Genomic DNA, 224396 nt, shown 5'->3' with positions numbered 1-224396 from the left:
GACGGGTGTGGCGTCGGTTGCCACACCCGTTTTTTTTCGTCTGGAGAAAATCGTTTATGAAGATCGTCAGCCGCGATCAGTGGTTCGAGGTCAAACAGCTCAGCGACGGCATCCGCCTGATCCACGAGCCTTACATCCGCCCTTTCTACCGCTGCAACCTCTGGCACATTCAGGGCCGCGACAAGGACCTGCTGCTGGACAGCGGGTCCGGGCTGGTGAGCCTGCGCGAGCAATTGCCGTGGATCACCGAACGGCCGCTGGTGGCCGTGGCCAGTCACTGCCATTTCGATCACATCGCCGGCCATCACGAATTTGCCGAACGCCTGGTGCATCCGGCCGAGGCCGACATCCTTGCGGCACCTGACGGCGAAAACGATTTGAGCCGGGCATTCGTCGGCGACGACATGTTCGAGGCCCACCCCGACTGCCCGCTGTGTTACGCCGAATACCGGGTCAAAGCCGCACCGGCCACGGGCATGATTGAGGAAGGTGACGTGCTGGATCTGGGCAATCGCGTGTTGCAGGTGCTGCACACGCCCGGGCACTCGCCGGGCGGCATCAGCCTGTATGAGGCGACGACCGAAACCCTGTTCAGCGGCGACATCATCTACGACGGCCCGCTGATCGAAGACGCGTATCACTCCGACCTCAATGACTACGCGCGCAGCCTGCAACGCTTGAGTGAGCTGCCGATTCGCACCGTGCATGGCGGACATTTCGGGAGTTTTTCCGGGGAACATTTGCGCAACATGATTGACGAGTGGCAGCGCTCGCACGCCTGAAGCCTGCTGTACTCAAGCGCAGGGAAAACAACTATCAACACCCTCGAAGTACCCTCATGAAAAGAGCCGTCGTACGTTCCACTGTGCATCGTTTCATCAGCCGACTGCTGGAGCGTCAGGATGACTTCGACGATAACGCCAGCTTGGCTGAATTAGGGTTGGATAAATCGGACATCGAAGACCTGATCTTCCATCTGGAAGATGAGTTGGGGTTGACGGCGTTTACGGCGGAGGAAGACCGGATGCTCAAGACTGCCAGGACGGCGAATGATTTGAGTCGGTTTTTGATGGAGATCGAGCGGCATTGAGAACAGCTGCCAAATACACGCTCGTGATTTAACGGTGGACTTGTGGCGAGGGAGCTTGCTCCCGCTGGGCCGCGAAGCGGCCCCATCACCGCCAAGGTGTGTCAGTTAAAACGCGCAGCCCGGCATTGCGACTGCTGCGCAGTCGAGCGGGAGCAAGCTCCCTCGCCACAACAAGCCCGCTAGGCACAGGCCCCGTGTCAGCAGTTACCGACGGCGCTGCTGGCGTCGACGCTGTTCGTCGTCAGTGCGAATAGGCACAGGCTGCAGAGGCGGTTCGATCAAACCGAGTGCGACACCCAGGTCATGCAGCCAGTTTTGGATTTTCTCTTTCATGGTGCCCCCTTCAGGGTAGTGCCGAGCGGCTGAAATTCTGTAGCCCCTTCGCACTGATAATAGTCCGAAGTCCTACGCAATGCTCGGCAAAATCCGCAATGATCTGTTACTGAATTGATCCAAATACCTGACCATTAGTTCAGGCAATTGCCCGGGCCGACGTTGTTTCTGACGGATAGACCGCCTGTTGCTGCTCTATCCACGCATTCAGATTGGCCCCGACCATGCCCTTGCGCCACATCAGCCAGGTCGTCGCCGTGGCGAAAGGCTCGGCCAACGGGTGCACCGCTACACTTTCGCGGCCCGGAAGGCTGGCCAGCATCGACTCCGACATCAGCGCCACCCCCGAACCGGCAATCACGCAGGCGAGCATTCCTGGGTAGGACTCGATTTCCATCGCCCGCCCCATGGCCGCGTGATCGTGGGCGAACCAGGCTTCCAGACGCGTCCGGTAAGAACAGCCGTGGCGAAAGGTGAACACCGAGCGCCCCTCCACATCCAGCGCGCTGCGCACCGGCGGGTGATCGGCTTCGCTGATCAGCACCAGGCGTTCTTCGCGAAAGGGCACGCCATCGAGCCCGGCCAACTCCAGCGGGCCATCCACCAGCGCCGCATCGAGGCGACCGGTGAGCAGGCCTTCGAGCAATTCGCCACTGGGCCCGGATTGCACTTGCAGGTTCACTGCCGGATAGGTGCGGTGATACCGAGCCAAAAGCCCTGGGAGATGAATGGCGGCGGTGCTGTACATCGTGCCGAGTACGAAGTCACCCGCCGGTTGCCCGCCCTGCACTGCCGCTTGCGCTTCATTGCGCAGGTTGAACAGCTTCGCGGTGTAGTCCAGCAAGACTTTTCCCGCAGGAGACAACTGCAAACGCTGACGCTCGCGCAAGAAGAGTTCTACGCCGAGCTGCTCCTCAAGCTGTTTAAGGCGTGTCGACAGATTCGACGGCACCCGATGCAAACGCTCGGCAGCACGGGTAATCGAGCCCTCCTCCGCCACCGCCTGGAAGATCCGCAATTGGCTGAATTCCACGACATTCTCCAAATCAGAACAAGTTACTCACTATTATTCATTTTTAAAGAAAGTCAATCAGTCCTAGCCTGACGGTCATTGATCCTCTGCCGGAACTCAGACTATGTCCCCGCTGATTCGCTTACTCGCCAGTTTTATCGCGCTCATGATGGCCATGGGCATCGGGCGATTCGCCCTTACCCCGCAATTGCCGCACCTGCTCAGCGAAGGTCAGATCGACCTCACGGCCGCCGGTCTGATTGCCGCGGCCAACTACCTTGGGTATTTCGTTGGTGCCGTGGACGCGATGTTCTCCCATCGTCCGGAGCAAGTCCGGCAGCGGCTGATGGGCGGGTTGTGGCTGTGTGTCTTACTCACGCTCGCATCGTTCTGGGCCAACGGGTTCTGGTCGCATCTGTTGCTGCGTTTCGGCACGGGCGTGGCCAGCGCCTGGGTGCTGGTGATGATCACCGCGCTGAGCCAGCCACTGGCCGCCGCAGCCGGTCGACCTCGGCTTGGCGCGCTGGTATTTGCCGGACCGGGTCTGGGGATTTTTCTGACGGGATTGTTGGCCTTGGGCTCGAACCTGTTGGGTCAGACCTCCGCAACCTTGTGGCTGGTATACGCCGGCGTCGCACTGGTGATGCTGTTGGGGATTTTGCCATTCCTGCCGCAACCGTCCGCCACCGTGGCAGTCGCCGTCAGCACTGCCGGTTCGGGCAACCGGGGGATCGGTCGTTTGGGGGTGATCTACTGCTTGTACGGTCTGGGCTACATCATCCCGGCCACTTTCCTCTCGCAAATGGCGAACGCGCAGTTCCATGGCCAATGGCAAGCCGATCTGTTCTGGCCATGCTTTGGTCTGGCGTCGGCCATCGGCGTGCTGCTGGTGAGTCTTCGTCGTCATAACCCGAACGCCACCCGTCATTGGCTGATGGCAACGTTGTGGCTGCAAGCGGCCGGTGTGTTCGCCTGCCTGCTGGGCAGTGGGTCAGGCCTGGCGCTGGGGGTGATCCTGTGTGGCACGCCGTTCCTGGCCTGCATGCAGCTGGTGATGCAACGCTCCCGGGAACTGGCACCCCACGCCACCCAGCGCAATGCCGGACTGCTGACTGCGTGCTTCGCCGTGGGTCAGCTCGCCGGACCGCTACTGGCAGCGTTGAGCAGCCATTTCAGCGGTGGTTTGCAGCCGGCGCTGATCGTGGCGGGCAGCGGTTTGCTTATCGCCGGTGGGCTGTTGTTCCGTCCGGTCAGTGCTGGCCGAGGGCTTTGCGCAAACGACGGCGCACCCACTGTTCAGCGCTGACAAACGTGATGCCGAGCAACACCAGCACGGCCCCGATGACGAAGTTGAGGCTCAGCGCTTCGCCCAGCAAGACCACGCCGAACGTGACGCCGAACAATGGCGTCATGAACGAAAACACCGCCAGGTTCGCCGCCAGATAGCGACGCAGCAACCAGAACCAGGTCAGGTAGCTGAAGAACGACACCACCAGTCCCTGGAACAGCACACTGGCCACCGCCACGGTGGTCAGGCTGACGTGCGTGACCTGGCCACTGAGCATCGCGATCAGCAGCAAACCGACGAAACCGACAATCAGTTGGTAGAACAACGTGAGCGTCACCGGTGCTTCCGACAGGCGCGAAGCGCGCACCACGACGGTGGTCGCGCCCCAAGCGGCACCGGCCAATACGCCCAGCGCATCCCCCATCAACATGCGGCGATCGAGGTTGTCCCACGACACGCCACCGGCAAACGCGATGGCAATTCCGATGAAGGCGAGGAAAATGCCCAGCCACTGGACCGGCCTCAAACGTTCACTCGGCAACAACCAGTGCACGCCCAGCGCGGTGAAGATCGGCGCCGTGTAAAGGAACACCGACATGTGCGCGGCCGTGGTCAATTGCAGGCCTTCGGAAATGAAGAAGAACTCCAGTCCAAACAGTGCGCCGGCCAGCAGTCCACCGCGCCATGTTTTACCGACCTGATCCCAGCCGCCCTTCCAGCAGATCAGCAATCCTACAAGCAACGCAGAAATACCCGACCGCCCCGCAGCCTGCATGACCGGCGCGATGTCAGGCGCCGCCCACTTGATCATCACCTGCTGCACGCCCCAGATCAGGCACAGCCCCATCATCACTTGCAGGGCAAAAGCATCGGCGGTACGCCGAGTGGCGCTCACCGGAACACCTCGTCAACACAATCCATGGCAATGACTCGACAGTTAAAGCAAAGGCCGGCGTGGGATCAGCTCAGTTCAATGCGATCGGCATGAATAACGATCTGGCCATTCTTGTACAGCGCACCAATGGCCTTCTTGAAGTTGCCCTTGCTGACGCCAAACATGCTGGTGATCACCGTCGGGTCGCTCTTGTCGCTCACCGGCAGCGTGCCGTTGTTTTCGCGCAACTTGGCGAGGATCTTCGAGTTGAGGCTGGTGGCCGCTTCTTCGCCCACCGGTTGCAGGCTCAGGCTGATCTTGCCGTCGGCCCGGACTTCTTTGATGAAGCCCTTCTCTTCCTTGCCGGCGCGCATGAACTTGAAGATTTCGTTCTTGTGGATCAGGCCCCAGTGCTTGTTGTTGATGATTGCCTTGAAGCCCATGTCGGTGGCTTCGGCAACCAGCAGATCAACTTCCTGGCCAGGGGTGTAGTTGGCCGGGGACTTGTCGAGATAACGGTCCAGACGCGCCGTCGCAGTAATGCGGCGGGTGTGCTTGTCGAGGTAGACGTGCACCACGACGTACTCGCCAGCAGTCATCTGACGCTTCTCTTCGGAATACGGCAGCAACAGGTCCTTCGGCAAACCCCAATCCAGGAAAACACCGATGCTGTTGACTTCAACGACTTTCAAACTGGCGAATTCACCGACTTGAACTTTCGGCTTTTCGGTAGTTGCGATAAGTTTGTCATCGCTGTCCAGATAAACAAAAACGTTGAGCCAGTCTTCATCTTCGCTGGGAATATCTTTGGGAATATAACGGTTAGGCAGAAGAATTTCGCCATCCGCGCCACCGTCCAGATATAAACCGAAGTTAGTGTGTTTAACCACTTGCAAACTGTTGTAACGCCCGACTAAAGCCATTTCCAATACCCTCATTGCGTGGGCGGCATTCTACCCGTTTTTGCACGCCGCGTTCGACGCCCGGCCCGGTGGCTCGAGAAAAATCCCGTGAAGGTCTTAATTTTCCTGGGTTTTATCGAATGCGTCCGGCCACTCGTCAGGCCAGCCTGCTGGTTTTGGTCCCTTCCAGCGAGGCAAAAATCCATTTATATCCAACGATGTTCTTATTTAAAACAGCAGCTTACGGGAATATTTCGAATATTAACTTGCGATTGATCCTGCTTTTGTGATGTGTATTTCAGGGAGATATTTACCAAGCAATTGTCAAGTATTTCCTGTACGATGCGTGGCCAAGTTAATTTTCTACAGGTTAATGGCCGCCATGCGTGTAAAAGCATCCAACAGCAAAGCAAAGCCAGCTCCAGCCGTTGAAACCAGCGAATCGATCAACAACCAGATTGCTGCGTTCCTCAAGTCCGGTGGCGAGATCCAGCAAATTGCCAAAGGCGTCAGCGGCCAGACGTTCGGCCCGTCCAAGCAGATCACGCTCGGCAAAAAGTAACACCTTCAAGACCCCTCGCTTCACCTGGTCCGTAAGCGCTTTGAGCTTCGAAGCGCTTGGACTGGAACCCTCCCGCAACACCCCGATAAACACATCAATATTTCAAAAATCGACGAACGGCCCTCGATGCCGAGCATTCGCCGGTATGCTTGCACACGTCTAGATTAAGCGTTTCAGCAGTTTTTCGTTTCTGCTCCTCGCTGTCATGGAGTGACGCATGCTCAAACCCTTTCTGTTTTTGCTCGGCGCCCTGCTGTCATGTTCGGTCGCCAACGCGCAAATCTTCCAGCGTGAACTGGGGGACTTCGATCTCAAGCTCGGCACCACCCCCAGTCGCAGCATGGCCCAGGGGCTGGTCAAACCCTCGACCACCGGCTCCTTTCACGGCGGCCTCGACCTGAGCCACGACAGCGGCTTCTACTTCGGCCAATGGTCACCGAGCATGGGGTTGAGTCCGGGGAACAACCTGGAAGTCGATTCCTACATGGGCTTTAAACAACCCTTCGATCAAACCCTCGGTTACGAAGTCGGCATGATCCACTACAGCTACCCAAAGGTGGATACCCTCGACACCCAGGAACTCTTCGGCGGCCTGACCATTCTGGGCAGCCGTTTCGGCGCCGCCTTCAGCAACGACCCGGACAAACAGAACAGCACCGTGTTCGCCGATCTCGGTGGCAATCAACCGTTCGGCGTCGGGATCAGCATGAAATACACCACCCACCAGCTCAACACCCCGGTGTCGGTGGACGGTGGGTATGTAGGCAACTTCACCGATTGGTCGCTGACCCTGTCTCGACCGTTCATGGGTATCGACCTGGACCTGATCTACAGCGGCTCAAGCCTCAGCGGCAGCGACTGCTCCGCCTACTCCGGGCACAACAGTCAGTGCGACGGCCTGGTCACCCTCAAGGCCGAACACACGTTCTATTGATCAGCTGAACTGGCAGGCTCATCCTGCGTTCACATGAGAACCTACGCTTTCGCAAGGACTCGCCCATGTCGCGCTGGTTGAAGTGTCTCGCCGTCGTCCTCACCCTCAGTCTCGCCCTCGGTGCGTGCAGCCGCGTGGGTCTGGCCTATCGAAACCTCGACGTGATCATTCCATGGACGCTCAGCGATTACCTGGACATGAACGGTGAGCAGAAAGGCTGGTTCAACGAGCGCCTGAAAGAACACCTGAGCTGGCACTGCACCACGCAATTGCCGGGTTACCTCGACTGGCTCGACCGTTTACAGGCGATGGTTGAGACCAATCAGGTGACCGACGCCGCGCTGCAAACCCGAACCCGGGAAGCCAAACAAGCCATCGCCCAGACCGCGCGGGAAATCACCCCGTCGGCCATCGAGTTGTTGCAGGGGCTGAATGACAAGCAAGTCGCGGAGATGAACGACGCCTTTGCCAAGGACCAGCGCAAACGCCAGCATGATTACCTGAAACCGTCCCTCGACCAGCAGATCAAGGAGCGCGGCGAGCGTATGGAAAAACGCTTGAATGACTGGCTCGGCCCGCTCAGTCCGACCCAGCAACAACGTGTCGTCGCCTGGTCGAATGCCTTGGGTGACCAGAACACGCAATGGATCGCCAATCGCGCCCATTGGCAGAAGCAATTCAGCGCAGCGGTTGCGCAACGTCAGAGCCCGGAATTCCCACAGCGAATCGAGACACTTCTGGTGAATCGCGAGAGTTTATGGACGGCCGATTACCGTAAGGCCTACGCCAACACAGAAGCACAGGCGCGAAGTCTTTTTGTGGATTTGATGGCCGAGAGCACGCCGACCCAGCGTGAGCGGTTGTTAAAGAAAATCGAAGGGGTGCGTAAGGATTTCAACGATTTGAAGTGCCTAAAAGCAGCGCAGCAGAGTTAAGGATCAACACAAATACAATGTGGGAGCGAGCCTGCTCGCGATGGCGGTGTATCAGACAACATCAATGTCAACTGACACTCCGCATTCGCGAGCAGGCTCGCTCCCACATTAGTAATCGGCGATCTTCAGGCAATCTGCGCCTTGGACGCCACCTCATCAAACGTCACTTCATCCAGCGCATCTTCCTGCTCATCCAGCACCTGCCGCGGATGAGCATCGCCCGGAATGCTGCTGTCGATCAGGCTCAACAAACTCGAGCCCCGTGGCGTCAGTATGTAGTTCGAACCGGTGCCGCCCTGCTCTTCTGGCCTGGATTCAATATAACCACGCGCCAGCAGTAACTTTTCGTACTCACCGGCCACCGCTTTCAGGTGATCCAGGTTTTCAGTCTGCTCGCCCTCCGTGGCTTTCTCCGCTGCATACTGCTCGGCATAGGGCCGTGGCGTGAAGCTGGGTGCTGCGTTTTGCACCTCGTGCAGCAAACGTTCAATCAAATCCCAGTTATAAGTCGTCATCCTGTTCAACCTCCAAAGCCCGTGAGTGTGATGGCCTTCACAGGTTGTGACCGGCGACGCGCTCAGCCGTTCAGCGAAGGTTTTGAACGGCGCTGACCGGCGGTATGTCGAATTCGGCACAGGTCAAACGACAAGGTTGTGTCAGTCACCTCCCCGCATTGCGCAGGAGAAAACCCGATGAACGCTCAGAACCATCAAATCGTATCGCGAGAAGAATGGCTCGCCGCTCGTAAACAACACCTGGCTCACGAAAAAGCCTTCACCAAGGAACGGGACAAACTCAGCGCCGAACGTCGGGCCCTGCCCTGGGTGAAAATCGACAAGGACTATCGCTTTCAGGGCCCCAACGGCGAACTGAAGCTGGCCGACCTGTTCGGCGGCCGCAGCCAGTTGGTCATCTACCACTTCATGTTCGCCGACGGCTGGGACGAAGGCTGCCCCGGTTGCTCCTTCCTGTCCGACCACATCGACGGCGCCAACCAGCACCTGGCCCATCATGACGTGGCCGTGGTTGCCGTTTCCCACGCGCCATTCGCCGAATTCCAGGCGTTCAAACGACGCATGGGCTGGAAATTCGACTGGGTATCGTCAGCAGGCAGCGATTTCAACTATGACTTTGGCGTCTCGGCCCGCGCAGAAGATGTTGCCGCCGGAACAGCGACCTACAACTACGAAAAATCCGACGGCGCCGAAGAAGAACTCCCGGGCCTCAGCGTGTTTTATCGCAACGAAGCGGGCGATATTTTTCACACTTACTCCACCTATGCCCGCGGCCTGGACATGCTGGTCGGCACCTACAACTACCTCGACCTCATGCCCAAGGGCCGCAACGAAGAGGAAATCATGGAATGGGTAAAGCATCACGATCGGTATGAAGACAAAGCTTCTTCCAGCTGCTGTCACGGGGAATAGATCGCATCGCATGCAAGCGAATGCTGTGAAGCAAATGAAACGGGCAACCTGTTGGTCGCCCTTTTCATGGAGTACAAAAAACCTGCACGGCGTACATCACGCGACGACACCAACACTTCCATCCTCAATATTCTTGAAGTAATACAACCCTTCCAGCACACCAGAAATAGATGCCATTTCAAAGAGAACTTCAGACGTGAATGAAACAGGCAGCACCAAGCGTAATGCCTGCATCTCTAAAGGGTATGCAGACCATGCCGGTTCGAGCATCCCGCTCCAGAACGTCACGCATCCGGCTGCTCCAACAAACACAACCGGTTGCAGATCGCCGAGATGGTCGCTGGCGCGCCAATACACATAACCCACGTAACGCGAGCCATCTTGCCCTTCAAAAACAGTTCTGACGATGATTTGAAAGTCGGCCTCAATCACCTCTCTTGAAGACACCGGGCGAACCGTCAGTTCGTTCCGCACGGTATCGTCCATGGGGAAATACCAAACTCCTTGGGCAAGCAGGTCCTGCGGAGTCAAGTCGTATATCTGTTTGTCAAACATAGCGAACCTACAGGCACGGGCTCAAAAAAGTTCTTACTTGGGAATGACAATCGGAATGATCATCGGCGAAGGCGCCGCAGGCGGGCTCATCATTCCTTCGCTTTTCACAACAAGGACACCCTTGCTTTTGATCGATTCGAATAACCGCTCCGTCGCCGCACTATCGCCATAACCGCCTTCGTCAATCGAAGCGCTCAGCGCCAACTGTCGACGCTCCTCGGTCAATTGGACCTGGCTGGCGCGGAGGAATGAAGCAATCGAAATCGTTTTAAGCTTCGACAAATCAACGTGCACGAGCTCCACATACTTCAGCGCCTTGGCGTCCCAGCCCTGCACATAAAGCTCATTCGAAGTCAGCGCAAAGGTACAGAAATGGTAAGTGCCCGTATTTGAGCCAGGCGTCGCGACAATCAGCGTGCACCGTCCATGCTGAAGAACCGGGCCAGTCAACCCAGGGAAATCCTGAGCAATTTGCGCAGGGAATTGAGCGCGATCGTAATAGATTGTCGCCTTGTCATAGGGTGTGGTGTTGCACCCCGAGAGCAGTACAGACGCAGCCAAAAGAAACCAGGAAGCCAAAAAACGCATTGAGTAGTCCCTTACAGGATAAGAAAACTTTTAGTTTCGGATACCGCATGGATAGTCCATTTACAGCGCACGACTACTTCACCGGAATATACGAATACCCCTTCACCATGGCTTTCCCTTCCTTGGCATCCCGCACCCGAACCATCTCGGCCGCGTACTCCTGCGTGTATTCAACGAAGTATTCCTTGCCCTGCTCGACCTGCAGGTTCAAGAACACGTTTCGTGGATGCGGGCGCGGCCCGGCTGAGACCTTATGCAGGCCCGGGCTCACCAGAACCCAGGAATAGGTTTTGTCATTGAGCCCGACCACTGCGCTGTCATTGATGCTGAACACGCTGTCATAAAAACTGCCTTGAATGACCTGGGTCCGCATCATGTAAACCAGCGCCTTGCCCTGCGGAGGCGCCGGCGGCTCGAAATACGGCTGGCTGGAGCTGGTGTGACCGCATCCGGTCAACAACAGCATGAGCAACAGAACCGGGATACTTTTCATGGCTGCGCTCATTTGTTTTGCCCCAGCAACTGGTTGATCACCGGCCCCATCTTTTCCTCGACCGGCGCCACTTTCGACGGATCGAAGCCCCCCTCACCGGTCAGATGGTATTGACCAAAGCCGATTTGTTGACCGCCCTTGAAGAGCCGGACACTGGCATCGGACAAGTACGGGGAAAAGTCCCAGGAACGGATGGCGGTGTAAGTCAGACGGTATTCACAACTGCCCGGAAGGGGTGCGGCGTACAACCGACTTTCGATGTTGTGCTTGCGCAATAGCGTTTGCAGGCCATCAACAAAATCGCCCACCACTACTTTGGGGTTCTCTTCGATGCAGAGCTGCGAGATTTTGTATTGAGGAGCGACTGGCTCGACGGTGACGTTGGTGCAACCGGTCAATGCCAGTAGAAGGCTTGCCGTGATGGCTCTGAACAGCATGTTCAATCCCTGATTTGCGAGTGATATCAAAACGATGTCAACATAGTAGATTGACGCTATTTTTCGGTCAATTGACGGACTCGTTATCAGCCCGTGGCGCGACAAAAGATGCCTGCGCGCTGAACTTTCCCCTGACCTCAACCCTCAACCGGATAACCCGCCTTAACCGGAACCGAGGCCCACTCCATGAAAATCCTGCTGAAACTCACCCTCGCCGCCACCCTCGCTTGCGCCCTCCCCGCCTGGGCGTGCACGCCGGAGGAAGCCACCACCAAACGTGAACAACTGGCCAAGGAAGTCGCCAAGCTCACGGAGCAGAATCCGAAGAAAGCCAAAGAGATCAACGATGAGTTGCAGAAGATGGATCTGGGCACGGCCAGCGCCGATCTACCGGACAAGTGCCAGTTGATCGATCAGCGCATGAAGGAGTTGGAGACAGCGGATAAGAAAGCCGAAAGCTGATCTGCAGGAACCGGCTTACTGGCGATTCGGTTAATCCAATGCACCGTGTCGCCGGATCGCCAGGATCGCCAGGATCGCCAGCAAACGGAACGCCGCCCGGCCGCTCCTGCAAGTGATTGCGAATGACTTAAATGATGCGCTCAACCGCCTTGAGCAATTCCCGATTGTCCCCGCCTAACGCAACGGTCGCCCTGGCCGCTGCATCGAGCAACAACCCGCACGCCGTAGCCACCTTCTCCTGGTTGAATCGCTCTGCCGGCCCCGACAAGGTCAACGCACCGGTCAATGCATACGCGGCGTTGAATACCGGAACGGACACCGAAGCCGTCTCCGGGTCCCGCTCACCGAAGGACGTTGCCCAGAAATACTCACGAATTGGCCCCTGGTCCGGGTCGGACAACGCGCCGAACGCTCGCAGGATTTTTCCCGATGCCCCGGCACTCAGCGGGAATCGTGCACCTTCATGCAGGGAAACCCGAACGGCGCGCTTTGGCTCGACGCGAAACAGCACCACGCGGCTGTCGTTTTCCCGCACGTAGAAAGAGGATGTTTCGCCGCTCGCTTCGGACAGGGATTCCAGTAGCGGGTAAATCACATCCCGCAGGCGGAACGAGGTCTGATAGACCTGCGCCAACCGCAGCGGCTCGGGGCCGACGGCGTATTGGCCGTCGCCGAGGCGGCGGGGTGATGTTGTTGGCGGCGCTGGCGTTGGGGTCGATTTCGATCGTTCGGTAATCGTAGGGGCCCGCGTTGTGGTTTACGGGCGTAAAAAAACCGGACATGGGTCCGGTTTTTTTATGGGATCGCTACGGCGCCTTATTCAGCAGCCGGCGCTTCCGGCTTGCGGCGCTTCAGAGGAGCCATGCCGTCCTTGCTGACCAGCGACAGGGCGTCGGTCTTCGGGCGGTTGGCGATCTTGCGTTTGGTCGGTGCCTTGGCGCCGGTTTTCTTCTTCTCGCCCTTGGCGTCGACCTTTTTCTTCTTCACGCCAACGGCTTTGCCCGAGGCCTTGACCTTTTTCGGCCCGCCATAGGTGCCTTTGACTTCCTTGATGGTGCGGCGCTCGAAGCTCTGCTTGAGGTAGCGCTCGATGCTCGACATCAGGTTCCAGTCGCCGTGGCAGATCAGCGAGATGGCCAGGCCATCGTTGCCGGCGCGGCCGGTGCGACCGATGCGGTGAACGTATTCGTCGCCGCTGCGCGGCATGTCGAAGTTGATCACCAGGTCGAGGCCGTCAACGTCGAGGCCACGGGCGGCGACGTCGGTGGCCACGAGGATTTTCACGCCGCCCTGTTTCAGGCGATCGATCGCCAGTTTGCGGTCTTTCTGGTCCTTGTCACCGTGCAGGACGAACGCTTTGTATTCCTGCGCCACCAGGCGGCCGTAAATGCGGTCGGCCATGGCCCGGGTGTTGGTGAACACGATGGCCTTCTGATAGGTCTCGTTGGCCAACAGCCAGTTCACGATCTGTTCTTTGTGCTGGTTGTGGTCAGCGGTGATGATCTGCTGACGGGTAGTCGCGTTCAGATCGCTGACGTTGTTCAGCTGCAGGTGTTCCGGGTTGTTCAGGACCTTGGCGACCATCTCGCGCAGGCCCGAACCACCGGTGGTGGCGGAGAACAGCATGGTCTGCTGGCGATTGGTGCACTCTTCCACCAGACGCTGCACGTCTTCGGCGAAGCCCATGTCGAGCATGCGGTCGGCTTCGTCGAGCACCAGCACTTCAACTTCTTTCAAGTCGAGGTTGCCGGCGTTCAGTTGCTCGATCATCCGCCCCGGCGTACCGATCAGGATGTCCGGCACCTTGCGCAGCATGGCGGCCTGGACCTTGAAGTCTTCACCGCCGGTGATCAGGCCGGACTTGATGAACGTGAATTGAGCGAAACGCTCGACTTCCTTGATGGTCTGCTGGGCCAGCTCGCGGGTTGGCAGCAGGATCAGGGTCTTGATGCTGACGCGGATTTTCGCCGGGCCGATCAGACGGTTGAGGATCGGCAAAACGAAAGCAGCGGTTTTGCCGCTGCCGGTTTGCGCTGTCACCCGCAGGTCACGCCCTTGGAGCGCCAGCGGAATAGCCGCTGCTTGCACAGGCGTTGGCTCGACAAATTTAAGCTCGGCCACGGCTTTGAGCAGGCGTTCGTGCAGGGCGAATTGGGAAAACACGGGTGCTACCTCGAAGAAATACAAAAAAACAGCTGCATAGGGTAACGGTTTCGAGCGCCGAGGCCGAGTTTCTTTATGCAAACGACCGTAAACAGTGGCTTTTTTGTTGCGTCTTTTGTCTTCAAACGTCATCCAAAGCGTCTTAAATGCTCTAATCGCCCCGACGCGTCCTATAGAAGAACGGTTTTACCCATGGATATCAAACAGCTCTGGCTCAACGTCCAAGACCTTTGGGGTGCTCTCGACCAGCATCCGCTCCTGCATTCCAGCCTGGCGCTGATCCTGCTGCTGGTGATTGCGCTGGTCCTCGGACGAGTGGCGCGCTACCTCATTCTGCATGCGACCAAAATGCTCGGTCGCCAACCGGCGTTGCACTGGGTCAACGATTTTCGACACAACAAAGTGTTTCATCGCCTGGCGCAGATAACCCCCTCTCTGGTGATCCAGTTCGGCCTGCATCTGGTGCCGGAGTTGAGCAAGACCAGCCTGAATTTCCTCGGCAATGTCGCGCTGGCGTTCACCATTCTGTTCCTGCTGCTGTCGGTCAGTGCCCTGCTCAGTGCCTTGCTGGACATCTACGCCCGCACCGAACACGCCCGTACCCGCTCGATCAAAGGCTACGTGCAACTAACGAAAATGGTGTTGTACGTGTTTGGCGCGATCATCATCGTCGCCACGTTGATCGACCGCTCGCCGCTGTTGCTGCTGTCGGGTCTGGGCGCCATGTCGGCGGTGATTCTGTTGGTCTACAAGGACACCCTGTTGTCGTTCGTCGCCAGCGTGCAGCTGACCAGCAACGACATGCTGCGGGTTGGCGACTGGATCGAGATGCCGCAAGTCGGCGCCGATGGCGATGTGGTGGACATCACGCTGCACACGGTCAAGGTGCAGAACTTCGACAAGACCATCGTTTCGATTCCGACCTGGCGCCTGATGTCCGAGTCGTTCAAGAACTGGCGCGGCATGCAGCAGTCGGGCGGGCGACGGATCAAGCGCAGCCTGTTCATCGATGCCAGCGGTGTACGCTTCATCCGTGATGACGAAGAGCAGAAGCTGTCCCAGGTGCATTTGCTGACCGACTACATCAGCCGCAAACAGGCTGAACTCAAGGCGTGGAACGAGGCTCAGGGCAATGTGGCAGCGATGTCGGCCAACCGGCGGCGGATGACCAATATCGGGACCTTCCGCGCCTATGCGCTGGCGTATTTGAAGAGTCATCCGGAGATCCAGCCGAACATGACCTGCATGGTGCGGCAGATGCAGACCACCGCGCAGGGGATTCCGCTGGAAATCTATTGCTTCACCCGCACCACGGCGTGGGCGGATTACGAGCGGATTCAGGGGGATATTTTCGATTACTTGCTGGCGGTGCTGCCGGAGTTCGGGTTGAGTCTTTACCAGCAGCCGAGTGGCGGGGATCTGCGGGCCGGGTTGCTCCCGGCCATACTGGGCGCGAGCCACATTCCCGAACCCGAAAAACACGTTATGTAACCCCGCCGCCCCCCCTGTAGGAGCGAGGCTTGCCCGCGAAGGCGGTGTGTCAGGCAACATCAATGTCGGCTGACACACGGCCTTCGCGGGCAAGCCATGCTCCTACGAAGTGCGGATTGCGGTGGGTCTGATGCCCAACCGACTAATCCACACCGCCATCAAAATCACCGAACCACCCAAAAACAACCGCCCCAACTCTTCATGCTGATTCCAGATCAGCAGATTGATCAGCAGCCCCACCGGCACATGCAGGTTGTTCATCACCGCCAGCGTCCCGCCATTCACCAGGCACGCGCCCTTGTTCCACCAGTACAACCCCAACGCAGTCGAAACCAGGCCTAGGAATAACAGCACGCCCCATTGCAGCGGTGCTTCGGGCAGGAAATTCTGTTTGCCGAACAGCAGAAAGGCCGGCAACGCCACCGCCAATGCGCCGAGATAGAAGTAACCGAAGCGCCGGTAATGCGGCAGATCGCTCGGATGACGCGCCACCAGATGCTTATAAAGCACCTGCCCGGCGGCGTAGGTGAAGTTGGCCAGTTGCAGCAGCAGGAACCCCATGAAGAAATCCGGGTTGATGCGGTCAAAGCGAATCACCGCCGCGCCGAGCACTGCCACCAACGCTGCGACCAGCGCCCATGGATTGAAGCGCCGGTTCAGCGCGTCTTCGATCAGTGTCACATGCAGCGGTGTGAGGATGGTGAACAGCAACACCTCCGGCACCGTCAGCACCCGGAAGCTCAAATACAGGCAGACGTAGGTCACGCCGAACTGCAACGCGCCGATCAGCAGCATGCCGCGCATGAACGCCGGTTCCACCGAGCGCCAGCGCGTCAACGGAATAAACACCAACCCCGCCAGCAACACCCGCACCAGCACTGCGAAGTAACTGTCGACATGACCCGCCAGGTATTCGCCGATCAGACTGAAGGAAAACGCCTGGATCAGCGTGACAAAAAGTAGATAGCCCATGCTCGCCTCGTTTTGAATGGCGGCGACGATAGCGGGTTTTGCCGGCGATCGCGAGAGCCCCCAGGATCCCTGTAGGAGCGAAGCTTGCTCGCGAAGGCGGTGTGTCAGCCGCTATCCATGTTGAATGGGACATCGTCTTCGCGAGCAAGCTTCGCTCCTACAGGTTCGTGCCAAGCCCACAAAATCGTGGGCAAAAAAAAGCCCGATCTCGCTAAAGCGTTCAATCGGGCTACAGCACTCAGGAGCAACAAGTGCAAAGGGAGGTCGATGCGCGTACAGGCTTGAAGGGTTGCGCCAGGTCACTAGACCATCCAGCGATTATCTGGCGATTAAAGCCTCAAGCCACCTGGGCAAGCCTGGCGTTGGCCTGGTTCAGGCCCTTTTCCTGGAAGTCGCCGCCCAGGTTCATGCCTTCGGCGTGAATAAAGGTCACGTCGTGGATGCCGATGAAGCCCATGACCTGACGCAGGTAGGGTTCCTGATGATCCGCGGTGCTACCGGCGTAGATCCCGCCGCGAGCGGTCAGCACGTAAGCGCGCTTGCCGCTGAGCAGGCCTTGCGGGCCGGTGTCGGTGTACTTGAAGGTCACGCCGGCACGCAGCACGTGGTCGAGCCAGGCTTTCAGCGTGCTCGGGATCGCGAAGTTGTACATGGGAGCGGCCATGACCAGCACGTCCGCCGCCAGCAATTCATCGGTCAACTGATTGGAGCGCTCCAGGGAAACCTGTTCGATGTCGCTGCGCTGCTCAGCGGGTTTCGTCCAGCCGCCCAGCAGGTTGATGTCCAGGTGCGGCACCGGGTTGACGGCGAGGTCACGCACGGTGATCTGGTCGTTGGGGTGTGCGGCTTTCCACTGGCTGATGAAGGTCTGGGTCAGTTGACGGGAAACCGAGTCTTGCTGACGGGCGCTGCTTTCGATGATCAGAACGCGGGACATGGGATGTAGCCTCCATCTGAGAATGTTGTAAGTCGATGGAGTGAAGGTTAAACAGTGTCATATCGATGAAAAAGCGCAAATAATTGCTATAACCCATCAATAAATTCGTTTATAAGCTGAGCGTACTCCGTAGGAGCGAGGCTTGCCCGCGAAGGGGCCGTGTCATTCAACATTGATGTCGACTGGTACATCGCCTTCGCGGGCAAGCCTCGCTCCTACAGGGTTTCATGTCATTTCGGGGTGCAGGTCAGATTGATGCGCATCTTGATGATGGTCCGGTTGAACTTGGCAGTGGCATTTTTGTGCTTGCCGGCAGCCACTTCGATATTGCGGGTGCGCGGTGCTTCCGGACCGTTATTGAAAACCACCTTACAGACTGCATCGGTGCTGCCGTAGTTGTTCACCTGAATGGAGGCGATGTCGGTATCCGTGTCATACGCGTTGTAGTCGATGCTCAAGCCGTTCAACTGTTTTTGTACGTCGATCGGGTAAGCAAAGGCAGTCAGCGGCAGCATCGCCAACACCAAACAACAGAATTTTTTCATTCGACAGTCTCCAATAAGGACTGCCAGCTTAGGACAAGAGGAGCTCAACATGAAAGCGCCCCGCGTGACCCTTGATCAATGGCGAACATTACAGGCCGTGGTCGACCACGGCGGTTTCGCCCAGGCCGCCGAAGCGCTGCACCGCTCGCAATCGTCAGTCAGCTACACCGTGGCACGCATGCAGGACCAGCTCGGTGTTCCCCTGCTGCGCATCGACGGCCGCAAAGCCGTGCTGACCGAAGCCGGCGGCGTGTTGCTGCGCCGCTCGCGGCAACTGGTGAAACAGGCCAGTCAGCTGGAAGACCTGGCGCATCACATGGAGCAAGGCTGGGAAGCGGAAGTGCGGCTGGTGGTCGACGCCGCCTACCCGAGCGCCCGCCTCGTCCGCGCCTTGACCGCGTTCATGCCGCAAAGCCGCGGCTGCCGGGTGCGGCTGCGCGAAGAAGTGTTGTCGGGCGTGGAGGAAGTCCTGCTCGAAGGCGTGGCCGATCTGGCGATCACCGGCCTCAGTATTCCTGGTTATCTGGGCGCGGAATTGAGCGACGTCGAATTTGTCGCCGTCGCCCACCCCGAGCACGCGCTGCATCGCCTGAACCGTGAACTGAATTTCCAGGACCTGGAAAGCCAGATGCAAGTGGTGATCCGCGACTCCGGCCGCCAGCAACCAAGGGATGTCGGCTGGCTCGGCGCCGAACAGCGCTGGACCGTCGGCAGCCTGGCCACCGCCGCGACGTTTGTCGGCAGCGGATTGGGTTTTGCGTGGCTGCCCCGGCACATGATCGAACGCGAATTGAAGGAAGGGACGCTCAAGCTGCTACCGTTGGATCAGGGCGGAAGCCGTAACCCGAGCTTCTACCTGTATTCGAACAAGGACAAACCGCTGGGCCCGGCGACGCAAATCCTCATTGAACTGCTGCGCACGTTTGACACCGCGCCGCTGGATGCGCCCTTCGCCGCCCCTGAACAAGCCTGACACGGAGTAACCCATGGCCTATTTCGAACACGAAGGTTGCAACCTGCACTACGAGGAATATGGCCACGGCACGCCGTTGCTGTTGGTCCACGGGCTGGGTTCCAGCACGTTGGACTGGGAAAAGCAGATCCCGGCGCTGTCCGCCCGCTACCGGGTAATCGTGCCGGATGTGCGCGGCCACGGTCGCTCGGACAAACCCCGCGAGCGCTACAGCATCCCCGGGTTCAGCGCCGACCTGATCGCCCTGATTGAACATTTGAACCTCGGCCCGACACATTATGTGGGCCTTTCGATGGGCGGCATGATCGGCTTTCAACTGGCAGTGGATCAGCCGCAACTGCTCAAAAGCCTGTGCATCGTCAACAGCGCGCCCGAGGTCAAACTGCGCAGCCGCGACGATTATTGGCAGTGGTTCAAGCGCTGGAGCCTGATGCGCGCGCTCAGTCTGGGCACCATCGGCAAAGCCTTGGGCGCCAAGCTGTTCCCGAAACCGGAACAGGCCGAATTGCGTCAAAAGATGGCCGAGCGCTGGGCAAAAAACGACAAACATGCTTATCTCGCCAGCTTCGACGCGATCGTTGGCTGGGGTGTTCAGGAACGACTTTCCAGAGTGTCCTGTCCAACCCTCATCGTCAGCGCCGACCGTGACTACACACCGGTGTCGCTGAAGGAGACTTACGTAAAACTGCTGCCCGATGCGCGGCTGGTGGTGATCGCCGATTCGCGTCACGCCACCCCGCTGGATCAACCCGAACGCTTCAACCAAACCCTGCTCGAGTTTCTCACCGCAGTCGACACCACTACACTCAGGATCACTGACCCATGCTGAAAAAAATCGCCCTCGTCGCTGGCTCCGTTCTGTTTGCCGCCAACCTGATGGCCGCCACGCCCGCCAAGGCGCCGCACGTGCTGCTGGAAACCACCAACGGTCAGATCGAAATCGAACTGGACCCGGTCAAGGCGCCGATCAGTACCAAGAACTTCCTTGAGTACGTCGACAGCGGCTTCTACAACAACACGATTTTCCACCGCGTGATCCCGGGCTTCATGGCCCAGGGCGGCGGTTTCACCACACAGATGCAGCAAAAGGAAACCAAGGCACCGATCAAGAACGAGGCCAGCAACGGCCTGCATAACGTGCGTGGGACCCTGTCGATGGCGCGTACGTCGAACCCGGATTCGGCCACCAGCCAGTTCTTCATCAACGTCGCCGACAACGCCTTCCTCGATCCGGGTCGCGATGCCGGTTACGCAGTATTCGCCAAAGTGGTCAAGGGCATGGACGTGGTGGACATCATCGTCAACTCCCAGACCACCACCAAAAGCGGCATGCAGAATGTGCCCATCGACCCGGTGCTGATCAAGTCGGCCAAGCGCATCGACTAAGACCCACAGGCACAGGGATGTTGAGCGGCCGCCGGTATTCGGCGCCGCTCATAGCGTTTAAAGGAGAGCCCGCATGCGGGCGGAGAACAAATGCTCTATCGCCGTTTCGAACAACTGATCGATGTATTCCGTGACGCCCCGACGGCGGCTCCGCCCGACCGTGTTTTCCCCTTCTATACCTATTACCTGAAGCAGGTCTGGCCGAGTTTCGCGGCCCTGCTGACCGTCGGCCTGTTCGGCGCATTGATCGAAGTGGCGCTGTTCAGCTACCTGAGCCGCATCATCGACCTGACCCAAGGCACGCCGAACGTCAACTTCTTCAAGGAACACGGCATCGAACTGGCCTGGATGGCCGTCGTGGCGCTGATCCTGCGCCCGGTGTTCGTGGGCCTGCATGACCTGCTGGTGCACCAGACCCTGAGCCCCAGCATGACCAGCATGATCCGCTGGCAGAACCACAGCTACGTGCTCAAGCAGAGCCTGAATTTCTTCCAGAACGACTTCGCCGGACGCATCGCCCAACGCATCATGCAGACCGGCAACTCGCTGCGCGATTCCGCCGTGCAAGCGGTGGACGCGCTGTGGCATGTGCTGATCTACGCGATCAGTTCGCTGGTGCTGTTCGCCGAAGCCGACTGGCGCCTGATGATCCCGTTGTTGACCTGGATCGCCGCCTACATCGGCGCCCTCTACTACTTCGTGCCACGGGTGAAAGAACGCTCCGTGGTGTCTTCGGATGCGCGTTCCAAACTCATGGGGCGGATCGTCGACGGCTACACCAACATCACCACGCTGAAGCTGTTCGCCCACACCAACTTCGAACAGCAATACGCCAGGGAAGCCATCGAAGAACAGACCGTAAAAGCCCAACTGGCCGGCCGCGTGGTCACCAGCATGGACGTGGTCATCACCAGCATGAACGGCTTGCTGATCGTCACCACCACCGGTCTGGCGTTGTGGCTGTGGACGCAGTCACTGATCACCGTCGGCGCCATCGCCCTCGCTACCGGCCTGGTGATCCGGATCGTCAACATGTCCGGCTGGATCATGTGGGTGGTCACTGGCATCTTCGAAAACATCGGCATGGTCCAGGATGGCTTGCAGACCATCTCGCAACCGGTCAGCGTCACCGACCGTGAAGCGGCGAAACCGCTGGCCGTTGCCCGTGGCGAAGTGCGCTTCGAGCACGTGGATTTTCACTACGGCAAGAAGAGCGGGATCATCGGCGACCTCAACCTGACGATCAAACCCGGTGAGAAAATCGGCTTGATCGGCCCGTCCGGCGCCGGCAAATCGACCCTGGTCAACCTGCTGTTGCGCCTCTATGACGTGCAGGGCGGGCAAATCCTGATCGACGGCCAGAACATCGCTGACGTCGGTCAGGAAAGCCTGCGCGAACGCATCGGCATGATCACCCAGGACACGTCGCTGCTGCATCGCTCGATCCGCGACAACCTGCTTTACGGCAAACCCGATGCCACCGATGCCGAACTCTGGGAAGCGGTGCACAAGGCCCGTGCCGACGAGTTCATCCCGTTGCTGTCGGACGCCGAAGGACGCACCGGGTTTGATGCGCATGTGGGTGAACGCGGGGTGAAACTCTCTGGCGGCCAGCGTCAGCGGATCGCCATCGCACGGGTGTTGCTCAAGGATGCGCCGATCCTGATCATGGACGAGGCCACCTCGGCGCTGGACTCGGAAGTTGAAGCGGCGATCCAGGAAAGTCTCGAAACCCTGATGCAGGGTAAAACGGTGATTGCCATCGCGCACCGGCTCTCGACCATTGCGCGGATGGACCGGTTGGTGGTGTTGGAAAAAGGCCAGATTGCCGAGACGGGGACCCATGCTGAACTGCTGGCGCATGGGGGGTTGTATGCGCGGTTGTGGCAGCATCAGACTGGGGGGTTTGTTGGGATCGATTGAGGGTTTGGGTGAATATCCGTTTCTTCGGTAACGGCTGATATTGGTTCCGCTCTTACAGCGGGTTACTTGGAAAAACGGAACGCCGCCCGGCGCCAAGTAACCAAGCGCTTTTGCCCCTTTCGTTCGGTGGCTCGCTAAGGCTCGCCATGCCCTCCTTCCGGTCCTGCTCCGTGGGCCCGCCGCCATCGGCCATCCATGGTCGGGGGCGGCTAACCCGTCATCCATGCCGGGTTGCCCACTGCGCAGAACCGGAACGAAGCCTCTCGAGGGCGCGAATACCGCCACAGCACCGCGAGGCGGCCTGCGGGCCGACCTGGCTCCTCATATGTACGCATTCCCCCTGTGGGAGCTAGCCTGCTAGCGATGGACGTTAACGATTACGCGTGCGGTCTGAATGAACGCGGTGTCTGGATGTCCATCGCTAGCAGGCTAGCTGCCACAGGGGATTTTTGGTGGGCATGACATGGGTGTTCACCGCCGATGGCCTTGACGGACATCAGGTCGGCTACTAGGCCGCCTCGCTTTGTTTTTGATCTTGATCTGCCCCGTCGGAAGGCCGAGCGCAGGTTCTGCGCAGTGGGCAACCCGGCAGGGATGCCGGGTTAGCCGCCCCCGGCCATGGATGGCCGATGGCGGCGGGCCCAGGGAGCAGGACCGGAGCGAGGGCATGGCGAGCCTTAGCGAGCCACCGTACGTCAGGGGCGCAGGCGCTTGGTTACTTGGCGCTTTTCCAAGTAACCCGCCGTAAGGGCGGAACCAATAGCCGCCGTTACCGCAAAAACGGATAAGCCCCCAATCTCAATCCAAATCCAAATCCAAATCCAAATCCAAATCCAAATCCAAATCCAAATCCAGTAAACCCGCCACAACGCCGAATTAATGTGCACCGCGACGAGGGCACTTGAGCCCACCGACGAGGGATCAGTCTTGCCGATAAGGCAAAGCAGTCCTCGCTTCCTCGGCATACGCCAACACCCCGAGACGTTCCTGCTGCAGGAAGTCTTTAACCGCCGCTTTCAGGCCGGGATGACGCAAGTAGTGCCAGGAATGGGTGATCACCGGTTCAAACCCGCGAATCAGCTTGTGCTCACCCTGAGCACCGGCATCAAAACGCTGAAAGCCGTTGGCAATCGCGTAGTCCATACCTTGATAGAAACACGTCTCGAAGTGCAGCCGATCGAACTCCGCCAGACAACCCCAGTAACGTCCATAAAAACTGTCGCCCCCGACGAGGCTGAAGGCCATGGCCACCGGTCGTGAGCCTTGTTTGGCCAGCACCACACGAATAGATTCCGGCATGCGTTCGGCCAACAGGCTGAAAAACTCCCGCGACAGATAAGGCCGTTGCCGACGCACTGCGTAGGTGTTGGCGTAACAGGCGTAAACGAAATCCCACTGCGCCTGATCCAGTTGCCGGCCTTCCAGCCATTCGAATTCGAAGCCCTGCCCCGCCACCTGCTCGCGTTCTTTGCGCATCTGCTTGCGTTTACGTGAACTGAGGGCGTCGAGGAAGTCCTGAAAATCCCGATACCCGCGATTTTGCCAGTGGTACTGACAGCCAATGCGCTGCAGCCAGCCGGGGTGTTCGGCCAATGCCGCGTCGGTGAACGGGTCCGTGAAATTGATGTGGGCGCTGGAAAGTTCTTCGATCTCAAGGTAGCCAGGCAAACTCTTCAGCAGTTCGAAACCGTCCTCGACCGTGGCCGCCAGCAAGCGCGGTCCGCTGACCGGGCTGAAGGGCACGGCGGTCAGCAGTTTGGGGTAATAGTCGATGCCGGCACGCTCGCACGCATCAGCCCAGGCGTGATCGAACACGTACTCGCCGTAGGAGTGCCATTTGCGGTAACTGGGCAGCACGGCGATCAACCGATCACCTTCCCTATGCAGTAAGTGCTCAGGCTGCCATCCGGAATGCGGGCCGACGCTGCCACTGTCTTCCAGTGCACTGAGAAAAGCATGGCGCAGAAACGGCTGGTTTTCCGGCACCAGGGCATCCCAGGTGTGCGGCGCTATTTCGGACAGACTTTCCAGACGTTGCAGCGGCATCACTTCCCTCTCCACTTCTTGGCGTAAAGCCTTGCGAGTATCGCCTATAGAGGCGCAATCCACACCCGCGATCCGCTGACAGGGCCCGGAGTAGAAAGTTCATTCGAGTTTTGTATCGTCATCGAGACGCCATCACATTGCCACTGCTTTGTCATAAACCATCGCGATACTGGCGCCTGTTTTTAGAGCGCCGGGTTATAGCACTCGGCCACTGTTTTCCGTCCCTTTGCGGTCGGTTGTGCCCCGGATGGCTCAGTCATCCCATTCATCTTCGGAGATTGATATGCGTCTTGCTTCCACGAAAACTGCGGCGGCCCTGTGTGGCGGTCTGCTGCTGGCCATGAGTGTACCGGCCAGCGCCGCAGTCGACGCCAAACTGCTCGACATGCTGAAGGCTAACGGTTCGATCAACGCTGCGCAGTACAACGAACTGCAAGCCGAACTGGCCCGGGATCAGAAAGACCAGCAAATCGCTCGTCAGGCTCAACAAGAGACCAACGAGCAGATCGCGGCGACCGCGAAGAAAACCGAAGCACTGAGCACCTTCGACCAGAAACTGGCGTGGGCTGCCAAGACCCAGTTCAAGGGTGACGTGCGTTTCCGTCAGGAAAATATCCACAACGATAGCGTATCCAACACCGGCGACCAGAGTCGCCAGCGCATTCGTGCCCGCCTGGGTGCCTACACAGAAATCAACCCGCAAGTTGACACCGGTATTCGTATCGCCACTGGCAGCAACGACGACGCTCGCTCCACCAACCAGGACCAGAACAACTACTTCGACAAGAAGTCGATCTGGCTGGACCAGGGCTACGTCGACTACCACCCTGACGCCATCAAGAACTTGCACTTCGTTGGCGGCAAGATGCCACAACAATGGGTAAGCATGGGCGACATCATCTGGGATAGCGACATCAACCCGGAAGGTCTGGCAGTGACCTACAAATACCCGCTGGGCGGCAGCACCGAGCTGTTCGGTAGCGCCGGTCACTACACCCTCAAGGACAACGTTGACGGTGAAGGCGTGCAGTTCAAACACGACCTGCGTCTGTACGCTGGCCAGTTGGGCGCTCGCTTCGCGATCACTGACAACCTGAAAATGACGTTGGGCGGCAGTGTTTACGCCTACGACAACGACGAAAACAGCCCCGAACTCGCGCCACCATCGACCGCCACCACCCCAAGCCAACTGGCCACCAACGGCAACACCTTGGGTGAAGAGTTCAAACTGTACGAAGGTTTTGGTCAGCTCGATATCGGCGGTCTTCCAATGCCGCTGTCGCTGTACGGCCAGGTCGTCAACAACGACAGCGCCAGCAACGATCAAGACATGGGCTGGTTGGCCGGTGTCAAGACCAAGGTCTTCGGCTTTGGCGTGGACTACAACTACCGCGACGTACAGCGTAACGCTGTGGTCGGTGCCTTCACCGACTCTGACTTCGCCAACGGTTTCACCGGTTCGCGTGGCAGCAAGCTGAAAGTGAGTTACGAGCTCGACAAGAACTTCACTCTGGGTGCGACGTACTTCCTGGCGAAGACCGACTACTTCAGCAACACCGCCAGCGTCAATCGCAAAGACACCGACATCAATACCCTGCAACTGGATGCCGAAGCCAAGTTCTGATTTTCACGCTACACGACTCGGGCAAGGAAGCCTGAGCTGATTTTACAAACTCGCGTTGCCGTATCGGTCCCCATCATCCGTCCGATACTGCAACGCGAGTTTTTTTATTGCCTCGCCGTAAACCCGCATGCGCCTTTTGTGGCGAGGGAGCTTGCTCCCGCTGGACTGCGAAGCGGTCCTAAAACCTGCGACCGCTATCAGACAGGCCTCATGGGTTGGTTTTGCGGCTGCTGCGCACCTGAGCGGGACGGTGCGGCGATCCGACAAGCTCCCTCGCCACAAAAGCTCTTCATCAGACTTGCGATCAACGCTTGCGCAGAATCACGCTACCGATCGAGTAACCGGCGCCAAACGAGCTGAGCACGGCCAGGGAACCGGCGGCCAGGTCATCCTGATGTTTGTGAAACGCAATCACCGAACCCGCAGAACTGGTGTTGGCATAGGTGTCGAGAATCACCGGTGCTTCCTGTTCGGTAGCTTCGCGGCCCAGCAGTTTCTTGACGATCAAGTGGTTCATGCTGAGGTTGGCCTGGTGCAGCCAGAAGCGCTTCACGTCACTGACGTTGAGCTGGTTCTCTTCCAGGTGCGCGCCGATCAGCTCGGCAACCATCGGGCAGACTTCCTTGAACACCTTGCGACCTTCCTGCACGAACAGTTTGTCCTTGGCACCGATGCCCTCTTCCGCCGCGCGGTTGAGGAAGCCGAAGTTGTTGCGGATGTTGTTGGAGAACTTGGTCAACAGCTTGGTGCTGACCACGTCGAATTGATACTTGGACGTCGCCAGGTCGGCGCGTTCGATGATCACCGCGGTGGCCGCGTCGCCGAAGATGAAGTGGCTGTCACGGTCACGGAAGTTCAGGTGACCGGTGCAGACTTCCGGGTTGACCATCAGAACTGCCCGGGCCTGACCCAGTTGCACGCTGTTGGCGGCGGCCTGGATACCGAAAGTCGCCGAGGAGCAGGCCACGTTCATGTCGAAACCGAAACCCTGGATGCCCAGCGCTTCCTGGACTTCGATGGCGATGGCCGGGTAGGCCCGTTGCAGGTTGGAGCAGGCGACGATCACGCCGTCGATGTCGGCGGCGGTTTTGCCGGCGCGCTGCAAGGCTTGTTCAGCCGCGCCGATGGCCATCTGGCACAGGACCGACCACTCGTCGTTCGAGCGTTCCGGCAGGCGTGGCGCCATGCGTTGCGGGTCGAGAATGCCGTCCTTGTCCATGACAAAACGGCTTTTGATACCGGAAGCCTTTTCGATAAACGCGGCGCTGGATTCGGTCAAGGCTTCGACTTCGCCACGGGCGATGGCGTCGGCGTTGTCGGCGTTGAATTGCGCGACGTAAGCGTTGAAAGACTGCACCAGCTCTTCGTTGGAAATGCTGTTGGCCGGGGTGTACAGGCCGGTGCCGCTGATGACGACGTTATGCATGGTCGTTTCTCTAATCTGTTCAGGCAGAAAGCGTTGGCACCGACGTACCAACACATAAAGGGTCTGTTCCCGTCAGAGGAATCAAACCTGGCATCGCTTTATTCCGCTCCGCCCGAACCTTGAAAGGCTCAAAACCGCGGGGCCGGCGTTTATAGGCGCGAAGTTTGCCATAAACGTTGGGGTTTGGCGCCTTTTTGCTGGATGAAGCACCTTCCACAGGTACTGCATAAACCTGTGGGAGCAACTGTCTTCACCCTGCCATTCGTCAGCGCCATTCGGTGCCGTCTCTCAGCATGGCATTCAGTCTGATCAGTAATATTCGCATGCAGGCGATGAGCGCGACCTTCGCGCTCTTGCCTCGCGCCCGAAGAGCGTCATAGCGTGCTTTAAAGTCAGCTTGATAGCGGATCACTACCCAGCAGGACATGTAAAGCGCACGCCTCACACGGGCTCTTCCTCCATAGATTTGGCGTTTCCCGCTGTGATTGCCGCTGTCATCGTTGCAGGGTGCAATTCCTGCCAGTGCGGCGACCTGGCGACGGTCGAGCTTGCCTAACTCGGGCAGGTAAACCAGCAAACTGGCAGTGGCGACCGTGCCGATACCTTTAACAGAGATGAGCCGCTCGGTTTTTTCTGCGTCCAGGTCGTGCATGCTCTGGTGGATGGTTTTATCGAGCTGCTTGATCTGAACTTGCAGGTAATGAATATGGCCTTTGATTGCCGCCACAACAGCGGGTAGCTGAGCCTGCTGAAGCCGGCGCTTATTGTCGTCCCGTTGCTGTACGAAGTGCTCGCGTTGCTGAACCAGCTCGCGCAACGCTTCACGCTCAGGCGAAATGACCTTGTCGCCGTCCATCTTCAAGACCTCGGCGAAATCGGCCAACACAGCTGCATCGATCAGATCGGTCTTGGCATTTTTGCCCATCGCCACGGCGAAAGCCCTGGCCCGGCGAGGATTGATCCTGAGGACATTGAAGTTGGCACCTAGCAATGCGGCCATGACCTTGCGCTCGTAGCCTCCCGTGGCCTCCAGCAGAACTCGGCCAACCTCGTACTGGCTCAAGCGCTGAAGAAGCTCAACACAGCCTTCTGAGGTGTTTGAAAGCTCAAAACCTTCACCGTCTGGTTGAACCCAAACAACGAGGTTTGATTTGGAGATATCGATGCCGACCCAGGAAATCATGGCAAAACCCTCTTACACTCAGGAGTGAGAGTGCTCTGGCTTTGCCCACGCTTGTGATTTCGAGTGGCTGCTCGTCCAACTGTTCGGGCTTATGGGCCAGAGTGGAAAGGTGAATGGCAGCTTGGCTCCCACACGTGCTTTAAGCACCGCGGACTCACAGCTTGCCATTCACCCCTCTCACCCCAGAGCTTATTCCTAGATCTAGACACAAGCGGGCTTGCCCGGATGGCGATGTAACAGTCAACATAGATGTTGGATGTTATGGCCCCATCGCGGGCAAGCCCGCTCCCACAGGTATTTGTGCAAGCCCGTAGCCTAGGGTTCTACCTGGGTCCATTGCTTGTTCAGGCGCTTGTCGGAAATCGGCACTTTGGTCCCCAGTTGCTGGGCAAACAGCGAAACCCTGTATTCCTCCAGCCACCAGCGATACAGCTCAAGCTGCGGATCGCGTTTTCCTTCCTGGGCGTGCTTGCTGGCGCGGGTCTGGTATTGGCTCCAGAGACCGGACAACTCACCGCTCCAGACCCGATCCTTCTGCACCTGAGCACCGAGTTTCTCGAAGCGCTGCTCGATGGCTTTCAGATAACGGGGCAGTTCCTTGAGCCACTGCATCGGCGTTTCGCGGACAAAACCCGGATACACCAGATGACTGAGCTGCTGCTTGATGTCGTTGAGCGCCACGGCCTGCGCCAGATCGATCTTGCCCTTGAAGCGTTTTTGCAGGCCGTGCCAGAGCTTGAGAATTTCCAGGGTCAGCTTCGCCAGCCGCTCGGCGTGCTCGGTCCAGCCGCCACGCTTGCGCTCGGCCAACGCCGCCAGCCCGGCGCCATCGCGCGGCAGCGGATCTTCGCCGTCGAGGATGCAGCTGTCGAGGCTGGCCAGCAGAATGTCTTCCACCAGCGCGTCGATGCGCCCCATGTCGCGGTACATCAGGCCCAGTTCGGTCAGCCCCGGCAACTTGCCGCGCAGGAATTTCGCCGGCTCGGCCAGCTGTTGCATCAGCAAGCGCTGCAACGCGCGGCGATGCTGGAACTCGGCTTCGGCCGGCGTCGAGAACCGCCCTTCCTTGACCGTGCCGGCCTCTTCCACCAGCGCCGGATACACCGTCATCGACAGCCCGGCAATCTTCTGTTGAGTCTTTTCCGCCACGGCCGCGAAGACTTTCGCCTCCACCGGCTGTTGGCTTTTCGCGGTCTGCGGCACCGCCAAAGCAGCCTGGCTCGCTTCAGCGAATCGTGCGGTCAGTTCCGCCAGATCACGCCCTTCGCCAAGGAACTTGCCTTGGCCGTCGACGATTTCCAGGTTCATGCGCAGATGGCTTTCGACTTGCTGCGCCGCTTCAGCCCAGGCTTCATCACTGACGCGGGCACCGGTCATGCGCAGCAGTTCACGGCCCAGCGCCAGAGGCAGAGAGCCCTCGGCGAAAGTCATGCGCTGCAACGCGGCTTTGACGAAGTCCGGCACCGGCACGAAATTCTTGCGCAGCGCCTTGGGCAGGTTGCGCACCAGCGCGATGCACTTGGCTTCGATCACACCCGGCACCAGCCATTCCAGACGCTCCGACGGCAGCATCGGCAACAGCGGCGCCGGCACGCGCAGGGTCACGCCGTCGCGAGGATGGTTCGGTTCGAAGTGGTAACTGAGCGCCAATTCCAGATCGCCAATATGCAACGTGTCCGGGTAATGCAGCGCAGTGACTTCACTGGCCTCGCGGGCCAGTACGTCTTCTTCGCGCATGATCAACAACTGCGGATCTTTCTGGCTGTTGACCCGATACCAGCTGTCGAAGGTCGCGGTCTGGTGAATCTCCGCCGGCAGTCGCGCATCGTAGAAGGCGAACAGGGTTTCTTCGTCGGCCAGAATGTCACGCCGACGGGCCTTGGCTTCCAGTTCGTCGAGTTGTTCCAGCAGTTGTTTGTTGGCCGTCAGGCATTTGGCCTTTGACTGAATCTCGCCACGCACCAGCGCTTCACGAATGAACAACTCGCGGGAGACCACCGGATCGACCGGCCCGTAATGCACCGGCCGGCGACCGACCACGATCAGCCCGAACAAGGTGATCTGCTCGAACGCCACGACCTGTCCGCGCTTCTTCTCCCAATGGGGTTCGAAGTGGTTTTTCTTGATCAGGTGCCCGGCCAGCGGCTCGATCCAGTCGGCGTCGATCTTGGCGACCATGCGCGCATAGAGCTTGGTGGTTTCCACCAGTTCGGCGGTCATCAGCCATTGCGGACGCTTCTTGCCGAGCCCCGATGACGGGTGAATCCAGAACCGCCGCTGACGGGCGCCGAGGTAATCGCCTTCATCGGTTTTCTGCCCGATCTGGCTGAGCAGGCCCGAAAGCACGGCTTTGTGCAGCTTCGGGTAATCCGCCGGCTCTTTGTTGAGGCTCAACTGCATGTCGCGGCAGATCAGGCTCAACTGACGGTGCGAGTCGCGCCACTCACGCAGACGCAGGTAATTCAGGAAATTCTTGCGGCACCAGTTGCGCAGCGGACTGGCCGTCAACGCCTGACGCTGTTCTTCGAAACCACGCCACAGATTGACCAGCCCGGCGAAGTCCGAGTCCACGTCTTTCCATTGGGCGTGGGCCTGATCCGCCGCTTGTTGACGCTCCGGCGGCCGTTCACGCGGGTCTTGAATCGACATGGCGCTGGCGACGATCAGCACTTCCTGCAAGCTGCCGAGCTTCGCCGCTTCCAGCAGCATGCGGCCCATGCGCGGGTCCACCGGCAGCCGCGCCAATTGGCGACCGAGCGGGGTTAGCTGACTGTTGCGATCCACCGCCGACAGCTCTTGCAGCAGGTTGAAACCGTCGCTGATGGCCTTGCCGTCCGGCGGCTCGATAAACGGGAAATCGGTGATCTCGCCGAGGCGCAGGTGCAGCATCTGCAGGATCACCGCCGCGAGGTTGGTCCGCAGGATTTCCGGGTCGGTAAATTCCGGGCGACCGATAAAGTCTTCTTCACTGAACAGCCGCACACAGATGCCCGGCTCGACCCGCCCGCAACGGCCTTTACGCTGGTTGGCGCTGGCCTGGGAAATGGCTTCGATGGGCAAGCGCTGGACCTTGGCGCGGTAGCTGTAGCGGCTGATGCGCGCGGTACCGCTGTCGATCACGTAACGAATGCCCGGCACGGTCAACGAGGTTTCCGCGACGTTGGTCGCCAGCACCACGCGACGCCCCGGGTGCGACTGGAAAATCCGCTGCTGTTCGGCCGGCGATAGCCGCGCATACAGCGGCAGGATTTCGGTGTGCTTGAGCTGGGCCTTGCGCAACATGTCGGCGGCGTCGCGAATCTCACGCTCGCCGGGCAGGAACACCAGCACATCGCCGGGGCTCTTGCGCTCGCTGCGTTCGAACGCAGCGATTTCGTCGAGGGTGGCGAGGATCGCCTGATCCACGGTCAGGTCGTCTTCGACGCGGTTGCCCTCTTCGTCCTGCTCCAGAGTCAGCGGGCGATACCAGGTTTCCACCGGAAAAGTGCGGCCGGAGACCTCAACGATCGGCGCATCGTCGAAATGCTTGGAGAAGCGCTCCAGGTCAATGGTCGCCGAGGTGATGATGACTTTCAGGTCCGGACGACGGGGCAGCAGGGTTTTCAGGTAACCGAGCAGGAAGTCGATGTTCAGGCTACGTTCGTGGGCTTCGTCGACGATGATCGTGTCGTAGCGCTCGAGGTAGCGGTCGTTCTGGGTTTCCGCCAGCAGGATGCCGTCGGTCATCAGTTTGATCAGGGTGTTGGAATCGCTCTGATCCTCGAACCGCACCTGATAGCCGACCAGCGCGCCCAGCGGCGTCGCCAGTTCTTCGGCAACCCGGCTCGCGACGCTGCGCGCCGCAATTCGACGTGGCTGAGTGTGGCCGATCAGGCCATGTTGACCGCGACCGATTTCCAGGCAGATTTTCGGCAGCTGGGTGGTTTTACCCGAGCCGGTTTCGCCGGCGATGATCAGCACTTGATGCTTGAGCAGCGCTTCCTTGATTTCGTCGCGCTTGGCGGCGATCGGCAGGCTGTCGTCGTAACGAATCACCGGCAGGCTGGCACGCCGCGCCAACACCTGATCACAGGACGCCTGCATACGCGTCACCCACTGGGCCAGCTTGACTTCGTCGGGCTTCTTGCGCAGCTCAAGCAACTGCCGCCGCAGCCGGTGGCGGTCGGCGAGCATGGCGTGATCGAGGTTTTTCAGCAGTTTGTCGATGGAAGGCGATTCGTCAGTCATCAGGTACGCAATAAGTCGTCTAGTGGCGCAGGGGGGCGATTGTCGCAGATTTGCGCACGCAGCGACGAATGCAACCTGCTTTTGTGGCGAGGGAGCTTGCTCCCGCTCGGCTGCGCAGCAGTCGTAATACAGCTGACGCGATTAGTCAGTTAAACCGCGATAGCCGATTTGGGAGCGCTTCGCACTCCAGCGGGAGCAAGCTCCCTCGCCACACGGTGTTCACTCAGGAGGGTTATTCGTTATCAAGGCCCTTGCGGCGATACGGGAACACGTCGATCACTTTTCCGCCGCGAATGGCTTCCTGCAGGCTTTTCCAGTAATCGGCGTTGTACAACTCGCCATGCAACTGATCGAACAAGCGTCGCTGACCGGCATCGGCGAACAGGAACGGCGGAAACTCCTCGGGGAACACATCCAGCGGCCCGATCGAGTACCACGGTTCGGATGCCATCTCGTCTTCCGGCGTGCGCGGTTGCGGGATGTGGCGGAAGTTGGCTTCGGTCAGGAAGCAGATCTCGTCGTAGTCATAAAACACCACGCGACCGTGACGGGTGACGCCGAAGTTTTTCAGCAGCATGTCGCCGGGAAAGATGTTTGCCGCCGCCAGTTGCTTGATCGCCAGACCGTAATCTTCCAGCGCCTCGCGCACCTGCGCCTCGTTGGCGTTTTCCAGGTACAGGTTCAACGGCGTCATCCGCCGCTCGGTCCAGCAGTGGCGGATCAACACGGTGTCGCCCTCCACCGAAACCGTGGACGCGGCCACCTCCAGCAATTCTTCCAGGCACGCCGGGTCGAACTTGCTCAGCGGGAAACGGAAGTCGGCGAACTCCTGGGTATCGGCCATGCGCCCGACCCGGTCGACACTTTTCACCAGACGGTACTTCTCGATCACCGTCGCGCGGTCGACGTTTTTCGACGGCGAGAAACGGTCTTTGATGATTTTGAATACGGTGTTGAACCCCGGCAGGGTGAACACGCTCATGACCATGCCGCGCACACCGGGGGCCATGATGAACTGGTCGTCGGTGTTGGCCAGGTGGTTGATCAGCGCCCGGTAGAACTCGGATTTACCGTGCTTGTAGAAACCGATCGAAGTGTACAACTCGGCGATGTGCTTGCCCGGCAGAATGCGCCGCAGGAAACCGATGAACTCCGCCGGCACCGGCACGTCGACCATGAAGTACGAACGGGTGAACGAGAAGATGATCGACACATCGGCCTCATCGGTGATCAACGCATCGATCTGAATCCCCCGCCCTTCGCGGTGCAGCAACGGAATCACCAGCGGCCACTGCTCCTCCCGGGTGAAAATTCGGCCCACCAGGTACGCGCCCTTGTTGCGATAGAGCACCGAGGAAAACAGCTCGACGTTCAGTTCCGGGTCTTTGCACACCCAGTCCGGCAGGTTCTCGCGCAGTTGTGCTTCGAGACGGCGAAGATCGCCCGCCAGGTCGGCGTAATCCTCGCTGAAGCGGTAGTCGGCAAAAATGCTCGCCAGCATGTCGGACAGATGGCCCTGGGGCTTGTACGTGCGGGTCTGTGCGGCGCGTGCCCGACGCAGGCTCGGCCGGGTGGTGTGGATAAACATGCAGCCGTCGCTGATCAGGTCATGGCTGAACAGCCCGCAGAAGATCGAGTTGTACCAGGTCTCGGACAGTTCATCGTCGAAGCGCAGGTCGATCAGGCTGATGTAGGCGCTTTTGACCAGGGGCCAGCAACTGACATCCAGCGTGTCGGTGTCGAAAGCGATGTGCAGGCGGTCGACCGTTTCGCTGACTTTCTCCTCGTACAGATTGATCCGCGCCGCCGAGGCGACCTGCGCCTCCTGCCACTTGGCCTGCTCGAAGCGCGCCCGGGCGCCGTCGGTGATTTGCCGGAAATGCTCGCGGTAATCGTCAAAGCCATCGAGGATCATTCGGGCGATGTCGGCGGCTGGCCATTGCTGCGGCATGGTGAGACCTCTGCGGGAATTCGGAAGGCCTGAGCTTAGCCAGTGAACCGGGTGCAGGAGAAGCGTAATTTCGGCCAGAGAACGGATGAATCGTTCAGGGGCGGAGATTTTTTCGAGTTTTTTTAATCGACCGTTCGGTCAGCAAACAACCTGACAAGTCATCCTTCCGCGACTTAATCGATTCATCTACAGCCCTCTGGTTATCAGGCTTTCGGATCCAATCCACGCTCAGGCAATCGACCTCCGCTGCGTTTTCTGCTTTGCCCCGACGGCCTCCCAGCCTGAAAAGCGCTCCTTACCAAGATGATGGCTGTTTGATATACACCCGCCTCCACCTGCCTAAAAACAAGATCCTCGGTACACGAGGACTACCTCCCAAAATGCCCAAGGAGCACTTTAGATGCCTATAAGGAACATGCGCATAGGTTTGCGCGCGAGCTTGAGTTTTGCCGTGTTGGCCAGCCTTCTGGTACTGGTCGGGCTGTTCGGCCTGGGTCAGATGGCGACCCTGCGCGAGAGCGCGGCGGTCATCGAGGAATCGTGGATGCCGAGCATCGAGAGCATCCATGACAGCGCATCCAACATCGCCACCATCCGCCTGGAATCGTTGCGCTTGATCGCCAACCGCCAGAGCACCGTGCGGGAAAAGAGCAAAGGCATTCTCAGCGCCCAACGCCAGGAACTGCAAAAGCGCCTCAACGACCACAAAACGCTGCTGTCCAGCGACCAGGAACGGGCCATGCTCGACAGCCTGAATGCCGCCGTCGCCAAGTACCTGGCCATCCTCGACCAGATCCTCGCGCAGATCGATGCGGGCCAGGATGACCAGGCCTACGCCCGCCTCAACAATGAACTGGCCCCGCAGGGCAGCGTGCTGGATAAATCCCTGGAGTCGATGATCAGTTTCAATCAGCAAGGCGCCGATGCGGCCGCGGACGCAGCCGCGTTGATGTACCAGCGTGCGCAATGGATCGTCGGCGCAATCATCGTCGTCGCGCTGATCGCCACGCTGCTACTGGCCTGGCTGCTGACGCGCAGCATCACAGCGCCCATCAATCAGGCGTTGCATGTCGCACGCCGGATTGCCTCGGGCGACCTCAGCGGACAGATTGACCGCACCGGCAAGGACGAAGCCGCGCAATTGCTCGACGCCCTCGACGAGATGCAAGGCAACCTGCGCACAACCATTCGCGGCATCAGCGACTCGGCGCGGCAACTGGCGTCGGCTGCCGAGGAAATGAGCTCGGTGATGGAGGAAAGTACCCGAGGCCTGCAACAACAGAACGACCAGATCGAGATGGCCGCCACGGCCGTCACCGAGATGAGCACCGCGGTGGATGAAGTCGCCGCGAATGCCGTGTCCAGTGCCGAAGCCTCCCAGGCGTCGAACGAGGACAGCAAGCACGGGCACGTGCAGGTCAGTGAAACCATCACCTCGATTCAGGGCCTGGTCAGCGAAGTGCTCAGCGCGTCGGAACAGGCCGAGGGGTTGGCGGTTCAGGCGCAGGACATCAGCAAAGTCCTGGAAGTGATTCGCGCAATCGCCGGGCAGACCAACCTGCTGGCGCTCAACGCGGCCATCGAAGCCGCTCGCGCCGGTGAAGCCGGACGCGGCTTTGCGGTGGTGGCCGATGAAGTGCGTTCGCTGGCGCAACGCACCCAGAACTCCACCGAAGAAATCGAGCTGATGATCAACAACATCCAGCACGGCACCGGGGCCACGGTCAGCGCGCTGCAAAGCAGCGCCGAGCATGCCAGCCAGACCTTGCGCCGAGCCAACGGCGCGGGCCAGGCCCTGGAGAAAATCACCGCGTCGATCTCGCAGATCAACGAACGCAACCTGGTCATCGCCAGCGCCGCCGAACAGCAAGCGCTGGTGGCCCGGGAAGTCGATCAGAACCTGGTGAACATTCGCGACCTTTCGACCCAGACCGCCGCCGGTGCCACTCAGACTTCCGCCGCCAGCCAGGAACTGTCGCGGCTGGCGGTCGACCTCAACGGGCTAGTCACCCGATTTCAGATTTAACGGTGGCGAGGGAGCTTGCTCCCGCTTGAGTGCGCAGCGCTCACCTGTTTTTGCGGCCGTTGCGCAGCCCCGCGGGAGCAAGCGCCCTCGCCACAAAAATTGAGTGCCGGTTTTTCGGTTGCCATAGGCAAGGCTCTCGGCAACACTCTCGTCCCCATCAAGGAAGGAGTGCGCCGTGAGCCCTGTCGATACCATTCGTTTACTGTCGCTGGCGGCCATCTGGGGCGCGAGCTTCCTGTTCATGCGCATCATTGCCCCGGTGATCGGCACCGTGCCCACGGCGTTTTTCCGCGTCTCGATCGCAGCGGCGGGGTTGCTGGTGATTCTCGGGCTGATGCGCATCAGCTGGGATTTCAAAGGCAAACTGAAAACCGTGATGCTGCTCGGGGTGATCAACTCCGGGATTCCGGCGACCCTCTATTCCGTGGCGGCCCAGGTGCTGCCCGCCGGTTATTCGGCAATCTTCAACGCCACCACGCCATTGATGGGCGTGTTGATCGGCGGGCTGTTCTTCAGTGAACGACTCACCGCCGCCAAGCTGGGCGGGGTGTTCCTCGGTCTGTTCGGCGTCGGCATCCTGACCCGCGCCGGTCCGGTGGCGTTCGACCTGCAATTGCTGATGGGCGCCCTCGCCTGCCTGCTCGCCACCACCTGTTATGGCTTCGCCGGGTTCCTTGCTCGCCGCTGGCTCGATCAGGCCGGTGGTCTCGACAGTCGTCTTTCGGCACTGGGCAGCATGCTTGGGGCGACTTTGTTTCTGTTGCCGCTGTTCGGTTACAGCGTGATCAGCCAGCCGCCGGCGAGCTGGGGCGGCTGGAGTGTGTGGCTGTCGTTGCTGGGGTTGGGGCTGATGTGTACCGCGTTGGCGTACATTATTTACTTCCGCCTGCTCAGCTCGGTCGGGCCGGTGAAGTCGATGACCACGACCTTCCTGATCCCGCCGTTCGGGGTGTTGTGGGGGGCGTTGTTGCTGGATGAGCCGCTGTCGATGGCGCACATTTATGGCGGGGTGTTGATTGCGGCGGCGTTGTGGTTGGTGTTGAAGACTACGGTGGTGAAGGCTGCAGCGGTGGCTGCCAAGTAGATTTATGGTGGGGCTGATGAAGCCTTCGCGGGCAAGCCTCGCTCCTACAGTACAGTGTCGTTCACGTACTTTGAGCACGACACTAAACCTGTAGGAGCGAGGCTTGCCCGCGAAGGCAATCGCTCAGGCACTACAAAGCCGACTGACTGACCTCCCCATCCACCAACCGCCGAATCCCCAGCGGATTCGCGTTTTGCAATGCCGCGGGCAACAACGCATCCGGATAATTCTGGAAGCACACCGGCCGCAGGAATCGGTCGATAGCCAATGTGCCCACCGATGTCCCCCGCGCATCCGACGTCGCCGGATACGGCCCGCCATGCACCATCGCCTCACACACCTCGACCCCGGTCGGATAGCCATTGAGCAAAATCCGCCCGACCTTTTCCTGCAGCCATTCAGCCAGCCAGCGGTATTCCAGCAGCTCTTCGGCCTCGCCGATCAGCGTCGCCGTCAGTTGCCCGCGCAAACCGTGCAGCGCGGCCGCGAGTTGCGCCTGGTCTTCGACTTCAATGACGATGGTCGTCGGCCCGAACACCTCTTCCTGAAGCAGTTCATCGCCCTTGAGCAACAGGCTGACATCCGCCTTGAACACCTGTGGCTGCGCCTGATTGCCCTGCTGAGGTTTGCCCGCCAGGTGCGTCAGCCCCGGATGTTCGTGCAGTTCGCCCAGGCCTTTGCTGTAGCTGACGAGTGCGCCGGCGTTGAGCATGGTTTGCGCCGGTTGCTGGTTCATGCTGGCGCACAACGTTTCGAGGAAGGTGCTGAACTGCGGTGAGCGCAGGCCGATGACCAGACCCGGGTTGGTACAGAACTGACCGCAACCCAGCGTCACTGAACCGGCCAGTTGCGCAGCGATCTGCTCGCCACGCACCTTGAGGGCCTCGGGCAACAGGAACACCGGGTTAATGCTCGACATCTCGGCAAACACCGGGATCGGTTGCGGCCGGCTCGCGGCCATGTGGCTCAGGGCATTGCCGCCCTTGAGCGAACCGGTGAAACCCACTGCCTGAATCGCCGGGTGCTTGACCAGCCACTCACCGACGCCGCCGCCATAGATCATGTTGAACACGCCGGCCGGCATCTCGGTACGCTCGGCGGCGCGGAAGATCGCGTCCGCCACCCATTCGGCGGTCGCCATGTGCCCGCTGTGCGCCTTGAACACCACCGGGCAACCGGCGGCCAGTGCCGAGGCGGTGTCGCCACCTGCCGTCGAAAACGCGAGCGGGAAGTTACTCGCGCCGAACACCGCAACCGGTCCGATGGCGATGCGGTACTGACGCAAATCCGGACGCGGCAACGGCTGGCGATCCGGCAACGCCTGGTCAATCCGCGCCCCATAGAAATCACCGCGCCGCAGGACCTTGGCGAACAGACGCATCTGGCCACTCGTTCGTCCGCGCTCGCCCTGAATACGACCGGCCGGCAAAGCTGTTTCACGGCATACAGTGGCGACGAAATCATCGCCCAGCGCATCGATTTCATCGGCGATGGCGTCGAGGAAGGCCGCGCGTCTTTCCGCGCTCAGGTTGCGGTAGACCGGGTACGCCGCGGCGGCGGCTTTGGCGGCGGCATCCACTTCGGCTTCAGTGGCCTGGAAGAAAGTGCCGGGCAACGGCTCACCGGTGGTCGCGTCGAGGCTTTGCAGCTGCAACGTGCCGTTGGCGCTGCGGCGACCGCCTATGTAGTTGTGTCCGAGTAGCGTGGTCATAAAGGTGTCCTTGACCGGCGGACAGCGCCGGAGGTTGAAGGCTTAAAGCACGCGAACCTGACCGATGGCCAACGGCTGGGCGCTTTCGCCGATACCGTTTTCCAACGCTGCACCGAACGCATCGAGGCTGATCTGGAAGCGATCGCCCGGTTGGGTTTTCACCCCGTCGGCAAATGACAGCGTGGCGGTGCCGAAGTAATGCACATGGACATCGCCGGGCCGCAGAAACTGCGCGTACTTGAAGTGATGGAATTCGAGGTTGGCGAGGCTGTGGCACATGTTGTCTTCGCCGCTGAGAAACTCTTTTTCCCAGAGGGTTTCGCCGTTGCGGATGATGCGGCTGGTGCCGGCCAGGTGTTTGGGCAACTCACCGACGCGCAGCTCCGGACCGTAGGCGCAGAAACGCAGTTTCGAATGGGCGAGGTACAGGTAATTGCGCCGCTCCATGACATGGTCGGAGAACTCGTTACCCAGCGCATAACCGACGCGATATGGCAGGCCGTCGTCGCCGATCACGTAGAGGCCGGTCAGTTCGGGTTCCTCGCCAGCATCCTCGGCAAACGGCGGCACCGGGAAATCCGCGCCGGGGCGCACGACGATGCTGCCGTCACCCTTGTAGAACCACTCCGGTTGAGCACCGACCTGACCGGCGGCGGGTTTGCCCCCCTCAAGGCCCCACTTGAAAATGCGCATGGTGTCGGTCATGCCGGCTTCAACGGCGCCGTCCTGCTGATGCATCTTGTCTCGCGCCGAAGCGCTGCCCAGATGGGTCAGGCCGGTGCCGCTGATCAGGCAATGGGCCGGGTCTTCGTGGTCCAGCGGCGGCAGGACCTGGCCCTGCTGCAACAGCTGCGCGTAATCCGGCCCAGGCTCGGTGCCGCGCTGGGCAACTTCGTCTTCCAGGCTACGTTGGGCGCGGATCGCCGCGAGTGCCAGTTCACGGGTGCTGCGGGTGCCTTTCAGCACCTGGACCTGTGAGCCTTCGACAACGCCGACCTGGCGCTCACCGGCAGAGTTTTCAAATTGAATCAGGCGCATGACGGCCCTCCATAAAGTCGGGGATTTGGGTCACTCGATGATGTTGAAGTCGCTCAAATACTCATCGGAGATTTCCAGGCCCAAACCTGGCGTGTTGTCGTCGAGCTGGATGTAGCCGTTGACCGGTTGCGGCTCGCCCTTGAATACGTAGTAGAAGAGTTCGTTGCCGACCTCGACGTCGAACACCGGGAAGAACTCGGCCATTGGCGAGGCGGTGGTGGACATGGTCAGGTGGTAGTTGTGCATCTGCCCGGCGTGAGGGATCACCGGCACCGACCAGGCCTCGGCCATGGCGTTGATCTTGCGCGCGGCGGTGATGCCGCCGACGCGGTTGGTGTCGTACTGGATCACGTCGACGGCGCGGCGTTCCAGCAGGTCTTTGAAGCCGTACGAGGTGAACTCATGCTCGCCACCGGAGATCGGCATGATCCCCATTTTTTTCAGCTCGATGTAGCCTTCGATGTCGTCGGCGATCACCGGCTCTTCGAGCCAGCGCGGTTCGAATTCGGCGAGTTTCGGCAACATGCGCCGCGCATATTCCAGGGTCCAGCCCATGTAGCATTCGAGCATGATGTCGATGTCCGGGCCGGCCAGTTCACGCAACGCCCGCACTTGTTCGATGTTCTTGCGCATGCCCGCCGGGCCGTCTTTCGGGCCGTAGCCGAAACGCATTTTCAGCGCGGTGAAACCCTGGTTCAGATAGCCCTGGGCTTCTTCGAGGAACAGGTCGAGGTTGTCGTTGGCGTAGAGCTTGGAGGCGTAGGTCCAGATCTTTTCTTTAGTGCGGCCGCCGAGCAGTTTGAACACCGGTTTGTTGACGGCTTTGCCCATGATGTCCCAGATCGCGATGTCGATCGCCGAGATCGCCGCCATGCCGATGCCTTTGCGGCCCCAGGCGTGGCTCTGGCGGTACATCTTCTGCCAGATGTATTCGTTGTCGAACGGGTCTTCGCCAAGCGCAATCGGCGCCAGGTACGTGTCGATGATTTCCTTGGCCACACGCGGCGCCAGGGCGCAGTTACCGATGCCGACGAGTCCGGTGTCGGTCTCGACTTCCACCACCAGCCAGCCGTGGAAACGGAACGAGCCCATGGCGTCGCCGCGCTCGAACAGGATGTCGCTGGCGTTGGTGCAGAAGTGCGCTTGCGGCGGGACGACTTTGCCTTTCCACTCGAAAACGCGGGTACGGATAGCTTTGATTTTCATGGGTACGGATTCCTTGCGCTGCCGGCTTTTTGTAGTTGTTTGAGTCGTGTGCGCAGAGCCGCTCGGGTGGCGGGGTCCGGCATTCGATGGAGCGACTTTAGCCAGCGCTTGGGGGGTGCGGATAATCACTTCTGCACATCCGTCGATAACCTGGAGTGATCGCAAAAACGAGTTATCAGGTAGATCGGGTTATCAGCCGCAACGCAAAAAAATGTGGGAGCGAGCCTGCTCGCGATGACGGCATGACAGACACCCTTGAAGCGACTGTCAGATCGCTATCGCGAGCAGGCTCGCTCCCACAGGGGGATTGCGTTGTTTCAGTAGGTGTTGGCGCCCATCCGGCACGCGATCTCGAACGCCTGGCGGATTGCGCCGACATTGGCCTTGCCCTGGCCCGAGATATCAAACGCGGTGCCGTGGGCCGGCGTGGTAATCGGAATCGGCAAGCCACCCTGCACCGTCACCCCACGGGAGAAGCCCATCAACTTGATCGCGATCTGCCCCTGGTCGTGGTACATCGTCACCACTGCGTCGAAGGCGCTGGCATCGCCCTGAACCTTGAGGAAAATCGTGTCGCCCGGGTACGGACCTTCAGCCGCAATCCCCAACGCCTGCGCCGAGCGAACCGCCGGGCCGATGATGTCCAGCTCTTCGCGACCGAACGAACCGTTGTCGCCGTTGTGCGGGTTCAATCCGCAGACGCCGATGCGCGGTTTTTCCAGGCCGTTGCGCTTGAGCGCGGTGTCGATCAGCTGGATCGCTTCCACCACCCGCGCTTGAGTCAGCATGCCCGGCACCTCGGCCAGCGCCACATGCGACGTCACTCGCGACGTCCACAGATTGTCGAGCACGTTGAACTCGCAGAACGGCCCGTGGAAATCCAGCAGCTCGGCGAACCAGTGCAGCTCATCGTTGTGGGCCATGCCGGCCATGTGCAACGAGGTCTTGTTCAGCGGCCCGAACAAGATGGCATCGGTGGTGCCGGCCTCGGTCAGGCGCAGGGCTTTTTCCAGGGTGTCGAGGCTGTACCGGCCGCCGATGACACTGGCTTCGCTGCGCGGGAACTCACCGATCGTATCGCCGCGAAAGTCGTAGAACAGCGGCGTGTCATCGACAAATGACAGCTGATCCAGCGACTCCACACGACGGTAAGGAAATTCCACCCCGGCGATGCGCATGCCGCGACGCATTTCCGCCTCGTCGGCAATCAGGATCACGTTGGCCTGGCTGCGAACCTGAGGTTCCGCGAGCAGGCGTGCGATCAGTTCCGGGCCGATGCCCGCCGGGTCGCCCAGGACCATGGCGATGGTTGTCTTGTTCATGCTTCACTCCTCAAGGGTTCGGGCCATGTACGGTCAATGGCGCAAGGCTCGCAGCGATAAACCCGCTGCGCGTTGCTGTAGAACAGGCGCTCCTGATCCGCCCACGGCAGGTCAGCAACGATGGATTTGAAACCGCTGTAGATGTCGTCGAACGAGCCGCACAGGCTGTCCACGGGAAAATTGCTGGCGAACATCACCCGATCGGTGCCGAACATGGCGATCACTTCGCGCACGATCCACGCATTGTCCTTGGCACGCCATGCCCGCCCCGCCACGCCCAGGCCGGAAATCTTCACCTGTACGTTCGGCCACTCGGCCAGCCGCGCCATTGCCAGGCGCCAGCCTGCCAGGCCTTCGGCACTGCGGTCATTGGGCAAACCGGCGTGGTTGAGAATCAGGGTGGTGCCGGGAAAGTCCCGGGCCAGCCGTTCGGCCTCGTGCAGGTTCCACCAGGGCGTCTGCAAATCGAAATGCAACCCCAGCCCTTGCAATGCGGCGTAGCTGCGGCGCCAGTGTTCGTCGCTCAGCAGGCTGCGCACATGGCCAACCTGCGCGGGCGAAGTCGGTCCGCCGGGCTTGTGGCGCACGCTGCGCACGCACTTGAAACTCGCTTGCTCGCTGAGCACCGCGAGGGCGTCCGGATGATCGAGCCAGGCTTGCGCAACGATCGCATTCGGCACGCCGTAACGGGCGGCGAGTTGCTCGATGAAACGGGTTTCGCCGATCGGGTCTTGCGGGTCCCATTCGGTCTCGATGTACACCGTTTTCACGACGTTATGCGGACCGGCATCGACGAAATAATCGTCGGGAAAATAGCGCCGCTTGATCGCGTTGTAATCACCGTAGCGGAACGGGATGCTGGCCTCGGGCGCGAGCCACGGATGGTGATTGATCGTCGGATCCCAGAAGTGATGATGGGCGTCGATGATCGGGCCGTCATACATTTTAGTCATGCCGCACCTCGTCGAGGCTGATGAACAATGTGGCGAAAACAAAGACGGCCGAGCACGCGGCGAAGAACCCCAGCACCGGTGCAAAACCACCGGCCATTTGCAGGATCACGCCGACCAGAATCGGCACCGCGATACCGCCCGTGCTGCCAGCCATGTTCATCACACCGCCGATCAACCCAACTCGCGCCGGTGCCGCCAGCAATGCCGGGAAGCTCCAGTAGAGGCTGCCCCACATCAGGAAAAACGCAGTCATGGCCAACAGCGCCACGGCGGCAAAAGGGTTAGTCAGGGTCGGCAGCAACAGAAACGCGCCGAGGGCTACCAGACCGGAAAATGCCAGCAGGCTCTTGACCGCGACCCCGCGACTGACGCCCTTGCGGATCAGCCCGTCGCAGAGGAAACCACCGGTCAACGAACCCAGCGCGCCGCACACGAAAATCACGAACGTCGCAGCGCCAATGCCCTTGATATCGAAGCCACGGGCCTGGGCCAGATAACTCGGGCCCCAGGTCAGCAACCCGAAATACACCATCGCCCAACTGGCGCGTCCGATGAGCAATCCGCTCAGGGAACGGGCGGCGATGCCGAGGCCCTTGACCTGCACACGTGCCGCTTCGGCAGCAGGCGTCGCGCGCCCGGCGTTGATCTTCTCCAGTTCTTCGGCATTCACTTGCGGGTGACTGGCCGGGTCATCACGCAGATACCGCCGCGCCAGCCAGGCCAGCACCAGCGTCGCGATACCGGCGATTACAAACGCCAGGCGCCAGGAGTCCAGCGAAGCAATCAGGTAGGCAATGATCAACCCGCCGAGCGCCACGCCCAGCGGGCTGCCACTGTCCATCAGCACGGCGCCGCGACTGCGTTCGCTCGGCGCCAGCCACAGGGAAATCAACTTGCCACCGGACGGGAACAACGGCGCCTCTGCGGCACCAAGTGCGACGCGGGCGAACAACAATGACAAGCCGCCCGTGGCGAATGCCGCCAGCACTTGAAACGTGCCCCACAATCCGGTGGACCAACTGATGACCCGGTGCGGCCCGAAGCGATCGATCATCCAGCCGCCAGGAATCTGCAGCAATGCATAGGCCCAGAAGAAGCTGCTGAGGATCAGCCCTTGCATGCTCGGCGACAGGGAAAATTCATGGGCGATGGTTGGCATCGCAATCGACAGCGACACCCGATCAATCAGGTTGACCATGGTCAGCGCGAAGATGATCGCGAAGATCCGCCAGCGCACACTGCTGGCCTTGGTCGTGCCGGTCAGCGGTGCGGCCGCGGCGGCGGGCTGGGCAACTGCGCCGGGCAGATGCAGGGAAGCACTGGGACGAGCCATGGTGCGTACCTCGATTTATTATTTTTGTGTGGAGCAACATTTGCCGTTTTGAAACTGTAGGAGCGAGCTTGCTCGCGAAAAACGTTAACGATTAAGCGGTTTTTCTGGCGAATCGCGGCGCTCTTGAGTTCATCGTCGGAACGCCGCCCGGAGACAAGCTCGCGCCTACAATTAAATTGCGTTTTAAGGCGGCGTTGGTAAGCACTATCGAAGGCTCAGTGATAACCGTCTAATCAAAGATTGAAATAAGGCGATAGCCTCGGGTTATGTCACGCCCTGCTTTCAGGGGGCTTTCAATGGGCAGCGCCTACCCTGACTTTCCTCTCAAACCGCTCTGGCGCAAAGGCCTTGGCGATCATGGCGATATTTGCCCTCCAGACCTATAACCGCAGGCTATCGGTGTATGTATTGTTTTGACTAGACGCGGGGTCGGAGGCTTCCCACACTCAGGCCAGGCTTGCAGCTTTTGAACACCGACAAGTCACTCATAACAACTACAAAAAACGAGGCCTTCCATCATGCGAAATGCATTCGTCCGTCGCACATCCCGTCTATTTCTTGGCTGCACGCTGATCGCCGCCGGAACCCTTCCCGCACTCGCTCACGCCGCCTGGCAACCGGACAAGAACGTCGAAATCGTCGTTGCCGGTGGTCCCGGCGGCGGCACCGACCAACTCGGCCGGCTGATCCAGTCGATCATCACCACCCACAAGTTTCTCGACGTGAATACCATCGTCCTCAACAAGGGCGGCGGCAATGGTGCCGAAGCCTTCCTCGACCTGAAAATGAACAAGGGCGATCCAGAAAAACTGGTGATCGGCACCAACAACATCTACCTGTTGCCGCTGGTGTCCAAGCTCGGCTATCAATGGCAGGAACTGACCCCCGTTGCCGCCGTGGCCGAGGACGACTTCATTCTCTGGAGCTACAAGGACGCGCCGTGGAAGGATGCCAAAGGCTTCTACGCAGCGGTCAAGGCTGACCCGTCGAACCTGCGAATGGGCGGCAGCCAGTCCAAGGATGTCGACCAGACCCTGACCCTGCTGCTGAACCAGACCAACAACAGCAAACTGGTGTACATCCCGTTCAAGAGCGGCAGTGAAGCCGCGACCCAACTGGCCGGCAAACACATCGCCGCCAACGTCAACAACCCCAGCGAAAGCATCAGCCAATGGCGCGGTGATCAGGTCGAACCGCTCTGCGTGTTCAGTAAAGAGCGGATGAGCTATACCGAGAAGGTCGCTGGCGACAAATCCTGGGCCGATGTGCCGACCTGCCACGAACAGGGCCTGGGCATCGATCAGTATCGCTTCCCGCGCACAGTGTTCATGCCCGGCGAAGTCACCGCCGAGCAGCGGGCGTTCTATGTCGAGCTGATGCGCAAAGTCACCGAGACCCCGGAGTTCAAGGCCTACGTGAAGCAGAACGCGCTGGTGCCGACCTTCCTCGAAGGCGAGCCGCTGACCGCCTACATTGAGAAAGATACCGCCCGCGTCACCCCGGTGTTCAAAGAAGCCGGCTGGCTGAAAAACTGAGTTGCCCACGGCCGTCCGCCTGCGCACGGCCGTCACCTCTGGAGGTGTCTTCATGTCCCATTCTTCGGATTCACCGGCACTGGTCGGTACCCACTGGGTCGAACTCGGTCTGGCCATCTTCACCGCGCTGATCGGCGTGGTGGTGATGTTCGGCAGTATCGAACAAGGTATCGGCTGGGGCGATTCCGGCCCCGAGCCGGGTTACTTCCCCTTCTACATCGGCCTGATGCTGAGCGCCGCGAGCGTGGCCAACGGCGTATGGACCCTGGTGCGCTGGAAAGCCCTGAGCATTTCATTCGTCAGCCGCAGCGCGTTCAAACAAGTGCTGTCGGTGTTTATCCCGATTGCGCTGTTCGTTGGCGCCATGCCGTTCACCGGCATCTATATGGCTTCGGCCTGTTTCATTGCCTGGTTCATGTGGCGTGACAAGGTTCGCGCCAAGCCTTACGGCAAGTTGATGATCGGCAGCGTATCCCTCGGCGCGGTACTTGCCAGCTACCTGATTTTCGCGCTGTGGTTCAAGGTCCCGCTGGATGCCGGCCCGATGGGCGACTGGATTACTCTGGCCGGGAGAAGCTTCAAATGAGCGAATTCGATTCCCTGCTGCAAGGCATGAACCTGATCCTGACCCCGGGCCATATCGGCCTGATGGTGATCGGCGTACTGCTGGGCATTCTGGTCGGCGTTTTGCCTGGCCTCGGCGCCCCCAATGGCGTGGCATTGTTGCTGCCACTGACGTTCACCATGTCGCCGGTGTCGGCGATCATCCTGCTGTCGTGCATGTATTGGGGCGCGCTGTTTGGCGGCTCGATTACCTCGATCCTGTTCAACATACCCGGCGAACCCTCATCGGTGGCGACGACGTTTGACGGCTACCCGATGGCCCGCGAGGGTCGAGCCGCCGAAGCGTTGACCGCTGCGTTCAGTTCGGCGCTGATCGGCGCGCTGGCCGGGGTGTTGTTGCTGACCTTCCTGTCGACGAAGATCGCCGCATTTGCCATGTCGTTCAGCTCACCGGAGTTCTTCGCGGTCTACCTGTTGGCGTTCTGCACCTTCATCGGCATGAGCAAGAACCCACCGCTGAAAACCGTGGTGGCGATGATGATCGGTTTCGCCATGGCGGCGGTCGGCATGGACACGGTGTCCGGCAACCTGCGTTTGACCTTCGACCAGCCAACCCTGATGACCGGGATCAGTTTTGAAGTGGCCGTGATCGGGCTGTTCGGTATCGGCGAAATCCTCTGCACCGTCGAGGAAGGCCTGGTGTTTCGAGGCGAGCATGCGCGCATTACGCCGATGATCATCCTGCGTACCTGGGCGAAGTTGCCGCGTTACTGGTGGACGATTGTGCGCAGCACGCTGGTCGGTTGCTGGATGGGCATCACGCCGGGCGGCCCGACGGCGGCCTCGTTCATGAGCTACAGCCTGGCGCGGCGCTTCTCGAAAAACCACGAGAACTTCGGCAAGGGTGAACTCGAAGGCGTGATCGCCCCGGAAACCGCCGACCACGCAGCCGGCACCAGCGCCCTGCTGCCCATGCTGACGTTGGGCATTCCCGGTTCTGCCACGGCGGCAGTGATGCTCGGCGGGTTGATGATCTGGGGCTTGCACCCTGGCCCGACGCTGTTCGTTGAGCAGCACGATTTTGTCTGGGGCCTGATCGCGAGCATGTACCTGGGCAATGTGGTGAGTCTGATTGTGGTGTTGGCCACCGTGCCGCTGTTCGCCTCGATCCTGCGCATTCCGTTCTCGATCATTGCGCCGATCATCATCATGGTCTGCGCCATCGGTGCTTACTCGGTGCACAACTCGTTCTTCGACGTGGTGCTGATGCTGGGCTTCGGCGCGCTGGGTTATCTGTTCAAGAAACTCGGTTACCCGATTGCGCCGCTGGTGTTGGCCGCCGTTCTGGGGGACAAGGCTGAGGATGCGTTCCGTCAATCGATGCTGTTTTCTGACGGGCATTTGGGGATCTTCTGGTCCAACCCGTTGGTGGGTTGCCTGACCACGGCAGCGCTGCTGATGCTGTTCTGGCCGCTGATTTCCAAGGCACTGGGCGCCCTGACGGGCTTGCGCAAACCGCCCGTCGCCAAGACCAAATCGGTGCTGTGACATAGCAATGCTGGCAACGCCTGACATTTGTTGTCAGGCTTGCCGCAGTCTTTCATGCGAGCGCGGCCCATGACCCGAATTCCTGATGCCAATGTGATCCACAGTCGACTGCGTCTGCGCCAACTGCGGCTGATGCTGGCGCTGCAGGAATTCGGCTCGTTGCGCCGCGCTGCCGATCACATCGGCATGACCCAACCGGCGGCGACCAAGATGCTGCACGAAGCCGAGGACTTGCTCGGCGTCGAGTTGTTCGAACGCCTGCCTCGGGGCATGCGCTCGACTCCATTCGGGGAAACCGTCATCTACTACGCGCGCATGGTGTTTGCCGAACTCAGCGGCATGCGTGAAGAACTGGTCGCACTGCAATCCGGCAACCTTGGGCGGGTCGCCGTCGGCGCGATTCCGGCGTTGGCCTCGGGGTTGTTGACCCGCACCATCGCCACCTTGAAGAAAAGCCATCCACGGTTGTCGATGAGCATTCAGGTCGACACCAGTGACGTTTTGGTTCAGGCACTGTTGCAGGATCAACTCGACATCGTGCTGGGGCGGATTCCGGTCGGTGCGAGGGCCGAAGAATTGCTGTTCGACAGCCTCGGCGAAGAGGCGTTGTGCGTCATTGCCGGGGCGCAGAACCCGTTGGCGCAGGAGAAACACCTGAGCTGGGCGGAATTGCAGAACATGACCTGGGTGCTGCAACAGCAACCGAGCCCGATGCGTGCGATCATCAATCAGGTGTTCCACAATGCACGGGTCGACATCCCCAGCAGCATCGTTGAAACCACGTCGATCATGACCTTGCTCTCGTTGATCCAGCAGACTGACATGCTTGGCGTTACGCCGGTGTCGGTGGTCGAGGATTATCCGGGGCGGGATTTGCTGGCGGTGTTGCCGATCAAGTTTGAAGCGCGGTTGCCGCCGTATGGGTTGATTACCCGGCGTCATCGGATTCAATCGTCGGCGATGCAGGCGTTTATGAATTCGGTGCGGGCGGAGCATGCTTTGACCAAATAACATGGGTTTGTTAGTCGGGGTACATATCCGTTGTTTTGGTTACGGCGGCTATTGGTTCCGCTTTTACAGCGGGTTACTTGGAAGAGCGCCAAGTAACCAAGCGCCTGCGCCCCTGACGTACGGTGGCTCGCCTAGGCTCGCCATGCCCTCGCTCCGGTCCTGCTCCGTGGGCCCGCCGCCATCGGCCATCCATGGCCGGGGGCGGCTAACCCGGCATCCATGCCGGGTTGCCCACTGCGCAGAACCTGCGCTCGGCCTTCCGACGGGGCAGATCAAGATCAAAAGCCAAAGCGAGGCGGCCTGGTAGCCGACGTGATATCGGTCAAGGCCATCGGTGGTGAACACCCATCTCATGCCCGCCAAAAATCCCCTGTGGGAGCTAGCCTGCTAGCGATGGACGTCCAGACACCGCGTTCATTCAGACCGCACGCGTTATCGTTAACGACCATCGCTAGCAGGCTAGCTCCCACAGGGGGAATGCATATATTCGAAGAGCCAGGTCGGCCCGAAGGCCGCCTCGCGGTGCTGTGGTGGTGCACGCCCTATATCGAGAGGCTTCGTTCCGGTTCTGCGCAGTGGGCACCGCGGCAAGGATGCCGCGGTAGCCGCCCCCGGCCATGGATGGCCGATGGCGGCGGGCCCACGGAGCAGGACCGGAGCGAGGGCATGGCGAGCCTTAGCGAGCCACCGAACGAAAGGGGCAAAAGCCCTTGGTTACTTGGGGCTCTTCCAAGTGACTCGCCGTAAGGGCGAAACCAATAGCCGCCGTTACCGCAGCAACGGATATGCCCCCAACCGCTTTACCCCGTCTTACGAAACACAAACCCCAATCCAACAATGATCAACACCATCCCAAGCATGCTCAACACCGCCAGTTTGTTACCAAAAAACAGATAGTCCATCACCGCAGTCACCCCCGGCACCAGGTAAAACAGACTGGTAACGTTCACCAAATTACCCCGTGCAATTAGCCGATACAGCAGCAACGTCGCCAGCACCGACACCACCAGCCCCATCCACAACACCGGCACGATGAAACCAGTGCTGTGTTCGAAATGAAACGGCTGGAACGGCACAAAGATCCCACACAGCAACAACCCCGCGAGGTACTGCACGGGCAATGTGCCGAGGGGATTTTCAGTGATGCGTTTCTGCATGATCGAACCGAACGTCATGCTCGCCAACGCCAGCAAACCGAAGAGCATCCCCGCCAGCGACATACCCGCCAGACCAATGCCCTGGTAAACCACCATGACCAGACCGGCCAAGCCCAGGGTCAGACCGAACATTCGGCTGGCTGAGCGCTGCCGCTCCATGATCACTACCGTGAGAATCGGCTGCACGCCCATGATCGTGGCCATCACACCCGGCGTGACTTTCAGGTCCAGCGCCAGCAGATAGAAAATCTGATAAGCCCCCAACAACACCACACCCGTGGCCATTGCATACAGCATCGGTTTGCCACGCTTGGGCAGTTTCAGCTTGAGCAACGGCACCAGCAGCACCAACCCACACAGAGCGATGGCAAAGCGAATCAGCAGAAAAGCGAAGGGTGACGCGTGTGCCAGCCCCCATTTGGAGAAGATCGCCCCGCTGCTCCACAGCAGGACGAACAGGCTCGTGGACGCCGCCGCGAGCGCGGATTTTTTCGAAAGGACAAACATGAAGACCACCTGTAGTCAGGCAAAAAGCCAACTCAGCCGAAGCTGAAATTCAGTAGTTTTTTCAGGCGGGCACAGGTCACAGCAAAGAGAAGCTGATCAGCCCGAAACGCCAACGCCCGGCGGTGATACGACTGCGTACACCGGCGTGCTACGGACAGGTGGGGGGTAATGACTGATCTGCGCAGGCTGCTGATTCCCGCACGGCAAGACGCCAGCGTTGACCGCTGAATCGACTACCGCGTTGATGAGGGATGCAGGCATGGGCTGATCTTTTTTTGATGAGGAGGACGGTGGGTGGGAAATCACCGAGCGCCGACTATAACCAGCGGGTGACATGGATTGCAATGACTTGTACAAAGAGCCAGTAAGGGTACCGAAGCAGAAGAGCCCGCAGGTGGCCTCGCGGGTGCGTCGTTCAAATTTTCCTCATAAAAAAACCGCTCCCAAGGAGCGGTTTTTCATTTCTTGCCCGGAATCACCCAAACAACCAATACCCCAACAGCGTCAATACCACCACCGCCAGCACCGGTCGCAACACACGATAAGCCTTACGATGACTACGCTTCCACTGTTTGACCACGCCGCTGACCTTGTCACTGGAGTTCTTGCTCCACGCGTAAGCCTTGTTGATCCCGCCAACCCGTTCGTCGTCGAGGTTTTGCGGCGCCGTGGCGCGACCGAGCAAGCCGCTGATCCAGCGGTTGAGGCGAGTCATCAGTCGGTTGCTCAACGGACGTTCGATGTCGCAGAACAGAATGACCCGAGTCTTCTCGGTTTCGTTCTTCACCCAGTGCACATACGTCTCGTCAAACATCACATCTTCACCATCACGCCAGGCGTAAACCTGGCCGTCGACGAAAATGCGGCAATCATCGGAGTTCGGGGTCGACAGACCCAAGTGATAACGCAGGGAACCGGCAAACGGATCGCGGTGCGGGTTGAGATGACTGCCACCGGGCAACAGCGCAAACATGGCGCCTTTGACATTGGGAATACTGCTGACGAGCGCTACGGTTTTCGGGCACAGCGCTTCGGCGGATGGCAGGGGCTTGTCGTACCACTTGAGGTAGAAACGCTTCCAGCCTTTCTTGAAGAACGAGCCAAACCCGGCGTCGTTGTTTTTCTCGGCGGCGCGAATGTAACCCTCGTCGAACAAGTGCATCGCTTCGTCGCGGATGACTTCCCAGTTGTCTTTGAGTACGTCCAGTTCGGGGAATTTGCTGCGGTCCAGGTAAGGCCTGGAGGGCACGCTGGAGAACAGGTACATCAAGGCGTTATAAGGCGCGAACAGCGCGGAGTGGTTGACGAACTGGCGCAGGACCGGCAAACGCGCCTTGCCGCGCAAATGCACATAAAGCGTACTGCCCAGGAACAGCAGCAACAGCGACGCCTTCGCAGCAAAGGAAAAGGTCATCAACAACTCCTTGAGAAAAAACAACTCTGCACAACGCCATTTACCCGACGTTGCAGTCGGCCATGATAAACACTACCGGCCTCGGGAAAAACCCGCCTGACTCAACATTCACTGTTAAGGATTGTGCAATAAAGCACTTCTTAACATACCTCTCCTGAACGGGGGCTGACCTGAATCAACCCCCACTCCACGATCATAAAATCGACCGAACGCGGCCCGCGCTTTCAGCAGCCCTTATTGCTGATTCTCCTGTTCGGTAAACAGGTCACTGAACAGCATGCTCGACAGGTAGCGTTCGCCAGAATCGGGCAGGATCACCACAATCGTCTTGCCCTGCATTTCCGGGGTTTCCGCCAGGCGTACGGCCACGGCCATGGCAGCACCACAAGAAATACCGCACAAAATCCCCTCTTCCTGCATCAAGCGCAGGGCCATGGCCTTGGATTCATCGTCGGTCACCAGCTCGACACGGTCCACCATCGACAGGTCCAGGTTCTTCGGTACAAAACCGGCGCCGATGCCCTGGATCTTGTGCGGGCTTGGTTTAATCTCTTCACCGGCCAGCTTCTGTGTAATCACCGGCGAAACCACCGGTTCAACCGCCACGGAAAGAATCGGTTTGCCCTGGGTATTCTTGATATACCGCGAAACACCGGTAATGGTTCCACCCGTTCCAACGCCTGCCACCAGCACATCGACCGCGCCGTCGGTGTCGTTCCAGATTTCCGGACCGGTGGTTTTCTCGTGGATGGCCGGGTTGGCGGGGTTCTCGAACTGCGCCGGCATGAAGTAGAGGGACGGGGCGCTGGCGACGATCTCCGCAGCCTTTTCGATCGCGCCCTTCATGCCTTTGGCCGGCTCGGTCAGCACCAGTTCGGCGCCCAGTGCCTTGAGCACTTTGCGACGCTCAATGCTCATGGACGCCGGCATGGTCAACATCAGCTTGTAGCCCCGCGCAGCGGCAACGAACGCCAGACCAATGCCGGTATTGCCGGAAGTGGGCTCGACGATGGTCATGCCAGGCTTGAGTTTGCCGGTGCTTTCGGCGTCCCAGATCATGCTTGCTCCGATCCGGCACTTGACCGAATAGCCGGGATTGCGCCCCTCGATCTTGGCCAGGATGGTCACGCCACGCGGAGCGATGCGATTGATCTGCACCAGCGGCGTATTGCCAATGGAATGGGCGTTGTCAGCAAAAATACGGCTCATGGCTGGGTCCTTATGCAGCGTTGAATTAGCCCTTCACGGTATGCCTGTTGCCCGTGGTCGTCCAGTCGGGTCGAACGTCCGGTGATCACCGCAGTCAATGGTTTTACATCGCCGGAGATTTGCCATCATGAAACGTCGATACAGCTGGCCCCTGTGGATCCTCATCGGCCTCGTTGTGCTACTGATTACCGTGCATGTTGCCCTGCCCTACCTGGTGCGTGATTACCTGAACGACAAGCTCGCCGACATGGGCGACTACCGTGGACAGATCACCGACGTAGACCTGGCTCTGTGGCGCGGTGCCTACAAAATTAACGGGCTGAAAATCGTCAAGGTCGATGGCAAGGTCCCGGTGCCCTTCGTCAGTGCGCCGTTGATCGACCTTGCCGTCAGCTGGCACTCGCTCTTGTACGACCACGCGGTGGTGGCCAAGGTGCAGTTCTTCAACCCCGAGGTGAACTTCGTCGACGGCGGCGCCAACAAGCAAAACTCGCAGACCGGCCAGGGCACCGACTGGCGTGCGCAATTGAGCAAACTGGCACCCATCACCCTGGACGAAGTACGTATCTTCGATGGCAAGATCAGCTTCAGAAATTTCAATTCCAAGCCGCCCGTCAACATGAACGCGACCCAAGTCAACGCCAGCATTTACAACCTGACCAACGTCGCCGACAAGGACGGCAAGCGCGACGCACGCTTCGATGGCAAAGCGCTGCTGCTGGGGCACGCCCCACTGGAAACCACCGCGACCTTCGATCCGCTGAGCAACTTCGAAGATTTCCAGTTCCGCCTGCGCGCCAGGGACATTGAACTCAAACGCATGAACGACTTCGCCTCGGCCTACGGCAAGTTCGATTTCAATGCCGGACACGGTGATGTGGTGATCGAAGCACAAGCGAAAAAAGCCAAATTGACTGGCTATATCAAACCGCTGTTGAAAGACGTCGATGTGTTCAATTGGCAGCAGGACGTAGAGAACAAGGACAAAGGGCTGTTCCGGTCCATTTGGGAGGCCATTGTCGGTGGCTCCGAAACCGTGCTGAAAAACCAGGGCAAGAACCAGTTTGCGACTCGCGTGGAACTGAGCGGCAATGTACATCGGCAAGATATCAGCGCGTTCCAGGCGTTTTTGCAGATTTTGCGTAATGGTTTTGTCCAGGCATTCAATGCCCGTTATGAGCGGCCGAAGCCGGAAGCCGGTTAAGGTTTGCGCGTAACGGTATAGCGGCCGGTTTCTTCAGCTGCCCGCGCCGAATTGGATTGCTGCTGCAGAAAATCCCAACCGAGGCAGGCCAGGGCCAATGATCGAGGCACGGCTTCACGACCGCTGCTGTAGCGCGTGATGCTGCGGGCGCTCACCCCCAAAGCCTCGGCCGCCTGATTCAGCGGCAATCCGGTACGCGCACGCCAGTCAATGAAGATCCGGGTATTTTCATCCGCCGCGTTTTGCGCGAGCGCATCCAGATAGACAGTGTCTGCGCCGATCTGGATATCCTGCTCGGGCCACTCGACGCTCCAGCCATCATCGCCCAGGGTTGCACCGTCGAAAGCGCCAGCCTCCAGCAAGGGTTGCAATCCTGGATAGGTACGCAAGTCGCGGCTCAAATCGAGCGTGAGTTGCTGACCGTCGATAAATGTCAGCGCCAACCGGTAATCCGGCAACGCCTGCACGGCGGACAACCGTGGTCGTTTCATGGGTAACATCGTTTCCAGTCCTCCAGTAATTGCACCTGATGGGCCCTGACCCAACTTAGCGCTTCCTTGATAATCAGCGGCGGTGCCTTTCCCACCATCACTTCGACGGTTTCCAGGCTGAGCATCACATGGAGCCTGCCACCGGTCAGGTGGACATGAGGCGGCGGGTGATCCTTCTCGCGCAACTGAATGCGGTACGTATCGCGAAATTGATATTTAGTAGACATGCCGGGCAAGCTATCGCCAAAATGGCGATAGCTCAATACTGGCCAGCCGCCGAAACCGAGTCAAGATGTGACGCTCCATTCAGAGACTGAATAAGCCGTCTGCGTTCACAGTCGACCGGGCAGCGCGTTATAGTCGGGTACTACAATTATTGCGCCCCGCCCTGCCCCGTCAGGTCGGCGTTTACCGTTCGAGGATTAGCAGATGAAGTTCGAAGGCACCCAGGCCTACGTCGCCACCGATGACCTGAAGCTGGCGGTCAACGCCGCCATCACCCTGGAGCGTCCGCTGCTGGTCAAGGGCGAGCCAGGCACCGGCAAGACCATGCTGGCCGAGCAACTGGCGGAATCCTTCGGCGCCAAGCTGATCACCTGGCACATCAAATCCACCACCAAGGCGCATCAGGGCCTGTACGAGTACGACGCGGTCAGCCGCCTGCGCGATTCGCAGCTGGGCACGGAAAAGGTCCACGACGTTCGCAATTACCTGAAAAAGGGCAAGCTCTGGGAGGCTTTCGAGTCTGAAGAGCGGGTGATTCTGCTGATCGACGAAATCGACAAGGCCGACATCGAGTTCCCGAACGACCTGCTGCAAGAACTCGACAAGATGGAGTTCTACGTTTACGAGATCGACGAGACCATCAAGGCCAAGAAGCGCCCGATCATCATCATTACCTCCAACAACGAAAAAGAGCTGCCGGACGCTTTCCTGCGCCGCTGCTTCTTCCACTACATCGCCTTCCCGGATCGCGTCACGATGCAACGGATCGTCGACGTGCACTACCCGAACATCAAGAAAGACCTGGTCAGCGAGGCGCTGGATGTGTTCTTCGACGTGCGCAAGGTGCCGGGCCTGAAGAAAAAGCCATCGACCTCCGAACTGGTGGACTGGCTGAAGCTGCTGATGGCCGACAACATCGGCGAGGCCGTGCTGCGCGAACGCGATCCGACCAAGGCGATTCCGCCGCTGGCCGGTGCCTTGGTCAAGAACGAACAGGACGTGCAATTGCTTGAGCGTCTGGCGTTCATGAGCCGTCGCGGCACCCGCTAAGAGGCTGATGCCATGCTGCTCAACCTGTTCAATGAAATGCGTGCAGCCAAGGTGCCGGTCTCGGTGCGCGAGCTGCTGGACCTGATCAACGCGCTGAAGCAGCGCGTGACCTTCGCCGACATGGATGAGTTCTATTACCTGTCCCGGACGATCCTGGTGAAGGACGAAAAGCATTTCGACAAGTTCGACCGGGCCTTCGGCGCTTACTTCAATGGCCTGGAAAAACTCGATGACCACCTTCAGGCCTTGATTCCCGAAGACTGGTTGCGCAAGGAATTCGAGCGTTCACTGACTGACGAAGAGCGCGCGGCGATCCAGTCCCTTGGCGGCCTGGACAAGCTGATCGAAGAGTTCAAGAAACGCCTCGAAGAACAGAAAGAACGCCACGCCGGCGGCAACAAGTGGATCGGCACCGGCGGCACCAGCCCGTTCGGCTCCGGCGGCTTCAACCCGGAAGGCATTCGGGTCGGCGATGCCGGTAAGCGACAGGGCAAGGCGGTCAAGGTCTGGGATCAGCGCGAGTACAAAAACCTCGACGATTCGGTGGAACTGGGCACGCGCAACATCAAGGTCGCGCTGCGCCGGCTGCGTAAATTTGCTCGTCAGGGTGCGGCGGAAGAGCTCGATATCGATGGCACCATCGATCACACCGCTAAAGATGCCGGGTTGCTGAACATCCAGATGCGGCCGGAGCGGCGCAACACCGTCAAGCTGTTGCTGCTGTTCGACATCGGCGGCTCGATGGACGCCCACGTGAAAATCTGCGAGGAACTGTTTTCGGCCTGCAAGACCGAGTTCAAGCATCTTGAGTACTTCTACTTCCACAACTTCATTTACGAGTCGGTGTGGAAGAACAACATGCGCCGCACCTCCGAGCGCACCTCGACCCAGGACTTGCTGCACAAGTACGGCGCCGACTACAAAGTGATCTTCATCGGTGACGCCGCCATGGCGCCCTATGAAATCACCCAGGCCGGCGGCAGCGTCGAGCACTGGAACGAAGAAGCCGGTTACGTTTGGATGCAGCGGTTCAAGGAGAAGTACAAGAAGCTCATCTGGATTAACCCGTATCCGAAAGATACGTGGGGCTATACGTCGTCGACCAATATCGTGCGGGATTTGATTGATGACCAGATGTACCCGTTGACGTTGCGGGGGCTTGAAGAAGGGATGAGGTTTCTTTCCAAATAGCACACTGATCTTGTGGCGAGGGAGCTTGCTCCCGCTGGACTGCGCAGCAGTCCCATTCTTTCTTTCAGATTAGAGGGGTCGCTTCGCGACCCAGCGGGAGCAAGCTCCCTCGCCACAATTAAAAGCGCTGCAAGTACGCAATCTGCTCCCGATGCGCCACCTCCTGCACCACCGGCCGCAACCGCACCGTCGCCCCCGGCAGACACTGCGCCAGCCGCGCCAATGCCAACGGCGTCAACGCCCCCAATCGCGGATACCCGCCAATGGTCTGCCGATCATTGAGCAATACAATCGGCTGCCCGTCCGGTGGCACCTGAACCGCGCCGAGCGGTATGCCTTCGGAAATCATCGGCTTGCCCTGATACGCCAAGGCAGTCCCCAGCAAGCGAATACCCATCCGGTCGGCGCGGCTGTCGAGGGTCCAGGTGCTATTGAACGCGTCGAACAGACTCTGGCCGCTGAACTCACCGATCTGCGCGCCGATCACCAGGTCCAGTGGTGAATCGAGCTTGAAATCCGGCACCTGCTCAAACGGCAACTCGCGCACCAGCAGCGGCGCATCAGCGGAGTAACTCAACGATGCACCTTTGGCCAGCGCTCGCCCCATGCCGTCCAGCCCACCCAGTTCCTCGCGCACCACCGTCGCGCTGCTGCCCAGCACCTTTGGTGCATCGAACCCGCCCGGCGCCGCGAGATAAGCCCGCGCCCCCAGCAGCGGCTGAGTGAACTGCAAACGCTGACCTTTGCGCAGCTTGAAACTGCGCCATGGCGCCAGTGCCTGACCGTCCAGTTGCGCGCCAAGGTCCGCCCCTGCCAGCGCCAGCAAGCAATCGTCTTCGGCGACAACGCTGAACCCGCCAAGGGTGATTTCAATCACCGTTGCGTCCAGCGCATTACCCAGCAGCCAGTTGGCCCATGACATCGAGCGCCAATCCAGTGCGCCGCCCTGGGTCACGCCCAGATGCCGAACGCCAAACCGGCCAGCGTCCTGCAACAGGCACAGCGGTGTACTCGCTTCAATCAATAGACAGCTCATGCCTGCGCCTCCAATGGCGTGTCGTCGCCGCCCAGGTTGATGAACTCGGCATGGCTGACCGCTTCAAAACGCACGGTGTCGCCCGGTTGCATGAGGCTGTAGCCGTCGCGCTCGCGGTCGAACAGTTTGGCCGGGGTGCGGCCAATCAGGTTCCAGCCGCCGGGGGACACCACCGGATAAGCAGCGGTTTGCCGTTCGGCGATCCCCACACTGCCGGCCGCGACTTTTTTGCGCGGCGTATTCAGGCGCGGCGCGGCGAGGACTTCTTCGACCAACCCCATAAAGGCAAAACCCGGCGCGAAGCCCAAGGCGAACACCTGATACTCACGCTCACTGTGGCGGCGGATCACCTCTTCCACCGCCAGCCCGCTGCGCTGAGACAACAGGCTCAACTCCGGACCGACGCTCACGTCATACCAGACCGGCAGCACGTGACATTTGCCGCCAGTGCGGGTGTTGGGCGACAGATCGACCAGTGCTTCGGCGATCAATTCCCGAGCCTGAACCGGACTCAACGCACTCAGATCGTAATGCACCATCAACGTCGTATACGACGGCACCAGATCGATCAAATGCACCCCAAACGCAGCACGCAGATTTTCGCTGGCAGCGAGCATCCACGGCATGTTGGCTTCGGCGATCTCATCGAACAGCCGCACCATCAGGCAATCCAGCGCCACCACTTCCACCCGCGGTTTCATGGTGCGCTCTGCTGATCGAGGGCTTCGCGAATCCGCCGTACCGCGGCCACCGAACTGGCGTTGTCGCCGTGTACGCACAGGGTGTTGGCCTGCAAGTGCAAGGCGCTGCCGTCGCTGGCGGTGAGGTTGTCGCCACGGGCGATGGTCAGCGCCTGTTCGATGATCTTTTCCGGGTCGTGATGCACTGCGCCCGCCAGTTGTCGCGAGACCAGCATGCCGGCGCTGTCGTAGGCGCGATCGGCGAAGGCTTCGAACCACAGCGTTACGCCGTACTCATCGCCCAATCGCTGCGCGGCGCTGTTGTCGCGGGTCGCCATCAGCATCAGCGGCAAGGTCTTGTCATAAGACGCCACGGCTTGCAGGACGGCGCGCAATTGCGCCGGGTTGGCCATCATGTCGTTGTACATCGCGCCGTGGGGTTTGACGTAGCTGACACGCCCGCCTTGCGCCCGGCAAAGACCGTCAAGAGCGCCGATCTGGTAATGCAGAATGTCCTGAAGTTCCTGAGCGGCATACGCCATGGAACGACGGCCGAACCCCACCAGATCCTGATACGCAGGATGCGCACCGATCTGCACGCCATTGCTCAGGGCCAGGCTGACGGTCTTGCGCATGATGCTCGGGTCGCCGGCGTGAAAGCCGCAGGCGATGTTGGCGCAGTCGATGAAGGGCATGACCTCGGCATCCAGACCCATGGTCCAGTTGCCAAAACTCTCGCCGATGTCGCAGTTCAATAGCAGGCGGCTCACGGTGAACACTCCTGTAGGTTTTATTCTTTTCTATCTGTAAGGCATTTGCCCGCAGATTATCAGTTACTCGGCTTCGAGTTGCTTGCCACGGGTTTCCGGCAGGCTCAATGCTGCAAGGATTACCACCCCGTAGGACACCGCCGCAAACGCCCCGATGCCTACACTCAAGGGCACCTTCTGGCTGAGCAAACCGATCAACAGCGGGAACAACGCCGCCAGCGCCCGGCCGATGTTGTAGCAAAAGCCCTGGCCCGAGCCACGAATCCGCGTGGGAAACAGCTCGGTCAAAAATGCACCCATGCCGCTGAAGATCCCGGAGGCGAAGAAACCCAAAGGAAAGCCCAGCCACAACATCACGCCATTACTCACCGGTAGTTGGGTATAGAGCAGCACAATGGTGAACGAGCCGACCGCGAACAGGATGAAGTTCTTCTTACGCCCGAGGATGTCAGTCAAATACGCGCTGATGACATAACCGACGTAGGAACCGACGATCACCATCGCCAGATAACCGCCCGTGCCGAGTACGCTCAAACCGCGCTCGTTCTTCAGAAAAGTCGGGAGCCAGGACGTGATTGCGTAGTAACCACCCAGTGCGCCGGTGGTCAGCACCGAAGCGCGAAGCGTGGTGAAGAGGATGCCAGGCGCGAAAATCTCGTAGAACTTCGCCGGGTTGCTTGGCTCCTGTCTGGCTTTGGCTTCGCGGTAGATTTCCGGGTCCTTGACCAGGCGGCGGACAAAGATCACGAAAATCGCCGGCACAATGCCCAGGATGAACAGTGCCCGCCACGCGTCTTCCGGCGGCAACACCGAGAACAGCAGCGCATACAGAATCGCCGTCAGCCCCCAACCCAGCGCCCAGCCCGATTGCACCATGCCCACCGCTTTGCCGCGGTCCTTGGCGCGAATCACTTCGCCCATCAGCACCGCACCGGCGGTCCACTCACCGCCGAAACCGAAACCCATCAAGGTGCGGCTAATCAGCAATTGCTCGTAGTTCTGCGCGAAGCCGCAGAGGAAGGTGAAGAAGGCGAACCACAGCACCGTCAGTTGCAGGGTGCGCACGCGACCGATACGGTCGGACAGAATCCCCGCCACCCAACCGCCGATGGCCGAGGCGATCAGGGTACTGGTGTGAATCAGCCCGGCTTCACCGGTGGTGATGCCCCACATCGCAATCAGGGTCGGCACCACGAAGCTGAGCATCTGGGTGTCCATGCCGTCCAGGCCGTAGCCGATCTTGCAGCTCCAGAACGTGCGGCGTTCCTGCTGATTGATGTTGCGGTACCAGTCGAAAGGTCCCGGACGAGCCGTTGGCTTCGGGATGGCGGTGGTGTCGGGCGCACTCATGGCAAATCTCCGTGCAAATTTTATTGGTATTGTTCTGAGCCCCGACGACGCCTATCGTGGGAACCGGATGGCCTGATTTTTGGGCGCCCGGCCCTGTTGCGTCCAACTAATAAAAACCCGCCTTAGGCATAAGAAAAACTTAACGCCATGAACCTGAAGTTTCTCGAGACCTTCGTCTGGGTCGCCCGACTCAAAAGTTTTCGCCTGACCGCGGACAAGCTGTTCACCACCCAGGCGTCGATTTCCAGCCGCATCGCCGTGCTCGAAGGCGAACTCGGGGTGAAGCTGTTCCTGCGTGATTCGCGCGGCGTGAGCCTGACGCCCGAAGGCTTGAAAGTGCTCGAATACGCCGAGCAAATGATGGACACCATGCAGGCACTCAAACAGTCGATCGAGACCCGTTCAAGCAAGGTGGGACGGGTGCGGATCGGCGTGATGGACACGGTGATTCATACCTGGCTGAGCCCGTTGGTGGCGCAGATGACGGATCACTATCCGCTGGTGGAAATCGAGCTGGTGGCCGATACCTCGCTCAACCTCTGCGATCAGCTGCAAAAAGGCTTCCTCGACCTGATCCTGCAAACCGATCTGCTACGCCAGGAAAGCGTGCGCAGCCTGGAACTGGCCAGTCACCCGATGGGCTGGATCGCGGCCAGTAACTCGATCTACAACCGCGAGTATTCCGGCGTGGCCGATCTGGCGCGGGAGCGGATCATTACCTACTCGAAGAACTCACACCCACACCAGGAAGTGCTCGCGCTGATGCAGGCCAATGGCGTCATGACGCCGCGGCTGAACTGCGTGAACTCGGTGTCGGCGATTACCCGGTTGCTGCGGGACGGTTTCGGCATTGGCGCGTTGCCACCGGTGCTGGTCGCCGAGGAACTGGCGCGAGGGGAACTGACCTTGCTGGACATCGATCAGCGTCCGCCTGATTTGCAGGTGGTGGTGTCGTGGCGGACCGGGGCGGAGTGGGTCGAGGAGATTGTGGCGTTGTGTCAGCAGGTGCTGGCGGGGTATGCGCGCAAGGTGGGTGAGCGCTACATCGTTCTGGCTGATTGACCAGACTCTGTGGCGAGGGAGCTTGCTCCCGCTGGACTGCGAAGCAGCCCCAAAACGGAACTCTCAGTGCGTCAGGTAAACCGCGGTTACCGCATTTACGACTGCTGCGCAGCCGAGCGGGAGCAAGCTCCCTCGCCACAAAGGCTCATCGCCACAGTTAGAGCCCGCGCACATCCCGATCAACGATCGGCCGGCTCTGGCGCAGGCGCTTGCCGCCCAGCACCACCCAGTCGATCAGCCGGAACAGGCATTCAATCCCGAACGACAACAGCAACGCGCCACTCATGCCCCAGATCATCGCTTCCGGCGTCAGCAGGATCTGGTAGCTGTAGCCGTTCCAGGTTTCCTTGCGGATATCCGGGTCGGCGGCCAGTACAACCTGCAGGAAACGGATGTACCACGGGCCTTGCATGGCCTGGAATTGTTTATCGAGGGCCAGCTGGCGGGTGAGCAGGTTGCTCAGGCTGTCGGCATCGCTGCGAAAGATCGGGTCTTCACTGGCGCGGTAATGGGCGACCAGTGCCTGCATGTCGCCCTTGAAGAATTGATTGGCGGTGCCCTGAAAACCGCTCAGGCCGGTCTGCGCCTCGATCAGGTGGGCTTCGACCCGCTTGGCGTAGTCGTTGATGAACCCCGGCACCTGGACACCGATCAACAGGCCCGCCGCGAACAACACCAGCCGTAGATAACTGAGCAACATGGGAGCGTCCTTTATTCGGTCTTGCCCTGGCTGACGCATTCACCGCGTCGCCACAGGCTCCATTGGCCCGGTTCGTAGCGGGTCCAGGTTTCGTTTTCGGTCAGGGGTTCGGTGGCGATCACCGTGACCACATCGTTGGGCGTGGTTTCGGCCTGAAAGTCGACGATCACATCGACATCTTTCAACCGCGCCGGGCCGAACGGTGCACGGCGGGTGATCTGCGCCAGTTTGGTCGAGCAGTAGCAGAACAGCCAATCGCCATCGCTGAGCAGGCAATTGAACACGCCTTTGCTGCGGTATTCCGCGCAGGCGGCCACCAGATCGGGCAAAAGTGCTTCGATCTCTACCGGTTCAGGAAAGGCTGCGCGCACACGATTGAGCAAATCGCAAAAGGCCGCTTCACTGTCGGTATCGCCGACCGGGCGGTAAAAGCTTGTGATCGGTTGAAAATCCGCAAGCTGGCCATTGTGGGCGAAACACCAGTTGCGGCCCCACAGCTCGCGCACGAACGGATGGGTGTTGGACAGGCAGACCTTGCCTACGTTGGCCTGGCGGATGTGCCCGATCACCACTTCACTCTTGATCGGATAGCGCTGCACCAGATTCGCGACTTCCGACTCACTGCTGGCCGCCGGATCCTGGAACAACCGCAGGCCACGGCCTTCATAGAACGCGATGCCCCAACCGTCACGGTGCGGACCGGTACGGCCGCCGCGCTGCATCAGCCCGGTGAAGCTGAACACGATATCGGTCGGCACATTGGCGCTCATGCCCAATAACTCACACATGCTCGGACTCTCTGTAAGGCAGGGGCAAGGTTACAAACGCGGTTCTACGCGCATACGCTGAGGGTTGCTCGGGACCGGCGGGCGACCATAACGGTCATCACCGGCACCGCCGAAGGGATGATCCTCTTCAGGATCGTCGGCACGGGCCGCCGCCTTGGCAGCCGCTGTGCGTTCCTTGCGCGCATTGGCGGCGCGTTCGATCGGGAAACGGATCGCGACGAACACCAGATAAATGCCGAAGGCGATCATGCCGTACATGAACAGGTCGGAGATGGCCCGCCAGGCGTTGTTGCCAACCTTGAACGCGAGGTCAAGGGCGGTAATGGCGATGGCCGGGGCAACCTTTTCCTTCACCGGATCGATGATCGTCGGACTGAACAGCAACACGGCGACCAGCAGCCGCAGGGGCTCGCGCAGCCAGCGCCACATCCAGCGGGTCAAGCGCATCCACACCAACAGGCAGCCTAAAGCGGCGAAGGCGTAGAGGCCCCAGGCGATCAGATAGTCGTTCTCGGTCATGGTGTCCATGGCAAGGCAGGCAAAGAGGCGCTTATAGTAACGACTTTTCGCACGTCAGGCTTGCCCCAATGCCAGTCGGTCAAGACACTGAACCTGTGGGAGCGAGCCTGCTCGCGATGAGGTCAGTACATTCAACATCAATGTTGTCTGGCAGTCCGCCATCGCGAGCAGGCTCGCTCCCACAGGGATCTGTGTAAGGCATCAGGATTTTTCCTGCACCCTGCGAAGCCTCTATTCCGTACATCGCCCGAGAGTCCTTCATGCCCGTATCCGCCAACATCACCAGCGCCCCGATTGCCCACAAGGCTGAAGGTTCTGACCCGTATGCCTGGCTGCAGGAACGCGACACCGACGCGGTGCTCGATTACCTCAAGGCTGAAAACCGCTATCAAGAGGCGCAAACCGCCGATCAGGCCGGGCTGCGCGAAACCCTGTTCGAAGAGATCAAGGGCCGGATTCTCGAAACCGACCTGTCGCTGCCCTCCCCGTGGGGCCCGTATCTGTATTACACGCGCACCACGGCCGGTGACGAATACGCCCGTCATTACCGCTGCCCCCGCCCGGCCGACGACAGCCTGCAGCTCGATGAAGCCCGGGAACAACTGCTGCTGGACCCGAACGAACTGGCCAACGGCGGCTTCTTTTCCCTCGGTGCGTTCAGCATCAGCCCGGACCACCAGCGCCTGGCCTACAGCATCGACTCCACCGGCGATGAGATTTACACCCTGTTCGTGAAGGAATTATCCAGCGGCCGCGTCAGCGAACTGGAATTCACGGACTGCGACGGCAGCATGACCTGGGCCAACGACAGCCTGACGCTGTTCTTCGGCGAACTGGACGACACCCACCGTCCGCACAAACTGTTCCGCTATCGACTGGACGGCACGGCAGCCGAAGAAGTGTTCCATGAGCCGGACGGCCGCTTCTTCATGCATTGCTATCGCTCGAGTTCGGAGCAGCAATTGCTGCTGGCGCTGGGCAGCAAGACCACCAGCGAAGTCTGGGTGCTCGACGCGTTCCAGCCGCAGCAGGCGTTTACCTGCATCGCGCCGAGGCTCGAAGATCATGAATATGATGTCGATCACGGCGCACTCGATGGCCAATGGACCTGGTTCATTCGCACCAACCGCGACGGTATCAACTTTGCCTTGTACACGGCTGTCGATACCGGCATTGCGCCGACCGAAGCCGACTGGCAGAACCTGATTCCCCACAGCGACACAACGATGATCGACGGCATGAGCCTCAACGCCGGGGCCATGAGCCTCAGCCTGCGTGAGGGTGGCTTGCCGATCATCGAAGTCCACCCGCAAGACCTGCCGAGCTACCGCGTGCAATTGCCGGATGCGGCTTACAGCCTGCACGTGCAAAACAGCCTGGAGTTCGTCAGCGACCGCATCCGTTTGCGTTACGAAGCGCTGAACCGTCCGGCGCAGATCCGCCAACTGGAACTGGTCAGCGGCGAACAGAAAGTGTTGAAGGAAACCCCGGTGCTCGGCCCGTTCGACGCCGACGCCTACGTCAGCCAGCGCCTTTGGGCGACAGCGCCGGACGGTACGCAAGTTCCGATCAGCCTGGTCGTCAAACGCGAAGCCCTTGGTAAGCCAACGCCACTTTATCTGTACGGCTACGGCGCCTACGGCGAAAGCCTCGACCCGTGGTTCTCCCATGCGCGCCTGAGCCTGCTGGATCGCGGCGTGGCGTTTGCGATTGCCCACGTGCGGGGCGGCGGCGAACTGGGTGAAGCCTGGTATCGCGCCGGCAAACAGGAACACAAGCACAATACCTTCAGCGACTTCATTGCCTGCGCCGAGCACCTGATCGCCAACGGCTTCACCACATCAAAGCAACTGGCGATCAGCGGTGGCAGTGCTGGCGGCTTGCTGATTGGCGCGGTGCTCAACATGCGTCCGGAGCTGTTCGGCGCGGCGATTGCCGAAGTGCCGTTCGTCGACGTGCTGAACACCATGCTCGACCCGGACCTGCCGTTGACCGTTACCGAATACGACGAGTGGGGCAATCCTGAAGAGCCGGACGTTTATGATCGGATCAAGGCCTACGCCCCGTACGAAAACGTCACCGCGCAAGCGTATCCGGCAACGCTGGTGATCGCCGGCTACAACGACAGTCGCGTGCAGTATTGGGAAGCGGCGAAGTGGGTAGCGAAATTGCGCGCGACCAAAACTGACGACAACCCACTGCTGCTCAAGACCGAACTGGGCGCCGGGCATGGCGGGATGAGCGGTCGTTATCAGGGATTACGTGACGTAGCGCTCGAATACGCATTTGTTTTCAAGGTTTTGGGGATTGCCTGAGGAACTTGGCTTGGCGTACAGGTCTTAACACCAGACGCCGGACTCGAGATCACCTACATCCCCTGTGGGAGCGGGCTTGCCCGCGATGAGGCCATCACTTTCAACATTGATATTGACTGTGACATCGTCATCGCGGGCAAGCCCGCTCCCACAGGGGATGATGGGTGACTGAAGACCCGAACCTCGCAACAGACACAAAAAAAGACCGTAACGACATGTCAGAACCGACCCTGTTGAACAACGAAATCCGTGACTGGCTGATGGACTGCGGCCTGTTCGATCAACTGCTTCCAGCAGACTTCGCTGCCGCTTCGGGCTACTTCAGCATCAGCACCGTGGCCGAAGGCGAAGAGATTTTCCACGAAGGCGATGCCGGCAGCTTCATGTGCATCATCCACACCGGCCAGGTGGCGGTGCAGAAATCCGGCAGCGACGGACAATTGGTGACCATGGCCACCTTGCGCAGCGGTCGGGCGTTCGGCGAAATGGCCGTGCTCGATGGCGAGCGACGTTCCGCCAGTTGCGTGGCGGCGAGCAATTGCCAGCTGCTGAACCTGGGCAAGGATTCGCTGGAAAAAATGCTCAACGACGCGCCGAAAATCGCCGCCAAGATCATCCGCGCCCTCGCCGTCTCCCTGTCCAAACGCCTGCGCATGGCCGACGGTCAGCTGCTCTCGCAGCAGGTTTAACCGCCGGGAGACTTGATCTTCGTGCGGTTCTGCTCAAGCCCCGGCAACGGCTGGTCCTTGGGCGGGCTGGGCACTTCGATCGGTGGCAACAGCGGCGGCCCGCCACTGCCGGGGCCGGCCTTGGGCACGCTGTTGGGGGTGATCTGCGGGTACGGCGTCGGCGTTGCGGTGCCGGGTGAACCGGGCAGCGGCGCCGGGCTGGTCGGAATCGTTTGCAGCTGTTGGGCCTCCACTGCAGTTATCGAGAGCGCGGCCAAGGCAATGACCGTTAGAATGGTGCGCTTCATCAATGGCTCCGTTGGCCTTGTTGTCTGGTTGCAGGCTACTCCCAACTGCGTTCGTTTGCCTCCCCCCTGCCCATCCTTCTCAAGAGAGCCCCATGAAACGTTTCGTTCTGCTCGACACCGCCCCCATTCCTGAAAACGGCGGCGCCCTGTGCCTGTTCGAATACGGTGAGGATTTCGTCATCAAGATCCAGGGCGGCGACGGCGGACAGCTGATGAACACCCGCATGCATGGTTCCGAAGATGCGTTGGCAGAAATTCCGTGCCGCAAAGTCGCTGGACGGCCGAATTCGCGGGTGCTGATCGGTGGCCTGGGCATGGGTTTCACCCTCGCCTCGGCCCTTAAGCATTTAGGCAAGACCGCAGAAGTCGTGGTCGCTGAACTGGTGCCCGGCGTGGTCGAGTGGAATCGCGGGCCATTGGGCGAGAAAGCCGGCAACCCGTTGCTCGATAAGCGCACGGTGATCCGCATGGAAGACGTGGCCAAAGTGCTGCAGGCAGAGCCGCAAGGTTTCGACGCGATCATGCTCGACGTCGACAACGGCCCCGAAGGCCTGACGCAGCGAGCCAACAGCTGGCTCTACTCCGCCGGCGGCCTGAGCGCCTGCGCCAAAGCCCTGCGCCCCAAAGGCGTGTTGGCCGTCTGGTCGGCCAGCGCCGACAAGCAGTTTTCCGACAAACTGAAAAAAGCCGGCTTCAAGGCCGAGGAAGTCCAGGTCTTCGCCCACGGCAACAAGGGCACCCGCCACACCATCTGGATTGCCGAGAAGCTCAAGGGCTGAGCTAAACTTCGTTCATAACCGTCATTAGTCTTTTACAAAGGTGAACCCATGAGTTCGTCAACGCCTCCGACCAACACGTCGAAACTGGACCGCATCCTCGCCGACAACCAGCGCGACAAGGAAATGGGTTACCGCGACAAGGCCCTGAAGATGTACCCGCACGTGTGCGGCCGCTGCGCCCGGGAGTTTTCCGGCAAGCGCCTGAGCGAACTGACCGTGCACCACCGCGACCACAACCACGACAACAATCCGCAGGATGGTTCGAACTGGGAACTGTTGTGCCTGTATTGCCATGACAATGAACACTCGCGGTACACCGATCAGCAGTATTTCGACGAGGGCTCGTTGAGCACGCCGAAGATTGCCAAGGCGACGCATAACCCGTTTGCGGCGTTGGCGGGGTTGATGAAGAAAGACGACTAAATATCTTCATTGCCTGACCCGGCCCCATCGCGGGCAAGCCCGCTCCCACAGGGTTCTGCGGCGTACACAACATTTGTGATCACCGCCAACACTGTGGGAGTGGGCTTGCCCGCGATAGCAATTGCCCGGACACCACCAATCTACAATCTGACTACCCTCCTCCAATCCCCGTATAATCGCCGTTTTTTCCCCGAAGGCACCCCGCTCGTGGCAGACAAACGGTACAGCTGCATTGGTTTGTTCAACCCCAAATCACCGGAAAACGTCGGCTCGGTCATGCGCGCCGCCGGCTGCTACAACGTGGCGTCCGTGTTCTACACCGGTAAGCGTTATGACCGCGCCGCCGACTTCGTCACCGACACCAAACGCGTCCACTACGACATCCCGCTGATCGGCATCGACGACCTGAAAAAGATCCTGCCCCTGGGCTGCGTACCGGTTGCTGTGGAGCTGGTCGAGGGTGCCCATTCGCTGCCGGAATACACCCACCCGGATCGCGCGCTGTACATTTTCGGCCCGGAAGACGGCTCGCTGGATAAAGAGATTCGCGACTGGTGCGAAGACGTGGTCTACATCCCGACCACTGGTTGCATGAACCTCGCCGCCACGGTCAACGTCGTGCTGTACGACCGCATGGCCAAGGGCCTCAACACCCGCTCCGGTCCGAAATTCCGCTGAATCGACGCACATCCGATGGAACAAGCCGCCCGCCTCGGCAGTCAGCTTAATTATCTATTCTTGAAGCAGTCCTTCCCGCCAGGAGACAGATCATGAGCGAACTCAAACGCGTAGAACGCATCGAATCCACCCCGTTCCAGACCCATTCCGATCAGAACGTTCAGGGTTGGGAGCGCATCGGCTCCCTGGCCGGTGGCGTAGTGATGGTCAGCAAAGGCCTGCGTCGCGGCGGGATATTCGGTTTGATCCAGGTGGCCATCGGCGGCGTGGCGCTGGCCCGTGGCATTACCGGCCACAGTTCGGCCAAGAGCCTGCTGGAGAAAAGCCGTCAGGACATGAACAACGTGCGGGCGAAGATCGAGCGTGCCGGGGAAGAGCTGGGTCGGCTGAAGGCGAATGCCGAGGCGGCGACCAAAACCGCGACTGTCACCGGGAATGACTCGTTGAAGTCGCCAAAAGCCGGGGTTTGATCAGGAATACTCGTTGAGGCTTATGGCCTCTTCGCTAGCAGGCTAGCTCCCACATTGGTCCCGTGTACGACGAAGCTCCAGTGTGGGAGCTAGCCTGCTAGCGATAGCGGTGTCACTGAATCAAATCGGTATCGAGGACTTTCGAGGACTCGCCAATAACACTCTCGGCCAGTTGAACAAATTCCTTGGTATCGACACTTTCCAGATGCATCGCCCCGCGCATCACATCATCCAGCGAACGCTTGTTGCGCGTTTTCAGGCGAATCTCGCGATCCAGTTCCTGTAGCAACAACACCGCTTTGGCCACCTGCGCCGGGCTGGCCTGCTCATCACGCAGCGTGGTGACCTTCTGGCTGTCCTTGACCAACTTGCCATGCAGACTTTCATACCGCTCATCACTCATCCCGCCGGCGCGACGCACCAGTTCGATCGCGTAATACTCGGCGAGCCCTTCGCTGATCCAGTCACTGCGCTGCTTGTCATTGACCCGCCCGAACACCTGGGCCAGTTCACGCACCAGCGCACTGGTGCCGCTTTCGCTGACCAGTGGCAGACGCGTATTCAGATAGATCGACTCGCGCGCCGCCAGGCTACCCCGCCACATCGGGTCGTTGGCGCCGACAATCAGCAACTTGGCAGGATGACGCGGGAACACGTCCTGCACTTGCGGCCAGACAAACGTCAGCAGCGTCAGCACGTCCATGCGGCGCATGCCCTGGCCTTGGGGCGAGGCGACGGTGACTTCGGTTTCCCCCAATCGGGTGCGACGTGTGCCGAGGTGGCCAGCAAGCATCCAGCCGGTAGGCCGGTCGAACAGGCGAGAGACGTTATCGATGCGGAACTTGTTCTTGCCGATCCGCGGCCAGGCGGTTTCGACGCTTTTCCAGCCGGCGGGCAATTCGAATTCCAGGCGTGAAACCAGCTCGATGCCGTCCTGCTGATCGAGTTTCGCGGCAGGCACCAGATCGTCACCGCGCATCAATGCCCAACCCGGCGTCATGCGCGTGTCGAAGCTGCCGCTCTTGCGGCCATGGCTGATGCGCACACGGTAAGTCAGGCTGGCCTTGTCGGTGGCCGGGCGCCAGACACCACGGGCCGGTTTGCCCGGCGTGAGCTGCCATTGGCCGTCGGCCTTGAAGTCGCTGTAGTGGCTGCCGTCGCCGAGGTCGAAATCCAGGCTGCGCACCGCCGATCCCTGGGCCAGGGTCAGGCGCACTTCAGCCTGATCGCTTTGCGGCAACAGGCGTACGTGGTAATCCAGATCGACCTTCTTCGCCGCCCACACGGGCGAACTCAGGGCCAACAGCCCGACGGCCAGCGCCAGCCGTAATCCCACAGCCATACACACTCCTTTGTAAAACTAACCTGCCCGAAAAATCAGATGGTCTTCCCAATCCTCTTCGGCCACGCTGCCTTCGGCGAGCATGCGCCCCGACTGGGAAATGCGTTCGTGATGCACGGCGTCGCGATCGCCGCACACCAGGTGGTGCCAAAGTGGCAGGTCCTTGCCCTCGCTGACCAGGCGATAACCGCAGGTCGGCGGCAGCCATTTGAACTCATCGGCCTTGCCCGGCGTGAGCTGGATGCAGTCCGGCACGAATTCGCGACGGTTGGGGTAATCGCTGCACTGGCAGGTTTTCAGGTCCAGCAACTTGCACGCGATGCGTGTGTAGTAAACGCTGTTGTCCTCTTCATCCTCAAGCTTTTGCAGGCAGCACAGACCACAACCGTCGCACAGCGATTCCCATTCCTCCTGATCGAGTTGATCGAGGGTTTTGCGTATCCAGAACGGTTCGACTTTGGCGGCCATGGCTCAAGCATCAACATCAGGTGGTGAAAAGGCCGCCAGTCTAGTGCGCAGAGGCCCGCGGGCCAAGCATTGGCGACTGCCGGTAGAACGGGACTTGTCAGTTTTCGCGCCGCCAAGTAGCTTTGCCAGTCGCAAGGAGCCAGGCCTGCGTGCCATTAACGCCCAACGGCGTTGCATTCAGATGAAGTGCCAGGCTCACGAAAAACCTCATCGCCCAGCCCAACTGCGCCCGCCGGTTTTTTACTCGACTCTCTGACTCACATGTCGCAAGGAATCTCTGCATGAGTGCCAATCCACGCGTTGCCGATTACGCCATTCACCCGCAATTCACCGATCGCTGGTCACCCCGCGCCTTCACGGGCGAAGCCATTCCCGAAGAAACCTTGCTGAGCTTTTTCGAAGCCGCACGCTGGGCGCCATCGGCCTACAACTCGCAGCCTTGGCGGTTTCTCTACGCGCGCCGCGATACGCCAAACTGGGAGCGTTACCTGGGCTTGCTGAACGAATTCAACCGCAGCTGGGCGCAACACGCCTCGGCGCTGGTGATCGTGATCTCGAAAACCACCTTCGCGGTGCCTGGCGCCACCGAAGAAACCCCGGCCCTGTGGCACACCTTCGACACCGGTTCGGCCTGGGGCCATCTGGCGTTGCAAGCGAGCCTCAGCGGCTGGCACACCCACGGCATGGCCGGTTTCGATCAGGATCTGACCCGCAAGGAGCTGAACATTCCTGAAGGTTACGCCCTGCACGCGGCGGTGGCAGTGGGCAAACTGGGGGATAAGGCGACGCTGGCGGATTACCTGCAAGCACGTGAAGAACCGAGCCCGCGTCGTCCGTTGAGCGAGTTGGCGGCTGAAGGCGACTTCACCCTCTAAGCCCCGCCGAAGATCTACTGTAGGAGCCGAGCTTGCTCGCAATGGCGATCTCACAGTCAACAATGATGTTGAATGTGATGGCCTCATCGCGAGCAAGCTCGGCTCCTACAGGTTTGTGGTGGATTCAGTAACCGCGATTGAAATCCACTTCCCCGCGCAACGCCTCGCCCGCCTGATACGCCCGCACATTCTCGACAAACAGCTTCACCATCATCGCAGGCGAAGTCGGTGCCGAACTGTGCCCGGTCAGCAGCAAGCCCCAGGCCGTCCAGAACGGGTGACGTTGCGGCAGCGGTTCCTGACGGCAGACGTCGATCACCGCGCCTGCCAGATGCCCTTCTTTCAAGGCCTCCACCAGATCGGCATCGACCACCGCCACGCCGCGCCCGACGTTGATGAACAACCCGGTCGGCTTGAACTGCTTGAACAGCGCCGCGTCGTACAGGTCGTGGGTCGTCGGCGTATTCGGCAGCAGATTGATCACGTAATCCACTTCACCGACCAGGCGCGGCAAGTCCGCCAGCGCCCCCACTTCGACAAACGGTGCCTGCTCGCGAGCTTCGCTGGCGATGCCATACAACTCAACGCCAAACGGCAGCAGAAACTGCGCCACGGTCAGACCGATGTCGCCAGTGCCGACGATCAGCACCTTACGCCCCGCCAGGCTTTGGCCCTGGCGGCTGTCCCATTTACGCTCGACCTGACTGACCAGCCGCGGCAGCACTTCGCGCTCGTGGCCGAGCATGTAGGTCAGTACGTATTCGGCCATGACCTGACCGAAAATCCCCACCGCGCGGGTCAGGCGATAGTGGCGTGGCAGGCCGTCGGCGAGCAGCGGCGTGATGCCGGCCCAGGTCGATTGCAGCCATTGCGGCTGGTGACCCTGGCGCAACAGCGTCGCCAGGAGGTCCGGCTGCCCCAGCCAGATCGGGCAATCGGCGGCCTGGCGGGCCAGTTCAGCGGAGTCGCCGCTGGTCAGCACTTCCAGATCAGGCGCTGCCTGGCGCAACAGTTGGGCATATACAGCGTGGTCGTGTTCAGCAATCAGAACGCGCATGGTTCAAACCTTTCAAAAGCAGTGCAGACGGCCGCCGAGGGAGTATCGCTCCCTCATCGCGGCCATCGCCAAAATCATTCCAGTGTTTCACGCAGACTCTGAACAGAGCCTGTCTGCCGATTACATCGGATCGTTGCGTCGCAACAGTTCTTCCGGCAAATGTTCGATGTATTCGTCTTCAGCCGGTGGCATTTGCAGGTGGTAACCCTGCTTCTCGAGGTTTTCCAGCACCACGGTGATGTCCTCGCGCGACAACTTGCGCTCGGGGGTCAGCACCAGGTCGAACGCATGGTGCGGTTTGCCGAAAGCGGCCATCAGGCTTTCCGGGACGCGCTCCAGTGCATCGCTTTTGAGCACATAGAGGTACATCTCGTTTTTCTTCAGGCTTCGATAGATGGAGCAAATACGTTTCAAGGCTGTTCTCCGGCGGTGGCCAGGCTGTCGAGCAGCGCCTGGCCCATCAACTCGCGGCGCCAGCCACGCAGCGAATCAGGCAATTGGTAGGGACCGTTGGGGAAGCCGCTCTTGAGCAGCGCTTCCAGGGTTTTCTTGCGCAGCATCAGCTCCGGCGCGATGTTCAGGCGCTCGGCTTCGGCCTGCCCGAGTGCACGCAACTGTTTGATCAGCGCAGCAGCATCCACCGGCAACGGCTCCGGCACGGCAGGCGGCCATTGATCTGGGGACACACTGCCAGAGCGTTTGATCAGATCAAGCAGAAATTCGCCGTCCTGACGCACGGTACGCGGGTGCATGTCTTCGATTTTCGCCAGCGCGCCGAGGTTGTCCGGTTGCGTCCGCGCCAGCGGCCACAGGGAATGTTCACGGATGATGCGATTGCGCGGCAAGTCACGGGCGCGGGCTTCGCGTTCGCGCCAGGCGCAGAGTTCACGCAGCACGGCGAGTTGGGCACGGGAGAGCTTCCAGGCCAGTTTGGCTTCGCGATAGACCTCGTACGGATCAACTTCACGACGCAGGTTGGCCACCAGCTCGGCGCCGTCTTCCAGGACCCAGGCGTACTTGTCGTCAGACAGCTTCGGACGAAGCTGTACGAAAACTTCCGCGAGGTGCAAGGCGTCTTCAGCGGCGTAGCTGATCTGGGTGTCGGACAGCGGACGTTGCAGCCAGTCGGAACGGGTCTCGCCCTTGGGCAGGTCGATGCCGAGCACTTCCTGCACCAGCCGCGAATAGCCCATGGAGAAACCAAGGTTCAGGTAGGCGGCGGCCAGTTGGGTATCGAACAGCGGCGCCGGCAGGCTGCCGGTCAGGCGCAGCAACACTTCGAGGTCTTCGCTGCACGCATGCACGACTTTGACCACGGCCGGGTTTTCCAGCAACGCGGCCAGGGGCTGCCAGTTGTCGATGGTCAGCGGGTCAATCAGGTAAGCGCGTACGCCATCGCCGATCTGCAGCAGGCCAGCGATCGGATAAAAGGTGTCGACCCGCATGAATTCGGTGTCGAGGGCAACGTAGGGCAGCTGCTGCCACTCGGCGCAAAACCGGCCGAGGCTATCGTTGTCGCGAATCCAGTGAATATCGATGGCCACACGGCTCTCCCTTGAAGAATGGCGCGCAGTATATATCGCCCCCGGCGATTTCCGCGCCTCCACTGAACAAGAGCTTTAGCGAAAACACCTGCCTGATGGCAAGAATTGTCTGACGGAGGGAGGTTATCTGGCCTTACGCAACACGTAGACGCGCATAGGTGCACAACCGGGCAGGAAGTCTTGATGGCTGAGCAAGCGAAAACCCGCCTGTTTAAACTCGTCTTCCACTTCGGCCTTACTGGCCAGCATCCGGGCCTGAACGCCTTGTGTATCTGGCCGCCGACGCTTGAAGCCGGAATCGATCCGCACCGCCACAATCACCGTATCGCGGCTGACACGATGGAACTCGCCCAGCATGGCCAAGCGATGCTCGGGGCTGGCGATGTGCTGAAACAGTTGCATGCAAAAAATGCAGTCCACCGCATTCGCCGACAAGCCGATGGAGAATGCCGAGCCTTGAAAGGTCTTGACCCGTTTCAGCAGGTGTTGCGGGTGGTGGGTCGGCGCGTGATCGAGCATGTCCTGAGAAGGGTCGGACGCCAGAATCACCCGATTTGCATGTTCGGCCAGCACCGGCCAGAAGCGCCCGGCCCCGCAGGCGACGTCGAGAATCAGCCCCGGCTCGCCGGCCACCTTCAGCGCGCTGCGCACCAGTTGCTCGTCACGCCAGAACGCCAGGCGCCCGGCAAGGCCACGCGGGTGCGGCTGCAGGCAGACGCGGGCGTGTTCCTGATCGTGACGCCGGGCGAACTCAAGCTCGATGGCGGAAGGGGGTTGAGCGGACATGTAAGGGGCTCTTGTAGGAAAAATCTGCCGGGCGCAGGTTAACGGCCGATACGTGAAAAAAAGGTCGTGGCCCTCACTCTTTGGCCAGGACACCGTCAATCACCGCACCGCGGCAGCCGGCAAACATGTCCAGTTCCTGGTTGTAGACCTTGCTGTTGACCTCCAGCAAACCGAGCATCGAATGGAACAGGTTGTCCTGGCTCAATGGTTTATCACGACTCAGTTGCAGGCAATGGGTGTCCACCGAGAACGACTTCTGATAGCTGTCGGAGAACCAGGCCAGCATGGCGACATGCTTTTGTTGATCGGGCGCCATCATGTAAGGCGTGCCGTGAAGGAACAGGTTGTATTCGCCCAGGGACTCGCCGTGGTCCGACAGATACAGCATCGCGGTATCGACTTTGTCCTGATTGCTGCGCAACAGATCGATCAGGGTCGACAGCACATGGTCGGTGTACACCAGCGTGTTGTCATAACCATTGACGATGCTTTCGCGACTGCAATTGTTCAACGCATTGCTTTCACACACCGGGGTAAAGCGTTCGTACTCTTTCGGGTAGCGTTTGAAGTATTCCGGGCCATGACTGCCCATCTGATGCAGTACCAGCACGGTGTCTTTATCCAGGGTGTCGATGAAGTGCTGCAAACCCTGCAGAAGGATTTCATCGCGGCATTCGCTGTTGGCGCAGAGCACCGGGTCCTTCAGGTTGCTGACATCATCAAGGGTGACGCGGTCGCAAGTGCCTTTGCAGCCCGACTGGTTATCGCGCCAGATGACGTCCAGCCCCGCCCGCTTGAGCACATCCAGCAGGCCTTCTTCATTCTTTGCCTTGCTCGCGTTGTAGTCTTTGCGGCCCATGTTGGAGAACATGCACGGCACCGAGACGGCTGTTTCCGTGCCGCAGGAATGCACATCGGTGAAGGCAATCAGGCCCGCCTCCTTGTCCAGTTTTGGCGTGGTGTCGCGGTCGTAGCCCAGTACACCAAAGTTCTCGGCCCGGGCACTCTCACCCACCACCAGCACGGTCAGGGACTTGCGGCCGTGAGCTTGCCAGGCCGGGTTTCTCTCGGCGTCCTCACCAATCCTGACGAAGGGTTGCCGAGCCGAAGCGACTTGTTCGCGCAGGTAGCCGAAGGAGGCACCGATATAGTTGCTGGGCACTACCATCAAACGCAATTCGTGGTGATTGCGAAACAATGACGCGAGGCCCTGATAGTTAACTAACGCTACACCACCGATTACCACTACCGACGCAACACTGACCAAAGTCTTACTTAACAATTCGCGATGCCAGCGGCGGTAACCAACCGGTATTCTCCACAACAACCACGAAGGCAACACACCGAGCAAAAGAATATAAACAAGTAACTTTATCGAGAGTAAGTCGCGCACTTCCGTTGCATTGGTTTGCGCAAAATTACGCAACATGCCGGTGTCCATCAGCACACCGTATTGGCTCATGAAGTAAGCCACCCCGGCGCTGATCATAAAGATCAAGGTCAACAGCGGCTTCATCAACGGCCGGAACGCCAGCAGCGTCAGCACCAGGTTGAAGGCAGCCAGAATCATCAAGCCGAAAGCCACACGCAGGACGATGCCTTTGCCATCGAACGCGGTGATTTCAAACAGGTGTTGCCAGAGCACTAAATTGAAGCCAGCCAACAAAAAGGCACTGGCAAACAACGTCACCCACTCCGGGCGCACGGCTTTAATCTTCAACATGATATTCGGCTGTTCCTGAAAAGAAGTGCCGTCGGCAAATGTGAAAATTTCATTTACCGCGACAGCACTAACTTTAGGCAGCCAACCATCAATTTTTTGTGAAAAAGAAGCCAACGATTAGTTGGCTTCCAGTGTTGGGGCAATACTTAAGTTGTATTTGAGAATGGTTCAGGCCTGGTTCAGGTACCAACGCCAATCCTGTTCACCGACTTCGCCCATGAACTGCCGATACTCGGCACGTTTGACGGCGAGGTAAACGCCGAGAAACTCTCCACCGAAGGCCTCCCGCGCCCAAGTCGAACCTTCCAGTGCGCGCAAGGTGGTCAGCCAGTCGGTGGGCAACAGTTCCGTGGCCTGGGCGTAACCATTGCCTTCGACCGGTGCCCCTGGGTCCAGTTGTTCGCGAATGCCGCGATGAATGCCGGCCAGGATTGCCGCAGCCGCCAGATACGGATTGGCGTCGGCGCCGCAAATGCGATGTTCGATGTGCCGCGAGAACGCCGGCCCGCCGGGCACGCGCAAACTCACGGTGCGATTGTCCACGCCCCAGGTCGCGGCCAGCGGCGCATAGCTGTTGGTCTGGAAACGGCGATAGGAGTTGGCGTTCGGACAGAACAACAGCAACGAATCGAGCAAAGTGCTGAGCATGCCGCCAACCGCCTGTTTCAGCAGCGGCGTACCGTCCGTGGCTTCGCTGGCGAACAGGTTGTTACCTTCCTTGTCCGCGAGGCTGACGTGCATATGCATGCCGGTGCCGGCCAGGTCGTCGAAAGGCTTGGCCATGAAGCACGCCGTCATCCCGTGTTTGTGCGCCACGCCCTTGACCAGCCGTTTGTAGCGCACGGCTTCATCCATCGCCTGCAAGGCGTCGGTGCGATGTTCGAGGGTGATTTCCACTTGCCCCGGCGCGTATTCGGAAATCGCTGTGCGCGCCGGAATGCCCTGGAGTTTGCAGGCGCTGTACAGGTCGGCCAGGAACGGCTCGATCTGCTCCAGTTCGCGCAAACCATAGACCTGAGTGCCGCGCGGGCGTCCGCCGTCAACGTCCCGTGCCGGTTGCGGCCGACCGTTGCTGTCGCGTTGCTGATCCAGCAGGTAAAACTCCAGTTCCGCCGCCATCACCGGGTAATAACCGTCCGCCTGCAAGCCTTCGATCACCTTCGCCAACAGGTGGCGCGGGTCGGCGATGGTCGCCGGCATGCCTTCCTTCGGATGCATGCTGACCTGGACCGCCGCTGTCGGCATCAAGCGCCACGGCATGCGCGTCAAACTGCCGCTGATCGGGTAGGCCCGGCAATCGATATCGCCTACGTCCCAGACCAGCCCGGAGTTCTCCACGTCATCGCCGTTGATGGTCAGGCCTAGAATGGTGCTCGGCAGGGGCCGACCGCTTTCATACACCGCCAGCAATTCATCGCGATGCAACAACTTACCCCTTGGTACGCCGTTGTTGTCGAGGATGAACAACTCGAACATCTCGATATCCGGATTCTGCTCAAGAAAGGTCAGGGCTTCTTGCTTCGTGGCGAATGTGACACAACTCATGGGAATTCTCTTGTTTCCGCGTCAGGCAAACGCGCACGCGCTGCCGATTTGATCCCGGCGCACAGCGCGGGACCTGTAAGAACAATCAACGGGAAAGGCAGGAATCCGGCGGGCGCGCGTGACGGCAATGCCACAACGCCCAAAAAGCGAGTTCGGAAGGAAGTGCGACCGGACAACCGTCCATAGAGAAGACCGCAGTAAACAGATGAGCAGCAGCGTCACATGGCTGGATAAGTCGTTAAATCGGGATTTGAAGAACTTTGGTTGCGGGATGACTAAACATTCTCTGAACACTTAATAAAACAAAATTTTCCAAGCAGTACTTATCCCTGTGGGAGCGGGCTTGCCCGCGATGGCGATTTCATATTCAACGAATATGCCGACTGAAAGTGCGCTATCGCGAGCAAGCCCGCTCCCACAGGGGATCTAGTTGTAGCAGAGCTATTTGATTTTTAAATACCATCCCGGACTTTCTGATTTGCGGCCTACAGGCCTCGCGCGCCTAATCGGGCCCTTGTCATTAAGGTCCAATCGATGGAAAACGTCCGCGCCACCTCCCGCCCTGCCCTCTTGTTGATGGTCAGCATCATTCTCGTCGCCTTGAATCTGCGCCCCTCCATGGCCGCGGTCGGCCCTTTGCTGTCGGCGATTCGCGGCGATATCCCGCTGAGTTTCAGCCTGGCCTCGCTGCTGACCATGCTGCCGGTGATGGCCATGGGACTGGCGATGTTCTTCGGCCTCAGTGTCAGCCGATGGCTCGGCGAACAGCTCACGGTGGTGGTGTCGTTGCTAATCATCGGCCTGGCGACGGTGTCGCGCCTGTTCCTCGACTCCGCCATAGAACTGATCCTCAGTGCCATGCTGGCAGGCGTCGGTATTGCGCTGATCCAGGCGTTGATGCCCGCGCTGATCAAATCCCGTTTCAGTGACAACGTCTCCGTGTGCATGGGCCTGTACGTCACGTCGATCATGGGCGGCGCAGCGATTGCCGCGTCCTTCGCGCCGCTGGTGATGACGCGCATGGGTAGCTGGCGGATGGGCCTGGCGATCTGGGCAATCCTGGCGCTGGTCGCATTGCTGGTCTGGCTCGGCCAACGCTCGGCGATGCCGACACTGTCTGCTCAAGCGCAGCGAAACGGGTCGTTTTTCGCCAATTCCCGCGCCTGGTTACTCGCGATCTTCTTTGGCCTGGGCACGGCGTCCTACACCTGTGTACTGGCCTGGCTGGCGCCGTACTACGTGGAAAAAGGCTGGAGCGAACAGAACGCCGGTTTGTTGCTGGGTTTTCTGACGGCCATGGAGGTGTTGTCGGGCCTGCTGACGCCTGCGATCGCCAATCGCAGCCGTGACCGCCGCCTGGTGCTGGTGGTGTTGCTGGCACTGATCATGACCGGTTTCTGCGGGCTCATTCTCAGCCCGCAACACCTGAGTCTGTTGTGGCCGTGTCTACTGGGGCTGGGCATCGGCGGACTGTTCCCGATGAGCCTGATCGTGTCGCTGGATCACTTGGACAACCCACAACGTGCGGGCGCACTGACCGCCTTCGTTCAAGGCATCGGCTACCTGATCGCCGGTCTTTCGCCACTGATTGCCGGGATGATCCGCGATCAACTCGGCAGTTTCGAATGGGCCTGGTGGTCGCTGACGGGCGTCATGGCGCTGATGCTGCTGATGGTCCTGCGCTTTAACCCACAGCACTACGCCCGTCACATTCACTGACCCGGAACTGCCATCATGAAACACACCGGTTTCGCCATCGCTCACCTTGGCATGCTGCTCTGGGCCCTGTTGATTGCCGCTTCGTTTTCCGCGGCGGCGCAGGTCAGCCAGGCCATCGACCCGGTCCTGCTCACCGGTTTGCGCCTGCTGTTTTGCGCCCTGGTGTTTTTGCCGCTACTGCTGTTCAAGGGCGACGCCACCATGACCCGCAACGGACTGCTCGGCCATGCCGTACTCGGCTTGTTGCTGGCGGTGTATTTCGGCTCATTGTTCGAGGCGCTGCGCTACACCTCCGCCGTCAACACCGGGACAATGTTCACCCTGGTGCCACTGCTGACTTTGTTTTTCGAAGCCGTATTGATGCCCGACAGCAGCCTCAAACAACGCGTCGTTCCGATGCTGATGGCGGCTGCCGGCGCCGTATTGCTGGTGCTCAAAGGTACCGGGCCGGGCGAGTTGCCTTCGCTCTATGCAGTGTCGGTGTACGGGGCGGGTTGCCTGGCGATGGCGCTCTACTCTCCCTTGAGCCAGCGGCTCAAGGCTGGCAGCCTCAAAGGTCGCGGCCCGGTGGGCATGACCTTCTGGAACATGCTGTTCGGCGCGCTGTTCCTGCTGGCGTTCTGTGGGTTCAGTGGTGGCTGGCGATCGGCGTCCTTGCTGACCCTGAACGACTTCGGTTGGCTGATCTACCTGGCCCTGTTCGCCACACTGGCGACCTTCTGGCTGCTGCACCGGGCCATCGGCGTCATCACCCCTTCCTCAGTCATTTCCTACATTTACCTGAGCACGCTGTTCATCACGCTGTTTCATTGGCTCTGGTTGCGTCAGTCGCCGCTTCCGCTGGAGATCATCGGTGCAGTGCTCGTCGGCATCGGTATGCTGGCGCTGTTGATGTCCAGCCGCCGCGCCATGCCTGCAACTGTTCGGGGCTGAAGGTCACCGGCACTGCCTCACAACTATTAGTGAAACTTCCTACAGGTCATTCTCCTGGCACCACCGTTCCGCTAGGATCGTTCGCACGAGTTTGCGCTCAATCAGCGCAAGGATCACAGCGAGACGAATGGATGCTGAACAGTAACTTGCTTAGAAAACTCGACATGCAGGACCTCATGGTGTTTGTGGCCGTGTATGAACAAAGCAGCGTCACCAGCGTGTCCGAAACACTCTGCGTCAGCCAGTCCACCGTGAGTTACTGCCTGAAAAAGCTGCGCACCGGTTTCGAGGACGAGTTGTTCATCAATACCCGCGCCGGTATGCGGCCCACCTACAAAGCCAGCACCATGTACACCCACGTGCTGAAAATCCTGGAAAGCATCAACCTGTGTCACGCCGGTGCACCAACGTTCGACCCCAACTTGCAACCGGTCACCTTCAACATTTGCGCACCGGAATACTTCGAGCAGCTGATCCTGCCGCGCCTGTTGAAACGTTTCGATTTCGCCGGCTGGCCGGTGATGGTCAACATGCACAAGTTCGAAACCGACATCCCGGCCGAGGAACTGCGCGACGGCAGCCTCGATCTGGTGATTTGTTTCGGCCCGAACTTTCATCGCAATCACACCGACTTCAAATCCCGGATGCTGCTGGAAGATGATCTGGTCTGTGTCTTCGATAAACGCGCCACACCGCTGGAGCCGCGTTTGAGCCTGCAAGCCTTTACCGAACGCCGGCATGTATTTCCGACACCCTGGACGTCCACCACCAACATGGTCGACGGCTGGTTGGCGCAGCAGGCGCAAAAACGGCAGATCGTCGCGCGATCCAACAGCTACAGCGCGGCACTGAAAATGATCACCGGCACCGACTTCATCGTCACCCTGCCCCGACGCATCCAGCAGTTGCTGGCCAGCGACGCCATCTTCAATCACTGCGAAGCGCCCAACGGTCTGCCGGGGTTCACCCTCGACATGCAGTGGAGTCAAAGTGCCGATGAGGACTGCGCCAATTCCTGGTTGCGTGAGCAGGTGGTGCAGGCCTGCACCCAGCAGGATATGACCTGAGACTCAGTTGTTGATGGCGACTTTGCTGTAGGACTCTCGATCGATGTCGAGGATTTCCACGGCCAGCTGGACTTCCAAGCCCGTTGGCCATTCACACAGTTCCTGCACCACGGCCAGCAGGCTTTCGGACAACTGTTTTTTGATCGCCGGCGAGCGACCACTCAACAACGCCAGCTTCACATGCACGAACGCCCGCTCAGCCAATGCCGTACCGACCTTGAACGTCTCGACTTTCACCGCGCGACTCTTGATGTCGTATTCGGCAGCAAACTGACCGGAAGCCACCAGCGTATTGTTCAGCCGGATCAGTGCCACATCGGCATTCAGCTCGGGCAGGTTGGCGGTGTATTCCATGTGCAGGTGGGGCATGACGTGGCTCCTTGGGGTGGGCGGAAAGGTCGTACATATATCACAGAGTTGTCCTGCTCACCGGGACGGTGGTGACTCGAAGCGCTCACTCATGAACGCCTCCAGGCGCGAACGCAACCAGCGTTCGGCGGGATCGGTGTCGACGTGACTGAGCCAGACCATGGACAGGTCCAGGGTCGGTGTCTTGAACGGAAAAGGCTCTTTGAACAGCTGACCAGAGGCTGCCATCGCTTCGGCGGTGTAATCCGGCAGGCTGGCAATCAGATCGGTTCCGGCGAGCAAGGCTGGCAACGAACTGTATTGCGGCACGGATAAAACCACCTGACGCGTACGACCGATCTCCGCCAGCCACTCATCGGCGTAACCACTGACATTGGCGGTGTGGGACACCAGCACATGAGGGCGCGAACAATATTCATCGAGGGTCAGCGGCGTGTCGGACGCATCGGCACGCAAGATGCTGGGCTGGATGTGCCGCAGCAATTTGCGCTTGGCATTGGCCGGGAGGCCGCGGGTCTGGCTGATACCAACGGTGATATCGCCGGACGCCAGCAAATCGGGAATCCGCCAGTAATCCACATGCTGCACCACAAACACCACCTTCGGCGCTTCCTGGCGCAGGGCACGCAGCAACGGCGGCAGAAGACCAAACTCGACATCGTCCGACAGCCCGATGCGGAAGGTCATGGTGCTGCTGGCGGGGTCGAAATCATGGGTCAGGCTCAAGGCCACTGACAGCGAATCCAGCGCTGGCGACAAGTACTGAATCAGCTCCTCGGCCCTGGCGGTCGGCTCCATGCGATGACCGACGCGAATGAACAGCGGATCGTTGAACATCGTGCGCAAGCGGTTGAGCGCCGAACTGATGGTCGGCTGCCCGAGAAACAACTTCTCCGCCACCCGGGTGACGTTGCGTTCGAGCATCAAGGTTTCGAACACCACCATCAGGTTGATATCCGCCTTGCGTAGTTCGTTGCGATTCATCCACTGCCCCCCAGTCCTCAAATCTGCTGACAGTTTAGGTAGCTGTCGCAAGCGGCGTCTATGCGACTCAAGCAGTCTGCGTTTGATCCGGGCGCAAGGTTGCTTGCAAAGAAGCTGCTCTCACTGAGCAGCTTCACCACCTGAGGTTTAGATTTCCTTCACCGGGGTGTGATCGTGAGTCCCCTTCATCAAGCTGATGGCATGCGCGCAATCCGCCTTGTTGACGTACGCCTCGCCGCTGGCAATCGTTTCATTGTTCCCCGCCCTCAAGCGCCACCGCCATTGACCTTTGCCAGTCTGAGGGGTGCCACGGGTTTGCCTGTAAATCTCAAAATACATTGATCGCTCCTTGCGATGGCTGATAACCGCAGATCAGTGACCTGCGAAACCAGAGTAGATGAGGATTTTTTGCGGCGAGGTCTTTCAGTGTCAGGGGATATTTCTAGGGAACCCCCCTTGATTCCCCGGGCGGCCAACAGATACAGGGGGTAGTAATTCGAGCTACTAGACTTGGTCATTTTTCCTGTGAACAGGCTTATTTTTCTTACGCGGGTACGATGCCGGTTCTCACAAAAAAAAGAAGGCTGGACGCCTTACAACGTCCAGCCAATTCTTGTTACTTACTGGCCCAGGCGTTGAATCGCTCCTCCAGCTCTTCGCCGTGATCGACCCAGAACGCCACGTCCATGGACAGCGCACCCTTGAGATTTTGCGGAGCCGTGGGCACCCATTGCGCCAGTTTGCTATCCAGCCGGGCGGCGGCTTCGGTATTGGTCGGGCCATAAGGGATCTGCTCGACATACTTGACCTGGGCATCCGGCTGGTTGGCGAAGGCAATGAAGCGCTTGGCCTGATCGACATGTTTCGAGCCTTTGATGATCGCCCAGTAATCCATGCCATACAGGCTGCCCGGCCAGACCAATCCGAGGTGGCTACCATTTTGTGCGGCGGCGGCCACACGTCCACTGTAGGTGGACGTCATCACCACGTCCCCGGCCGTCAGCCATTGCGCCGGTTGCGCGCCGGCCTCCCACCACTGGATGTAGGGTTTGAGTTCGGTGAGTTTGGCGAAGGCGCGGTCGACGCCTTGCGGAGTGTTCAACACCGAATAAACGTCCTCGACGTTCACCCCGTCGGCCAGCAAGGCGAATTCCAGGTTGTACACCGCGCGTTTGCGCAGGCCGCGTTTGCCGGGGATTTTCTGCACGTCCCAGAAGTCGGCCCAGGACGTCGGGGCCTGCGCCAGTTTTTGCGTGTCGTAGGCAATCGCCACGCTCCACACCAGCGCCGCCGAACCGCACGCCTGCGCGGCATCGGGAATCAATTGCTCGACCCGCCCCAGACTTTTCCAGTCCAGTTTTTCGTACATGCCTTCGTCACAACCGCGCATCAGGTCCGGGCCTTCGATCTGCACCACGTCCCAATCAGCGTTGCCGGTGTCGACCATCACTTTGATCCGGGCCATCTCGCCGTTGTATTCGCTCTGGATCAATTTGCTGTGATCCGCCGCGCTGAACGGTTGAAAAAACGCCACATCCTGAGCCTTCTGGCCAGCGCCGCCGTAACCCACCACCACCATTTCCGGCGCTGCCTGAGCACTGCCGAGGCCCACGGCCAGCGACAGCAACAAGGGATAAAAACCGTGCTTGAGCGTGTTCGATTTCATCAGTGGATCCTCTTGCAGGTGCCGCGCGACGCAACGCCGCGTGACCCTTTTTTATTGTTGTGAGGTTCGCCCCAGCTACAGGCGCAAAAAGAATCTACTGCGAGCCATAGTAAAAAAACAAGTTGATTTTTTACTGAAGGTAAATTTCTATAGGTCAATAATAACAACGCCGAAAACCCGGCCTTTCGGCTTCAGCCTGCCTGGAGTATCCGTCCCATGCCGACCTCGTCCCCCGCTTTTGCACACCTTTTCGAACCCTTGCAGCTGCGTGGCAAACGGCTGAAAAACCGCATCATGTCCAGCGGTCACGACACCTCGATGCCCACCGACAATCTGGTCAACGACCCACTGATCGCCTATCACGCCGCGCGCGCCGAAGGCGGTGTCGGGCTGATCGTGCTGCAAGTGGCCGGCGTGCATGACAGCGCGCGTTACACCTCTCACGTGCTGATGGCCACTGACGACGCCTGCATCGAGGGCTACCGAAAAATCGCGGAACGCTGCCATGCTCACGGCACGGTGGTGCTGTCGCAGATCTTCCATCCGGGCCGGGAAATCATGGAGTCCAGCGATGGCCTGCTGGCGGTCGCCTACTCGCCTTCGGCAGTGCCCAACGAGCGTTTCCGGGTGATGCCACGAGCGCTGGATCAAGCGATGATCGATGAGATCGTCGCCGGTTATGGCGCCGCAGCCCGACGTCTGTATCAGGCCGGCATCGATGGCGTGGAAGTGGTCGCCAGCCACGGTTACCTGCCGGCGCAATTCATCAATCCGCGGGTCAACCGCCGCACCGATGGCTACAACGGCGACCTCGAGCAGCGCCTGCGTTTTTTGCGTGAAGTGATTGCAGCCGTGCGCGCCAACACCGATGAACATTTCATCATCGGCCTGCGCATCTCCGCCGATGAACGCGACCCCGAAGGGCTGACCGAGGACGAATCCCTGGCCGCCGTGCAATCGCTGCAACCGAGTCTGGATTACGTGCACATCGTCGCCGGCACCTCGGCATCGCTGGGCGGTGCGGTGCACATCGTGCCGCCGATGGCGATCGAAGCCGCATACCTGGCCAAGGAAGCCGGGACGTTCAAGGCCAGCCTGTCGATTCCGTTGTTCGTCACCGGGCGCATCAACCAGCCGCAGGAAGCCGAGCTGATCCTCGCGCGCGGCCAGGCCGATGTCTGCGGCATGACCCGCGCCCTGATCTGCGATCCGCAAATGCCCAACAAAACCGACACCGGCCGCGTCGAGGATGTGCGCGCCTGCATCGCCTGCAATCAGGCGTGCATCGGCCACTTCCACAAGGGCCTGCCCATTTCCTGCATCCAGCATCCGGAAACCGGCCGCGAGCTGATTTTCGGCAACCGGCAACCGACAGTGCATCGCAAACGCATCATGATCGCCGGCGGTGGCCCCGCCGGAATGAAAGCCGCTGCAGTCGCCGCCCAGCGTGGACATGACGTGACCCTCTACGAAGCCAGTTCGCAACTGGGTGGCCAGGTTTTGCTCGCGCAACTTTTACCAAGGCGCGCCGAGTTCGGCGGCGCCAGCACCAACCTGCAACGGGAAATGGAACTGGCCGGCGTGCGCGTTGTGCGCAACACCCGCGTCGACCGGGCACTGGTGGAGCGCGAACGGCCGGACATGGTGATCGTCGCCACGGGCGCCGAACCTTACTGGCCAACGTTCGAGCGCGGCGGCGAGTTGCAGGTGGTGGACGCCTGGCAAGTGCTGCGCGATGAGGTGCCAATCGGCCGTTCGGTGGTGGTCGTCGACTGGCGCGCCGACTGGATCGGCCCCGGCATCGCCGAACGCCTGGTGCGCGCCGGGCATCAAGTGCAACTGGCGGTCAACGGCACCCACTGCGGGGAAAACCTGCCGCTGTACGTGCGCGATCAACTGGCCGGCGAACTGCACAAACTCGGTATCCCGATCACGCCTTACGCCCGCCTGTATGGTTGCGACGACAACACTGTCTACCTGCAACACACTGCCAGTGGCGAACCGATGTTGTTCGAAAACATCGACACACTGGTCCTCTGTCAGGGACATCAACCGGTCGACACCCTGGGCGCCGAACTGCAAGGACTGGTGGAGTTCCGGCGCATCGGCGACTGCCTCGCCCCGCGCACCGCCGAAGAAGCCATCTACGAAGGATTGAAAGTCGCCTGGGAGCTTTGAGGCTGTTTTATACTCCGGGGCTTTTACAGTAGCCCCGGTTTGGAGCACGCCATGAGCAACAGCAAGATGCCGCCTGCCAACAGCGCGCCCACACAGGACAGCGCAACGGCAGAACCGCATTTTCTCGGCACACGCATTCGTGGCCTGCGCAAACGCCGGGGCATGACTCTCGCGGAACTGGCCCAGATGAGCGAGCTGACGGCGGGATACATCAGCCAGCTTGAACGAAACCTGGCCTACCCCTCCATCCCCGCCCTCTTTAACATCGCCCGTAGCCTGGGCGTGACCATTCAGTGGTTCTTTGCCAGCGAAGCGCAGACTGCGCCCGAAGACGACGGCATTGTCGTGCGCAAGAACAGCCGGATGAGCGTGCATTACGAAGACGGCATCGTGGATCATCTGCTGACACCGCAGCCGAACCGGCAGCTGGAGATGCTGCACTCGCGGTTTCCGCCGGGCACTTACAGCCAGCAGAGTTACAGCCATGAGGGTGAAGAGGCTGGGTATCTGCTTTCGGGGAGTTTCGAGTTGTGGGTGGGGGAGCGGCACTTTCAGTTGAGTGAAGGGGATAGTTTCAGCTTTTCGAGTCAGGAGCCGCATCGGTACGGGAATCCCGGGGAAGTGGATGCGGTGGTGATTTGGGTGATTACGCCGCCTTCGTTTTGAGGTCCGTTCACAGATTTTTCTGATGAGCCGGGGCATCAGATGACAGGGTTAGCGGTTGATCCGCTACCAGCCCCACATCGCTCTCAAGTTCTGCCCGAGGTTCGGGGGCGACAGTGTCAGAACGAGCTACGAGCCGCCGTACACCCCTTTCAATCAGAGAAAGCAATCCATAGCTGATAAAACCAAAGATCAGCCCGACAACCAAAATACTCAAAGGATGAATTTGCACTGCGTCCTGGCTTTCCATCATGTAGAGGAAAGCCTGAACAGCCGCAGTCACGCAGGCCGCAGTGGCTGCTATCAGCTTCACAGACAACCAAAGACGCTGCCATTTGTTCATGACATCACCTGTCATTCGATCAGTTGCTCTGTATTGCAGGATAGTCAATGAGCTTGATTCACGGGACGACGTACTTCATTGCTGTGTACCTCGACGCGATAGCCGCGCTCTTCCCCCAAAAATCCCCCAAAACAAAAACGCCAGGCCCTTCCTCCAGGCATGAAAAAAGCCCGCACTTGGCGGGCTTTATTGTTTTGCATTGTTCAATGCGGCGCGGGCGTTAGCCAGCTTCGATACTGGTCGAAAATCACCTGATGCCCGGCATCGTTTACGTGAGCGTAATCGGACCGCAATTCTGGACGGCCTCTCGTAGGCGTGTAGGTGTCGATCACCTCCACCTTCATTTCCCTGGCAATCTCAGAGACACGAGCCTGATATAGCTCGTAATCCTTAATCGCGGTGTCATTTTCCTTCACGATGACCGGCTCTATACCAGCATCCCGGATCGAGCCAACCAAGCGCCGGGTATTGGCCTCAAACACCGGGACCGATATCAGGTGGTTGGCGTCATTCACCTGCAAAGGGATGAACACGACGTCCGGCTTTGGACTCAATCCCTTGATGATCAGCTCGCTGCTTTCATGAGGCGGCGCGCTACTCGACGGTAAGGTAATACCCAGGTGATCGTTGGTATCCCAACCGTCACCGCTGAGATTGATCAGTTGGGAAGCCGGGTTCTTCGACTTGAGGTAATCACGCAGCATTGCGGAATAGCCGATTGAACCGTCAAGGCGATGCTCCACTGCAAAACCACGGCTGTCGTTGTAGCGTGTATGAATCGCCTCGTAACCGGTGGCGTTGTAGCCCATGCCGATGCTGTTACCCAGCATCACCGCGATTACGGCCTCTCCGGCCTGAAACTTCTCCAAAAACAATTCCGCGTCCTCTTTGATAGAAGGGTACGAGCATACCTGCATTTAGGCAGGCTGAGCGGCCTTTAAGCGCTCAAAACAGTTGCACCCATGTCATCGCATGGCACCGGAGCCCTTTCTTACCAGAAGGCCAGGTGATGACACGTTCTTGGAAATACATGGCTACTTTGGACCATCATCAGGTTGTGACTTTATCCACATACCTTCAAGTAGTCGCGCTGGTGCTAATACCGTACGCCCATTATTTGATATGAAATATTGATCATAACCGTAGTATTCATATGAACAGTTAGCACCCTCTACTTTTAGCAATTCGACCCAAGCTCTTTCAGAAACCGCAGAAAAAACGAAAGGTTGCGCACTGCATCTAGAGACAGGGTTAATCTTAATTAAATCATTTGACGCTCTTTGTACTTCGTTAATTGGAGATGATTCACGGACAACATCTAACTTACTAACAAGCTCACTATTTTTTCCATCGTATAATTTTGCTTTACCAAGCCAGCTTATTTCTAGATATGCACGAGCATTGAGCAATCCGATCAAAAACACACACAAAACAAAAAAACAATGCAGGATCGATATCTTGAACCGTTGTTGTAATCCTAACGTTATAAATCCAACTAGCGAAGGCAGCGAGACAAAAAGAGCAACGTTAGTGAAATAGTACGCGGAGCCTCCGGGAATTCGATACAAAAGAACAATTGCACTTCCAGCTCCTATGGCAGCAATGGAATAAACTGAAATCGGCGAGCGCAATAAAGCCCGGATGCCTGACGTTTGAATTGAACGTACGATTACGGCCCATGAAACTCCGAAATGCAACAACCAGAAACTTCCAACGGATAAAATTGCCCCTAGCAGCAGGGTCAACTGAAAGTCCCCGTTTTCAAATAGCTCCTTGGTAAAATTAAGAAAAAAACTACCCATATAAGAATAAGAAATAAAATCCAGAGGCGATATAGAAATAGAACCAGAAGATCCGCTAACAGCACTTAGCACCATCCAAGCTGCGCCGAACAAGGCTAAAATTGCAGCGATACCATCCAAGTAGCGCCTACTGCTAATAAACAATACGCGAGTAAACCAAAGGCCTCCAAAAATAATTCCAACAGATGCCTTTGCTGAACTAATTAACACTGCCAGAACAAGTATCAGTAACAAATCGGAAAAAACCAGCACCCTTTTAAACAACAAACCAAGCCCTAGGACAAATACACCAAGTGATACGAGATAAGATTCGGACACAAAAAACGAATCCCATAAAGCCCAAGGTGAAAATAGCCATGGCAATATAGATAACAATAGCGCAGTTACCCCCCACACTATGGGTAGTGATAACCGCTCATCCTGATCAAGCATCGCACTCGAAGCCGTCACGGCAAATATCAATAGCGGTGAAAATAGAACAAGTGGCGCCACGCCGTAAACTTCTAGTACGCTACTGCCAGATAGGATGCTGATTGCCGCCATAAGAATGTGCGAAAAAATATAGTAGGACAATTCTACCAGCCCATTTAAACCTGTAGATATCAAACTATAGTTTTTAAACATCGCTGCGATACTGGCATGAAACAAAGTATCTTGATGCACCATCCCCGCATGCAGTCTGGGGATAATATCAAAAGATGAATAGCTACCCCGAACTCCAAGTACAGTTAACACCCCTATCACGGCCATCAGCACCAAGGGCGCCCAGTACTTACGACTAACACGAAGGTGTTTTATTGTGTAAAAAAATGCTGAAATCGCCAAGCCATAAAATATAAATTTCACGGATTGGGTGCCGGTATAGACTAGCCCGAACAACAGCCCGTAGGTTAAAACCAGCCCCCAGACCACATTGGAAACAATGCGCGAAATCGCATAAAAAACGCACATCACTCCAAAACTAACTGCGGCAATTCGCCAAGAATATGAGAGCACTTCCATATTCATCAACAGTAGTGCGTTCCCACCGATGAAAACACCAATGGCAGTCAGCATCATACAAGCGAAAATCAGGTCACGCCTGCTTTCTGAAAGCACTAAAGTATCAATCAGCTTACTGCCTAATAATTGCTCTTGAGTGTTGAGTCGCTGTGACTTCATTGTAGTGATACTCGGCGGTTGCAGGAGCTTAGAGATGGTCTGAAGTAACCCGATGTTTTCCGGCTGCTTCGCCATCGGCGCTTTAAAAAACGGCAGCCGATCAAAACCCGGTCAAATTTTTCGTTTATTTCATGCTCTTTTGCCACTGCGAGCACCTCGCAGAAGCGCATTTCTCCTACGACAGACACACCTCTCCCTCGCTGATAGCAAATGTTGGCACTCCATCTAAAGGTTCGTAACCATCTGCGCTGTGTTCTTAAACAAGCCCCGAAAGTGCACCTTAGTATAATCAAACTGGCGCTTGAATTCTAATCCGCCTAGAGCTCTGTTCGATCTGGATATCCATTTTATGGTCGCCTCCCTGGTCTCGAAAACGTCTTGCACCAAGGAGTCGCGCAAATCACTCCCTGATCGCCAGTACACCTAAAACCTTGGGTGCCATTGAGCAATTCCTCCTCGCGAGCGCCATTCTATTTTTCAAGTTCGCGCCGACGACGGATCACCCTCATGCACATTGGGTATTTGTATATACATTGGGGTGGGTTTTATCGTGTATTTGTGAGGCGGAAAAAGCGAGATGAGGCGTTCGGGCAAGCGGCTTCGGTGATGCCGATAATTCGTTGAGCATGCGCTGGGGCAAGTTGGGCTCTTGCGGGGCCATTAACCATACCGCCAGTGGCGGTGGAGGCTGGCACTGCGCAGCCGTTGCCTGACTCGGTAGCATCGAGTAACCACGCCGCTATAGAACGCTGGATGGAAGGGAAACCATGATCGACAAGATGCCGGCCGGCGGTGAGATGAACGGCAAGCAGCTACAGTCTGGTACATCTTCAACGGCCAACGGTGCCGGGATCTCGAAAGTAAACAAGGCCGCGATCGCATATGCCGACAACAAGCGCCGCGCCATCCCCGCAGAGATCAAAGAGGGCCGCTTCGACTATGCGACCCACTCTTACCCAACTCTCTCAGGGCCGCCATGTTTACCGGCACCGGCAGCCCTTCACTTCAAGCGCACAGCGAAGAAGGCATTGATCGCTGGCTGGAGGTTCAGCGCGCGCTCATAGTTTCGAGCACCGCCGTCAACTACGTCAGCAAGGCTGTGTACGCCGAGAGGAAATTCGGCAAGCGTCGGATCGTCTACATCAGCAAGAGCGACATCGAGTTGTTCCAAGCGCAGCTGCTCAAGCAAGGCCTAGCCCCGAAGACAGTGAACGACATTTTTTCCGTCGTCCGCGGAGTCTGGGCTGACGCCTTCGGCGACGGCATACTGAAAGCCAATCCGCTCGACCGGATCAGCAACGTTGGATCAGACGTCGACCTAGAGCATGCCGCCCCCTTCAGTCACAACAAGATCGAGCTGATCGGCAAAGCGGATCCTGACCGGCGAGCTGGCACCCGGATGATTGAATTCAACTGCCGGGCCGGGCTCTCCCTGCCGAGCTTATCGGACTCGCCGTTGAAGACATCGATCTTGAAGCCGATCTGGCACACGTCCGCCGGGCATTTGTCGTCGGTGAATTCAAAGTCCCTAAAGAACGCTCCAGGGTACGCATGGCGGGTATCGTGTCGAAAATATTGGGGTTAGAGCGGACTAGAGCGGCATACAGGAGAGGGTTCATGCCCTAAAAAATGCCCTAACTCAATCGCCAGAAACGAAAAAGCCCCTGAAATCTTTAACAATTTCAGGGGCTTGGTCTTATTCAATAATGGCGGAGAGATAGGGATTCGAACCCTAGGTACCGGTGAAGGTACAACGGATTTCGAATCCGTCCCATTCGGCCACTCTGGCATCTCTCCAACGGCGCGCATCATAACAACACTTTTGCCGGAAGCGAACCCCCTAAGCGAAATATTTCTGTGCTATCAGATGCTTGCGTCGATTAAAGCGGTACGCCCAGACGATTGGCGACTTCTTCGTAGGCTTCGATAACGTCACCGAGGCCCTGACGGAAGCGGTCCTTGTCCATTTTCTTGCCGGTGGCCTTGTCCCACAGGCGGCAGCCGTCCGGGCTGAATTCGTCGCCCAGGACGATGGAGCCGTCGGAGAACACACCGAATTCGAGTTTGAAGTCGACCAGCAGCAGGCCGGCGTCGTCGAACAGTTTGCTCAAGACTTCGTTGACCTTGAGCGACAGTTCTTTCATGCGAACCAGTTGCTCGGCGGTGCCCCAACCGAACGCCACGACGTGGGATTCGTTGATGAACGGGTCGCCCTTGGCGTCGTCCTTCAGGAACAGCTCGAAGGTGTAAGGGTTGAGCTTCATGCCTTCTTCGACGCCCAGGCGCTTGACCAGGCTACCGGCCGCGTAGTTACGCACGACGCACTCGACCGGGATCATGTCGAGTTTTTTCACCAGGCATTCGTTATCGCCCAGCAGTTTGTCGAATTGAGTCGGCACGCCGGCTGCTTCGAGTTTCTGCATGATGAAGGCGTTGAACTTGTTGTTCACCATGCCTTTGCGGTCGAGCTGCTCGATGCGCTTGCCGTCGAACGCCGAGGTGTCGTTGCGAAACAGCAGGATCAAGCGGTCAGCGTCGTCGGTCTTGAAAACCGATTTGGCTTTGCCGCGGTAGAGTTCTTCACGTTTTTCCATGATGGGCTCCGCTTGCTAAGTAGGTGGGCTAGGCGATGTGTCGCCAGTCGAGCCCTGAATCTTGATCGGCCAGTTGCAGCCAGTCCGGGTCGCACCCGAGGGTGTCGACAAAACATTGCCGGGCCAGCTGCGGCAGGTTGTTCTTGCTGCTCAGATGGGCCAGGACCAGGTGCTGCAGGCCTTGCCAGCCCAACTCCGACACCAGGAATGCCGCCTGGTGGTTGTTCAAATGTCCCAGCTCACCGCCCACCCGCTGCTTGAGAAAGTACGGGTAGTGACCGCGAGCCAGCATGTCACGGCAATGGTTGGCCTCGATCATCAACGCATCGAGATCCCGATAGCCGTCCAGCACTTTGTTGCAGTATGAACCCAGGTCGGTCAGCAGGCCGAAGCGCCGCTCACCGTCGCTGAACACATATTGCGTCGGTTCCTGTGCATCGTGGGCCACGGCAATGACGCCGATGCTCAGTGCGCCGATCTGCAGTTGCTCGCCGCCCGCCAGAAGGCCGGCCGGTTCAATCGGTTTGCGCATCCCGCGCAGGGTACCGCGACTGAGGTAGACAGGCAGATTGTAGCGCCGAGACAGCAAACCCACGCCATGCACGTGGTCGGCATGTTCGTGGGTCACGAGTATCGCGCTCAGTTGCGTCGGGTTCACACCCAGGCGCAACAGGCGTTTTTCGGTTTCCCGCAGGGAGAAACCACAATCCACCAGCACGTACGTATCAGCGCTGGCTATCAGCGTGCCGTTCCCTTGGCTACCGCTGCCGAGAACGGCAAAACGCATGTGATCAGCCCAGGTTGTCCTGAATCACGCTCAACACTTTGCGCGCCACGTCAGCCGGCGCCACGGTGTTGATGTTTTTCTCGACCGTGACCTGAACGGTATCGCCCACCTTGCTCAGGCGAACCTGATAACGCTCGGCACGGGCTTCAACTTCTTCCTTGCTCGGCGCACTGCCGAACAGGCCGCTGAGGAAACCGGGCTTCTCGTCTTTCTTCTCGGCTTTTTCAGACAGGTTGATGTAGTACAGGCCCAGGCTGCGGTTGATGTCTTCAACGCGCCATTCGCCCTGTTCCAGCGCACGACCGACGCTCGACCAGGCACGGTCCAGGTCGTTGCCGACGTTCAGAACCGGGTTGCCGCTGCCGTCTTCGCTCAGGCTGACTCGACTTGGCGTATCGAAATCACGCGAAGCCAGCATGGAGACCGAACCGCCCTTCTCCGAGATGCGGCTCATGCTCGCGAGCATGTCGTCGACCAGTGCCGCGTCCAGGCCGGTGTTGACCGAACGGTTGGTGAAGGCTACATCGGCGGTGCTGCCGGCAGGACGTTCGGCGCTCACCACGTAGACTTCACTGGTGTTGCGCTGCACGCCCGGCTCGATGCGCACCCGCACGCGGGTTTCGCTGTCAGCGCCGACACCGGCTGCGCTCAGGCGCTTGGCCATCGCTGCGGACAGTTCGTCGGAATGCTGCCAGGTGGTGGTGAATTCGCCGGTTTGCGGACGCTGTTCATCCAGACGGAAACCGTTGTCCTGGAAGAACTGCACAGCCACTGGCCAGACTTCGGCCGGCGGGTTCTGAGCGACGATCCAGCGCGAGTCGCCGGTCTTCTGCAGCGAGTAGGCACTGGCGTCGGCAGCGGCGGACAGCGGCTGCGGACGCGGCACGATGTATTCGCCCTTGACGGTGTCATCAGCCACGTTGCGCGGGATCGGCAGCAGTGGGTCCAGGTGTTTGGAGGTGCTGACGTCCGGTGGCAATTGCATCGGTGCAGTCTGTTGCGCTTCCAGGTAATCGCTACCACGGTCACGGAAATAACCTTCCGGGCCCCAGACCCATCCACAGCCACTGGTGCTGGAGATAATCAAGGCAAGTGCGGAAAGTCCGGCCATTCGCTTCATGCGTTGTACTTCCTCAATTAAACCAGGACGCTGCACTGGCGCAGAGCCGTGCGGAGCGTTTCATGACAAGGTGCGCTCAGCCAGGTCAGCGGCAGGCGAATGCCTTCGTGCATCAGGCCCATTTCAACCAAAGCCCATTTCACCGGAATCGGGTTGGCTTCGATGAACAGGTCCTTGTGCAGCGGCATCAGTTTTTCGTTGATTGCCCGAGCGGTCTCGGCATCGCCCTTGAGTGCGGCCTCGCACAGATCGGCCATTTCGCGCGGAGCAACGTTGGCGGTGACGGAAATGTTGCCCTTGCCGCCCAGCAGAATCAGTTCGACGGCAGTCGGATCATCGCCGGACAGCACGATGAAGTCCTTGCTCACGCCATCGAGGATTGCCTTGGCGCGCTTCAGGTCGCCGGTGGCTTCCTTGATACCGATGATGTTCGGCACGGTGGACAGGCGAATCACGGTCTCGGCCTGCATGTCGCAGGAGGTGCGGCCAGGAACGTTATAGAGAATCTGTGGGATGTCGACCGCTTCGGCAATGTGCTTGAAGTGCTGGTACAAACCTTCCTGAGTCGGTTTGTTGTAGTACGGAACAACCAGCAGGCAGGCATCGGCACCGGCCTCTTTGGCATTGCGGGTCAGTTCGACGGCTTCGCGAGTCGAATTGGCGCCCGTACCGGCGATGACCGGAATACGGCCGTTGACCTGCTTGACCACGGCACGGATGACAGCGATGTGCTCGTTGACGTCGAGGGTCGCCGACTCGCCGGTAGTACCGACCGCGACAATGGCATGGGTGCCGTTTTCAAGGTGGAAGTCCACGAGTTTGCTGAGGCTGTCCCAGTCAAGACGCCCTTGTGCATCCATGGGTGTGACCAGTGCCACCATACTGCCCGCAATCATGAAACCGCTCCTGCCGGAAAAAGAGAGCCGTAATGGTACTGGCGCCAAGATGCTTGTACAAGCGAAGTACTGCGCTGCTGCCATTCCCCTTGGCGCTGCTTTTCGCTACCCTTCAGACTTTGATCGGTACTGACATGCTCGTACGCCGGGTTTCAGCCTCCATTTTCGGCATCACAAGCCCCGATCCAGCGTTGCCACCCTTCGCTCTTGCCTTGATGGAGCACGTTGCAACCTTCGGCCCGGGTTTTCTGAATTCGCATCCGCAGGCTCGCCCCCGGTAACAAAAGCCCGTAGAAGTATCGACCGCTCATCGCTTTAGGAATGCTGCATGTCCACCCCCACAGTTCGCGAACAATTCCTTGTCATCAGTGCCCTCGGCGCCAACCCCATGGAGCTGACTAACGTCCTGTGCCGCGCCAGCCATGAAAACCGCTGCGCCGTGGTCACCTCTCGCCTGACCCGTCATGGCGAGTGCAGTGCGTTGATCCTCGAGATCTCCGGCAGCTGGGACGCCCTGGCGCGCCTCGAAGGCAGCCTGCCGAGCCTCGCCAAGAAGCACGCCTTCACGGTCAACGTGGTGCGCAGCGCGGCGCTGGAGAACCGTCCTCAGGCCCTGCCGTACGTCGCCTACGTCAGCTCGGCGTACCGCTCGGACATCATCAACGAGCTGTGCCAGTTCTTCATGGACCACAACGTCGAGCTGGAAAACCTGACCTGCGACACGTATCAGGCGCCGCAAACCGGCGGCACCATGCTCAATGCCACGTTTACCGTGACCTTGCCGGCCGGCGTGCAGATCAGCTGGCTGCGCGATCAGTTCCTGGATTTCGCCGACGCGCTGAACCTGGATGCGCTGATCGAACCGTGGCGCCCACAAAACCCAATGTAAGGAAGCTTTCATGGCCGTTGCCATCGACCAACCGGTTGCCGACTTCGAAGCCCCCGCCACCAGCGGGCAGACCGTCAGCCTCGCGAGCCTCAAAGGCAAGCAAGTGGTGATCTACTTCTATCCGAAGGACAGCACGCCGGGTTGCACGACCCAGGGCCAGGGCTTTCGCGATCAGCTGGACGCCTTCAAAGCGGCTAACACTGAAGTCTTCGGCGTGTCGCGTGACAGCCTGAAATCTCACGAGAACTTCAAAGCCAAACAAGCATTCACCTTCGAGCTGATCAGCGACAAGGAAGAAGCGCTGTGCCAGCTGTTTGATGTGATCAAGCTGAAGAAGCTTTATGGCAAGGAATACATGGGTGTTGATCGCAGCACGTTTTTGATCGACAAGGATGGTGTGCTGCGTCAGGAATGGCGTGGCGTGAAGGTGCCGGGGCATGTGGATGCTGTTTTGGCGGCGGCTCAGGCGCTGAACAAGGCCTGATTTATCTGGCGTCCCTTCTGACGCCTTCGCGGGCGAGCCTCGCTCCTACAAATTGCGCCGCGCCAAATCCAGCGACTGACGCAAACCTGTAGGAGCGAGGCTTGCCCGCGAAGAGGCCCTCATGACTGACCGTTAAAGCAGCGGCGCCACCACCGGCTCCTTGCGCGGCCAGGCATCCAGCACTGCCTTGAACAAGGTCGCCAGGGGGATCGCAAAGAATACCCCCCAGAACCCCCACAACCCGCCAAACAACAGAACCGCGCAAATGATCGCCACCGGGTGCAGGTTGACCGCTTCCGAAAACAGCAGCGGCACCAGCACGTTGCCGTCCAGCACCTGGATGATTCCGTAAACCGCCATCAAATAGATGAACTGATCGCTCCAGCCCCACTGGAACAACGCAATCAGCAGTACCGGCACCGTCACCACTACCGCGCCGACGTATGGCACCACCACCGACACACCCACCAACAACGCCAGCAGCGCCGCGTAGTTGAGCCCCAGCACGACAAACCCGATGTAGGTCGCGCCACCGCAGATGAAGATTTCGATGACCTTGCCGCGAATGTAGTTGGCGATCTGCCTGTTCATCTCGTGGGCGACACGGGTGATCAACGCGCGCTCGCGGGGCAGGTAACCGCGTACCCATTGGCCGATCATCTCGCGGTCCTTGAGGAAGAAGAACACCAGGATCGGCACCAACACCAGGTAGATCATGATGTTCACCAGCAGCGGCAGACTCGACAGCGAAAAGGTCAGCGCCCATTGACCGAACTTGCCGATTTCGCCCCGTGCCACTTCGATGGCCTGCAACACCTGTTCGTCAGACACCAGGTGCGGGTAGCGCTCAGGTAGCAGCAACAACAGCGATTGCCACTTGGCGAGCATGCCCGGCAGTTCATTGAACAGCGTGATCAGCTGATGCCAGAGCAACGGCACCACGATCACGATGAACACCAGCAAAACCCCCATGAACAACGCAAACACCAGCCCCACGGCCACCCCGCCCGGCATGCGCAAGCGTTCGAGGGTTACCACTAGCCCTTGCATCAGATACGCCAGCACCATACCGGCGAGCACCGGCGCGAGCATGCCGCCCAGCGTCAGGACGGCGGTAAACGCCAGAAACAGCAAAACCGCGAGCACCACGGCTTCTTCGTCGGAAAAATAGCGCTGAATCCAGTCGCGTAACACCTTGAACATCAATAATCCCTTAGAAACGAATGCAGCCGGTTTCAGGCTTTTTTCAACCAGTAGCGGTAGACGCCCGCTTCATCTTCTTCACGAAGCAGCGTATGACCGGCCAATCGGGCAAAGGTGCGGAAGTCACGCTGCGAACCCGCATCGGTGGCGATCACCTTGAGCACCGCGCCGCTGGCCATGCGATTGAGTTCCAGCTTGGCTTTGAGCAACGGCAACGGGCAATTCAGACCGCTGGCGTCCAGTTCGGCGTCGTGGGTTACAGCGTCAGGCATTGCGTCACTCCGGGTCAGGTGGTCGAGTGGCTTAGAATATCTGGTCCGAAGCGTACTGTCCGGCTACAGTAAGGTCTTTGTCGACTAAGGCTTTGTGCATGACTTTTTTGCGCCCTACCCTGCTGACGCTCGCTTGCCTGCTCGCCTCACCGGGCTTCGCCGACGACCTGCCGTCACTCGGCGACGCCAGTTCTGCCATTGTCTCGCCACAACAGGAATACCAGTTGGGCCGCGCCTGGCTGGCGCTGCTGCGTAGTCAGGTTTCCCAACTCAATGACCCGCAGCTCAAGGACTACGTTGAATCCAGCGTCTACCGTCTGGTGGAGACCAGCCAGGTCAACGACCGGCGTCTGGAGTTCATCCTGATCAACAGTCCGCAACTCAACGCCTTTGCGGCACCGGGCGGGATTGTCGGGGTCAACGGTGGTTTGTTCCTCAATGCCCAGACCGAGGGCGAATACGCTTCGGTACTCGCTCACGAACTGGCTCACTTGTCGCAGCGCCACTTCGCCCGTGGCGTTGAAGCGCAACAGCGTATGCAGGTGCCGATGATGGCCGCGCTGCTGGCCGGGATCGTGATTGCCGCTGCAGGTGCCGGCGATGCCGGGATCGCGGCCATTGCGGGCACACAGGCGGCGGCGATTCAGGAACAGCGACGCTTTTCGCGCCAGAACGAACAGGAGGCCGACCGCATCGGCATCCTCAACCTTGAAAAAGCCGGTTACGATCCACGCTCGATGCCAACCATGTTCGAGCGGCTGGCTCGCCAATACCGTTTTGACGCCAAGCCGCCAGAATTCCTGCTGACTCACCCGGTAACCGAATCGCGGATCGCCGACACCCGCAACCGCGCCGAACAGGCCAAACCGGGTGGTATTGAAGACACCATGCGTTATCAGCTGATTCGTGCGCGAGTCCAGCTGATCTACGAGGAAACTCCTGGTTTGGGAGCCAAACGCTTTCGTGCCCAGCTGGATGAAAACCCGAAAAACGACGTTGCGCGTTATGGCCTGGCGATCGCCCAGATCAAGGGTGGTCAGCTGAACGAAGCACGGGAAAACCTCAAGTTGCTGCTGGCCAAATCGCCGAACGAGATCATCTACAACCTGGCGCAGATCGATCTGGACATCACCAACAATCGCCTGCCGGATGCTCAGACTCGGGTCGACCGGATGCTGACCCAGTATCCGGGCAACTATCCGTTGAATCAGGTGCGCGTCGATTTATTGCTCAAACAGAACCGTGCGCCCGAAGCGGAAAAAGCACTGGAAGCCCTGCTCAAGAGCCGCCCGGATGATCCGGATGTCTGGTACATGGTGGCTGAAACCCGTGGCCTGTCAGGCAATATCATCGGCCTGCATCAGGCCCGCGCCGAGTACTTTGCGCTGGTCGGCGATTACCGCCAGGCCATCCAGCAACTGGACTTCGCCAAGCGCAAGGCCGGTACCAACTTCCCGCTGTCTTCGCGCATCGATGCCCGGCAACGGGAGCTGATGGAACAGGAGCGCATGATCAAGGACCTGATGGGCTGACCTGCTTTTCAAACAAAATGACAGGCACAAAAAAACCGCCTCTTTCGAGGCGGTTTTTTTATTCAGCCGACAACCGGTTTATTCAGCCAGTTTGAAGGTGATGAAGCTGGCGCGATTTTGACGCAGAACCCGCATCGACACCGAGCGGTTCTTCGGCAGCGCCTTGGCGATATCGGTGAACTCCTTGGTGGAACCAATCGCCTGATTGTTCAGGTGAGTGATGATGTCGCCTGGCTGCAAGCCGATCATGGAAGCAGGTCCGTCCTGAACTTCCTTGATGACCACACCACCTTTGAGGTCGTAGGTTTTCTTCTGCTCGTCGGTGAGCTCGGCCACGGAAACACCCAGGCGATTGCTGCTGCGCTCAGTGCTGGATTTCGGCAATGCGTCCAGCTCTTTGCCTTCTTCCGGGATAGCGCCGACCGTCAGCTCGACATTCTTGCGCTTGCCTTCACGGATCACTTCCAGGTTGGCTTTCGAGCCAGCTTTCAGTGCGCCCACCAGGTGCGGCAGATCGGCGGACATGACGATTGGTTGATCGTTCATGCTCAGGATCACGTCGCCCACTTGCAGACCACCCTTGGCAGCCGGGCCATCGTCCTGGATCTGAGCCACCAGCGCACCGGCCGGTTTCTCAAGACCGAACGACTCGGCCAGATCCTTGTTCACTTCCTGAATGACGACGCCCAACCAGCCACGGCTGACCTTGCCGCCGCTTTTCAGCTGATTGGAAACGTCCATGGCCACGTCGATAGGGATCGCGAACGACACGCCCATGAAGCCGCCGGATCGGGTGTAGATCTGCGAGTTGATCCCCACCACTTCACCCGCCAGGTTGAACAGCGGACCACCGGAGTTACCCGGGTTGATCGGCACGTCGGTCTGGATGAATGGCACATAGTTTTCGTTCGGCAGGCTGCGACCGACGGCGCTGACAATACCTTGAGTGACGGTATGGTCGAAACCGAACGGCGAGCCGATGGCGACAACCCACTGGCCGGCCTTCAGGTCCTGGGATTTGCCAAGTTTGAGAACTGGCAAATCCTTGCCTTCGATTTTCAGCAAGGCCACGTCAGAACGTGGATCGGTGCCGACCAGCTTGGCTTTCAGCTCACTGCGGTCCGCCAGGCGAACGAGAATCTCGTCGGCATCGGCGATCACATGATTGTTGGTGAGGATGTAGCCGTCAGACGAAATGATGAAACCCGAACCCAGCGATTGGGCTTCGCGCTGACGATCACCGCGAGGTGAACGCGGCTGCGGCATGCCGCGCTCGAAGAACTCGCGCAACATCGGCGGCAAGCCTTCGAGGTCGGGCATCTGCTCGCTCACTTTGCGATCCGGCAGTTTCTGCGTGGTGCTGATGTTCACCACAGCAGGCGAGGCCTGTTCGACCAGTTGCGTAAAGTCAGGCAACTCGACTGCTTGAGCAGCGACGGCCTGACTGAGCACCAGTACAGTGGCAAAAATGGAGAGGTAAGACTTCAAGCGTGGTATCGACATACGGCTCCCGTTACGACGAGCATGGTTAAGCGATATGGAGCAAGGAACACCGGGAACGATACGCCGGTATTTTTGTTCCGGGAACAACAAACAAGGCCAGAGCCGAGGGGCTCTGACCTATAAAAAATTTTGGGGATATTTGCAAATTGAAATGCTCACCAAACATTTCGGTATCAGCTCACTACTGGGTTGCAGTGGCATCGGTGCGCATGGACAGCGCGATCCGTTCAGCGGTACCTACCGGGATTTCACCGACCACGGTAACCATCATGTCGCCTTGAGGCGTGGTCAGGCGTCGGGATACAGCAACGGTCGGCCCGAGCTGAGTGCGAGTATCGGTGACGGTTGCGCCATTCAGTGGTTCAAGGAACACCGAGAAACGGGCCAGACCATCGTCATACATCAGACTGTTGACCTGGGTTTTGGTCTCTGGATCCTTGCGCGAGGTGCTGCTGGTCAGCTCGAAGCCTGCAGGTAACCAGTCCGAATGCCACGTCTGGGCGACCTTGACCGCTGAAGCCTTGTCGCTGTCGAGAGCGATGGCCTTGCAATCACTGCCCGGCTGCAGATCGGTGTCGGAAGGTACACCCGAGGTATCCAGCTGCGTGAACTGGAAGCGCTCCAACAACTGCCCTTTATCACTCAGGAGCAGCGACTTGAGCGGCAAACCGGTTTCTTTATCCAGATGCAGTTCAAAACCGTAACGGTGCTGATCGCGAGGCGTCAGGGAAACGATTACCGCGGCACGCCCGGCCACACGCGACTTGCCGATGACGGCAAGGTCGTACCAATTCTTGAGCTTCTGTGGATCGAGTGCACGGGCAGTGGAATTGGGGGAGCCCCCAAGTCCTGCAATCAGAATGCCGCTGACGCATTGAGTATGCCCATCAATGCGCACGACTTCCTGAGCAGAGCCATCGAGCTGGAGTAAACGCTCGCTGACCTTGCCATCCTGGACGCGGTGCCAGATGTTGTGGGTAGAAAAACTACCGTTTCGCTCGTAGACAAAAGTACCGTGAAAGCTTTGCTGTTGCTCGGCCTGACCAAGACGGGTCAACCAGTCCTGGGCTTCATCGGCGTGGGCTGGAACAATGAACCAGCCACCGAGCAGAAGCGAAAGTAGAGGTATGGCGCGCATGATCCTCCTTAACGGTTTTCCAGGCTTGCTGCACGAGCATAAGGCAGAGCGCTCTCAGTACCTTTCAGTGCAGCCTGTTGAGCATGTTGGCGCAAGTAGCCTGGCAAACGCTGATCGTGCCAGCCCGGCTGACCTTGCAAAACGCCGTTGGCCATAGGACCAGTAGCTTCCGAACTCTCATTATAGCCTGCCAATACTGCTGGACCCTTGACCTGAGGAACGGCCAGACCCGGTTGACTGGATTGCTGCGCCAGTTCTACGCCAGCGATCTCGTCCTGGTTGTACAGACGAACACCCGCCAGAACGGCGACGGTGACCGAAGCTGCGACTGCCAGACGACCCAGGCTGCGCCATGGACCACGGGAAGCTTTTGCCGGTACGGCTTCGTCAGCCAGCGCAGCGGAAACTGCCGCGGCGATATCCAGACGTGGAAGCAGCAGATCCTTGTGCATCACTGCCCGAGCGATCTGATAACGAGCCCATGTATCACGGGTTTCAACATCGTCAAAGGCATTCAATACCCGACGCAATTCCAATTCGTCCGCTTCGTTATCCATCACTGCGGACAGCGATTCCTGCAGGGCTTCACGACTCATGGCGTTCCTCTCTTGGCTGTCGCCGCTGTCTCAGTTTTCCTGCAACAACGGCTGCAGGGCTTTATCGATGGCCTCCCGAGCGCGGAAAATCCGGGAGCGCACGGTACCCACCGGACATTGCATGACGCTCGCAATGTCCTCGTAACTCAGACCATCGAATTCACGTAAAGTTAAAGCCGTACGCAAATCTTCTGGCAGTTGCTGAATGGTTCGATGGACGGTGCCTTCGATCTCATCCCGCAGCAATGCACGTTCTGGCGACTCGAGATCCTTGAGGCCATGATCGCCATCGTAGAACTCTGCATCCTCGGAACTGACATCGCTATCCGGCGGCCGGCGGCCGCGTGAAACCAGATAATTTTTCGCCGTGTTGATGGCGATGCGGTAAAGCCACGTATAAAACGCGCTGTCTCCGCGAAAATTTCCAAGCGCACGGTATGCCTTGATAAAGGCTTCCTGTGCTACATCCTGGGCTTCATGGGTGTCGTGCACGAAACGCACGATCAACCCGAGAATTTTGTGCTGGTATTTCAGCACTAGCAGATCGAAAGCTCGCTTGTCGCCGCGTTGAACGCGTTCGACGAGCTGCTGATCCTCTTCCTGGGTTAGCATGAACTCTCCTCGATAAGCTCGGAGGAAGCTTGCATAACTAAACGACCAGACTTGCAAACATAGACTCGGGCTTTTCGCAAAAGTTCTCCCCCTCCAAGCAAGTTTCCTGCGGGCTCTGATTGGCACGCACGAAAAGCGCAGCTCGAGCTAACCCGGCTGCGCGAATAATCTTGTCATCGGATTCGACTGCAAGGATCGAACCGCAATCCCGCACTGAAGCCGACACTGTCCCTTGATTCAGGCAACGGTCTATTGATCTTGGGCCTTTGGCAAAAGTTCCAAATATTTATAGCTGTGCCAGACCGACATTGTGCAACCCTGAACGGAAAAAGACTGTTAAATCCACGATACAGTCGCCTTGTCGCCGAACGGATCAAAAAACCATCCGACGAAGCGTCAGGTCTTTTCTGTCACTGTAGTTTCACAATGCCATGTCAGCCCGGCTATTGTGCCGCTCCCCCCCTCTATATACTAGTGGGCTGTTTGGCCGCCGTGACTCTCCGTTCCAGGAGTCTGGCGCCAACCCCGACCCGGGTCGCTTTGAGCGGAATCCTGAAATGAGCCAACAGTTTCAACACGATGTTCTGGTCATTGGCAGCGGTGCAGCCGGTTTGAGTCTTGCGCTGACCTTGCCCGATCATTTGCGTATCGCCGTACTGAGCAAAGGCGACCTCGCCAATGGCTCGACATTCTGGGCCCAGGGTGGTGTCGCTGCCGTTCTGGACGACACCGATACCGTTGAGTCCCACGTCGATGACACCCTCAACGCTGGCGGCGGCCTGTGCCACGAAGACGCTGTGCGCTTTACAGTCGAGCACAGCAAAGAGGCCATTCAATGGCTGATCGATCAGGGCGTGCCCTTTACCCGCGATGAGCAGTCCGGCACCGAAGACGGCGGGTTCGAGTTCCATCTGACCCGCGAAGGCGGCCACAGCCATCGGCGCATCATTCACGCCGCCGACGCAACGGGCGCAGCGATTTTCAGAACCCTGCTCGACAAAGCCAGACAACGACCCAACATCGAACTGCTGGAACAGCGCGTCGCGATCGATCTGATCACCGAAAAACGCCTTGGCCTTGAAGGCGATCGCTGCCTCGGCGCTTACGTCCTCAATCGCGGCACAGGCGAAGTCGACACCTATGGCGCACGCTTCGTAATCCTTGCGTCTGGCGGTGCCGCCAAGGTCTACCTCTATACCAGCAACCCCGACGGCGCCTGCGGTGACGGCATCGCCATGGCCTGGCGTTCGGGCTGCCGAGTGGCGAACCTGGAGTTCAACCAGTTCCACCCGACCTGCCTGTATCACCCGCAGGCCAAAAGCTTCCTGATCACCGAAGCTTTGCGTGGTGAAGGCGCACACCTGAAACTGCCCAACGGCGAACGTTTCATGCAGCGTTTCGACCCGCGCGCCGAGCTTGCGCCACGGGACATCGTCGCCCGGGCGATCGACCATGAGATGAAGCGGCTCGGTATCGACTGCGTCTACCTGGACATCAGTCACAAGCCAGAAGCCTTCATCAAGACGCACTTCCCGACGGTGTACGAGCGTTGCCTCGAGTTTTCCATCGACATCACCAAGCAACCGATCCCGGTGGTTCCCGCGGCGCACTACACCTGCGGCGGCGTGATGGTCGATCAGCAAGGTCGCACCGACGTGCCGGGGCTGTATGCAATTGGCGAAACCAGTTTCACAGGCTTGCACGGCGCCAACCGCATGGCCAGCAACTCGCTGCTGGAATGCTTCGTTTACGCGCGCTCGGCAGCTGCAGACATTCTTGAACAGTTGCCACAGGTTTCGATTCCCGTCGCCCTGCCCGTCTGGGACGCCAGCCAGGTCACCGATTCGGATGAAGACGTGATCATTGCGCACAACTGGGATGAACTGCGGCGGTTCATGTGGGACTACGTCGGCATCGTGCGCACCAACAAGCGCCTGCAACGGGCGCAGCACCGCGTGCAGTTGTTGCTGGATGAAATCGACGAGTTCTACAGCAACTACAAGGTCAGCCGGGATTTGATCGAACTGCGTAACCTGGCCCAGGTCGCCGAACTGATGATTCTGTCAGCCATGGAGCGCAAGGAAAGTCGCGGCCTGCATTACACCCTCGACTACCCGAACATGCTGCCGGTTGCGCTGGACACTATTCTGGTGCCGCCCACCTACGCCGACTGAACGTGAGTCGAACCCGCAGGCGTCGGTGCAGATCCGCCGCCTGCGAATCCCGTGGCACGCAGATCGATCGAATCCGCCGATCGCCCCGCAAACGAAAACGCAACACCACGACCAACGGCAACGCCAGGCTGTCCCGCCGTAGTTGAACAGCCTGCCAACCGGCCGCCTGATTCCACAACTGCCAGCCATCTGCATCGCGACGCAAGCCGCGAAACGCCTGCGGGTGTGTGAGCAAAATCTGTCGCGGCAACGCCCAAATGCCATGCATCAGGCAGCAGCAGGCGCCGAGCAAACTGGCCCAGACCGGTATGGAAAGAAAAAACAACGAACCCAGCGCGAACAGCTGAGCCAACAGATACGCCGCCAGCAACTGCCGCGAGGCATGCCAGCGGCATTCGAACCCATTACTTGGGCTGGACACGATCCAGGATCATGCGAACCATGCGCTGAAGCTCCGGATCTTCCGATTCGGCGCGTTCCATGAACCAGCCGAACATGTCCTGATCTTCGCACTCGAGCAGCTTGCGGTAGCAATCGCGGTCGACATCATTGAGGTGCGGGTAGACCTCTTTCACGAACGGCACCAGCAACACGTCAAGTTCAAGCATGCCGCGGCGGCTGTGCCAGTAGAGGCGATTCAGTTCTACATCTTCGACCATGGAGCGCTCCTCAAATAGGCGGCAAGTATACAGCCCCCGACACCATCGAACAGTCGGCTTTGGTCGGGCACTGCCGACCTTTTGTGAACTACCCATTTCATGGGCGCCCCCTTATGATGTCCTCCAGACTCTTCTTCTCTGCGATGACCCATGGCCGACTCTGCTTTTTTCTGCACCCTGTCTCACGAAGGCGTTCTCGCGGTCCGCGGCGCGGATGCCGGTAAATTTCTGCAAGGCCAACTGACCTGCAACCTCAATTACCTGAGCGACACCCAGGCCAGCCTCGGCGCGCGCTGTACCCAGAAAGGCCGGATGCAATCGAGTTTCCGCATCCTGCTGCAAGGTGACGGCGTGCTCATGGCCATGGCCAGCGAGCTGCTGGAACCGCAACTGGCGGATCTGAAAAAGTACGCGGTGTTCTCCAAATCCAAGCTGACTGATGAAAGCGCCGCGTGGGTCCGCTTTGGCGTCGACCATGGTGATGCTGCCCTGATCAGTCTGGGCCTTGAACTGCCGGCAGACACCGACAGCGTTGCGCGCAATGACGGGCTGATCGCCATCCGCGTTTCGCCGGACCGTGCAGAGCTCTGGGTTACCGCCGATCAGGCCGATGTCATCAAAGGCCGGTTATCCGCCCTGTTGGCCGAAGGCGATCTCAACGAGTGGCTGCTGGGCCAGATCCGCGCAGGGATCGGTCAGGTCATGCCGAGCACCCGCGAGCTGTTCATTCCGCAGATGCTCAACCTGCAAGCCATCGGTGGCGTGAGTTTCAAAAAGGGTTGCTATACCGGCCAGGAAATCGTCGCGCGGATGCAGTACCTGGGCAAACTCAAGCGTCGCTTGTATCGCCTGAAGCTGGACGCCAGTGATCTGCCTGAGCCCGGCACTCAACTGTTCTCTCCGACCCACGGCAGTTCCATCGGCGAAGTGGTGATCGCCGCACACACCGGACAACACATTGAACTGCTGGCCGTGCTGCAAGCCGAAGCAGCCGAAGGCGGTGATGTCCATCTGGGCGCACTCGAAGGGCCAGCCCTGCACCTGCTCGACCTGCCTTATGAACTGGATCGCGATCGCGAAATCCAGCGTTAACGGCAGCAATTGTCGCAACACCTAGAGAAAAGAAATGAGTGAGCTGGCGGATAAGGTCCAACAGGATTTGGTTGAGGCCATCGATAACGATGACCTGGTTCTGCCAACATTGCCGGAAGTGGCCCTGCAGATTCGCAAGGCCGCTGAAGACCCGGAAATCAGTGTCAGCACCCTGAGTAAAGTGATCGGCCGTGACACCGCGTTGTCGGCGCGCCTGATCAAAGTGGTCAACAGCCCACTTCTTCGCGCGACCCAGGAAGTCACTGACTTGCACACGGCCATTACGCGCCTGGGCGTCAACTACAGCAGCAACCTGGCCATTGGCCTGGTCATGGAGCAGATTTTCCACGCGCGTTCCGACGTGGTGGAAAAGAAAATGCGCGATGTCTGGCGCAAAAGCCTGGAAATCGCCGGCGTCAGTTACGCGCTGTGCCGCAGTTACACGCAACTCAAACCTGATCAGGCGGCTCTCGGCGGGCTGGTGCATCAGATTGGTGTACTGCCGATCCTGACCTACGCCGAAGACCATTACGAGCTGCTGTCGGACCCGGTCAGCCTGAACCATGTGATCGACCAGATTCACCCGTTGCTGGGCGATAAACTGCTGCGGGTCTGGGAGTTTCCGGAAATGCTGGTGCAATTGCCGGGGCTGTATCTGGACTTCAAGCGTGAGTCCGAGCGCGTCGACTATGTGGATCTGGTGCAGGTGGCCAGTTTGTATTGCCACAAGGACACCGACCATCCCATCGCCCGTATCGACGCGATCAGTGTGCCAGCCTTCAGGAAGCTCGGGATCGATCCGGAAAACGAGGCGATGTGCAGGGAGCTGGAAGAGTCGCGGTCGATGTTCTATTAAAAGAAAAAGCTTCGCGGGCAAGCCTCGCTCCTACAGGATCAGTGATGACCTGTAGGAGCGAGGCTTGCCCGCGAAGAGGCCAGTACAGACACCATCACTCTCCCGCGATAAAACTCACCCGCACCTTCAACCCGGCCTGTTCACCATCGTGCAGGCTGATCTGTGCCAAATGCGCGCGGCAAATCTCGCCGACAATCGCCAGCCCCAACCCCGAGCCGGCGATTTGCTGGTTGCGTCGATAGAAGCGTTCGAACACCCGGTCGCGTTCTTCAAGAGGAATCCCCGGCCCATCATCTTCGACTTCCAGCACTGCCGGCGCCGAAACCCGCAGGATCACATTACCACCGGAAGGCGTATGGGCCAGCGCGTTATCCACGAGATTGCTCAATAGCTCGCTCAACAGCGTCGGCTCACCGCGCAGCCATACCGGCTCGTCCGCCTCCAGCGCCAGCGCCACGCCGCGGGCATGGGCCAGCGGCGCCATGGCCATGCCGAGTTCGCGGGCCAACTGACTCAAGTCCAACAACTGCGCGCCGCCCTCGGCGATCGCCCGGGCACCGTTTTCAACCCGCGCCAACGAGAGCAATTGATTGGCCAGATGGGTCAAGCGGTCCGTGCCCTGGGCCGCCGTTTCCAATGTGTTGCGCCAGGTCTCCGGTTCGGTCGAACGCAGGCCCAGCTCAAGCCGGGCCTTGAGCGCCGCCAGTGGCGTACGCAGTTCATGGGCGGCATCGGCGATGAATTGCGCCTGTCGCTCGAACTGCCCGCGCAGGCGCTCGGTAAAGTGATTGAGCGCGCGCACCAGCGGCCACAATTCGTGCTGCACTTCCACCAACGGCAGCGGCCGCAGGTCATCGGACTGCCGCTCTTCCACCGCCGTGCGCAAGCGCTCCAATGGACGCAACGCCGCACTGACCGCAAACCACACCATCAGCAATGCCCCGACCGCCAGCATGCCCAGCCGCAGCAACGTGTCTGCTGCCAGGCTACGAGCCATGCTGACGCGAGCTTCATCGGTCTCCGCCACGCGAATTTCCGCCATGCCGTTCATGTTCGGCTCGCTCACGGGTTTGAGCAGGCTCACCACCCGCACGTTCTGCCCCTGATACGTCGCGTTGTAGAAACGTGCGAGCGCCGGATAGTCATCGGTGCGCGGCGTGCCCGGCGGTGGTGGCGGCAGGTTTTCGTAACCGGAGATCAACTTCTGATTGATGTCGTTGACCAGATAGAAAATCCGCCCGGCGCTGTCGTAGGCAAAGGTATCGAGGGCCACGTAGGGCACGTCGGCGCTCAGGCTGCCATCGCGCTGGGACACCCCGGCGGCAATGGTTCGTGCCGAGGCCAGCAAGGTCCGGTCGTACGCGGTGTCAGCAGCCTCGCGCCCGTTCCAGTACGCGCTCAAACCACTGGCCAGCATCAACACCACCAACAACAGCGCGAGGTTCCACAGCAACCGCCAGCGCAGGCTGCTGGGCTTATGCATCACGGCTTTCCAGCAAGTAGCCGAGACCACGGAAGGTCACGATGGCAACCGGTTGGCCGTCGAGCTTCTTGCGCAAGCGGTGGACGTAGATTTCGATGGCGTCGGGGCTGGCTTCTTCGTCCAGACCGAACACCTGGGCAGCCAGTTGCTCCTTGCTCATCACCCGACCAGGACGGGCGATCAGGGCTTCGAGCACCGCTTGTTCGCGAGAGGTCAGGGTCAGCAATTCTTCGCCGAGTGTGAAGCGCCGGGTGTCCAGATCGTAAGCCAGCACGCCGCAGGTCTGCTGGCGTTCGCCGCCGAGCACACTGCGGCGCAGCAAGGCTTTGACCCGGGCTTCGAGTTCGGTCAGTTCGAAAGGCTTGGCCAGGTAATCGTCAGCGCCAAGGTTCAGGCCATGGACCCGGTCCTTGACGTCGCTGCGCGCCGTCAGCATCAGTACCGGCAGGTTCTTGCCCCTGGCCCTCAGGCGCGCCAGCACTTCGAAACCATCCATGCGCGGCAGGCCGACGTCGAGGATCGCCATGGCGTATTCCTCACTGCTCAACGCCAGGTCGGCGGCCACACCGTCATGCAGCACATCCACGGTCAGCCCGGTGCTCTTGAGCGCCTGGGCGACACTGTCGGCGAGTTGCAGATGGTCTTCGACGAGCAGAACACGCATGGATCTTTACCTCATTCAGGGATGTTCGACGCCATTCTTTGGCGCGGAGTTTACAGCCGCATCCGCCGCTGTGAAGCCCGAAAACCGTGAAAGTCCGCTGAAAGGTTAGTGAAAGGTTCGACCGTTAGAGTCGGCCCATGGATGGTTCCGACTGCAAGCCACCGATCTGCTTTGAAATGTAGCTCCCGAAAAACGCCTCGATGCGTTTTCGCCAATAAGAACAATAACGAGGTACTTCGCCATGCTGTCCACACAGCTCCAGATTTGCCCGCCCCACCCCTTTTCTCGCTCCCCATCGTATACGCTCGTCAGCGCTGTTGCTGGCTGCGCAACGCGAAACCGCCGCATCTGAAACATCCCCAAAAACAATAACTCCCGTGGAGACAACAATGAATCGATCACTGCGCCGTTTCGCCCTCGCCGCCAGCTGCATGCTGTTTGCCGGCCAACTGATGGCCGAGCCGAAACGCCCGGAATGCATCGCCCCGGCCTCACCTGGCGGCGGTTTCGACCTGACCTGCAAACTGGCGCAGAGCGCGCTGGTCAACGAAAAGCTGCTGACCAAACCGATGCGCGTGACCTACATGCCCGGCGGTGTCGGCGCGGTGGCGTACAACGCGGTGGTCGCTCAACGTCCGGCGGATGCCGGCACGCTCGTAGCGTGGTCCAGCGGTTCGTTGCTGAACCTGGCCCAGGGCAAGTTCGGTCGCTTCGATGAAACCAACGTGCGCTGGCTGGCCGCCGTCGGCACCAGCTACGGCGCCATCGCGGTGAAAAGCGATTCACCTTACAAGAATCTCGACGACCTCGTTCAGGCCCTGAAGAAAGATCCGAGCAAAGTGGTGATCGGTTCCGGCGGCACCGTCGGCAGCCAGGACTGGATGCAAACCGCGCTGATCGCCAAGGCCGCCGGAATCAACCCGCGCGACCTGCGTTACGTCGCCCTCGAAGGCGGCGGTGAAATCGCCACCGCCCTGCTCGGCGGTCATATCCAGGTCGGCAGCACCGACATCTCCGACTCCATGCCGCACATCCAGAGCGGCGACATGCGCCTGCTGGCGGTGTTCTCCGAGAAACGCCTGGACGAGCCGGAAATGAAAGACATTCCGACCGCCAAAGAACAAGGCTACGACATCGTCTGGCCAGTGGTTCGCGGCTTCTACCTCGGGCCAAAAGTCAGCGATGAAGACTACGCCTGGTGGAAAGACTCCTTTGACAAACTGCTGGCGTCACCTGAATTCGCCAAGCTGCGCGATCAGCGTGAACTGTTCCCGTTCGCCATGACCGGCCCGGAGCTGGACACCTACGTGAAGAAGCAGGTCGCGGACTACAAAGTGCTGGCCAAAGAGTTCGGCCTGATTCAGTGATCGCCTCTGTCTAGCGGCTGCGGCCCCCGTTCTGCGGGGCCGCGGCACAGGAGTTCCCTATGCTCTTACAACGCATTTTTGCTTCGGTGCTGTTGCTGGCCTGTGTCAGCCTGGTGCTGATGGCCTTGCCCTACCAGGCGCCTTTTTCCTACGAACCGATCGGACCACGGGCCTTTCCCCTGTTGATGTTGGGCCTGATGGGCCTGGGACTGGTTTACATGGTGTATCGCCCTTCGCCGATCAAACACACCGATGAAGATCCGCCGATGGATCGCGAAACCCTGACCAAGATTAGCCTCTGCGTATTGCTGCTTCTGGTCTTCGCCGGGTTGTTCGAACCTCTGGGATTCATCCTCAGCAGCATGCTGATCGGTATACCGATGGCGCGCCTTTACGGCGGACGCTGGTTGCCGGGCGCGGTGATCATCAGCCTGATGAGTATCGGTCTGTACCTGCTGTTCGACAAAGTCATGGACGTGCCACTGCCTCTGGGCCTGCTCGACGTTCTGGAGAACTGATATGGATACGCTTGGTTACTTGAGTCATGGCTTCGGCGTCGCGTTGACCCCTTACAACCTGGTCACCGCACTCAGCGGCACGCTGATCGGCACCGTCGTCGGCCTGCTGCCCGGCCTCGGTCCGATCAACGGCGTGGCGTTGCTGATCCCGATCGCGTTCGCCCTCGGCCTGCCGCCGGAATCAGCGTTGATCCTGCTGGCCGCGGTATACCTGGGTTGCGAGTACGGCGGCCGGATCAGTTCGATTCTGCTGAACATTCCGGGCGAAGCGTCCACCGTCATGACCACCCTCGACGGCTATCCGATGGCCCGACAAGGCATGGCGGGTGTTGCGCTGTCACTCTCGGCGTGGAGTTCGTTCATCGGTGCCTTTATTGCGACCTGCGGGATGGTGGTGTTCGCACCGATCCTGGCGAAATGGGCGATTGCCTTCGGTCCGGCGGAATATTTCGTACTGATGGTGTTTGCGATTGTCTGTCTCGGCGGCATGGCCGGCGACCGACCACTGAAGACTTTCATCGCTGCGTTGATCGGCCTGTTCCTGTCGACCGTCGGCATCGACGCCAACAGTGGTGTCTACCGTTTCACCGGCGACAACATCCACCTCACCGACGGCATTCAGTTCGTGGTGCTGGTGCTGGGCCTGTTCTCCATCAGCGAAATCCTGTTGCTGCTGGAAAAAACCCACCGGGGTCAGGAGGCGTTCCAGGCCACCGGCCGCATGATGTTCAACTTCAAGGAAGCCGCTTCGGTGTTCTGGGTGAACATGCGTTGCGGTGTACTCGGGTTCATCATGGGCGTGCTGCCCGGTGCCGGCGCGACACTTGCCAGCGCCGTTGCCTACATGACCGAGAAACGTATCGCCGGCCCAAGTGGAAAATTCGGACAGGGCGACAAACGTGGCCTGGCCGCGCCGGAAACCGCCATCGGTGCTGAAGCCTGCGGCGCGCTGGTGCCGATGTTGACGCTCGGCGTTCCCGGTTCGGGCACCACGGCGGTGATGATCGGTGCCTTGTCGCTGTACAACATCACGCCAGGCCCGCTGCTGTTTCAACAGCAACCGGACATCGTCTGGGGCCTGATCGCTTCGTTGTTTGTCGCCAACATCATGCTGGTGATCCTCAACATTCCGATGATCCGCATCTTCACCCGCATCCTCGCCGTGCCGAACTGGGCGCTGGTGCCGATGATCGCGATCATTACCGCCATCGGCGTATTCGCGGTGCATGCCACCACCTTCGATCTGTTCCTGATGATCGGCATCGGCATCTTCGGCTACATTCTGCGCAAGCTGGATTTCCCGTTGTCGCCTGTTCTGCTGGGCTTCATTCTCGGAGGTTTGATGGAACAGAATCTGCGCCGGGCACTGTCGATCTCCAACGGTTCGCTGGAGATTCTCTGGTCGAGCGGGATCACCATGGGTGTCTGGGCGTTGATTGCTGTGATGCTGCTGGTGCCGATCCTGCGAATCTGGCGCAAACGTTCGGTCGCTCGTCGCGTTGTCGCCGATGTCTGATCGAACACCGTTCAAAGCCTGGTGGGGTACGCCGCTGGTCGGCGCGCTGGGCGGTTACCTGGCCAGCCTGGTCGGCTGGCCGCTGCCGTGGATGGTCGGCTCGTTGCTGGCGATCATCCTGGTGCGCTGCCTGACGCCCTGGCAACTGGCGGAAATCCCCGGTGGCCGCAAGTGCGGCCAGTGGGTGGTCGGCATCGGCATCGGCCTGCACTTCACCCCGGTGGTGATGGAGCAGGTGCTGAGTCACTTCGGTCTGATTTTCTTCGGTGCGTTGGTCACCAGCCTCTCGGCCATCGTCGGGGTCTGGTTGATGCGGCGCACCGGTGAGGATCGCGCCACGGCGTTCTTCTCCAGCATGCCCGGCGGCTCCGGGGAGATGGTCAACCTCGGCGCACGCAATGGCGCGGTGCTCAGTCGCGTAGCGGCCGGGCAAAGTCTTCGGGTGCTGGTGGTGGTGCTGTGTGTGCCGGCCGCCTTCAAGTATTTGCTGGGTGACGGTGCGCCTATCGCTCATCCGACGGCCGTCAACTGGTGGTGGCTGGCCCTTCTATTCCCGGCGGGCGCGTTGGCAGCCTGGCTTTGGGAACGTCTTCGTCAACCCAATCCGTGGCTGTTCGGCCCGTTGCTGGTGAGTGCAGCGGTGAGCATTGGCTGGGATTTGCATATTGGCTTGCCCCATGGGGGCAGCCAGATTGGCCAATGGCTGATCGGCAGCGGCCTGGGCTGTCACTTCAATCGGCAGTTTTTCCGGCGGGCGCCTTCGTTTATGGGGCGGACCTTGATCGGAACGGTGCTGACGATGTTGATCGCCACCGCGGCAGCGCTCGGGTTGAGTGCGCTGACACATCTGGATTTGCGTTCGCTGACCCTGGGCATGATGCCCGGCGGGATCGCGGAGATGAGCCTGACGGCGGAGACCTTGCAATTGTCGGTGCCGTTGGTGACGGCGATGCAGGTGATGCGGTTGTTGTTTGTGTTGTTTCTGGCGGAGCCGTTGTTCAAGTATTGGAATCGGGTGCCGGAGCAGCCCTGACACTATCCACTGTGGCGAGGGAGCTTGCTCCCGTTGGGCTGCGAAGCATCCCCAAAACATGCAAGCTGGTTCTTTCTGATTTACCACATGCACCCGGTTTACGACTGCTACGCAGCCGAGCGGGAGCAAGCTCCCTCGCCACAAAAGCCCTGTGTCGTGCCTAAACCGGCGGCAACCGCCACTCGATCGGCGTCTCGCCATTCTGCTCAAGAAACTTGTTGGTCCGACTGAAGTGCCCGCAGCCGAGGAAACCGCGATAAGCGGACAGCGGCGACGGATGCACCGACGTCAGCACCAGATGCTTGGTCGCATCGATCAGTTTCTGCTTGCTCTGGGCATGCGCGCCCCACAGCATGAACACCAGATGCGGTTGCTGTTGGCTGACCACTTCAATGATCCGATCGGTAAAAAACTGCCAGCCCTTGTCCTTGTGCGCATTGGCGTTGGCGCGCTCAACGGTCATGGTGGTATTGAGCATCAACACGCCCTGCTCGGCCCAGCTCTGCAGGTAGCCGTGATTGGGGATGTCGATGTTCAAGTCGCGCTTCAGCTCTTTATAGATGTTCACCAGCGACGGCGGCGCCGGCACGCCCGGTTGCACCGAGAAGCACAAGCCATGGGCCTGGCCCGGGCCGTGATACGGGTCCTGACCGAGTATCACCACTTTGACCTTGTCCAGCGGCGTCGAATTAAGCGCGTTGAAAATCATCGGTCCCGGAGGATAGATTTCCTTGCCCGCCGCGCGCTCCTGTTGCAGGAAATTGCGCAACTCTGCCATGTAAGGCTGGTCGAACTCAGCACGCAGTGCCTCCTTCCAGCTCGGTTCGAGTTTGATACGGTCGTCAGCAGTCATGGTTACATCCGGCAAAAACAATGGGGCGAACCCTAGGAAAGCCCATCACGCTTGTCAATTGATCTGACGCAGAACCGGCACTTTCCTGCATTGCGATCATACTGAACGCTCAAATTCCCGATCGAGGTCACGATGAATCTGCACTTCGAAGAACTCACCGGCACCGACGGCGCTCGCATCGGCGTTGCCAGCCTGGATGCCGAAAAGTCCCTGAACGCCCTGTCCTTCCCGATGATCAACGCCCTGCGCGATCAATTGGACGCCTGGGCCAAGGAGCCGCAAATCGTCTGCGTATTGTTACGCGGCAAAGGTGCCAAGGCCTTTTGCGCCGGCGGCGAAGTCCGCAGCCTGGTGGAAGCCTGTCGCGCGCATCCGGGTGAAGTACCGCCGCTGGCCGCGCATTTCTTCGCGGCGGAATACAGACTGGACTTCAGCCTGCACACCTACCCGAAACCACTGATCTGCTGGGGCCACGGTTATGTGCTGGGGGGTGGCATGGGCCTGCTGCAAGGCGCAAGCATCCGCATCGTCACGCCAAGCAGCCGATTGGCGATGCCGGAAATCAGCATTGGTTTGTACCCGGATGTCGGCGCCAGTTGGTTTCTGTCGCGCCTGCCCGGCAAGCTCGGTCTGTTCCTCGGCCTGACCGGCGCGCACATGAACGGCCGGGATGCGATCGACCTGGACCTGGCCGACCGCTTTCTGCTCGATGAACAGCAAGAACAGCTGATCGAAGGTTTGCTGCAGTTGAACTGGCAGGAACAGACACCGATGCAGCTCAACAGTCTGCTCAAGGCCTTGCAGCAGGAAGCGCTCGCGCAAATGCCCGAAGCCCAGTGGCTGCCGCGTCGTCAGCAGATCGATGAACTGCTGGACGTCAGTGACGTGCAATGCGCCTGGAAGGCTATCAGCCAACAGCGCGATAGCACCGACCTGCTACTCAGCCGTGCTGCGCGGACAATGAGTGAAGGTTCGCCGCTGACCGCTCATCTGGTGTGGGAGCAGATCATCCGCGCCCGACACTTGTCGCTGGCGCAGGTATTTCAGATGGAATACACCTTGAGCCTCAACTGCTGCCGCCATCCGGAGTTCAGCGAAGGCGTGCGGGCGCGGTTGATCGACAAGGATCAGAAACCGCACTGGCATTGGCCAGACATCAACAATGTGCCGGATGCGGTGGTGGAGGCGCATTTTCACAAGGTTTGGGAAGGGCGGCATCCACTGGCGGATTTGTAAGGTCACAAAACGAAATGTGGGAGCGGGCCTGCTCGCGAAAGCGGTTTGTCATCCATCAATGATGTGACTGACAGTGCTTTCGCGAGCAGGCTCGCTCCCACAGGTATTGCAGTTAACTCATGTTACCGGTGCCCGCCACGCCCATCATGGCCGCCCCGTCCGCCCCGGTTATCGCGTCCGCCATGGCCACCGCGATTATCGTTGTTCCAATTGCCACGGTTACGTCCATCCCAACCGCCCCGGCCATTGCCGTCCCAGCCGCGACTCTGATGAGCCCGGTAGTCGCCTCGCTGCGACGGCTGGTAATAACGCGGTGCCGGTTGATAAACCCGCGGCTGGTAGTAATACCGCGGTGTTGGCTGATAGTAGCGTGCCGGTGGTGAGTAGTACCGGCGTGGCGACGTGTAGTAACCACCATCGGAGTAGTAAGGTCCGCCCCCGGAGTAATACGGCGCTGGGGACGTGTACACCTCGGAACTGTAGTAGCTGCCTCCTCCATCGGCATAGGGCACGCACGCAACAACAGACAAACCCAACACGGCAATCAGAAGAATTCGGCGGAGCTGTTTTCGACAGAGCATGGCGGCCTCCTGGACCGCGAGTGAGCCACACCAGCGACGCTGGCGAGCGACAGTCAATTATTCGGTGACTGTCGAAAGATCAGACATCGTTTTCGAAATCTGGTGCGGTCTGGCAACAAGTTGAAACATCTAGCCGATGAAAGGTTTTTCATCTATTCACCCGCTGATTAATGGTGCCCTCCGCGATATCCACCACCGTAATAACGTGGCGAGTGCCCGCCCCAATAGTAGTAGTGATAGCCACCGTAAAAGCGCGGACCATAGTAATAACGCGGGCCGTAATAGTAGGAATAAGGCGAGTAACCGGGGTAGTAATAAGGCGTGGAATACACATCGTAGGAGCCGGCGTAGTAATAGCAGCCGGACAGCCCGACACCGAGCACAACACCAAGCAACAGTCGACGAAACATGGCGGCCTCCTGAAAGACCCGCAGCCGATACGGGCCGGCTGACACCTGTTTTGACTGGAAATGCGATGGTGAGTGCCGGACGCAACCGACCTTCGGATCAGCGGCCAGCCACGCTGCATCTCAGTGCACGGACGCACCATCACAAAGCAACAAACCTGCCCTTCCACCCTGCCAGCCAATGGCAATCCCTCGGCCCAGAGCGCTTCGGCCGACTTGGCACGGCTCTCGCTTTAACAAACCCGTGCAGGAGTCATCACAGGTTCGCGGCACCACAATTTGCAATGGCTGACTAGGGTTCCGGCTCGCTGACGCGAGTGACTGGTCCGAGAGTTGGCGACCTCCAGTTGAGGTTACACGGCGGGACAAAAGCCCGGGAGACAAGCCACCGTTCACGGTGCCGCGTTGACTCCTGCCCGCCCTTGATCAACTGGAGAACCACCCATGCTCAAGCTTCGTTTACCCGCCCTCCTCGCCGCTGCGTTCGCAGCCTTCGTGAGCGTCTCGTCCCAGGCTGCGCAAAAAGACCACTTCAGCGTCTGCTGGACCATCTACGCCGGTTGGATGCCCTGGGAGTACGCAGGCAGCCAAGGCATCGTCGATAAATGGGCGAAGAAGTACGGCATCAAGATTGATGTGGTGCAGCTCAACGACTACGTCGAATCCATCAACCAATACACCGCCGGCCAGTTCGACGGCTGCACCATGACCAACATGGACGCGCTGACCATTCCGGCGGCCGGTGGCGTCGACAGCACCGCGTTGATCGTCAGCGACTTCTCCAACGGCAACGACGGCATCGTGCTCAAGGGCGACGGCAAGAAAGTCAGCGACCTCAAGGGCATGGACGTCAATCTGGTGGAGCTGTCGGTTTCCCACTACTTGCTGGCCCGCGCGCTTGATTCAGTCGATCTCACCGAGAAAGACCTGAAAGTGGTCAACACCTCCGACGCCGACATCTCGGCGGCGTTCAACACCGACCAGGTCAATGCCGTCACCACCTGGAACCCGATGCTCTCGGATATCAAGGCAAAACCCGGTGTGACCGAAGTCTTCAACTCCAGCCAGATCCCCGGCGAAATCATGGACATGATGGTGGTCAACAGCGCCACTCTCAAAGACAACCCGGCCCTGGGCAAAGCGCTGACCGGCGCCTGGTTCGAAGTGGTCGAGTTGATGAACGCGAAAAACGCCGCCAGCAAAACGGCCCTCGAACACATGGCCAAAGCCTCCGGCACCGACCTCGCGGGTTTCCAGGCGCAACTCGACACCACCAAATTGTTCGCCACGCCGAAAGAAGCCCTGGGGTTCGCCACCAGCAAGCAACTGCCGGAAACCATGCGCAAGGTCGCCGAGTTTTCCTTTCAGCACGGCTTGCTCGGTGAAGGCGCCAAGGACACCAGCGCCGTCGGCATGGCCTTCGCCAATGGTGTGACCAGCGGCGACAAGACCAACCTCAAGCTGCGCTTCGACCCGAGTTACGTGCAGATGGCCGCCGACGCCAAGCTGTAAGAAGAGGACCTGGTCATGCGCCTGATCAATCGCCACCCGGATCGTCCGAGCCGCCTGTTGTTGGTGATCCTGCCGTTCGCCCTGGTGCTGTTCGCCTACTTCATGGGTTCGGCCGAGCGGCTGACGGACAACCCCAACGACAAACTGTTGCCGAGCGCGGTGCAGATGACCGACGCGGTAAAGCGCCTGGCGTTCACCGCCGACAGTCGCACCGGCGAATACGTGCTTTGGCAAGACACCGCGTCCAGCTTGCGTCGGCTCGCGATCGGCCTCGGCATCAGCGCGCTGGCCGGGCTGTGCCTGGGCATCGCCGCCGGGACGTTGCCGCTGTTTGGCGCGCCTTTGTCGCCGCTGCTGACGGTGCTGTCGATGGTGCCACCGCTGGCGATCCTCCCGATTCTGTTCATCGTGTTCGGGCTGGGGGAATTGTCGAAAGTGATGCTGATCGTGATCGGCATCACCCCGTGCCTGGCGCGGGATCTGGAACAGCGCGCCCGGGAAATTCCGGTGGAGTTGCTGATCAAGGCCCAGACCCTCGGCGCTTCAACCTGGACGCTGATGCTGCGTGTGGTGCTGCCGCAATTGCTGCCACGCCTGCTGATCTCGCTGCGGCTGATGCTCGGTTCGGCGTGGTTGTTCCTGATCGCTGCCGAAGCTATCGCTTCCACCGACGGCCTTGGTTACCGGATTTTCCTCGTGCGTCGTTACCTGGCGATGGATGTGATTCTGCCGTACGTGGTGTGGATCACCCTGCTCGCCTGGCTGATGGATTGGGGGCTCAAGCGCCTGACCCAACGCGCGTTCCCCTGGTATGAAGGAGCCCGCGCATGAGCTTCATCACGGTAAAAAACGTCTGGCAGCAATACGCCGATCAGGTGGTGCTCGAAGGCTTGAACCTGAACGTCAACGAAGGTGAGTTCTGCACCCTGGTCGGCGCGTCCGGTTGCGGCAAATCGACCTTCCTGCGGCTGCTACTCGGTCAGGAACGCGCCAGTCGCGGCGAGATTCTGCTGGATGGCCAGGCCCTGGCCGGCGAGCCGGATTCGAGCCGTGGCGTGGTGTTCCAGCGCTACTCGGTGTTCCCGCACCTGACGGTGCTGGACAACGTCGCCCTTGGCCTCGAACTGCCGCGCTCGCCGCTGCTTGGGCGGTTGTTCGGCAGCGCTAAAAAAGAGGCGCGAGAACAGGCTTCGGTGCTGCTGCACAAAGTGGGGCTCGGCCACTCGCTGGACAAGTACCCGGCGCAGCTCTCCGGCGGCATGCAGCAACGGTTGGCCATCGCCCAGGCGTTGATCATGAAACCCCGCGTGTTGCTGCTCGACGAACCGTTCGGCGCCCTCGATCCGGGCATCCGCAAAGACATGCACGCCTTGCTGCTGGAGCTGTGGCGCGAGACGCAACTGACGGTGTTCATGGTCACCCACGACCTGTCCGAAGGTTTCAGCCTCGGCACCCGTTTGCTGGTGTTCGACAAGGTCCGCGTCGACCCGCACGCCCCCGGCGCCTATGGCGCGCGCATCACCTACGACATCCCTTTGAACAGCGACCGCCGCGCCCACAGCAAAGCCGTCGATGCCTTGCCGGCAACGCTTGCAGGCACGCTCGTATCGCTTAGAGGAATCTGAACATGACTGATTCGACCCAACTGTTCCCGCCCTTCGCCGAAGAAATGCTCCCCGGTGGCGGCCATCGTTCCTTCGTCCTGAAACGCGGCCAACTGCTGCGCCTCACCGACCTGCGCGGCGGCGCCAACGTCAGCCTGACGCTGCTCAACGCCAATGAAAAAACCGAGCGTCTGAACCTGCCCGACAGCCTCAAATGCCAACACACCGCCAAGCTCACCACGGGTCATTGTCTGTACTCGGACATGGGCCGGGTGCTGGTGGCGATCACCGCCGATACCTGCGGTTGGAGCGACAGCCTCGGCGGCGTGCTCTGCGCTGAAGAGGTCGCGGAAAAATACGGCGCGGGACGCTATCAGGAACTGCGCAACGGTTTCTTCCGCAACGGCACCGACAACCTGTTGGTGGAACTCGGCAAGTGGGGTCTGGGCCTGTCGGATCTGCTGATGACCCTCAACCTGTTCAGCCGCGTGAATGTCGATGAGGCCGGGCGTTTCCACTTCGTTGAAGGCAACTCCAAGGCCGGCGACTACATCGAGTTGTACGCACCGATGGACACGCTGGTGGTGCTCACCGCGCTGCAACACCCGATGGACCCGTCGCCAGAATACGCACCGAAACCCTTGAAGCTGAGCTGGATGAACGCCGACGCCAGCGTCGCCGAACACTGCCGCACTTCGCGCCCGGAAAACGAGCGCGGCTTCATCAACACCGACCGTCTGTTCGCCTGAGGATCGCTGCCATGTCACTTGCAATCGCTACCGCTCAAAAGCATCCAGAAACGGCGGTCTATCGCGCCACCATCCCCGCCGGCGAACCGTGGCTGATGGAAGTCAAGGCCGGCCAGACCCTGCGCATCCTCGACCTGGAAGGCAATCAGGCCGTCGATACCTTGTTCTACAGCGTCGCCAACCCGAAAGAACGCTACGACGTGCAACGCACCTTGCGCCGGCAAAACAGCGTCTACCTGAGCACCGGTAGCGTGCTCTATTCCAACCTCGGCAAACCGATGCTGACCATCGTCGCCGACACCTGCGGTCGCCACGACACCCTCGGCGGTGCCTGCGCGCAAGAGAGCAACACCGTGCGTTACGCGCTGGAGAAACGCTACATGCACAGCTGCCGCGACAACTACCTGCGCGCCTGCGTCCACGACGGGCGACTGGGCAAGGGCGACATTGGGCCGAACATCAATTTCTTCATGAACGTACCGGTCACGGCGGATGGCGGGCTGACCTTTGAAGACGGGATTTCGGCGCCGGGAAAGTACGTTGATTTACGGGCGGAGATGGATGTGATTGTGCTGATTTCAAACTGTCCGCAGCTGAACAATCCGTGCAATGCCTACAACCCTACGCCTGCGGAGTTATTAGTATGGAACTGAAACTTTCGCGGTTGCGGCGGTGGTTGTTTGCCCTGTGCCAGGCCCGTTCCGGGCAGTGCCTGAAATCTCCAGACCACCACTAAACCTGTGGGAGCGGGCTTGCCCGCGATGGCGGTATGTCAGACACATCAATGTTGAATGTGCCGACCCAATCGCGGGCAAGCCCGCTCCCACAGGTTCGGTGTTGTTCGTCAGAGAATTGATTCTGCCGTCGGGGACGACCCTGGCGCTTATCGAAAAACTGCGGGACGGCCCGCATCCCCTCCGGGGTCTATGCCATGTTCGAAAAAGTCCTGATTGCCAACCGTGGCGCCATTGCCTGCCGCATCCTGCGCACCCTGCGTGAACTGCACGTCAACGGCGTCGCCGTGTACTCCGAAGCCGATGCCGCGAGCCTGCACATTCTGCAAGCCGATGAAGCCCACAGCCTCGGTGAAGGCGCAGCGGCCGGCACCTACCTGGCGGTCGACAAAATCCTCGCCATCGCCAAGGCCACCGGCGCCACGGCGATCCATCCCGGCTACGGTTTCCTTTCGGAAAACGCCGCGTTCGCCGAAGCCTGCGAAGCCGCCGACATCGCCTTCATCGGTCCGACGCCAGAACAGCTGCGCGTGTTCGGCCTCAAACACACCGCGCGTGCATTGGCCAAACAACACGGCGTGCCGATGCTCGAAGGCACCGAGTTGCTCGACAGCCTCGACGCGGCGCTGATCGCCGGTGAACAGGTCGGTTACCCGGTGATGCTCAAAAGCACCGCTGGCGGTGGTGGCATCGGCATGCGTGTGTGCCGCAGTGCGGCCGAGTTGAGCGAATCCTTTGAAGCGGTGAAACGCCTCGGCCAGAACAATTTCAGCGATGCCGGGGTGTTCATCGAGAAGTACATCCAGCGCGCACGGCACCTGGAAGTTCAGGTGTTCGGCGACGGTCGCGGTGAAGTGATCGCCCTCGGCGTACGCGATTGCTCGGTGCAGCGCCGCAACCAGAAAGTTCTCGAAGAAACCCCGGCGCCGAACCTGCCCGAAGGAATGGCCGAAGCGCTTTGCGCCGCTGCGATCAAACTGGCAAAAGCCGTGAATTACCGCAGTGCCGGCACCGTGGAATTCGTCTTCGACAGTGAAGACCAGCGTTTCTACTTTCTGGAAGTGAACACCCGTTTGCAGGTAGAGCACGGCGTCACCGAACAGGTGTGGGGCGTGGATCTGGTGCGCTGGATGGTGGAACTGGCGGCCGGGGATTTGCCGCCGTTGAGCGTGTTGAGCCAGGGCTTGAAAGCCGACGGCCATGCGATTCAGGCACGGCTGTATGCGGAAGACCCGGGGCGTGATTTTCAGCCGAGCCCCGGTTTGCTGACCGCAGTGAACTTCCCTGCAGCCGACGGCAAACAGCTGCGCATCGACACCTGGGTCGAGGCCGGTTGCGAGATTCCGCCGTACTTCGATCCGATGATCGCCAAGGTCATTTGCTGGGCGCCGACTCGCGAAGAAGCGCGTGCCGATCTGCATCAAGCATTGGGCGACAGCCTGCTCTACGGTGTGGAAACCAACCGCGATTACCTGCGGCAGATTTTGCTCGATACGCCGTTCGCCAGCGGTCAGCCGTGGACCCGCTGCCTCGAGCATCTGGTCTATCAGGCCAACACGTTTGAAGTGCTCAGCGCCGGTACGCAGACCAGTGTTCAGGACTACCCCGGACGCCTTGGGTACTGGGCCGTAGGCGTGCCGCCATCGGGGCCGATGGACAGTCGCGCGCTGCGCTTGGGCAACCTTTTGCTGGGTAACGAAGAAGGCGACGCCGCCCTGGAAATCACCATGAGCGGGCCGTTGCTGCGCTTCAATTGCGACGCCGTGGTGGCGATCACTGGGGCAGTGATTCCGCTGGCGTTGAACGGTGAAACCGTCGCGATGAACACGGCGCTGCTGATTCCCGCCGGTGCCACGCTGAGCCTCGGGACGATTGCCGGTGCGGGCGCTCGCAGCTATCTGTGCCTGCGCGGCGGTCTGCAGGTGCCGGATTATCTGGGCAGTAAAAGTACCTTCACCCTTGGCCAGTTTGGCGGGCATGGTGGTCGGGCGTTGCGCGCGGGTGACGTGTTGCATGTGCCTGCCTTAAACGACCGAAGCGCCGGCGAACAACTGTCTGAAATCGCTGAACTGCCTGCCGTGCGGCAGATTCGGGTGATCTACGGCCCGCATGGCGCACCGGAATACTTCACCGAAAACTACATCGGCACTTTCTTTGCGACTCAGTGGGAGGTGCATTTCAACTCCAGCCGCACCGGCGTGCGATTGATCGGGCCGAAGCCGGAATGGGTGCGCGCTGATGGTGGTGAAGCGGGGCTGCATCCGTCGAATATTCATGACAATCCGTATGCCATTGGCGCGGTGGATTTCACCGGGGACATGCCGGTGATTCTCGGGCCGGACGGTCCGAGTCTGGGTGGGTTTGTGTGCCCGGTGACGGTGATCGAGGCGGATCTTTGGCAGCTTGGGCAGCTCAAGGCTGGCGACAAAGTCCAGTTCCTCCCCGTCGATCTCAAAACCGCCCGCTCACTGGCAACGCATCGCTTTTGTGGCGAGGGAGCTTGCTCCCGCTCGAGTGCGAAGCACTCGCCGATAGCAGAATGCAGTGTGCCTGAAGCAACCGGGTTGCAGGATTTGGGGCCGCTTCGCGACCCAGCGCGAGCAAGCTCGCTCGCCACAGGAAATGTGTACCCACAAGGGATCGTGTCGCCGGTGGTGTTGGATTTGGGTCAGGGGGATACGCGGTTGGTTGCACGTCTTTCGGGCGATACGCATTTGCTCCTGGAAATCGGTGCGCCGGAACTTGACCTTGTTTTGCGCTTCCGCGCCCACGCCCTCATGCAAGCCCTGGAAAGCAAAACCCTGCACGGCGTAATCGACCTCACCCCGGGCATCCGTTCACTGCAAGTGCACTACCAACCCGAACAACTGCCGCTGACCGATCTGCTCGGCATCGTCGCCGGTGAATGGGACGCAGTGTGCGCCGCCAAGGACCTGCAAGTACCGTCGCGCATCGTTCATTTGCCATTGTCCTGGGACGACCCGGCCTGCCAGTTGGCGATCGAGAAATACATGACCACCGTGCGCAAGGACGCGCCGTGGTGCCCAAGCAATCTGGAGTTCATCCGCCGCATCAACGACCTGCCGAACCTCGACGAAGTGCAGCGCACGGTGTTCGACGCCAGTTATCTGGTCATGGGGTTGGGCGACGTTTACCTAGGCGCACCGGTCGCCACCCCGCTCGACCCGCGTCACCGTCTGGTGACCACCAAGTACAACCCGGCCCGCACCTGGACCGCGGAAAACTCGGTGGGCATCGGTGGCGCCTACATGTGCGTGTACGGCATGGAAGGTCCCGGCGGTTATCAGTTCGTCGGTCGTACGTTGCAGATGTGGAACCGCTACCGCGAAGTCGCCGCGTTCGATGGCAAACCGTGGCTGCTGCGCTTCTTCGACCAGATCCGTTTCTACCCGGTGAGCGCTGATGAACTGCTGCGCATCCGCCGGGATTTCCCGCTCGGTCGCTTCGATTTGAACATCGAGCACAGCCAGTTGAACCTCGCGGATTACCAGGCGTTCCTGGCGAAAGAAGCCGAGACCATCGCCGCGTTTCGCGAGCAGCAACAAGGCGCGTTCAACGCCGAGCGCGAGCGCTGGATCGCCAGCGGCCAGGCGCATTTCGACAGTGAAGAAACGGCCCCGGAAACCACCGAAGACGCACCGCTGGCCAGTGGTGAAATGAGCGTCGACAGCCACATCGCCGGCAACCTCTGGCAGGTTCAGGTGCAGACCGGCAGCCGCGTGGCCGCCGGTGATGTGCTGGTGATTCTGGAGTCGATGAAGATGGAGATTCCGCTGCTCGCGCCCATGGCCGGCGTGGTGCGCGAGATCCGCGTGCAACCGGGTTCGGCGGTGCGCGCCGGACAGCGCGTCGTGGTGCTGGAACTCGACTGAACCCATTTGAAAAAGGATTAACGCCATGACCATCAATCTACAACTCGACGCCCTGCGCAGCGCTTACCGCGTCGGCAACATCACGCCACGTCAATTGCTGCTGAGCCTGCGCGATAGAGCCGCGGCGCTGAACCCGGACTATCACCTGTTCATCCACTTGCTCAGTGTTGAAGAACTGGAACCGTACCTCGCCGCGCTCGACGGTCGGGACCTCGACAGCCTGCCGCTGTACGGCGTGCCGTTTGCGATCAAGGACAACATCGATCTGGCCGGCATTCCGACCACGGCGGCGTGCCCGGTGTTTGCCTATGTGCCGCAGCAGTCGGCGACCATCGTCGAGCAGTTGCTGGCGCTGGGGGCGATTCCGCTGGGCAAGACCAATCTTGATCAGTTCGCCACCGGGCTCAACGGCAGTCGCTCGCCGTATGGCGCCTGCCCGAACAGCGTGTTGCCGGAGTATCCGTCGGGTGGTTCCAGCGCCGGGTCCTCGCTGGCGGTGGCGCTGGGGGTGGCGAGTTTTTCGTTGGGCACGGACACCGCAGGTTCCGGGCGCGTGCCGGCGGCGCTGAACAATCTGGTGGGGATGAAAGCCACCAAAGGGTTGATCTCCACGGCGGGGGTGGTGCCGGCGTGTCGTACGCTCGATTGCGTCACGACGTTTACCGCGACGGCGCGGGAGGCGAGCCAGTTGCTGGCGCTCACCGCACACCTTGATCCGCGGGATGAGTACAGCCGCGCCAACCCGCTGTGGAATGACGGCTCGGCGTTTGGTATTCCGCGTCCTTTCCGCTTCGGCGTGCCGCGTGCGCAGGACCTGGAGTTCTTCGGTTGCCCTGAAGGTCCGCTGTTGTTTGGAGACGCCATCGATCAGCTCAAGGCGTTGGGCGGTGAAGCGGTGGAACTGGATATGTCGCCGTTTCTCGAAGCCGCGCGTTTGCTTTACGAAGGCCCGTGGGTGGCTGAGCGCTACAGCGTTGCCGGTGAGTTGATGGAGCAAAACCCTGAAGCGGTGTTGCCGGTGATTCGCGCCGTGTTGGCCAAGGCGCCAGCGGTGTGCGGCGTGCAAACGTTCCGCGCGCAGTATCGGTTGCAAGCCTTGAAAGCCCTGTGCGACAAGGCGCTGGAGGGACTGGATTGTGTGGTCACGCCGACCATCGGCCGTCCCGTGACGTTGGCGGAACTTGAGGCTGAACCGGTGCTGCGCAATTCGGAATTGGGCTACTACACCAACTTCATGAACCTGCTCGATTACGCTGCCGTCGCGGTGCCGAGCGGGTTCATGGGCAATGGTTTGCCGTGGGGTGTGACGGTGTTTGGCCGGGCGTTTACCGATCAGTACTTGTTGAGCGTGGCGGATGCGTTGCAGCGTCGTTCGGATGCGCCTGCCTCTTCGGCAGTCGCCCGCAATGATCGCGCTCGGTTGGTGGTGTGCGGTGCGCATCTGGATGGCTTGGCGCTGAACTGGCAACTGAAGCGGCGCGGCGCGACGTTGGTCGAGACAACGTTCAGTTCGCCGGACTATCGGCTGTATGCATTGGCCGGCGGCCCGCCATTTCGTCCGGGGATGGTGCGGGTGAAGGATGGCGGTGTGGCGATTGCGGTGGAGGTCTGGGAGTTGCCGAGCAGTGAGTTGGGGTCGTTTTTGACCGGGATTCCGGCGCCGTTGGGGTTGGGCAAGGTGCAACTGGCGGATGGGCGTTGGGAGAGTGGGTTTATCTGTGAGCAATATGGGTTGGAGGGGGCAGTCAATATCAGCCATCTAGGCGGTTGGCGTGCGTACCTGAAAGATCTGGGGTGATCTCACGATTCGCTGGCAAGCCAGCTCCCACAGGTTTTTGCGCAGTCCTTGTGGGAGCTGGCTTGCCAGCGATGGCGTCAGCCCAGACGCCACTGAACCTATCCCAACCGATTCACCCCACAAATCCCGCAGTTATTTCCCTGCAGTCCCACTAGAATGCTCGCCATCGGGTTACTGCCAACGGAATCGCCATGCCGCTTCACTCGCCGCTGTATTCGCAACGTTCGCTGGTTCTCACGCTGATCGCGCTGCTGGGCGCGGGTTTTCTCGCCACTTCATTCCTCAGCTACTACGCCTCGCGCGCCTCGATCCGCGACAACATCGTCAACACCGAGCTGCCGCTGACTTCGGACACGGTCTACTCGGAAATCCAGAAAGACCTCGTCAGACCGATCCTGATTTCCTCGATGATGTCCCGCGACACCTTCATGCGCGATTGGGTGGTCAACGGCGAAAACGACCCCGACCAGATGACCCGCTGCCTCAACGAGGTCATGACCCACTACGGCGCTTACACCGCGTTTTTTGTCTCCAACGGCACACTGACCTACTACCACGCCAAAGGTGTGCTCAAGCAGGTCAAGGTCACTGAACCGCGCGACGCCTGGTATTTCCGCGTGCGTGATATGGCCGACCCTTACGAGATCAACGTCGACCCGGACCTTGCCAACAAGGACAACCTGACCTTCTTCATCAACTACAAGGTCTACGACTACAACAATCGCTTCATCGGCGCGGCGGGCGTCGGCCTGACGGTGGATGCGGTGATCAAACTGATCGACAAGTACCAGCAGCGCTATCAGCGCAGCGTGTATTTCGTCGACAACTTCGGCCGGCTGGTACTCACCGGTGCCGATGGCGGCCCGCAAGGTTCGCGAATCGGGCAAACCCTCGGCGAACTCGACAGCATGAAGAGCCTCGTCAGCCAACTGCCCAAACCCCACAGCGGCAGCTACGAATATTCCGTCCAGGGCCAGGGACATTTCCTCAACGTGCGGTTCATTCCGGAACTGAACTGGTACCTGTTCGTCGACAAACGCGAAGACGGCGCCCTGAGTGAAATCCGTCAGTCGCTGTACCTCAACTTACTGATTTGCCTGCTCGTCACGCTGATCGTACTGATGCTGCTCAACCGGGTAATCAAGCGCTATCAGGGCAAGATCCAGGCGCAGGCGACCCTCGACAGCCTGACCGAACTGCCGAACCGACGCGGCTTCGACCTGCTGGCCGCGCAAGCCATGCACGAAGCCCAACGCGAACCCAAACCGTTGACGGCGCTGCTGCTGGACCTGGACCACTTCAAAGCTTTGAACGACACCTACGGCCACCTCGCCGGCGATCAGGTGCTGATCGGCTTCGCACGGGACCTCGAGAGTTGCCTGCGCCATTCCGACATCGTTTGTCGCTGGGGCGGTGAAGAGTTCATCGTGTTGCTCAAGGACACGGACGGTGAGACCGGTCTGATGATCGCCGAGAAAATTCGCCAGCATGTCGAAGAACAGCGTTATGCCTACAACGATAAAGTCTTGCAGCTAACCGTCAGCATCGGCTTGACCACCTTGCAACCGGATGACACCTTGCACACCCTGCTCTCCCGGGCCGATCATGCGATGTATCGGGCCAAGCAATCCGGCCGTAACCGTACTTGCGCGGAAATGCCTCACACCAGTTATGCATAGTCCTACATGAACAAGCCTGAATTCTGCCCGGCCTGTGGCGCCTCCAATGACTGCACACTGGCCGACCCTCGAACCGCCGATCGGCCCTGCTGGTGCTACAGCGTCAGCATCGACCCGGCGGTACTCGAAGCGCTGCCTGCCGAGCTGCGTGACAAATCCTGCCTGTGCCCACGCTGCGCGCAGGTCGAGTCGCAGTTGTAAGCAGCGGCCCGGCCGATCGCGTAAGATGCGCGGCCCTTTACCTGCCGATCTCACTTCATGCGCGTTGACCGCTTCCTCAGCAACCTGCCCCGCTTCAACCGTCAGCAGGTTCGCCTGTTGCTGGTGGAAAAGCGCGTGCGGGTCGACGGAAATGTCGTCAGCGACCCGCACACCGAGGTGCTGGAGTTCAGCCGCGTCGAAGTCGATGAAGAAGTCCTGCAAGCCGGCAAACCCGCCCGTTACTTCATGCTGCACAAACCGCCCGGTTGCGTCAGCGCCACCCGCGACCCGGAGCACCCGACCGTGCTCGACCTGATCGACGAACCGGACAAGGAAGACCTGCACATCGCCGGCCGCCTCGACTTCAACACCACCGGTCTGATGCTGATCACCAACGACGGCAGCTGGTCGCGACGCCTGACCCAACCGCAGACCAAACTGCCCAAGGTCTATTACGTCGAGACTGAACAGGAGATCGGTCCGGAATATGCGTTGAAATTCACCGAAGGCCTGTACTTTGCCTTCGAAGACCTCACCACCCAACCTGCCGAGCTGATCGTGCTCGGGCCGAAGTCGGCGCGACTGAGCATCGTCGAAGGCCGTTATCACCAGGTGAAGCGGATGTTCGGCCACTTCGACAACAAAGTGCTGCGCCTGCACCGCGAACGCATGGGCCCGCTGGTGCTCGATAACGCGCTAAAACCGGGCGAGTACCGCGCGTTGCGCACCGAAGAGATCCATTTGATCTAAGCAGCCTACCGCTCAGCAGAAGTTGTCGAACAATTTACGATTGGCACTTGCGCGATGCCGCCTCCCCTGCTTGAATCAGGTCGTCAGCCGAAATGTGACTGACGAGTCACAACATACTTCTAAGAAACTTTTTGTCGGTTAGAGAACCCTCAGGTTCCGCCTCAGACCGGCAGACTGCCCGCCAATAACAATACCCGTCGACCGGACTGCAATGGATCGACATGGGCCTCCAAAATTCCAGGCGTATGCCTACCTGTCACAAAGCTCGTGCAATCTCATTTGCGCGCATACCCGCTTGCCAGGAGTCTTATGACATGAGGCCAGAAATCGCTGTGCTGGATATACAGGGTCAGTATCGGGTTTACACGGAGTTCTATCGCGCAGACGCCGCAGAGAAGACCATTATCTTGGTCAACGGCTCGATGGCCACGACTGCGTCGTTTGCACAAACCGTGAAAAACCTCCACCCGCAGTTCAATGTGGTCTGCTACGACCAGCCCTACGCGGGCAAGTCAAAAGCCCACAACCTGCATGAGAAATTGCTGACCAAGGAAGTCGAAGGGCAGATCCTCCTGGAGCTGATCGACCACTTCGCCGCCGAACACGTGCTGTCGTTTTCCTGGGGTGGCGCCGCGACCCTGGTCGCCCTCGCCCAACAACCGCGACGGATCGAAAAAGCCGTGATCAGCTCGTTCTCCCCGGAGATCAACGCGCACATGCTCGACTACCTCGAGCGCGGTGTGGACTACCTCGGCAGCCGTGACGGCGACCGGGTCGGCAACCTGGTGAACAGCACCATCGGCAAACACCTGCCGACCCTGTTCAAGCGCTTCAACTATCGCCACGTCAGCAGCCTGGCCGATCATGAATACGGGCAGATGCACTTCCACATCAGCGACCTGCTGCACAGCGACCGCGAGTGCTTCCTCAAGGCCTCGGAAAAAATCAACGTACCGGTGCTGTTCATGAACGGCGAATGGGACGAATACACCGCCGCCGAAGGCGCGCGACTATTCGCCAATCGCGTGCAACACGCCACCTTCACGACGCTGGATGCGACGGGCCACTTTCTCGACATGGAACACAAAGCCGCCTGCCGAGACAGTCGCAATGCGCTGCTGGGTTTCCTGAAACCTGAGCAACAGGCAAGCCGACCGCGTTACCACTACGTCCAGGACCACCATGCATTCGCAATCTGAAACAGCGTCATCGCGAGCAAGCTTCGCAGCCTAACGCCGTACTGTAGGAGCGAGGCTTGCCCGCGAACGACCGTCACCCGGTCCGATGTCTTGTTTCACCTGCGCTAAAGCCATCCCGCGCAAAGAAAAACTTCATTTCCACGCGCACATCTGGTACAAAGTCAGCCGCTCTGAGCGGGTGTCGTATAATGGCATTACTCCAGCTTCCCAAGCTGATAACGAGGGTTCGATTCCCTTCACCCGCTCCAATCGAATTTTGGTCTCACGTTAAGATGGTTTTGACGGGGATGTAGAAAGAAAAAAACCGGCCCATGTGGCCGGTTTTTTTATGCCCGTCGATTGAGCTACAGGAGCGCTTCAAGGGGTGTGGCAAAACCCTGCAATATAGAAAACGCCTCATTTGCGGCCATCTCCGAACTCTATCCTCACGCCCTCCTAGACTCGTTTTTCACACCACCTTTCCATCGGCGCCGAGAAGGCTCAGTGGTTATAGTGTTGATCATATAAATTCAGTAGGTATAGTAACCACCTAAGCACACCACACGGAGGTGATGTGAATAGCCGATTTTTGATAAGCCAAATTGTTGCGGATGGCTGGTATCTGGTGCGTATCAAGGGCAGTCATCATCACTTCAAGCACCCGACCAAACCGGGGCTGGTGACAGTTCCTCATCCAAAAAAGGACCTGCTCAAAAAAACGGCCTTGAGTATTTTGCAACAGGCGCTGCTCTGACGATTTCAAAGCTCAGCGCCTCAGAGGACAGTGAAAATGCTTTACCCGATTGCGATTTCAATGGGCGATAACGAACACGCTTGGGGCGTAGAAGTACCGGATATTCCAGGGTGTTTCTCTGCAGGTGAGGATCTTGATGATGCGATGGCCATGGCTCGTGAAGCCATTGAGGGCCATTTCGAAATTCTTGCCGAAGACGGTTCACCGATTCCACCTGCAAACAAAGTCACTTTGCATGCGGCCAATCCGCATTACGCAGGTTGCACATGGGCGGTGGTGGACATCGATGTTACCAAGTACCTGGGCAAAGCCCAGAAGCTGAACATCACCCTGCCGGGGTACCTGCTCAACCGCATCGACGAATACGTATTGCATCACCCGGAAGAGAAAAGCCGTTCAGGTTTTCTGGCATCGGCAGCACTGAAGGTGTTGCAGGAGAGCTGATCTCCTTGTTTCCAAACTGCAAAAACCGGCCCCAGCGGCCGGCTTTTAATGGATCGGATTTAGTGACGCGGCATTCACTTCTCAGCTCCGACTGTTTTCAATTCCCGCCGCTCGTCAGCTGTCCAGCACGCGCTCTCCAGCCTGCCTTCCAATAAGTACATCCCTCGCACAGAAGGCTTAAGCATGAACACCAAAATCGCTGCTCTGACGCTTGCGGGCCTACTGTCCTCCTGCTCGTTCTACGCGATAGCGGCCGAGAAGACGACGACAGGAAATGCCGTTCCTCCTGCCGCACTTCCCGGTCTTAACCAGGGGCAAGGAGCTGAATCAAACAAGGAGAAGGCCAGCAAAAAGGGCGAGGAGTCTTCGGGTGCAAATTCCGGGGCCGATTCGAAATCGCTGGAGAAAGACTCAGGTTCTTCGCACAAGGCGGAGGAGTACCAGAAAAAACAACGTGAGAGCCACCCTGGAGGCGTTAAGCAACCGGCCTCGTGAGCATCCTTCGCAGTTCAACGCTGAAATTAGCGTTTTTCCATGAAGTTGGTGTTTTGTTAGCGTTTTCGTTGCCCAATTAAAGGATTAACCGTCACTGACACCGAGGGCCAATGCCCATTCTCCGGGGGTTTAAGCGAGGCAGCATGCGGAAAAGGCAAGCTCCTACACGACTCTGGGAATTGTCCGTAGACTTGCGCATTGCTGTGCCTTTGTCATGAGACCTATAGTCCGAGCGCGCCCAAATGGCGTATTGGGTTTGGCGACTCGATGACTGGCACAGAAGCCTCCGAGAATTTCTCGGAGCGCTTTTGAACGCACTTGGCTGCCTCTTTTTTGGTGGCTGTGCGTGGGAGACCCCAGGGTCTGCCGGTTTTGCCATGTCCCGGTTCGCCAACCCACGTACAGCTACCACCCTATTGTTTGGCGACGATTGAGTGGTAGGTCTTCCCTCCGATATGGTGATCACTCATGAATGACTACATGGCTTTAACCAGCAACGCCGACGACCTCCCCACGTTCTACGTCAACACCACCCAACCGCTGCATTCCCTTCTCAGCTCCGCCCGTTACAGAATCGGCGCGGTGACGCAGGTCTTGGAAAATCTCGCGATGCGCGGAGAAATCTCCACCGATTCGGTGATTCTCAGCGACTTCGCAATGCTCTGCAGCATCCCCTTGCGCGATGGCTGCGATGTGCTGGATGTCATCGCTCGACGCATGGATGCAGAACCGTCCTGACATCAAAAGGGGCGTCTTTTTGGCGCCCCTTTTGATTCGTAAATCAACCGCTGTGTCGTGAATTTCTTTACCAATTACTGTGGCGAGGGAGCTTGCTCCCGCTGGGTCGCGAAGCGGCCCCAAAACAAGGACTGCTGCGCAGTCCAACGGGAGCAAGCTCCCTCGCCACAGGTTTTTTTGGCGCCCCACGTATATTTTTCGTATAGATCCCCGCAACCCAGTAAAGAAGCAGTAGCGCAGCATCAACCCCGACAAAAAACACCCTAATCTGCCCTCTCACCTTTCACGCAGAGATCAGCATGGACAATTCAGAGTTGGGGATCATGATCATTTCAATGATTGGGTTGTTCGGCTTTGCTTCGTTTCTTTTCGACTACTTGAGTGCCAAACGAAGGGACCGATAACGTTATCCGTCCCTTTTTGGCTCAGCGGGTCGCGACGATGAACAATCGCGGGAACGGCAACAGCACCGAACCATCACTCAGCGCCGGATACGCTTGCTCGATCGCGGCGTGATATTGCTTGAGGTACTGTGCCTTTTCCGCATCATCCAGCGGTTCGAGAAACGGCCGCAAACCGCTGCCCTTGAACCACTCGACCACGCCCGACGCGCCGCCCGCCAGCGGATGATGGTAGGTGGTGCGCCACACGTCGACGCGCGCGCAGTGTGGTCGCAGCATCGAATAGTAATCGCTGGCACTGGCCATTTCCGTGCGTTGCCCGGCGGCGTCCGCCAATTTGCTGGCCCATGGGCCATCGGCAGCCACTTCGCGCATCAGGCGATGGGACGGTTCGTTGAGGTTGTCGGGCATCTGAATGGCCAGGCTACCGCCCGGGGTCAGTCGGGCGGCGAGCGAAGGCAGCAACGTCGCGTGATCGGGCAGCCACTGCAACACCGCGTTGGCGAAGATCACGTCGAACGGGCCGCTGTCGTTCCAGGTGCCGATATCAACGGTGTCGAACTGCACCTGCGGCAAGCGCTTGCGGGCGGCGTCGATCATGTCGGTCGAACTGTCGACGCCGCGCACTGTGGCGCTGGTGAAGCGCTCCACGAGCAATTCGGTCGAGTTGCCGGGGCCGCAACCGATGTCGATGGCCGAATGTGCGTCCACAGGCGGGATCGCTGCGAGCAGATCGCGTGCCGGGCGGGTGCGTTCATCTTCAAAAGCGACGTATTGCTTGGCGGACCAACTCATTGCGTTCTCCTGTCGAATCGTTGTCCGGGCCTGGGCCGACAACCGGTTCGCTACGATACATCGACCCGTGCACCAGCCCTATCCGACTTATGGATGTTCGGAGGATATGTGGGCTGTTTCTTATCGCCAAATCATCGAAAGTCATAACCAGATCGACCGTTCGTCGAGCTACTGGCCAAGCAATTTTGACAGCCTGAATTTCACTTCTATAGTCCAATCGCGGCCCGTCGGAAGGAACCCGAACCCGTCAGTTTGTACTCAAGGAGCAAGGCCAGCTCATGCCCGTGACAGTTGGGTTCCGTCCGTAGTGTTTGCGCAACGACCGCAAGGCAAGCAAGCGTTGTTGTGCCTGGAAAGATGCCAGGCATTCACTATGAACAAGGAGCTTTATTATGTCTCGAGTCACGGATGTACTGGTTTCCATCGACACCGAAACCATTCTGAAAAACTACCCGAACATCAGCAAAAACCCGGCTTCGCCGACGCTGATCGACGTCAATCATGTGTACATGGTGACCAACCAGAACAACGTGGTGAGCGGCCAGGCCGGTGGCGAACTCAACTTGAAAGCGCAGGTGGGCGACCTGATTCGCTGGCGTGAAACCAGCCTGTCGCAGAGCTTCGAGACCGCCGTGATTTTCTACAAATTCATCGGCAATGTCGGTAACGACTTGATCTCCACGCCTACGCCGCGCAAGGCTACCGCTTGCGTTGCGGTACCCAACACCAGCAATCCGTCGGTGCCGAGCTGCCAGAAAGTCGATAACCACTACTGGTCTTCGGAAACCCTGTCCTGCGGCAGTGTGACGTATCACTTCCACTTCCTGATCGTGGACCGCGATTGCAAGATCGTCGGCTGCTGCTCGTGGGACCCGTTCATTACCATCCGTAACTGACGAGCGCCCGGCCCCTTGGCAACGAGGGGCTTTTATCGACTACGTTGCCGCCTCGACAGGAACGGAATGCCTTGCATGAACCGAAGCGGCTGCCGTCATGTGTCACCATCATGAAAGGAATCCATGATGACTTCCGAACCGATCAAATCGCCTTCATCCAGCGTCGCGACTGCAAACAATGTGTTGCTGATCGTTGATGCCGAATCACTGCTTTCACGTTACCCGGAGCCCAGTCTTGAGGCGGAAAATCCGACGTCCATTTCTGATGGCTTTGTCTTCGCCATCAACGGATCACCAAAGCCACAAAATACGATAAATGACAGCTCCATTACGTTGGTCACCGACAAAACCGCGACCTTCCATATCCGTGGCAGAACCGTCAGCTTGCTCGCCGAGCACAGCGTGGTGTTTTACGACATGTCCGTTGGCGATTCCGGCGTACTTTCGACACCTGAACTGGTGGTCCAGGGCGACCTCACTGTGCCAGCACCTGATCCTGAAAACCCGACTGAACCGGGTACTCACCAGGCCGATGATCATTATTGGAAATGCACTCGACTCGCCGCCGGGGTTGAAGCGTGTGAGCTGAAATTCATGCTGATTGATAAAAACTGTGAGGCGTTGGGGTATTTCAGTTGGGTGGTTGAAGTGAGGCTTCAGGACTGAGCAGATCTGTAGGAGCCGTTTTTCATTGAACCTGGAAACGTAAGTAGAATTTTCAACATGCCGTCGCTGTCTGAAATTCAGGCGCATCCAATAAGGAACACGGCTATGAAATTCGCAAAAATCTCGCAGAAACTCGCGTTGTGGGCCGGCAGTCCCAAGACGTTCATGGGGGCGTTGATTCTCATCGGTCTGTGGGGGTTGAGCGGGCCGATTTTTGATTTCAACGACACCTGGCAACTGATCATCAACACCTCGACCACGATCATCACGTTCTTGATGGTGTTCCTGATCCAGAACACGCAGAACCGCGATACCGACATTTTGCATTTAAAAATCGATGAGTTGCTGCGGGTGAACAAGGAAGCGCAGAACGCGATGCTCGGGCTGGAGTCACTCGACCTGAAGCAACTGGAAGCACTGCGTAAACACTATCGCGCCATGGGCGAAAACGAGGTGCATGGTCTGGCGGGGCTGGCGACCAAGGGCAAGCACAAACAGAATCTGAACGACTGCTGAGCACCAACAAAAACGGCGCGTGATGTGAATCACGCGCCGTTTGTTTTAAACACTGAAAACCGGTGCTATCGACCCGCTTGCAGCGCCTTGGCCATTTGCAGATGGTTCTGCAGTTTGGGCAGGGTTTCTTCGGCGAAGGCTTTTATCTCAGGCACATCGGTGGTCTGCGCGGTCTGCTGCAGTTGCTCGATGGCCTCCTGCGTGGTCTTCACCTGACTGGCGGCATAGGCCTGGTCGAAGGTCGCGCCGTCCTGCACTGGCGGCATCAAGGCTTTGGCCTTGTCGACCACCTCTTCCCGTGGCGCCACCGGCAAATCCAGTTGCTTGGCGATTTTCGCCAGGTGCTGGTTGGCGGTGGTGCGGTCGTTGATGACGACGATGGTGTAGTCCTTGACCTCTTTGGATTCGGATTTCTGGTGCGCCAGGCGACTGGCTTCGATGTCGGCCATGCCTTTGGCCGAGGCATCGTTGATGAATTCGGCGGGGGACTGGGCAAAGGCAGTGCTGGCACACAGGCCCAGTAACGTGGCAATACTGGCATTGCGTAATCGGGTGGCCATCCGGCTCATGGTCGCGCCCTCCTCTCTATAAATTCAAACGGGAGCTTTCGCTCCCGCTTCTCAATCAAAACTACGTTCACCACTACTTGGATTTCTGATCGCCTTTGCGGCCCATATCGGGTTTCGCAGGCTCTTTATCGACAGTCGTGGTGGTAGTTTTCCCACCTTTGCGACCGGCTTCAGATGCCTTCGTTCGATCGGTAGCAGTATGTCCCGTGTTCGAGTTTCTTGAGTTAGGCATGATTTTCTACCTCGTGGTATTGATCGCGGCGAGCTGTAGCCCGCATAGAATCTGAATTTCGATCGCTGCAAAGGTTTAGAAAAACTGGGATCGATGCGACGAACGGTGACTGGTTTTCAAGCCCCGTACTGCAAGTGATTCTGGCGTTTGGCGCTGTACATGGCCTCGTCGGCGTGGCGGAACAATTGCTTTTCTTCCGTACCATGCTCGGGAAAATGCGCAACGCCGATGCTCGGCTGGATGTTCAGGCTGTGGCCATCCAGCCGCAGCGGCTGAGCCAGGATCTGTCGGATTTTTCCGGCGACGCTGTCAGCATCTTCCGCAGCCTGAATGCTGTGCAACAACACCACAAACTCATCACCGCCGATACGCGCCACGGTGTCGGTTTCGCGCACGCAGCCTTTCAGACGATTGGCGACTGCTTGCAGCAGCATGTCGCCGACCGCATGGCCGTGGGTGTCGTTGACTTCCTTGAAGCGGTCGAGATCGACATACAGCAGCGCCATGCGCCCGCACTCCGACTTGGCCAGTGTCAGCGAGGCTTTCAGCCGGTCACGGAGCAACTCGCGATTGGGCAGTTGGGTCAGTTGATCGTACTGGGCCATGCGTTGCAGCCGGGCATGCAACTGCTTGCGCTCGATGGCGGTCGCGACCTGGGCGCACACGAACTGCAACAGTTCCTTGTCTTGCTCGGTATAGCGCTCGCCGCCCGCCACGCTTTTAACAATCAGCGCGCCGATGGTGCCGTTCTGCGAGTTCAACGGCACGCCCAGCCAGCAGGGCGAATGCTGGCCGGCAACCAGCAACTCGAAACCTTCCGGGGCGTTGTCCTGATCGGGGGTCAGCAGGATCGGCTGGCCGCTGCGGATCACCTCGGCACACAGCCGTCCAGTGACCGTTCCGGGCTGCTCGGGTTGCTGTTCGTTGTCATCGACGTGGTAAGGGAAATTGAGTTGCGCGCAGTGTTCGTCATACAGCGCGACGGAAAAATTCAACGCTGGCAGCCACTCGCCGATGATCAAGTGAATGCGTTTGAACAATGCCAGCAAATCTTCCGCAGCGTGTGCCGCTTCGGAGATCGCATACAGCGCCGCCTGCCGGGACTCGGCCTGCTTGCGCTCGGTGATGTCGCGGGCCACGGCGATGCGCAGTTGATCGACTTCCGACCAGCGCGCGGACCAGAGGATGTGCACCACGCCGCCATCCTTGCGCAGGTAGCGGTTTTCGAAGTTGAGTTTGGGTTCGCCGCCCATGATCTCCCGCGCAGCGTCGAGGGTGCGCTGGCGATCGGCGGGATGCACCAGATCGATCATCGGCTGGCCGACCAGCTCATCAGGCGTGAAACCGAAAATGCGCTCGCAGGCCGCGCTGACAAAAACAAAGCGACCTTGTTTATCAACCGCGCAAACGGCGTCGAGCAGTAGATCGATGTAACTCGCCAACGGCGCGGAATTTCTGGTTGCCATGGTGCAGAGAGCATGTCCGAACAATGCAGCAAAAAAGAACCATCCCTGACCGGTGATGATGCCGCTGACGCGTCCCTGCGATCAGTTTCAAGCCTTGTTCGGTATCAGCCCCGGCAAGGCATGCGCCAGGGCGTTGATGGCGAAACCGATAAACATCACCCCGCACAGCCGGGTGATCGCCAGTTCATGCCGCTGATACAGGCTGCGCACCTGCCGTGCACCGACGATGCCAATGAGGATAGCGTAGGCGATCAGGCCGCCGACGAAGCTCAGAACGATCAGCCAGGGCAACATCGACCAATGCAGCAACTCTGCACGGCTGGACAACAGCGCCGTAAAAGTCGCCACCGCCACCGGATACGCCTTGGGATTGGTCAGACCGAACAGAATGCCGTGCCAGAACGGTTGCCGCGCCGGGCCCTGCGGCGCTTCGGCGCTGCTGCGTTTGGCCCGCACCGCGCGCAAACCGAGCCAGAACAGATACAGCCCGCTGAGCACGCCCAACACGTCAAACGCCGTACTGCCGATTTCCCGCGCCCCGACAATCGCGATCAGCGCGGTGCTGCACCAGACCACGTCCCCGAGCAAATGCCCGCACAAAAACCCGCCCCTGCCCGCCGCCCACGCGCCGCGCCGATGCCAAACACCGCCAATACGCCCGGCCCCGGGGTGATCCCGTAAATGAAGCCCGCGGCGAGAACGGCCATTAGCAGCGATGGGGTCATCGGGGAAATCCTTTTGAACTATTTGGTGAATGGGCGCAAGTCTATATCAGGTCCCCGGAAATCGACTGACTGATCGTCGAAGAACTTCATTCCCGCATAAGGCCGCTGCCGACAGGCCGCCAGCCGCGACGCCAGATCGCCGACATGGGCTTCGAGCTTGTGGCCGTCCGGGTCGAGGAAGTAGAACGACGCGCCTTCGCTGCGGTTGTCGCGCCATTCCCTGACGTTGGCGGCTCGCAGGCGTTCGACGAATGGAGGGAAGTCGGGGGCGCTGATGCTGAAGGCGTAATGGGTGTAATCGGCGGCGGACTCGGCGTTGCGCAGGGGATCGAGGGAAAGGCATAGCCACAGCCCGGGCAGCGAGAGGTAGGCGCCGCTGTCCCACGAGGCTTCGAGCTGAAGCTGCAGGAGGTCGTGATAGAACGCAACGCTGCGGTTCAGGTCGGTGACGGCGAGGGTCAGGTGATTGAGGCCGGTTAGCATGAGTGATTAACCCTGATCGGTGCGCAGTATTTATATACCTTTGAAACCTTGAGGCACGACGTAGTTTTTACCGTCATATCGAAGCGTCGTCAGCACCGGTTTGGCTGTCAGGGTTCTGGATTCACACGCCTCCCCTTCACCCTTCCCGACTTCGTGGGAGGTTACTGTTTTGACGATCAGATCCGCGTAGCCATGTGAACTGGTTTTGCCGATTTCGAGTGTACGGGTGTGCTGATAAAGCTCTCCGGCGCAATTGCCATCCCATTCACCGCCGTACTCATAGGTGATGAGTTTTTCCAGGACCGGACGTAAGCGGTCGCCTTCTTTCACGTAGAGCGAGAGCAACTTTTCGTTCACAGGATTGACGCGGGACGAGCCATTAAACGTGACACGCACACCAAACGCTCTCAGGTCAGGCGTGAGCTGGTAACGTGCGGTATCGAGTTGCAGGTCTTCAAAGGCGATGGCATCCGACTCAAAAGCCGCTGCCTTGTGATACGTCGCCAGCGGTTTCGAATTGCCCGCCGAGACAACGGCAAGATTGAGGTCGTATTTACCCTGAGGGCCATAGTCGCTCGCTGAATATCCCGACTCGAATTGCGAGAACGCCGTAATCGTCAGCCCTGGATAAGCTGGCCAGTCCTTGCACACCGAATAGCCGAAATCGCCCGCCAGAAACGGTTTCTCGCAAGCAGCCAATGCGTGTGCCGTCATCATCAAACCGCACAGTGCCGAACATCCCATCCATACAGACTTCAATGTCATTCTTTCTTCCTGATGCGCTTCGAATATGAGGTGGTTTGAGGCGGGCACTATCCTTAGCTCTGTAATCTCATTCAATCGATTGTTACGACAGACGAACGGCTGACCGCTCTCTCTATGACGATGTAGTATGTTGTATTACAAACCACTACATCGAGACCATCATGTCCGTCATGTCCTTGCGCCTGCCAGACGAAATCGCCGATACCCTCGCCACTCTTTCCAAAGCCACAGGCCGCAGCAAGTCGTTTCTTGCCGTGGATGCACTGCGCGAATACCTGGCCCGGGAAGCCTGGCAAATCGAAGAAATTCAAAAAGCACTGATAGAAGCCGACGCAGGGGATTTCGTAACGCCTGAAGAAGTGAATGCAATCGCCAACAAATGGATAGCCAATGCGCGTTGAGTGGTTGCGTACTGCATCAAAGAACCTCGATGACGAAGCTGCATACATAGCGATGGAAAATCCAAAAGCTGCAGCAGATTTCGTTCAAGCCATTCTCGCCAGCGTCGATCACCTTGCTCACTTTCCAGCAACAGGTCGTGAGGGTCGTTTGCCTGGCACTCGTGAATGGGTACTGCCCGACCGACCGTATCTGATTCCCTATCGAGTGCGCCAAGGTCGCCTACAAGTGCTTCGGGTCTTTCATACACGACGCCTTCCGCCCACTAATTGGTAGAGATCAGCGAGCGGCAAGGCGGTTATTGCGACCTCATGAAGATCAAAAGTTCGCAGGCTGCGCCAGCTCCTACAGGGATGCGTGGTCCATGCGGGAGCTGGGGTAGCCTGCAATCTTTTAAAACTTGTCGAGCGTGCGCAGTTTCTGCGGCAACCCCCACAACAACAGCGCAACCGCGATCAGCGCGCAGACCGCGATGACATATAGCGCCGGTGTGGTGCTACCGGTCAGGTCCTTGATCCGGCCGACCATCACCGGGCTGACGATGCCGCCGAATTGGCCAAGGGTGTTGATCACCGCGATCCCGCCCGCGGCACCCGCGCCGGCACCGGCCAGCAGTTTCGGCGGCAGGGTCCAGAAGCTCGGAATGGAGGCGATGATCCCGGCGCCGAGCAGGCCCAGCGCAACAATCAGGAAGGTCGTGTGGTTGGCGAAGATCCCTGCGCAGAAGAAGCCCAGCGCGCCCACCGCCACCAGACCGGCAACAAACTTGCGACGCTCACCGGTCGAGTCCGACAACCGCCCGATCACCACCATGCTGATCGCCCCGCAGATGTACGGAATCGCCGTTAGCAAACCGATCATCACCGGGCTCTCGGTGCCGGCGCTGCGGATCAGTTGCGGGGCCCAGAAATTCAGGCCGTAGGACGCCACCTGAATCAGGAAGTAGATCAGGCCCAAGGTCAGGAAACCTGGAATCCGCAGCGCCGCGAGCAACGAGCCGCCGCTCTTGTGCGGTTCATGGTGTGCGATGCGGCTGGCCAGCAGGGTTTTCTCCGACGGCGTCAGCCAGTGGGCGTCTTCGATGCGGTCCTTGAGCAGCGTCAGCACCAGCAACCCGAGGCCGATGCACGGCACGCCGCCGAGCAGGAACAGCCAGTGCCAGCCACGCATGTCCATGAAGCCGTCGAGGTGTTGCAGCACCAGCCCGGAGAACGGTGCGCCGACCAGACCGGCAAACGCCGACGACAGGAACAGCATCGAGGTGATGCGCCCGCGATAGTGCTGCGGGAACCACAGCGTCAGGTAATACAGCACGCCCGGTGCGAAACCGGCCTCCATCGCGCCGATCACGAAGCGCAGCGCGTAGAACTGCCATTCGCTGTTGACGAAGACCATCGCCGCCGTCGCGAGGCCCCAGGACATCATGATCCGTGCGATCCAGCGCCGGGCGCCGACCTTGTACAGCATCATGTTGCTCGGCACTTCGAAGATCACGTAACCGACCACGAACAGCCCGGCGCCGAGGCCGTAGGCGGTGTCGCTCAGGCTCAGGTCGGTCTGCAACTGGAACTTGGCGAAGCTGATGTTGATACGGTCGAAAAACGCAAACAGGTAGCAGACCATGATCAGCGGCATCAGGCGCCAGGCGACTTTGCTGACCAGGGCTTTTTCTTCGTCGTGGCTAACGGACGGGCTCGCGCCCGCCTCCAGTACATTGAGGCTCATGGTGCTTTCTCCAGGCGGACTGCCCTTGGGTGTCCGATTGTTTTTGTTGTCTGGTTGAGGTGCTGCTTTCTGTAGGAGCGAGGCTTGCCCGCGAAGGCGGTTTACCATTCAGCATTGATGGAGACCGACACATCGCTTTCGCGGGCAAGCCTCGCTCCTACAGGGGGGTTGGGTTGGGTCAGGAAGGCACCGGGTGCAAATCGCAATTGCGTCCGGCCTTGGCCAACTGGCCGGGGACTTCGTGCCCAAGCAGCGCGGGTAATCCTCGCGACAACGTCAGCAACAGCGGCAGATCGATGCCGGTGTGAATGCCGATTTCATCGCACAGGTTCACCAGGTCTTCGGTGCAGATGTTGCCCGAGGCGCCCGGTGCAAACGGGCAACCGCCGAGGCCGCCGAGTGCTGCGTCGAAGCGTCGGGCACCGGCCTCGTAAGCGGCCAGCACGTTGCACAAACCGAGGCCGCGGGTGTTATGGAAATGCAGGGTCAGATCCGCTGGCGAAACCCGCTGCAGGACCCGCCTCACCAGCCGATCGACCTGACGCGGGTTGGCCATGCCGGTGGTGTCGGCCAGGGTGATGCCCTGAATCCCGAGCTCCTGATACGCCTCGACGATGTGCAGCACGCGGTCCTCATCGATCTTGCCCTCGAACGGGCAACCGAACGTGGTGGCGATGCTGCCGTTCAGTCGCACCTGGGTGTCCCCCACGTATTGCACGATCTCGCCGAACGCCGCCAATGAGGCTTCGCAACGCATGCGCATGTTGGCCAGGTTGTGTGTCTGGCTGGCGGACATCACCAGGTTCAGCTCGTCAGCCCTCGTCGCCAGCGCCCGTTGCGCGCCTTTGAGGTTGGGGATCAATGCGACGTAAATCACCCCCGGTTGACGGGTGATGCCGTTGAACACCTGCTCGCCATCGCGCAGCGCCGGAATGGCCTTGGGCGACACGAACGAGCCGGCTTCGATGCGGCTGAAACCGGCCAGCGACAGCTGATCGATCAGGGCAATCTTATCGACCGTTTCGACCCAGGTCGGCTCGATCTGCAGGCCGTCGCGAGGGGAGACTTCCTGAACGATCAGGGTCTCGGAAAAATCAGTGATCATTGCACCACCCCTTCAGTTTTCAGGCGTTCGATATCCGACGCCGTCAGGCCCAGGCCCGCGAGAATCCCGTCGGTGTGCTGGCCCAGACTCGGCCCCGACCAATTCACGCCACCGGGAGTTTCGGAGAGTTTGGGGACGATGCCCGGCATCTTCACTTTCGTGCCGCCGGGCAGGTCGGCGCTGAGCAGCATGTCCCGCGCCTGATAGTGCGGATCGGCGACGATGTCGGCCACGGAATAGATGCGTCCGGCCGGGACTTCAGCGGCTTCCAGTGCCGACAGGACTTCGTCGATTGGCAGGCTGCTGGTCCAGTGAGTGATGGCCGCGTCGAGCACATTACTTTTCAATGCACGACCGTCGTTGTGAGCAAACTCCGGCGCTTCGGCCAGATCGCGACGGCCGACGACTTCCATCAAACGCTTGTAGATCGGGTCGCTGTTGCCGGCGATGACCACGTAGGCGCCATCGGCTGTGAGGTAGGTATTGGACGGCGCGATGCCGGGCAATGCCCCGCCGCTGCGTTCACGCACATGACCGAGCATGTCGTATTCCGGCACCAGGCTTTCCATGACGTTGAACACGCTTTCGGCCAGCGACACGTCGACCACTTGCCCGCCACCCTGCCCGGTCTTGACCCGCAGCAGCGACATCAAGGCGCCGATCACCGCGTGCAAGGACGCCAGTGAATCGCCGAGGCTGACACCGACCCGCGCCGGTGGCGAACCGGGGGTGCCGGTGGTGTAGCGAATGCCGCCCATGGCCTCGCCGATGGCGCCGAATCCTGGACGGTCGCGGTACGGACCGGTCTGGCCGTAGCCGGAAATGCGCACCAGGGTCAGGTTGGGATTCAAGGCGTGCAACACGTCCCAGCCCAAACCGAGTTTTTCCAGGGCACCGGGCCGCAGGTTTTCGATCAGCACGTCGGCGCTGGTCGCCAGTTGCTTGACCAGTTCGATGCCTTCGGGGGATTTCAGGTTCAGCGCCAGAGACTTCTTGTTGCGCGATTGCAGGTACCACCACAGCGAGGTGCCCTCGTGCAGCTTGCGCCATTTGCGCAGGGGATCGCCCTGGCCCATGGCTTCGATCTTGATCACCTCGGCGCCGAACTCGGCGAGCATGCGCGCGGCGAATGGCGCAGCGATCAGCGTGCCGATTTCGATCACCTTGATTGCACTCAGGGGGGCAGTCATCGCGGGGTACCTCTGTTGTTCTTGGAATATGCGCCAAGGCTAGAGGAGCGAAGGGACTGGAATCCAACCTTCAGTTGATAACGGGCGTTCGTGAAACGCGAACGCTCCGTGGAAGAATTGCCGCGACCTCAGGTAAGTCTTCGCGGGCAAGCCTCGCTCCTACAGGATATGCGTGATCCCTGTAGGAGCGAGGTTTGCCCGCGATGAGGCCGGCCCAGGCAATGAAGATCTCAGACCTGCCCCCGCAACTGCTCAAACAACATCCGGCTCACCGGCGACAACGCCGCTTCATTACGCACCACCAGAATCAACGCCCGATCCGACCAGTCATCGGTCAACGGCACCGCATGCAACCCCAGCGCCCGGCCAAACAACTCGTAAGCCTTCTGCGGCAAAATCCCGATGCCCATGTTGGCCTGGACCATCCGGCACATCGCATCGAACCCTGGCACATGAATCCGCAATCGCAACACCTTGCCCGCCTGACGCGCAGCGGCGTGGGTGCGCATGTTGATGGAACTGGCGGCGTGCAGGCCGACGTAATCGCTGTCCAGCGTATCGGCGAACGCCAGGCTGGAGCGTCTGGCCAATGGATGATCCGGCAGCATCAGCACCACCAGTTTGTCCTGGCGATACAGCACGCTGTGCAGGCCTTTGACGTCGCTGTCGCTGGAACAGATCCCGAGGTCCGCCACACCATCCAGCACACCTTGAATCACACCGCTGCTGGGACGTTCTTCAAGGTCGGTCTTGACCTGCGGATGACGCTCGGAAAAGTCCCGCAGGTCTTCGGGCAGGAATTGAATGATCGCCGACAGGTTGGCGAGCATCCGCACATAACCGCGAATGCCGTGGCTGTGTTCGCCCAGTTCAAGGCCCATTTTCTCGACGTTGAACAGCATCTGCCGGGCATGGTGCAACAGGGTTTCGCCGGCCGGCGTCAGGGTCATGCCCTTGGCCTGTCGCACGAACAGACTGATGCCCAGCGCCTCTTCCAGCTCCATCAAGCGCTTGCTCGCCGCCGACACCGCGATGGCTTCGCGGGTCGCGGCACGGGTGAGCGTGCCTTCTTCGTGGACGGCGACGAACAGCTGGAGGGTGATGAGGTCGAGGCGGCGGATCAGGCTTTTTTGCAGCATGAGTGGGCTCGATGGTTTCGGCTTGGCTGAGTCGGGAGGATAGCCCGGTTTTCATGCAACTCGGGCAAAGCAATGACCCACAACCTCACGAGGCATCGCCCTACACATTTATCTCTTGTAACACTCAGCTGTACCGGAAACGGCTGATTCAAAGGTCCGGTCCGCACGCTGTACAGTCTGGAACCTACACCGTTTGCTTCAAACCAATGGATCGCTTCGCACTCAAGGAAAGACACGTTCACATGGACCAGAAAGCGCACGCGGCAAACACCTTCACCAACTATCGAAAACTCATCTCGCTAGCCGATCACGACTGGGAGACGGCTGAAACCGGGAAGATTGCAGGGCTTAATGTTGAGGTCAAAAACCCAAACCAGATGGTTGATCAGTTTGGGCGTTCGTTTCACCACTTCTGTACCACGTCCTATTTAGGACTGGATCATCATCCCGCCCTGCTCGATGGCGCCGTAAGTGCCTTGCGGGAAATTGGCACGCTGCGCATTGCCAATTCAAAGAATCGCTGCAAGCTGGCCGTTTTAGAGCAGTACGAAAGTGAACTATCGGAGTTGTTCGGCGCTTACTGTCTGAGCACCCTGTCGTGCAGCGCCGCGAGTGCAGGCATTCTGCCGATGCTCGCCAGCGGCGTATTTACGCAAAACCAGCCTCCGCTAATGGCTTTCGACCGGCTGGCCCATTATTCGATGAACTACTTGAAATCAGCATGCGCGGACGAGACTCGAGTGGTGACGTGTCCGCACAACGACATGGATTTCCTCGAGGACCTGTGTAAACAGCACCCCAAGGTCGCGTATATCGCCGACGGCGCGTACAGCATGGGTGGAATCGCCGACATGAACAGTCTTCTGTATCTGAAAGAGCGCTATGGGCTGTTTCTTTATCTCGATGATTCCCACGCACTGTCCGCTGTCGGAACATTCGGTGCCGGCCTCGTACGCCCAAGAATTCAGGCGTTTGATGATGATTGCCTGATCGTCGCGTCCCTGGCCAAATCGTTCGGCGCCAGTGGCGGGCTGGTGATGCTCGGCAGCGAGCGGCAGAAAAAACTGATTCAACGTTATGGCGGCCCCAGTAACTGGTCGCAAAGCCTGAACAGCGCAGCTATTGGTGCCGGAAGAGCGTCCATCCAGTTGCATCACACGTTGGAATTTGGCGCATTGCAGGAAAAACTGCAGGCTAATATCCAGCTCTTTGACAGCCTTATTCAAACTGGACAACGCGGCAGCAACATGGCGATTCGACTGATTCGCTGCGGTGAAGCGGCGTTGGCAAACAGCGTCGCCATCGAACTGGCCAATCTTGGATACTTTACCTCTGCTGTGTTTTTCCCGGTGGTTGCACAAGGTCGGGCCGCCCTGCGAATCACTTTGCGTGCAGACATGGAGCCATTGTTGATCCAACAGTTTTGTGAGCTTGTGAGCGAACTCTTACACGCTCGGAACATCGGTGATTGAAAACCCAAGGAAGACTCGATGAAGAGCACCACCACCCTCCTCGTCACCTGCAGCACCGTTTTTCTCGCGCAGTTGGGCATGAGCATTTACCTGCCAGCGCTGCCGGAAATGGCTCGACATCTGTCTGCCGACGCCTCACAGGTTTCATGGGGATTGGCGGTGTATCTGATCGGCATGGCGCTGCCGATGCTGTTCTGGGGCAGTCTTGGTCAACGCATTGGCCGAAAACCGGTTCTGCTGGCGGCGCTCGGTCTCTATGGAGTGGGCAACCTTGCATTGCCCTTGGGCCAGACACTCGAATCCTTTCTGTTTTTCAGACTGGTTCAGGGCCTCGGCGCCAGCGGGATTTCGGTCATGGCCAGGGTGTTGATCCGTGACAGTTTTCGTGGCGACCTGTTGGCTAAAGCGCTGTCGTGGCTTTCAATTTCTTTCGTGGTGGCACTGGGGATTGGCCAGTACCTGGGGTCGATCATCCAGGTCGCGTTGGGCTGGCCGGCGATTTTCTACCTGCTGGGCAGTGTGAGTCTGTTGCTGGCGATGGTCGTGGCAAGGGTCACGTTCCCGACGCGGGTGGAAGACAATGTTCAGTCGGCCGCGTGGCCGAGCTACTGGCGCATTCTGCGTGATCGAGCCTTCCTGCTTCCGGCGCTCACCGGCGGGCTGGGTTATGGGGTGATCATCGCGTTCAACACCGCGGCGCCGTTGATTCTGCAAGGACCGTTCAACTGGTCGGCTGTGGAGTACGGGTTATTGGGTTGGCCAATCAGTGCGGCGTATTTCCTGGGGGCCTTGGGGGTCAACGGTTTGGTGTTGCGCACCGGTCAGCGTCGGTTGATGACGGCGGGTGTGGGACTGGTACTGGCCGGTAGTGCGGTGATGTTGCTGGGGAGCATGGCTGGCACTTCGATTGCGCTGCTGTTCTGGTTGCCCTACTGCGTTGCGGTGTTTGGCCAGTCGTTGAATTACCCGATCAGCCTGTCGCTGGCCAACGACGGTTCGCCGGTCGGCGGAGCTTATGCGATGGCGTTGAGCGGGTTCATCCATCAACTGATGGCGTCCGTCATTGGTGGGATTGCCAGTCTGATAGCCAGTCAGCAGGCATGGCCGCTGTCACTGTTATGTACGTTGCTGGCCTTGGGCGCGATGCTCTGCGTGAGGTTTGCGCCCGGCCGTAAAACCGCTTAGAACGCGTTGCGGAAAATCTCCTCGATCTGCCGTTGATCCGCCGCCCGCGGATTGGTCACGCCACAGGCGTCTTTCAAGGCGTTGGTGGCGAGGGTCGGGATGTCGTTGAGCCGGACGCCGAGTTCACGCAGACCGGCGGGAATCTCAACGTCTTTGGCCAGGCCACGAATCGCTGCGATGGCCGCCCGGGCGCCCTCTTCCGGGCTGAAACCGCGGATGTCAGCGCCCATCGCGCGGGCTACATCGGTGAGACGATCGGCGCAGACCATCGCGTTAAAGCTTTGCACATGCGGCAGCAGCACGGCGTTGCACACGCCATGGGGCAGGTCATAGAAACCGCCCAACTGGTGAGCCATGGCGTGGACATAGCCCAGGGACGCATTGTTGAACGCCATGCCCGCGAGGAATTGCGCGTACGCCATGTTCTCCCGTGCAGCCATGTCGCTGCCGTCGCGCACGGCCAGGCGCAGGTTTTGGCTAATCAAGGTGATGGCCTTGAGTGCGCAGGCATCGGTGATCGGGTTGGCGGCGGTGGACACGTAGGCTTCGATGGCGTGGGTCAGCGCGTCCATGCCAGTGGCCGCCGTCAGGCTTTTGGGCATGGCGACCATCAGCGCCGGGTCGTTGACCGACAGCAGCGGCGTGACGTTGCGGTCGACGATGGCCATTTTCACGTGGCGCGATTCGTCGGTGATGATGCAGAAACGCGTCATCTCGCTGGCTGTGCCGGCGGTGGTGTTGATGGCGATCAGCGGCAATTGCGGCTTTTCGGATTGATCGACGCCTTCGTAATCGCGAATCTGCCCGCCGTTGGTCGCGCACAATGCGATGCCTTTGGCACAGTCGTGGGGCGAACCACCGCCCAGCGACACCACGAAATCACAGCGACTTTCCTTGAGCAGCCCCAGGCCGCTCTCGACGTTGGCGATGCTCGGGTTAGGCCTGGCACCATCGAAGATCACCGAGTCGATATCCTGCATTGCCAGTTTCTCGGCAATCATGCTCGCTACGCCGGCCTTGGCCAGCCCCATGTCGGTGACGATCAGTGCCTTGCGAAAACCGTACTTGCCAATGGCGTCCATGGCTTCGTCGAGGCAACCGATGCCCATGATGTTTACCGAGGGGATGAAAAATGTGCTGCTCATGGGCGAATCTCCTGGCGGGGCCGAACCGGTAGTGCCGATTCAACGGGTACCCACAGGATCGACCCATCGATCACACCGGATGTTGATCTGGCTCAAGTCCCGGTCGTGATAAAGTCGCCGCCCATCCGAACTTTTGCTTTTTGAGACGACGACCGCAATGACCGATTTCCAGGATGTCGATGCCCAACTTGAAGACTGGAACGCCTTGCGCGCCACCGCCTCGATCAGCGGCCTGCTGGTGGGCAATGGTGCCAGCCGTGCGGTGTGGGACGATTTCGGCTACGACTCGCTGTTCGAAAACGCCCGCACCGTCGAAGAAAAGCCCCTGAGCCAGTCCGAGCTGAGTGTGTTCGACGCGATGCAGACGCGCAGTTTCGAGCAGGTGCTGGGCGCGCTGAAAACCACCAGCCGCGTGAACAAGGCCCTGGCCGTCAGCTCCGCCGCACCGCGCAATCGCTACTACGCGATCAAGGAAGCGCTGATCAACACCGTGCACGCGGTGCACATCCCGTGGCGACTGGTGGTGCCCTCGACGCTGGCGACGATCAGTCAGGAACTGGGGCGTTATCGGACGGTGTTCACCACCAATTACGACTTGCTCAATTACTGGGCGATTCAACACCAGCCGGATGCCATCACCGACCTGTTCCAGGGTGCCGAGCCGGGGTTTGATCTGAGCGCCACGGCGACCGACAAAACCCGCTTGCTGTACTTGCACGGCGGTTTGCATCTGGTGCGCAATCAGGACGGCACAGCGCGCAAACTGATGTCGACCGAGGGCACGTTGCTGGGCAGTTTTGCGATCAACAATACGATCAAGACGCTGGATGACGTGCCGCTGTTTGTGAACGAAGGGCCGAGCGCGGACAAGCTCAAGACCATTCGCAGTTCGGATTATTTGTCGTTTTGCTATGACCAGCTATTGGGGCATGGCGAGGGGTTGTGCGTCTTTGGCCATGCGCTGGGTGAGCAGGACAGCCACATCGTTCATGCGCTGCGCCAGGCGAAACCGAAGGTGGTGGCGGTGTCGATTTATCCGCGCAGCAAGGCGTTTATCCAGCATCAGAAGCGGCATTACGCAAAGGTGTTTGAGGGGACCGGATCAGAACTGCGGTTTTTTGATTCGAAGACGCATGCGTTGGGGAGTCCGAAGCTCACGGTTCCCGTCGAAGTCTGAAGCGAACACCGGACCTGTGGCGAGGGAGCTTGCTCCCGCTGGGCTGCGAAGCGGCCCCCTGCATTTTTCAGTGAAAACCCACTGGCAGGATTACGACTGCTACGCAGCCGAGCGAGAGCAAGCTCCCTCGCCACAAAAGCTATGCAACTCATTCTTCCGCGCTATGCACCACCACCAGCAACTGCGCCTTAACCTCGCCCACTGACCGAATCCGGTGCGGTTTCTGCGCGTTGAAGTGCAGCGCATCACCGCGATCGAGCAGCACGCGCTCGTTCATGAAATCCACTTCCACCTGTCCTTCGTGGACAAACAGAAACTCTTCCCCCAAGTGTTCCTTGAAGGTTTTGTCCGCGAATTCGAACGGCGGATAGATGATGAACGGCAATAAGCTGCGCTCACTGACCTGATGCGCCAGCACCGCATAGCCGGGGCTTTCATCGTTGGCCGCCAGCGACTGACGCTCGTGGCTGCGCACCAGGCTGTAGCTGTCGAGGCTGACGTTGTCTTCGGAGAACAACTCCTCGACCTTCACGTTCAGCGCCTTGGCCAGTTTCAGCGCGGCGGCAATCGACGGCGTGTTCAGCCCGCGCTCGACTTTCGACAGATAGCTCTTGGTCATGCCGGATTTTTCGGCCAGGGCCTCAAGCGTCACGCCAAGTTTTTTTCTCAGTAATTTCAAACGGATAGACATGTAGAACGATTAATCCATCAAGGAGGCGACGATTTGCCCTTGCCAATGACACAAAGTGTCATATAGCCTCGTTAGTGTCATTTGCATGAAACCACCCAAAGGACACCGATATGGCCAAGACCTTAGCACTACCCAAAGAGCAACTGGTCAAGCAAGCGCTGACCCAGATGCAAAGTACCCTGGCGGATAATACGTGGACCGACCGGCAAAAGCTGGCCCTGACCTGTCGGATTCTGTTCGAGAATGGTCATGACTCCGGCCTGGCCGGGCAAATCACCGCCCGCGGCCCGACGCCTGGCACTTACTACACTCAACAACTGGGCCTGGGTTTCGACGAGATCACCGCGAGCAACCTGCTGCTGGTCGACGAAGACCTGGAAGTGCTTGAAGGCCACGGCATGCCCAACCCGGCCAATCGTTTCCACAGTTGGGTGTACCGCGCCCGGCCGGACGTGAACTGCATCATTCACACGCACCCGACCCACGTCGCGGCGCTGTCGATGCTGGAAGTGCCGCTGCAGATTTCCCACATGGACCTCTGCCCGCTCTACGACGACTGCGCGTTTCTCGAAGGCTGGCCGGGGGTGCCGGTCGGTAATGAAGAAGGCGAACTGATTGCCGGCGCACTCGGCGACAAACGGGCGATCCTGCTTTCGCACCACGGCCAGTTGTCGACGGGCACGACCATCGAGGAAGCCTGTGTCATCGCGCAACTGATCGAACGCGCCGCCAAGTTGCAACTGTTGGCGATGAGTGCCGGGGCCATCAAGCCGATCATTCCGGAGTTGGGTCGTGAAGCCCATGACTGGATCTCGAAACCCAAGCGCCATGGCGCCGCTTTCAACTACTACGCTCGGCAGAACCTGCGTCAACACGCCGATTGCCTGAACTGAACCCACACACTTTCAAGAGGAGCGTCGCCATGTCGACCCCAACGATTCACGGCATCATCGGCTACACCATCACCCCGTTCACCGCCAATGGCGAAGGCGTTGATCTCGACGCGCTCGGGCGTTCCATCGACCGCCTGATCGACGGCGGCGTCCACTCGATCGCGCCGCTTGGCAGCACCGGCGAAGGCGCTTACCTGAGCGACGCGGAGTGGGACCAGGTCGCCGAATTCAGCATCAGGCACGTGGCCAAACGTGTGCCGACCATCGTCAGCGTGTCCGACCTGACCACCGCCAAAGCCGTGCGCCGCGCACGGTTTGCCGAAGCCCATGGCGCCGATGTGGTGATGGTGCTGCCGACTTCCTACTGGAAACTCAGCGAAGCGGAAATCCTCGCCCACTACCGCGCCATCGGTGACAGCATTGGCGTACCGATCATGCTCTACAACAACCCGGCCACCAGCGGCACCGACATGTCGGTCGACCTGATCCTGCGCATCGTCAACTCCGTGGACAACGTGACCATGGTCAAGGAGAGCACCGGCGACATCCAGCGCATGCACCAACTGCAACGGCTCGGCGAAGGTCAGGTGCCGTTCTATAACGGCTGCAACCCGCTGGCACTGGAAGCCTTCGCGGCAGGTGCGAAGGGCTGGTGCACGGCGGCGCCGAACCTGATTCCACAGCTGAACCTTGATCTGTATGAAGCGGTATTGGCCAACGATTTGAGCAAGGCGCGTGACCTGTTCTATCGCCAGTTGCCGCTGCTCGATTTCATTTTGAAGGGTGGCTTGCCGGCGACGATCAAGGCTGGCTTGCGCGCGACCGGGCTGGAAGTGGGCGATCCGCGGTTGCCGGTGTTTCCGCTGGGTGAGGCTGGGCTTGGTCAGCTACAAGGCTTGTTGAAAGCATTGAGCTGATCTCGAAGTTCACAAAAAACCAATGTGGGAGCTAGCCTGCTAGCGATAGCGGCCTGACATTCAACATCTTCGTCGAATGTTAAGCAGCCATCGCTAGCAGGCTAGCTCCCACAGTGGATTCGTATTGGGTTTGAAAGGTGCGATCAGAGCACCGGCAACGTCTTGTCCTTGATCACCGTCGTCGGGCCGTTGGCTTTCACACTCGCGATGCCTTTGTCCCGCGCGGCATCAGAGGAATAGGTTTCGCTGTTGCCGATAATCTCGTGGTTGCCGGCCTTGAGGTTGAAGTACGGCTGACCGTCCTTGGTGGTCTTTTTCTCGTAGCGTTCTTCCAGCGGGCTGTTCTTCTGCACCGAGGCAATGCCGTTTTCGGCGGCGCTGCGGGTGGTGTAGTGCTCGCTGTTCAGAACGGTTTCGGCATTCGCCGCTTTCAGCACGAAGCGAAACTGGCCGTTGCTGGTTTTGCTCAACTCATACCATCCAGACATGGTGCTGCTCCTGTCGATTGATCCCACGAAAGTTGCCTGACAGTAAAGACCGTTCACAGGGTTTATCCACTGCCGGCCAATTTGACGATCATTTGCCACCTGTTCGGGTCGCTGTCCTATTCGTGGTTCACCGACAAACACCGAGGTCAACCTGACGGTCGATAATCTGTTCAACGAAAACTACCGCCCGGCCTTGAGCGGGGATCGGGCGTGGAGCCAGGGGCGCAATGCCAAGGTGAGTGTGACGCGGTTCTTCTGATCCAAGAGTTGCATTGATCTTTCGGACCCCTTCGCGAACAAGCCCGCTTCCACATTTGACCGAGTTGCCCAGATAAACGCGGTCAAATGTGGGAGCGAGCCTGCTCGCGATTGGGTCGGCGCGGTCTACGCTACTTCGCAGCAGCCCGAACCACCGACAATTCCGGAGCAGCCACCCGCCGCTGCGACAAATACCGCGTACAACTCACCCGCAAAAACGAAGCAAAATTCACCACTTCCCCACGGTAATCCATCACCTCTTCATACAGCTTGGCGATCAACTGATTGGTGGTCATGCCGTCGACCTCGGCGATTTCGCTGAGGATGTCCCAGAACTGATTCTCCAGCCGCAGGGTGGTGACCACCCCGCAGATGCGCAGCGAGCGGGAGCGCGATTCGTAGAGAATCGGATCGGCTTTGACGTAGAGCTCGCACATGGAATCGTCCCTCGTTACAGCGTGATTTTGGTGCCCAGCAAGCCGAGGAAACCGGCGAGCCAGCTCGGGTGGGCTGGCCAGGCCGGGGCAGTGGCCAGATTGCCTTGAACGTGACCTTCCGTCACCGGGATATCGATGAACGTGCCGCCCGCCAAGCGCACTTCCGGCGCACAGGCCGGGTAAGCGCTGCACTCGCGGCCTTCAAGAACGCCTGCCGCTGCCAGCAATTGCGCACCGTGACACACGGCGGCGATCGGCTTGCCGGCCTTGTCGAAGGCGCGCACCAGGTCCAGGACTTTTTCGTTCAGGCGCAGGTATTCCGGCGCCCGACCACCGGGGATCAACAGCGCGTCGTAGTTGGCTTCGGCGACCTTGGCAAAATCGAAGTTCAGGGCAAACAGGTGGCCGGGTTTTTCGCTGTAGGTCTGGTCGCCTTCGAAGTCATGGATCGCCGTGCGCACGGTCTGGCCGGCGGATTTGTCCGGGCACACCGCGTGTACGGTGTGACCGACCATCAGCAGTGCCTGGAACGGCACCATCACTTCATAGTCTTCGACGTAATCGCCGACCAGCATCAGGATTTTCTTGGCAGCCATGGGGAGGACTCCTCTGGGAAATGCGTAGGAGTATTCAAGGTAGTCCTTATCCGTGGGGGTGGGTAATAACCTGCTACTACGAACAATGAGCTTTTGTGGCGAGGGAGCTTGCTCCCGTTCGGCTGCGCAGCAGTCGTAAAATCTGAAGACCTGACCCTGTGGGCAGAATGCAGGGGCTGCTTCGCAGCCCAGCGGGAGCAAGCTCCCTCGCCACAGGGATCGCGCTCAACTGTACGGATATTTCTGTGCTCAGCTGTAAGCGCCAAAACCATAGGTTTGTGGCTAGATGAAGCCACGTCCAATCACCCTGAATTCCGGTCCCCATCATGTCCTCGCGCGAAAACACCGGCATGGCCCTCGGCCTGCTCGGCGTCGTCATCTTCAGCCTCACCCTGCCCTTCACACGGATCGTCGTGCAGGAACTCCATCCGCTGCTGAACGGCTTGGGTCGTGCGCTGTTCGCGGCGATTCCGGCCGCGATATTGTTGCTGTGGCGCCGCGAGAAATGGCCGACCTGGAAACAGGTCAAAGGCCTGACGCTGGTGATCGCCGGGGTGATCCTCGGCTTCCCGGTTTTATCCGCTTGGGCGATGCAAACGTTGCCCGCGTCCCACGGCGCTTTGGTCAACGGCCTGCAACCGCTGTGCGTGGCGTTGTACGCCGCGTGGTTGTCCCACGAACGACCGTCGAAAGCCTTCTGGGCCTGCGCCGCGCTGGGCAGTGCGCTGGTGCTGGGTTACGCGCTGATCAGCGGCGCCGGCAGCATTCAGGCCGGTGATTTGCTGATGCTCGGCGCGATTGCCGTAGGCGGTCTGGGTTATGCCGAAGGTGGCCGCTTGGCCAAGGAGATGGGCGGCTGGCAGGTGATCTGCTGGGCGCTGGTGCTGTCGACACCGCTGTTGATCGGGCCGGTGATGTACCTGGCGCTGCAACATCAGGGCGAGATTTCGGCCAAGACCTGGTGGGCGTTTGGTTATGTTTCGCTGTTCTCACAGTTCATTGGATTCTTTGCCTGGTACGCCGGTTTGGCGATGGGCGGCATTGCCCGGGTCAGTCAGATTCAGTTGTTGCAGATCTTCTTCACCATCGCGTTCTCGGCGTTGTTCTTCGGTGAACACATTGAGCCGATCACTTGGCTGTTTGCTGCCGGGGTGATTGTGACGGTGATGCTGGGCCGCAAGACCACGGTCAAACCCGCCCGCATTGCCACCGCATGACCCTGGCCAAACACGAACGCATTGCCACCGCATGACCCTGTAGGAGCCAGGCTTGCCGGCGAAGGCGATCGTGAGGACGTCTTCGCCGGCAAGCCTGGCTCCTACAGGATTGCGGTGTTTTAGAGGTAACCGTCGGCTCGCAGCAAGGTTTCGAGGCAGTGCTCGGTAATCCGATAGAAATCCTTCAGCTCCTGAATCTTCACCAACAGCTGGGCCGGGTCCACCGGCTCGGCGCGCTTGACCGCCAGGATCATCTTGTTCTTGTTGGTGTGGTCCAGTGAGATGAACTCGAACACCTTGGTTTCATAACCGCAGGCTTCGAGGAACAACGCACGCAAACTGTCGGTGACCATTTCCGCTTGCTGCCCCAGATGCAAACCGTATTGCAGCATCGGTTTGAGCAGTGCCGGGCTCTGGATTTGCAGGCGGATCTGCTTGTGGCAGCACGGCGAGCACATGATGATCGACGCGCCGGAGCGGATGCCTGTGTGGATCGCATAGTCCGTGGCAATGTCGCAGGCGTGCAACGCGATCATCACGTCCAGCTCGCTCGGCGCCACGCTGCGCACGTCACCGCACTTGAACACCAGGCCCGGATGTTCCAGCTTCGCGGCGGCGGCGTTGCACAGGGTGACCATGTCTTCACGCAGCTCGACGCCGGTCACTTCGCCTTCGGCGTTCAAGGTGTTGCGCAGGTAATCGTGGATCGCGAACGTCAGGTAGCCCTTGCCCGAACCGAAATCCGCGACCCGCACCGGTTTGTCCAGCGCCAGCGGCGAGGTGGTCAGCGCATGGCTGAAGACTTCGATGAATTTGTTGATCTGCTTCCACTTGCGCGACATCGCCGGGATAAGCTCGTGCTTGCTGTTCGTGACACCAAGGTCGGCGAGGAACGGACGACTCAGGTCGAGGAAGCGATTCTTCTCGCGGTTGTGCTCGGCGGACGGCACTTCACGCAATTGCTGAGGTTTGCTCTTGAACAGCGAAGACTTGCCCTTTTTGCTGTATTCGAGCTGGGCTTCATCAGTCAGCGACAACAAATGCGCATTTTTGAACGAAGCCGGCAACAACGCGGCGATCGTTGCCACGCCCTCGGCCAGCGGCAGGTTCTTGGTGATATCGCGCGTCTTGTAGCGGTAGACGAAGGACAGGCAAGGCTGATCCTTGACGGTCAGCTGCTTGATGATCAGCCGCTGCAGATCCGCTTCGGTGCCGACGTACTTGGCCAGCACCAGTTTGATGAAGGCGTTGGCGTCGAGGCTGGTTTGCAGCAGGTCGATGAACTGGGCGTGGTGATCCGGCGCGAGGCTGGCGGGAGTGGCGGTGACGGACATGGAAAAAACGGCCTCGGGCGGAGCGAATCGGGAATGGCGGGTATTTTAGGGGGGATGGTCGTCCGGGACACGCAGTTATTTACCGAACGGTGAGAATCCTGAGACGTGTGAGTTCTCTGTGGCGAGGGAGCTTGCTCCCGCTGGAGCGCGAAGCGGTCCCAAAACCAGCCAATGCAGTCATTCAGAAAAACGCGGTTGCCTGCTTTGCGGCTGCTTCGCAGCCGAGCGGGAGCAAGCTCCCTCGCCACAAAAGCCCTCTCGCCCACAGAAGGTGTATCAATTCCAGAAGGTTGAATCAGCCCAACACCACCAACCGATTCGGCAACTCATTCCTCACATGCGTCACTGGCACATGCACCTTGAGCAACTCGCCGCACGCCTCGACGCACGTCACAAACCCCTGCAACGTCTGCCCCTGCTTCACCTGCTGGGTGAACGCCGCAACAATGGCGTCCCAGTTCTTGTTGTCCAGCCGTTTGGAAATCCCTTCGTCCACCAGAATTTCCACATAACGCTCGGCCTCGCAGACGAAAATCAGCATGCCGGTGCTGCCCACGGTGTGGTGCAGGTTCTGCTCCAGAAACTGCCGACGCGCCAGGTTCGAGGCGCGCCAGTGACGCACCGAGCGCGGGATCAGGTGCGTGGTGACTTTAGGAATCCGGAATACCAGGCACAACACGATGAAGGTGAGCCATTGCACCAGCAGCAGGCTGTGCATGGTCAGCCAGCCGGTCAGGTAATGCACGACACCCGGCACCACCAGCGCCAGCAAACTGGCCCACAGCAGCGGGATGTACGCATAGTCGTCCGCGCGGGCCGCGAGCACGGTCACCAGTTCGGCGTCGGTGTCGCGCTCGACCCGGGCGATTGCCTCGGCGACTTTGCGTTGTTCGTGTTCAGTCAGTAATGCCATGTCTAAAAGTGCTCGTTCATTATTGTTATCACCAGCCGCCCGACGAACCGCCGCCACCAAAACTGCCACCGCCGCCACTGAAGCCCCCGCCTCCACCGCCGCCCCCCAAAACCTCCACCGCCGAAACCACCACTGGAACCGCCCGAGCCGCCTCGGCCGGCGGGCAAAATCCCGAACATCTGCAAGACGAATATCGTCAGAATGAACAGCAACACCAGGAACACAAACACCCCGGGATGCCGCGAAACGAAGTCACTCTCCTGATTGCCGCCGGAGTCGTACACCGTCGACGGTTCATCCAGCGGACTGCCGCCCAACACCACCAGCATCGCCGCGACCCCGTCGCTGATGCCTTTGCTGAAGTTGCCGGTCTTGAACGCCGGGGTGATCACTTGGTTGATGATCACCGAACTCTGCGCATCGGTCAGGCGATCTTCCAGGCCATAACCGACTTCGATCCGCAACCTGCGCTCATCGCGCGCGACGATCAGCAGCGCGCCGTTGTTCTTGTCCTTCTGCCCGATGCCCCAGTGGCGACCGAGCTGATAACCGAAGTCTGCAATGTCAGTGCCCTGCAGGTCCGGCAACGTCACCACCACCAGTTGTTCACCAGTGGCTTTTTCGTGGGCGTTGAGCTGTTGCGTCAACTGCTCGCGCACCGAGGGTTCAATCAACTGGGCGTTGTCCACCACCCGCCCGGTCAGCTCCGGAAACTTCAGCTCGGCCCGGGCCGTCAGGGCAAACACCCAGAGCAACAGCACCAGGCCCACTTTCAACACGCGCATTGGCAACCTCATCCGTGGTAATGCTTCAAGCCGGTCAGAATTTCACTTCAGGCGCTTTCTCGGCGCCGGGGCTGGTGGCTTCGAAGGTTTCACGAATCGGCAGATCGCTGTACATCACGGTGTGCCACAAGCGCCCCGGGAAGGTACGGATTTCGGTGTTGTACTTCTGCACCGCGAGGATGAAATCACGACGCGCCACGGCGATGCGATTCTCGGTGCCTTCCAGCTGCGATTGCAACGCCAGGAAATTCTGGTTGGCCTTGAGGTCCGGATAGCGCTCGGAGACCACCATCAAACGACTCAAGGCACCGGTCAGCTGATCCTGCGCTTGCTGGAACTGCTTGAGTTTCTCGGGATTGTCGAGAGTGCTGGCATCCACCTGGATCGAAGTGGCCTTGGCCCGGGCTTCGATCACCGCGGTCAGGGTTTCTTCTTCGTGTTTTGCGTAACCCTTGACGGTTTCCACCAGATTGGGGATCAGGTCGGCGCGGCGCTGGTACTGGTTCTGCACCTGGCCCCAGGCCGCCTTGGCCTGTTCGTCGAGGGTCGGAATGTTGTTGATGCCGCAACCGGCCAGCAACGTGGTCAGCAACATCAAGGCTGCGACGCGCAGGCTCGACCGAGTGTGGTGTCTTGCATTCATCTGGTTGACGCTCCCTTGCACATTCCGTTGAAAAAACAACCAGCGACCTTCTGAGCGGCCTCTTGGGGCATAATCTGCCGCCGCCACTGGATTGCATCGAGCCAATGGGCTAAAAGATGCCCCAGCGCAAAAAACACGCAGAAGTGTGCTGCATTTACCTGAACAACAATAGTCGCTCCCTAAATTTTGGCTGACCGGCGCGTATTCCCTGCCGTTTAGGCTTTAGAGAAAACCATTCATGAAGAAGCTGTGTTTGCTGGGCCTGTTCGTCAGCCTGGCCAGTCATACCGTATTGGCCGCCACGACGCCCGCACCTCTGGAGAACAAGGACGCTTTCATCAGCAACCTGATGAAGCAGATGACCCTCGATGAAAAAATCGGCCAGTTGCGCCTGATCAGCATCGGCCCGGAAATGCCCCGGGAGCTGATCCGCAAGGAAATCGCAGCCGGCAACATCGGCGGTACGTTCAACTCGATCACTCGCCCGGAAAACCGTCCGATGCAGGACGCGGCCATGCGCAGCCGGTTGAAGATCCCGATGTTCTTCGCCTATGACGTGATCCACGGCCACCGCACCATTTTCCCGATCCCTATTGCGCTGGCGTCGAGCTGGGACATGGACGCCATTGGCCTGTCCGGGCGCATCGCCGCCAAGGAAGCCGCGGCGGACAGCCTCGACATCACCTTCGCGCCGATGGTCGACATCTCCCGCGACCCGCGTTGGGGCCGGACTTCCGAAGGCTTCGGCGAAGACACCTATCTGGTGTCGCGCATTGCCGGCGTGATGGTCAAGGCCTTCCAGGGCACTGGCGCGAACGCGGCCGACAGCATCATGGCCAGCGTCAAGCACTTTGCCTTGTACGGCGCGGTCGAGGGTGGTCGCGACTACAACGTCGTCGACATGAGCCCGGTCAAGATGTACCAGGACTACCTGCCACCGTACCGCGCCGCGATTGACGCCGGTGCTGGCGGCGTCATGGTTGCGTTGAACTCGATCAACGGCGTGCCGGCCACCGCCAACACCTGGCTGATGAATGACTTGCTGCGCAAGGAATGGGGCTTCAAGGGCCTGGCGGTCAGCGACCACGGGGCGATTTTCGAGCTGATCAAGCACGGCGTTGCCGCTGACGGTCGCGAAGCCGCGAAGCTGGCGATCAAGGCTGGCATCGACATGAGCATGAACGACACCCTGTACGGCAAGGAACTGCCGGGGCTGTTGAAGGCCGGTGAGATCGAGCAAAGCGACATCGACAACGCCGTGCGTGAAGTGCTGGCCGCCAAGTACGACATGGGCCTGTTCAAGGACCCGTACCTGCGCATCGGCAAGGCTGAAGATGATCCGGCCGACACTTACGCCGACAGCCGCCTGCACCGCGCCGAGGCCCGCGACGTTGCGCGCCGCAGTTTGGTGCTGCTGAAGAACCAGGGTGAAACCCTGCCGTTGAAGAAAACCGCGAAAATCGCCCTGGTCGGTCCGTTGGCCAAGGCGCCGATCGACATGATGGGCAGTTGGGCCGCTGCCGGTAAACCCGCGCAATCGGTGACGCTGTTCGACGGCATGAACGCTGCCGTGGCAGACAAGGCAACACTGATCTACGCCCGTGGGGCCAACATCACCAGCGACAAGAAGGTGCTGGATTACCTGAACTTCCTTAACTTCGACGCCCCGGAAGTGGTGGACGATCCGCGTTCGGCGCAAGTGCTGATCGACGAAGCGGTGAAAGCCGCCAAGGATGCCGATGTGGTGGTGGCAGCGGTGGGCGAGTCCCGTGGCATGTCCCACGAATCGTCGAGCCGTACCGACCTGAACATTCCGGAAAACCAGCGTGAGCTGATCCGCGCCTTGAAAGCCACCGGTAAACCGCTGGTGCTGGTGTTGATGAACGGCCGGCCGCTGTCGATTCTCCAGGAGAAGGAACAGGCGGACGCGATCCTGGAAACCTGGTTCAGCGGCACCGAAGGCGGCAACGCCATCGCCGACGTGCTGTTCGGCGACTACAACCCGTCGGGCAAACTGCCGATCACCTTCCCGCGTTCGGTGGGCCAGATTCCGACCTACTACAACCACCTGAGCATTGGCCGGCCGTTCACGCCGGGCAAACCGGGCAACTACACCTCGCAGTACTTCGATGACACCACCGGCCCCCTGTTCCCGTTCGGCTTCGGTCTGAGCTATACCGATTTCAGCCTGACCGACATGGCGTTGTCATCGACCACGCTGAACAAGACCGGCAGGCTCGACGCCAGCGTCATGGTGAAAAACACCGGCAAGCGTGACGGCGAAACCGTGGTGCAGCTGTACATCCAGGACGTGACCGGCTCGATGATCCGGCCGCTGAAGGAACTGAAGAACTTCCAGAAAGTCATGCTCAAGGCCGGCGAACAGAAAGTCGTGCACTTCACCATCACCGAGGATGACCTGAAGTTCTTCAATGCCCAGCTCAAGTACGTGGCAGAGCCAGGCAAGTTCAATGTGCAGATCGGCCTGGATTCCCAGGACGTGACGCAGCAGAGTTTTGAGTTGCTGTAATTATTCAAACACCGCAAAAACCTGTGGGAGCGAGCCTGCTCGCGATGAGGTCATAACATTCAACATCTTGGTTGAATGTTACTCCGCCATCGCGAGCAGGCTCGCTCCCACAATGTTTAGGGTCGCCATCAAATTTTTGTGCTCGACACTAACCCCTGTAGGAGCAGAGCTTGCTCGCGATGAGGCCATAACATTCAGCATCTTCATTGAATGTAACGCCGCTATCGCGAGCAAGCTTTGCTCCTACAGGCGTATGCGGCGTGGATGACTATCCGCGTCGATCCAGCAGATTCACCACCAACCGATCCACCCATCCCCAAATCCTTTGCTTGACTCGTCGCCACAGCGGTCGGCGTTGCCATGCCTCCAGGCTCACCTCCTGGCTCAACGCAAAGTCCCGCTCGAAACTCGCCGCCACCGCCCGCGTCAACCCGGGGTCCAGTGCTTCAAGGTTGGCTTCCAGGTTGAAACGCAAATTCCAGTGATCGAAGTTGCACGAACCAATGCTCACCCAGTCATCGACCAGCACCATTTTCAGGTGCAGGAAACACGGCTGGTATTCGAAGATCTTCACCCCTGCCTTGAGCAGTCGCGGGTAGTAGCGATGCCCGGCGTAGCGCACCGACGGGTGATCGGTACGCGGCCCGGTCAGCAGCAGACGCACATCAACGCCTCGACCGGCGGCCCGGCGCAACGAGCGGCGGACTTTCCAGGTGGGCAGAAAATACGGCGTGGCCAGCCAGATTCGCTTCTGGCCACTGTTCAACGCGCGAACCAGTGACTGCAGGATGTCGCGGTGCTGGCGGGCGTCGGCATACGCCACACGGCCCATGCCCTCGCCTGTGGACGGTACGCGCGGCAATCTCGGCAAGCCGAAATGCGAGGCAGGTTTCCAGGCACGCCGATGACGGTTGGCGATCCATTGGCGGTCGAACAGCAACTGCCAGTCGATGACCAGGGGGCCGGTGATTTCCACCATCACTTCATGCCATTCGCTGGTGTCTTCGCCCGGCGTCCAGAACTCATCGGTGACACCGGTGCCGCCCACTACCGCCAGGCTCTGATCGACCAGCAACAGCTTGCGATGATCGCGATAGAAATTGCCGACCCAGCGCCGCCAGCTCAGGCGATTGTAGAAACGCAGCTCCACGCCCGCCGCCATCAGCCGCTGGCGTAAGGTCAGGGTAAACGCGAGGCTGCCGTAATCATCAAACAGGCAGCGCACCCGCACGCCGCGCTCGGCGGCCTGGACCAATGCCTGAACCATGGCTTCGGCACAGGCGCCCGCCTCCACCAGATACAGCTCCAGTTCGACTTGTTCTTCAGCGCGAGCGATGGCGACCAACATGCGCGGGAAAAACTGCGGACCGTCGATCAGCAGCTCGAAGCTGTTGCCTTCACGCCAGGGAAAAATCGCGCCGGCCATGTCAGCGCGCCGTGAAAATCAGTACCGCACCCACCGGCACCGACAGACTGATCGCCGACAAACCGGCGACCTTGCGCAAACTGTCCAGCCCTGGAGCCAGGTTGAAATCCGCGGCGTTGATCACCAGCGGTTCGAGCGTCACCACCTGAAAGCGCCGGTCATCGAGACGGGTCGCCAACAGCTCGGCGTTGTAGTCGTGTTGTTTGCCATGGAGGTTGACGGTCACCGGCAGACGCAATTCGAGTTGCGCGCCGGGCGCGAGGTCGTTGATCGGGCGCAGATCAATCTGCGCGGTGATCAAGGCTTCGGGGAAGGTCTGGATCTCGAACAACTCCTTGCGCATGCGTTCGTCACGCAAGGGGATGCCGCTGTTCACCGATTCCAGCTCGACTTCCACCTCGGCCAGGCCTTTGGGGCTGACCTTGCCGTGCAGCACCAGAAAGCGCTGCACCTCGGAAATGTTGGCGTTTTTGGTGCTGACGAACGACAGCCGCGAAGACTCGCCGTCCAGGTACCAATTGGCCTGGGCCGATAATGTGATGCCGGTCAGCAGCACAAAGGCGAGGGTTTGGATAAGGAACCGCTTGAACATAAAGACTCGTGCTGAAAATAAACCTGCACGAACCTTAACCGCCCGCGAGCCAGATGCAAACTGTCCATCACCGACACCGAGCCTTTGTGGCGAGGGAGCTTGCTCCCGTTGGGTCGCGAAGCGGCCCCATTCGATTCATCAGTCAGACCGAGTTGTCGGGTTTTACGACTGCTGCGCAGCCGAGCGGGAGCAAGCTCCCTCGCCACAAAGAGCATCGCCGCCGTTAAGGAGTCAGACGGCAGCCTTGGCGTTCGCCGATCCACATGGCGCTGTTGCTGCGGCCCATGCCGCTGACCATCACCTGTTTGCTGACGGGATCATCGGCAAAGGCGCTGAAAGGCAACCACTGCTTTACATAGCCACGGCAATACTCAACGTCGTTATTCATCACATACCGGCACGAACAGTATTCCTTGGCGGTGTAGGCGCTGATGATGTCCGGGAACGCCCACAGCGCCACGCGCTCTTGCCAGATCCAGCCGAGCAAGGCGATCAGCAGGATCAACCACAGCGTGCTGAACGGTCGGCGGCGGACAAAACTGCGGCGATTCATGGCTGCACCTTCCCGGCGAATGCCATGCGCGCGCGTTTGAGCAGTTCGTTGTGTCGATAGCTGCCGTCGCGATCATCGCCGTAGCGCACGATCACCAGGTGTTCACTGGGGATCACGTACATCGCCTGGCCCCAATGGCCGAGTGCGGCGAAGGTGTCGGCGGGGGCATCGGGCCAGGGTTGTGCGGCGCCATCCGCCGCGCGGTTGAGCCACCAATGACCGCCCGGCACAGCCTCGTCCTGATGGGCTCGATAGCGGTCGAAAGGCTGGCGGTTGAAGGCGACCCAATCCTTGGGCAGCAATTGCCGGTCGCCCCAACGACCGTCGCGGGCCATCAGCAGGCCGACTCGCGCCAGGTCCCGAGCAGTGAGGTAGGCATACGAAGAGGCGACGAAGGTGCCCGTGGCGTCGGTTTCCCAAACGGCATGGCGAATGCCCAAGGGCTCGAACAGCGCAGTCCATGGATAGTCGCGATACTGTGCCGGGCCGACGATGTTTTTCAGTGCGGCGGCCAGCAGATTGCTGTCGCCACTGGAATACCGAAAGGCCTGACCGGGCTGGGCATACTCGGCGTGATCGGTGGTGAATGCGGCCATGTCGTGATGACCGCGGGTGTAAAGCATCGCCACCACCGAGGACTTCAACGGGGCGTATTCGTAGTCTTCCTGCCAGTCCAGGCCGGAGGCCCAGTGCAGCAGATCGGCCATGGTGATCGCAGGGTGTTTTTCCAGCGGCGGATAAAACTTCAGCGCCGGATCCTGAAGCCTGAACAGGCCTTCGTCATAGGCAACGCCAAGGACCGCGGCCATGAGGCTTTTGCTGATTGACCAGGTCAGGTGCGGCGTGTCGGCAGTGGTCGGGCCGGCGTAGCGTTCGTAAATCAACTGCCCGTCGCGGATCACCAACAAAGCGTCGGTGCGGATGCCTTTGCGACTGGCGTCGTCGCGGGGTGGGAAGGCGTAGGTTTCCAGGGCTTGAATGGTCGGGCCGGAGAGGGTCGCGCCGGTGGACCATTGCTCGGCGGGCCAGTTTTCGGCATGGGCCGTGAGGCTGAACAGCTGCAGCATGAACAGCAGGGGCAAGCCTTTGAACATGGGGGGGGCTCGGCGGGTTGGATTGCTGAGCCTAGTTGAGGTTGATGACAGTTTTGGAGTTTGTGTTGACCGTGCCGCCGCCTTCGCGGGCAAGCCTCGCTCCTCAGGGACAGCGTATAACCTGTAGGAGCGAGGCTTGCCCGCGAAGAGGCCCGTCAGAACACCGCCAATGCCTTGGCCAACCGCTTCCCCCTGGCCCCCGCCGCCAGATCCATCACCGACTGATCCCGCTGCCACATCGCCGCCCACTCCGGCGGTCCATCGGCCAATGCTTGATTCACCTCCACCTTCAACCCGTCAAACTGCGCAAACAACCCGCCCAGCAGCACATGCCCGGCCGGGTTGTTCGGCGCCTGCCGACTGACTTCCGCACACCCGGCCAACAGCGCCAGCAAACGCAATGACAAACCCTGCGGCCAGTCACTGTCCTGACCCACCCCATACAACCACGCCGTCATCGCGCTCAGCACATAGACATCTTCCAGCGTCCTGAACGGTTTGACGTACGCATCCCAGCCATCCCCCGCCAGCAGTTCGCATAATGCGTTTTCCAGCAATAACCGACCGTGACTGATGTCCGGCATCAGCGGGATCGCCGGGAGTTTTTCCACCCGTACACCCGGTTCGCCGGGATAGACCACCGCAAGGCTCAGGCGCGGATCGTCGCCGGGTTCCTCACTGCGGGCGGCGATCAACAGCCAGTCCGCGGCATCGCCGGCGGTGACGAAATCCTTGCGCCCGCTCAGGCGCAGGTCAGTCAGACGTGTCTGCATGTCCGCCACCCGCAGGCTGCGCTGTTCGGTCGCGCACAACGCGCCGAGACTCGGCGGCGCGCTCGGCCAAAGCATGCGCAACGCCGCCTGATAGCCCACCAGAAACGCCAGCCCCGGAGTCGTCATCAGGCGTCCACCGAGCACCGCCAACTCGAACGGCGTGACCGTGCCCAATTGCTGCAACAAGGTCGCAAAACCCTCTGCCAGGTCCGGGTTGGCGGGCAAGCGATCGCGACGGTTCAACAGGTTTTGCCAGGGCATAAGAGGCTCCTCGTGGGCTGTCATATAAGCATCACCAAAGCTTCATGGCGATGACACCGGGGCTACATAGCCTGACTTTGCACAACAAGGCTGGATAAAGAAAGTCGATCCGCTGTAACCCAAAGACGGGTGAGCAGCCCGCACGGAGATTCGCCATGACTCAGATCGCCCGCATCAGCGACACCGGCAATGAACGCCGCCTGCAAGCCGAACGCCTGGTGGGCGCCGAGGCTTTGCAGGAAGCCCAGGCTTTGCGCTTCAACGTGTTCAGCGGCGAGTTCAACGCCAAGCTGAAAGGCGCGGAGCTGGGTCTGGACATGGATGATTATGATGTTCACTGCGCTCACATCGGCGTGCGCGACCTGAACACCGGGCGCCTGGTGGCGACCACCCGCTTGCTCGACCACACGGCAGCCAGCGGCCTGGGCAAGTTTTACAGCGAGGAAGAATTCAGCCTCCACGGTCTGGTTCACCTCAAAGGCCCGATCCTTGAAATCGGCCGCACCTGCGTCGACCCGGCCTACCGCAACGGCGGCACCATCGCCGTGCTCTGGGGTGAACTGGCCGAAGTCCTGAACCAGGGCGGCTACAGCTATTTGATGGGTTGCGCGAGCATCCCGATGCAGGACGGCGGCATTCAGGCCCACGCGATCATGCAGCGTCTGCGCGAACGTTATCTGTGCACCGAACACCTGCGCGCCGAGCCGAAAAAACCACTGCCTGTTTTAGATATCCCGTCCAACGTCATCGCGGAAATGCCGCCGCTGCTCAAGGCCTACATGCGCCTCGGTGCGAAGATCTGCGGCGAGCCGTGCTGGGACGAAGATTTCCAGGTGGCCGACGTGTTCATCCTGCTCAAGCGCGACGAACTCTGCCCGCGCTACGCCAAGCACTTCAAGGCGGCTGTGTAATGAGCCGCTTGCGGGTGTACGCGCGAATTGCGCGAGTATTGGTGGTGGTTGCGCTGGGTTTGAGCATGGCCAGCGTCTTTGGGCTGTTCGAGCGTTTGGGGATTGCCCATTCGATGGTCCGCCGTCAGCGTTGGTCGCGTTTCTTCATGGCGCGTCTGGCCAATGCCCTGCCCTTTCGCGTGACCGTGCACGGTGAATTGCCGAAGGAGTCGATGCTCTGGGTCAGCAACCATGTGTCCTGGACCGACATCCCGCTGCTGGGCATGCTGACGCCGCTGTCGTTTCTGTCCAAGGCCGAAGTGCGCACCTGGCCGGTGGCGGGCTGGTTGGCGGCCAAGGCCGGCAGCCTGTTTATCCGTCGTGGTTCGGGTGACAGCCAGTTGATCCGCAAACAGATGACCCGTCATCTGGAGCAGGAGCATGCGTTGCTGATGTTTCCGGAGGGCACCACCACCGATGGCCGCTCCCTGCGTACGTTTCATGGGCGCCTGCTGTCAGCGGCGATTGATTCGCAAGTGAAGCTACAGCCGGTGGCGATTCGTTATCTGCGTGAGGGTGAAGTGGATTCGCTGGCGCCGTTCATTGGCGATGATGACTTGCTCTCACACCTGATGCGCCTGTTTGCCAATGACCGGGGCGATGTGGAGGTTCATCTGCTCAAGCCGATTGCTTGCGAAGGTCGCGAGCGTGCGGCACTGGCGTTTGAAGCGCAGCAGGCGGTGCAGAAAGCGTTGTTTGGAGAGGTGGTGAAATCGGCAGAACCACGGCGTACTGGCGAACTGATCGCTGCCTAACGCCGCCATCCTGTAGGAGCTAGGCTTGCCCGCGAAGAGGACGCCGTGGTGTACCTGAGACACCGCGTTATCGTTCTTCGCGGGCAAGCCTCGCTCCTACAGGAGTCGTGTCAGCGTTTATTGGCGAAATCCTGAAGTTGTGGGTAGAACAACCTGAAGTCCTCGCTCAACGGCTCATACAACACCCGCAACTCCTGCATCGCCGCCGCCAACTCCTCAGGCTTGGTCAGCCGCCGCGAAATCCCCCGCAACACCTGCTCCAGCACGTCGAACTCCCGGTAAGAACCCAACCAGTCATTCGCCACCATGTGCGGTGCGATCCTTGCCAACCGCTCCGGTAATTGCCGCTCGGCGGACAGCACCCGGTACACATCCGAAGTGAACTGCTCCAACGGCAGGTCCGCGTACAGCGCCCAGTCACGCGCCAGGCAGTGATCGAAAAACACATCCAGCACGATCCCGGCGTAACGCCGGCGGGTCAGGGAAAACCGCGACAGCGCCACATCCACCATCGGATGGCGGTCGGTAAACACGTCGATGCTGCGATGCAACTGGATGGCCGCCTCGATCTCCGGGTCGAACTGCCCTTGCAGCCGCCCTTTGACAAAATCGCCATACAGACTGCCGAGCAATTGACCGGGACGCTGGCCACCGAGGTGAAGATGTGCGAGATAGTTCATGCCGCGCAGCTTAACACTGCGCCATCCATATCGTTATAACCCGATATACCGATTTATGCGCTCATTCAAACAAAATCATATTGGTATATCGCGAAGAACCGATATAAAGTTCGCCCCATCGCGATATAGCGTTATTCACATCACGAGCCCCCACACCATGAACCTCGACCTCGACGAAATAATAAAAGCCCTGGCACACCCGGTACGGCGAGAAATCCTGCACTGGCTCAAAAACCCGGACGTCGAATTTCCCGACCAGTCTCACAGCAATGAACACGGTGTCTGCGCCGGTCAGATCGATCAACGCTGCGGCTTGTCGCAGTCTACGGTGTCCGCTCACCTGGCGACCCTGCAACGCGCCGGCCTGATCAGCAGCCGCAAAGTCGGCCAGTGGCACTTTTTCAAACGCAACGAGGAAACCATCCAGGCATTCCTCAGCACCTTCAGCAAAGAGCTCTGACCCTTTACGTCAGTCCGCCGATAAGGAATCACACATGCCCCTCTCGCTCCTCATTCTGGCCTTGAGCGCCTTCGCCATCGGCACGACCGAGTTCGTCATCATGGGCCTGTTGCCCGATGTGGCGGCCGACCTCGGCGTGTCGATCCCCGGCGCCGGCTGGCTGGTGACCGGTTACGCCCTCGGCGTGGCCATTGGTGCGCCGTTCATGGCACTGGCCACCGCGAAGCTGCCACGCAAGGCCGCACTGGTGGCGTTGATGGGCATCTTCATCATCGGCAATCTGCTGTGTGCAGTGGCCAGTGACTACAACGTGCTGATGTTTGCCCGGGTGGTGACTGCACTCTGCCACGGCGCCTTCTTCGGCATCGGCTCGGTGGTAGCGGCAGGCCTGGTCCCGGCGAACAAACGCGCTTCGGCCGTGGCCCTGATGTTCACCGGCCTGACCCTGGCCAACGTCCTCGGCGTACCGCTGGGCACCGCGCTAGGTCAACAAGCCGGCTGGCGCTCGACCTTCTGGGCCGTGACCGTGATCGGTGTGATCGCCCTGATCGGCCTGATCCGCTTCCTGCCCGCCAAGCGCGACGAAGAAAAACTCGACATGCGCGCCGAACTGCGTGCCCTCAAAGGTGCCGGCATCTGGCTGTCGTTGAGCATGACGGCATTGTTCGCGGCGTCGGTCTTCACCTTGTTCACCTATGTCGCACCGCTGTTGGGCGAAGTGACCGGTGTTTCGCCACGCGGCGTGACCTGGACCCTGATGCTCATCGGCCTGGGCCTGACCGTCGGCAACATCATCGGCGGCAAACTGGCTGACAAAGGCCTGGCAGCGACGCTGATCGGCGTGTTTATCAGCATGGCGGTGGTCTCCACCGTGTTGACCTGGACCAGCGTTGCGTTGATTCCGACTGAAATCACCCTGTTCCTCTGGGCCACCGCGTGCTTCGCCGCCGTGCCTGCCCTGCAAGTGAACGTGGTGACCTACGGCAAGGCGGCACCGAACCTGGTGTCGACCCTGAACATCGGCGCGTTCAACGTCGGCAACGCACTCGGCGCCTGGGTCGGCGGCAGCGTCATCGCCCACGGCTACGGCCTGACCGGCGTGCCACTCGCGGCCGCCGCACTGGCGGTACTCGCCCTGCTGGTGACCCTGATTACTTTCCGTCAGAGCGGTAATCCCGAACTGGCCCCTGCTACCAACTGAAACCTCACGAGGGTTGTATTAAATGACGACTATTTTCGATCCGATCAAACTGGGCGACCTCGAGTTGGCCAACCGCATCATCATGGCGCCGTTGACCCGCTGCCGCGCCGACGAAGGCCGTGTGCCGAACGCGCTGATGGCCGAATATTACGTACAACGTGCCTCGGCCGGCCTGATCCTCAGCGAAGCCACTTCGGTCACGCCGATGGGCGTCGGCTACCCGGACACCCCGGGTATCTGGTCCAACGACCAGGTGCGTGGCTGGGCCAACATCACCAAAGCGATCCACGGCGCGGGCGGCAAGATCTTCCTGCAGCTGTGGCACGTTGGGCGGGTGTCCCACGAGTCGTACCTGAACGGTGAAGCACCGGTCGCACCGAGCGCCATCCAGCCAAAAGGTCACGTCAGCCTGGTTCGCCCACTGGCCGACTACCCAACGCCGCGTGCGCTGGAAACCGCTGAAATCGCCGACATCGTCGACGCCTATCGCACCGGTGCAGAAAACGCCAAGGCGGCCGGTTTTGACGGCGTGGAAATCCACGGCGCCAACGGTTACCTGCTCGACCAGTTCCTGCAAAGCAGCACCAACCAGCGCACCGACCACTACGGCGGCTCCCTGGAAAACCGTGCTCGCCTGTTGCTGGAAGTGACTGACGCGGCGATCGAAGTCTGGGGTGCTGGCCGCGTTGGCGTGCACCTGGCACCACGCGCCGACTCCCATGACATGGGCGACGACAACCTGGCCGAAACCTTCACCTACGTCGCTCGCGAACTGGGCAAACGTGGCATCGCTTTCATCTGCTCCCGTGAGAAAGAAGAGGGCGACAGCCTCGGTCCACAACTCAAAGAAGCATTCGGCGGCCCGTACATCATCAACGAGCGGTTCACCAAGGACAGCGCCAACGCCTGGCTGGCCAGCGGCAAGGCTGATGCGGTCGCCTTCGGCGTGCCGTTCATTGCCAACCCGGACTTGCCGGCACGTTTGAAGGCTGATGCGCCGCTGAACGAGGCACGTCCGGAATTGTTTTATTCCAAGGGCCCGGTGGGTTACATCGACTACCCGGTGCTGTAAGCACTCTTCTTGAAACGCAAAAGCCCCGACTCGAAAGAGCCGGGGCTTTTTATTACCTGAAACAAAGTCTGGGGTTTAACACCATCGTTTGTGGGAGCTGGTCTGATGCCCAGCACTCACACTTGCTCACAGACTAGACACAAAATTCCTACAAAATACTGAGCTTGCGACCTGTCAACCAAGCGAACGGGCGTATATAAAAGCACCCCACTGCCGTAGAGCGCGTGAAGAACCGTTCATCTATGGCTTCAACGGTTGACACAAGCGGATCCATTTACGCATTTTGTTTCATTTGCGCAGGCTGGGACTGAAACGCAGCATCTCCAACCCTGTATCGACCCATCGCTCGGCTTCGGTGTGCAGTTGAAAACTGTCGGGCGCCAATAGCCACTGATACAAAATGCCATCGATGTAGGCATGCAGGCTGATGGCCGCGCGGGCGGTGTCGAGATTGTCCGGCAACTGCCCCCGACTCACCGCATTACTCAGCGCCAGGCCGATGCGCACTTTGCAATCGAGGCTGGCCTCCCTGCGCTGTTGGCGCAGATCGCACATTTCATCGGTGAATTCGCACTTATGAAACAAAATCTCATTGATGCGGCGGGTTTTCGGGTCCAGGGCAACTTGATGAAACAAATGAATCAGCAGCTTGCGCATGCAACCCAACGGGTCGAGTTCATCTTCGCTTTCACTGGCCTTGGCCATTTCATCCAGCGGTTCATGCAAGGTATCGAGCATGGCCTGCACCAGATCCGCCTTGTTACTGAAATGCCAGTAGATGGCCCCGCGGGTAACGCCAGCCAGGGTCGCGATGTCCGCCAGTGTCGTGCGCGCTACGCCCCGTTCGTAAAAGGCTTTCTCTGCCGCTTCGAGTATCTGGCTACGGGTTTCTTGAGCTTCCTCTTTGGTACGACGGACCATGGCAGTACAACCTCAATCAGGGTGCTTCAGCGATGCCTGAACAGGCGCTGAATAAAAGTGGGGCGAACGTTCTTGGGTATCGTCCCAGGCCTACAATTCGAACCTTTGAAACGGCTTTCGTAACAGTGTGGGTACGCAGCCAAGGTATTTACAAACAACCATGAACGTAAGTATATTCCTTAGCAAGCTACTTATCCACTCAGCGCACATTTTTTACCCTTCCACATTTCTTGTGCGCAATCTGCGCGCCTGACCCGAGGATTTTCATGCAATTCAAGCCAGCTGTTACCGCTCTGGTCACTGCCGTCGCCTTGGCATCGCTGCTCAGCGGATGCAAAAAGGAAGAAGCGCCGCCGGCCCCGCCACCTCCTCAGGTCGGCGTTGTAACCCTGCAACCTCAAGCCTTCACCCTGACGTCCGAACTGCCAGGCCGCACCAGCGCCTATCGCATCGCCGAAGTTCGCCCTCAGGTCAACGGCATCATTCTCAAGCGTCTGTTCAAGGAAGGCGGCGACGTCAAGGCCGGCCAGCAGCTGTATCAGATCGATCCGGCGGTTTATGAAGCCACGCTGAAAAGCGCCGAAGCCAATCTGCAGCAGACCAAATCGATCTCCGATCGCTACAAACAATTGGTCAGCGAACAGGCAGTCAGCCGTCAGGAATACGACACCGCCCTGGCCAACCGCTTGCAATCGGAAGCCGCCCTGCAGAGCGCCCAGATTAATGTGCGCTACACCAAGGTCTACGCGCCACTCTCCGGTCGTATTGGCCGTTCCAGCGTGACCGAAGGCGCACTGGTCACCAGTGGCCAGGCCGATGCCATGGCGGTGATTCAGCAACTCGACCCGATCTACGTCGACGTCACCCAGTCTTCCGTGGAGCTGCTTGAACTGCGCCGCGAACTGGAAAGCGGTCGCCTGCAAAAGGCCGGCGACAACTCGGCCGCGGTCAAGCTGACCCTCGAAGACGGCAGCCAGTACAAGCTGGACGGCAAGCTCGAGTTCTCCGAAGTCTCGGTTGACCAGACCACCGGCTCCGTGACCTTGCGTGCGGTGTTCCCGAACCCGGATCACACCCTGCTGCCTGGCATGTTCGTTCACGCCCAGCTTCAGGCCGGTGTCAACGCCGCCGCAATCCTGGCACCGCAACAAGGCGTGACCCGCGACCTCAAAGGCACTCCGACCGCGCTGGTCGTCGGTCCGGACAACAAGGTCGAGCTGCGTCAGCTCAAGGCCAGCCGCACTGTCGGCAGCCAATGGCTGATCGAAGACGGCCTGAAGGCCGGCGATCGCCTGATCACCGAAGGACTGCAATTCGTCAAACCTGGCATTGAAGTCAAGGCCACTGAGGCGACTAACGTTGGCGCAAAGAACCCGGCCCCCGCACAGGCAGCTAACAAGGCTTCCAGCGGCAAAGGGGAGTAAACCATGTCGAAATTTTTTATCGACCGTCCGATTTTCGCCTGGGTAATTGCCCTGGTGATCATGCTGGTCGGGGCTCTATCGATCCTCAAGTTGCCGATCAACCAGTACCCGAGCATTGCGCCTCCGGCGATCGCCATTTCCGTGGCCTACCCGGGCGCTTCCGCGCAAACCGTGCAAGACACCGTGGTACAGGTGATCGAACAGCAGCTCAACGGTATCGACAACCTGCGTTATGTGTCTTCGGAAAGTAACTCCGACGGCACCATGACGATCACCGCGACCTTCGAGCAAGGCACCAACTCCGATACCGCGCAGGTTCAGGTTCAGAACAAACTGAACCTGGCCACCCCGCTGCTGCCGCAAGAAGTACAGCAGCAAGGTATCCGCGTCACCAAGGCCGTGAAGAACTTCCTGCTGGTGATCGGCGTGGTCTCGCGTGACGGCAGCATGACCAAGGACGACCTGTCCAACTACATTGTTTCCAACATGCAGGATCCGATCTCGCGGACAGCCGGCGTGGGCGACTTCCAGGTGTTCGGTTCCCAGTACGCCATGCGTATCTGGCTCGACCCGGCCAAGTTGAACAACTTCAACCTGACCCCGATAGACGTCAAAACCGCCATCGCCGCGCAAAACGTCCAGGTTTCGTCCGGCCAGCTCGGCGGCCTGCCGGCCATGCCCGGCACTCAGTTGAACGCGACGATCATCGGCAAGACCCGCCTGCAGACCGCTGAGCAATTCAACAAAATCCTGCTCAAAGTCAACAAGGACGGCTCCCAGGTTCGCTTGAGAGATGTCGCCGATGTCGGTCTGGGTGGCGAGAACTACAGCATCAACGCCCAGTTCAACGGCGCCCCGGCTTCCGGCCTGGCGGTGAAACTGGCCAACGGCGCCAACGCCCTCGACACCGCGAAAGCCCTGCGCAAGACCATCGACAGCCTCAAGCCGTTTTTCCCGCAAGGGATGGAAGTGGTGTTCCCGTACGACACCACGCCCGTGGTGACCGAGTCGATCAAGGGTGTGGTTGAAACTCTGGTCGAAGCGATCGTGCTGGTGTTCCTGGTGATGTTCCTGTTCCTGCAAAACTTCCGCGCCACGGTCATCACCACGATGACAGTGCCGGTGGTACTGCTCGGTACGTTCGGGATCCTTGCGGCATTCGGTTTCAGCATCAACACCCTGACCATGTTCGGTATGGTGTTGGCCATCGGCTTGCTGGTGGACGATGCCATCGTGGTGGTGGAAAACGTCGAACGGGTCATGAGTGAAGAAGGCCTGTCACCCAAGGAAGCCACCAAGAAATCCATGGGGCAGATCCAGGGTGCGCTGGTGGGTATCGCGCTGGTGCTGTCAGCGGTACTGCTGCCGATGGCGTTCTTCAGTGGCTCCACCGGTGTGATCTATAAGCAGTTCTCGATCACCATCGTTTCGGCCATGGCGCTGTCCGTGATGGTCGCACTGATCTTCACTCCGGCACTTTGCGCCACCATGCTCAAGGCGATTCCGAAAGGCGAGCACGGCACACCGAAGCGCGGCTTCTTCGGCTGGTTCAACCGCAATTTTGACCGTGGCGTACGCAGCTACGAGCGAGGTGTGGGCAACATGCTCACGCACAAGGCGCCGTACCTGCTGGCGTACCTCATCATCGTGGTCGGCATGATCTGGCTGTTCACCCGCATTCCAACGGCGTTCCTGCCAGAAGAAGACCAGGGTGTACTGTTTGCCCAGGTGCAGACCCCGGCCGGTTCGACGGCCCAGCGCACCCAGGTGGTCGTGGACCAGATGCGTGAATACCTGCTGCGTCCCAGCAAGGATGGCGGTGAAGGCGATGCGGTGAACTCGGTGTTTACCGTGACCGGCTTCAACTTCGCCGGCCGTGGCCAGAGTTCGGGTATGGCGTTCATCATGATGAGGCCGTGGCATGAACGTAACGCCGACAACAACGTGTTCAAAGTCGCGGCCCGTGCCCAACAGCACTTCTTCACCTTCCGTGACGCCATGGTGTTTGCGTTCGCGCCGCCAGCGGTACTGGAACTGGGTAACGCCACCGGTTTCGACGTGTTCCTGCAAGACCGCGCCGGTATCGGTCACGAAAAGCTGATGGCTGCCCGTAACCAGTTCCTGGGCATGGCGGCGCAAAGCAAAGTGCTGACCCAGGTGCGCCCGAACGGTCTGAACGACGAGCCGCAGTACCAGTTGGAAATTGACGACGAGAAGGCCAGTGCGCTGGGCATTACCATCGCCGACATCAACAACACCCTGTCGATTGCCCTGGGCAGTAGCTATGTGAACGACTTCATCGACCGAGGTCGGGTGAAGAAGGTTTACGTGCAAGGCCAGCCCGGCGCACGCATGAGCCCTGAAGACCTGAAGAAGTGGTACGTGCGCAACAGCGCCGGAACCATGGTTCCGTTCACCGCGTTCGCCAAGGGTGAGTGGATCTACGGCTCGCCGAAACTGGCTCGTTACAACGGCGTAGAAGCGGTGGAAATCCTCGGCTCCCCTGCGCCGGGTTATTCCACCGGTGAAGCGATGGCCGAAGTCGAAGCCCTCGCCCTGAAACTGCCGGCGGGTGTCGGTATTTCCTGGACCGGTCTGTCGTACGAGGAGCGTCTGTCGGGCTCGCAAGCTCCGGCGTTGTACGCATTGTCGTTGCTGATGGTGTTCCTGTGTCTGGCAGCGCTGTACGAAAGCTGGTCGATTCCGATCGCGGTGATGTTGGTGGTGCCTTTGGGAATCATCGGTGCGCTGCTGGCGACCAGTCTGCGCGGCCTGTCTAACGACGTGTACTTCCAGGTGGGCCTCTTGACAACCATCGGTCTGGCGGCGAAAAACGCCATCCTGATCGTCGAATTCGCCAAGGAACTGCATGAGCAAGGGCGCAGCCTGCGCGAAGCGGCGATCGAAGCGTGCCGGATGCGTCTGCGACCGATCATCATGACTTCGCTCGCCTTCGTCCTCGGCGTGGTACCCCTGGCGATTTCCACGGGCGCCGGTTCAGGCAGCCAGCATGCGATCGGTACGGGCGTTATTGGCGGTATGATCACCGCCACGGTCCTGGCGATCTTCTGGGTCCCACTGTTCTTCGTCACCGTGTCGGCCATGGGTCAGCGTAAAACCGCCGATCAGGACGACGCTATTGAACCTTCTAAAGAGGCTGGCCAATGAGCAAGTCGCTACTCTCCATCGCAGTCGCGGCCTTCGTGCTGAGCGGCTGCTCGCTGATACCCGATTATCAGCAGCCTGAAGCACCGGTGGCAGCGCAATACCCGCAAGGCCCGGCGTATTCGCCGGCCCAGGCGGCGAGCCAGGCCGCCGCCGAACAGGGCTGGAAGCAGTTTTTCCATGACCCGGCATTGCAACAGCTGATCCAGGTCGCCCTGGAAAACAACCGTGACCTGCGTGTCGCGGCGCTGAACATCGACGCGTTCGCGGCGCAGTACCGCATCCAGCGCGCGGACCTGTACCCGGCTATTTCAGCCAATGGCACCGGCACCCGCCAGCGGGTTCCGGCGGATGCTTCGCAGACGGGCCAGGCGGGGATCACCAGTTCCTACTCCGCTACCGTCGGCATCAGCGCCTATGAACTCGACCTGTTCGGTCGGGTTCGCAGCCTGAGCGAAGAAGCGCTGCAGAAGTACTTCGCCACTGAAGAAGGCCGTCGCAGCACGCAAATCAGCCTGGTGGCCAGCGTGGCAAATGCCTACCTGACCTGGCAGGCTGACAAAGAGCTGCGCAAGCTGACTCAGGACACCCTCGGTGCGTTCGAGGAGAGCTACAAGCTCACCTCGCGCAGCAACGAAGTGGGTGTGGCTTCCGCTCTGGATCTGGCGCAGTCGCGTACCTCGGTGGAAAACGCCCGCGCACAACTGGCTCGCTACACGCGTCAGGTTGCCCAGGATGAAAACAGCCTGGTGCTGCTGCTCGGCACCGGCATCCCGGCCAATCTGCAAGAAGCCAAGCCACTGTCGGACGACCTGCTGAGCGATGTACCGCCCGGCCTGCCGTCGGACTTGCTGCAACGTCGTCCGGATATTCTTCAGGCCGAATACAACCTGAAAGCGGCCAACGCCAACATCGGCGCGGCACGGGCAGCGTTCTTCCCGAGTATCAGCCTGACCGCCAACGCCGGCACCCTGAGCCCGGACCTGTCCGGCCTGTTCAAGGGCGGTTCGGGTACCTGGTTGTTCCAGCCGCAAATCAACCTGCCGATCTTCAACGCCGGCAGCCTGCGCGCCAGCCTGGATTACTCGAAAATCCAGAAAGACATCGGCGTGGCGAACTACGAGAAGTCCATTCAAACGGCCTTCCAGGAAGTCGCCGACGGCCTGGCCGCCCGCCAGACCTACACCGAGCAGTTGCAGGCCCAGCGTGATTTCGTCACCGCCAACCAGGACTACTACCGTCTGGCCGAGCGTCGTTATCGCATCGGCGTCGACAGCAACCTGACCTTCCTCGATGCCCAGCGTCAGCTGTTCAGTGCCCAACAGGCGCTGATCACCGACCGCCTGGCGCAACTGACCAGCGCCGTGAATCTGTACAAGGCACTGGGCGGTGGCTGGAATGAGCAGACGGCGAAAGTCGAGCCGCTGAAAGAAGAGGCGCCGAAGCTGAAGTTGTTCTGATTTTTAGTACAAAAAACCGCATCATGGGCTGAAATATCCATGATGCGGTTGTTTAAAGTAATACACTCATCAATCAACCTCCGACTGCGGCAGATCACCTCTTACCTCAGCTTGGCGGCAGATAAATTTTATCTCCCGTTTATTATCCGCAGCATCATTACGAAAGTGCATATCGAAATAAAATTCAAATAGCTCCTTCTCTACAAACCTGATATTCAATAACCCTTTGGGGACAGAATGAGGCCATTTCACAACCCCTGGCTTATCAAACACTACATCCACATCTTCACCTTTGTCTGAGATTTTGTAAGTTTTGTCAGGCTCAAAACCAGTACCCTGCACACGCACGTATGTTCCGGCGTTCTCTCCTTCCCCCTCAGCGATGAGCCAAAACCAAGGCTTCCCACCACTCGTACCCCACCCGAAAAACAGCTTCCTCAATGTGAATTCGGACCCAGGGGTATCCATGTCTGGCTCGATACGATACTCACAAATGACTTTACCTCTTACGGGGTTGAGAAAAACTTCTTTGCCAGCATGGTTCACACTAATCCGCCCATCTCCATGATGGACTGGCGCTTCTATAGCAGTACTCCGTAATCCATTATTTGAACTCATAGCAATCTCCAATAAAAAATCTATAAAACCAAAAATGCACAACAACAAAAGAAACCTACACCTGTGCAATCACATGGACAACTGTCATATGTAACAGGTTGACAAAACCCATAAAAACATAAACTTTAGAAAGTTAGTCAACCAAACAAAAAACGGATTTGAAGTCTTCTATGTATAAATACAAAACAAACCAATAACTTATTCTCATCATTGTCAACTGTAGGAGCGAGGCCTGCTCGCAAAGAGCCCCTTACAAATATTCATACACTCGACCAATCTTGCGTTCGATAACCGCCCAAAACCCGCTTTTACCAATTGAACCACCCAGTTCATTCCCCGCACCATTTGCCACACAAAACCAATAACAACAGGTTCGACACCATGCCCCCGCGCCCTGCCCTGTCCGGCTGATCTCGCCCCGTTTCATTTGAATTCGAATCCTTTGTCTGCAACCCGACCGTTGCGGCATCAACCCGTTTCATCCCCAAGAATTAGAGAGACCGAGCCCATGACGCCTTCCACCTATTTGGTTCCCAGCCTGATCGCCATCGCACTGGCCGGTGCCGCCCTGCCCGCCACGGCCGAAGAGTCAGGTTTTGTCGAAGGTGCCAAGGTCAACCTCAACCTGCGCAACTTCTACATCAACCGCAACTTCACCAACCCGACCAAGGCGCAGGGCAAGGCTGAAGAGTGGACGCAAAGTTTCATCCTCGACGCGAAGTCCGGGTTCACCCAGGGCACCGTCGGGTTCGGCATGGATGTGCTGGGGCTGTACTCGGTGAAGCTCGACGGCGGCAAAGGCACCGGTGGTACGCAACTGCTGCCGCTGGATCACGATGGTCGCCCGGCAGACAACTTCGGCCGCACCAACGTGGCGTTCAAGGCCAAGCTGTCACAGACCGAAGTGAAGGTCGGCGAATGGATGCCGGTGCTGCCGATCCTGCGTTCGGACGATGGTCGCTCGCTGCCGCAAACCTTCCGCGGCGGGCAGATCACGTCGAAGGAAATCAATGGCCTGACGCTCTACGGCGGTCAGTTCCGCCAAAACAGCCCACGTGATGACAGCAGCATGAGCGACCTGTCGATGACCGGCAAAGCGGCGTTCACCTCCGACCGCTTCAACTTCCAGGGCGGCGAATACCTGTTCAACGAAAAGCGCACGCAAATCGGCCTGTGGAACGCCGAACTCAAGGACATCTACAGCCAGCAATACGTCAACCTGATCCACAGCCAACCGCTCGGCGACTGGACCCTGGGCGCCAACCTCGGTTTCTTCTACGGCAAGGATGACGGCAGTGCCCGCGCCGGTGATCTGGACAACAAGACCTGGTCGGGAATGTTCTCCGCCAAATATGGCGGCAACACCTTCTACGTCGGCCTGCAAAAACTCACCGGCGACAGCGCCTGGATGCGGGTCAACGGCACCAGCGGCGGCACCCTGGCCAACGACAGCTACAACGCCAGTTATGACAACGCCCAGGAAAAATCCTGGCAACTGCGTCACGACTACAACTTCGTCGCCCTCGGCATTCCCGGCCTGACCCTGATGAACCGCTACATCAGCGGCGAAAACGTGCACACCGGCACCGTCACCGACGGCAAGGAATGGGGACGCGAAAGTGAACTGGGCTACACCGTCCAGAGCGGTGCGCTGAAGGACCTGAACGTCAAATGGCGCAACTCGACCATGCGCCGCGACTTCAGCAACAACGAGTTCGACGAGAACCGGTTGATCGTCAGCTATCCGATCAGCCTGCTGTAAACACAAACAAATGTGGGAGCGAACTTGCTCGCGAAAGCGGCGTATCAGTCAGCAATGATCTTGAATGTACCGCCGCCATCGCGAGCAGGCTCGCTCCCACAGGGATCTTCGGTGAACATGACACTGGTGTTCACATCGGACCACTGTGGGAGCGAGCCTGCTCGCGATGGCGTCAGCCCAGGCACCGCAAATCCCCGCAATTACTCCCGCGACTCAACCCCCAACTCATCCCACACCGACTCCGCCAGGTGGAACGTCGCATTCGCCGCCGGAATGCCACAGTAGATCGCGCTCTGCATGATCACTTCCTTGATCTCGCCGCGGGTCACGCCGTTGTTGGCGGCGGCACGCAGGTGCAACTTGAGTTCTTCATTGCGGTTCATGCCGATCAGCATGGCGAGGGTGATCAGGCTACGGGTGTGGCGCGGCAAGCCCGGACGGGTCCAGATGTCGCCCCAGGCGTGGCGGGTGATCATTTCCTGAAACTCCGAGTTGAACTCGGTCAGCGCGTTCAGGCTACGGTCGACGTGGGCGTCGCCAAGCACCGCGCGGCGAACGTTCAGGCCCTCGTCGTAACGTTGTTTCTCGTCCACAACAATCCCCTTAATCAGCTGACAGAAACGCCAGCACCCGGTCACTGAACTCAGCACCGGCCTGAACGTTGGACAGGTGCGCGGCGTAGAACTCGGCGTACTCGGCGCCCTGCACGTGTTCCTGGATGAAGTGCCCACCGGACGGCGGCGTCACGGCGTCTTCACTGCCGGCGATCACCAGCAGCGGCACCTTGATCGACGACAGCTGATCACGGAAATCGGCATCGCGTACCGCCGCACAATTGGCCGCATAACCGTCTGGCGAAGTGGCCGCGAGCATGTCGGTAATCTTCTTGGCCGCAGCAGGATTGGCTTCGGCAAAATCCGCGGTGAACCAGCGCGCAATCGATGCATCACGCAGCGCGACCATGGCCGCCGCGCCGTCACGCAGCACGGTTTCGATGCGTGGATTCCAGATCGACGGATCGCCGATTTTCGCCGCGGTGTTGCACACCACCAGTTTGTTCAAGCGATCACCGGCATGGATGCCCAGCCACTGGCCGATCAAGCCGCCCATCGACAGACCGCAGAAATGCGCTTTATCGATGTGCAGCGCATCCAGCAAGGCGAGCACGTCACGGCCCAATTGCTCGATGGTGTACGGCCCTGGCGTGACCAGCGATTTGCCGTGCCCGCGCGTGTCGAAACGCAGCACCCGGAAATGTTCGGTGAACGCCGCAATCTGCGCGTCCCACATGTGCAGGTCGGTGCCCAGCGAGTTGGACAGCACCAGCACCGGCGCATCGGCCGGTCCATCGAGTTGCGGCCCTTCAATTTGGTAGTGCAGTTCGCCCTCGGCGAGTTGTACGAAAGCCACAGCAATCTCCTTCAGGCAGTCAACGCAGAATGTTCAGCCACCGCTCGCTCGACCCAGGTACGGGATTGACCGAGATAGTGGGCGGGGTCCAGCAGATCATCAAGTTCAGCAGGCGAGAGCTCGGCGGTCACTTGTGGCTCATCGCCGAGAACCGCGCGCAAATGCCGTTGCTCGGCCACGGCGCGTTTGCAGCATTGCTCCAACAAATGGTGCGCGGTATCGCGGCCGACCCGTTGGGAGAGGACGATGCTCACCGCTTCGGCCAGCGCCAGGCCTTGGGTCAGGTCGAGGTTGCGGGCCATGCGTTCGGCGTCCACTTCCAGTCCGTCCGCCACCAGCAGCGCTTGTTTGAGGCTGCCGGACACCAGGCAGCAAATCTCCGGCAGGGTTTCCCACTCGGCATGCCACAGGCCCAGACTGCGCTCGTGTTCTTGCGGCATCGCGCTAAACAGGGTCGAGAGCAAACCAGGCACGCGCGTTGCCGCGCCGATCAGCACCGCAGCGCCCACCGGGTTGCGTTTGTGCGGCATGGTCGAAGAGCCACCCTTGCCCGGCGCCGAGGGTTCGAACACTTCGCCCGCTTCGGTTTGCATCAACAGGCTGATATCGCGGCCGAGTTTGCCGAGGCTGCCGGCGATCAATCCCAGCACCGAAGCGAACTCCACCAGACGATCACGCTGGGTGTGCCAGGGCTGGTCGGGCAAGGTCAGTTGCAGTTCAGCGGCCAAGGCTTCGGCAATCGGCATCGCCTGCGTGCCGAGGGCCGCGAGGGTGCCGGAAGCGCCGCCGAATTGCAGCACCAGCAGACGCGGTTTGAGTTCCTGCAGGCGTTGGCGGCTGCGGGTGACGGCGCCCAGCCAACCGGCGATCTTCATGCCCAAGGTGACCGGTGTCGCGTGTTGCAACCAGGTGCGTCCAGCCAGCGGCGTGGCGACGAAACGCAAGGCTTGCGTCGCGAGGGTTTCGCCCAGTTGCGCCAGATCGCCTTCAATCAGTTCCAGTGCCCGGCGCAGTTGCAGCACCAGGCCAGTGTCCATCACATCCTGACTGGTCGCGCCCAGATGCACATAGCGCTCGGCTTCAACATCGGTGGTCGCGATCTGTTTGCCCAAGGCTTTCACCAGCGGAATCGCCGAATTGCCGGCCGTGGCAATCGCCTCGCCGAGTGCGGCGAAATCAAAATGCTCGGCCCGGCAGGCTGCTTCGATAGACGCCACAGCGGTCTGCGGAATCAAGCCTACCTTCGCCTCCGCCCGGGCCAGCGCCACTTCGAAATCAAGCATGGCCTGAACCCGGCCCTGATCGCAGAACACGTCACGCATATCGCGGGCAGTGAAATAGGCATCGAACAATTGATTGCCCGGTCGCTGGTTCATAAACAGTCCCTGAAGGCGTGGGCCGGTGTGGCCCACGCAGATGGATCAAAGGTCGTGGTGCAGGTATTTCGCCTGTTTCGGCAGACGCAGGCTGAACAGGAACGCCACCGCCATCATCACCGTGACGTACCAGTAGAAGGAGTTTTCCATGCCCACGGCTTTGAGGCTCAGCGCCACGTACTCTGCCGAACCGCCGAAGATCGCATTCGCCACCGCGTACGCCAGGCCAACGCCCAATGCGCGCACTTCCGGCGGGAACATTTCGGCTTTCACCAGACCGCTGATGGAGGTGTAGAAACTGACGATCGCCAGCGCCACGGTGATCAACACAAAGGCCAGGAACGGACTGCTGACGCTCTTCAGGCTCAACAGGATTGGCACGGTGAACAACGTACCCAAAGCACCGAACCAGAGCATCGAATTACGTCGGCCGATCTTGTCGGCGAGCATGCCGAACAGTGGCTGCATGCACATATATAGAAAGAGCGCACCGGTCATGATGTAACTGGCGGTCTTGGCGTGCATGCCGGCAGTGTTCACCAGGTATTTCTGCATGTACGTGGTGAACGTGTAGAAAATCAGCGAGCCACCGGCGGTGTAACCGAGCACGGTGATGAACGCGGCTTTATGGTCGCGGAACAAGGCGCGGATGCTGCCGGCGTCCTTGTTCTCGCGCATTTCCTTGCTGGTGGTTTCCTTGAGCGAACGGCGCAGGAACAGCGAGATCAATGCCGCGACTGCACCGACCACAAACGGAATCCGCCAGCCGTAGGCACGCAGGTCATCTTCGGTGAGGAACTGCTGCAAGACCACCACCAGCGACACCGCCAGCAGTTGCCCGCCAATCAGTGTCACGTACTGGAACGAGGCAAAAAAACCGCGCTGGCCCTTGAGCGCAACTTCGCTCATGTAGGTCGCGGTGGTGCCGTACTCGCCGCCCACCGACAGGCCCTGGATCAAGCGCGCGAACAACAGCATGATCGGCGCCCAGACGCCGATGTCCTTGTAGGTCGGCAGGCAGGCGATGAGCAACGAACCGAAGCACATCATCAGAATCGAAATCATCATCGAATTCTTGCGCCCGTGCTTGTCCGCGACACGACCGAAAATCCAGCCGCCGATCGGCCGCATCAGAAACCCGGCGGCGAACACGCCAGCGGTGTTGACCAGCTGCACAGTCGGGTTATCGGACGGAAAAAAGGCTGGCGCAAAATAGATCGCGCAAAAGGCGTAGACGTAGAAGTCGAACCATTCGACAAGGTTGCCGGACGAGGCGCCGACAATCGCGAAGATCCGCTTGCTGCGCTCTTCGCCGGTGTAATGCGCTGGGATAGCGGTAGGGGTTGTCATTGTTCTTCACTCTTTGGGGACAGAGACAGTCTAGACACACTTTGCAACAGTCCCGTTCCACAGATCACTCATCAGAAGCCAGTACAAACTCTGTGGCGAGGGAGCTTGCTCCCGCTGGCTTGCGGAGCAAGCCCAAAACCTTCAAACGCGCTCAGTCAGGCAGACCTTGTCAGCCGGTTTTACGGCTGCTTCGCAGCCGAGCGGGAGCAAGCTCCCTCGCCACAGGGTAGTGCGTTCACTCAATAATCGAAAAACACCGTCTCGGCATCGGTGCCCTGCAGAATCACATTCCACTGGTACACACCGCTCGCATCCTGCTTCGCCAGCAAGGTATTGCGGCGCTCAGCCGGCACGCACTCCAGCAGCGGGTCCGACACATTGGCCGGTTCACCATCAAAGTAAATCCGCGTCAGCAAGTGCTTCACCAACCCGCGAGCAAACACCAGCACCACCAGGTGCGGTGCCTGGGTCGTGCCTTTCAGCCCTTCCACCGTACCCGGCTTGATCGTGGTGAACCGGAAGCGCCCTTCGGCATCCACAGGAATCCGGCCGAACCCTTCGAAGTTCGGGTCCAGGGGTTTGTCCTGATCGTCTTCGGGGTGGTCGTACTTGCCGGCGGCGTTGGCCTGCCAGACTTCCAGCATCGCGTCGTTGACGACGTCGCCGTTGCCATCGACAACTTGCCCGGTGATCGCCACGCGCTCGCCCAGGGTTTGTTCGACGGTCAGGTTTTCGCGGTTCAGCCAGGTCAGGCCGATGTGGTAATACGGCCCGACGGTGTGGGACGTGGTCGCAGTCAGCGTCATCTTATTTCTCCATCGGCGTGGCGTCGCGGCCGCGCAAGACGATGTCCCAGCGATAACCGAGGGCGTAGGAAGGGATGGTTTTTTCCAGGTCGAAACTGGCAATCAGGCGCTCTTTGGCGCGGGTGTCCGGCACACAGTTGTAGATCGGGTCGTACGCCAGCAGCGGATCACCGGGGAAATACATCTGCGTGACGAGGCGCGTCAGAATGCTCGGCCCGAACAGCGAGAAATGGATGTGCGCCGGGCGCCAGGCATTGTGGTGGTTGCCCCACGGGTAGGCGCCGGGCTTGATGGTCTGGAATTGATACCAGCCATCGGCGTCGGTCACGGTGCGGCCGGTGCCGGTGAAGTTCGGGTCCAGCGGTGCGTCATGCAGGTCGCGGGCATGGTTGTAGCGGCCGGCGGCGTTAGCCTGCCAGATCTCCACCAGAATCCCCGGCACCGGCAGACCGTTTTCATCCAGCACGCGGCCGTGAATGATGATGCGTTCGCCCAATGGCTCGCCCGTGTGATGGGCGGTCAGGTCGTTGTCCTTCTCGTTGACGCGCTCGGCACCGACCGTCGGGCCAGTAATTTCCGACAGCGAATGGGGCAAAAACACCAACGGTTTGGACGGCGAGCGACGGTTGGTGGATTGATAAGTCGGGTGCAGATACTCGGGCTGGGTGCCTTCCTGCGGGCGACGGTAACCAGGCTTGTCAGTCATTTCGCTTTCCTCAGTTCTTATTGTCACTGCTGCGCGTCAGACGCGTTCGATCGCCAAGGCCAGCCCCTGGCCGACGCCGACACACATGGTCGCCAGACCTTTCTTGCCACCGGTTTTTTCCAGCTGATGCAACGCCGTCAGCACCAGACGCGCACCGCTCATGCCCAACGGATGCCCCAAGGCAATGGCGCCACCGTTCGGGTTGACCTGAGCCGCGTCATCCGCCAGACCCAGTTCACGCAGCACGGCCAAGCCCTGGCTGGCAAAGGCTTCGTTGAGTTCGATCACGTCGAAATCGCTGACGGCCAGGCCCAGGCGTTCGGTCAGTTTGCGCACGGCCGGCACCGGGCCGATGCCCATTACCCGCGGTGCAACGCCGGCACTCGCCATGCCCAGCACTTTGGCGCGAGCGGTCAGACCGTGTTTTTTCACCGCTTCGGCCGAGGCCAGGATCAGCGCTGCGGCACCGTCGTTCACACCCGACGCATTGCCGGCAGTCACGGTTTTGTCGGGACCATTGACCGGTTTCAGCTTGGCCAGGGTTTCCAGCGTCGTGTCGGCGCGAGGATGCTCATCCTGGCTGACGACGGTTTCACCCTTCTTGTGGGCAATGCGCACTTCGACGATTTCTTCAGCGAAAAATCCTGCCGCTTGCGCGGCGGCTGTCCGCTGCTGACTGCGCAGGGCGAAAGCGTCCTGATCTTCGCGGGACACTTCGTAATCGTCCGCCACGTTATCGGCGGTCTGCGGCATTGCATCGACACCGTATTGGGCTTTCATCAACGGATTGATGAAGCGCCAGCCGATGGTGGTGTCTTCCAGCTTCATGTTGCGCGAGAACGCCGCATCGGCCTTGCCCATCACGAACGGCGCACGGGACATCGACTCGACACCGCCGGCAATCGCCAGCTCCATTTCGCCGCTGGCGATGGCGCGGAACGCGGTGCCGATGGCATCCATGCCCGAAGCGCAGAGACGATTGAGGGTCACGCCCGGAATGGTTTCCGGCAGGCCCGCCAGCAGCAGCGCCATGCGCGCCACGTTACGGTTGTCTTCGCCGGCCTGGTTGGCGCAGCCGAGGAACACCTCGTCCACCGCGTTCCAGTCCACCGACGGGTTGCGTTCCATCAACGCCTTGATCGGCACGGCGGCCAGGTCGTCGGCGCGAACGGCTGACAGGCCACCGCCAAAACGGCCGATGGGGGTGCGAATCGCGTCGCAGATATAAACGTCACGCATCACGCTTCTCCGGGTGCTTGGCCGTGGGCGGCAGCGGTGCGGGCTTCCAGATCCCTGAGTGCTTTCAGTTCGACCTCGGTGGGCTCGGCGGTGTTTTCAACCGTCTCGGCGAAACGAATGGCCCAACCGGTGGCAGCGACCACTTGCTCACGGGTCACGCCCGGGTGCAGCGCGGTGACCACGAATTCATGGGTGCCCGCTTCCGGTTCCATGATGCACAGGTCGGTGATGATGCCGACCGGACCAGCGCCCGGCAGCCCCAGACGCTTGCGCGAATCACCGCCCTCGCCATGGCCGACCGAGGTGATGAAGTCGAGCTTGTCGACGAAGGAACGCGCCGACTGTTTAAGGATGATCAAAACGCTTTTGGCCGAGCCAGCGATTTCCGGCGCGCCACCGGCACCCGGCAGACGGACTTTCGGTGAGTGGTAATCGCCCACCACCGTGGTGTTGATGTTGCCGAAGCGGTCGACTTGCGCAGCGCCGAGGAAACCGACGTCGATGCGCCCGCCCTGCAGCCAGTAGCGAAAAATCTCACCGGTCGGAACGACGGTATCAGCGGTTTCCGCCAGTTCACCGTCACCGATCGACAGTGGCAGTACGCTTGGCTTGGCACCGATCGGACCCGACTCGTAAATAAGGACTACGTCTGGCGAGGACGTCAGCCGCGCCAGGTTGGCCGCTTTCGACGGCAGGCCGATGCCGACGAAGCACACCGAACCGTTCTTCAGGCGGCGGGCCGCGGCGACGGTCATCATTTCATTGGTGGTGTAAGTCATTACTTCGCCTCCGATGCAGCGGCCAGCTTGGCCTGGAACTCGCTGAAGTCAGCGCAGCCATGGATGTACTCGTTGATCCACGCGGTGAAGGTTTCACGGTCGCGGGCAATCGGGTCCCAGGCCTGATAGAAACGGTTATCGCGCTCGTTGTAGCCGTGAGCGTAGGACGGATGCGCACCGCCAGGGACGTGGCAGACCGCGCTCAAGGCCCAGGTCGGCAGCACACAGGAGTTCATCGGTGCGTTGAGGTCGTCGACGATTTCTTCGACGGTGACGATGCAACGCTTGGCGGCCAGTGCGGCTTCTTTCTGCACGCCGAGAATGCCCCAAAGCAGCACGTTGCCTTTGCGGTCGGCTTTCTGTGCGTGAATCACGGTGATGTCCGGACGCACCGAAGGCACCGCCGCCAATACTTCGCCGGTGAACGGGCAAGTGACGCTTTTGATCAGCGGGTTGACCTTCGGCAGGTCGGAGCCGGCGTAGGCACGCAGCACCGCGAACGGCAGGCCGGAGGCGCCAGCGACGTAGGCATTTGCCAGGTCAGCATGGCTGTGTTCTTCGATTTCCAGCGCGTGCGGCCACTGCTTCTCGACCGCGTCACGCAGTCGGTGCAGCGAACCGACGCCCGGGTTGCCGCCCCAGGAGAAAATCAGCTTGCGAGCACAACCGGCGCCGATCAACTGGTCGTAGATCAGGTCAGGCGTCATCCGTACCAGCGTCAGATCTTTCTTGCCCTGACGAATGATTTCGTGACCCGCCGCCGTAGGGATCAGGTGAGTGAAGCCTTCGAGCGCGACGGTATCGCCGTCGTTGACGAATTGCTTCACCGCGTCGTGCAGCGAAAGGATTTCAGCCATGGGGCAGGCTCCCGTTTTGTTGTGAACCGACAGTGGTAGAAAAAGGCGCGATGCGCGCGCCGGAATGACTGAAGGTTAAGCCTGTGCAAATTGCCAAACAATCCGATAATCGACTAAGTGTTCGTTTATCGAACAGATTGTTGCTTGACTACCGATCGCTAAAAGCTTCGCGGGCAAGCCTCGCTCCTACGGTTTAGTGGCGTTCGCGAAACCGCGGACATCATCATTCCTGTAGGAGCGAGGCTTGCCCGCGAAGAGGCCATCAAAATCACCTGAGATTCCGGATCAAACGATCAGGTCGCATCCGCATGACTCACCATGCCCTTGATCACCACCGCCGTCGTCGCCAACGCCGCCGGGATCACCAACGCCGTCAGCACCTGCTCAAAATTCCAGCCCAACCCCAGCAACGTCGCCCCCATCCACGCCCCCAGAATCGCGCCGAACCGACCGATCCCGAGCATCCACGACACCCCGGTCGCCCGACCTTGAGTCGGATAAAACCGCGCCGCCAGCGAAGGCATCGCCGATTGCGCGCCGTTGACACACATCCCGGCCACCAGCACCAGCGTTGCCAGCAGCGTGATGTTGCCCAGGCTCTGCCCTACCGCGTAGGCAAACACCCCGGCCAGCAGGTAGAAAGTGCCGATGACCTTGTGCGGGTTGAACCGGTCCATCGCCCAGCCCACGCCCACTGCGCTCAATACGCCGCCGAACTGGAACAGCGCGCCGATGAATGCCGCCTGTTCCATGCTCGCGCCACTGTCACGCATCAGCGTCGGCAGCCAACTGGTCAGCAGGTAAACGATTACCAGGCCCATGAAGTAGGTCAGCCACAACAACAAGGTGCCGGTGCTGTAGGTGCCGGAGAAGATCACCGCAAACACATTGCGCGCCTTCACTGTTTTCTGTTCCGGTACGCTGAAGCTGGATGCTTGAGCGACGACCGTCGGATCGATTGGCGCCAGCGCCTTGCGCACTTTGTCGGTGCCGCGATTGCGCACGACCAGGTAACGCGCCGACTCCGGTAGCCAGAACAGCAAGACGACGGCAAGAATCAGCGGAAGAATTCCGCCGATCAACAGCAGGCTGTGCCAGCCGAACGCGGGAATCAGCTTGGCCGAAATGAATCCGCCACCGGCCATGCCGAGGTTGAAGCCGCAGAACATGCTGGTCACCAGCAGGGATTTTTTGCGCTCCGGGGTGTATTCCGACAGCAATGTCGTGGCGTTCGGCATGCCGGCGCCAAGGCCCAGACCGGTGAGGAAGCGCAGCACCAGCAACTGATCGACGTTGCTGCTGTAGGCCGATGCCAGGCTGAAGGCGCCGAACAACAGCACCGCGCCCACCAGTACGACTTTTCGCCCGAAGCGGTCAGCCAACGGGCCGGAGCCCAGTGCGCCGAAGACCATGCCGATCAACGCCGCACTCATCACCGGGCCAAGGCTGGCGCGATCGATGCCCCAGTCCTGGGACAGCGCCGGCGCGATGAAGCCCATGGCCGCGGTGTCGAGGCCATCGAGGAAAACAATCAGGAAACACAGGATCACCACTCGCCACTGGTAGCGCGAGATGGGTTGAGCATTGATGAAGGACTGCACGTCGAGGCAGTTTCCTACAGCAGACTGAGGCTGGTTCATTATTTTTATTCCACGCAAGAACGCAGTCGGACAGGTGCCAGCCTAGGCTGGCGCTGCCGCGACATTAGTGATCCTGGGGAAAGTGCGTCAATTCGTTAAACGCGAGTCTGGGCGATTATCGAACAGCTTAGGCAAACAGCTGGGCGCTGAGGTTACGGCTGGCCGCCAGCAGACCCGGCAGGAACCGTTGCTCCAGCTCGTTGCGGCTGACCCGCCCGGCGTGCGTGCTGACGTTGAGCGCCGCAACGACTTGCCCGGAAGCGTCGTACACCGGAACGGCAATCGAGCGCAGGCCTTGTTCCAGTTCCTGATCGACGATGCACCAGCCTTGTTGCCGCACTTCCTGCAGGCATTCGAGCAGCGCTTCGGGAGTGTGCAAGGTGCGGCTGGTCTTGGCTTGCAGGTCTGCGTGGTCGAGGTATTCGCGCAGCGACGTGTCATCCAGTGCCGCGAGCAGAATCCTGCCCATGGAAGTGCAATAGGCCGGGAGGCGTCCGCCTACCGACAGGTCGACGGAAATCAGCCGCTGAGTCGTCGCCGAGCGAGCGATGTACAAAATGTCATCGCCTTCCAGCGTGGCCATGTTGCAGGCCTCGTGGAGTTGTTCGCTCATGCGGTCGAGGTAAGGTTGGGCAGACACCGCCAGCGGGGTCGAGGACAGATAGGCATGGCCGAGGGTCAGCACTTTGGGCAGCAGCGAATAGGTGCGACCGTCGGTGGTGGCGTAACCGAGTTTGATCAGGGTGTGCAGGCAACGTCGCACGGCGGCGCGGGGGATTTCCGTACGGTGACTGATCTGGGCGATGGTCAGGTGCCGTTTGCGCTCCTGGAATGCTTGCACCACGGCCAGACCTCGGGCCAGGGACGTCATGAAGTCCGGGTCGCCGGTCATGGCCTGGATCCGCTTGGCGGGCGACGCGACGATCGGCGGCGCCACTGAAGCGAAGGAATTACGCATTTGCTCGTTCATATCAGGTCCTTTTCCCACACCAATCGGCGACGGCTATTACAAGCGGCTCGGGGTTTGGCACACAAGCCACAGGCAGCCAAGACTGGGCGATTATCGAACCCTCGGCCGATAATCGCAATCGGTTGCCGTTACAGAGTGTTGGTCGAGCACGTGTGCGTCCTTACCCGTTACATGGTTTTACCTCTGTGCTTGAACCCTGAGTTAAAGCCCCCATGTTATGTCCTAACTTGTTCGACTTAATGACGCCAGAAAGACATCGCGGCCAAGTGAAGGTAAAAAACTTGCAAGTAATAAAACGATCACACATGAAGATCCATTTTTAACTCTTTGGCGATAGTGTTCTTCAAATCGACCGCTATAATGCAATTCAGTGACGGCCCGGTTTTTCTACTCGCCGGTTCCGTCACCCGGTAGCGCGATGTTCCATCGTCGCTGCCCGCAGCAAGCGCCTGACGCTCATTTCAAAAGCTCTGACAGCGCGCTCGCTGAAACAGGAAACTGATGCTACGTCAGCTGTTTGCTCTGGTGCCGTGGCCGCCTGCAACATGGAAGTATCGATTGCCCTGCCGTAAAACAATGCCTTCCCGGGCATTGTCCTTTCGGCGAGCGTGGTCGATGCATTTGATGCAGCGCGATTTACCAGAATTAATCTCAACCCATACAGGTAGCACTGTGACGAAAGACGAACTGCGCGCGGAACTTGAGCGCCAGGAACAACGTTACAAGGAAGTTTACGGCGGGGAAGTCACCACCTACGCCGCTCAGCCAGAACCGGAACGCAAACCCTGGCGTAAACGCGCCACCGTTCAGGACCAGGCTTTCACCCAGGAACTGCAGAAGATGGAAAAGGAACTCAAAGCCGAAGAGCCATGATCGCCTCGGCCTGACTCCTTTCAAGGGCCTGCGTCTGCCCCCGTTAAAAGCGGGATGCATTGATGTTGCCATTCGCGCCCGCTACGAGCGGGCAGCGGCCACCTTATCTATCTGATGAGGTAATTGGCTCATGTCCTGCCCTCTTCTCAGATATTTCATACAAGCCTTTGCGCCTCTCGCCGTTTCGAGAGAAACCCTTGTGCCTGCGGGCTTTTCAAAGCAATTCAACGACTTGCAAAACCCGAAAAACACCCGGGACCCGGAGCGTGTCCACCCACTAATTCGTTGAAGAATGTTACCGATGAGCAGCTAGTGCATCGATTTACAGTCTTTTCTGGCATAATCGCGCCCCCTTACGACCGGGTCAGAAAACCTTCATGATCGATTTATTCAGCGGACTGGATGCTTGGGTGCTTGTGAGCCTCTTGCTCGCCCTCGCCTTTGTCCTCGCCTTCGAGTTCATCAACGGCTTTCATGACACTGCAAACGCGGTGGCCACTGTTATCTACACCAAAGCCATGCCGCCGCATCTGGCCGTGTTCTTTTCCGGTGTATTCAACTTCCTCGGCGTGCTGCTGGGCGGTGTTGGCGTGGCGTATGCCATCGTCCACCTGCTGCCGGTAGAACTGCTGATCAATGTGAACACCGGTCACGGACTGGCCATGGTGTTCTCGTTGCTTGCCGCCGCCATCACCTGGAACCTGGGCACCTGGTACTTCGGTATCCCGGCCTCCAGCTCCCACACGCTGATCGGTTCGATCCTCGGGGTTGGCCTGGCCAACGCGCTGATCAACGACATTCCATTGGCCGATGGCGTCAACTGGCAGAAGGCGATCGATATCGCGGCTTCGCTGGTGTTTTCGCCGATGGCCGGGTTCCTGATCGCAGCGCTGATCCTGATCGGCCTTAAATGGTGGCGTCCACTGTCGAAGATGCACAAGACACCGGAACAGCGCCGCAAGATCGACGACAAGAAGCATCCGCCGTTCTGGAACCGCCTGGTGCTGGTGATTTCCGCCATGGCCGTGAGCTTTGTGCACGGTTCCAACGATGGCCAGAAAGGTATCGGCCTGATCATGCTGGTGCTGATCGGTATCGTTCCGGCGCAGTTCGTACTCGACCTGGGCAGCACCACCTACCAAATCGAACGCACTCGCGATGCGACCCTGCACCTGAACCAGTTCTACAAGCGCAATGCAGATACGCTGGGTGAATACCTGGCCCTGGGCAAAAGCGTGGAAGGTGATCTGCCGGAGAAATTCCGTTGCAACCCGCAACAGACCGAACCGACCATCACCGCCCTGCTCGACACCCTCAAAGGTGTCGCCGACTACCACTCGCTGTCGGCGGAAAGCCGTATCGAAGTCCGTCGCTACCTGCTCTGCCTGGATGACACGGCGAAGAAAGTCGGCAAGCTGCCCGGCCTCGCTGCCCGTGAAAAGGCTGACCTGGACAAGCTGCGCAAAGACCTGACCACCACCACCGAATACGCCCCGTTCTGGGTGATTCTGGCGGTCGCACTGGCCCTGGGCCTGGGCACCATGGTGGGCTGGAAGCGCGTGGTACTGACCATCGGCGAGAAGATCGGCAAGCAAGGCATGACTTACTCCCAAGGCATGTCGGCGCAGATCACTACCGCCAGCCTGATTGGTATGGCGAACATCTTCAGCCTGCCGGTTTCGACCACCCACGTCCTGTCATCGGGCGTGGCCGGCACCATGGTCGCCAACAAAAGCGGCCTGCAGGGCGGCACCGTCAGAACCATCCTGCTGGCCTGGGTCCTGACCCTCCCAGCGACCGTGGCGCTGTCGGCCGGCCTGTTCTGGCTGGCGTCGAAGGCACTGGGCAGCTGATACTTTGCTGCAACGAAAAAAAAAGGCGCGCCTCGCAAGAGTCGCGCCTTTTTCATGTCTGCCGGAAAATCGTAATCCACCACAGAACCTGTAGGGGCCGAGCTTGCTCGCGATAGCGGTCTAACAGTGAAAATGGATGGCGGCTGTTATGGCCTCATCGCGAGCAAGCTCGGCTCCTACAGGAGAGGTGATAAGCCGATAGATTGTTACGGGCAAAAAAAAGGGCAACCGAAGTTGCCCAAAATGCCTTGCGTGCTCATTGCATCAAGAAAGACCTACGGTTTTTTCCGCTTGTGCGAATCCTTCCAGATAAAAAATCCAAACCCTGCAAAAAACAGAACCATGAGGCCGACTGTCAGCACTCCGGCGATCACCACGTTGTCGAAAAACATGACTGGCCTCCTGCACTTGCCCTGTTGCGATGGGGCTAAGTTAACCAATCAGGCAGGAGAGAAAATTGACCGGGATCAATATCGCCCAAGACAGGGCGCAAAGGAGGGGGAAAACTGATCTGCATCAACGGATGCCGGGGGTTTAACGCTTTTTCGGTTTGTTCTTCGGCTTCTTCTTCGCTTTACCCAAAGGCATCGCTTGCTCGAATGCCTGGCGCACTTCATTCAGGCGTTTGTCGTTGAGGTCGTGAACTCGCTTGGCGCGTTCGGCGGTAAGGTCGATCAGCTTGTCGTCTTGGCTCATGGCGTTCAGTGCATCGCGTGAAGGGAAATTACACTGCCGCATCGCTCGGCAGGATTGCGCCAATAATGCGGTCTGGCGCCGGCGCTGACCAGTCACCCGCGTAACGGCGGCTTAACAAAATATGTACCGAAGCGGTTTTTTCGCCGCACAATCGCGTTTTTGCGATGGACCCAAAGGACCCGCGCCGTGGAATTGCACCAGGATCTGCCACCCTTGATGTCCCTGCGCGCCTTCGAGGCCGTGGCCCGCCATTTGAGCTTCATCAAGGCCGCCGATGAATTATCGGTGACCCAAAGTGCAGTCAGCCACCAAGTGCAGAAACTGGAACAGTTCCTGAACCAGCGGCTGTTTATCCGCCGCACTCGGGCCATCGATCTGACGCCAACCGGCGAAGCGTACTACCGGCAGATTCAACCGGCCCTGGAATCCATTGCCCTGGCTACCCGCGAATTGCGCGGTAACGATCATCATGAAACCACCCTGCGCGTCGGCCTCCTCGCCTCTTTCGCCACGTTGTGGCTGGTGCCGCGTCTGGCCGACTTTAACGCGCGCCATCCCTGCATCCATGTCGAGCTCCTGCCTTCGGTAGAACTGTCCGACGTTGGCGGTGGCGAAGTCGACCTGGCGATTCGTTATGGCAAGGGCGGCTGGCCCAAAGTCCGGGCCCACCGTTTCATGTCAGAAACTCTGACACCGGTTTGCAGTCCGGCCTTCAAAACACAGGACACCGGCGTCGGCCCGTTGCTTATGGCCAAATCCCATCAACCCTTCGAATGGCTCGACTGGAGCGCTCGCAACGGCATCGACCTCACCCACTACCCCAGCGTGATGCTCCACGACTACAACATCGTTGTCGAAGCCGCCGTGGCCGGTCAGGGCATTGCCATGGGTCGTGGTCATTTGATCGAACGCCGACTGAAGGAAGGTGCGCTAGTAGTAGCCTTCGACACCCCGCCGTTCACTAGTGAAATCGGCTATTGGCTGGTCACTCCCGATCGGCCTTCCAGCTACGCAGCCGAATGTTTCGGTGAATGGCTGAATGAAATGGCTAACGTATGAGTTATTTGAATACGTCGAATTAAATCTATCCGTTTGTCGTGCCCCCCGGACGCCAACATGCTGAGCCTTCATTCAGGAGGATTCACCATGACCGATTCACTCGCCCACCGTGTCCAGCAACTGGGCCTGAGCCTGCCGACGCCGAGCCAGCCCATCGCCAACTACGTCAACCATGTAGCCAGTCAGAACCAGCTGTTCATTTCCGGCCAGATCCCGTTGCAGGACGGCAAACCGGCTTTCATCGGTCGCCTTGGCGAAACGATCTCCGATGAAGAAGGCGCCAACGCCGCCGAACTCGCTGCCCTGGGCCTGCTGGCGCAACTCAGCGATGCGCTGAACGATGACCTGTCGAGACTGGTGCGCATCATCCGCCTGGGCGTGTTTATCGCCAGCGCTCCTGACTTCCAGCGTCAAGGTGCAGTTGCCAATGGCGCGTCCAACCTTTTGGTCAACGCCTTGGGCGAAAAAGGCCGGCATGTCCGCACGGCCGTGGGTGTATCGAGCTTGCCCGGCGGCGTGGCGGTGGAAATCGACGCGATTTTCGAGTTGCGGCCGTGAATCTCGCCGAGGTGGAGCGTTTGCGCGCGGCCACACCGGGTTGCTACAGCGTGATTCACTTCAACCATGCCGGCGCTTCCTTGCCCAGCGAGGCCACGCTCGACGCGATGATCGAGCAGTTGCAACGCGAAGCCACCGGCGGCCCGATGGAGGCCGCCGACCAGAGCATCCAGACCCGCGCCCGCCACGCGGCCGCGACATTGCTCAACGCCAATGCTGAAAGCATCGCGTTTGCCAGCAGCGGCTCGGCGGCCTGGGGCATGGCGTTCAACGCGTTAGGGCCGTGGCAGACCGGCGACCGGATTCTGGTCGGTCGTCATGAATGGGGTGGCAATCTGGCCTGCATGTCCCGAGCCGTCAGCGCGGGCGCGCGGCTTGAGGTGATTCCCTGCGATGAGACAGGCGCGGTATCCGTCCCTGCCCTCAAGCAGATGATCGACGCGAAAGTGAAGCTGATCGCGCTGACCTGGCTCCCGGCCAACAGCGGCCTGATCAATCCGGCCGAGGCCATTGGCGCCGTGGCGCGACAGCACGGGATTGCCTACTTCATCGACGCCGGCCAGGCACTCGGGCAACTGCCTTGCGATGTGCAGGCGCTGAACTGCGATGTGCTGAAGGGCGCCGGACGCAAATTCCTTCGTGGCCCGCGAGGTACGGCGCTGATGTATGTCAAACCGGGGTTCCTCGAACGACTTATACCCGGCCATCTGGACGTGCTATCCGCCCCCTGGGAAGGCGAAGGCTTTTCCGTGCGAGACGATGCGCGACGCTTTGAGACCAGCGAAGTGTCGGTGGCCTTGTTGGCGGGATTGGCCAATGCACTGGAGGAGTTCAACCGGTTGGGCGCGACCCGCATTCGTCAGCGGATCTATGGGTTGTGTCGGCACCTGCGCGAACGCCTCGGCACCCTCAGCGGGCTGACGCTGCACAACCTGGGGCCCACCGATCAGCAATCAGGCCTGATCGCCTTCACGCTCAAGGGTTGGGACAGTGTCGATTTGAAGCAGCATCTGGCACAGCGAGGGATCAACATCGGCGCCAATGGTGTGGCCTATACGCCACTGGACATGCAGGCAAGAGGGCTGGAAAGCATCGCGCGGATCGCCGTCAGCTACTTCAACACCGAAGAAGAAATGGACGTATTGCTGAACGCGCTGAGCGAGTTGTCCGTACAACGGGGCTAAATCTGAATATCGACCCACAACCCCTGACGCGGCTCGTCTTCAATCAGTGGCGCTACCGGCACAGTGTTGTCGGCGTTGAGCTCGGTACCGGGAATCGCCAGGTGTCCGTCAGGATCTTCATCGGCTTCACGACGACGCCTTTGCTGTTCCTGCTTGCGGCGCTGTTCCTCGCGCAACTGAAAAGCCGCCTCCTCCGGATCGCGCTGTTGCAGATCGATGGTGCTTTCGTTGGAGCTTTCCTGCACCGGCACAACGGGCGGAATATCCGGGCGCTGGCGGATCGGGTCGTGCTGGGAAGTGATCGGCACGGCACTCAAGGGGAGCATCGGTGGCAGCATAATTATTTGTCTCCTGTCAGCAGGCTGTCGGCTGCGGGGATGGCGACTTGAGCCATCGGTCGCAAACTGTGACCCGTTTGGCACGAATAGGTGCCCCGACCCGCACCCCTTGCAGCGTTGAACTATCGTAATACCGTCAGTATTTATGAGAGTCCTTTGGCCCTGAAGCCCTCATTCCGTTAAGATAGCCCGCTTTTTCAAGGTGGGAGTCAGGCAGCATGGCGCAGCAGTATCAACCGGGGCAACGCTGGATCAGTGACAGCGAAGCCGAGCTGGGTTTGGGCACCGTTCTGGCACAGGACGGCCGCTTGTTGACCGTGCTCTATCCGGCCACTGGCGACACTCGCCAGTACGCGCTACGGAATGCGCCCCTCACCCGCGTGCGGTTTTCGCCGGGTGACTCGATCACTCACTTCGAAGGCTGGAAACTGACTGTCCAGGAAGTCGACGACGTCGACGGCCTGCTGGTCTACCACGGCCTCAACGCGCAGAACGAAGTGGTCACCCTGCCGGAAACCCAGCTGTCGAACTTCATTCAGTTCCGTCTGGCCAGCGACCGTCTGTTCGCCGGGCAGATCGACCCGCTGGCCTGGTTCTCCCTGCGCTACCACACGCTTGAACACACCAGCCGCCAGTTGCAATCCTCCCTCTGGGGCCTGGGTGGCGTGCGTGCGCAACCGATCGCGCACCAGCTGCACATCGCCCGTGAAGTGGCCGACCGCATTGCGCCCCGGGTTCTGCTGGCGGACGAAGTGGGCCTGGGCAAGACCATCGAAGCCGGCCTGGTAATCCACCGCCAACTGCTGTCGGGCCGCGCCAACCGCGTGCTGATCCTGGTGCCGGAAAACCTGCAGCACCAGTGGCTGGTGGAGATGCGCCGCCGCTTCAACCTGCAAGTCGCGCTGTTCGACGAAGAACGCTTCATCGAAAGCGATGCCGCCAACCCGTTCGAAGACACCCAGCTCGCGCTGGTTGCGCTGGAATGGCTGGTAGAAGACGAGAAGGCTCAGGACGCGCTGTTCGCCGCCGGTTGGGACTTGATGGTCGTCGACGAAGCCCACCACCTGGTGTGGCACGAAGACAAGGCCAGCCCGGAATACTCGCTGGTCGAACAACTCGCCGAAGTCATTCCCGGCGTATTGCTGCTGACCGCGACCCCGGAACAACTGGGTCAGGACAGCCACTTCGCACGCCTGCGCCTGCTCGACCCGAACCGTTTCCATGACCTGCACGCTTTCCGCGCCGAGAGCGAAAACTATCGCCCGGTGGCCGAAGCCGTTCAGGAGCTGCTGGACAAGGGGCGCCTGTCGCCTGAAGCGCACAAGACCATTCACGGTTTCCTCGGCAACGAAGGCGAAGCGCTGCTGACCGCCGTCAACGATGGCGATACCGAAGCCAGCGCCCGTCTGGTCCGCGAGCTGCTCGACCGCCACGGCACCGGCCGCGTGCTGTTCCGTAATACCCGCGCCGCGGTGCAGGGTTTCCCGGAACGCAAACTGCACCCGTATCCGCTGCCATGCCCCGACGAATACCTCGAACTGCCGCTGGGCGATCACGCCGAGCTGTACCCGGAAGTCAGCTTCCAGGCCCAGCCGGACGCCAACGAAGAAGAGCGCTGGTGGAAATTCGACCCGCGCGTCGAATGGCTCATCGATACGCTGAAGATGCTCAAGCGCACCAAAGTACTGGTGATCTGCGCCCACGCCGAAACCGCCATGGACCTGGAAGACGCCCTGCGCGTACGCTCCGGCATCCCGGCCACGGTGTTCCACGAGGGCATGAACATCCTCGAGCGTGACCGCGCCGCTGCCTACTTCGCCGATGAAGAGTTCGGCGCGCAAGTGCTGATCTGCTCGGAAATCGGCAGTGAAGGTCGCAACTTCCAATTCTCGCACCATCTGGTGCTGTTCGATCTGCCGTCGCACCCGGACCTGCTGGAGCAGCGGATCGGTCGTCTGGACCGGATCGGCCAGAAGCACATCATCGAACTGCACGTGCCGTACCTGGAAACCAGCCCGCAAGAGCGGTTGTTCCAGTGGTATCACGAAGCCCTGAATGCGTTCCTCAACACCTGCCCGACCGGCAACGCCTTGCAGCACCGGTTCGGCCCGCGCCTGCTGCCGCTGCTGGAAAATGCCGACGATGGCGAGTGGCAAGCGCTGATCGACGAAGCCCGCGCCGAGCGCGAGCGTCTGGAAGCCGAGCTGCACACCGGCCGTGACCGTTTGCTGGAGCTCAACTCCGGCGGCGCTGGTGAAGGTGATGCGCTGGTCGAGGACATTCTTGAGCAAGACGATCAATTCGCCCTGCCGATCTACATGGAAACCCTGTTCGACGCCTTCGGCATCGACAGCGAAGACCATTCGGAAAACGCGCTGATCCTCAAGCCAAGTGAAAAAATGCTCGACGCCAGCTTCCCGCTGGGCGACGACGAAGGCGTGACCATCACCTACGACCGCAACCAGGCGCTGTCTCGCGAAGACATGCAGTTCATCACCTGGGAACACCCGATGGTGCAGGGCGGCATGGACCTGGTGCTGTCCGGCTCGATGGGCAACACCGCCGTGGCACTGATCAAGAACAAGGCGCTGAAACCTGGCACCGTGTTGCTGGAACTGCTCTACGTCAGCGAAGTGGTTGCGCCGCGCTCGCTGCAACTGGGCCGTTACCTGCCCCCGGCCGCGCTGCGCTGCCTGCTCGATGCCAATGGCAACGACCTGTCGGCCCGGGTGTCGTTCGAAACCCTGAACGATCAACTGGAAAGCGTGCCGCGTGCCAGCGCCAACAAGTTCATCCAGGCCCAGCGCGATCAGCTGACGCCACGGATCAACGCGGGTGAAGAGAAGATCTTCCCGCGTCACGCCGAGCGTGTGGCTGAGGCGCAGCGTCGCCTGGCGGCCGACACCGACGAAGAACTGGCACGCCTGACTGCGTTGCAAGCGGTCAACCCGACCGTACGTGACAGCGAACTGGTTGCCTTGCGTAAACAGCGTGAGCAAGGTCTGGCCATGCTCGACAAGGCTGCGTTGCGACTGGAAGCGATTCGGGTGTTGGTGGCGGGTTAACCCCCACTTCCCCCGGAAAAACAAAAAGGCCCGCAGCGATGCGGGCCTTTTTTATGGTTCGACACTGACCATTTGTGGCGAGGAGCTTGCTCCCGCTCGGCTGCGAAGCAGTCGTCGCTTTGAGATTTCAGGGCCGCTTCGCGCCCCAACGGGAGCAAGCTCCCTCGCCACAGGTTTTTGTGTTCGCTCCTGTTATGCGGTGACAGCAGGAATCTCAGGCTCAACCACCGCCACCAAACCATCCTTCATCCGCTTCGCATCCCGCACAAAACACCGCGATGCCAGAAACAGAAACACCATCGTAAAGAACAGCGCCACCGGAATAAGGTACATCGCGTCATGCAGCCCGACAGCCTTGAACGCTTCGGTCATCTGCTCGGCACCGGCCGCCAGCATGGCCGTGTGCGCAAAGTGATCGGACAGACCGCCCACCACCACCGGCCCCAATCCACCGCCGAGCAAATACAACCCGGCAAAGAACAACGCCATGGCCGTCGCCCGCAGGCGCGGTTCGACCACGTCCTGAATCGCCGTGTAGACGCAGGTGTAGAAGTTGTAGGCAAACAACCAGCCGACGCTGAACACCGCCACGAACACCCCGATTTCGATCCGTCCCGCATGCAACGCCCAAGCGGTGCACACCGTCGAGATGATCAGGCTGAATGCCGCAAACAGCAGCCGCCCATTGGCCACGCGCTGGTGAATCTTGTCCGCGACCCAACCGCCCAAGGTCAGGCCGAACAGGCCAGTCACACCGACGATGACGCCCGTTGCCACAGCGGCCTCATGCAAGGGCATCAGGAAATAACGCTGCAGCATCGGCACCAGAAAAGAGTTGCAGGCATAGGTGGCGAAGTTAAAACACAGCCCCGCCATGACCAGCCACAGGAATGTCGGCACCGCCAGCACTCGGCGGATCGGCCGGTCCACACGTTCCTGCGAGACCTGCACACTTTCGGCCGCGCCGCGTTTCGGTTCCTTGATGAAGAACATGAAGATCGCCAGGACCAGCCCCGGCACTGCCGCGATGAAAAACGGTGCACGCCAGCTGTCGAAGGCCTTGACCATCCAGCCGATGGTGAAAAACGCCAGTAACAGGCCCAATGGCAGGCCGAGCATGAAAATGCCCATCGCCCGCGCGCGACGGTGGGCCGGGAACAGGTCGCCGATCAGCGAGTTGGCGGCCGGTGCATAACTGGCCTCACCAATACCGATGCCCATGCGCACGATCAGGAAACTCCAGAAACTGCCCACCAGCCCGTTAACGGCAGTCAGCGCGCTCCACGCCGCCAGGCCCCAGCCCATCAGTTTGGCGCGCGAGCCGGTATCGGCCATCCGGCCCAAAGGCAGGCCGGCAATCGCGTAGACGATGGTGAATGCAGTCCCGATGATTCCCAGTTGAAAATCGCTGAGGTGCCATTCCATACGGATTGGCTCGATGATGATGGCCGGAATGGTGCGGTCGAAGAAGTTGAACAGGTTGGCCAGGAACAGCAGGAACAGAATGCGCCAGGCATTCGCCGCTTGGGTCGAGTTCTGCATGGGTCCGTCTCTTTTATTGTTATTGGGGCCTCACTGTCCCCGGAACCTGCAATCTAGTCAGGCTCGCCGTAGCTGTCTGTAATTATTCGTAAGGCTGATATCAGCCCATGGCAACTGTGGGAGCTAGCCTGCTAGCGATAGTTTTACATCAGCCAACGGATTCGTTGAATGTCAGACCGCAATCGCGAGCAGGCTCGCTCCCACAAGGGATTTGTGGTGTGGGTAAGGTCGGTGTTTCCAACGCCTTTGGTCGCATAAAAAAATACTTTTGCGCCCCCTTCCCAAGTCCAACGCGAAGCCTAGAATAGCGGCCTTGTCTGCCCCACCGTCCCCCCACCCTCTTTTGATTATCGCCCATGTCCGAAGCCAGTCCGTGTCTGAATTGCGGTGCCTGCTGTTCCCATTTTCGCGTGTCTTTTTTCTGGGGTGAATGCACCTCGGCCGGTGGGACAGTGCCCGACGAGCTTGTCGCGCCCATCAGCCCCAGTCGCGTGGCCATGCTCGGCACAGACTGCAAACCCACCCGCTGCATCGGGCTGGTCGGTGAAGTAGGCAGCACCGTGCAATGCTCGATCTACGATCAGCGCTCCAGCACCTGCCGGGAGTTCGACGCCTCCTGGGCCAATGGCGAGGCGAACGTGGATTGCGATGCGGCACGGGCAGCGTTCGGGCTGCCAGCCCTGCTACCCGAGTACGAAATGACCTTTGAGCAAAGCGCCTAGGGCTTAGCACCAATCGCTATCAGTGTAATTCCGAAGTTTTTTTGACTCCAATGTGCCACTACTCCTTTGATGCACGGCCTCTATACTCCAGAGCGCGATCATCGTCATTGCCCACACCCTGCATTTACAGGTGATCACCGAAGGCGTCGAAACCCCCGAGCAATTCGCGTTTCTCGAGGGTAACGGCTGCGATTTCGTGCAGGGCTACCTGCTCCAGCGCAAACACGCGCGCGCCTTCAACCCTTTGAGTCTGGCTCGCGGTACAACTGCACTAACGTTGACGGGTCCTTTTGCAAATAGCCCTGACTCCCATGCAGGCGCATCAGTTGTGCGGCCAATCCGCTGACGGGCGTGGCCGAACCTGTTCACGGGAAAATTTCACCGCAGTGTCGAGGTCCTTGAGCAGCGTGCGCACGTGCCACTTCACGGGCTCGAAGCGGCTTTCGGCCATTTGCGGGGCGAGGATCTGCAACGGTTTGGAATCGGCAAAACCGCCCGCCAGGGCTTCGGCGATCAGGCTGGCCTGCACACCGGAACGCTCGGCCAGCGCCACCACTTCGGCGATGACCAGGGCATTGCAGGCGACAATCATCTGATTACACACCTTGGTCACCTGCCCCGCCCCGACCGCGCCCATATGGGTGACGCGCTGACCGAGGCTGAGCAGAACAGACCTGACACGCTCAAGGTCCGCCACTTCGCCGCCCACCATGATGGCCAGGCTACCGGCCTCGGCGCCGACAACACCGCCGGACACCGGAGCGTCCAGCCAGCTCATGCCGGTCTGGCTGGCCAGCTGCGCCGACATTTCCCGCGTCGCGGTGGGTTCCAGGCTGGAAAAATCCACCAGCAGCTGGCCGCTTTTCCCACCCTCGACAATCCCGCCCGGACCAAACACCACCTCGCGCACCACAGCCGTATCCGCCAGACACAACATCAGCACATCGGCGTGCTGGCACAGCTCGGCAGGCGTGGCGACGTGTCGCGCGCCCGCCTCGACCAGCGGCGCGCACTTGGCCGGGTTACGGTTCCACACCGTCAGCGGATAACCCGCTGCCAGCAGGCGTTGGCACATCGGCAAACCCATCAGGCCGATCCCGGCAAAACCCAACGAAGGTAGGGTTGACATCATTTGGCCTTCTTTTCGATTAAAGATCGCCAAATATTGGCCGATTCATCATGACTAAGGAAAGGATTCCCCCGAGTGATGCTCAGGCCAACCCCCTGACGCTTGGGCCAATGACGCGCTGAAAAAAGACGCGAGAACCCATCCGTGACGGTTCGACGACAGCAGTCGCCCGACCGACCAGCCCAGGTACATGGCGCACAATGACTTCCAAAAACAATCCGGCCACTGCGATATCCGATCTGACGCTGAGCCCCGCGGCGAACAGCCCCGCAACGTCGAAGCCATTGACGCCGTCGCGCCCGCTGGCGACTCAGCAATACCTGTATTTCACCGAAACCAACACGGACCGCATCCTCGATAACCTCGACGGCCTGCGCGATCTGGTGTTCCCGCGCCCGCCGCACCTGGAAGGCGATAACGAACAGCACAGCGATCAGGAATTCCCGTCGGTGTGCCTGATCGGCCTTGGTCGCTGCGGCTCGAACATTGCGCTGGACGTCGCGGAGCTGGTGTACAACGCGCGCAAGTTCTACCTCAACGAATTCAACAACGAAGACCGCCTGTCGCCGGACAAACGCTACGCCGAAAAGGGTTACAGCCCGGCCCAGTGGATCCGCAACAACCTGCGCCTGGGGCCGAACAAAGCCACTAAACCGGTGTTTTTGGTCGAGCCGCTGGTCATGCTCGGCGACCTGGACAAAGACATCGCCGGTCGCATCCGTTTCTCGCGCAAGGGCGAAAAAAGCGGCTTCCTGCGCGACTACAGCAAAATGAAAATCATGGACTTGTCGGAAGTCCACGCCGGTGGCGCCGGTAACGCGCCGATCCTCGGCCAGTACCTGGCCAAGATCATCCTGAACAAGGACACCCAGCGTTTCTCCAGCCCTGACTGGAAGATGATTCACTCGTACCTGATCGACAGCTGCGGCATCAAGGCCAACCAGTCGCGCCTGTATTTCTCGATCTTCAGTGCCGGCGGCGGTACCGGTTCGGGCATGGCGTCGGAGTTCGGCCTGGCCCAGCAGCACTCGTACATGAACAAGACGTTCGACACCAAACCGATGGACGAGCATGACGGCAAGAGCGGTCATTCCTTCGTCTTCGAGCCGATCTTCACCAGCGGCATTTGCGTACTGCCGAACATTTCCGATCACCGCAGTGAAATGTCCGAGGCGCTGCACATCAACGCCGGTCGCCTGCTGTGCAAATACCTGTCGGAAGAGTGGGACTTCTCCTACAACTTCGCCAATGAAGACAGCAGCGAAGCCAGCGTCATGGGCCGTATCCGCCCATGGAACGCCATGATGCTGATCTCCAACGACATCATGCGTTATGCCGAAGAAAGCGATGACGGCAACATCCAGAACATCGACGTCAACGCGATGGAAAAGCACGCCAACCAGTACATCTCGCAGCAGATCTTCAACATTCTGACGGCGCAGGCGGTCACGACTGACTACGACCAGAACTATTTCCGTCGCGCCGGCATCGACATCGGCGAAACCATTCGCCTCGACGCCAACGACTTGTTCATGAGCCTGGCCGGCCCCGTGGCGATTGCCTACGCCGAATCCGTGGTGCCGGAAACGCCGCCGCCGAGCAGCGACAAGTTCAAGGTGTTCGAAAAAGAACCGCAGCGCCTGAACATCGACGACCTGTTCTTCCGCTCCATCGACCTGCCGCACTTCAACAAAGTCACCCAGGCCATCGAAGGCATCAGCCTGTTGCCGATCGAATCCAAGCGCTATCGGGCGTCGCTGGAGCAGTACAAGAATTCCGGATATGACGCGGCCGCGTTGCACGACCTGCACTTCTTCAAGAACTGCTCGTCGGTGGTCTCGATCGTGTCCTTGCCGAAAGACTACAAGCTGTCCTACATGGACCTGAACCGGTTGAAGACCCACCTCAACAGCCTGTTCCCGAACACCACGCTCAAGCGCTATGCGCTGGTGATCGGCGCGTCGGCCAACCTGTCGCTGACCACGTTGATCGCCAAGAGCCCGTGCCTGTCGGACGATTTCCTGACGCTGATCGTCGCGTTCATCAAGCGCTGCTTCGCGAAGAACCCGTACCGCTTCGACGACACGCTGGATAACTCGATCCTGGACTTCATCATCAATGAAGACTTCGACGAAGACCTGATCGACGACTTGCTCAACGAGTTCGAAAACCCGGCGAAGATCCTCGATACCAACTGGTACGCGATTAAACCGATGTACGAGAAGAAGTACCGCGAGCTGATCAATGACAAGGACAAGTTCGTCTCGATCAATGACATTCGCCTGTCGCGCGATTGCGTGAAGAAGGCGATCAAGTACCTGCGCGAGATCTACCGTCACCGGATTGGCAAGACCAAGGTTATTTCGCTGAATAACCACACGGGCAAGACGTTCTCGGTCTGATTGAAAACCGCGTCGATCCCATCGCGGGCAAGCCCGCTCCCACAGTGTCCGTGTCGTGCACAAAATTCATGAACGTCACTGAACCTGTGGGAGCGGGCTTGCCCGCGATGAGGCCCTGTCTGACGCCGCATGACTCAAGATTTACAACATCCAGAAACAATTAAGCAGCCCATCGGCTGCTCAATAAACTGTTCCCGTTACGTTTACGTCACCCTCGTCAAGACCCTTCTGTGGCCTTTCTCTACGGCAACATGCCATCACGCTACTCGGCTACACACTTTTGCTCGAGGAACCAGCGCACCAATTAGGTGCAGATAGTCACTTCGTCGCCCTTTCCTGGATCAGAATCCACGGCGAAACGACCACTGCCCACAACTCCGGATCGCGTTCAAAAAGATCCAGCGCCCGCGTTTCAGACAGCTTGGCGACCTCGTCGGCGGCCAGCCAGGCAGCCACTTTCTCGCCTTCGTCCGTCGCCACGGCCTCGGCCGCCGCGATCAAATCCAGACCGGGATCGACCCACAATAGGGCACCCTTGGCGAAGAACGGCTCCAGCTCCTTCCAGGTAATAGATGCGGTTTCACCAAGCAGCTTGGCATAGAGGGTGCTAGGTTCTTGAGTCATGGGTCCTGTCCGGAAAAGAAATCGACGTGGATGATAACGTTGGTGGTCTGGCAGAAAAACCCGGATGCAAATGAGTCACCGATTGAAAACTGCAGGAAAGCCAAGGATTGCTGATATTTCAGCTGAAGCCCCCGCCGCAATTCTGTCTTTTTCTTTCAAAAAAGCGACACCCCCTGATTTTGCCCCCTGGCGCCAGCTTCCCAGGCTAACAATCGGCGCTCTACACTGTACCGGTACAGTTGCCGGGGGCATTTTCCGGAGGATATCGAAGATATCTGACCCGGTTCTGCTGCTACGGCGCCAGGACTATAAAAACTACAACAGTAAGAGTGGAGCACTATGACTAAGGCTACTAAGCAGATTTCCAAACTGTTTGCCGCTATGGTTCTGGCCGGGGTTGCCAGCCATTCGTTCGCAGCTGACACCATCAAGATCGGCATCGCCGGCCCTAAAACCGGTCCTGTAGCCCAATACGGCGACATGCAGTTCAGTGGCGCCAAAATGGCCATCGAACAGATCAACGCCAAGGGCGGCGTAGACGGCAAGAAACTCGAAGCCGTTGAATACGATGACGCCTGTGATCCAAAACAAGCTGTGGCGGTCGCGAACAAGGTCGTCAACGACGGCGTCAAGTTCGTGGTCGGTCACCTGTGCTCCAGCTCCACTCAACCGGCTTCGGACATCTACGAAGACGAAGGCGTGATCATGATCACCCCGGCTGCCACCAGCCCGGACATCACCAACCGTGGTTACAAAATGGTGTTCCGCACCATCGGTCTGGACAGCGCCCAGGGCCCTGCCGCCGGTAACTACATTGCCGATCACGTAAAACCGAAAATCGTTGCTGTTCTGCACGACAAACAGCAATACGGTGAAGGCATCGCCACCGCCGTGAAGAAAACCCTGGAAGGCAAAGGCGTCAAGGTTGCCGTGTTCGAAGGCATCAATGCCGGCGACAAGGACTTCTCTTCGATGATCTCCAAGCTCAAGCAAGCCAACGTCGACTTCGTCTACTACGGCGGCTACCACCCGGAGCTGGGTCTGATCCTGCGTCAATCCCAGGAAAAAGGCCTGAAAGCCAAGTTCATGGGTCCGGAAGGCGTGGGTAACGACTCGATTTCGCAGATCGCCAAAGACGCTTCCGAAGGTCTGCTGGTAACCCTGCCGAAATCCTTCGACCAGGATCCAGCCAACGTTGCTCTGGCTGACGCATTCAAAGCGAAGAAAGAAGACCCGAGCGGTCCGTTCGTGTTCCCGGCCTACTCGGCTGTGGAAGTGATCGCTGACGGCATCAAGGCTGCCAAGTCCGAAGACACTGCCAAAGTGGCTGCTGCCATCCACGCAGGCACCTTCAAGACGCCTACCGGCGACCTGAGCTTCGACGCCAAGGGCGACCTGAAAGACTTCAAATTTGTGGTTTACGAGTGGCACTTCGGCAAACCTAAAACTGAAGCTTCGCCTCAGTAAGGCCCTGCCTGACTGACTGCCAATAAAGCCCACGGCGTGCCGTGGGCTTTGTTTTACGAACGTATTGGGCCGCGCTGGTGTGATCCGCCAGTCTTCCCACCTGAAAATCTCAAAACCGTCATCAGCGGTTCGCTGGCAAACCTCGCGTTCGAAGTGGATGCAGATCCACGGGGCTCGAGCGGGAAAATGACTCCACCAGTGAAATGCGTATCAGGTTTTTAGGAGCGCTGTAATGCCTGACATCTATCACTTCTTCCAACAGCTGGTTAATGGTCTGACCATTGGCAGCACGTATGCCCTGATCGCCATCGGCTATACGATGGTTTACGGCATCATTGGAATGATCAACTTCGCCCACGGCGAGGTGTACATGATCGGCTCCTATGTGGCGTTCATCGCCATTGCGGGCCTGTCCATGATGGGACTCGACAGTGTTCCGCTGTTGATGACCGCCGCTTTCCTCGCGACCATCGTCGTGACCAGTGCCTACGGTTACAGTATCGAACGGATCGCCTACCGCCCCTTGCGCGGCAGCAACCGTCTGATCCCGCTGATTTCCGCCATCGGCATGTCGATCTTCCTGCAGAACACGGTTCTGCTGGCGCAAGACTCCAAGGACAAATCCATCCCCAACCTGATCCCCGGCAACTTCGCCATCGGGCCAGGTGGCGCACAAGAAGTGCTGATTTCCTACATGCAAATCGTGGTGTTCGTGGTGACGCTGGTCGCCATGCTCGGCCTGACGCTGTTCATCTCCCGCTCTCGCCTGGGTCGCGCCTGCCGCGCCTGTGCCGAAGACATCAAGATGGCCAACCTGCTGGGTATCAACACCAACAACATCATCGCCCTGACCTTCGTCGTCGGTGCCGCACTGGCGGCCATCGCAGCCGTGCTGCTGAGCATGCAATACGGCGTGATCAACCCGAACGCCGGTTTCCTGGTCGGCCTCAAGGCCTTCACCGCAGCGGTACTGGGCGGTATCGGCAGCATCCCCGGCGCCATGCTCGGCGGGATCGTGCTGGGGGTGGCGGAAGCCTTTGGTGCCGATATCTTCGGCGACCAGTACAAGGACGTCGTGGCGTTCGGCCTATTGGTTCTGGTGTTGTTGTTCCGGCCAACCGGCCTGTTGGGCCGTCCGGAGGTTGAGAAAGTATGACTAGGAATCTTAAACAGGCGTTGTTCAGCGCCTTGCTGGTGTGGGCCGTTGCCTACCCGGTACTCGGTCTGAAATTGACCATTGTCGGCATCAACCTCGAAGTCCATGGCACCAGCACTGCAACGCTGATCACCATCGCCGTGTGCTCGGTGCTGATGTTCTTGCGGGTACTGTTCGACCAGCAAATCAGCGCGGCCTGGAAATCCTCGCCCAACATGCCGGTGATGCCGGCCAAGGCCAGTACGTTCCTGACCCTGCCGACCACCCAGCGCTGGATCATCATCGCGTTGATCATCGGCGCGCTGGTCTGGCCGTTCTTCGGCTCTCGCGGCGCGGTGGATATCGCCACCCTGGTGCTGATCTACGTGATGCTCGGCCTCGGCCTGAACATCGTGGTCGGTCTGGCCGGCCTGCTCGACCTCGGTTACGTCGGTTTCTACGCCGTCGGCGCCTACAGCTACGCGCTGTTGTCGCACTACTACGGCTTGAGCTTCTGGATCTGCCTGCCTATCGCCGGCCTGATGGCGGCCACTTTCGGCTTCCTGCTCGGCTTCCCGGTACTGCGCCTGCGCGGTGACTACCTGGCGATCGTGACCCTGGGCTTCGGTGAAATCATCCGTTTGTTCCTGCGTAACCTGACCGACCTCACCGGTGGCCCGAACGGCATCAGCAACATTCCCAAGCCAACGCTTTTCGGGTTGACCTTCGATAAAACCGCCGCAGAGGGTCTGCAGACCTTCCACGAGTATTTCGGTCTGGCCTACAACCCAGTGAACAAGGTGATTTTCCTTTACCTGATCGCGGTGTTGTTGTCGTTGTTCGCACTGTTCGTCATCAACCGCTTGCTGCGCATGCCCCTGGGCCGCGCCTGGGAAGCGTTGCGTGAAGACGAAATCGCCTGCCGTGCGTTGGGTCTGAATCCGACGGCAATCAAGCTTTCAGCGTTCACCCTCGGTGCGTGCTTCGCCGGTTTCGCCGGCAGCTTCTTCGCCGCGCGTCAGGGCCTGGTGACGCCGGAATCCTTCACCTTCATCGAGTCGGCGACCATCCTCGCCATCGTGGTGCTGGGTGGCATGGGCTCGCAACTGGGTGTCGTACTCGCCGCCACGGTGATGATCCTGTTGCCGGAAATGATGCGTGAGTTCAGTGAATACCGCATGTTGATGTTCGGCGCATTGATGGTGCTGATGATGATCTGGCGTCCTCAAGGTCTGCTGCCTATGCAACGCCCCCACATGGAGCTGCGCAAATGAGCCGCGAGATCCTTAAAGTAGACAATCTGAGCATGCGCTTCGGCGGCTTGCTGGCGGTCAACGGCGTAGCCCTGAGCGTGAAAGAGAAACAGGTCGTGGCACTGATCGGCCCCAACGGCGCCGGCAAGACCACCGTGTTCAACTGCCTGACCGGTTTCTACAAACCGAGCGGTGGCAGCATCCTGCTGGACGGCGAGGCTATCGAAGGCCTGCCCGGCCACAAGATCGCACTCAAAGGCGTGGTGCGCACCTTCCAGAACGTGCGGTTGTTCAAGGACATGACCGCGGTCGAGAACCTCTTGATCGCCCAGCACCGTCACCTGAACACCAACTTCCTGGCAGGCCTGTTCAAGACCCCGGGCTTCCGCAAAAGCGAACGCGAGGCCATGGAGTTCGCCGAGTACTGGCTGGACAAGGTCAACCTCAAGGCGTTCGCCAACCGTCCGGCCGGCACCCTGGCCTACGGTCAGCAACGTCGTCTGGAAATCGCCCGCTGCATGATGACCCGCCCGCGGATCCTCATGCTCGACGAACCGGCCGCCGGCCTGAACCCGAAGGAAACCGAGGACCTCAAGGCGCTGATCAGCATGTTGCGCGAAGAGCACAACGTCACCGTGCTGCTGATCGAACACGACATGAAGCTGGTCATGAGCATTTCCGACCACATCGTCGTGATCAACCAGGGCACGCCTCTGGCCGACGGCACGCCGGAACAGATCCGCGACAATCCTGAAGTGATCAAAGCCTACCTGGGGGAAGCGTAAATGCTGCAATTCGAAAACGTTTCCACCTTCTACGGCAAGATCCAGGCCCTGCACAGTGTCAACGTCGAAGTCCGTCAGGGCGAGATCGTGACCCTGATCGGTGCCAACGGCGCCGGCAAGTCGACCCTGCTGATGACCCTCTGCGGTTCGCCGCAAGCCCACAGCGGCAGCATCCGCTACATGGGCGAAGAGCTCGTCGGCCAGAGCTCGTCGCAGATCATGCGCAAGAGCATCGCCGTCGTGCCGGAAGGTCGTCGGGTGTTTGCTCGCCTGACCGTGGAAGAAAACCTCTCCATGGGTGGTTTCTTCACTGAAAAGGGCGATTACCAGGAGCAGATGGACAAGGTCCTCGGACTTTTCCCACGCCTGAAAGAGCGCTTCAATCAGCGCGGCGGCACCATGTCCGGCGGCGAACAGCAAATGCTCGCCATCGGCCGTGCGCTGATGAGCAAGCCCAAGCTGCTGCTGCTCGACGAGCCATCGTTGGGCCTGGCACCGATCATCATCCAGCAGATCTTCGACATCATCGAGCAGCTGCGCAAGGATGGCGTGACGGTGTTCCTGGTGGAACAGAACGCCAACCAGGCACTGAAAATCGCTGACCGCGCGTACGTTCTGGAGAACGGCCGGGTGGTGATGCAAGGCACCGGCGAAGCGCTGCTGACCGACCCGAAAGTGCGCGAAGCGTACCTCGGTGGTTGAGCGTTTGCGGTAAATAAGAAACGGCCTTTGCGGGCCGTTTTTTTATGCCTGCCACAATCTCACCAACAATGAAGATCCTTGTGGGAGCGGGCTTGCCCGCGAAAGCGCTAGTCCAGTCAACATCTCAGTTCGAATGTAAAACCGCTATCGCGGGCAAGCCCGCTCCCACAGGGTCTGTGTGAGGCAGACATTATCGTTACAGCCGGTCCAGCGCCTCCCCACTGCGCTTGAACCAACCAATCAAATAATCCGCCAGCACCTGCGTGCGTTTCGGCAGCCCGCCCTGATACGGATGCACCAGGTACATCGGCATGCGACGCGTCTGATAGTCGCGCAGGAGCCAGCGCAAACGCCCGTCAGCCAATTCCATTTGCAGCAAGTAGGACGGCAAACGCGCAATACCGGCACCGGCCAGCGCCGCTTTCTTCAGCAGGCTGTAATGGTTGCTGGCGAAGGGTCCCGACACCCGAATCCGCAACAACTCGTGTTGCTGGTGATAAAGCCATTCTTCGCGACCGCTGTAGTGGCTGTTGAGTAAACAGCGGTGTTCCGCGAGGGCCTGCGGTGTCAACGGTTCGCCGTATTGCTCAAGGTAGTCCGGGCTGGCACAGGTCATCTCGTGCCAGGCCAATAGTGGCCGGGCCACCAGACGCTCGTCATTGCTGACGTCGGAGCGAACCGCCAGATCGAAACCGTCGCGGGACAAATCACGATAGTTGTTGCTGAGGTCGAGCTCAATCTGCACTTCGGGATACTTGTGGGAAAACTCCAACAACAAGCCATCGAAGAAGGTTTCTCCCAGGGATACCGGAACCGTCATACGCACCGGCCCGGCCATGTCATCCTTCAACCGCGCCAATGCCTGACGCGCCCTTTCCACTTGTACCACCAGCGCCTGAGCTTGCGGCAAGAGCGCCGCCCCCGCCGCCGTCAGGCTCAAGCGGCGCGTGGTGCGTTGCAGCAGCACCACGGAAAACCGCGTCTCGAGCAGGCTGATACGCTTGGACAACTGCCCTTTGCTGCAACCCAACTGCTGCGCCGCCAGGGTGAAACTGCCTGCTTCGATCAACACGGCGAACGCCGCCAGATCATCCATCTCGCTCATGGATTGTTTCCATTTGAAAACCAAAGGTTGCCTATTAGCGCGCTTATCCGCAGAAAAAACCACTCTAGACTGAAGCCACTTTCAACACACACGAGGTTCAACAGCATGAAAGTTCTTTTGATAGGCGCAGGCGGCACCATCGGTTCAGCGATCGACAAGGAATTGTCCGAGCGTCACGAGATCATCCGCATCGGTCGCAACAGCGGCGATTTCCATGTGGATATCAGCGACAGCGCCTCGATTCGCAAACTGTTCGAACAGACCGGCAAGTTCGACGCGCTGGTCTGCGCTGCGGGCAACGTAACCTTCGCCCCGCTGGGCGAAATGACCGAAGACAGTTTCGCCCTGGGTCTGAAAGACAAGCTGATGGGCCAGGTCAACCTGCTGCTGATCGGCCGCGAATTCGCCAACGACGGCGCCTCGTTCACCTTCACCACCGGCGTACTCAGTCACGATCCGATCCGCAGCGGTGCCTCGGCAGCACTGGTCAACGGCGCCCTCGACAGCTTCGTGCGTGCCGCGGCGATCGAACTGCCGCGCGGCCTGCGAGTGAACTCGGTGAGCCCTAACGTATTGCTCGAAGCCATGGGCAAATACGCGCCGTACTTCCGCGGCTACAAACCGGTTCCGGCAGCCGATGTGGCACTGGCCTACGCCAAAAGCGTGGAAGGCCTGCAGACAGGCCAGACCTTTCATGTGGGTTGAGCCCTTGTGATGAACGGTCAGGCTGAGTAACGTGGCGGCACTTGTCTGGAGAGCCAAAGATGCGTGTTGCCCGTTCCTTAGTCCTTGTTGCCCTGCTTCCGTTGTTCGCCGCTTGCCAGTTGCTGGATGGCCCGCGTGAAAGTGCTTCCCACGTGGGCCAGACCCGAATGCAGGGCCAGCTGACGGCGGCCGACGGCAAGCTGTTGTTCCAGCCATGCAATGAGCAACGCAGTTACGTGGTCAAGGACACCGGTGGCACCAGCGTTCTGCAAGAGTTCGCGACCCTCGCCGATGCCCAGGGCAAACTGTTCGCCGACGTGCGCGGGCGGATCGTCGACAGCCGCCTCGATCTGGAACAGCTATACCGCGTCGAGCGCTCGGGCACCGCCTGCGGCGATCCGAATTTCAAACTGCTGATCCTGCGCGCCGCCGGCCACGGCCCGGAGTGGAACGTCAAGGTCAGCGGCAAAGGCATGGTCATCGACCGTGCGGGTCAACCGCCCCTGGCCGTACCTTACGTTGAAGAGCAACTGGGCGACGGCCGCTTCAACCTCAGCACCGAAGCCAACAACCAGCACATCGAACTGTGGGTCGCGCCGCAACGTTGCGTCGACAGCAGCACCGACAGCGTCCAGCACATGAGCGCCGAATTGCGCATCGATGGCCAGGTTCAACGTGGCTGCGGGTATTTCGGCGGATCGCGCGACGACTGATCGTTTAAGCCTCACGGGAATTGTTCTTTGAGGCTTATAATCGCGGGCTTCAAACGCCTTGGCGCAGTTGTGCGCCCCGCGAACCGGATCCTGTCATGTTACGAATCACCGAACTCAAGCTGCCGATCGACCATCCCGAAGAAGACCTGCGCCCTGCCATCCTGCAGCGCCTGGGCATCGCCAGTGATGACCTGCTCGATTTCACCTTGTTCAAGCGCAGCTACGATGCGCGCAAAAAGTCTTCCGAACTGTGCTTCATCTACACCATCGACCTCACCGCCAAGGATGAGGCGGCGTTGCTGCACAAGTTCACCGATGACCGTAACGTCAACGTAGCGCCGGATGTCAGCTACAAAGTGGTCGGCCAGGCGCCGGCCGATCTCGAACAACGCCCGGTCGTGGTCGGTTTCGGTCCGTGCGGGATTTTCGCCGGGCTGCTGCTGGCGCAGATGGGCTTCAAGCCGATCATCCTCGAACGCGGCACCGAAGTGCGTCAGCGCACCAAGGACACCTGGGGTCTGTGGCGTAAAAGCGTGCTCAACCCCGAGTCCAACGTGCAATTTGGTGAAGGTGGCGCGGGGACGTTCTCCGACGGCAAGCTCTACAGCCAGATCAAGGACCCGAAATTCATCGGTCGCAAAGTCCTGCATGAATTCGTAAAAGCCGGCGCGCCGGAAGAAATCCTCTACGTCAGCAAACCGCACATCGGTACGTTCCGTCTGACCGGCGTTGTGGAAAACATGCGTGAGCAGATTCGCGCCCTGGGCGGCGAAGTGCGCTTCCAGCAGCGCGTCACCGACGTGTTGATCGAGGACGGCCAACTGGTCGGCGTCGAGCTCAACGGCGGCGAGCAGATCCATTCGAAACACGTGATTCTGGCCCTCGGCCACAGCGCCCGCGACACCTTCCGCATGCTCCACGGTCGCGGTGTGTTCATGGAAGCCAAGCCGTTCTCGGTGGGTTTCCGCATCGAGCACCCGCAGTCGCTGATCGACCGCGCACGCCTGGGCAAATACGCCGGCCACCCGAAACTCGGGGCTGCCGACTACAAGCTGGTGCACCACGCCAAGAACGGCCGCTCGGTCTACAGCTTCTGCATGTGCCCGGGCGGCACCGTGGTCGCGGCGACGTCCGAGCCGAATCGCGTCGTGACCAACGGCATGAGCCAGTATTCACGTAACGAGCGCAACGCCAACTCCGGGATCGTCGTCGGCATCACCCCGGAAGTGGATTACCCGGGCGGTCCGCTGGCCGGTATCGAGTTGCAGGAACGCCTGGAATCCCACGCCTTTGTGCTGGGCGGCAGCAACTATGAAGCGCCAGCTCAGTTGGTTGGCGATTTCATCGCGGGTAAACCGTCCACCGAGCTGGGCAGTGTTGAACCGTCCTACAAGCCCGGGGTTGCGCTGGGTGATTTGGCGCTGGCCTTGCCGGCGTTCGCCATCGAAGCCATTCGCGAAGCCTTGCCGGCGTTCGAGAAGCAGATTCGTGGTTATTCGCTGCATGACGCTGTGTTGACCGGGATCGAGACGCGTACATCGTCGCCGCTGCGGATTACCCGTAACGAGTCGATGCAGAGTTTGAACGTGAAGGGCTTGTTCCCGGCGGGCGAAGGCGCGGGTTATGCGGGCGGGATTCTGTCGGCAGGTGTGGACGGGATCCGCATCGCCGAAGCCGTTGCTCGCGACATCCTCGGCCTCGAAGCCTGATCCCGGGAACGACACCGCCCCCGTAGGAGCATGGCTTGCCCGCGAAGAAGTTGACGCGGTCTGACTGAAGGACCGCATTATCGTTCTTCGCGGCCAAGCCTTGCGCCTACAGGGGCGGTGACTGATTTCAGATGTTTGCGCGCAGCACGGTCGCCGGCAACAGTTCACCCCGCTCGACACTCGCCGCCACCGCATCCATCAACCCACTCAACTCATACCCCTGCGCCTTGAGCCAAGCCTGATCGTAATAACTGGTCTCATAACGCTCGCCGCCATCGCACAGAATCGCCACTATCGACCCCGACTCCCCCGCCGCCACCATCTGCTGGGCCGCCATCAACGCGCCGATCAGGTTGGTCCCGCTCGACCCGCCCACACGCCGTCCCAAACGTTGCGCCAGGTAATGCATGGCCGCCAGTGACAGCGCGTCCGGCACCTTGACCATCGCATCGATCACCTTCGGCAGGAACGACGCCTCGACCCGTGGCCGACCGATGCCTTCGATCCGCGAACCGTGATCCAGGCGCAGGCTGGCATCGCCGGTCAGGTAGTAATCGAAAAACACCGAACGCTCGGCATCGGCACACAGCACGCGGGTGCAATGCTGGCGGTAACGCACGTAACGCCCGAGGGTCGCGGTGGTGCCGCCGGTGCCGGGGCTGGAAATCAGCCAGCTCGGCTCGGGATGCTGCTCGAAGCGCATCTGATGGAAGATAGATTCGGCAATGTTGTTGTTCGCCCGCCAGTCGGTGGCGCGTTCGGCGTAAGTGAACTGATCGATGAAGTGCCCGTCGTGCTCACGGGCCAGGCGCTCGGACTCGGCGTAGATCTGCGTCGGATC

215 protein-coding genes, 2 tRNA genes, 7 pseudogenes and 1 riboswitch (1 of these 225 cut by a window edge) are annotated in these 224396 nt (G+C 59.6%); of the genes and pseudogenes, 104 read left to right on the top strand and 120 right to left on the bottom strand.

Annotation, left to right across the window (positions count from 1 at the left end; all coding sequences use genetic code 11):
- Positions 1–56 precede the first annotated feature (56 nt).
- Entirely contained in the window at positions 57–782 is a 726-nt protein-coding gene (locus KJF94_RS04260) for an MBL fold metallo-hydrolase (protein ID WP_214381412.1), read from the top strand.
- A gap of 56 nt (positions 783–838) precedes the next feature.
- Entirely contained in the window at positions 839–1090 is a 252-nt protein-coding gene (locus tag KJF94_RS04255; RefSeq protein ID WP_214381411.1) for an acyl carrier protein, read from the top strand.
- A 204-nt stretch (positions 1091–1294) separates the two neighbouring features.
- On the opposite strand, the gene KJF94_RS30345 is transcribed toward KJF94_RS04255, so the two are convergent.
- Together KJF94_RS30345 and ptrR are read right to left on the bottom strand one after the other, a co-directional pair.
- Positions 1295–1423 carry a PA1414 family protein gene (locus KJF94_RS30345; RefSeq protein WP_007914492.1) on the bottom strand — a complete coding sequence of 43 codons (129 nt, stop codon included), beginning with the start codon at positions 1421–1423 and terminating at the stop codon, positions 1295–1297.
- A 139-nt stretch (positions 1424–1562) separates the two neighbouring features.
- A complete protein-coding gene (gene ptrR / locus KJF94_RS04250; protein WP_214381410.1) occupies positions 1563–2456 on the bottom strand; it encodes a putrescine utilization regulator PtrR in 894 nt (297 codons plus the stop codon).
- A 103-nt stretch (positions 2457–2559) separates the two neighbouring features.
- On the opposite strand from ptrR, the gene KJF94_RS04245 reads away from it, so the two are divergent.
- Positions 2560–3741 carry an MFS transporter gene (locus KJF94_RS04245; RefSeq protein WP_214381408.1) on the top strand — a complete coding sequence of 394 codons (1182 nt, stop codon included), beginning with the start codon at positions 2560–2562 and terminating at the stop codon, positions 3739–3741.
- On the opposite strand, the gene KJF94_RS04240 is transcribed toward KJF94_RS04245, so the two are convergent.
- Both KJF94_RS04240 and KJF94_RS04235 read right to left on the bottom strand, forming a co-directional pair.
- Positions 3686–4618, bottom strand: a complete 933-nt coding sequence (locus KJF94_RS04240; RefSeq protein ID WP_214381406.1) for a DMT family transporter — start codon at positions 4616–4618, stop codon at positions 3686–3688. The two genes, KJF94_RS04245 and KJF94_RS04240, sit on opposite strands and share 56 nt — an antisense overlap.
- A 65-nt stretch (positions 4619–4683) precedes the next feature.
- Positions 4684–5520, bottom strand: a complete 837-nt coding sequence (locus tag KJF94_RS04235) for a CvfB family protein (protein WP_214381404.1) — start codon at positions 5518–5520, stop codon at positions 4684–4686.
- Positions 5521–5872: 352 nt separating this feature from the next.
- On the opposite strand from KJF94_RS04235, the gene KJF94_RS04230 reads away from it, so the two are divergent.
- From KJF94_RS04230 to KJF94_RS04220, 3 genes are all read left to right on the top strand, one after another.
- Positions 5873–6061: a hypothetical protein gene (locus tag KJF94_RS04230; protein WP_017337097.1), complete on the top strand. Its 189-nt coding sequence runs from the start codon at positions 5873–5875 to the stop codon at positions 6059–6061.
- Between the two features lie 217 nt (positions 6062–6278).
- A complete protein-coding gene (locus tag KJF94_RS04225; protein WP_214381402.1) occupies positions 6279–6995 on the top strand; it encodes a TorF family putative porin in 717 nt (238 codons plus the stop codon).
- Between the two features lie 65 nt (positions 6996–7060).
- Positions 7061–7930, top strand: a complete 870-nt coding sequence (locus KJF94_RS04220) for a DUF6279 family lipoprotein (RefSeq protein ID WP_214381400.1) — start codon at positions 7061–7063, stop codon at positions 7928–7930.
- 125 nt (positions 7931–8055) lie between these two features.
- On the opposite strand, the gene KJF94_RS04215 is transcribed toward KJF94_RS04220, so the two are convergent.
- Positions 8056–8445, bottom strand: a complete 390-nt coding sequence (locus KJF94_RS04215; RefSeq protein WP_214381398.1) for a transcriptional regulator — start codon at positions 8443–8445, stop codon at positions 8056–8058.
- 177 nt (positions 8446–8622) lie between these two features.
- Between KJF94_RS04215 and KJF94_RS04210 the strand changes: the two genes are divergently transcribed.
- Positions 8623–9357: a DUF899 domain-containing protein gene (locus KJF94_RS04210; RefSeq protein WP_214381396.1), complete on the top strand. Its 735-nt coding sequence runs from the start codon at positions 8623–8625 to the stop codon at positions 9355–9357.
- Positions 9358–9453: 96 nt separating this feature from the next.
- On the opposite strand, the gene KJF94_RS04205 is transcribed toward KJF94_RS04210, so the two are convergent.
- The 4 genes from KJF94_RS04205 to KJF94_RS04190 all read right to left on the bottom strand — a co-directional run bounded on the left by KJF94_RS04205 (position 9454) and on the right by KJF94_RS04190 (position 11430).
- Positions 9454–9843: a hypothetical protein gene (locus KJF94_RS04205; RefSeq protein ID WP_214381395.1), complete on the bottom strand. Its 390-nt coding sequence runs from the start codon at positions 9841–9843 to the stop codon at positions 9454–9456.
- A gap of 102 nt (positions 9844–9945) precedes the next feature.
- On the bottom strand, positions 9946–10500 hold the full coding sequence (locus tag KJF94_RS04200; protein ID WP_214381393.1) for a hypothetical protein: 555 nt from the start codon (positions 10498–10500) through the stop codon (positions 9946–9948).
- A 73-nt stretch (positions 10501–10573) separates the two neighbouring features.
- Entirely contained in the window at positions 10574–10993 is a 420-nt protein-coding gene (locus tag KJF94_RS04195; RefSeq protein WP_214381391.1) for a DUF2846 domain-containing protein, read from the bottom strand.
- An 8-nt stretch (positions 10994–11001) separates the two neighbouring features.
- Positions 11002–11430 (bottom strand): Sbal_3080 family lipoprotein, encoded by a 429-nt coding sequence (locus KJF94_RS04190; protein WP_214381389.1) that lies wholly within the window; start codon positions 11428–11430, stop codon positions 11002–11004.
- 186 nt (positions 11431–11616) lie between these two features.
- On the opposite strand from KJF94_RS04190, the gene KJF94_RS04185 reads away from it, so the two are divergent.
- Positions 11617–11892 (top strand): hypothetical protein, encoded by a 276-nt coding sequence (locus KJF94_RS04185; RefSeq protein ID WP_214381387.1) that lies wholly within the window; start codon positions 11617–11619, stop codon positions 11890–11892.
- Between the two features lie 127 nt (positions 11893–12019).
- On the opposite strand, the gene KJF94_RS04180 is transcribed toward KJF94_RS04185, so the two are convergent.
- A complete protein-coding gene (locus tag KJF94_RS04180) occupies positions 12020–12526 on the bottom strand; it encodes an IclR family transcriptional regulator (protein WP_250548219.1) in 507 nt (168 codons plus the stop codon).
- A gap of 182 nt (positions 12527–12708) precedes the next feature.
- Positions 12709–14055, bottom strand: a complete 1347-nt coding sequence (locus KJF94_RS04175) for a DEAD/DEAH box helicase (RefSeq protein WP_084323398.1) — start codon at positions 14053–14055, stop codon at positions 12709–12711.
- A 192-nt stretch (positions 14056–14247) separates the two neighbouring features.
- Between KJF94_RS04175 and KJF94_RS04170 the strand changes: the two genes are divergently transcribed.
- Positions 14248–15546 carry a mechanosensitive ion channel family protein gene (locus KJF94_RS04170; RefSeq protein ID WP_214381385.1) on the top strand — a complete coding sequence of 433 codons (1299 nt, stop codon included), beginning with the start codon at positions 14248–14250 and terminating at the stop codon, positions 15544–15546.
- 102 nt (positions 15547–15648) lie between these two features.
- Here KJF94_RS04170 and KJF94_RS04165 read toward each other — a convergent pair whose 3' ends face one another.
- From KJF94_RS04165 to KJF94_RS04155, 3 genes are all read right to left on the bottom strand, one after another.
- Positions 15649–16518 (bottom strand): carboxylate/amino acid/amine transporter, encoded by an 870-nt coding sequence (locus KJF94_RS04165; RefSeq protein WP_214381383.1) that lies wholly within the window; start codon positions 16516–16518, stop codon positions 15649–15651.
- A 337-nt stretch (positions 16519–16855) separates the two neighbouring features.
- Entirely contained in the window at positions 16856–17455 is a 600-nt protein-coding gene (locus KJF94_RS04160) for an FMN-dependent NADH-azoreductase (protein WP_214381381.1), read from the bottom strand.
- A 230-nt stretch (positions 17456–17685) separates the two neighbouring features.
- A complete protein-coding gene (locus KJF94_RS04155; protein ID WP_214381379.1) occupies positions 17686–18000 on the bottom strand; it encodes a 3-phosphoglycerate kinase in 315 nt (104 codons plus the stop codon).
- Between the two features lie 49 nt (positions 18001–18049).
- Here KJF94_RS04155 and KJF94_RS04150 point away from each other — a divergent pair, with 49 nt between their 5' ends.
- From KJF94_RS04150 to KJF94_RS04135, 4 genes and pseudogenes are all read left to right on the top strand, one after another.
- Positions 18050–18973 (top strand): PA3225 family LysR-type transcriptional regulator, encoded by a 924-nt coding sequence (locus KJF94_RS04150; RefSeq protein ID WP_214381378.1) that lies wholly within the window; start codon positions 18050–18052, stop codon positions 18971–18973.
- A 13-nt stretch (positions 18974–18986) separates the two neighbouring features.
- A pseudogene (locus KJF94_RS04145) lies at positions 18987–19792 on the top strand (alpha/beta fold hydrolase).
- A gap of 3 nt (positions 19793–19795) precedes the next feature.
- Positions 19796–20359 carry a peptidylprolyl isomerase gene (locus tag KJF94_RS04140; RefSeq protein WP_214381376.1) on the top strand — a complete coding sequence of 188 codons (564 nt, stop codon included), beginning with the start codon at positions 19796–19798 and terminating at the stop codon, positions 20357–20359.
- A gap of 90 nt (positions 20360–20449) precedes the next feature.
- Complete coding sequence (locus tag KJF94_RS04135; protein ID WP_214381375.1) at positions 20450–22282, top strand: ABC transporter ATP-binding protein; 1833 nt, start codon at positions 20450–20452, stop codon at positions 22280–22282.
- Between the two features lie 921 nt (positions 22283–23203).
- Here KJF94_RS04135 and KJF94_RS04130 read toward each other — a convergent pair.
- Positions 23204–24328 (bottom strand): GNAT family N-acetyltransferase, encoded by a 1125-nt coding sequence (locus KJF94_RS04130; protein WP_214381374.1) that lies wholly within the window; start codon positions 24326–24328, stop codon positions 23204–23206.
- Positions 24329–24611: 283 nt separating this feature from the next.
- Here KJF94_RS04130 and KJF94_RS04125 point away from each other — a divergent pair, with 283 nt between their 5' ends.
- A complete protein-coding gene (locus KJF94_RS04125; protein WP_214381373.1) occupies positions 24612–25952 on the top strand; it encodes a putative porin in 1341 nt (446 codons plus the stop codon).
- Between the two features lie 304 nt (positions 25953–26256).
- Here the strand turns inward: KJF94_RS04125 and KJF94_RS04120 are convergent, their stop codons facing one another.
- The 4 genes from KJF94_RS04120 to aceK form a co-directional block, all read right to left on the bottom strand.
- Positions 26257–27378: a beta-ketoacyl-ACP synthase III gene (locus KJF94_RS04120; protein WP_214381371.1), complete on the bottom strand. Its 1122-nt coding sequence runs from the start codon at positions 27376–27378 to the stop codon at positions 26257–26259.
- A 265-nt stretch (positions 27379–27643) separates the two neighbouring features.
- The gene (locus KJF94_RS04115) at positions 27644–28561 is read right to left on the bottom strand and encodes an IS110 family transposase (protein WP_214377344.1); all 918 of its coding nucleotides are present in this window, start codon (positions 28559–28561) and stop codon (positions 27644–27646) included.
- Between the two features lie 315 nt (positions 28562–28876).
- Complete coding sequence (hrpA, locus tag KJF94_RS04110; RefSeq protein ID WP_214381369.1) at positions 28877–32788, bottom strand: ATP-dependent RNA helicase HrpA; 3912 nt, start codon at positions 32786–32788, stop codon at positions 28877–28879.
- 232 nt (positions 32789–33020) lie between these two features.
- Positions 33021–34739: a bifunctional isocitrate dehydrogenase kinase/phosphatase gene (gene aceK, locus KJF94_RS04105; RefSeq protein WP_214381368.1), complete on the bottom strand. Its 1719-nt coding sequence runs from the start codon at positions 34737–34739 to the stop codon at positions 33021–33023.
- Positions 34740–35139: 400 nt separating this feature from the next.
- Here aceK and KJF94_RS04100 point away from each other — a divergent pair, with 400 nt between their 5' ends.
- Together KJF94_RS04100 and KJF94_RS04095 are read left to right on the top strand one after the other, a co-directional pair.
- Positions 35140–36765, top strand: coding sequence for a methyl-accepting chemotaxis protein (locus KJF94_RS04100; protein WP_214381367.1), 1626 nt, complete (start codon positions 35140–35142; stop codon positions 36763–36765).
- Positions 36766–36940: 175 nt separating this feature from the next.
- A complete protein-coding gene (locus tag KJF94_RS04095) occupies positions 36941–37849 on the top strand; it encodes a DMT family transporter (RefSeq protein ID WP_214381366.1) in 909 nt (302 codons plus the stop codon).
- 130 nt (positions 37850–37979) lie between these two features.
- On the opposite strand, the gene KJF94_RS04090 is transcribed toward KJF94_RS04095, so the two are convergent.
- The 6 genes from KJF94_RS04090 to KJF94_RS04065 form a co-directional block, all read right to left on the bottom strand.
- Positions 37980–39560: an aldehyde dehydrogenase (NADP(+)) gene (locus tag KJF94_RS04090; RefSeq protein WP_214381365.1), complete on the bottom strand. Its 1581-nt coding sequence runs from the start codon at positions 39558–39560 to the stop codon at positions 37980–37982.
- A 42-nt stretch (positions 39561–39602) separates the two neighbouring features.
- Positions 39603–40598: an AraD1 family protein gene (gene araD1 / locus KJF94_RS04085; RefSeq protein ID WP_214381364.1), complete on the bottom strand. Its 996-nt coding sequence runs from the start codon at positions 40596–40598 to the stop codon at positions 39603–39605.
- 30 nt (positions 40599–40628) lie between these two features.
- Positions 40629–41804, bottom strand: a complete 1176-nt coding sequence (locus KJF94_RS04080; RefSeq protein WP_214381363.1) for an L-rhamnonate dehydratase — start codon at positions 41802–41804, stop codon at positions 40629–40631.
- Between the two features lie 317 nt (positions 41805–42121).
- Complete coding sequence (locus KJF94_RS04075) at positions 42122–43126, bottom strand: 4-hydroxythreonine-4-phosphate dehydrogenase PdxA (RefSeq protein ID WP_214381361.1); 1005 nt, start codon at positions 43124–43126, stop codon at positions 42122–42124.
- The gene (locus KJF94_RS04070) at positions 43123–44079 is read right to left on the bottom strand and encodes an amidohydrolase family protein (protein WP_214381360.1); all 957 of its coding nucleotides are present in this window, start codon (positions 44077–44079) and stop codon (positions 43123–43125) included. The genes KJF94_RS04075 and KJF94_RS04070 overlap by 4 nt, the downstream gene beginning before the upstream one ends.
- A complete protein-coding gene (locus tag KJF94_RS04065) occupies positions 44072–45412 on the bottom strand; it encodes an MFS transporter (protein ID WP_214381359.1) in 1341 nt (446 codons plus the stop codon). The genes KJF94_RS04070 and KJF94_RS04065 overlap by 8 nt, the downstream gene beginning before the upstream one ends.
- 518 nt (positions 45413–45930) lie before the next feature.
- Between KJF94_RS04065 and KJF94_RS04060 the strand changes: the two genes are divergently transcribed.
- The 4 genes from KJF94_RS04060 to KJF94_RS04045 all read left to right on the top strand — a co-directional run bounded on the left by KJF94_RS04060 (position 45931) and on the right by KJF94_RS04045 (position 50070).
- Positions 45931–46947 carry a Bug family tripartite tricarboxylate transporter substrate binding protein gene (locus tag KJF94_RS04060; protein WP_214381358.1) on the top strand — a complete coding sequence of 339 codons (1017 nt, stop codon included), beginning with the start codon at positions 45931–45933 and terminating at the stop codon, positions 46945–46947.
- Positions 46948–46999: 52 nt separating this feature from the next.
- Entirely contained in the window at positions 47000–47533 is a 534-nt protein-coding gene (locus KJF94_RS04055) for a tripartite tricarboxylate transporter TctB family protein (protein ID WP_214381357.1), read from the top strand.
- Positions 47530–49059, top strand: coding sequence for a tripartite tricarboxylate transporter permease (locus KJF94_RS04050; protein ID WP_214381356.1), 1530 nt, complete (start codon positions 47530–47532; stop codon positions 49057–49059). The genes KJF94_RS04055 and KJF94_RS04050 overlap by 4 nt, the downstream gene beginning before the upstream one ends.
- Before the next feature lie 69 nt (positions 49060–49128).
- Positions 49129–50070 (top strand): LysR family transcriptional regulator, encoded by a 942-nt coding sequence (locus KJF94_RS04045; protein WP_214381355.1) that lies wholly within the window; start codon positions 49129–49131, stop codon positions 50068–50070.
- 800 nt (positions 50071–50870) lie between these two features.
- Here the strand turns inward: KJF94_RS04045 and KJF94_RS04040 are convergent.
- The 4 genes from KJF94_RS04040 to cysK all read right to left on the bottom strand — a co-directional run bounded on the left by KJF94_RS04040 (position 50871) and on the right by cysK (position 54357).
- A complete protein-coding gene (locus tag KJF94_RS04040; protein WP_214381354.1) occupies positions 50871–51734 on the bottom strand; it encodes a DMT family transporter in 864 nt (287 codons plus the stop codon).
- Between the two features lie 96 nt (positions 51735–51830).
- Complete coding sequence (locus KJF94_RS04035; RefSeq protein ID WP_214381352.1) at positions 51831–51995, bottom strand: hypothetical protein; 165 nt, start codon at positions 51993–51995, stop codon at positions 51831–51833.
- 214 nt (positions 51996–52209) lie between these two features.
- The gene (locus tag KJF94_RS04030) at positions 52210–53148 is read right to left on the bottom strand and encodes an aspartyl/asparaginyl beta-hydroxylase domain-containing protein (RefSeq protein WP_214381350.1); all 939 of its coding nucleotides are present in this window, start codon (positions 53146–53148) and stop codon (positions 52210–52212) included.
- 234 nt (positions 53149–53382) lie between these two features.
- Positions 53383–54357: a cysteine synthase A gene (gene cysK, locus KJF94_RS04025; RefSeq protein ID WP_214381348.1), complete on the bottom strand. Its 975-nt coding sequence runs from the start codon at positions 54355–54357 to the stop codon at positions 53383–53385.
- Positions 54358–54484: 127 nt separating this feature from the next.
- Between cysK and KJF94_RS04020 the strand changes: the two genes are divergently transcribed.
- Positions 54485–55561 (top strand): DUF748 domain-containing protein, encoded by a 1077-nt coding sequence (locus KJF94_RS04020; protein ID WP_214381346.1) that lies wholly within the window; start codon positions 54485–54487, stop codon positions 55559–55561.
- Here KJF94_RS04020 and KJF94_RS04015 read toward each other — a convergent pair.
- Positions 55558–56061 carry a DUF2442 domain-containing protein gene (locus KJF94_RS04015; protein ID WP_214381344.1) on the bottom strand — a complete coding sequence of 168 codons (504 nt, stop codon included), beginning with the start codon at positions 56059–56061 and terminating at the stop codon, positions 55558–55560. The genes KJF94_RS04020 and KJF94_RS04015 overlap by 4 nt on opposite strands.
- Positions 56049–56279, bottom strand: a complete 231-nt coding sequence (locus KJF94_RS04010) for a DUF4160 domain-containing protein (RefSeq protein ID WP_214384714.1) — start codon at positions 56277–56279, stop codon at positions 56049–56051. Before KJF94_RS04010 ends, KJF94_RS04015 begins: the two co-directional genes overlap by 13 nt.
- Positions 56280–56481: 202 nt before the next feature.
- Here KJF94_RS04010 and KJF94_RS04005 point away from each other — a divergent pair, with 202 nt between their 5' ends.
- Both KJF94_RS04005 and KJF94_RS04000 read left to right on the top strand, forming a co-directional pair.
- Positions 56482–57327: an AAA family ATPase gene (locus KJF94_RS04005; RefSeq protein ID WP_007898718.1), complete on the top strand. Its 846-nt coding sequence runs from the start codon at positions 56482–56484 to the stop codon at positions 57325–57327.
- Positions 57328–57339: 12 nt separating this feature from the next.
- The gene (locus KJF94_RS04000; protein WP_214381342.1) at positions 57340–58518 is read left to right on the top strand and encodes a vWA domain-containing protein; all 1179 of its coding nucleotides are present in this window, start codon (positions 57340–57342) and stop codon (positions 58516–58518) included.
- Positions 58519–58636: 118 nt separating this feature from the next.
- Here the strand turns inward: KJF94_RS04000 and KJF94_RS03995 are convergent, their stop codons facing one another.
- The 4 genes from KJF94_RS03995 to KJF94_RS03980 all read right to left on the bottom strand — a co-directional run bounded on the left by KJF94_RS03995 (position 58637) and on the right by KJF94_RS03980 (position 62354).
- Positions 58637–59554: a 5-oxoprolinase subunit C family protein gene (locus KJF94_RS03995; protein WP_214381340.1), complete on the bottom strand. Its 918-nt coding sequence runs from the start codon at positions 59552–59554 to the stop codon at positions 58637–58639.
- The gene (gene pxpB / locus KJF94_RS03990; RefSeq protein WP_214381338.1) at positions 59551–60255 is read right to left on the bottom strand and encodes a 5-oxoprolinase subunit PxpB; all 705 of its coding nucleotides are present in this window, start codon (positions 60253–60255) and stop codon (positions 59551–59553) included. The genes KJF94_RS03995 and pxpB overlap by 4 nt, the downstream gene beginning before the upstream one ends.
- Complete coding sequence (locus KJF94_RS03985; RefSeq protein WP_214381336.1) at positions 60252–61004, bottom strand: 5-oxoprolinase subunit PxpA; 753 nt, start codon at positions 61002–61004, stop codon at positions 60252–60254. Before KJF94_RS03985 ends, pxpB begins: the two co-directional genes overlap by 4 nt.
- A gap of 63 nt (positions 61005–61067) precedes the next feature.
- A complete protein-coding gene (locus tag KJF94_RS03980; protein ID WP_214381334.1) occupies positions 61068–62354 on the bottom strand; it encodes an MFS transporter in 1287 nt (428 codons plus the stop codon).
- A 147-nt stretch (positions 62355–62501) separates the two neighbouring features.
- Between KJF94_RS03980 and KJF94_RS03975 the strand changes: the two genes are divergently transcribed.
- Positions 62502–63416 carry a LysR family transcriptional regulator gene (locus tag KJF94_RS03975; RefSeq protein ID WP_214381331.1) on the top strand — a complete coding sequence of 305 codons (915 nt, stop codon included), beginning with the start codon at positions 62502–62504 and terminating at the stop codon, positions 63414–63416.
- A 157-nt stretch (positions 63417–63573) separates the two neighbouring features.
- On the opposite strand, the gene KJF94_RS03970 is transcribed toward KJF94_RS03975, so the two are convergent.
- Genes KJF94_RS03970 through KJF94_RS03960 form a run of 3 tightly spaced genes read right to left on the bottom strand, consistent with a single transcriptional unit; the run spans position 63574 to position 65432 of the window.
- Complete coding sequence (locus KJF94_RS03970; RefSeq protein WP_214381329.1) at positions 63574–64116, bottom strand: DUF2937 family protein; 543 nt, start codon at positions 64114–64116, stop codon at positions 63574–63576.
- Between the two features lie 11 nt (positions 64117–64127).
- Positions 64128–64904 (bottom strand): class II glutamine amidotransferase, encoded by a 777-nt coding sequence (locus KJF94_RS03965; RefSeq protein WP_214381327.1) that lies wholly within the window; start codon positions 64902–64904, stop codon positions 64128–64130.
- Between the two features lie 30 nt (positions 64905–64934).
- On the bottom strand, positions 64935–65432 hold the full coding sequence (locus tag KJF94_RS03960; protein ID WP_214381325.1) for an MFS transporter: 498 nt from the start codon (positions 65430–65432) through the stop codon (positions 64935–64937).
- 251 nt (positions 65433–65683) lie between these two features.
- Here KJF94_RS03960 and KJF94_RS03955 point away from each other — a divergent pair, with 251 nt between their 5' ends.
- Both KJF94_RS03955 and KJF94_RS03950 read left to right on the top strand, forming a co-directional pair.
- Positions 65684–67738 carry a S9 family peptidase gene (locus tag KJF94_RS03955; RefSeq protein WP_214381323.1) on the top strand — a complete coding sequence of 685 codons (2055 nt, stop codon included), beginning with the start codon at positions 65684–65686 and terminating at the stop codon, positions 67736–67738.
- Positions 67739–67953: 215 nt separating this feature from the next.
- Complete coding sequence (locus tag KJF94_RS03950) at positions 67954–68427, top strand: cyclic nucleotide-binding domain-containing protein (RefSeq protein ID WP_017337000.1); 474 nt, start codon at positions 67954–67956, stop codon at positions 68425–68427.
- Here KJF94_RS03950 and KJF94_RS03945 read toward each other — a convergent pair.
- Positions 68424–68714: a hypothetical protein gene (locus KJF94_RS03945; RefSeq protein WP_214381321.1), complete on the bottom strand. Its 291-nt coding sequence runs from the start codon at positions 68712–68714 to the stop codon at positions 68424–68426. The two genes, KJF94_RS03950 and KJF94_RS03945, sit on opposite strands and share 4 nt — an antisense overlap.
- A gap of 92 nt (positions 68715–68806) precedes the next feature.
- On the opposite strand from KJF94_RS03945, the gene KJF94_RS03940 reads away from it, so the two are divergent.
- The 4 genes from KJF94_RS03940 (at position 68807) to KJF94_RS03925 (ending at position 71064) form a co-directional block, all read left to right on the top strand.
- On the top strand, positions 68807–69493 hold the full coding sequence (locus tag KJF94_RS03940) for a spermidine synthase (protein WP_214381319.1): 687 nt from the start codon (positions 68807–68809) through the stop codon (positions 69491–69493).
- A gap of 48 nt (positions 69494–69541) precedes the next feature.
- Positions 69542–69916, top strand: coding sequence for a YajD family HNH nuclease (locus KJF94_RS03935; protein ID WP_214381317.1), 375 nt, complete (start codon positions 69542–69544; stop codon positions 69914–69916).
- A 207-nt stretch (positions 69917–70123) separates the two neighbouring features.
- Positions 70124–70594, top strand: coding sequence for an RNA methyltransferase (locus KJF94_RS03930; RefSeq protein ID WP_214381315.1), 471 nt, complete (start codon positions 70124–70126; stop codon positions 70592–70594).
- 92 nt (positions 70595–70686) lie between these two features.
- Complete coding sequence (locus KJF94_RS03925) at positions 70687–71064, top strand: YgaP family membrane protein (RefSeq protein WP_214381313.1); 378 nt, start codon at positions 70687–70689, stop codon at positions 71062–71064.
- Between the two features lie 112 nt (positions 71065–71176).
- Here KJF94_RS03925 and KJF94_RS03920 read toward each other — a convergent pair whose 3' ends face one another.
- Entirely contained in the window at positions 71177–72406 is a 1230-nt protein-coding gene (locus KJF94_RS03920; protein ID WP_214381311.1) for a hypothetical protein, read from the bottom strand.
- 18 nt (positions 72407–72424) lie between these two features.
- On the bottom strand, positions 72425–72874 hold the full coding sequence (locus KJF94_RS03915; protein WP_145315065.1) for a YcgN family cysteine cluster protein: 450 nt from the start codon (positions 72872–72874) through the stop codon (positions 72425–72427).
- Positions 72875–73155: 281 nt separating this feature from the next.
- Between KJF94_RS03915 and KJF94_RS03910 the strand changes: the two genes are divergently transcribed.
- On the top strand, positions 73156–73749 hold the full coding sequence (locus tag KJF94_RS03910; protein WP_214381310.1) for a nitroreductase family protein: 594 nt from the start codon (positions 73156–73158) through the stop codon (positions 73747–73749).
- A 124-nt stretch (positions 73750–73873) separates the two neighbouring features.
- Here KJF94_RS03910 and KJF94_RS03905 read toward each other — a convergent pair whose 3' ends face one another.
- The 6 genes from KJF94_RS03905 to KJF94_RS03880 form a co-directional block, all read right to left on the bottom strand.
- Positions 73874–74806 (bottom strand): D-2-hydroxyacid dehydrogenase, encoded by a 933-nt coding sequence (locus KJF94_RS03905; RefSeq protein WP_214381309.1) that lies wholly within the window; start codon positions 74804–74806, stop codon positions 73874–73876.
- A 120-nt stretch (positions 74807–74926) separates the two neighbouring features.
- Positions 74927–75220 carry a YcgL domain-containing protein gene (locus KJF94_RS03900; protein ID WP_007898694.1) on the bottom strand — a complete coding sequence of 98 codons (294 nt, stop codon included), beginning with the start codon at positions 75218–75220 and terminating at the stop codon, positions 74927–74929.
- Positions 75217–76350 (bottom strand): ribonuclease D, encoded by a 1134-nt coding sequence (gene rnd / locus KJF94_RS03895; RefSeq protein WP_214381308.1) that lies wholly within the window; start codon positions 76348–76350, stop codon positions 75217–75219. The genes KJF94_RS03900 and rnd overlap by 4 nt, the downstream gene beginning before the upstream one ends.
- Before the next feature lie 123 nt (positions 76351–76473).
- Positions 76474–77136, bottom strand: a complete 663-nt coding sequence (locus KJF94_RS03890; protein WP_214381307.1) for a class I SAM-dependent methyltransferase — start codon at positions 77134–77136, stop codon at positions 76474–76476.
- A 73-nt stretch (positions 77137–77209) separates the two neighbouring features.
- Positions 77210–78859, bottom strand: coding sequence for a phosphoethanolamine transferase (locus KJF94_RS03885; RefSeq protein ID WP_214381306.1), 1650 nt, complete (start codon positions 78857–78859; stop codon positions 77210–77212).
- 168 nt (positions 78860–79027) lie between these two features.
- Complete coding sequence (locus KJF94_RS03880; RefSeq protein WP_214381305.1) at positions 79028–80404, bottom strand: glutamine synthetase family protein; 1377 nt, start codon at positions 80402–80404, stop codon at positions 79028–79030.
- A gap of 534 nt (positions 80405–80938) precedes the next feature.
- Here KJF94_RS03880 and KJF94_RS03875 point away from each other — a divergent pair.
- The 3 genes from KJF94_RS03875 to KJF94_RS03865 all read left to right on the top strand — a co-directional run bounded on the left by KJF94_RS03875 (position 80939) and on the right by KJF94_RS03865 (position 84123).
- Positions 80939–82123 carry a cyanate transporter gene (locus KJF94_RS03875; protein WP_214381304.1) on the top strand — a complete coding sequence of 395 codons (1185 nt, stop codon included), beginning with the start codon at positions 80939–80941 and terminating at the stop codon, positions 82121–82123.
- A 15-nt stretch (positions 82124–82138) separates the two neighbouring features.
- Positions 82139–83056: a DMT family transporter gene (locus KJF94_RS03870; protein ID WP_214381302.1), complete on the top strand. Its 918-nt coding sequence runs from the start codon at positions 82139–82141 to the stop codon at positions 83054–83056.
- A 131-nt stretch (positions 83057–83187) separates the two neighbouring features.
- A complete protein-coding gene (locus KJF94_RS03865) occupies positions 83188–84123 on the top strand; it encodes a LysR family transcriptional regulator (RefSeq protein WP_214381300.1) in 936 nt (311 codons plus the stop codon).
- Between the two features lie 3 nt (positions 84124–84126).
- Here KJF94_RS03865 and KJF94_RS03860 read toward each other — a convergent pair whose 3' ends face one another.
- The 4 genes from KJF94_RS03860 to KJF94_RS03845 all read right to left on the bottom strand — a co-directional run bounded on the left by KJF94_RS03860 (position 84127) and on the right by KJF94_RS03845 (position 87142).
- Positions 84127–84492, bottom strand: coding sequence for a 5-carboxymethyl-2-hydroxymuconate Delta-isomerase (locus tag KJF94_RS03860; protein ID WP_214381298.1), 366 nt, complete (start codon positions 84490–84492; stop codon positions 84127–84129).
- 57 nt (positions 84493–84549) lie between these two features.
- Entirely contained in the window at positions 84550–85476 is a 927-nt protein-coding gene (locus tag KJF94_RS03855; RefSeq protein ID WP_214381296.1) for a LysR family transcriptional regulator, read from the bottom strand.
- 147 nt (positions 85477–85623) lie between these two features.
- Positions 85624–85815 (bottom strand): YegP family protein, encoded by a 192-nt coding sequence (locus tag KJF94_RS03850; protein WP_214381294.1) that lies wholly within the window; start codon positions 85813–85815, stop codon positions 85624–85626.
- 277 nt (positions 85816–86092) lie between these two features.
- Complete coding sequence (locus KJF94_RS03845; protein WP_214381292.1) at positions 86093–87142, bottom strand: ABC transporter substrate-binding protein; 1050 nt, start codon at positions 87140–87142, stop codon at positions 86093–86095.
- Positions 87143–87358: 216 nt separating this feature from the next.
- Between KJF94_RS03845 and KJF94_RS03840 the strand changes: the two genes are divergently transcribed.
- Together KJF94_RS03840 and KJF94_RS03835 are read left to right on the top strand one after the other, a co-directional pair.
- Entirely contained in the window at positions 87359–89320 is a 1962-nt protein-coding gene (locus KJF94_RS03840; RefSeq protein WP_214381290.1) for an oxidoreductase, read from the top strand.
- A 66-nt stretch (positions 89321–89386) separates the two neighbouring features.
- Positions 89387–89986, top strand: a complete 600-nt coding sequence (locus tag KJF94_RS03835; protein WP_214384712.1) for a cupin domain-containing protein — start codon at positions 89387–89389, stop codon at positions 89984–89986.
- 7 nt (positions 89987–89993) lie between these two features.
- Here the strand turns inward: KJF94_RS03835 and KJF94_RS03830 are convergent, their stop codons facing one another.
- The 4 genes and pseudogenes from KJF94_RS03830 to KJF94_RS30465 all read right to left on the bottom strand — a co-directional run.
- Positions 89994–90326, bottom strand: a complete 333-nt coding sequence (locus tag KJF94_RS03830) for a hypothetical protein (protein ID WP_214381288.1) — start codon at positions 90324–90326, stop codon at positions 89994–89996.
- 203 nt (positions 90327–90529) lie between these two features.
- Positions 90530–91195 (bottom strand): SGNH/GDSL hydrolase family protein, encoded by a 666-nt coding sequence (locus KJF94_RS03825; RefSeq protein ID WP_214381286.1) that lies wholly within the window; start codon positions 91193–91195, stop codon positions 90530–90532.
- A gap of 165 nt (positions 91196–91360) precedes the next feature.
- Positions 91361–93289: a hypothetical protein gene (locus KJF94_RS03820; protein ID WP_214381285.1), complete on the bottom strand. Its 1929-nt coding sequence runs from the start codon at positions 93287–93289 to the stop codon at positions 91361–91363.
- Positions 93290–93834: 545 nt separating this feature from the next.
- Positions 93835–94020: pseudogene (locus tag KJF94_RS30465) on the bottom strand (hypothetical protein); the annotation flags it as partial.
- 36 nt (positions 94021–94056) lie between these two features.
- Between KJF94_RS30465 and KJF94_RS30040 the strand changes: the two are divergent.
- Together KJF94_RS30040 and KJF94_RS03815 are read left to right on the top strand one after the other, a co-directional pair.
- A complete protein-coding gene (locus tag KJF94_RS30040) occupies positions 94057–94353 on the top strand; it encodes a hypothetical protein (RefSeq protein WP_250548218.1) in 297 nt (98 codons plus the stop codon).
- Positions 94266–94874: a hypothetical protein gene (locus KJF94_RS03815; RefSeq protein ID WP_250548217.1), complete on the top strand. Its 609-nt coding sequence runs from the start codon at positions 94266–94268 to the stop codon at positions 94872–94874. The genes KJF94_RS30040 and KJF94_RS03815 overlap by 88 nt, the downstream gene beginning before the upstream one ends.
- 122 nt (positions 94875–94996) lie before the next feature.
- Here the strand turns inward: KJF94_RS03815 and KJF94_RS03810 are convergent.
- The 5 genes from KJF94_RS03810 to dapA form a co-directional block, all read right to left on the bottom strand.
- Positions 94997–95086: transfer RNA gene (locus tag KJF94_RS03810), tRNA-Ser, on the bottom strand.
- 83 nt (positions 95087–95169) lie between these two features.
- Positions 95170–95883 (bottom strand): phosphoribosylaminoimidazolesuccinocarboxamide synthase, encoded by a 714-nt coding sequence (gene purC, locus KJF94_RS03805; protein WP_008034929.1) that lies wholly within the window; start codon positions 95881–95883, stop codon positions 95170–95172.
- 28 nt (positions 95884–95911) lie between these two features.
- The gene (locus KJF94_RS03800; protein WP_214381284.1) at positions 95912–96670 is read right to left on the bottom strand and encodes an MBL fold metallo-hydrolase; all 759 of its coding nucleotides are present in this window, start codon (positions 96668–96670) and stop codon (positions 95912–95914) included.
- A 4-nt stretch (positions 96671–96674) separates the two neighbouring features.
- A complete protein-coding gene (gene bamC, locus KJF94_RS03795) occupies positions 96675–97790 on the bottom strand; it encodes an NlpB/DapX family lipoprotein (RefSeq protein WP_214381283.1) in 1116 nt (371 codons plus the stop codon).
- Positions 97791–97807: 17 nt separating this feature from the next.
- Positions 97808–98686, bottom strand: coding sequence for a 4-hydroxy-tetrahydrodipicolinate synthase (gene dapA, locus KJF94_RS03790; protein WP_214381282.1), 879 nt, complete (start codon positions 98684–98686; stop codon positions 97808–97810).
- Between the two features lie 328 nt (positions 98687–99014).
- Here dapA and KJF94_RS03785 point away from each other — a divergent pair, with 328 nt between their 5' ends.
- Positions 99015–99575, top strand: coding sequence for a glycine cleavage system transcriptional repressor (locus tag KJF94_RS03785; RefSeq protein WP_008034925.1), 561 nt, complete (start codon positions 99015–99017; stop codon positions 99573–99575).
- A 10-nt stretch (positions 99576–99585) separates the two neighbouring features.
- Entirely contained in the window at positions 99586–100059 is a 474-nt protein-coding gene (locus KJF94_RS03780) for a peroxiredoxin (protein ID WP_028621874.1), read from the top strand.
- 132 nt (positions 100060–100191) lie between these two features.
- Here KJF94_RS03780 and KJF94_RS03775 read toward each other — a convergent pair whose 3' ends face one another.
- Together KJF94_RS03775 and KJF94_RS03770 are read right to left on the bottom strand one after the other, a co-directional pair.
- A complete protein-coding gene (locus KJF94_RS03775; RefSeq protein ID WP_017336972.1) occupies positions 100192–101262 on the bottom strand; it encodes an AI-2E family transporter in 1071 nt (356 codons plus the stop codon).
- Between the two features lie 32 nt (positions 101263–101294).
- A complete protein-coding gene (locus KJF94_RS03770; protein WP_375379863.1) occupies positions 101295–101534 on the bottom strand; it encodes a sulfurtransferase TusA family protein in 240 nt (79 codons plus the stop codon).
- 98 nt (positions 101535–101632) lie between these two features.
- Here KJF94_RS03770 and KJF94_RS03765 point away from each other — a divergent pair, with 98 nt between their 5' ends.
- On the top strand, positions 101633–103066 hold the full coding sequence (locus KJF94_RS03765; protein ID WP_214381281.1) for a M48 family metalloprotease: 1434 nt from the start codon (positions 101633–101635) through the stop codon (positions 103064–103066).
- A 78-nt stretch (positions 103067–103144) separates the two neighbouring features.
- On the opposite strand, the gene KJF94_RS03760 is transcribed toward KJF94_RS03765, so the two are convergent.
- The 4 genes from KJF94_RS03760 to rpoE form a co-directional block, all read right to left on the bottom strand.
- On the bottom strand, positions 103145–104569 hold the full coding sequence (locus KJF94_RS03760; protein ID WP_214381280.1) for a DegQ family serine endoprotease: 1425 nt from the start codon (positions 104567–104569) through the stop codon (positions 103145–103147).
- Between the two features lie 181 nt (positions 104570–104750).
- Positions 104751–105707 carry a MucB/RseB C-terminal domain-containing protein gene (locus tag KJF94_RS03755; protein WP_214381279.1) on the bottom strand — a complete coding sequence of 319 codons (957 nt, stop codon included), beginning with the start codon at positions 105705–105707 and terminating at the stop codon, positions 104751–104753.
- An 8-nt stretch (positions 105708–105715) separates the two neighbouring features.
- Positions 105716–106303: a sigma-E factor negative regulatory protein gene (locus KJF94_RS03750; RefSeq protein WP_214381278.1), complete on the bottom strand. Its 588-nt coding sequence runs from the start codon at positions 106301–106303 to the stop codon at positions 105716–105718.
- 30 nt (positions 106304–106333) lie between these two features.
- The gene (gene rpoE / locus KJF94_RS03745; RefSeq protein WP_003172477.1) at positions 106334–106915 is read right to left on the bottom strand and encodes an RNA polymerase sigma factor RpoE/AlgU; all 582 of its coding nucleotides are present in this window, start codon (positions 106913–106915) and stop codon (positions 106334–106336) included.
- Between the two features lie 557 nt (positions 106916–107472).
- Here rpoE and nadB point away from each other — a divergent pair.
- Complete coding sequence (gene nadB, locus KJF94_RS03740) at positions 107473–109089, top strand: L-aspartate oxidase (protein WP_214381276.1); 1617 nt, start codon at positions 107473–107475, stop codon at positions 109087–109089.
- Here nadB and KJF94_RS03735 read toward each other — a convergent pair.
- Together KJF94_RS03735 and KJF94_RS03730 are read right to left on the bottom strand one after the other, a co-directional pair.
- Positions 109058–109510 carry a protein YgfX gene (locus KJF94_RS03735; RefSeq protein ID WP_214381274.1) on the bottom strand — a complete coding sequence of 151 codons (453 nt, stop codon included), beginning with the start codon at positions 109508–109510 and terminating at the stop codon, positions 109058–109060. The two genes, nadB and KJF94_RS03735, sit on opposite strands and share 32 nt — an antisense overlap.
- The gene (locus KJF94_RS03730; RefSeq protein WP_007944081.1) at positions 109494–109748 is read right to left on the bottom strand and encodes an FAD assembly factor SdhE; all 255 of its coding nucleotides are present in this window, start codon (positions 109746–109748) and stop codon (positions 109494–109496) included. The genes KJF94_RS03735 and KJF94_RS03730 overlap by 17 nt, the downstream gene beginning before the upstream one ends.
- A 150-nt stretch (positions 109749–109898) precedes the next feature.
- On the opposite strand from KJF94_RS03730, the gene ygfZ reads away from it, so the two are divergent.
- Both ygfZ and KJF94_RS03720 read left to right on the top strand, forming a co-directional pair.
- Complete coding sequence (ygfZ, locus tag KJF94_RS03725) at positions 109899–110840, top strand: CAF17-like 4Fe-4S cluster assembly/insertion protein YgfZ (RefSeq protein ID WP_214381272.1); 942 nt, start codon at positions 109899–109901, stop codon at positions 110838–110840.
- 34 nt (positions 110841–110874) lie between these two features.
- The gene (locus tag KJF94_RS03720; protein WP_214381271.1) at positions 110875–111696 is read left to right on the top strand and encodes an HDOD domain-containing protein; all 822 of its coding nucleotides are present in this window, start codon (positions 110875–110877) and stop codon (positions 111694–111696) included.
- A 94-nt stretch (positions 111697–111790) separates the two neighbouring features.
- On the opposite strand, the gene KJF94_RS03715 is transcribed toward KJF94_RS03720, so the two are convergent.
- Both KJF94_RS03715 and KJF94_RS03710 read right to left on the bottom strand, forming a co-directional pair.
- Positions 111791–113179, bottom strand: a complete 1389-nt coding sequence (locus KJF94_RS03715) for a sensor histidine kinase (RefSeq protein ID WP_214381269.1) — start codon at positions 113177–113179, stop codon at positions 111791–111793.
- Positions 113172–113843, bottom strand: coding sequence for a response regulator (locus tag KJF94_RS03710; RefSeq protein ID WP_084322654.1), 672 nt, complete (start codon positions 113841–113843; stop codon positions 113172–113174). The genes KJF94_RS03715 and KJF94_RS03710 overlap by 8 nt, the downstream gene beginning before the upstream one ends.
- A 389-nt stretch (positions 113844–114232) precedes the next feature.
- Between KJF94_RS03710 and KJF94_RS03705 the strand changes: the two genes are divergently transcribed.
- The 4 genes from KJF94_RS03705 to KJF94_RS03690 are packed head-to-tail and all read left to right on the top strand — an operon-like array spanning position 114233 to position 118277.
- Positions 114233–115210: a Bug family tripartite tricarboxylate transporter substrate binding protein gene (locus tag KJF94_RS03705; RefSeq protein ID WP_084322653.1), complete on the top strand. Its 978-nt coding sequence runs from the start codon at positions 114233–114235 to the stop codon at positions 115208–115210.
- A 59-nt stretch (positions 115211–115269) separates the two neighbouring features.
- A complete protein-coding gene (locus KJF94_RS03700; protein ID WP_214381268.1) occupies positions 115270–115728 on the top strand; it encodes a tripartite tricarboxylate transporter TctB family protein in 459 nt (152 codons plus the stop codon).
- Between the two features lies 1 nt (position 115729).
- On the top strand, positions 115730–117244 hold the full coding sequence (locus KJF94_RS03695; RefSeq protein WP_214381267.1) for a tripartite tricarboxylate transporter permease: 1515 nt from the start codon (positions 115730–115732) through the stop codon (positions 117242–117244).
- Positions 117237–118277: an AbrB family transcriptional regulator gene (locus KJF94_RS03690; RefSeq protein WP_214381266.1), complete on the top strand. Its 1041-nt coding sequence runs from the start codon at positions 117237–117239 to the stop codon at positions 118275–118277. The genes KJF94_RS03695 and KJF94_RS03690 overlap by 8 nt, the downstream gene beginning before the upstream one ends.
- 160 nt (positions 118278–118437) lie before the next feature.
- On the opposite strand, the gene ung is transcribed toward KJF94_RS03690, so the two are convergent.
- Positions 118438–119130 (bottom strand): uracil-DNA glycosylase, encoded by a 693-nt coding sequence (gene ung, locus KJF94_RS03685; protein WP_128608595.1) that lies wholly within the window; start codon positions 119128–119130, stop codon positions 118438–118440.
- Positions 119131–119262: 132 nt separating this feature from the next.
- Between ung and KJF94_RS03680 the strand changes: the two genes are divergently transcribed.
- Positions 119263–120366, top strand: a complete 1104-nt coding sequence (locus KJF94_RS03680; RefSeq protein WP_214381265.1) for an enoyl-CoA hydratase/isomerase family protein — start codon at positions 119263–119265, stop codon at positions 120364–120366.
- A gap of 122 nt (positions 120367–120488) precedes the next feature.
- Here the strand turns inward: KJF94_RS03680 and KJF94_RS03675 are convergent, their stop codons facing one another.
- Positions 120489–120947, bottom strand: coding sequence for a hypothetical protein (locus tag KJF94_RS03675; RefSeq protein ID WP_214381264.1), 459 nt, complete (start codon positions 120945–120947; stop codon positions 120489–120491).
- Between the two features lie 167 nt (positions 120948–121114).
- Positions 121115–121357 (bottom strand): hypothetical protein, encoded by a 243-nt coding sequence (locus KJF94_RS03670; RefSeq protein ID WP_214381263.1) that lies wholly within the window; start codon positions 121355–121357, stop codon positions 121115–121117.
- A gap of 278 nt (positions 121358–121635) precedes the next feature.
- Positions 121636–121736, top strand: a riboswitch (guanidine-I (ykkC/yxkD leader).
- A gap of 62 nt (positions 121737–121798) precedes the next feature.
- On the opposite strand from KJF94_RS03670, the gene KJF94_RS03665 reads away from it, so the two are divergent.
- The 16 genes from KJF94_RS03665 (at position 121799) to KJF94_RS03590 (ending at position 137883) form a co-directional block, all read left to right on the top strand.
- A complete protein-coding gene (locus KJF94_RS03665) occupies positions 121799–122866 on the top strand; it encodes a putative urea ABC transporter substrate-binding protein (protein ID WP_214381262.1) in 1068 nt (355 codons plus the stop codon).
- 15 nt (positions 122867–122881) lie between these two features.
- Positions 122882–123697, top strand: a complete 816-nt coding sequence (locus tag KJF94_RS03660; RefSeq protein WP_084322642.1) for an ABC transporter permease — start codon at positions 122882–122884, stop codon at positions 123695–123697.
- Positions 123694–124491, top strand: a complete 798-nt coding sequence (locus tag KJF94_RS03655) for an ABC transporter ATP-binding protein (protein WP_214381260.1) — start codon at positions 123694–123696, stop codon at positions 124489–124491. The genes KJF94_RS03660 and KJF94_RS03655 overlap by 4 nt, the downstream gene beginning before the upstream one ends.
- Before the next feature lie 2 nt (positions 124492–124493).
- A complete protein-coding gene (locus KJF94_RS03650; protein WP_214381258.1) occupies positions 124494–125219 on the top strand; it encodes an urea amidolyase associated protein UAAP1 in 726 nt (241 codons plus the stop codon).
- An 11-nt stretch (positions 125220–125230) separates the two neighbouring features.
- Complete coding sequence (locus KJF94_RS03645; RefSeq protein ID WP_017336948.1) at positions 125231–125872, top strand: urea amidolyase associated protein UAAP2; 642 nt, start codon at positions 125231–125233, stop codon at positions 125870–125872.
- Between the two features lie 278 nt (positions 125873–126150).
- Positions 126151–129846 carry an urea carboxylase gene (gene uca, locus KJF94_RS03640; RefSeq protein ID WP_214381256.1) on the top strand — a complete coding sequence of 1232 codons (3696 nt, stop codon included), beginning with the start codon at positions 126151–126153 and terminating at the stop codon, positions 129844–129846.
- A gap of 25 nt (positions 129847–129871) precedes the next feature.
- Positions 129872–131644, top strand: a complete 1773-nt coding sequence (atzF, locus tag KJF94_RS03635) for an allophanate hydrolase (RefSeq protein ID WP_214381254.1) — start codon at positions 129872–129874, stop codon at positions 131642–131644.
- A gap of 191 nt (positions 131645–131835) precedes the next feature.
- Positions 131836–133323 (top strand): sensor domain-containing diguanylate cyclase, encoded by a 1488-nt coding sequence (locus KJF94_RS03630; protein WP_214381252.1) that lies wholly within the window; start codon positions 131836–131838, stop codon positions 133321–133323.
- A gap of 6 nt (positions 133324–133329) precedes the next feature.
- Positions 133330–133524, top strand: a complete 195-nt coding sequence (locus tag KJF94_RS03625) for a cysteine-rich CWC family protein (RefSeq protein WP_084322636.1) — start codon at positions 133330–133332, stop codon at positions 133522–133524.
- Between the two features lie 57 nt (positions 133525–133581).
- Complete coding sequence (locus tag KJF94_RS03620) at positions 133582–134274, top strand: pseudouridine synthase (RefSeq protein WP_214381250.1); 693 nt, start codon at positions 133582–133584, stop codon at positions 134272–134274.
- Between the two features lie 314 nt (positions 134275–134588).
- Positions 134589–135473 carry an alpha/beta fold hydrolase gene (locus KJF94_RS03615; protein ID WP_214381248.1) on the top strand — a complete coding sequence of 295 codons (885 nt, stop codon included), beginning with the start codon at positions 134589–134591 and terminating at the stop codon, positions 135471–135473.
- 174 nt (positions 135474–135647) lie between these two features.
- A tRNA-Gly gene (locus KJF94_RS03610) sits at positions 135648–135721 on the top strand.
- 305 nt (positions 135722–136026) lie between these two features.
- Entirely contained in the window at positions 136027–136206 is a 180-nt protein-coding gene (locus KJF94_RS03605) for a type II toxin-antitoxin system HicA family toxin (protein ID WP_017336896.1), read from the top strand.
- 36 nt (positions 136207–136242) lie between these two features.
- Positions 136243–136650: a type II toxin-antitoxin system HicB family antitoxin gene (locus KJF94_RS03600; protein ID WP_214381246.1), complete on the top strand. Its 408-nt coding sequence runs from the start codon at positions 136243–136245 to the stop codon at positions 136648–136650.
- Positions 136651–136833: 183 nt separating this feature from the next.
- The gene (locus KJF94_RS03595; protein WP_214381244.1) at positions 136834–137145 is read left to right on the top strand and encodes a hypothetical protein; all 312 of its coding nucleotides are present in this window, start codon (positions 136834–136836) and stop codon (positions 137143–137145) included.
- A gap of 468 nt (positions 137146–137613) precedes the next feature.
- A complete protein-coding gene (locus KJF94_RS03590; protein ID WP_214381242.1) occupies positions 137614–137883 on the top strand; it encodes a short-chain dehydrogenase in 270 nt (89 codons plus the stop codon).
- A gap of 425 nt (positions 137884–138308) precedes the next feature.
- Here the strand turns inward: KJF94_RS03590 and tam are convergent, their stop codons facing one another.
- Entirely contained in the window at positions 138309–139079 is a 771-nt protein-coding gene (gene tam, locus KJF94_RS03585; RefSeq protein ID WP_214381240.1) for a trans-aconitate 2-methyltransferase, read from the bottom strand.
- Positions 139080–139471: 392 nt separating this feature from the next.
- Here tam and KJF94_RS03580 point away from each other — a divergent pair, with 392 nt between their 5' ends.
- The 3 genes from KJF94_RS03580 (at position 139472) to KJF94_RS03570 (ending at position 141157) form a co-directional block, all read left to right on the top strand.
- On the top strand, positions 139472–139975 hold the full coding sequence (locus KJF94_RS03580) for an inclusion body family protein (protein ID WP_017336890.1): 504 nt from the start codon (positions 139472–139474) through the stop codon (positions 139973–139975).
- A gap of 126 nt (positions 139976–140101) precedes the next feature.
- A complete protein-coding gene (locus KJF94_RS03575) occupies positions 140102–140641 on the top strand; it encodes an AidA/PixA family protein (RefSeq protein ID WP_214384708.1) in 540 nt (179 codons plus the stop codon).
- A 105-nt stretch (positions 140642–140746) separates the two neighbouring features.
- A complete protein-coding gene (locus KJF94_RS03570; protein WP_214381238.1) occupies positions 140747–141157 on the top strand; it encodes a low affinity iron permease family protein in 411 nt (136 codons plus the stop codon).
- 65 nt (positions 141158–141222) lie between these two features.
- On the opposite strand, the gene KJF94_RS03565 is transcribed toward KJF94_RS03570, so the two are convergent.
- From KJF94_RS03565 to KJF94_RS03545, 6 genes and pseudogenes are all read right to left on the bottom strand, one after another.
- Positions 141223–141726: a DUF4142 domain-containing protein gene (locus KJF94_RS03565; RefSeq protein WP_214381236.1), complete on the bottom strand. Its 504-nt coding sequence runs from the start codon at positions 141724–141726 to the stop codon at positions 141223–141225.
- 73 nt (positions 141727–141799) lie between these two features.
- Positions 141800–141958 (bottom strand): stress protein, encoded by a 159-nt coding sequence (locus KJF94_RS30035; protein ID WP_250548216.1) that lies wholly within the window; start codon positions 141956–141958, stop codon positions 141800–141802.
- 116 nt (positions 141959–142074) lie between these two features.
- Positions 142075–143424 (bottom strand): sensor domain-containing protein, encoded by a 1350-nt coding sequence (locus KJF94_RS03560; protein WP_214381233.1) that lies wholly within the window; start codon positions 143422–143424, stop codon positions 142075–142077.
- An 87-nt stretch (positions 143425–143511) separates the two neighbouring features.
- Positions 143512–144149 (bottom strand): annotated as a pseudogene (locus tag KJF94_RS03555) (LysE family translocator).
- 18 nt (positions 144150–144167) lie between these two features.
- A complete protein-coding gene (gene fos, locus KJF94_RS03550; RefSeq protein WP_214381231.1) occupies positions 144168–144632 on the bottom strand; it encodes a fosfomycin resistance glutathione transferase in 465 nt (154 codons plus the stop codon).
- A 30-nt stretch (positions 144633–144662) separates the two neighbouring features.
- Positions 144663–145397 (bottom strand): PA3715 family protein, encoded by a 735-nt coding sequence (locus tag KJF94_RS03545; RefSeq protein WP_214381230.1) that lies wholly within the window; start codon positions 145395–145397, stop codon positions 144663–144665.
- A 161-nt stretch (positions 145398–145558) separates the two neighbouring features.
- Here KJF94_RS03545 and KJF94_RS03540 point away from each other — a divergent pair, with 161 nt between their 5' ends.
- Both KJF94_RS03540 and KJF94_RS03535 read left to right on the top strand, forming a co-directional pair.
- On the top strand, positions 145559–145798 hold the full coding sequence (locus KJF94_RS03540) for a CopG family ribbon-helix-helix protein (RefSeq protein ID WP_214381229.1): 240 nt from the start codon (positions 145559–145561) through the stop codon (positions 145796–145798).
- Positions 145788–146072 carry a type II toxin-antitoxin system RelE/ParE family toxin gene (locus tag KJF94_RS03535; protein ID WP_214381228.1) on the top strand — a complete coding sequence of 95 codons (285 nt, stop codon included), beginning with the start codon at positions 145788–145790 and terminating at the stop codon, positions 146070–146072. The genes KJF94_RS03540 and KJF94_RS03535 overlap by 11 nt, the downstream gene beginning before the upstream one ends.
- Positions 146073–146189: 117 nt before the next feature.
- Here KJF94_RS03535 and KJF94_RS03530 read toward each other — a convergent pair whose 3' ends face one another.
- From KJF94_RS03530 to KJF94_RS03515, 4 genes are all read right to left on the bottom strand, one after another.
- Positions 146190–147521, bottom strand: a complete 1332-nt coding sequence (locus tag KJF94_RS03530; RefSeq protein ID WP_214381227.1) for an MFS transporter — start codon at positions 147519–147521, stop codon at positions 146190–146192.
- A 178-nt stretch (positions 147522–147699) separates the two neighbouring features.
- Entirely contained in the window at positions 147700–148626 is a 927-nt protein-coding gene (locus tag KJF94_RS03525; RefSeq protein WP_214381226.1) for a hydroxymethylglutaryl-CoA lyase, read from the bottom strand.
- Positions 148623–149816 carry a CaiB/BaiF CoA transferase family protein gene (locus KJF94_RS03520; protein ID WP_214381225.1) on the bottom strand — a complete coding sequence of 398 codons (1194 nt, stop codon included), beginning with the start codon at positions 149814–149816 and terminating at the stop codon, positions 148623–148625. Before KJF94_RS03520 ends, KJF94_RS03525 begins: the two co-directional genes overlap by 4 nt.
- Positions 149817–150046: 230 nt before the next feature.
- Positions 150047–150955: a LysR family transcriptional regulator gene (locus KJF94_RS03515; protein WP_214381223.1), complete on the bottom strand. Its 909-nt coding sequence runs from the start codon at positions 150953–150955 to the stop codon at positions 150047–150049.
- 242 nt (positions 150956–151197) lie between these two features.
- Here KJF94_RS03515 and KJF94_RS03510 point away from each other — a divergent pair, with 242 nt between their 5' ends.
- Positions 151198–152427, top strand: a complete 1230-nt coding sequence (locus KJF94_RS03510) for an aminotransferase class I/II-fold pyridoxal phosphate-dependent enzyme (protein WP_214381221.1) — start codon at positions 151198–151200, stop codon at positions 152425–152427.
- A gap of 18 nt (positions 152428–152445) precedes the next feature.
- On the top strand, positions 152446–153612 hold the full coding sequence (locus KJF94_RS03505) for an MFS transporter (RefSeq protein ID WP_214381219.1): 1167 nt from the start codon (positions 152446–152448) through the stop codon (positions 153610–153612).
- On the opposite strand, the gene yiaY is transcribed toward KJF94_RS03505, so the two are convergent.
- Positions 153609–154757: an L-threonine dehydrogenase gene (gene yiaY, locus KJF94_RS03500; protein ID WP_214381217.1), complete on the bottom strand. Its 1149-nt coding sequence runs from the start codon at positions 154755–154757 to the stop codon at positions 153609–153611. The two genes, KJF94_RS03505 and yiaY, sit on opposite strands and share 4 nt — an antisense overlap.
- Before the next feature lie 157 nt (positions 154758–154914).
- Here yiaY and KJF94_RS03495 point away from each other — a divergent pair, with 157 nt between their 5' ends.
- Positions 154915–155934: a DUF4917 family protein gene (locus KJF94_RS03495; RefSeq protein ID WP_214381215.1), complete on the top strand. Its 1020-nt coding sequence runs from the start codon at positions 154915–154917 to the stop codon at positions 155932–155934.
- Positions 155935–156082: 148 nt separating this feature from the next.
- On the opposite strand, the gene KJF94_RS03490 is transcribed toward KJF94_RS03495, so the two are convergent.
- On the bottom strand, positions 156083–156625 hold the full coding sequence (locus tag KJF94_RS03490) for a helix-turn-helix domain-containing protein (protein ID WP_214381213.1): 543 nt from the start codon (positions 156623–156625) through the stop codon (positions 156083–156085).
- A 110-nt stretch (positions 156626–156735) separates the two neighbouring features.
- Here KJF94_RS03490 and KJF94_RS03485 point away from each other — a divergent pair, with 110 nt between their 5' ends.
- Positions 156736–157518 (top strand): aldolase, encoded by a 783-nt coding sequence (locus KJF94_RS03485; protein WP_214381211.1) that lies wholly within the window; start codon positions 156736–156738, stop codon positions 157516–157518.
- A 29-nt stretch (positions 157519–157547) separates the two neighbouring features.
- A complete protein-coding gene (locus tag KJF94_RS03480; RefSeq protein WP_214381209.1) occupies positions 157548–158435 on the top strand; it encodes a dihydrodipicolinate synthase family protein in 888 nt (295 codons plus the stop codon).
- Positions 158436–158578: 143 nt separating this feature from the next.
- On the opposite strand, the gene KJF94_RS03475 is transcribed toward KJF94_RS03480, so the two are convergent.
- The gene (locus KJF94_RS03475) at positions 158579–158923 is read right to left on the bottom strand and encodes a YegP family protein (protein WP_214381207.1); all 345 of its coding nucleotides are present in this window, start codon (positions 158921–158923) and stop codon (positions 158579–158581) included.
- A gap of 139 nt (positions 158924–159062) precedes the next feature.
- On the opposite strand from KJF94_RS03475, the pseudogene KJF94_RS30460 reads away from it, so the two are divergent.
- Positions 159063–159182: pseudogene (locus KJF94_RS30460) on the top strand (hypothetical protein); the annotation flags it as partial.
- Between the two features lie 130 nt (positions 159183–159312).
- On the opposite strand, the gene KJF94_RS03470 reads toward KJF94_RS30460, so the two are convergent.
- Complete coding sequence (locus KJF94_RS03470) at positions 159313–159618, bottom strand: ribbon-helix-helix domain-containing protein (RefSeq protein WP_214381205.1); 306 nt, start codon at positions 159616–159618, stop codon at positions 159313–159315.
- A gap of 14 nt (positions 159619–159632) precedes the next feature.
- Positions 159633–160214 carry a DJ-1/PfpI family protein gene (locus KJF94_RS03465; RefSeq protein ID WP_214381203.1) on the bottom strand — a complete coding sequence of 194 codons (582 nt, stop codon included), beginning with the start codon at positions 160212–160214 and terminating at the stop codon, positions 159633–159635.
- A 326-nt stretch (positions 160215–160540) separates the two neighbouring features.
- Here KJF94_RS03465 and KJF94_RS03460 point away from each other — a divergent pair, with 326 nt between their 5' ends.
- Positions 160541–161431 carry a DMT family transporter gene (locus KJF94_RS03460; RefSeq protein WP_214381200.1) on the top strand — a complete coding sequence of 297 codons (891 nt, stop codon included), beginning with the start codon at positions 160541–160543 and terminating at the stop codon, positions 161429–161431.
- 119 nt (positions 161432–161550) lie between these two features.
- Here the strand turns inward: KJF94_RS03460 and KJF94_RS03455 are convergent, their stop codons facing one another.
- The 4 genes and pseudogenes from KJF94_RS03455 to KJF94_RS03440 form a co-directional block, all read right to left on the bottom strand.
- Positions 161551–162765, bottom strand: a complete 1215-nt coding sequence (locus tag KJF94_RS03455) for a class I SAM-dependent methyltransferase (protein ID WP_214381198.1) — start codon at positions 162763–162765, stop codon at positions 161551–161553.
- Between the two features lie 295 nt (positions 162766–163060).
- Positions 163061–163678, bottom strand: coding sequence for a TPM domain-containing protein (locus KJF94_RS03450; RefSeq protein WP_008025698.1), 618 nt, complete (start codon positions 163676–163678; stop codon positions 163061–163063).
- Between the two features lie 28 nt (positions 163679–163706).
- Positions 163707–164463, bottom strand: a pseudogene (locus KJF94_RS30340) (TPM domain-containing protein).
- 34 nt (positions 164464–164497) lie between these two features.
- Positions 164498–165106 (bottom strand): LemA family protein, encoded by a 609-nt coding sequence (locus KJF94_RS03440; protein ID WP_214381196.1) that lies wholly within the window; start codon positions 165104–165106, stop codon positions 164498–164500.
- A 238-nt stretch (positions 165107–165344) separates the two neighbouring features.
- Here KJF94_RS03440 and bglX point away from each other — a divergent pair, with 238 nt between their 5' ends.
- The gene (bglX, locus tag KJF94_RS03435; protein ID WP_214381194.1) at positions 165345–167636 is read left to right on the top strand and encodes a beta-glucosidase BglX; all 2292 of its coding nucleotides are present in this window, start codon (positions 165345–165347) and stop codon (positions 167634–167636) included.
- A 268-nt stretch (positions 167637–167904) separates the two neighbouring features.
- On the opposite strand, the gene KJF94_RS03430 is transcribed toward bglX, so the two are convergent.
- From KJF94_RS03430 to KJF94_RS03410, 5 genes are all read right to left on the bottom strand, one after another.
- Positions 167905–169062, bottom strand: a complete 1158-nt coding sequence (locus KJF94_RS03430; RefSeq protein WP_214381192.1) for a phospholipase D-like domain-containing protein — start codon at positions 169060–169062, stop codon at positions 167905–167907.
- Position 169063: 1 nt separating this feature from the next.
- Complete coding sequence (locus tag KJF94_RS03425) at positions 169064–169654, bottom strand: YceI family protein (protein WP_214381190.1); 591 nt, start codon at positions 169652–169654, stop codon at positions 169064–169066.
- A gap of 223 nt (positions 169655–169877) precedes the next feature.
- The gene (locus KJF94_RS03420) at positions 169878–170207 is read right to left on the bottom strand and encodes an amidase (RefSeq protein WP_214381188.1); all 330 of its coding nucleotides are present in this window, start codon (positions 170205–170207) and stop codon (positions 169878–169880) included.
- Positions 170204–171301: a serine hydrolase domain-containing protein gene (locus KJF94_RS03415; protein ID WP_214381186.1), complete on the bottom strand. Its 1098-nt coding sequence runs from the start codon at positions 171299–171301 to the stop codon at positions 170204–170206. Before KJF94_RS03415 ends, KJF94_RS03420 begins: the two co-directional genes overlap by 4 nt.
- Before the next feature lie 155 nt (positions 171302–171456).
- Complete coding sequence (locus tag KJF94_RS03410) at positions 171457–172335, bottom strand: acyl-CoA dehydrogenase family protein (protein WP_214381185.1); 879 nt, start codon at positions 172333–172335, stop codon at positions 171457–171459.
- A gap of 155 nt (positions 172336–172490) precedes the next feature.
- Between KJF94_RS03410 and olsB the strand changes: the two genes are divergently transcribed.
- Positions 172491–173246, top strand: a complete 756-nt coding sequence (olsB, locus tag KJF94_RS03405; RefSeq protein ID WP_214381183.1) for an L-ornithine N(alpha)-acyltransferase — start codon at positions 172491–172493, stop codon at positions 173244–173246.
- A complete protein-coding gene (locus tag KJF94_RS03400; RefSeq protein WP_214381180.1) occupies positions 173246–174040 on the top strand; it encodes a lysophospholipid acyltransferase family protein in 795 nt (264 codons plus the stop codon). The genes olsB and KJF94_RS03400 overlap by 1 nt, the downstream gene beginning before the upstream one ends.
- A 110-nt stretch (positions 174041–174150) precedes the next feature.
- On the opposite strand, the gene KJF94_RS03395 is transcribed toward KJF94_RS03400, so the two are convergent.
- On the bottom strand, positions 174151–174720 hold the full coding sequence (locus KJF94_RS03395) for an acyl carrier protein phosphodiesterase (protein ID WP_214381178.1): 570 nt from the start codon (positions 174718–174720) through the stop codon (positions 174151–174153).
- A gap of 157 nt (positions 174721–174877) precedes the next feature.
- Here KJF94_RS03395 and KJF94_RS03390 point away from each other — a divergent pair, with 157 nt between their 5' ends.
- The 3 genes from KJF94_RS03390 to KJF94_RS03380 are packed head-to-tail and all read left to right on the top strand — an operon-like array spanning position 174878 to position 177453.
- Positions 174878–175180: an ArsR/SmtB family transcription factor gene (locus KJF94_RS03390; RefSeq protein WP_017336854.1), complete on the top strand. Its 303-nt coding sequence runs from the start codon at positions 174878–174880 to the stop codon at positions 175178–175180.
- Between the two features lie 34 nt (positions 175181–175214).
- The gene (locus KJF94_RS03385) at positions 175215–176381 is read left to right on the top strand and encodes an MFS transporter (protein ID WP_214381176.1); all 1167 of its coding nucleotides are present in this window, start codon (positions 175215–175217) and stop codon (positions 176379–176381) included.
- A 22-nt stretch (positions 176382–176403) separates the two neighbouring features.
- Positions 176404–177453 (top strand): alkene reductase, encoded by a 1050-nt coding sequence (locus KJF94_RS03380; RefSeq protein WP_214381174.1) that lies wholly within the window; start codon positions 176404–176406, stop codon positions 177451–177453.
- Between the two features lie 288 nt (positions 177454–177741).
- On the opposite strand, the gene emhR is transcribed toward KJF94_RS03380, so the two are convergent.
- Positions 177742–178374 carry an efflux system transcriptional repressor EmhR gene (emhR, locus tag KJF94_RS03375; protein WP_214381172.1) on the bottom strand — a complete coding sequence of 211 codons (633 nt, stop codon included), beginning with the start codon at positions 178372–178374 and terminating at the stop codon, positions 177742–177744.
- Positions 178375–178640: 266 nt separating this feature from the next.
- Here emhR and emhA point away from each other — a divergent pair, with 266 nt between their 5' ends.
- The 3 genes from emhA to emhC are packed head-to-tail and all read left to right on the top strand — an operon-like array spanning position 178641 to position 184423.
- Complete coding sequence (gene emhA, locus KJF94_RS03370; protein WP_214381170.1) at positions 178641–179798, top strand: efflux RND transporter periplasmic adaptor subunit EmhA; 1158 nt, start codon at positions 178641–178643, stop codon at positions 179796–179798.
- Positions 179799–179801: 3 nt separating this feature from the next.
- The gene (gene emhB, locus KJF94_RS03365) at positions 179802–182966 is read left to right on the top strand and encodes an efflux RND transporter permease subunit EmhB (RefSeq protein WP_214381168.1); all 3165 of its coding nucleotides are present in this window, start codon (positions 179802–179804) and stop codon (positions 182964–182966) included.
- Positions 182963–184423: an efflux RND transporter outer membrane subunit EmhC gene (gene emhC / locus KJF94_RS03360; protein WP_214381166.1), complete on the top strand. Its 1461-nt coding sequence runs from the start codon at positions 182963–182965 to the stop codon at positions 184421–184423. The genes emhB and emhC overlap by 4 nt, the downstream gene beginning before the upstream one ends.
- A gap of 69 nt (positions 184424–184492) precedes the next feature.
- Here the strand turns inward: emhC and KJF94_RS03355 are convergent, their stop codons facing one another.
- A complete protein-coding gene (locus tag KJF94_RS03355; protein WP_214381164.1) occupies positions 184493–185041 on the bottom strand; it encodes a hypothetical protein in 549 nt (182 codons plus the stop codon).
- 508 nt (positions 185042–185549) lie between these two features.
- On the opposite strand from KJF94_RS03355, the gene KJF94_RS03350 reads away from it, so the two are divergent.
- On the top strand, positions 185550–186803 hold the full coding sequence (locus tag KJF94_RS03350) for an OprD family porin (RefSeq protein ID WP_214381162.1): 1254 nt from the start codon (positions 185550–185552) through the stop codon (positions 186801–186803).
- 200 nt (positions 186804–187003) lie between these two features.
- Here the strand turns inward: KJF94_RS03350 and pcaC are convergent, their stop codons facing one another.
- The 11 genes from pcaC to pcaR form a co-directional block, all read right to left on the bottom strand.
- On the bottom strand, positions 187004–187396 hold the full coding sequence (gene pcaC, locus KJF94_RS03345) for a 4-carboxymuconolactone decarboxylase (protein WP_017336845.1): 393 nt from the start codon (positions 187394–187396) through the stop codon (positions 187004–187006).
- 10 nt (positions 187397–187406) lie between these two features.
- Positions 187407–188213: a 3-oxoadipate enol-lactonase gene (gene pcaD, locus KJF94_RS03340; protein ID WP_214381160.1), complete on the bottom strand. Its 807-nt coding sequence runs from the start codon at positions 188211–188213 to the stop codon at positions 187407–187409.
- An 11-nt stretch (positions 188214–188224) separates the two neighbouring features.
- Complete coding sequence (locus tag KJF94_RS03335; protein WP_214381158.1) at positions 188225–189589, bottom strand: 3-carboxy-cis,cis-muconate cycloisomerase; 1365 nt, start codon at positions 189587–189589, stop codon at positions 188225–188227.
- Positions 189590–189634: 45 nt separating this feature from the next.
- Positions 189635–190939, bottom strand: a complete 1305-nt coding sequence (locus KJF94_RS03330) for an MFS family transporter (RefSeq protein ID WP_214381156.1) — start codon at positions 190937–190939, stop codon at positions 189635–189637.
- 239 nt (positions 190940–191178) lie between these two features.
- Positions 191179–191745, bottom strand: a complete 567-nt coding sequence (pcaG, locus tag KJF94_RS03325) for a protocatechuate 3,4-dioxygenase subunit alpha (protein WP_214381154.1) — start codon at positions 191743–191745, stop codon at positions 191179–191181.
- Between the two features lies 1 nt (position 191746).
- On the bottom strand, positions 191747–192451 hold the full coding sequence (gene pcaH, locus KJF94_RS03320) for a protocatechuate 3,4-dioxygenase subunit beta (protein ID WP_214381152.1): 705 nt from the start codon (positions 192449–192451) through the stop codon (positions 191747–191749).
- 36 nt (positions 192452–192487) lie between these two features.
- On the bottom strand, positions 192488–193693 hold the full coding sequence (gene pcaF / locus KJF94_RS03315; protein WP_214381150.1) for a 3-oxoadipyl-CoA thiolase: 1206 nt from the start codon (positions 193691–193693) through the stop codon (positions 192488–192490).
- Positions 193690–194469: a CoA-transferase subunit beta gene (locus KJF94_RS03310; protein WP_214381149.1), complete on the bottom strand. Its 780-nt coding sequence runs from the start codon at positions 194467–194469 to the stop codon at positions 193690–193692. Before KJF94_RS03310 ends, pcaF begins: the two co-directional genes overlap by 4 nt.
- A complete protein-coding gene (locus tag KJF94_RS03305) occupies positions 194469–195326 on the bottom strand; it encodes a CoA transferase subunit A (protein ID WP_150630976.1) in 858 nt (285 codons plus the stop codon). The genes KJF94_RS03310 and KJF94_RS03305 overlap by 1 nt, the downstream gene beginning before the upstream one ends.
- A 293-nt stretch (positions 195327–195619) precedes the next feature.
- Positions 195620–196966 carry a 4-hydroxybenzoate transporter PcaK gene (pcaK, locus tag KJF94_RS03300; RefSeq protein WP_084321750.1) on the bottom strand — a complete coding sequence of 449 codons (1347 nt, stop codon included), beginning with the start codon at positions 196964–196966 and terminating at the stop codon, positions 195620–195622.
- Between the two features lie 127 nt (positions 196967–197093).
- Positions 197094–197936, bottom strand: a complete 843-nt coding sequence (pcaR, locus tag KJF94_RS03295) for a pca regulon transcriptional regulator PcaR (protein ID WP_214381147.1) — start codon at positions 197934–197936, stop codon at positions 197094–197096.
- A gap of 672 nt (positions 197937–198608) precedes the next feature.
- Between pcaR and KJF94_RS03290 the strand changes: the two genes are divergently transcribed.
- Entirely contained in the window at positions 198609–198809 is a 201-nt protein-coding gene (locus tag KJF94_RS03290) for a hypothetical protein (RefSeq protein ID WP_007935837.1), read from the top strand.
- Between the two features lie 377 nt (positions 198810–199186).
- Positions 199187–200662, top strand: coding sequence for an inorganic phosphate transporter (locus KJF94_RS03285; RefSeq protein ID WP_214381145.1), 1476 nt, complete (start codon positions 199187–199189; stop codon positions 200660–200662).
- A gap of 275 nt (positions 200663–200937) precedes the next feature.
- Here the strand turns inward: KJF94_RS03285 and ccoM are convergent, their stop codons facing one another.
- Together ccoM and KJF94_RS03280 are read right to left on the bottom strand one after the other, a co-directional pair.
- Entirely contained in the window at positions 200938–201054 is a 117-nt protein-coding gene (ccoM, locus tag KJF94_RS30335; protein WP_007906619.1) for a cytochrome c oxidase subunit CcoM, read from the bottom strand.
- Between the two features lie 142 nt (positions 201055–201196).
- The gene (locus KJF94_RS03280; RefSeq protein WP_214381143.1) at positions 201197–201358 is read right to left on the bottom strand and encodes a hypothetical protein; all 162 of its coding nucleotides are present in this window, start codon (positions 201356–201358) and stop codon (positions 201197–201199) included.
- Positions 201359–201544: 186 nt separating this feature from the next.
- On the opposite strand from KJF94_RS03280, the gene KJF94_RS03275 reads away from it, so the two are divergent.
- The 3 genes from KJF94_RS03275 (at position 201545) to KJF94_RS03265 (ending at position 204159) form a co-directional block, all read left to right on the top strand.
- On the top strand, positions 201545–202417 hold the full coding sequence (locus KJF94_RS03275) for a LysR substrate-binding domain-containing protein (RefSeq protein ID WP_214381141.1): 873 nt from the start codon (positions 201545–201547) through the stop codon (positions 202415–202417).
- Between the two features lie 87 nt (positions 202418–202504).
- A complete protein-coding gene (locus tag KJF94_RS03270; RefSeq protein WP_214381139.1) occupies positions 202505–202975 on the top strand; it encodes a RidA family protein in 471 nt (156 codons plus the stop codon).
- The gene (locus KJF94_RS03265; protein WP_214381137.1) at positions 202972–204159 is read left to right on the top strand and encodes an aminotransferase class V-fold PLP-dependent enzyme; all 1188 of its coding nucleotides are present in this window, start codon (positions 202972–202974) and stop codon (positions 204157–204159) included. Before KJF94_RS03270 ends, KJF94_RS03265 begins: the two co-directional genes overlap by 4 nt.
- Here the strand turns inward: KJF94_RS03265 and KJF94_RS03260 are convergent.
- Positions 204156–204497: an aspartate-semialdehyde dehydrogenase gene (locus tag KJF94_RS03260; RefSeq protein WP_214381135.1), complete on the bottom strand. Its 342-nt coding sequence runs from the start codon at positions 204495–204497 to the stop codon at positions 204156–204158. The two genes, KJF94_RS03265 and KJF94_RS03260, sit on opposite strands and share 4 nt — an antisense overlap.
- Positions 204498–204715: 218 nt before the next feature.
- Between KJF94_RS03260 and rapA the strand changes: the two genes are divergently transcribed.
- Positions 204716–207562, top strand: coding sequence for an RNA polymerase-associated protein RapA (rapA, locus tag KJF94_RS03255; protein ID WP_214381133.1), 2847 nt, complete (start codon positions 204716–204718; stop codon positions 207560–207562).
- Positions 207563–207754: 192 nt separating this feature from the next.
- Here rapA and KJF94_RS03250 read toward each other — a convergent pair whose 3' ends face one another.
- Positions 207755–209104, bottom strand: coding sequence for a spinster family MFS transporter (locus KJF94_RS03250; protein WP_214381131.1), 1350 nt, complete (start codon positions 209102–209104; stop codon positions 207755–207757).
- 356 nt (positions 209105–209460) lie between these two features.
- On the opposite strand from KJF94_RS03250, the gene KJF94_RS03245 reads away from it, so the two are divergent.
- Positions 209461–209826 (top strand): YkgJ family cysteine cluster protein, encoded by a 366-nt coding sequence (locus KJF94_RS03245; protein WP_214381129.1) that lies wholly within the window; start codon positions 209461–209463, stop codon positions 209824–209826.
- A 94-nt stretch (positions 209827–209920) separates the two neighbouring features.
- A pseudogene (locus KJF94_RS30330) lies at positions 209921–210172 on the top strand (EAL domain-containing protein); the annotation flags it as partial.
- Here KJF94_RS30330 and KJF94_RS03235 read toward each other — a convergent pair.
- Positions 210063–210958, bottom strand: a pseudogene (locus KJF94_RS03235) (NAD(P)-dependent oxidoreductase). The pseudogenes KJF94_RS30330 and KJF94_RS03235 sit on opposite strands and share 110 nt — an antisense overlap.
- A gap of 197 nt (positions 210959–211155) precedes the next feature.
- On the opposite strand from KJF94_RS03235, the gene KJF94_RS03230 reads away from it, so the two are divergent.
- A complete protein-coding gene (locus KJF94_RS03230; protein ID WP_214381127.1) occupies positions 211156–213357 on the top strand; it encodes a hypothetical protein in 2202 nt (733 codons plus the stop codon).
- Between the two features lie 318 nt (positions 213358–213675).
- On the opposite strand, the gene KJF94_RS03225 is transcribed toward KJF94_RS03230, so the two are convergent.
- Positions 213676–213981, bottom strand: a complete 306-nt coding sequence (locus KJF94_RS03225; RefSeq protein ID WP_084321763.1) for a DUF2288 domain-containing protein — start codon at positions 213979–213981, stop codon at positions 213676–213678.
- Between the two features lie 339 nt (positions 213982–214320).
- Between KJF94_RS03225 and KJF94_RS03220 the strand changes: the two genes are divergently transcribed.
- The 5 genes from KJF94_RS03220 to KJF94_RS03200 all read left to right on the top strand — a co-directional run bounded on the left by KJF94_RS03220 (position 214321) and on the right by KJF94_RS03200 (position 219323).
- A complete protein-coding gene (locus KJF94_RS03220; RefSeq protein ID WP_214381125.1) occupies positions 214321–215448 on the top strand; it encodes a branched-chain amino acid ABC transporter substrate-binding protein in 1128 nt (375 codons plus the stop codon).
- A gap of 232 nt (positions 215449–215680) precedes the next feature.
- Positions 215681–216604 (top strand): high-affinity branched-chain amino acid ABC transporter permease LivH, encoded by a 924-nt coding sequence (gene livH, locus KJF94_RS03215; RefSeq protein ID WP_214381123.1) that lies wholly within the window; start codon positions 215681–215683, stop codon positions 216602–216604.
- On the top strand, positions 216601–217857 hold the full coding sequence (locus KJF94_RS03210; RefSeq protein WP_214381121.1) for a high-affinity branched-chain amino acid ABC transporter permease LivM: 1257 nt from the start codon (positions 216601–216603) through the stop codon (positions 217855–217857). Before livH ends, KJF94_RS03210 begins: the two co-directional genes overlap by 4 nt.
- Positions 217854–218621, top strand: coding sequence for a high-affinity branched-chain amino acid ABC transporter ATP-binding protein LivG (gene livG / locus KJF94_RS03205; protein WP_214381119.1), 768 nt, complete (start codon positions 217854–217856; stop codon positions 218619–218621). The genes KJF94_RS03210 and livG overlap by 4 nt, the downstream gene beginning before the upstream one ends.
- A complete protein-coding gene (locus KJF94_RS03200) occupies positions 218622–219323 on the top strand; it encodes an ABC transporter ATP-binding protein (protein ID WP_008034381.1) in 702 nt (233 codons plus the stop codon).
- Positions 219324–219519: 196 nt separating this feature from the next.
- Here the strand turns inward: KJF94_RS03200 and KJF94_RS03195 are convergent, their stop codons facing one another.
- Entirely contained in the window at positions 219520–220428 is a 909-nt protein-coding gene (locus tag KJF94_RS03195) for a LysR family transcriptional regulator (protein ID WP_214381117.1), read from the bottom strand.
- A gap of 105 nt (positions 220429–220533) precedes the next feature.
- Between KJF94_RS03195 and KJF94_RS03190 the strand changes: the two genes are divergently transcribed.
- From KJF94_RS03190 to KJF94_RS03180, 3 genes are all read left to right on the top strand, one after another.
- On the top strand, positions 220534–221133 hold the full coding sequence (locus KJF94_RS03190; RefSeq protein WP_214381115.1) for a short chain dehydrogenase: 600 nt from the start codon (positions 220534–220536) through the stop codon (positions 221131–221133).
- A 59-nt stretch (positions 221134–221192) separates the two neighbouring features.
- Complete coding sequence (locus KJF94_RS03185; protein WP_214381113.1) at positions 221193–221846, top strand: COG3650 family protein; 654 nt, start codon at positions 221193–221195, stop codon at positions 221844–221846.
- Positions 221847–221941: 95 nt separating this feature from the next.
- Complete coding sequence (locus KJF94_RS03180; protein WP_214381111.1) at positions 221942–223555, top strand: NAD(P)/FAD-dependent oxidoreductase; 1614 nt, start codon at positions 221942–221944, stop codon at positions 223553–223555.
- A gap of 127 nt (positions 223556–223682) precedes the next feature.
- Here KJF94_RS03180 and KJF94_RS03175 read toward each other — a convergent pair whose 3' ends face one another.
- A protein-coding gene (locus KJF94_RS03175; RefSeq protein ID WP_214381109.1) for a PLP-dependent cysteine synthase family protein crosses the window boundary here: on the bottom strand, positions 223683–224396 show its 3' portion. 381 nt of this gene lie beyond the right edge of the window; only the last 714 of its 1095 coding nucleotides appear in the window; the start codon falls outside the window, past its right edge — the gene reads right to left on this strand; the stop codon is at positions 223683–223685.

Origin of the sequence: Pseudomonas hormoni, assembly GCF_018502625.1 — a bacterium.
Lineage (GTDB): Bacteria > Pseudomonadota > Gammaproteobacteria > Pseudomonadales > Pseudomonadaceae > Aquipseudomonas > Aquipseudomonas hormoni.
Note: the sequence above shows the minus strand (reverse complement) of the source record. Positions and strands in the feature narration are given on the sequence as shown.

What these genes read in the sequence shown, in the direction of transcription:
- KJF94_RS03305 (WP_150630976.1), bottom strand. Translation starts at nt 195,326, where the DNA reads ATGGCTGAAATCCTTTCGCTGCACGACGCGGTGAAGCAATTCGTCAAC.
- KJF94_RS03200 (WP_008034381.1), top strand. Translation starts at nt 218,622, where the DNA reads ATGCTGCAATTCGAAAACGTTTCCACCTTCTACGGCAAGATCCAGGCC.
- KJF94_RS03185 (WP_214381113.1), top strand. Translation starts at nt 221,193, where the DNA reads ATGCGTGTTGCCCGTTCCTTAGTCCTTGTTGCCCTGCTTCCGTTGTTC.
- KJF94_RS03965 (WP_214381327.1), bottom strand. Translation starts at nt 64,904, where the DNA reads ATGTGTGAGTTATTGGGCATGAGCGCCAATGTGCCGACCGATATCGTG.
- KJF94_RS03580 (WP_017336890.1), top strand. Translation starts at nt 139,472, where the DNA reads ATGTCTCGAGTCACGGATGTACTGGTTTCCATCGACACCGAAACCATT.
- aceK (WP_214381368.1), bottom strand. Translation starts at nt 34,739, where the DNA reads ATGCCGCAGCAATGGCCAGCCGCCGACATCGCCCGAATGATCCTCGAT.
- KJF94_RS04035 (WP_214381352.1), bottom strand. Translation starts at nt 51,995, where the DNA reads ATGCCTGCATCCCTCATCAACGCGGTAGTCGATTCAGCGGTCAACGCT.
- KJF94_RS03715 (WP_214381269.1), bottom strand. Translation starts at nt 113,179, where the DNA reads ATGCATAAGCCCAGCAGCCTGCGCTGGCGGTTGCTGTGGAACCTCGCG.
- KJF94_RS04135 (WP_214381375.1), top strand. Translation starts at nt 20,450, where the DNA reads ATGCTCTATCGCCGTTTCGAACAACTGATCGATGTATTCCGTGACGCC.
- KJF94_RS03750 (WP_214381278.1), bottom strand. Translation starts at nt 106,303, where the DNA reads ATGAGTCGTGAAGCCCTGCAGGAATCGCTGTCCGCAGTGATGGATAAC.
- KJF94_RS03770 (WP_375379863.1), bottom strand. Translation starts at nt 101,534, where the DNA reads ATGCCTGACGCTGTAACCCACGACGCCGAACTGGACGCCAGCGGTCTG.
- KJF94_RS30345 (WP_007914492.1), bottom strand. Translation starts at nt 1,423, where the DNA reads ATGAAAGAGAAAATCCAAAACTGGCTGCATGACCTGGGTGTCGCACTC.
- KJF94_RS03385 (WP_214381176.1), top strand. Translation starts at nt 175,215, where the DNA reads ATGCCCCTCTCGCTCCTCATTCTGGCCTTGAGCGCCTTCGCCATCGGC.
- KJF94_RS03870 (WP_214381302.1), top strand. Translation starts at nt 82,139, where the DNA reads ATGAAACACACCGGTTTCGCCATCGCTCACCTTGGCATGCTGCTCTGG.
- KJF94_RS03785 (WP_008034925.1), top strand. Translation starts at nt 99,015, where the DNA reads ATGTCCACCCCCACAGTTCGCGAACAATTCCTTGTCATCAGTGCCCTC.
- KJF94_RS03395 (WP_214381178.1), bottom strand. Translation starts at nt 174,720, where the DNA reads ATGAACTATCTCGCACATCTTCACCTCGGTGGCCAGCGTCCCGGTCAA.
- bglX (WP_214381194.1), top strand. Translation starts at nt 165,345, where the DNA reads ATGAAGAAGCTGTGTTTGCTGGGCCTGTTCGTCAGCCTGGCCAGTCAT.
- KJF94_RS03955 (WP_214381323.1), top strand. Translation starts at nt 65,684, where the DNA reads ATGCCCGTATCCGCCAACATCACCAGCGCCCCGATTGCCCACAAGGCT.
- KJF94_RS04215 (WP_214381398.1), bottom strand. Translation starts at nt 8,445, where the DNA reads ATGACGACTTATAACTGGGATTTGATTGAACGTTTGCTGCACGAGGTG.
- nadB (WP_214381276.1), top strand. Translation starts at nt 107,473, where the DNA reads ATGAGCCAACAGTTTCAACACGATGTTCTGGTCATTGGCAGCGGTGCA.
- pcaH (WP_214381152.1), bottom strand. Translation starts at nt 192,451, where the DNA reads ATGACTGACAAGCCTGGTTACCGTCGCCCGCAGGAAGGCACCCAGCCC.
- KJF94_RS03960 (WP_214381325.1), bottom strand. Translation starts at nt 65,432, where the DNA reads ATGGACACCATGACCGAGAACGACTATCTGATCGCCTGGGGCCTCTAC.
- KJF94_RS03775 (WP_017336972.1), bottom strand. Translation starts at nt 101,262, where the DNA reads ATGTTCAAGGTGTTACGCGACTGGATTCAGCGCTATTTTTCCGACGAA.
- KJF94_RS04225 (WP_214381402.1), top strand. Translation starts at nt 6,279, where the DNA reads ATGCTCAAACCCTTTCTGTTTTTGCTCGGCGCCCTGCTGTCATGTTCG.
- KJF94_RS03920 (WP_214381311.1), bottom strand. Translation starts at nt 72,406, where the DNA reads ATGGCTGTGGGATTACGGCTGGCGCTGGCCGTCGGGCTGTTGGCCCTG.
- KJF94_RS03220 (WP_214381125.1), top strand. Translation starts at nt 214,321, where the DNA reads ATGACTAAGGCTACTAAGCAGATTTCCAAACTGTTTGCCGCTATGGTT.
- KJF94_RS03545 (WP_214381230.1), bottom strand. Translation starts at nt 145,397, where the DNA reads ATGACATTGAAGTCTGTATGGATGGGATGTTCGGCACTGTGCGGTTTG.
- KJF94_RS03855 (WP_214381296.1), bottom strand. Translation starts at nt 85,476, where the DNA reads ATGAATCGCAACGAACTACGCAAGGCGGATATCAACCTGATGGTGGTG.
- KJF94_RS03645 (WP_017336948.1), top strand. Translation starts at nt 125,231, where the DNA reads ATGTCACTTGCAATCGCTACCGCTCAAAAGCATCCAGAAACGGCGGTC.
- KJF94_RS03615 (WP_214381248.1), top strand. Translation starts at nt 134,589, where the DNA reads ATGAGGCCAGAAATCGCTGTGCTGGATATACAGGGTCAGTATCGGGTT.
- KJF94_RS04165 (WP_214381383.1), bottom strand. Translation starts at nt 16,518, where the DNA reads ATGGGCTATCTACTTTTTGTCACGCTGATCCAGGCGTTTTCCTTCAGT.
- KJF94_RS04020 (WP_214381346.1), top strand. Translation starts at nt 54,485, where the DNA reads ATGAAACGTCGATACAGCTGGCCCCTGTGGATCCTCATCGGCCTCGTT.
- KJF94_RS03695 (WP_214381267.1), top strand. Translation starts at nt 115,730, where the DNA reads ATGGATACGCTTGGTTACTTGAGTCATGGCTTCGGCGTCGCGTTGACC.
- pcaG (WP_214381154.1), bottom strand. Translation starts at nt 191,745, where the DNA reads ATGACGCTGACTGCGACCACGTCCCACACCGTCGGGCCGTATTACCAC.
- KJF94_RS04030 (WP_214381350.1), bottom strand. Translation starts at nt 53,148, where the DNA reads ATGACCTTTTCCTTTGCTGCGAAGGCGTCGCTGTTGCTGCTGTTCCTG.
- KJF94_RS03860 (WP_214381298.1), bottom strand. Translation starts at nt 84,492, where the DNA reads ATGCCCCACCTGCACATGGAATACACCGCCAACCTGCCCGAGCTGAAT.
- KJF94_RS04010 (WP_214384714.1), bottom strand. Translation starts at nt 56,279, where the DNA reads ATGTCTACTAAATATCAATTTCGCGATACGTACCGCATTCAGTTGCGC.
- KJF94_RS03260 (WP_214381135.1), bottom strand. Translation starts at nt 204,497, where the DNA reads ATGCTGCCACCGATGCTCCCCTTGAGTGCCGTGCCGATCACTTCCCAG.
- KJF94_RS03720 (WP_214381271.1), top strand. Translation starts at nt 110,875, where the DNA reads ATGAGTGAGCTGGCGGATAAGGTCCAACAGGATTTGGTTGAGGCCATC.
- KJF94_RS03350 (WP_214381162.1), top strand. Translation starts at nt 185,550, where the DNA reads ATGACGCCTTCCACCTATTTGGTTCCCAGCCTGATCGCCATCGCACTG.
- KJF94_RS04150 (WP_214381378.1), top strand. Translation starts at nt 18,050, where the DNA reads ATGAAAGCGCCCCGCGTGACCCTTGATCAATGGCGAACATTACAGGCC.
- KJF94_RS04255 (WP_214381411.1), top strand. Translation starts at nt 839, where the DNA reads ATGAAAAGAGCCGTCGTACGTTCCACTGTGCATCGTTTCATCAGCCGA.
- KJF94_RS03180 (WP_214381111.1), top strand. Translation starts at nt 221,942, where the DNA reads ATGTTACGAATCACCGAACTCAAGCTGCCGATCGACCATCCCGAAGAA.
- KJF94_RS04140 (WP_214381376.1), top strand. Translation starts at nt 19,796, where the DNA reads ATGCTGAAAAAAATCGCCCTCGTCGCTGGCTCCGTTCTGTTTGCCGCC.
- KJF94_RS03845 (WP_214381292.1), bottom strand. Translation starts at nt 87,142, where the DNA reads ATGAAATCGAACACGCTCAAGCACGGTTTTTATCCCTTGTTGCTGTCG.
- rapA (WP_214381133.1), top strand. Translation starts at nt 204,716, where the DNA reads ATGGCGCAGCAGTATCAACCGGGGCAACGCTGGATCAGTGACAGCGAA.
- KJF94_RS03650 (WP_214381258.1), top strand. Translation starts at nt 124,494, where the DNA reads ATGACTGATTCGACCCAACTGTTCCCGCCCTTCGCCGAAGAAATGCTC.
- KJF94_RS03530 (WP_214381227.1), bottom strand. Translation starts at nt 147,521, where the DNA reads ATGAGCCTCAATGTACTGGAGGCGGGCGCGAGCCCGTCCGTTAGCCAC.
- KJF94_RS03440 (WP_214381196.1), bottom strand. Translation starts at nt 165,106, where the DNA reads ATGAATGCAAGACACCACACTCGGTCGAGCCTGCGCGTCGCAGCCTTG.
- KJF94_RS03195 (WP_214381117.1), bottom strand. Translation starts at nt 220,428, where the DNA reads ATGAGCGAGATGGATGATCTGGCGGCGTTCGCCGTGTTGATCGAAGCA.
- emhA (WP_214381170.1), top strand. Translation starts at nt 178,641, where the DNA reads ATGCAATTCAAGCCAGCTGTTACCGCTCTGGTCACTGCCGTCGCCTTG.
- KJF94_RS03535 (WP_214381228.1), top strand. Translation starts at nt 145,788, where the DNA reads ATGCGCGTTGAGTGGTTGCGTACTGCATCAAAGAACCTCGATGACGAA.
- KJF94_RS03495 (WP_214381215.1), top strand. Translation starts at nt 154,915, where the DNA reads ATGACCGATTTCCAGGATGTCGATGCCCAACTTGAAGACTGGAACGCC.
- KJF94_RS03755 (WP_214381279.1), bottom strand. Translation starts at nt 105,707, where the DNA reads ATGCGCGCCATACCTCTACTTTCGCTTCTGCTCGGTGGCTGGTTCATT.
- KJF94_RS03400 (WP_214381180.1), top strand. Translation starts at nt 173,246, where the DNA reads ATGAGCCGCTTGCGGGTGTACGCGCGAATTGCGCGAGTATTGGTGGTG.
- KJF94_RS04160 (WP_214381381.1), bottom strand. Translation starts at nt 17,455, where the DNA reads ATGTCCCGCGTTCTGATCATCGAAAGCAGCGCCCGTCAGCAAGACTCG.
- KJF94_RS03905 (WP_214381309.1), bottom strand. Translation starts at nt 74,806, where the DNA reads ATGCGCGTTCTGATTGCTGAACACGACCACGCTGTATATGCCCAACTG.
- KJF94_RS03910 (WP_214381310.1), top strand. Translation starts at nt 73,156, where the DNA reads ATGAGTGCCAATCCACGCGTTGCCGATTACGCCATTCACCCGCAATTC.
- KJF94_RS03760 (WP_214381280.1), bottom strand. Translation starts at nt 104,569, where the DNA reads ATGTCGATACCACGCTTGAAGTCTTACCTCTCCATTTTTGCCACTGTA.
- KJF94_RS03975 (WP_214381331.1), top strand. Translation starts at nt 62,502, where the DNA reads ATGAACCTGAAGTTTCTCGAGACCTTCGTCTGGGTCGCCCGACTCAAA.
- KJF94_RS03225 (WP_084321763.1), bottom strand. Translation starts at nt 213,981, where the DNA reads ATGACTCAAGAACCTAGCACCCTCTATGCCAAGCTGCTTGGTGAAACC.
- KJF94_RS04205 (WP_214381395.1), bottom strand. Translation starts at nt 9,843, where the DNA reads ATGGACGATACCGTGCGGAACGAACTGACGGTTCGCCCGGTGTCTTCA.
- KJF94_RS03465 (WP_214381203.1), bottom strand. Translation starts at nt 160,214, where the DNA reads ATGGCTGCCAAGAAAATCCTGATGCTGGTCGGCGATTACGTCGAAGAC.
- KJF94_RS03210 (WP_214381121.1), top strand. Translation starts at nt 216,601, where the DNA reads ATGACTAGGAATCTTAAACAGGCGTTGTTCAGCGCCTTGCTGGTGTGG.
- KJF94_RS03950 (WP_017337000.1), top strand. Translation starts at nt 67,954, where the DNA reads ATGTCAGAACCGACCCTGTTGAACAACGAAATCCGTGACTGGCTGATG.
- KJF94_RS04260 (WP_214381412.1), top strand. Translation starts at nt 57, where the DNA reads ATGAAGATCGTCAGCCGCGATCAGTGGTTCGAGGTCAAACAGCTCAGC.
- KJF94_RS04155 (WP_214381379.1), bottom strand. Translation starts at nt 18,000, where the DNA reads ATGAAAAAATTCTGTTGTTTGGTGTTGGCGATGCTGCCGCTGACTGCC.
- KJF94_RS03620 (WP_214381250.1), top strand. Translation starts at nt 133,582, where the DNA reads ATGCGCGTTGACCGCTTCCTCAGCAACCTGCCCCGCTTCAACCGTCAG.
- KJF94_RS03390 (WP_017336854.1), top strand. Translation starts at nt 174,878, where the DNA reads ATGAACCTCGACCTCGACGAAATAATAAAAGCCCTGGCACACCCGGTA.
- KJF94_RS03570 (WP_214381238.1), top strand. Translation starts at nt 140,747, where the DNA reads ATGAAATTCGCAAAAATCTCGCAGAAACTCGCGTTGTGGGCCGGCAGT.
- KJF94_RS04170 (WP_214381385.1), top strand. Translation starts at nt 14,248, where the DNA reads ATGGATATCAAACAGCTCTGGCTCAACGTCCAAGACCTTTGGGGTGCT.
- KJF94_RS03710 (WP_084322654.1), bottom strand. Translation starts at nt 113,843, where the DNA reads ATGCGTGTTCTGCTCGTCGAAGACCATCTGCAACTCGCCGACAGTGTC.
- KJF94_RS04070 (WP_214381360.1), bottom strand. Translation starts at nt 44,079, where the DNA reads ATGACTAAAATGTATGACGGCCCGATCATCGACGCCCATCATCACTTC.
- KJF94_RS03940 (WP_214381319.1), top strand. Translation starts at nt 68,807, where the DNA reads ATGAAACGTTTCGTTCTGCTCGACACCGCCCCCATTCCTGAAAACGGC.
- pcaR (WP_214381147.1), bottom strand. Translation starts at nt 197,936, where the DNA reads ATGAACGAGCAAATGCGTAATTCCTTCGCTTCAGTGGCGCCGCCGATC.
- KJF94_RS04220 (WP_214381400.1), top strand. Translation starts at nt 7,061, where the DNA reads ATGTCGCGCTGGTTGAAGTGTCTCGCCGTCGTCCTCACCCTCAGTCTC.
- KJF94_RS03310 (WP_214381149.1), bottom strand. Translation starts at nt 194,469, where the DNA reads ATGACTTACACCACCAATGAAATGATGACCGTCGCCGCGGCCCGCCGC.
- KJF94_RS04100 (WP_214381367.1), top strand. Translation starts at nt 35,140, where the DNA reads ATGCCTATAAGGAACATGCGCATAGGTTTGCGCGCGAGCTTGAGTTTT.
- KJF94_RS03525 (WP_214381226.1), bottom strand. Translation starts at nt 148,626, where the DNA reads ATGATCACTGATTTTTCCGAGACCCTGATCGTTCAGGAAGTCTCCCCT.
- KJF94_RS03865 (WP_214381300.1), top strand. Translation starts at nt 83,188, where the DNA reads ATGCTGAACAGTAACTTGCTTAGAAAACTCGACATGCAGGACCTCATG.
- KJF94_RS04210 (WP_214381396.1), top strand. Translation starts at nt 8,623, where the DNA reads ATGAACGCTCAGAACCATCAAATCGTATCGCGAGAAGAATGGCTCGCC.
- KJF94_RS03270 (WP_214381139.1), top strand. Translation starts at nt 202,505, where the DNA reads ATGACCGATTCACTCGCCCACCGTGTCCAGCAACTGGGCCTGAGCCTG.
- purC (WP_008034929.1), bottom strand. Translation starts at nt 95,883, where the DNA reads ATGGAAAAACGTGAAGAACTCTACCGCGGCAAAGCCAAATCGGTTTTC.
- KJF94_RS03415 (WP_214381186.1), bottom strand. Translation starts at nt 171,301, where the DNA reads ATGTTCAAAGGCTTGCCCCTGCTGTTCATGCTGCAGCTGTTCAGCCTC.
- tam (WP_214381240.1), bottom strand. Translation starts at nt 139,079, where the DNA reads ATGAGTTGGTCCGCCAAGCAATACGTCGCTTTTGAAGATGAACGCACC.
- KJF94_RS03245 (WP_214381129.1), top strand. Translation starts at nt 209,461, where the DNA reads ATGTCCGAAGCCAGTCCGTGTCTGAATTGCGGTGCCTGCTGTTCCCAT.
- KJF94_RS30040 (WP_250548218.1), top strand. Translation starts at nt 94,057, where the DNA reads ATGATCGACAAGATGCCGGCCGGCGGTGAGATGAACGGCAAGCAGCTA.
- KJF94_RS03655 (WP_214381260.1), top strand. Translation starts at nt 123,694, where the DNA reads ATGAGCTTCATCACGGTAAAAAACGTCTGGCAGCAATACGCCGATCAG.
- emhC (WP_214381166.1), top strand. Translation starts at nt 182,963, where the DNA reads ATGAGCAAGTCGCTACTCTCCATCGCAGTCGCGGCCTTCGTGCTGAGC.
- atzF (WP_214381254.1), top strand. Translation starts at nt 129,872, where the DNA reads ATGACCATCAATCTACAACTCGACGCCCTGCGCAGCGCTTACCGCGTC.
- KJF94_RS03420 (WP_214381188.1), bottom strand. Translation starts at nt 170,207, where the DNA reads ATGAATCGCCGCAGTTTTGTCCGCCGCCGACCGTTCAGCACGCTGTGG.
- KJF94_RS03890 (WP_214381307.1), bottom strand. Translation starts at nt 77,136, where the DNA reads ATGTCCGCTCAACCCCCTTCCGCCATCGAGCTTGAGTTCGCCCGGCGT.
- KJF94_RS03665 (WP_214381262.1), top strand. Translation starts at nt 121,799, where the DNA reads ATGCTCAAGCTTCGTTTACCCGCCCTCCTCGCCGCTGCGTTCGCAGCC.
- uca (WP_214381256.1), top strand. Translation starts at nt 126,151, where the DNA reads ATGTTCGAAAAAGTCCTGATTGCCAACCGTGGCGCCATTGCCTGCCGC.
- KJF94_RS03630 (WP_214381252.1), top strand. Translation starts at nt 131,836, where the DNA reads ATGCCGCTTCACTCGCCGCTGTATTCGCAACGTTCGCTGGTTCTCACG.
- KJF94_RS03995 (WP_214381340.1), bottom strand. Translation starts at nt 59,554, where the DNA reads ATGAGCTGTCTATTGATTGAAGCGAGTACACCGCTGTGCCTGTTGCAG.
- ccoM (WP_007906619.1), bottom strand. Translation starts at nt 201,054, where the DNA reads ATGTTTTTCGACAACGTGGTGATCGCCGGAGTGCTGACAGTCGGCCTC.
- KJF94_RS04245 (WP_214381408.1), top strand. Translation starts at nt 2,560, where the DNA reads ATGTCCCCGCTGATTCGCTTACTCGCCAGTTTTATCGCGCTCATGATG.
- KJF94_RS03450 (WP_008025698.1), bottom strand. Translation starts at nt 163,678, where the DNA reads ATGGCATTACTGACTGAACACGAACAACGCAAAGTCGCCGAGGCAATC.
- KJF94_RS03925 (WP_214381313.1), top strand. Translation starts at nt 70,687, where the DNA reads ATGAGCGAACTCAAACGCGTAGAACGCATCGAATCCACCCCGTTCCAG.
- emhR (WP_214381172.1), bottom strand. Translation starts at nt 178,374, where the DNA reads ATGGTCCGTCGTACCAAAGAGGAAGCTCAAGAAACCCGTAGCCAGATA.
- KJF94_RS04005 (WP_007898718.1), top strand. Translation starts at nt 56,482, where the DNA reads ATGAAGTTCGAAGGCACCCAGGCCTACGTCGCCACCGATGACCTGAAG.
- KJF94_RS03840 (WP_214381290.1), top strand. Translation starts at nt 87,359, where the DNA reads ATGCCGACCTCGTCCCCCGCTTTTGCACACCTTTTCGAACCCTTGCAG.
- KJF94_RS04045 (WP_214381355.1), top strand. Translation starts at nt 49,129, where the DNA reads ATGACCCGAATTCCTGATGCCAATGTGATCCACAGTCGACTGCGTCTG.
- KJF94_RS04125 (WP_214381373.1), top strand. Translation starts at nt 24,612, where the DNA reads ATGCGTCTTGCTTCCACGAAAACTGCGGCGGCCCTGTGTGGCGGTCTG.
- KJF94_RS03875 (WP_214381304.1), top strand. Translation starts at nt 80,939, where the DNA reads ATGGAAAACGTCCGCGCCACCTCCCGCCCTGCCCTCTTGTTGATGGTC.
- KJF94_RS03600 (WP_214381246.1), top strand. Translation starts at nt 136,243, where the DNA reads ATGCTTTACCCGATTGCGATTTCAATGGGCGATAACGAACACGCTTGG.
- KJF94_RS03540 (WP_214381229.1), top strand. Translation starts at nt 145,559, where the DNA reads ATGTCCGTCATGTCCTTGCGCCTGCCAGACGAAATCGCCGATACCCTC.
- KJF94_RS04055 (WP_214381357.1), top strand. Translation starts at nt 47,000, where the DNA reads ATGTCCCATTCTTCGGATTCACCGGCACTGGTCGGTACCCACTGGGTC.
- KJF94_RS03410 (WP_214381185.1), bottom strand. Translation starts at nt 172,335, where the DNA reads ATGCCCTGGCAAAACCTGTTGAACCGTCGCGATCGCTTGCCCGCCAAC.
- KJF94_RS03885 (WP_214381306.1), bottom strand. Translation starts at nt 78,859, where the DNA reads ATGTTGAAGATTAAAGCCGTGCGCCCGGAGTGGGTGACGTTGTTTGCC.
- KJF94_RS03690 (WP_214381266.1), top strand. Translation starts at nt 117,237, where the DNA reads ATGTCTGATCGAACACCGTTCAAAGCCTGGTGGGGTACGCCGCTGGTC.
- ung (WP_128608595.1), bottom strand. Translation starts at nt 119,130, where the DNA reads ATGACTGCTGACGACCGTATCAAACTCGAACCGAGCTGGAAGGAGGCA.
- KJF94_RS03250 (WP_214381131.1), bottom strand. Translation starts at nt 209,104, where the DNA reads ATGCAGAACTCGACCCAAGCGGCGAATGCCTGGCGCATTCTGTTCCTG.
- KJF94_RS03705 (WP_084322653.1), top strand. Translation starts at nt 114,233, where the DNA reads ATGAATCGATCACTGCGCCGTTTCGCCCTCGCCGCCAGCTGCATGCTG.
- KJF94_RS03880 (WP_214381305.1), bottom strand. Translation starts at nt 80,404, where the DNA reads ATGAGTTGTGTCACATTCGCCACGAAGCAAGAAGCCCTGACCTTTCTT.
- KJF94_RS04050 (WP_214381356.1), top strand. Translation starts at nt 47,530, where the DNA reads ATGAGCGAATTCGATTCCCTGCTGCAAGGCATGAACCTGATCCTGACC.
- KJF94_RS03190 (WP_214381115.1), top strand. Translation starts at nt 220,534, where the DNA reads ATGAAAGTTCTTTTGATAGGCGCAGGCGGCACCATCGGTTCAGCGATC.
- KJF94_RS03485 (WP_214381211.1), top strand. Translation starts at nt 156,736, where the DNA reads ATGGCCAAGACCTTAGCACTACCCAAAGAGCAACTGGTCAAGCAAGCG.
- KJF94_RS03730 (WP_007944081.1), bottom strand. Translation starts at nt 109,748, where the DNA reads ATGGTCGAAGATGTAGAACTGAATCGCCTCTACTGGCACAGCCGCCGC.
- KJF94_RS04040 (WP_214381354.1), bottom strand. Translation starts at nt 51,734, where the DNA reads ATGTTTGTCCTTTCGAAAAAATCCGCGCTCGCGGCGGCGTCCACGAGC.
- KJF94_RS03490 (WP_214381213.1), bottom strand. Translation starts at nt 156,625, where the DNA reads ATGTCTATCCGTTTGAAATTACTGAGAAAAAAACTTGGCGTGACGCTT.
- KJF94_RS03835 (WP_214384712.1), top strand. Translation starts at nt 89,387, where the DNA reads ATGCCGCCTGCCAACAGCGCGCCCACACAGGACAGCGCAACGGCAGAA.
- araD1 (WP_214381364.1), bottom strand. Translation starts at nt 40,598, where the DNA reads ATGCGCCTGATTCAATTTGAAAACTCTGCCGGTGAGCGCCAGGTCGGC.
- KJF94_RS03425 (WP_214381190.1), bottom strand. Translation starts at nt 169,654, where the DNA reads ATGTTCAAGCGGTTCCTTATCCAAACCCTCGCCTTTGTGCTGCTGACC.
- KJF94_RS03660 (WP_084322642.1), top strand. Translation starts at nt 122,882, where the DNA reads ATGCGCCTGATCAATCGCCACCCGGATCGTCCGAGCCGCCTGTTGTTG.
- KJF94_RS04185 (WP_214381387.1), top strand. Translation starts at nt 11,617, where the DNA reads ATGAAAATCCTGCTGAAACTCACCCTCGCCGCCACCCTCGCTTGCGCC.
- hrpA (WP_214381369.1), bottom strand. Translation starts at nt 32,788, where the DNA reads ATGACTGACGAATCGCCTTCCATCGACAAACTGCTGAAAAACCTCGAT.
- pxpB (WP_214381338.1), bottom strand. Translation starts at nt 60,255, where the DNA reads ATGAAACCGCGGGTGGAAGTGGTGGCGCTGGATTGCCTGATGGTGCGG.
- KJF94_RS03480 (WP_214381209.1), top strand. Translation starts at nt 157,548, where the DNA reads ATGTCGACCCCAACGATTCACGGCATCATCGGCTACACCATCACCCCG.
- KJF94_RS03915 (WP_145315065.1), bottom strand. Translation starts at nt 72,874, where the DNA reads ATGGCCGCCAAAGTCGAACCGTTCTGGATACGCAAAACCCTCGATCAA.
- KJF94_RS03505 (WP_214381219.1), top strand. Translation starts at nt 152,446, where the DNA reads ATGAAGAGCACCACCACCCTCCTCGTCACCTGCAGCACCGTTTTTCTC.
- KJF94_RS03680 (WP_214381265.1), top strand. Translation starts at nt 119,263, where the DNA reads ATGAATCTGCACTTCGAAGAACTCACCGGCACCGACGGCGCTCGCATC.
- KJF94_RS03455 (WP_214381198.1), bottom strand. Translation starts at nt 162,765, where the DNA reads ATGTCCGTCACCGCCACTCCCGCCAGCCTCGCGCCGGATCACCACGCC.
- fos (WP_214381231.1), bottom strand. Translation starts at nt 144,632, where the DNA reads ATGCTAACCGGCCTCAATCACCTGACCCTCGCCGTCACCGACCTGAAC.
- KJF94_RS03475 (WP_214381207.1), bottom strand. Translation starts at nt 158,923, where the DNA reads ATGTCTGGATGGTATGAGTTGAGCAAAACCAGCAACGGCCAGTTTCGC.
- KJF94_RS04075 (WP_214381361.1), bottom strand. Translation starts at nt 43,126, where the DNA reads ATGAACAAGACAACCATCGCCATGGTCCTGGGCGACCCGGCGGGCATC.
- KJF94_RS04200 (WP_214381393.1), bottom strand. Translation starts at nt 10,500, where the DNA reads ATGCGTTTTTTGGCTTCCTGGTTTCTTTTGGCTGCGTCTGTACTGCTC.
- KJF94_RS04115 (WP_214377344.1), bottom strand. Translation starts at nt 28,561, where the DNA reads ATGATTTCCTGGGTCGGCATCGATATCTCCAAATCAAACCTCGTTGTT.
- KJF94_RS03675 (WP_214381264.1), bottom strand. Translation starts at nt 120,947, where the DNA reads ATGCTCTGTCGAAAACAGCTCCGCCGAATTCTTCTGATTGCCGTGTTG.
- KJF94_RS03575 (WP_214384708.1), top strand. Translation starts at nt 140,102, where the DNA reads ATGACTTCCGAACCGATCAAATCGCCTTCATCCAGCGTCGCGACTGCA.
- KJF94_RS03565 (WP_214381236.1), bottom strand. Translation starts at nt 141,726, where the DNA reads ATGAGCCGGATGGCCACCCGATTACGCAATGCCAGTATTGCCACGTTA.
- KJF94_RS03285 (WP_214381145.1), top strand. Translation starts at nt 199,187, where the DNA reads ATGATCGATTTATTCAGCGGACTGGATGCTTGGGTGCTTGTGAGCCTC.
- KJF94_RS03980 (WP_214381334.1), bottom strand. Translation starts at nt 62,354, where the DNA reads ATGAGTGCGCCCGACACCACCGCCATCCCGAAGCCAACGGCTCGTCCG.
- KJF94_RS03765 (WP_214381281.1), top strand. Translation starts at nt 101,633, where the DNA reads ATGACTTTTTTGCGCCCTACCCTGCTGACGCTCGCTTGCCTGCTCGCC.
- livH (WP_214381123.1), top strand. Translation starts at nt 215,681, where the DNA reads ATGCCTGACATCTATCACTTCTTCCAACAGCTGGTTAATGGTCTGACC.
- KJF94_RS04195 (WP_214381391.1), bottom strand. Translation starts at nt 10,993, where the DNA reads ATGAAAAGTATCCCGGTTCTGTTGCTCATGCTGTTGTTGACCGGATGC.
- KJF94_RS03780 (WP_028621874.1), top strand. Translation starts at nt 99,586, where the DNA reads ATGGCCGTTGCCATCGACCAACCGGTTGCCGACTTCGAAGCCCCCGCC.
- KJF94_RS03470 (WP_214381205.1), bottom strand. Translation starts at nt 159,618, where the DNA reads ATGTGCGAGCTCTACGTCAAAGCCGATCCGATTCTCTACGAATCGCGC.
- KJF94_RS03800 (WP_214381284.1), bottom strand. Translation starts at nt 96,670, where the DNA reads ATGCGTTTTGCCGTTCTCGGCAGCGGTAGCCAAGGGAACGGCACGCTG.
- KJF94_RS03850 (WP_214381294.1), bottom strand. Translation starts at nt 85,815, where the DNA reads ATGTATTTTGAGATTTACAGGCAAACCCGTGGCACCCCTCAGACTGGC.
- yiaY (WP_214381217.1), bottom strand. Translation starts at nt 154,757, where the DNA reads ATGAGCAGCACATTTTTCATCCCCTCGGTAAACATCATGGGCATCGGT.
- KJF94_RS03935 (WP_214381317.1), top strand. Translation starts at nt 69,542, where the DNA reads ATGAGTTCGTCAACGCCTCCGACCAACACGTCGAAACTGGACCGCATC.
- KJF94_RS03595 (WP_214381244.1), top strand. Translation starts at nt 136,834, where the DNA reads ATGAACACCAAAATCGCTGCTCTGACGCTTGCGGGCCTACTGTCCTCC.
- KJF94_RS03590 (WP_214381242.1), top strand. Translation starts at nt 137,614, where the DNA reads ATGAATGACTACATGGCTTTAACCAGCAACGCCGACGACCTCCCCACG.
- KJF94_RS03815 (WP_250548217.1), top strand. Translation starts at nt 94,266, where the DNA reads ATGTTTACCGGCACCGGCAGCCCTTCACTTCAAGCGCACAGCGAAGAA.
- KJF94_RS03830 (WP_214381288.1), bottom strand. Translation starts at nt 90,326, where the DNA reads ATGAACAAATGGCAGCGTCTTTGGTTGTCTGTGAAGCTGATAGCAGCC.
- KJF94_RS04230 (WP_017337097.1), top strand. Translation starts at nt 5,873, where the DNA reads ATGGCCGCCATGCGTGTAAAAGCATCCAACAGCAAAGCAAAGCCAGCT.
- ygfZ (WP_214381272.1), top strand. Translation starts at nt 109,899, where the DNA reads ATGGCCGACTCTGCTTTTTTCTGCACCCTGTCTCACGAAGGCGTTCTC.
- KJF94_RS03945 (WP_214381321.1), bottom strand. Translation starts at nt 68,714, where the DNA reads ATGAAGCGCACCATTCTAACGGTCATTGCCTTGGCCGCGCTCTCGATA.
- bamC (WP_214381283.1), bottom strand. Translation starts at nt 97,790, where the DNA reads ATGAAGCGAATGGCCGGACTTTCCGCACTTGCCTTGATTATCTCCAGC.
- KJF94_RS03670 (WP_214381263.1), bottom strand. Translation starts at nt 121,357, where the DNA reads ATGTTTCGTCGACTGTTGCTTGGTGTTGTGCTCGGTGTCGGGCTGTCC.
- KJF94_RS03335 (WP_214381158.1), bottom strand. Translation starts at nt 189,589, where the DNA reads ATGAACCAGCGACCGGGCAATCAATTGTTCGATGCCTATTTCACTGCC.
- KJF94_RS04235 (WP_214381404.1), bottom strand. Translation starts at nt 5,520, where the DNA reads ATGGCTTTAGTCGGGCGTTACAACAGTTTGCAAGTGGTTAAACACACT.
- KJF94_RS04000 (WP_214381342.1), top strand. Translation starts at nt 57,340, where the DNA reads ATGCTGCTCAACCTGTTCAATGAAATGCGTGCAGCCAAGGTGCCGGTC.
- KJF94_RS04130 (WP_214381374.1), bottom strand. Translation starts at nt 24,328, where the DNA reads ATGCCGCTGCAACGTCTGGAAAGTCTGTCCGAAATAGCGCCGCACACC.
- KJF94_RS04060 (WP_214381358.1), top strand. Translation starts at nt 45,931, where the DNA reads ATGCGAAATGCATTCGTCCGTCGCACATCCCGTCTATTTCTTGGCTGC.
- KJF94_RS03230 (WP_214381127.1), top strand. Translation starts at nt 211,156, where the DNA reads ATGACTTCCAAAAACAATCCGGCCACTGCGATATCCGATCTGACGCTG.
- KJF94_RS03560 (WP_214381233.1), bottom strand. Translation starts at nt 143,424, where the DNA reads ATGGCAACCAGAAATTCCGCGCCGTTGGCGAGTTACATCGATCTACTG.
- KJF94_RS03355 (WP_214381164.1), bottom strand. Translation starts at nt 185,041, where the DNA reads ATGAGTTCAAATAATGGATTACGGAGTACTGCTATAGAAGCGCCAGTC.
- olsB (WP_214381183.1), top strand. Translation starts at nt 172,491, where the DNA reads ATGACTCAGATCGCCCGCATCAGCGACACCGGCAATGAACGCCGCCTG.
- KJF94_RS03970 (WP_214381329.1), bottom strand. Translation starts at nt 64,116, where the DNA reads ATGTTGCTCAGTTATCTACGGCTGGTGTTGTTCGCGGCGGGCCTGTTG.
- KJF94_RS04120 (WP_214381371.1), bottom strand. Translation starts at nt 27,378, where the DNA reads ATGCATAACGTCGTCATCAGCGGCACCGGCCTGTACACCCCGGCCAAC.
- KJF94_RS03430 (WP_214381192.1), bottom strand. Translation starts at nt 169,062, where the DNA reads ATGGCCGGCGCGATTTTTCCCTGGCGTGAAGGCAACAGCTTCGAGCTG.
- livG (WP_214381119.1), top strand. Translation starts at nt 217,854, where the DNA reads ATGAGCCGCGAGATCCTTAAAGTAGACAATCTGAGCATGCGCTTCGGC.
- dapA (WP_214381282.1), bottom strand. Translation starts at nt 98,686, where the DNA reads ATGATTGCGGGCAGTATGGTGGCACTGGTCACACCCATGGATGCACAA.
- KJF94_RS04190 (WP_214381389.1), bottom strand. Translation starts at nt 11,430, where the DNA reads ATGCTGTTCAGAGCCATCACGGCAAGCCTTCTACTGGCATTGACCGGT.
- KJF94_RS03625 (WP_084322636.1), top strand. Translation starts at nt 133,330, where the DNA reads ATGAACAAGCCTGAATTCTGCCCGGCCTGTGGCGCCTCCAATGACTGC.
- KJF94_RS03520 (WP_214381225.1), bottom strand. Translation starts at nt 149,816, where the DNA reads ATGACTGCCCCCCTGAGTGCAATCAAGGTGATCGAAATCGGCACGCTG.
- KJF94_RS03330 (WP_214381156.1), bottom strand. Translation starts at nt 190,939, where the DNA reads ATGACAACCCCTACCGCTATCCCAGCGCATTACACCGGCGAAGAGCGC.
- KJF94_RS03820 (WP_214381285.1), bottom strand. Translation starts at nt 93,289, where the DNA reads ATGAAGTCACAGCGACTCAACACTCAAGAGCAATTATTAGGCAGTAAG.
- KJF94_RS03510 (WP_214381221.1), top strand. Translation starts at nt 151,198, where the DNA reads ATGGACCAGAAAGCGCACGCGGCAAACACCTTCACCAACTATCGAAAA.
- cysK (WP_214381348.1), bottom strand. Translation starts at nt 54,357, where the DNA reads ATGAGCCGTATTTTTGCTGACAACGCCCATTCCATTGGCAATACGCCG.
- KJF94_RS03460 (WP_214381200.1), top strand. Translation starts at nt 160,541, where the DNA reads ATGTCCTCGCGCGAAAACACCGGCATGGCCCTCGGCCTGCTCGGCGTC.
- KJF94_RS04080 (WP_214381363.1), bottom strand. Translation starts at nt 41,804, where the DNA reads ATGAAAATCAAAGCTATCCGTACCCGCGTTTTCGAGTGGAAAGGCAAA.
- KJF94_RS30035 (WP_250548216.1), bottom strand. Translation starts at nt 141,958, where the DNA reads ATGCCTAACTCAAGAAACTCGAACACGGGACATACTGCTACCGATCGA.
- KJF94_RS03280 (WP_214381143.1), bottom strand. Translation starts at nt 201,358, where the DNA reads ATGAGCCAAGACGACAAGCTGATCGACCTTACCGCCGAACGCGCCAAG.
- KJF94_RS03380 (WP_214381174.1), top strand. Translation starts at nt 176,404, where the DNA reads ATGACGACTATTTTCGATCCGATCAAACTGGGCGACCTCGAGTTGGCC.
- KJF94_RS03700 (WP_214381268.1), top strand. Translation starts at nt 115,270, where the DNA reads ATGCTCTTACAACGCATTTTTGCTTCGGTGCTGTTGCTGGCCTGTGTC.
- KJF94_RS04015 (WP_214381344.1), bottom strand. Translation starts at nt 56,061, where the DNA reads ATGTTACCCATGAAACGACCACGGTTGTCCGCCGTGCAGGCGTTGCCG.
- rpoE (WP_003172477.1), bottom strand. Translation starts at nt 106,915, where the DNA reads ATGCTAACCCAGGAAGAGGATCAGCAGCTCGTCGAACGCGTTCAACGC.
- pcaK (WP_084321750.1), bottom strand. Translation starts at nt 196,966, where the DNA reads ATGAACCAGCCTCAGTCTGCTGTAGGAAACTGCCTCGACGTGCAGTCC.
- KJF94_RS04065 (WP_214381359.1), bottom strand. Translation starts at nt 45,412, where the DNA reads ATGGCTCGTCCCAGTGCTTCCCTGCATCTGCCCGGCGCAGTTGCCCAG.
- KJF94_RS03515 (WP_214381223.1), bottom strand. Translation starts at nt 150,955, where the DNA reads ATGCTGCAAAAAAGCCTGATCCGCCGCCTCGACCTCATCACCCTCCAG.
- KJF94_RS04090 (WP_214381365.1), bottom strand. Translation starts at nt 39,560, where the DNA reads ATGACCACGCTACTCGGACACAACTACATAGGCGGTCGCCGCAGCGCC.
- emhB (WP_214381168.1), top strand. Translation starts at nt 179,802, where the DNA reads ATGTCGAAATTTTTTATCGACCGTCCGATTTTCGCCTGGGTAATTGCC.